This is a genomic window from Brevibacterium zhoupengii, assembly GCF_021117425.1.
Classification (GTDB): Bacteria; Actinomycetota; Actinomycetes; order Actinomycetales; family Brevibacteriaceae; genus Brevibacterium; species Brevibacterium zhoupengii.
Genome location: NZ_CP088298.1, coordinates 690,092 through 920,777 on the forward strand (window position 1 = coordinate 690,092; position 230,686 = coordinate 920,777).

197 protein-coding genes, 3 rRNA genes and 3 pseudogenes (2 of these 203 cut by a window edge) are annotated in these 230,686 nt (G+C 61.5%); 121 read left to right on the forward strand and 82 right to left on the reverse strand.

Annotated features, from left to right (window positions below):
• Positions 1-907, forward strand: the 3' portion of a protein-coding gene (wecB, locus tag LQ788_RS03075; RefSeq protein ID WP_231445170.1) for a non-hydrolyzing UDP-N-acetylglucosamine 2-epimerase. 257 nt of this gene lie to the left of the window's left edge; 907 of the gene's 1,164 nt are visible here — the last part of the coding sequence; its start codon lies beyond the left edge, outside the window; it ends in the stop codon at positions 905-907.
• An 11-nt stretch (positions 908-918) separates the two neighbouring features.
• Positions 919-2,097 carry a glycosyltransferase gene (locus LQ788_RS03080; RefSeq protein ID WP_231445172.1) on the forward strand — a complete coding sequence of 393 codons (1,179 nt, stop codon included), beginning with the start codon at positions 919-921 and terminating at the stop codon, positions 2,095-2,097.
• Here the strand turns inward: LQ788_RS03080 and LQ788_RS03085 are convergent.
• From LQ788_RS03085 to LQ788_RS03105, 5 genes are all read right to left on the reverse strand, one after another.
• Positions 2,076-3,995 (reverse strand): hypothetical protein, encoded by a 1,920-nt coding sequence (locus tag LQ788_RS03085; RefSeq protein WP_231445174.1) that lies wholly within the window; start codon positions 3,993-3,995, stop codon positions 2,076-2,078. The genes LQ788_RS03080 and LQ788_RS03085 overlap by 22 nt on opposite strands.
• Positions 3,988-4,731 carry a hypothetical protein gene (locus LQ788_RS03090; protein WP_231445176.1) on the reverse strand — a complete coding sequence of 248 codons (744 nt, stop codon included), beginning with the start codon at positions 4,729-4,731 and terminating at the stop codon, positions 3,988-3,990. Before LQ788_RS03090 ends, LQ788_RS03085 begins: the two co-directional genes overlap by 8 nt.
• Positions 4,732-4,849: 118 nt before the next feature.
• Positions 4,850-7,504: a glycosyltransferase family 2 protein gene (locus LQ788_RS03095; protein WP_231445178.1), complete on the reverse strand. Its 2,655-nt coding sequence runs from the start codon at positions 7,502-7,504 to the stop codon at positions 4,850-4,852.
• Positions 7,501-7,836: a hypothetical protein gene (locus LQ788_RS03100; protein WP_231445180.1), complete on the reverse strand. Its 336-nt coding sequence runs from the start codon at positions 7,834-7,836 to the stop codon at positions 7,501-7,503. The genes LQ788_RS03095 and LQ788_RS03100 overlap by 4 nt, the downstream gene beginning before the upstream one ends.
• Positions 7,837-7,986: 150 nt before the next feature.
• Positions 7,987-9,879, reverse strand: a complete 1,893-nt coding sequence (locus LQ788_RS03105) for a glycosyltransferase family protein (RefSeq protein WP_231445182.1) — start codon at positions 9,877-9,879, stop codon at positions 7,987-7,989.
• Positions 9,880-10,110: 231 nt separating this feature from the next.
• Here LQ788_RS03105 and LQ788_RS03110 point away from each other — a divergent pair, with 231 nt between their 5' ends.
• The 8 genes from LQ788_RS03110 (at position 10,111) to LQ788_RS03145 (ending at position 22,714) form a co-directional block, all read left to right on the forward strand.
• Positions 10,111-12,048, forward strand: coding sequence for a nucleoside-diphosphate sugar epimerase/dehydratase (locus LQ788_RS03110; RefSeq protein WP_231445184.1), 1,938 nt, complete (start codon positions 10,111-10,113; stop codon positions 12,046-12,048).
• A complete protein-coding gene (locus tag LQ788_RS03115) occupies positions 12,048-13,085 on the forward strand; it encodes an MraY family glycosyltransferase (protein WP_231445186.1) in 1,038 nt (345 codons plus the stop codon). The genes LQ788_RS03110 and LQ788_RS03115 overlap by 1 nt, the downstream gene beginning before the upstream one ends.
• Positions 13,082-14,434 (forward strand): glycosyltransferase family 4 protein, encoded by a 1,353-nt coding sequence (locus tag LQ788_RS03120; protein WP_231445188.1) that lies wholly within the window; start codon positions 13,082-13,084, stop codon positions 14,432-14,434. Before LQ788_RS03115 ends, LQ788_RS03120 begins: the two co-directional genes overlap by 4 nt.
• On the forward strand, positions 14,431-16,176 hold the full coding sequence (locus LQ788_RS03125; RefSeq protein ID WP_231445190.1) for a glycosyltransferase family 4 protein: 1,746 nt from the start codon (positions 14,431-14,433) through the stop codon (positions 16,174-16,176). The genes LQ788_RS03120 and LQ788_RS03125 overlap by 4 nt, the downstream gene beginning before the upstream one ends.
• Complete coding sequence (locus LQ788_RS03130; RefSeq protein WP_231445192.1) at positions 16,173-17,054, forward strand: ABC transporter permease; 882 nt, start codon at positions 16,173-16,175, stop codon at positions 17,052-17,054. Before LQ788_RS03125 ends, LQ788_RS03130 begins: the two co-directional genes overlap by 4 nt.
• Positions 17,041-18,351, forward strand: coding sequence for an ABC transporter ATP-binding protein (locus tag LQ788_RS03135; RefSeq protein WP_231445194.1), 1,311 nt, complete (start codon positions 17,041-17,043; stop codon positions 18,349-18,351). Before LQ788_RS03130 ends, LQ788_RS03135 begins: the two co-directional genes overlap by 14 nt.
• Positions 18,348-19,229 (forward strand): DUF6270 domain-containing protein, encoded by an 882-nt coding sequence (locus tag LQ788_RS03140; RefSeq protein WP_231445196.1) that lies wholly within the window; start codon positions 18,348-18,350, stop codon positions 19,227-19,229. The genes LQ788_RS03135 and LQ788_RS03140 overlap by 4 nt, the downstream gene beginning before the upstream one ends.
• A 152-nt stretch (positions 19,230-19,381) precedes the next feature.
• The gene (locus tag LQ788_RS03145) at positions 19,382-22,714 is read left to right on the forward strand and encodes a bifunctional glycosyltransferase/CDP-glycerol:glycerophosphate glycerophosphotransferase (RefSeq protein ID WP_231445198.1); all 3,333 of its coding nucleotides are present in this window, start codon (positions 19,382-19,384) and stop codon (positions 22,712-22,714) included.
• Positions 22,715-22,812: 98 nt separating this feature from the next.
• On the opposite strand, the gene LQ788_RS03150 is transcribed toward LQ788_RS03145, so the two are convergent.
• The 4 genes from LQ788_RS03150 to LQ788_RS03165 all read right to left on the reverse strand — a co-directional run bounded on the left by LQ788_RS03150 (position 22,813) and on the right by LQ788_RS03165 (position 31,474).
• Positions 22,813-26,493, reverse strand: coding sequence for a bifunctional glycosyltransferase/CDP-glycerol:glycerophosphate glycerophosphotransferase (locus LQ788_RS03150; protein ID WP_231445200.1), 3,681 nt, complete (start codon positions 26,491-26,493; stop codon positions 22,813-22,815).
• A gap of 379 nt (positions 26,494-26,872) precedes the next feature.
• Complete coding sequence (locus LQ788_RS03155) at positions 26,873-28,957, reverse strand: GT-D fold domain-containing glycosyltransferase (RefSeq protein ID WP_231445202.1); 2,085 nt, start codon at positions 28,955-28,957, stop codon at positions 26,873-26,875.
• 43 nt (positions 28,958-29,000) lie between these two features.
• Positions 29,001-30,443: a discoidin/SUN/FTP domain-containing protein gene (locus LQ788_RS03160; RefSeq protein WP_231445203.1), complete on the reverse strand. Its 1,443-nt coding sequence runs from the start codon at positions 30,441-30,443 to the stop codon at positions 29,001-29,003.
• Positions 30,444-30,685: 242 nt separating this feature from the next.
• Positions 30,686-31,474 carry a CatB-related O-acetyltransferase gene (locus tag LQ788_RS03165; protein ID WP_231445206.1) on the reverse strand — a complete coding sequence of 263 codons (789 nt, stop codon included), beginning with the start codon at positions 31,472-31,474 and terminating at the stop codon, positions 30,686-30,688.
• 493 nt (positions 31,475-31,967) lie between these two features.
• Between LQ788_RS03165 and LQ788_RS03170 the strand changes: the two genes are divergently transcribed.
• Complete coding sequence (locus tag LQ788_RS03170; protein ID WP_231445208.1) at positions 31,968-33,434, forward strand: hypothetical protein; 1,467 nt, start codon at positions 31,968-31,970, stop codon at positions 33,432-33,434.
• Between the two features lie 2 nt (positions 33,435-33,436).
• Here LQ788_RS03170 and LQ788_RS03175 read toward each other — a convergent pair whose 3' ends face one another.
• The 3 genes from LQ788_RS03175 to LQ788_RS03185 all read right to left on the reverse strand — a co-directional run bounded on the left by LQ788_RS03175 (position 33,437) and on the right by LQ788_RS03185 (position 36,565).
• Positions 33,437-34,348, reverse strand: a complete 912-nt coding sequence (locus LQ788_RS03175; RefSeq protein ID WP_231445210.1) for an LCP family protein — start codon at positions 34,346-34,348, stop codon at positions 33,437-33,439.
• A 112-nt stretch (positions 34,349-34,460) separates the two neighbouring features.
• A complete protein-coding gene (locus LQ788_RS03180) occupies positions 34,461-35,642 on the reverse strand; it encodes a YbfB/YjiJ family MFS transporter (protein ID WP_231445212.1) in 1,182 nt (393 codons plus the stop codon).
• Positions 35,643-35,764: 122 nt separating this feature from the next.
• Complete coding sequence (locus tag LQ788_RS03185) at positions 35,765-36,565, reverse strand: SDR family oxidoreductase (protein WP_231445214.1); 801 nt, start codon at positions 36,563-36,565, stop codon at positions 35,765-35,767.
• A 103-nt stretch (positions 36,566-36,668) separates the two neighbouring features.
• Here LQ788_RS03185 and LQ788_RS03190 point away from each other — a divergent pair, with 103 nt between their 5' ends.
• From LQ788_RS03190 to LQ788_RS03215, 6 genes are all read left to right on the forward strand, one after another.
• A complete protein-coding gene (locus tag LQ788_RS03190; protein ID WP_231445216.1) occupies positions 36,669-37,454 on the forward strand; it encodes an IclR family transcriptional regulator in 786 nt (261 codons plus the stop codon).
• Positions 37,455-37,573: 119 nt separating this feature from the next.
• The gene (locus tag LQ788_RS03195; protein ID WP_231445218.1) at positions 37,574-39,265 is read left to right on the forward strand and encodes an FAD-dependent oxidoreductase; all 1,692 of its coding nucleotides are present in this window, start codon (positions 37,574-37,576) and stop codon (positions 39,263-39,265) included.
• Positions 39,262-39,552, forward strand: a complete 291-nt coding sequence (locus LQ788_RS03200; RefSeq protein WP_231445220.1) for a Dabb family protein — start codon at positions 39,262-39,264, stop codon at positions 39,550-39,552. The genes LQ788_RS03195 and LQ788_RS03200 overlap by 4 nt, the downstream gene beginning before the upstream one ends.
• Before the next feature lie 19 nt (positions 39,553-39,571).
• The gene (locus LQ788_RS03205; protein ID WP_231445222.1) at positions 39,572-40,996 is read left to right on the forward strand and encodes an MFS transporter; all 1,425 of its coding nucleotides are present in this window, start codon (positions 39,572-39,574) and stop codon (positions 40,994-40,996) included.
• Between the two features lie 57 nt (positions 40,997-41,053).
• Positions 41,054-42,820, forward strand: coding sequence for an FAD-dependent oxidoreductase (locus LQ788_RS03210; RefSeq protein ID WP_231445224.1), 1,767 nt, complete (start codon positions 41,054-41,056; stop codon positions 42,818-42,820).
• Positions 42,817-43,578, forward strand: coding sequence for an SDR family NAD(P)-dependent oxidoreductase (locus LQ788_RS03215; protein WP_231445226.1), 762 nt, complete (start codon positions 42,817-42,819; stop codon positions 43,576-43,578). Before LQ788_RS03210 ends, LQ788_RS03215 begins: the two co-directional genes overlap by 4 nt.
• 141 nt (positions 43,579-43,719) lie before the next feature.
• Here the strand turns inward: LQ788_RS03215 and LQ788_RS03220 are convergent, their stop codons facing one another.
• The 5 genes from LQ788_RS03220 to LQ788_RS03240 all read right to left on the reverse strand — a co-directional run bounded on the left by LQ788_RS03220 (position 43,720) and on the right by LQ788_RS03240 (position 50,480).
• Entirely contained in the window at positions 43,720-45,537 is a 1,818-nt protein-coding gene (locus LQ788_RS03220) for an FAD-dependent oxidoreductase (RefSeq protein WP_231445228.1), read from the reverse strand.
• 24 nt (positions 45,538-45,561) lie between these two features.
• Positions 45,562-47,169 (reverse strand): FAD-dependent oxidoreductase, encoded by a 1,608-nt coding sequence (locus LQ788_RS03225; RefSeq protein ID WP_231445229.1) that lies wholly within the window; start codon positions 47,167-47,169, stop codon positions 45,562-45,564.
• Positions 47,166-48,221, reverse strand: a complete 1,056-nt coding sequence (locus LQ788_RS03230; RefSeq protein WP_231445231.1) for a zinc-dependent alcohol dehydrogenase — start codon at positions 48,219-48,221, stop codon at positions 47,166-47,168. Before LQ788_RS03230 ends, LQ788_RS03225 begins: the two co-directional genes overlap by 4 nt.
• A gap of 12 nt (positions 48,222-48,233) precedes the next feature.
• On the reverse strand, positions 48,234-48,536 hold the full coding sequence (locus LQ788_RS03235) for a YciI family protein (protein ID WP_231445233.1): 303 nt from the start codon (positions 48,534-48,536) through the stop codon (positions 48,234-48,236).
• 87 nt (positions 48,537-48,623) lie between these two features.
• Positions 48,624-50,480 (reverse strand): FAD-dependent oxidoreductase, encoded by a 1,857-nt coding sequence (locus LQ788_RS03240; protein WP_231445235.1) that lies wholly within the window; start codon positions 50,478-50,480, stop codon positions 48,624-48,626.
• Positions 50,481-50,729: 249 nt separating this feature from the next.
• Between LQ788_RS03240 and LQ788_RS03245 the strand changes: the two genes are divergently transcribed.
• The 5 genes from LQ788_RS03245 to LQ788_RS03265 all read left to right on the forward strand — a co-directional run bounded on the left by LQ788_RS03245 (position 50,730) and on the right by LQ788_RS03265 (position 56,155).
• Complete coding sequence (locus LQ788_RS03245) at positions 50,730-51,686, forward strand: LysR family transcriptional regulator (RefSeq protein WP_231445236.1); 957 nt, start codon at positions 50,730-50,732, stop codon at positions 51,684-51,686.
• 175 nt (positions 51,687-51,861) lie between these two features.
• On the forward strand, positions 51,862-53,208 hold the full coding sequence (locus LQ788_RS03250) for an MFS transporter (RefSeq protein ID WP_231445238.1): 1,347 nt from the start codon (positions 51,862-51,864) through the stop codon (positions 53,206-53,208).
• A 3-nt stretch (positions 53,209-53,211) separates the two neighbouring features.
• Complete coding sequence (locus LQ788_RS03255) at positions 53,212-54,393, forward strand: Gfo/Idh/MocA family protein (protein WP_231445240.1); 1,182 nt, start codon at positions 53,212-53,214, stop codon at positions 54,391-54,393.
• On the forward strand, positions 54,390-55,229 hold the full coding sequence (locus LQ788_RS03260; protein ID WP_231445242.1) for a sugar phosphate isomerase/epimerase family protein: 840 nt from the start codon (positions 54,390-54,392) through the stop codon (positions 55,227-55,229). The genes LQ788_RS03255 and LQ788_RS03260 overlap by 4 nt, the downstream gene beginning before the upstream one ends.
• On the forward strand, positions 55,226-56,155 hold the full coding sequence (locus tag LQ788_RS03265; RefSeq protein WP_231445244.1) for a shikimate dehydrogenase: 930 nt from the start codon (positions 55,226-55,228) through the stop codon (positions 56,153-56,155). Before LQ788_RS03260 ends, LQ788_RS03265 begins: the two co-directional genes overlap by 4 nt.
• 240 nt (positions 56,156-56,395) lie before the next feature.
• On the opposite strand, the gene LQ788_RS03270 is transcribed toward LQ788_RS03265, so the two are convergent.
• Positions 56,396-57,766, reverse strand: coding sequence for a cation:dicarboxylate symporter family transporter (locus LQ788_RS03270; protein WP_231445246.1), 1,371 nt, complete (start codon positions 57,764-57,766; stop codon positions 56,396-56,398).
• A 169-nt stretch (positions 57,767-57,935) separates the two neighbouring features.
• Here LQ788_RS03270 and LQ788_RS03275 point away from each other — a divergent pair, with 169 nt between their 5' ends.
• The 4 genes from LQ788_RS03275 to LQ788_RS03290 all read left to right on the forward strand — a co-directional run bounded on the left by LQ788_RS03275 (position 57,936) and on the right by LQ788_RS03290 (position 61,406).
• The gene (locus tag LQ788_RS03275; RefSeq protein ID WP_231445247.1) at positions 57,936-58,361 is read left to right on the forward strand and encodes a hypothetical protein; all 426 of its coding nucleotides are present in this window, start codon (positions 57,936-57,938) and stop codon (positions 58,359-58,361) included.
• Between the two features lie 46 nt (positions 58,362-58,407).
• Positions 58,408-60,090, forward strand: a complete 1,683-nt coding sequence (locus LQ788_RS03280; RefSeq protein ID WP_231445249.1) for an ATP-binding protein — start codon at positions 58,408-58,410, stop codon at positions 60,088-60,090.
• Positions 60,077-60,784 (forward strand): response regulator, encoded by a 708-nt coding sequence (locus LQ788_RS03285; protein WP_231445251.1) that lies wholly within the window; start codon positions 60,077-60,079, stop codon positions 60,782-60,784. The genes LQ788_RS03280 and LQ788_RS03285 overlap by 14 nt, the downstream gene beginning before the upstream one ends.
• A 76-nt stretch (positions 60,785-60,860) precedes the next feature.
• Positions 60,861-61,406, forward strand: a complete 546-nt coding sequence (locus tag LQ788_RS03290) for a type IV toxin-antitoxin system AbiEi family antitoxin domain-containing protein (RefSeq protein WP_231445253.1) — start codon at positions 60,861-60,863, stop codon at positions 61,404-61,406.
• On the opposite strand, the gene LQ788_RS03295 is transcribed toward LQ788_RS03290, so the two are convergent.
• Positions 61,366-62,901 carry a class I adenylate-forming enzyme family protein gene (locus tag LQ788_RS03295; protein ID WP_231445255.1) on the reverse strand — a complete coding sequence of 512 codons (1,536 nt, stop codon included), beginning with the start codon at positions 62,899-62,901 and terminating at the stop codon, positions 61,366-61,368. The two genes, LQ788_RS03290 and LQ788_RS03295, sit on opposite strands and share 41 nt — an antisense overlap.
• A gap of 96 nt (positions 62,902-62,997) precedes the next feature.
• Between LQ788_RS03295 and LQ788_RS03300 the strand changes: the two genes are divergently transcribed.
• Positions 62,998-63,792 carry an SDR family oxidoreductase gene (locus tag LQ788_RS03300; RefSeq protein WP_231445257.1) on the forward strand — a complete coding sequence of 265 codons (795 nt, stop codon included), beginning with the start codon at positions 62,998-63,000 and terminating at the stop codon, positions 63,790-63,792.
• A 73-nt stretch (positions 63,793-63,865) separates the two neighbouring features.
• On the opposite strand, the gene LQ788_RS03305 is transcribed toward LQ788_RS03300, so the two are convergent.
• Together LQ788_RS03305 and LQ788_RS03310 are read right to left on the reverse strand one after the other, a co-directional pair.
• Entirely contained in the window at positions 63,866-65,263 is a 1,398-nt protein-coding gene (locus LQ788_RS03305; protein WP_231445259.1) for an MFS transporter, read from the reverse strand.
• Positions 65,264-65,322: 59 nt separating this feature from the next.
• Positions 65,323-66,282 carry a phosphotriesterase family protein gene (locus LQ788_RS03310; RefSeq protein ID WP_231445261.1) on the reverse strand — a complete coding sequence of 320 codons (960 nt, stop codon included), beginning with the start codon at positions 66,280-66,282 and terminating at the stop codon, positions 65,323-65,325.
• A 179-nt stretch (positions 66,283-66,461) separates the two neighbouring features.
• Here LQ788_RS03310 and LQ788_RS03315 point away from each other — a divergent pair, with 179 nt between their 5' ends.
• The 11 genes from LQ788_RS03315 (at position 66,462) to LQ788_RS03365 (ending at position 75,900) form a co-directional block, all read left to right on the forward strand.
• Positions 66,462-66,941 carry a MaoC family dehydratase gene (locus LQ788_RS03315; protein ID WP_231445263.1) on the forward strand — a complete coding sequence of 160 codons (480 nt, stop codon included), beginning with the start codon at positions 66,462-66,464 and terminating at the stop codon, positions 66,939-66,941.
• Positions 66,942-66,958: 17 nt separating this feature from the next.
• Positions 66,959-67,735 carry an SDR family oxidoreductase gene (locus LQ788_RS03320; protein ID WP_231445265.1) on the forward strand — a complete coding sequence of 259 codons (777 nt, stop codon included), beginning with the start codon at positions 66,959-66,961 and terminating at the stop codon, positions 67,733-67,735.
• Positions 67,736-67,764: 29 nt separating this feature from the next.
• A complete protein-coding gene (locus LQ788_RS03325; RefSeq protein WP_231445267.1) occupies positions 67,765-68,766 on the forward strand; it encodes an NADPH:quinone oxidoreductase family protein in 1,002 nt (333 codons plus the stop codon).
• 81 nt (positions 68,767-68,847) lie between these two features.
• Positions 68,848-70,071: an acyl-CoA dehydrogenase family protein gene (locus LQ788_RS03330; protein WP_231445269.1), complete on the forward strand. Its 1,224-nt coding sequence runs from the start codon at positions 68,848-68,850 to the stop codon at positions 70,069-70,071.
• Positions 70,068-71,093: a phosphotransferase family protein gene (locus tag LQ788_RS03335; RefSeq protein WP_231445271.1), complete on the forward strand. Its 1,026-nt coding sequence runs from the start codon at positions 70,068-70,070 to the stop codon at positions 71,091-71,093. The genes LQ788_RS03330 and LQ788_RS03335 overlap by 4 nt, the downstream gene beginning before the upstream one ends.
• Positions 71,094-71,145: 52 nt before the next feature.
• Complete coding sequence (locus LQ788_RS03340; protein WP_231445272.1) at positions 71,146-71,835, forward strand: TetR/AcrR family transcriptional regulator; 690 nt, start codon at positions 71,146-71,148, stop codon at positions 71,833-71,835.
• A gap of 3 nt (positions 71,836-71,838) precedes the next feature.
• Entirely contained in the window at positions 71,839-72,822 is a 984-nt protein-coding gene (locus LQ788_RS03345) for an alpha/beta fold hydrolase (protein ID WP_231445273.1), read from the forward strand.
• 6 nt (positions 72,823-72,828) lie between these two features.
• Entirely contained in the window at positions 72,829-73,794 is a 966-nt protein-coding gene (locus tag LQ788_RS03350; RefSeq protein WP_231445274.1) for an NADP-dependent oxidoreductase, read from the forward strand.
• Between the two features lie 53 nt (positions 73,795-73,847).
• Positions 73,848-74,330 (forward strand): hypothetical protein, encoded by a 483-nt coding sequence (locus tag LQ788_RS03355; protein ID WP_231445275.1) that lies wholly within the window; start codon positions 73,848-73,850, stop codon positions 74,328-74,330.
• Positions 74,252-74,665 (forward strand): 2-keto-4-pentenoate hydratase, encoded by a 414-nt coding sequence (locus tag LQ788_RS03360; RefSeq protein ID WP_231445276.1) that lies wholly within the window; start codon positions 74,252-74,254, stop codon positions 74,663-74,665. The genes LQ788_RS03355 and LQ788_RS03360 overlap by 79 nt, the downstream gene beginning before the upstream one ends.
• A 107-nt stretch (positions 74,666-74,772) precedes the next feature.
• Positions 74,773-75,900, forward strand: coding sequence for an epoxide hydrolase family protein (locus LQ788_RS03365; protein ID WP_231445277.1), 1,128 nt, complete (start codon positions 74,773-74,775; stop codon positions 75,898-75,900).
• Between the two features lie 63 nt (positions 75,901-75,963).
• Here the strand turns inward: LQ788_RS03365 and LQ788_RS03370 are convergent, their stop codons facing one another.
• Positions 75,964-76,740 (reverse strand): helix-turn-helix transcriptional regulator, encoded by a 777-nt coding sequence (locus LQ788_RS03370; RefSeq protein WP_231445278.1) that lies wholly within the window; start codon positions 76,738-76,740, stop codon positions 75,964-75,966.
• A gap of 48 nt (positions 76,741-76,788) precedes the next feature.
• Here LQ788_RS03370 and LQ788_RS03375 point away from each other — a divergent pair, with 48 nt between their 5' ends.
• Positions 76,789-77,277 (forward strand): DUF2000 family protein, encoded by a 489-nt coding sequence (locus tag LQ788_RS03375; protein ID WP_231445279.1) that lies wholly within the window; start codon positions 76,789-76,791, stop codon positions 77,275-77,277.
• A gap of 77 nt (positions 77,278-77,354) precedes the next feature.
• Complete coding sequence (locus LQ788_RS03380) at positions 77,355-78,221, forward strand: uroporphyrinogen-III synthase (protein WP_231445280.1); 867 nt, start codon at positions 77,355-77,357, stop codon at positions 78,219-78,221.
• 1 nt (position 78,222) lies between these two features.
• Here the strand turns inward: LQ788_RS03380 and LQ788_RS03385 are convergent, their stop codons facing one another.
• The 3 genes from LQ788_RS03385 to LQ788_RS03395 are packed head-to-tail and all read right to left on the reverse strand — an operon-like array spanning position 78,223 to position 80,840.
• On the reverse strand, positions 78,223-79,086 hold the full coding sequence (locus LQ788_RS03385) for an oxidoreductase (protein ID WP_231445281.1): 864 nt from the start codon (positions 79,084-79,086) through the stop codon (positions 78,223-78,225).
• A gap of 1 nt (position 79,087) precedes the next feature.
• Positions 79,088-79,792, reverse strand: coding sequence for a DUF4166 domain-containing protein (locus LQ788_RS03390; protein WP_231445283.1), 705 nt, complete (start codon positions 79,790-79,792; stop codon positions 79,088-79,090).
• Positions 79,793-79,844: 52 nt separating this feature from the next.
• On the reverse strand, positions 79,845-80,840 hold the full coding sequence (locus LQ788_RS03395) for an Lrp/AsnC family transcriptional regulator (RefSeq protein WP_231445284.1): 996 nt from the start codon (positions 80,838-80,840) through the stop codon (positions 79,845-79,847).
• A gap of 138 nt (positions 80,841-80,978) precedes the next feature.
• Here LQ788_RS03395 and LQ788_RS03400 point away from each other — a divergent pair.
• The 3 genes and pseudogenes from LQ788_RS03400 (at position 80,979) to LQ788_RS03410 (ending at position 84,086) form a co-directional block, all read left to right on the forward strand.
• Positions 80,979-81,707, forward strand: a pseudogene (locus tag LQ788_RS03400) (DUF5058 family protein).
• 17 nt (positions 81,708-81,724) lie between these two features.
• Positions 81,725-82,537, forward strand: coding sequence for a hypothetical protein (locus tag LQ788_RS03405; protein ID WP_231445285.1), 813 nt, complete (start codon positions 81,725-81,727; stop codon positions 82,535-82,537).
• Positions 82,538-82,595: 58 nt separating this feature from the next.
• A complete protein-coding gene (locus LQ788_RS03410; RefSeq protein WP_231445286.1) occupies positions 82,596-84,086 on the forward strand; it encodes an amidohydrolase in 1,491 nt (496 codons plus the stop codon).
• A 32-nt stretch (positions 84,087-84,118) separates the two neighbouring features.
• Here the strand turns inward: LQ788_RS03410 and LQ788_RS03415 are convergent, their stop codons facing one another.
• The 3 genes from LQ788_RS03415 to LQ788_RS03425 are packed head-to-tail and all read right to left on the reverse strand — an operon-like array spanning position 84,119 to position 86,982.
• Entirely contained in the window at positions 84,119-84,820 is a 702-nt protein-coding gene (locus LQ788_RS03415; RefSeq protein ID WP_231445287.1) for a GntR family transcriptional regulator, read from the reverse strand.
• A gap of 6 nt (positions 84,821-84,826) precedes the next feature.
• Positions 84,827-85,762: a hydroxymethylglutaryl-CoA lyase gene (locus LQ788_RS03420; RefSeq protein ID WP_231445288.1), complete on the reverse strand. Its 936-nt coding sequence runs from the start codon at positions 85,760-85,762 to the stop codon at positions 84,827-84,829.
• Positions 85,762-86,982: a CaiB/BaiF CoA transferase family protein gene (locus LQ788_RS03425; RefSeq protein ID WP_231445289.1), complete on the reverse strand. Its 1,221-nt coding sequence runs from the start codon at positions 86,980-86,982 to the stop codon at positions 85,762-85,764. The genes LQ788_RS03420 and LQ788_RS03425 overlap by 1 nt, the downstream gene beginning before the upstream one ends.
• 155 nt (positions 86,983-87,137) lie before the next feature.
• On the opposite strand from LQ788_RS03425, the gene LQ788_RS03430 reads away from it, so the two are divergent.
• The gene (locus LQ788_RS03430; protein ID WP_231445290.1) at positions 87,138-88,490 is read left to right on the forward strand and encodes a 2-hydroxycarboxylate transporter family protein; all 1,353 of its coding nucleotides are present in this window, start codon (positions 87,138-87,140) and stop codon (positions 88,488-88,490) included.
• 7 nt (positions 88,491-88,497) lie between these two features.
• Here LQ788_RS03430 and LQ788_RS03435 read toward each other — a convergent pair whose 3' ends face one another.
• A complete protein-coding gene (locus LQ788_RS03435; RefSeq protein WP_231445291.1) occupies positions 88,498-89,151 on the reverse strand; it encodes a histidine phosphatase family protein in 654 nt (217 codons plus the stop codon).
• 224 nt (positions 89,152-89,375) lie between these two features.
• Here LQ788_RS03435 and LQ788_RS03440 point away from each other — a divergent pair, with 224 nt between their 5' ends.
• Both LQ788_RS03440 and LQ788_RS03445 read left to right on the forward strand, forming a co-directional pair.
• Complete coding sequence (locus LQ788_RS03440; RefSeq protein ID WP_231445292.1) at positions 89,376-90,308, forward strand: CoA transferase subunit A; 933 nt, start codon at positions 89,376-89,378, stop codon at positions 90,306-90,308.
• Positions 90,305-91,117: a CoA-transferase subunit beta gene (locus LQ788_RS03445; protein ID WP_231445294.1), complete on the forward strand. Its 813-nt coding sequence runs from the start codon at positions 90,305-90,307 to the stop codon at positions 91,115-91,117. Before LQ788_RS03440 ends, LQ788_RS03445 begins: the two co-directional genes overlap by 4 nt.
• Here the strand turns inward: LQ788_RS03445 and LQ788_RS03450 are convergent.
• Genes LQ788_RS03450 through LQ788_RS03460 form a run of 3 tightly spaced genes read right to left on the reverse strand, consistent with a single transcriptional unit; the run spans position 91,105 to position 92,767 of the window.
• Positions 91,105-91,518: a hypothetical protein gene (locus tag LQ788_RS03450; RefSeq protein WP_231445297.1), complete on the reverse strand. Its 414-nt coding sequence runs from the start codon at positions 91,516-91,518 to the stop codon at positions 91,105-91,107. The genes LQ788_RS03445 and LQ788_RS03450 overlap by 13 nt on opposite strands.
• A gap of 47 nt (positions 91,519-91,565) precedes the next feature.
• Complete coding sequence (locus LQ788_RS03455) at positions 91,566-92,237, reverse strand: NAD(P)H-dependent oxidoreductase (RefSeq protein ID WP_231445299.1); 672 nt, start codon at positions 92,235-92,237, stop codon at positions 91,566-91,568.
• On the reverse strand, positions 92,225-92,767 hold the full coding sequence (locus tag LQ788_RS03460; RefSeq protein ID WP_231445301.1) for a TetR/AcrR family transcriptional regulator: 543 nt from the start codon (positions 92,765-92,767) through the stop codon (positions 92,225-92,227). The genes LQ788_RS03455 and LQ788_RS03460 overlap by 13 nt, the downstream gene beginning before the upstream one ends.
• Positions 92,768-93,201: 434 nt before the next feature.
• On the opposite strand from LQ788_RS03460, the gene LQ788_RS03465 reads away from it, so the two are divergent.
• On the forward strand, positions 93,202-94,410 hold the full coding sequence (locus tag LQ788_RS03465) for an NAD(P)-dependent malic enzyme (protein WP_231445302.1): 1,209 nt from the start codon (positions 93,202-93,204) through the stop codon (positions 94,408-94,410).
• A gap of 161 nt (positions 94,411-94,571) precedes the next feature.
• Here the strand turns inward: LQ788_RS03465 and LQ788_RS03470 are convergent, their stop codons facing one another.
• Together LQ788_RS03470 and LQ788_RS03475 are read right to left on the reverse strand one after the other, a co-directional pair.
• Complete coding sequence (locus tag LQ788_RS03470) at positions 94,572-95,660, reverse strand: SPFH domain-containing protein (protein ID WP_231445303.1); 1,089 nt, start codon at positions 95,658-95,660, stop codon at positions 94,572-94,574.
• Between the two features lie 151 nt (positions 95,661-95,811).
• A complete protein-coding gene (locus tag LQ788_RS03475) occupies positions 95,812-96,426 on the reverse strand; it encodes a TetR/AcrR family transcriptional regulator (RefSeq protein ID WP_231445304.1) in 615 nt (204 codons plus the stop codon).
• A gap of 199 nt (positions 96,427-96,625) precedes the next feature.
• Here LQ788_RS03475 and LQ788_RS03480 point away from each other — a divergent pair, with 199 nt between their 5' ends.
• From LQ788_RS03480 to nagB, 4 genes are all read left to right on the forward strand, one after another.
• The gene (locus LQ788_RS03480) at positions 96,626-97,513 is read left to right on the forward strand and encodes a CoA transferase (protein WP_231445305.1); all 888 of its coding nucleotides are present in this window, start codon (positions 96,626-96,628) and stop codon (positions 97,511-97,513) included.
• 38 nt (positions 97,514-97,551) lie between these two features.
• Positions 97,552-98,706, forward strand: a complete 1,155-nt coding sequence (locus LQ788_RS03485) for an acyl-CoA dehydrogenase family protein (RefSeq protein WP_231445306.1) — start codon at positions 97,552-97,554, stop codon at positions 98,704-98,706.
• 106 nt (positions 98,707-98,812) lie between these two features.
• Positions 98,813-99,496: a FadR/GntR family transcriptional regulator gene (locus LQ788_RS03490; RefSeq protein WP_231445307.1), complete on the forward strand. Its 684-nt coding sequence runs from the start codon at positions 98,813-98,815 to the stop codon at positions 99,494-99,496.
• Between the two features lie 13 nt (positions 99,497-99,509).
• Positions 99,510-100,292: a glucosamine-6-phosphate deaminase gene (gene nagB, locus LQ788_RS03495; protein WP_231445308.1), complete on the forward strand. Its 783-nt coding sequence runs from the start codon at positions 99,510-99,512 to the stop codon at positions 100,290-100,292.
• Positions 100,293-100,343: 51 nt separating this feature from the next.
• On the opposite strand, the gene LQ788_RS03500 is transcribed toward nagB, so the two are convergent.
• From LQ788_RS03500 to LQ788_RS03515, 4 genes are read right to left on the reverse strand one after another with little or no spacing between them, the layout of a single operon-like run.
• Complete coding sequence (locus tag LQ788_RS03500) at positions 100,344-101,033, reverse strand: N-acetylmannosamine-6-phosphate 2-epimerase (protein WP_231445309.1); 690 nt, start codon at positions 101,031-101,033, stop codon at positions 100,344-100,346.
• On the reverse strand, positions 101,027-102,031 hold the full coding sequence (locus LQ788_RS03505) for an ROK family protein (RefSeq protein WP_231445311.1): 1,005 nt from the start codon (positions 102,029-102,031) through the stop codon (positions 101,027-101,029). Before LQ788_RS03505 ends, LQ788_RS03500 begins: the two co-directional genes overlap by 7 nt.
• Entirely contained in the window at positions 102,028-102,945 is a 918-nt protein-coding gene (locus LQ788_RS03510; protein WP_231445313.1) for a dihydrodipicolinate synthase family protein, read from the reverse strand. Before LQ788_RS03510 ends, LQ788_RS03505 begins: the two co-directional genes overlap by 4 nt.
• Positions 102,938-104,530, reverse strand: a complete 1,593-nt coding sequence (locus LQ788_RS03515) for a sodium:solute symporter (RefSeq protein ID WP_231445316.1) — start codon at positions 104,528-104,530, stop codon at positions 102,938-102,940. Before LQ788_RS03515 ends, LQ788_RS03510 begins: the two co-directional genes overlap by 8 nt.
• Positions 104,531-104,753: 223 nt before the next feature.
• Between LQ788_RS03515 and LQ788_RS03520 the strand changes: the two genes are divergently transcribed.
• Genes LQ788_RS03520 through LQ788_RS03540 form a run of 5 tightly spaced genes read left to right on the forward strand, consistent with a single transcriptional unit; the run spans position 104,754 to position 108,800 of the window.
• Positions 104,754-105,332: a type IV toxin-antitoxin system AbiEi family antitoxin domain-containing protein gene (locus LQ788_RS03520; RefSeq protein WP_231445319.1), complete on the forward strand. Its 579-nt coding sequence runs from the start codon at positions 104,754-104,756 to the stop codon at positions 105,330-105,332.
• Positions 105,329-106,237, forward strand: a complete 909-nt coding sequence (locus LQ788_RS03525; RefSeq protein WP_231445321.1) for a nucleotidyl transferase AbiEii/AbiGii toxin family protein — start codon at positions 105,329-105,331, stop codon at positions 106,235-106,237. The genes LQ788_RS03520 and LQ788_RS03525 overlap by 4 nt, the downstream gene beginning before the upstream one ends.
• 47 nt (positions 106,238-106,284) lie before the next feature.
• On the forward strand, positions 106,285-107,364 hold the full coding sequence (locus LQ788_RS03530) for a glycosyltransferase family 2 protein (protein ID WP_231445323.1): 1,080 nt from the start codon (positions 106,285-106,287) through the stop codon (positions 107,362-107,364).
• Positions 107,361-108,305, forward strand: a complete 945-nt coding sequence (locus tag LQ788_RS03535; RefSeq protein ID WP_231445325.1) for a hypothetical protein — start codon at positions 107,361-107,363, stop codon at positions 108,303-108,305. Before LQ788_RS03530 ends, LQ788_RS03535 begins: the two co-directional genes overlap by 4 nt.
• A gap of 33 nt (positions 108,306-108,338) precedes the next feature.
• Positions 108,339-108,800 (forward strand): DUF3151 domain-containing protein, encoded by a 462-nt coding sequence (locus LQ788_RS03540; RefSeq protein WP_096161040.1) that lies wholly within the window; start codon positions 108,339-108,341, stop codon positions 108,798-108,800.
• A 20-nt stretch (positions 108,801-108,820) separates the two neighbouring features.
• Here LQ788_RS03540 and LQ788_RS03545 read toward each other — a convergent pair whose 3' ends face one another.
• Positions 108,821-109,591 (reverse strand): SDR family NAD(P)-dependent oxidoreductase, encoded by a 771-nt coding sequence (locus LQ788_RS03545; protein WP_231445327.1) that lies wholly within the window; start codon positions 109,589-109,591, stop codon positions 108,821-108,823.
• Positions 109,592-110,284: 693 nt separating this feature from the next.
• Complete coding sequence (locus LQ788_RS03550) at positions 110,285-111,226, reverse strand: GlxA family transcriptional regulator (protein ID WP_193518590.1); 942 nt, start codon at positions 111,224-111,226, stop codon at positions 110,285-110,287.
• A 107-nt stretch (positions 111,227-111,333) separates the two neighbouring features.
• Between LQ788_RS03550 and LQ788_RS03555 the strand changes: the two genes are divergently transcribed.
• Positions 111,334-111,645, forward strand: a complete 312-nt coding sequence (locus tag LQ788_RS03555; protein WP_231445328.1) for a putative quinol monooxygenase — start codon at positions 111,334-111,336, stop codon at positions 111,643-111,645.
• 517 nt (positions 111,646-112,162) lie between these two features.
• Here the strand turns inward: LQ788_RS03555 and LQ788_RS03560 are convergent.
• Together LQ788_RS03560 and lhgO are read right to left on the reverse strand one after the other, a co-directional pair.
• A pseudogene (locus LQ788_RS03560) lies at positions 112,163-113,401 on the reverse strand (IS701 family transposase).
• A gap of 52 nt (positions 113,402-113,453) precedes the next feature.
• Positions 113,454-114,707: an L-2-hydroxyglutarate oxidase gene (gene lhgO, locus LQ788_RS03565; protein WP_231445329.1), complete on the reverse strand. Its 1,254-nt coding sequence runs from the start codon at positions 114,705-114,707 to the stop codon at positions 113,454-113,456.
• Positions 114,708-114,762: 55 nt separating this feature from the next.
• On the opposite strand from lhgO, the gene LQ788_RS03570 reads away from it, so the two are divergent.
• A complete protein-coding gene (locus tag LQ788_RS03570; protein WP_231445330.1) occupies positions 114,763-115,479 on the forward strand; it encodes a GntR family transcriptional regulator in 717 nt (238 codons plus the stop codon).
• A gap of 55 nt (positions 115,480-115,534) precedes the next feature.
• Here LQ788_RS03570 and LQ788_RS03575 read toward each other — a convergent pair whose 3' ends face one another.
• Positions 115,535-117,013, reverse strand: a complete 1,479-nt coding sequence (locus tag LQ788_RS03575) for an NAD-dependent succinate-semialdehyde dehydrogenase (RefSeq protein WP_231445331.1) — start codon at positions 117,011-117,013, stop codon at positions 115,535-115,537.
• 149 nt (positions 117,014-117,162) lie between these two features.
• Here LQ788_RS03575 and LQ788_RS03580 point away from each other — a divergent pair, with 149 nt between their 5' ends.
• The 4 genes and pseudogenes from LQ788_RS03580 to LQ788_RS03595 all read left to right on the forward strand — a co-directional run bounded on the left by LQ788_RS03580 (position 117,163) and on the right by LQ788_RS03595 (position 121,239).
• Positions 117,163-118,491 (forward strand): MFS transporter, encoded by a 1,329-nt coding sequence (locus LQ788_RS03580; protein WP_231445332.1) that lies wholly within the window; start codon positions 117,163-117,165, stop codon positions 118,489-118,491.
• 93 nt (positions 118,492-118,584) lie between these two features.
• Positions 118,585-119,712 carry a zinc-binding dehydrogenase gene (locus tag LQ788_RS03585; RefSeq protein WP_231445333.1) on the forward strand — a complete coding sequence of 376 codons (1,128 nt, stop codon included), beginning with the start codon at positions 118,585-118,587 and terminating at the stop codon, positions 119,710-119,712.
• A 283-nt stretch (positions 119,713-119,995) separates the two neighbouring features.
• A pseudogene (locus tag LQ788_RS03590) lies at positions 119,996-120,163 on the forward strand (transposase); the annotation flags it as partial.
• Between the two features lie 311 nt (positions 120,164-120,474).
• Positions 120,475-121,239 carry an SDR family NAD(P)-dependent oxidoreductase gene (locus LQ788_RS03595; RefSeq protein WP_231445334.1) on the forward strand — a complete coding sequence of 255 codons (765 nt, stop codon included), beginning with the start codon at positions 120,475-120,477 and terminating at the stop codon, positions 121,237-121,239.
• A gap of 173 nt (positions 121,240-121,412) precedes the next feature.
• Here the strand turns inward: LQ788_RS03595 and LQ788_RS03600 are convergent, their stop codons facing one another.
• Positions 121,413-121,748: an ArsR/SmtB family transcription factor gene (locus tag LQ788_RS03600; RefSeq protein WP_096147035.1), complete on the reverse strand. Its 336-nt coding sequence runs from the start codon at positions 121,746-121,748 to the stop codon at positions 121,413-121,415.
• Between the two features lie 174 nt (positions 121,749-121,922).
• Between LQ788_RS03600 and LQ788_RS03605 the strand changes: the two genes are divergently transcribed.
• Positions 121,923-122,999, forward strand: a complete 1,077-nt coding sequence (locus LQ788_RS03605) for an NADH:flavin oxidoreductase/NADH oxidase (protein ID WP_231445335.1) — start codon at positions 121,923-121,925, stop codon at positions 122,997-122,999.
• Between the two features lie 39 nt (positions 123,000-123,038).
• On the opposite strand, the gene LQ788_RS03610 is transcribed toward LQ788_RS03605, so the two are convergent.
• From LQ788_RS03610 to LQ788_RS03635, 6 genes are all read right to left on the reverse strand, one after another.
• A complete protein-coding gene (locus LQ788_RS03610) occupies positions 123,039-123,698 on the reverse strand; it encodes a TetR/AcrR family transcriptional regulator (protein WP_231445337.1) in 660 nt (219 codons plus the stop codon).
• Between the two features lie 202 nt (positions 123,699-123,900).
• Positions 123,901-124,176 carry a GlsB/YeaQ/YmgE family stress response membrane protein gene (locus LQ788_RS03615; RefSeq protein WP_231445338.1) on the reverse strand — a complete coding sequence of 92 codons (276 nt, stop codon included), beginning with the start codon at positions 124,174-124,176 and terminating at the stop codon, positions 123,901-123,903.
• A gap of 203 nt (positions 124,177-124,379) precedes the next feature.
• Positions 124,380-124,757 (reverse strand): fluoride efflux transporter CrcB, encoded by a 378-nt coding sequence (crcB, locus tag LQ788_RS03620; protein WP_231445339.1) that lies wholly within the window; start codon positions 124,755-124,757, stop codon positions 124,380-124,382.
• The gene (locus tag LQ788_RS03625; protein WP_231445340.1) at positions 124,754-125,239 is read right to left on the reverse strand and encodes a fluoride efflux transporter FluC; all 486 of its coding nucleotides are present in this window, start codon (positions 125,237-125,239) and stop codon (positions 124,754-124,756) included. Before LQ788_RS03625 ends, crcB begins: the two co-directional genes overlap by 4 nt.
• Before the next feature lie 203 nt (positions 125,240-125,442).
• Positions 125,443-125,772 carry a nuclear transport factor 2 family protein gene (locus LQ788_RS03630; RefSeq protein WP_231445341.1) on the reverse strand — a complete coding sequence of 110 codons (330 nt, stop codon included), beginning with the start codon at positions 125,770-125,772 and terminating at the stop codon, positions 125,443-125,445.
• A 33-nt stretch (positions 125,773-125,805) separates the two neighbouring features.
• Positions 125,806-126,561 carry an SDR family oxidoreductase gene (locus tag LQ788_RS03635; RefSeq protein ID WP_231445343.1) on the reverse strand — a complete coding sequence of 252 codons (756 nt, stop codon included), beginning with the start codon at positions 126,559-126,561 and terminating at the stop codon, positions 125,806-125,808.
• A gap of 62 nt (positions 126,562-126,623) precedes the next feature.
• On the opposite strand from LQ788_RS03635, the gene LQ788_RS03640 reads away from it, so the two are divergent.
• Positions 126,624-127,331, forward strand: a complete 708-nt coding sequence (locus LQ788_RS03640; RefSeq protein WP_231445345.1) for a TetR/AcrR family transcriptional regulator — start codon at positions 126,624-126,626, stop codon at positions 127,329-127,331.
• Here LQ788_RS03640 and LQ788_RS03645 read toward each other — a convergent pair.
• Complete coding sequence (locus LQ788_RS03645) at positions 127,325-128,596, reverse strand: aminotransferase-like domain-containing protein (RefSeq protein WP_231445347.1); 1,272 nt, start codon at positions 128,594-128,596, stop codon at positions 127,325-127,327. The two genes, LQ788_RS03640 and LQ788_RS03645, sit on opposite strands and share 7 nt — an antisense overlap.
• Positions 128,597-128,793: 197 nt before the next feature.
• Between LQ788_RS03645 and LQ788_RS03650 the strand changes: the two genes are divergently transcribed.
• Positions 128,794-129,303 carry a DinB family protein gene (locus LQ788_RS03650; protein WP_231445349.1) on the forward strand — a complete coding sequence of 170 codons (510 nt, stop codon included), beginning with the start codon at positions 128,794-128,796 and terminating at the stop codon, positions 129,301-129,303.
• Between the two features lie 106 nt (positions 129,304-129,409).
• Positions 129,410-130,696, forward strand: a complete 1,287-nt coding sequence (locus LQ788_RS03655) for an adenylosuccinate synthase (protein WP_231445351.1) — start codon at positions 129,410-129,412, stop codon at positions 130,694-130,696.
• A gap of 74 nt (positions 130,697-130,770) precedes the next feature.
• Here the strand turns inward: LQ788_RS03655 and LQ788_RS03660 are convergent, their stop codons facing one another.
• Positions 130,771-131,658, reverse strand: a complete 888-nt coding sequence (locus LQ788_RS03660; protein WP_231445352.1) for a LysR family transcriptional regulator — start codon at positions 131,656-131,658, stop codon at positions 130,771-130,773.
• Positions 131,659-131,768: 110 nt separating this feature from the next.
• Between LQ788_RS03660 and LQ788_RS03665 the strand changes: the two genes are divergently transcribed.
• The 3 genes from LQ788_RS03665 to LQ788_RS03675 are packed head-to-tail and all read left to right on the forward strand — an operon-like array spanning position 131,769 to position 135,174.
• Positions 131,769-132,788 carry an MBL fold metallo-hydrolase gene (locus LQ788_RS03665; protein ID WP_231445354.1) on the forward strand — a complete coding sequence of 340 codons (1,020 nt, stop codon included), beginning with the start codon at positions 131,769-131,771 and terminating at the stop codon, positions 132,786-132,788.
• Entirely contained in the window at positions 132,776-134,272 is a 1,497-nt protein-coding gene (nhaC, locus tag LQ788_RS03670; RefSeq protein WP_231445356.1) for a Na+/H+ antiporter NhaC, read from the forward strand. The genes LQ788_RS03665 and nhaC overlap by 13 nt, the downstream gene beginning before the upstream one ends.
• 59 nt (positions 134,273-134,331) lie before the next feature.
• Entirely contained in the window at positions 134,332-135,174 is an 843-nt protein-coding gene (locus tag LQ788_RS03675) for an urea carboxylase-associated family protein (protein ID WP_231445358.1), read from the forward strand.
• 2 nt (positions 135,175-135,176) lie between these two features.
• Here the strand turns inward: LQ788_RS03675 and LQ788_RS03680 are convergent, their stop codons facing one another.
• Positions 135,177-136,454 (reverse strand): MFS transporter, encoded by a 1,278-nt coding sequence (locus tag LQ788_RS03680; protein ID WP_231445360.1) that lies wholly within the window; start codon positions 136,452-136,454, stop codon positions 135,177-135,179.
• Between the two features lie 72 nt (positions 136,455-136,526).
• Here LQ788_RS03680 and LQ788_RS03685 point away from each other — a divergent pair, with 72 nt between their 5' ends.
• The gene (locus LQ788_RS03685; RefSeq protein ID WP_231445361.1) at positions 136,527-136,856 is read left to right on the forward strand and encodes an ArsR/SmtB family transcription factor; all 330 of its coding nucleotides are present in this window, start codon (positions 136,527-136,529) and stop codon (positions 136,854-136,856) included.
• A gap of 63 nt (positions 136,857-136,919) precedes the next feature.
• Here the strand turns inward: LQ788_RS03685 and LQ788_RS03690 are convergent, their stop codons facing one another.
• Positions 136,920-137,717, reverse strand: coding sequence for an ArsR/SmtB family transcription factor (locus LQ788_RS03690; RefSeq protein ID WP_231445362.1), 798 nt, complete (start codon positions 137,715-137,717; stop codon positions 136,920-136,922).
• Between the two features lie 139 nt (positions 137,718-137,856).
• Here LQ788_RS03690 and LQ788_RS03695 point away from each other — a divergent pair, with 139 nt between their 5' ends.
• The 3 genes from LQ788_RS03695 (at position 137,857) to LQ788_RS03705 (ending at position 140,183) form a co-directional block, all read left to right on the forward strand.
• Complete coding sequence (locus LQ788_RS03695) at positions 137,857-138,771, forward strand: arylamine N-acetyltransferase family protein (protein ID WP_231445363.1); 915 nt, start codon at positions 137,857-137,859, stop codon at positions 138,769-138,771.
• 23 nt (positions 138,772-138,794) lie between these two features.
• Complete coding sequence (locus tag LQ788_RS03700) at positions 138,795-139,667, forward strand: helix-turn-helix domain-containing protein (RefSeq protein ID WP_231445364.1); 873 nt, start codon at positions 138,795-138,797, stop codon at positions 139,665-139,667.
• A gap of 96 nt (positions 139,668-139,763) precedes the next feature.
• Positions 139,764-140,183 carry a VOC family protein gene (locus LQ788_RS03705; RefSeq protein WP_231445365.1) on the forward strand — a complete coding sequence of 140 codons (420 nt, stop codon included), beginning with the start codon at positions 139,764-139,766 and terminating at the stop codon, positions 140,181-140,183.
• Here the strand turns inward: LQ788_RS03705 and LQ788_RS03710 are convergent.
• Complete coding sequence (locus LQ788_RS03710) at positions 140,174-140,782, reverse strand: TetR/AcrR family transcriptional regulator (protein ID WP_231445366.1); 609 nt, start codon at positions 140,780-140,782, stop codon at positions 140,174-140,176. The two genes, LQ788_RS03705 and LQ788_RS03710, sit on opposite strands and share 10 nt — an antisense overlap.
• Positions 140,783-141,047: 265 nt before the next feature.
• On the opposite strand from LQ788_RS03710, the gene LQ788_RS03715 reads away from it, so the two are divergent.
• Positions 141,048-141,548 carry a hypothetical protein gene (locus LQ788_RS03715; RefSeq protein WP_231445368.1) on the forward strand — a complete coding sequence of 167 codons (501 nt, stop codon included), beginning with the start codon at positions 141,048-141,050 and terminating at the stop codon, positions 141,546-141,548.
• A gap of 37 nt (positions 141,549-141,585) precedes the next feature.
• Here LQ788_RS03715 and LQ788_RS03720 read toward each other — a convergent pair whose 3' ends face one another.
• Positions 141,586-142,755, reverse strand: a complete 1,170-nt coding sequence (locus LQ788_RS03720) for a GAF domain-containing protein (protein ID WP_231445370.1) — start codon at positions 142,753-142,755, stop codon at positions 141,586-141,588.
• Between the two features lie 113 nt (positions 142,756-142,868).
• On the opposite strand from LQ788_RS03720, the gene LQ788_RS03725 reads away from it, so the two are divergent.
• Positions 142,869-144,692 (forward strand): flavin-containing monooxygenase, encoded by a 1,824-nt coding sequence (locus LQ788_RS03725; protein WP_231445372.1) that lies wholly within the window; start codon positions 142,869-142,871, stop codon positions 144,690-144,692.
• A gap of 309 nt (positions 144,693-145,001) precedes the next feature.
• Complete coding sequence (locus tag LQ788_RS03730) at positions 145,002-145,373, forward strand: hypothetical protein (RefSeq protein WP_231445374.1); 372 nt, start codon at positions 145,002-145,004, stop codon at positions 145,371-145,373.
• Between the two features lie 682 nt (positions 145,374-146,055).
• Here LQ788_RS03730 and LQ788_RS03735 read toward each other — a convergent pair.
• Both LQ788_RS03735 and LQ788_RS03740 read right to left on the reverse strand, forming a co-directional pair.
• Complete coding sequence (locus LQ788_RS03735; protein ID WP_231445376.1) at positions 146,056-146,577, reverse strand: TetR/AcrR family transcriptional regulator; 522 nt, start codon at positions 146,575-146,577, stop codon at positions 146,056-146,058.
• Positions 146,578-146,611: 34 nt separating this feature from the next.
• Positions 146,612-147,247: a TetR/AcrR family transcriptional regulator gene (locus tag LQ788_RS03740; protein WP_231445378.1), complete on the reverse strand. Its 636-nt coding sequence runs from the start codon at positions 147,245-147,247 to the stop codon at positions 146,612-146,614.
• A 235-nt stretch (positions 147,248-147,482) separates the two neighbouring features.
• Here LQ788_RS03740 and LQ788_RS03745 point away from each other — a divergent pair, with 235 nt between their 5' ends.
• From LQ788_RS03745 to LQ788_RS03765, 5 genes are read left to right on the forward strand one after another with little or no spacing between them, the layout of a single operon-like run.
• Positions 147,483-148,454 (forward strand): SDR family NAD(P)-dependent oxidoreductase, encoded by a 972-nt coding sequence (locus LQ788_RS03745; RefSeq protein ID WP_231445380.1) that lies wholly within the window; start codon positions 147,483-147,485, stop codon positions 148,452-148,454.
• Positions 148,451-150,379 (forward strand): sodium:solute symporter family protein, encoded by a 1,929-nt coding sequence (locus LQ788_RS03750; protein ID WP_231445382.1) that lies wholly within the window; start codon positions 148,451-148,453, stop codon positions 150,377-150,379. The genes LQ788_RS03745 and LQ788_RS03750 overlap by 4 nt, the downstream gene beginning before the upstream one ends.
• A gap of 30 nt (positions 150,380-150,409) precedes the next feature.
• Positions 150,410-152,089: a class I adenylate-forming enzyme family protein gene (locus LQ788_RS03755; protein ID WP_231445384.1), complete on the forward strand. Its 1,680-nt coding sequence runs from the start codon at positions 150,410-150,412 to the stop codon at positions 152,087-152,089.
• An 11-nt stretch (positions 152,090-152,100) separates the two neighbouring features.
• Positions 152,101-152,877, forward strand: coding sequence for an SDR family oxidoreductase (locus LQ788_RS03760; protein ID WP_231445386.1), 777 nt, complete (start codon positions 152,101-152,103; stop codon positions 152,875-152,877).
• A gap of 53 nt (positions 152,878-152,930) precedes the next feature.
• On the forward strand, positions 152,931-154,499 hold the full coding sequence (locus LQ788_RS03765; RefSeq protein WP_231445388.1) for an MFS transporter: 1,569 nt from the start codon (positions 152,931-152,933) through the stop codon (positions 154,497-154,499).
• A gap of 26 nt (positions 154,500-154,525) precedes the next feature.
• On the opposite strand, the gene LQ788_RS03770 is transcribed toward LQ788_RS03765, so the two are convergent.
• From LQ788_RS03770 to LQ788_RS03785, 4 genes are all read right to left on the reverse strand, one after another.
• Positions 154,526-154,714: a hypothetical protein gene (locus tag LQ788_RS03770; RefSeq protein WP_231445390.1), complete on the reverse strand. Its 189-nt coding sequence runs from the start codon at positions 154,712-154,714 to the stop codon at positions 154,526-154,528.
• Between the two features lie 220 nt (positions 154,715-154,934).
• Entirely contained in the window at positions 154,935-156,488 is a 1,554-nt protein-coding gene (locus tag LQ788_RS03775) for a tripartite tricarboxylate transporter permease (RefSeq protein WP_231445392.1), read from the reverse strand.
• Position 156,489: 1 nt separating this feature from the next.
• Positions 156,490-157,167 (reverse strand): tripartite tricarboxylate transporter TctB family protein, encoded by a 678-nt coding sequence (locus LQ788_RS03780; protein WP_231445394.1) that lies wholly within the window; start codon positions 157,165-157,167, stop codon positions 156,490-156,492.
• Entirely contained in the window at positions 157,164-158,210 is a 1,047-nt protein-coding gene (locus LQ788_RS03785) for a Bug family tripartite tricarboxylate transporter substrate binding protein (RefSeq protein WP_231445396.1), read from the reverse strand. The genes LQ788_RS03780 and LQ788_RS03785 overlap by 4 nt, the downstream gene beginning before the upstream one ends.
• 235 nt (positions 158,211-158,445) lie before the next feature.
• Between LQ788_RS03785 and LQ788_RS03790 the strand changes: the two genes are divergently transcribed.
• From LQ788_RS03790 to LQ788_RS03805, 4 genes are all read left to right on the forward strand, one after another.
• On the forward strand, positions 158,446-160,686 hold the full coding sequence (locus LQ788_RS03790) for a S9 family peptidase (RefSeq protein ID WP_231445398.1): 2,241 nt from the start codon (positions 158,446-158,448) through the stop codon (positions 160,684-160,686).
• A 334-nt stretch (positions 160,687-161,020) separates the two neighbouring features.
• Positions 161,021-162,007, forward strand: coding sequence for an ABC transporter substrate-binding protein (locus tag LQ788_RS03795; protein WP_231445400.1), 987 nt, complete (start codon positions 161,021-161,023; stop codon positions 162,005-162,007).
• A 115-nt stretch (positions 162,008-162,122) separates the two neighbouring features.
• The gene (locus LQ788_RS03800; protein WP_231445402.1) at positions 162,123-163,163 is read left to right on the forward strand and encodes an ABC transporter permease; all 1,041 of its coding nucleotides are present in this window, start codon (positions 162,123-162,125) and stop codon (positions 163,161-163,163) included.
• Positions 163,164-163,168: 5 nt separating this feature from the next.
• Positions 163,169-163,960 carry an ABC transporter ATP-binding protein gene (locus LQ788_RS03805; RefSeq protein WP_231445404.1) on the forward strand — a complete coding sequence of 264 codons (792 nt, stop codon included), beginning with the start codon at positions 163,169-163,171 and terminating at the stop codon, positions 163,958-163,960.
• Between the two features lie 12 nt (positions 163,961-163,972).
• Here the strand turns inward: LQ788_RS03805 and LQ788_RS03810 are convergent, their stop codons facing one another.
• Entirely contained in the window at positions 163,973-164,962 is a 990-nt protein-coding gene (locus LQ788_RS03810) for an alpha/beta fold hydrolase (protein WP_231445405.1), read from the reverse strand.
• A 53-nt stretch (positions 164,963-165,015) separates the two neighbouring features.
• Between LQ788_RS03810 and LQ788_RS03815 the strand changes: the two genes are divergently transcribed.
• The 5 genes from LQ788_RS03815 to LQ788_RS03835 all read left to right on the forward strand — a co-directional run bounded on the left by LQ788_RS03815 (position 165,016) and on the right by LQ788_RS03835 (position 169,388).
• Entirely contained in the window at positions 165,016-165,621 is a 606-nt protein-coding gene (locus LQ788_RS03815) for a TetR/AcrR family transcriptional regulator (protein WP_231445406.1), read from the forward strand.
• A 99-nt stretch (positions 165,622-165,720) separates the two neighbouring features.
• Positions 165,721-166,314: a TetR/AcrR family transcriptional regulator gene (locus tag LQ788_RS03820; RefSeq protein WP_231445407.1), complete on the forward strand. Its 594-nt coding sequence runs from the start codon at positions 165,721-165,723 to the stop codon at positions 166,312-166,314.
• Positions 166,311-166,667: a DMT family transporter gene (locus LQ788_RS03825; RefSeq protein ID WP_231445408.1), complete on the forward strand. Its 357-nt coding sequence runs from the start codon at positions 166,311-166,313 to the stop codon at positions 166,665-166,667. The genes LQ788_RS03820 and LQ788_RS03825 overlap by 4 nt, the downstream gene beginning before the upstream one ends.
• Positions 166,664-166,978 carry a DMT family transporter gene (locus LQ788_RS03830; protein ID WP_069599474.1) on the forward strand — a complete coding sequence of 105 codons (315 nt, stop codon included), beginning with the start codon at positions 166,664-166,666 and terminating at the stop codon, positions 166,976-166,978. Before LQ788_RS03825 ends, LQ788_RS03830 begins: the two co-directional genes overlap by 4 nt.
• 274 nt (positions 166,979-167,252) lie before the next feature.
• Complete coding sequence (locus LQ788_RS03835; RefSeq protein ID WP_231445409.1) at positions 167,253-169,388, forward strand: BCCT family transporter; 2,136 nt, start codon at positions 167,253-167,255, stop codon at positions 169,386-169,388.
• Here the strand turns inward: LQ788_RS03835 and LQ788_RS03840 are convergent.
• Complete coding sequence (locus LQ788_RS03840) at positions 169,347-170,375, reverse strand: SUMF1/EgtB/PvdO family nonheme iron enzyme (protein WP_231445410.1); 1,029 nt, start codon at positions 170,373-170,375, stop codon at positions 169,347-169,349. The two genes, LQ788_RS03835 and LQ788_RS03840, sit on opposite strands and share 42 nt — an antisense overlap.
• Before the next feature lie 150 nt (positions 170,376-170,525).
• Between LQ788_RS03840 and betC the strand changes: the two genes are divergently transcribed.
• Both betC and LQ788_RS03850 read left to right on the forward strand, forming a co-directional pair.
• Positions 170,526-172,055, forward strand: coding sequence for a choline-sulfatase (gene betC / locus LQ788_RS03845; protein WP_231445412.1), 1,530 nt, complete (start codon positions 170,526-170,528; stop codon positions 172,053-172,055).
• A gap of 286 nt (positions 172,056-172,341) precedes the next feature.
• Entirely contained in the window at positions 172,342-173,742 is a 1,401-nt protein-coding gene (locus tag LQ788_RS03850) for a TIGR01777 family oxidoreductase (protein ID WP_231445414.1), read from the forward strand.
• A gap of 14 nt (positions 173,743-173,756) precedes the next feature.
• Here LQ788_RS03850 and LQ788_RS03855 read toward each other — a convergent pair whose 3' ends face one another.
• Positions 173,757-174,986 (reverse strand): cobalamin-independent methionine synthase II family protein, encoded by a 1,230-nt coding sequence (locus tag LQ788_RS03855; RefSeq protein WP_231445416.1) that lies wholly within the window; start codon positions 174,984-174,986, stop codon positions 173,757-173,759.
• Positions 174,987-175,153: 167 nt separating this feature from the next.
• Between LQ788_RS03855 and LQ788_RS03860 the strand changes: the two genes are divergently transcribed.
• Complete coding sequence (locus tag LQ788_RS03860; RefSeq protein WP_231445417.1) at positions 175,154-175,861, forward strand: hypothetical protein; 708 nt, start codon at positions 175,154-175,156, stop codon at positions 175,859-175,861.
• 47 nt (positions 175,862-175,908) lie between these two features.
• Here the strand turns inward: LQ788_RS03860 and purL are convergent, their stop codons facing one another.
• Positions 175,909-178,275 carry a phosphoribosylformylglycinamidine synthase subunit PurL gene (gene purL, locus LQ788_RS03865; protein WP_231445418.1) on the reverse strand — a complete coding sequence of 789 codons (2,367 nt, stop codon included), beginning with the start codon at positions 178,273-178,275 and terminating at the stop codon, positions 175,909-175,911.
• A gap of 171 nt (positions 178,276-178,446) precedes the next feature.
• Between purL and trhO the strand changes: the two genes are divergently transcribed.
• Complete coding sequence (trhO, locus tag LQ788_RS03870) at positions 178,447-179,358, forward strand: oxygen-dependent tRNA uridine(34) hydroxylase TrhO (RefSeq protein ID WP_231445419.1); 912 nt, start codon at positions 178,447-178,449, stop codon at positions 179,356-179,358.
• 25 nt (positions 179,359-179,383) lie between these two features.
• Here the strand turns inward: trhO and LQ788_RS03875 are convergent, their stop codons facing one another.
• The gene (locus LQ788_RS03875) at positions 179,384-180,385 is read right to left on the reverse strand and encodes an epimerase (RefSeq protein WP_231445420.1); all 1,002 of its coding nucleotides are present in this window, start codon (positions 180,383-180,385) and stop codon (positions 179,384-179,386) included.
• 533 nt (positions 180,386-180,918) lie between these two features.
• Between LQ788_RS03875 and LQ788_RS03880 the strand changes: the two genes are divergently transcribed.
• From LQ788_RS03880 to LQ788_RS03895, 4 genes are all read left to right on the forward strand, one after another.
• Positions 180,919-182,454: ribosomal RNA gene (locus tag LQ788_RS03880) — 16S ribosomal RNA — on the forward strand.
• Positions 182,455-182,871: 417 nt separating this feature from the next.
• Positions 182,872-185,986: ribosomal RNA gene (locus LQ788_RS03885) — 23S ribosomal RNA — on the forward strand.
• Positions 185,987-186,145: 159 nt separating this feature from the next.
• Positions 186,146-186,264, forward strand: a 5S ribosomal RNA gene (rrf, locus tag LQ788_RS03890).
• Together the 16S, 23S and 5S rRNA genes form the textbook arrangement of a ribosomal RNA operon.
• Positions 186,265-186,371: 107 nt before the next feature.
• Positions 186,372-186,542 (forward strand): hypothetical protein, encoded by a 171-nt coding sequence (locus LQ788_RS03895; protein WP_231445421.1) that lies wholly within the window; start codon positions 186,372-186,374, stop codon positions 186,540-186,542.
• Positions 186,543-187,277: 735 nt separating this feature from the next.
• On the opposite strand, the gene LQ788_RS03900 is transcribed toward LQ788_RS03895, so the two are convergent.
• A complete protein-coding gene (locus LQ788_RS03900) occupies positions 187,278-188,417 on the reverse strand; it encodes a DUF6882 domain-containing protein (protein ID WP_231445422.1) in 1,140 nt (379 codons plus the stop codon).
• 229 nt (positions 188,418-188,646) lie between these two features.
• On the opposite strand from LQ788_RS03900, the gene LQ788_RS03905 reads away from it, so the two are divergent.
• From LQ788_RS03905 to LQ788_RS03925, 5 genes are all read left to right on the forward strand, one after another.
• On the forward strand, positions 188,647-190,380 hold the full coding sequence (locus LQ788_RS03905; RefSeq protein ID WP_231445423.1) for an ABC transporter ATP-binding protein: 1,734 nt from the start codon (positions 188,647-188,649) through the stop codon (positions 190,378-190,380).
• 1 nt (position 190,381) lies between these two features.
• Complete coding sequence (locus LQ788_RS03910; protein ID WP_317207059.1) at positions 190,382-192,529, forward strand: ABC transporter ATP-binding protein; 2,148 nt, start codon at positions 190,382-190,384, stop codon at positions 192,527-192,529.
• Between the two features lie 395 nt (positions 192,530-192,924).
• On the forward strand, positions 192,925-194,670 hold the full coding sequence (locus tag LQ788_RS03915; RefSeq protein ID WP_231445425.1) for a hypothetical protein: 1,746 nt from the start codon (positions 192,925-192,927) through the stop codon (positions 194,668-194,670).
• Between the two features lie 322 nt (positions 194,671-194,992).
• On the forward strand, positions 194,993-195,487 hold the full coding sequence (locus tag LQ788_RS03920; protein ID WP_231445427.1) for a peptidoglycan-binding domain-containing protein: 495 nt from the start codon (positions 194,993-194,995) through the stop codon (positions 195,485-195,487).
• A 529-nt stretch (positions 195,488-196,016) separates the two neighbouring features.
• Positions 196,017-196,742, forward strand: coding sequence for a hypothetical protein (locus LQ788_RS03925; protein WP_231445429.1), 726 nt, complete (start codon positions 196,017-196,019; stop codon positions 196,740-196,742).
• A gap of 126 nt (positions 196,743-196,868) precedes the next feature.
• On the opposite strand, the gene purQ is transcribed toward LQ788_RS03925, so the two are convergent.
• From purQ to purD, 10 genes are all read right to left on the reverse strand, one after another.
• A complete protein-coding gene (gene purQ / locus LQ788_RS03930; RefSeq protein WP_231445431.1) occupies positions 196,869-197,606 on the reverse strand; it encodes a phosphoribosylformylglycinamidine synthase subunit PurQ in 738 nt (245 codons plus the stop codon).
• A complete protein-coding gene (gene purS, locus LQ788_RS03935) occupies positions 197,606-197,860 on the reverse strand; it encodes a phosphoribosylformylglycinamidine synthase subunit PurS (protein ID WP_231445432.1) in 255 nt (84 codons plus the stop codon). The genes purQ and purS overlap by 1 nt, the downstream gene beginning before the upstream one ends.
• 146 nt (positions 197,861-198,006) lie before the next feature.
• Positions 198,007-199,428 carry an NAD(P)/FAD-dependent oxidoreductase gene (locus LQ788_RS03940; protein ID WP_231445433.1) on the reverse strand — a complete coding sequence of 474 codons (1,422 nt, stop codon included), beginning with the start codon at positions 199,426-199,428 and terminating at the stop codon, positions 198,007-198,009.
• Positions 199,429-199,576: 148 nt separating this feature from the next.
• Complete coding sequence (locus LQ788_RS03945) at positions 199,577-200,440, reverse strand: ABC transporter permease (protein ID WP_009881522.1); 864 nt, start codon at positions 200,438-200,440, stop codon at positions 199,577-199,579.
• 1 nt (position 200,441) lies between these two features.
• Complete coding sequence (locus tag LQ788_RS03950; RefSeq protein WP_231445434.1) at positions 200,442-201,428, reverse strand: ABC transporter permease; 987 nt, start codon at positions 201,426-201,428, stop codon at positions 200,442-200,444.
• Entirely contained in the window at positions 201,425-202,588 is a 1,164-nt protein-coding gene (locus LQ788_RS03955) for a polyamine ABC transporter substrate-binding protein (RefSeq protein ID WP_231445435.1), read from the reverse strand. The genes LQ788_RS03950 and LQ788_RS03955 overlap by 4 nt, the downstream gene beginning before the upstream one ends.
• A gap of 1 nt (position 202,589) precedes the next feature.
• Positions 202,590-203,750 (reverse strand): ABC transporter ATP-binding protein, encoded by a 1,161-nt coding sequence (locus LQ788_RS03960; protein WP_231445436.1) that lies wholly within the window; start codon positions 203,748-203,750, stop codon positions 202,590-202,592.
• A complete protein-coding gene (locus LQ788_RS03965) occupies positions 203,747-205,396 on the reverse strand; it encodes an amidohydrolase (protein WP_231445437.1) in 1,650 nt (549 codons plus the stop codon). The genes LQ788_RS03960 and LQ788_RS03965 overlap by 4 nt, the downstream gene beginning before the upstream one ends.
• 82 nt (positions 205,397-205,478) lie before the next feature.
• The gene (locus LQ788_RS03970; RefSeq protein WP_231445438.1) at positions 205,479-206,975 is read right to left on the reverse strand and encodes an aminobutyraldehyde dehydrogenase; all 1,497 of its coding nucleotides are present in this window, start codon (positions 206,973-206,975) and stop codon (positions 205,479-205,481) included.
• A 384-nt stretch (positions 206,976-207,359) separates the two neighbouring features.
• Positions 207,360-209,630, reverse strand: coding sequence for a phosphoribosylamine--glycine ligase (gene purD, locus LQ788_RS03975; protein WP_231445439.1), 2,271 nt, complete (start codon positions 209,628-209,630; stop codon positions 207,360-207,362).
• A gap of 33 nt (positions 209,631-209,663) precedes the next feature.
• Here purD and LQ788_RS03980 point away from each other — a divergent pair, with 33 nt between their 5' ends.
• The 4 genes from LQ788_RS03980 to LQ788_RS03995 are packed head-to-tail and all read left to right on the forward strand — an operon-like array spanning position 209,664 to position 213,576.
• Positions 209,664-210,764 (forward strand): asparaginase, encoded by a 1,101-nt coding sequence (locus LQ788_RS03980; protein ID WP_231445440.1) that lies wholly within the window; start codon positions 209,664-209,666, stop codon positions 210,762-210,764.
• A gap of 15 nt (positions 210,765-210,779) precedes the next feature.
• Positions 210,780-211,181, forward strand: a complete 402-nt coding sequence (locus LQ788_RS03985) for a sterol carrier family protein (protein WP_231445441.1) — start codon at positions 210,780-210,782, stop codon at positions 211,179-211,181.
• On the forward strand, positions 211,178-212,620 hold the full coding sequence (locus tag LQ788_RS03990; protein WP_231445442.1) for an aldehyde dehydrogenase family protein: 1,443 nt from the start codon (positions 211,178-211,180) through the stop codon (positions 212,618-212,620). The genes LQ788_RS03985 and LQ788_RS03990 overlap by 4 nt, the downstream gene beginning before the upstream one ends.
• Before the next feature lie 38 nt (positions 212,621-212,658).
• A complete protein-coding gene (locus LQ788_RS03995) occupies positions 212,659-213,576 on the forward strand; it encodes a DMT family transporter (RefSeq protein WP_231445444.1) in 918 nt (305 codons plus the stop codon).
• 17 nt (positions 213,577-213,593) lie between these two features.
• Here the strand turns inward: LQ788_RS03995 and LQ788_RS04000 are convergent, their stop codons facing one another.
• On the reverse strand, positions 213,594-214,574 hold the full coding sequence (locus LQ788_RS04000; protein ID WP_231445445.1) for a universal stress protein: 981 nt from the start codon (positions 214,572-214,574) through the stop codon (positions 213,594-213,596).
• Positions 214,575-214,734: 160 nt separating this feature from the next.
• Between LQ788_RS04000 and LQ788_RS04005 the strand changes: the two genes are divergently transcribed.
• From LQ788_RS04005 to purM, 3 genes are read left to right on the forward strand one after another with little or no spacing between them, the layout of a single operon-like run.
• Positions 214,735-215,217 (forward strand): hypothetical protein, encoded by a 483-nt coding sequence (locus LQ788_RS04005; protein ID WP_231445446.1) that lies wholly within the window; start codon positions 214,735-214,737, stop codon positions 215,215-215,217.
• A 44-nt stretch (positions 215,218-215,261) separates the two neighbouring features.
• Positions 215,262-216,743, forward strand: coding sequence for an amidophosphoribosyltransferase (gene purF / locus LQ788_RS04010; RefSeq protein ID WP_096158233.1), 1,482 nt, complete (start codon positions 215,262-215,264; stop codon positions 216,741-216,743).
• 1 nt (position 216,744) lies between these two features.
• A complete protein-coding gene (purM, locus tag LQ788_RS04015) occupies positions 216,745-217,839 on the forward strand; it encodes a phosphoribosylformylglycinamidine cyclo-ligase (protein ID WP_231445447.1) in 1,095 nt (364 codons plus the stop codon).
• 272 nt (positions 217,840-218,111) lie between these two features.
• Here purM and LQ788_RS04020 read toward each other — a convergent pair whose 3' ends face one another.
• The gene (locus LQ788_RS04020; RefSeq protein WP_226833490.1) at positions 218,112-218,363 is read right to left on the reverse strand and encodes a DUF3073 domain-containing protein; all 252 of its coding nucleotides are present in this window, start codon (positions 218,361-218,363) and stop codon (positions 218,112-218,114) included.
• A gap of 104 nt (positions 218,364-218,467) precedes the next feature.
• Between LQ788_RS04020 and LQ788_RS04025 the strand changes: the two genes are divergently transcribed.
• The 3 genes from LQ788_RS04025 (at position 218,468) to LQ788_RS04035 (ending at position 220,782) form a co-directional block, all read left to right on the forward strand.
• A complete protein-coding gene (locus tag LQ788_RS04025; RefSeq protein WP_231445448.1) occupies positions 218,468-219,283 on the forward strand; it encodes a hypothetical protein in 816 nt (271 codons plus the stop codon).
• Between the two features lie 93 nt (positions 219,284-219,376).
• Positions 219,377-219,922: a hypothetical protein gene (locus LQ788_RS04030; RefSeq protein WP_231445449.1), complete on the forward strand. Its 546-nt coding sequence runs from the start codon at positions 219,377-219,379 to the stop codon at positions 219,920-219,922.
• Complete coding sequence (locus LQ788_RS04035) at positions 219,919-220,782, forward strand: hypothetical protein (protein ID WP_231445451.1); 864 nt, start codon at positions 219,919-219,921, stop codon at positions 220,780-220,782. The genes LQ788_RS04030 and LQ788_RS04035 overlap by 4 nt, the downstream gene beginning before the upstream one ends.
• A gap of 18 nt (positions 220,783-220,800) precedes the next feature.
• Here LQ788_RS04035 and LQ788_RS04040 read toward each other — a convergent pair whose 3' ends face one another.
• Positions 220,801-221,688, reverse strand: coding sequence for a LysR family transcriptional regulator (locus tag LQ788_RS04040; RefSeq protein WP_231445453.1), 888 nt, complete (start codon positions 221,686-221,688; stop codon positions 220,801-220,803).
• A gap of 90 nt (positions 221,689-221,778) precedes the next feature.
• Between LQ788_RS04040 and LQ788_RS04045 the strand changes: the two genes are divergently transcribed.
• Positions 221,779-222,723, forward strand: coding sequence for an EamA family transporter (locus LQ788_RS04045; RefSeq protein WP_231445455.1), 945 nt, complete (start codon positions 221,779-221,781; stop codon positions 222,721-222,723).
• Between the two features lie 39 nt (positions 222,724-222,762).
• On the opposite strand, the gene LQ788_RS04050 is transcribed toward LQ788_RS04045, so the two are convergent.
• Entirely contained in the window at positions 222,763-223,662 is a 900-nt protein-coding gene (locus LQ788_RS04050; RefSeq protein ID WP_231445456.1) for an AraC family transcriptional regulator, read from the reverse strand.
• 276 nt (positions 223,663-223,938) lie between these two features.
• On the opposite strand from LQ788_RS04050, the gene LQ788_RS04055 reads away from it, so the two are divergent.
• From LQ788_RS04055 to LQ788_RS04085, 7 genes are all read left to right on the forward strand, one after another.
• Entirely contained in the window at positions 223,939-225,120 is a 1,182-nt protein-coding gene (locus LQ788_RS04055; RefSeq protein ID WP_231445457.1) for an aminotransferase-like domain-containing protein, read from the forward strand.
• Between the two features lie 158 nt (positions 225,121-225,278).
• Positions 225,279-226,310, forward strand: coding sequence for an SIS domain-containing protein (locus tag LQ788_RS04060; RefSeq protein ID WP_231445458.1), 1,032 nt, complete (start codon positions 225,279-225,281; stop codon positions 226,308-226,310).
• Positions 226,310-227,140, forward strand: a complete 831-nt coding sequence (locus tag LQ788_RS04065; protein ID WP_231445459.1) for a PfkB family carbohydrate kinase — start codon at positions 226,310-226,312, stop codon at positions 227,138-227,140. The genes LQ788_RS04060 and LQ788_RS04065 overlap by 1 nt, the downstream gene beginning before the upstream one ends.
• A gap of 49 nt (positions 227,141-227,189) precedes the next feature.
• On the forward strand, positions 227,190-228,092 hold the full coding sequence (locus tag LQ788_RS04070) for a transporter substrate-binding domain-containing protein (RefSeq protein ID WP_231445460.1): 903 nt from the start codon (positions 227,190-227,192) through the stop codon (positions 228,090-228,092).
• A gap of 164 nt (positions 228,093-228,256) precedes the next feature.
• Positions 228,257-229,027 carry an amino acid ABC transporter permease gene (locus LQ788_RS04075; protein ID WP_231445462.1) on the forward strand — a complete coding sequence of 257 codons (771 nt, stop codon included), beginning with the start codon at positions 228,257-228,259 and terminating at the stop codon, positions 229,025-229,027.
• Positions 229,024-229,788, forward strand: coding sequence for an amino acid ABC transporter ATP-binding protein (locus LQ788_RS04080; protein WP_231445463.1), 765 nt, complete (start codon positions 229,024-229,026; stop codon positions 229,786-229,788). The genes LQ788_RS04075 and LQ788_RS04080 overlap by 4 nt, the downstream gene beginning before the upstream one ends.
• A gap of 5 nt (positions 229,789-229,793) precedes the next feature.
• A protein-coding gene (locus LQ788_RS04085; RefSeq protein ID WP_231445464.1) for a hypothetical protein crosses the window boundary here: on the forward strand, positions 229,794-230,686 show its 5' portion. It continues 184 nt past the right edge of the window; the window shows 893 of its 1,077 coding nt (coding positions 1-893); its start codon is at positions 229,794-229,796; its stop codon lies beyond the right edge, outside the window.

A 230,686-nucleotide genomic window follows, 5' to 3' on the forward strand; every position in this document is an offset into this window, starting at 1 on the left:
GAACGCGCCAGATGCCGTCCTCGTCCAGGGTGACACGACGACCGTGATGGGAGCCTCGATCGCGGCGTTCAACCGCGGCATCCCCGTCATCCATCTCGAGGCAGGTCTGCGCTCGGGCAATCTCCACAGCCCCTTCCCCGAGGAGGCGAATCGCAAGCTGACAAGCCAGCTCTCAGCACTCCACCTCGCCCCGACCCCTCGTTCGCGCGATAACCTTCTTGCCGAGGGCATCAGCCCCGCCGACGTCGTCGTCACCGGCAACACCGTCATCGATGCACTCCACCTCGCCGTGGACATGAACGTGGCCCCGACAGACCCGATCGTCGCGGACTTTGTGGCCGCCGACCGGCCGAAGCTGCTGGTCACCACGCACCGTCGGGAGAATCTGGGTTCGGCGATGGAGAACATCGGCGATGCCCTGGCAGAGCTTGCAGAGGCGCGGCCCGACCTCCTCATCCTCCTGCCCGCCCACCGCAACCCGCTTGTGCGCGAAGCTGTGCTTCCGCGGGTTGAGAAGTTCGACAACGTCCTCATCACGGAGCCGCTGTCTTATGGCGAGTTCACCACGGTCATGGCCTCTTCCGACGTGGTCCTCACGGACTCCGGCGGCATTCAGGAAGAGGCACCGAGCCTCGGCAAGCCCGTCCTCGTCATGCGCGAGAACACCGAACGACCCGAAGCCGTCGACGCAGGTTCCGTCAAGCTCGTCGGAACCGACAAGGACCTCATCATCGCCGAGGTGGCCCGACTCTTCGATGATTCGCTGGCCTACGATTCCATGGCCAAAGCAGTCAACCCCTACGGTGACGGTCGTGGGGCAGCACGCTCCGTGGCCGCGATCGAGGCACTGTTGGGAGTCGGGGACCGCACCGACGAGTTCTCCCCAGCAGCCGTCTTCGCCGGCTGACGGGCTAGACAATGGCAGTTGAGGCGCGCACAGTCCTTGTCACTCGTATGGGTGTCGGAATTTTCGACCCCGTCTGGTGGAGAACCCGGCTCGGGCTCTTCAACAGCATCACCGCCGCCAGCGTCGCGCACATGGGGGAGCGGGACCTGATCTGGGCGATCCTGGTCGATTCAGATCTTCCGTCGAACATCCTCGGCGATATTCATGACGTCTTCGATGCCCACGGTCTGTCGGATCGGGTGCGGTTCCGCTTTGTTCCTGATCACTCTCGGCTCAGCGATACCGTCCGTGAAGCGATACGGGCAGAGGCGCACCCCCGTCGTCGCGTTCACGCGCAGATGCTCGATGACGACGACGCGATCTCCGCTCGCCTCCATGATGCGCACCTCGGGGTGTTCGAACCGGACGCCAACGGTGCGCAGGTTGCGACCACGCCTCGAGGATTGGGCATCGACGCGCCACGGGGAAACTGCGGTGAACTCGTCTATCCCAGCCACGTGCCGAATTCCTCGTTCTTCGGCTTCGCTGATGAGGTCGGCGATCTCATGCTGTCCTCGCACCGTAAGTGGCTGCGAACGGCTGCCCAACGAGGCGGTCTTGCCCACAGCGTCGAATCGCCAACCGACGACTGGCTCTATCTCTACCACCGGCAGGGTGACGGGGAGTACGAGTCCCGTATCGCTCAATTCGGCGATGCAATGCGTGCTCTCGAGCAGGCGGACCTTGACCCGTTCGGGATCGACCTCGGTGCGTTCATAGCCAGCGTGCGCGATCATGAGTCGACCCCAGCGACGATGGGCCTGACTTGGCGGCGCACCCAACCCCAGCAGTACGAGCTGCTTGATCTGCGGAAACGGACGCAGGTGGTGAAGGAGAAGTGCATTCGGATCAATTCCGACATCTTCGGCGACTCCGAGCCGTTCTTCTATGCACGTTCCCCATTGCCGGGGAAGCGCATGAAACCCGGTCGCAACGAGTTCTTCGGAGTCGGCACTCCAGGGACCCGAATCGAGCTCTGGGTCAGGGGCAGCAAGGACTTCAAGCAGATGGGTACAGCCGTATGCGACGCCGATGACGGCTCGTGGTCAATCGAGCAGGGCTTTCGCGCTTCCCGGTGGGGCATCGAACTGCGGCAGTTCGACGGTGACAATGCAGTGAATACGCTCTCTTACACTCTGCGCGTGGTCTGAGGCCGCTGGCCGGGGAGAGCACCCTCGATGACCTCTTCGAGGATCTGCCCGAGCTGGCCACGCGGTGGGGGAACGTGCCCCTCGCCGGCGTCGACGAGCAGTGAAGAGACACGATGGTCCTGTGGCAGGGCATCCATGAACGGCGCATAGTGGTTGTCCATGTGATCGGCATCGCCAGAGTTCTGCACATAGACCACCTGATTGTCGACCGGCTCCTGATAGAGCTCACGCACATCAGTGCAGATCGACAGCTCATCGAGGGCCCTTCCATCCCAAGCATAGCTGAGATATCGGTTGACGATCGCGGGCACGTACGCTCCGATCATCGTCTGCGGGTTGACCGGGACAGCGATGGAGCCGGGGAACTTCGTGGCATAGAACAGTGAGGCGAATCCGCCTCCGGAGGCACCGAAGAAGATGAGACGCTGCTCGGGCCGGATGAACCTGGAAATGATCGCAGCCAGTTCATCCTGCAACGCCGGCTGATGCTTGTTGCCGGCGTACCAGCCGAGTTTCAGCCGCTGGTCGACATAGAGGGAGGGGTCGCTGATGAAAAGACGGTTCGCCTTGAGGTGTTCGGAGAAGGTGGCTCCTGAGAATAACGGATACCGTTTGACCACCTTCGTGATCGCGGGATGGAAGAACACAACAGTCGTGTCAAAGCCTCTGTCATCGAAGCGCAGATCGACCGGCATTCCGCCGACTGTGAAGGAGTAGGTGCTCGAATCCGCCGAGGTTGGGCCATCGAAGGAACCAACGGAATCGAACTCATGATGCCCCTGCTTCGGCACCGATCGCATCGACAGTGCACTGCGAACGCGGTCCCGATCACTCGGCGCCGCGGTGTTCAGGAGCGCCCGTGACTCATCGAAGAATCCCGAGGCCACGAGGTGGTCCATGAGCCGTACCCTCAGCTGCGAAGTTGTCCGAGGGGTTCCGCGGAACCGCAGGACCCGCGAGAAGGCACGAATGGAGCTCTGCGCGGACAGCAGAGCAGCTGATTCAGTGCGGAAAGCTTCGACGAGCTCGGCTCGATGAGTGCTCAGTGCCGGTGAGTCGTAGAGATCGAGCAAGCCCACCGCCGAGGCGACAGCGGCCACATCATCAACTGTTCCCAACACCAGGTCCTCAGCAGGACCCGCGTCGAGGAGTTCACCGCCTCCTGCGGTGATGAGCGCGTACCGACCCGAATAGTTGGGTGTGGCGATGACAGGGTTGAGGCCCTCCGACCTCTCAGGTGACAGGCACTCCAGAAGGCTGGGAACAGCGGCCGTTGACTCAGCCAGCAGAATCGGCACGACGGGCAGCAACCGGATGATCGGGAGGATGGAGCGCAGAGTGCGCAGAGACTCGTCTGCGCTCCCGACCTTGATCGTCAGCACGTCGTGATGGATGCCGACAGGCTCGCTGTCTAACCTCGTGATCAGATCGGAGAGCCAACCAGTCGTGGACTCGTGATTGTCCTCCGCAATCTGGACCTGACCGTCATCGTTGATTCCCAGAGAAAACCGGCTGCGCGCGGAAGCGAGGGCGGAGGTATTAGCTGTCGGTGGCATCAGCCTGAGCTCGGTCAATCGACGTCGCTGCCACGGTTTTGCCCCGGCCGATAGAGCATGGTCTGCGAGGAATCGGGCCGCCTCTGTATGCCCTCTGGTGCTGAGCACGAGAGACACAAAGCGGGCGCGGTTGGGCGATCCCTCGAGAGCCGCGCAGCGGAACAGGATTCGGCATGCGAGATTCGACCATGCGACTTCGCTGAGTTCTCCGGAGATCTTCTGCGCAAGGATGCTGAAGTCGGTTTCGGGCTCGGCCAGGAGAGCGCTCGACCTCTCAATGGCTGCAAGCAATGAAGCATGCGAGGTCTGCGGGTCCTGAGCCAACTGAGTGGGGTCACTCATGCGCTGGGACCAGTTCGTTCAGAAGTGTGTTGATTTCTGTGATGGTTGTCGGCTTCGGCAAAGGGGTATGTCCTGCGGTGGGGTCGACGTAGACGGAGATGTCGATTCGTGGTTGCGCGCTCGCTGCCCCGGCTCCAACTGCAGAGACGAGCGCCGGCAGCTGTTTGTCGGCATCGTTGTCGCTGGCGGCATTGACGAAGTATCGGGTGCGGGGAGTGTTCTCAAACTCGGAGAAGGCTCGCGCCGCCGATGTTCGGTCAGGGTGGTTCTGTGCGATCACCGCCGGTTCTTGGCCTTCGTAGGTGTTCTGACAGATCGTCTCCACGTTCTGCGGTTCATAGAGCGTCCAATCGATCTGGGCGTTATTCACCAGTGCACGGGACCCGATGTCGCGGGCGGCGATCTGGAGAGCCTGAAAGCCGCCTGCGCTGCTGCCGAAGTACACCCGCTTGGACGAGGGTATTCCCAATGCGGTGGCCACAGAGAAAGCCGTCTGCGCCATCGCTGGGATCGCATACGCGCCGACGTGCCCCTGCCCCCACCCGATGGAGATCTGATTATCGGAGCGAAGTGTCGGATCGGCGAGAAAGAGGACATCAGAGTTGATGTCATGAACCCAGGTGCTGCGTTGGAAGACCTCGGCCGGGTTCTTCGCCCTCTTTCGGCGAACAGCACCATTGAACGCAATCAGCAGGGTGCCGGTGGATTCGGAACGGCACCACAGCATAGCGGGCACTGAGACTGTCCCTGCCAGGAAATCGAAGCGTTGAAAACGCCCAGGACGTCGAGTCACAGGGTCACCGGGCAGAAGCGTTCCGAGCTTGTCTATGGGCGGTGCTGTGACTTCCTCAGTCTCAACCATGTGCCGTTGAGTGGAATGTAGCGAGCTCCGGGTCCGCCCATGTGGACTTGCCGTAGAACCGGGTCAGACGACGGATCAGCGATCGGCACACGGCTTGGTCTTCTGGTGCGACGAAATCGAGCTTCTTCACGAACCACCCCTTGACGAAGGGCTCGAGCCGTTTCGCGTTGTAGTCCTCAAGCAGGCCCACGTCCCGTAGCCAGGTGGCACGGTGCTCTTCCAACGGCAGATACTTCTCGTAGAAGCGGGGCCCGATGGCGTTGACCGTCGAGTTCGTCACTGCTGCGTAGTAGGTGTGGATGGCCGTGTTCGTCAGGCCGATTCGACTGGCATGGAAGAGCATCTGCTGGAAGAAGTAGGAATCCTGCCCGACAGCACCGACCGGCTGGTAGATGCCCAGACCCTTGAGCCACCGGGTATCGGCGACAAGGGCTTGGATGCTCATCGGCTGGAACTTCACTCGGGAGAGAGCATTGTCGCCCAGCTCCCCGTCCTCGCCGACGACGGGACGCAGGATCGGCGCGTTCTTCACTGTGATGCGTTTGTCCTTGAACCGGACCATGTTGCCGATCGCGAACTGATACTCGTTGTCCTTGACCATCTCGAGGAGCTCGGCGAAGCCGTCGTTCGTCTGCTCGTTATCGGGGTCGAGATACGTCACATACGGGGTGCGAGTGAGTTCGAGACCTTTGTTCCGCGGTCGAGAGGCACTTCCGGACCCACCGGGCGGGAACCGGTGCACGCGAACGTTGGGATAGGCGCAATCAAGTTCGTCGAGGATCGCCACAGTCTCCAGATCGGTCGACCCATCATCGATGAGGAGCACCTCGGCGCGATCGAAGATCGAGGACCTGCGCAGAGACTCGAAGCATTTGAACTTCAGGTGCGGGCCGTTGTTGTACACCGGTACGACGACACTGATCTCAGGCTCGGCCGTGACAGTGCTGGACTCGACGCGCTCAGCCGTGAGATCGGAGGCAATGGCCAAGGTCGTACGGTGCCCATCAGCAACCTCGCCGAGGCGGGTCCCCGGCTGTGCCCACACGGCCCGAATCTGCTGGTAGGCTTCGTCGGTCGTGGACCGTTCCGTGGGCTCGACGTATTCAAAGAGATCGTCTGAGGTGTCGACCGGTCGCACGAGAACCTCGTCGACGTCTGAATACCGGAACGCATTGACCACGTCCTGGACCAGGTGCGGGCCTGCCGACAGGCTTCCTGCCAGATCAAGTACGACGTCCCCATCGATTCCTGCGACCTGGCTGCCGCCCATGGCGGCGAGCAGCGCCAAAGGACCCGCATAGGTCTGGCTCGCGCGGAACTCGTCGAACTCCTGCGCGGAGAGGCCCGCGACGTAGACGGTGTGCTCGGCTGCACCGGTGCTCAGTCCCATCGCCTCGGCGATCGTATCGATCCGGTCGAAAGCCGTGTTGTCGGTGAACGCATGCCGGATGCCTGCGACCTGTGCCTGCCGGATGCTCGACTGAGTCAGTGCCTGATAGGTCTGCTTCATGTCGAGGACGCTGTCGGGAATGCACACCTGCGGGTGGAGCGAATTCATGCCAGCGTTGTAGTTGGACACGACGAAGGTGCCCATCGCCTGGAGCTCGATGACACGGTTGGCGTACATGCTCTGGCTGGCAGCGACCGAGTTGAGATTGATGCTCACCGGCAGCAGCCGCTGGAGGCCCAATAGCACCTCATGATCGAGCGGGCGGTGCAGATGCGGAAGATAGCGCTCAGGGAAGAGGTAGCGTTCGGGGTTCGCGAAGCGCTCCTCGTCCAGTTCCAGATTCCGGTCGACGATCGTGAGATCAGCCCCGGCTTCGAGGAGCCCGTCGAAGATCCGCAGGGCGGCAGATTTGCGCTCAGGGTATTTGTGTTCCAGCCAAGAGCCAGCGAACACGAACTCTCGTCCCTGATGGCGCATGCTGCCCAGCGGATTGTGGTGGACGAAGTTGACCGCGAAGGGCAACACGGATACAGGCACTTCTGGACTGAGGTAGCTGCGGTATTTGGGAACGCATTCGACCGCGCTCGTAAACACGTGATCGGCCAGCTTTGCCAACGATGCGAAACGCGCGTAGTTCGGGGGATCCTCTTTCGAGTAGAACGCAATCGGGATTCCGTGTTCCCGGGCCAGAGGCACGATTGACGTCTCCAGCGCATGCCTGGCCGGTGAACCGGACAGTGCGACGTTGAACCATTCGTCGTCAAGCCCACGCCATGCTGAGGTGATGAGCAGAAGGTCAAGATCCGCAATCTGCTCTTCACCGCTCTCGGGGTCGAGCGGCACGAAGCGTGCTGCATCTTTGAGCGAGTCGTAGAGGAAACGGTCGGCGATGATGCCGATGCGCAGATTGCGTCGGGTGTCCCAACGTTGACCGGTGACGACAGGCAGCTTCTGCGACTCGGCGATGAGGCCCGAGATCTTGTCTTCGACCGGGGCTGCGAAGGACGAGTAGCGCTCGAGGTATTCGGCCCTGGTCCTCGCCTGCTCCAGGTACGGGTGGTGACCGAGCAGTCCGTCGAGGAAATAGCCGGAGATCGTGTGCTCGTGGAGGGCCTTCTGCCGGGTCCGCAGCGACTTGAGCTCCTGGACTCGCTGCCCGATCTGATCCTGTCTGCGCTTGACCTCGGAGTCCTTCACTTGACGGACCCTTCGAGGCGAGTGCCGTTGCCGTTGGGGCGACGCAGTCTCCAATAGGCTCGCTGGACCCGCATGGCCTTGGACTCGAGGAGGCGCTCCAGGCGTTCCGTCACCGAGGCGAGCTTCGCGTCTCGTTTCGCCACTACGGCCTTCAGTCGAGCGATCTCCTTCTCACGCTTGCGGATGCCACCGAGCAGCTTCGACTCACGATCGTATGCCGTGATGAGTTCCTGTGTGAGATCAACGTTCGACTTCGACGCTTCATCGACGATTGCGGCGACATTGCGTCGGATGACGTCGACACCCTCGGTTTCCTTCGTAGCGATTTTCAAGTGGGCTCCAGGTTCGCTTCCACTGCGGATTCTTCACAGCTCTCAGCCACGCTACTGGCGGAAACCAGGCGACAGTGCTGGTTTCATCAACAGTTCACTCTCCACTCATGAAGAGTTCCCCGGCACCCCTAGGCAAGTGCTCGAGAAGGCTCAGAAGCAGTAGTGCCCCTTCGCGTATCCGAATGCGTGGACATCCCCATTGGCCAGCAGCAGGTTGTCCTCGACAGTCCAGGTGTGCGAGTGCGATCCCCGGACCTGGACGAAGTTGAAGCGATCGGCCGAGTAGATTCTGGCGCCGGCCGTGATGAGTCGCTTCTGCAGGTCTGTGTCCTCGCCCAGGGTGCGCTCGGCGAACTGGTGTTCCAGAAGCGTCGACTTCCATGCCATCAGGGTCGGACCCATGACAAGGTCTGTGAATCTGTGCTCCCGCTCCGGGAACCGGCAGATGACGATGTCGCTGCCGCGCATGTGCAGGTAGTGCGCCTGTTTTCCGACAAGGTCGGCGGCGGAATATCGCAGCGCGGCCAGTTGGTCGCTCAGGTAGTGGGCGCCGTAGACATCGTCATCGTCCATCTTCGCGATGACATCTCCCGAGGCGGCAGCGATGCCCCGATTGAGACAGACTCCCAGCGGTTGGTCGTCTCCGACCTCGACGATCTGCAGGTTCTCGATCCCGAGATTCTGCGCCCGTACCCGAAGGTCGGCGGGAGCATCGAAACCATGTGTGACGAGCACGAGCTCCGTGTCTCCGTGCACCTGAGAAGCGTGTGTGGTCAGCACCTCGCCGAGGTGGTCCGGACGGTTCGTCGACACCACCGCCGACACGGAGGTTGGGAAGGGCCGCTCGTAGTCGACTCCAAGTGAGTCCATGACAGTCATCGCCCGGTGAGAGTAGGTGTGCTCGGCCCAGATCCGCCGCTGCGCCAGATGCACGGAACGATCCCGAAGTTCGGGGCTGCGGACATAGGCTCGCAGCGTCCACTCCGCCTCTTCAGAAGTCTCCGGCTGGGGGACTTCCGCAGTGGGGAAGAACTCCCTGGTCGCTGTACTGGGAGTCGTCACGACAGGGGTCCCGGCAGCAGAGATCTCGAAGATACGCCGGGCGCACATGCTGGGAGAGTCGACCACCGAATTCACATTGAGAAATACCTTGAAGTGCTTGTAGGCGGTGAGCAGGTTCCGATACGGGAGACCACCCACAACTCGGTCAGCCAAGCTGCCGGGGAACTGATAGCGCTCGTCGTCACCGAGGAATCGGGAGAAGATCTCCAACCCGTGCTGCATCCGGCTCGAAACCGCTTCGGCCGCACCGAGAAGAAGATCCATCTGTTCCCGGCGCTCGGGATACTTGTGAGCAAAGTACATCCCGGCGAAGGCTATATCACGGGCCGCGAAGTTCCTGGCAGGTCTGGACGGGTTATGGATAGCGGGCTGGGCAGCGAACGGGAGCACGGCGACACGGTCGTGTCCCAGCCGTGCGCGGTATTCGGTGACGAGCCGGACATCGCTGGTGAACACAACGTCGACGAGTTTCGCCAGAGGGAGGAAGTCTTCGAAGTGCGGCGGATCTTCTTTGTTCCAGAACACGGTCGGCAGTCCTCGACGTCGGCATTCCGTGAGCAGCTCGACGATGTCAGGTCCTGGGCCGAAAGGGCCATTGAGTTTGAACTTCCAGTCACCGCCATTGCCGTTCCAGGCCGATTCGACGAAGACGAAGTCGAGGCCATCGAGTTGATTGGACCAGTCACTGCGAGTGAGTTCCGTGGTCGACCATTCGAAGCCAAAGCTCTGAGCTGAGAACTCGTCGAGGATGACACCGACACGGGTGTTTGCGAACACCGGGGTGCGATCGGGGACCGGCAGTGGAGGAAACAGCTCGGCCAGAACCTCTTCGGACAGCGATCCTGTGGCGATCTGTGGAGAGGCCTCTGCCGTGCTCTGAGCGACCGAGCGACGGCGGCTCCACGCCGACAGTTGGGACAACCCGCCTTTTCGCCAATGCCACAGTGCAGTTCTCAGGGTGTGAAGCGGCGTCGTGGCCAAAGTGCATTCCTCTTCTCGGAGACTCTCGCTCCGTTCAGCCATGCCGGCTTGCAATGGACCAGGACCCGCAACCGAATCTTAATGTTGGCCACACTACTTTTATGTCAGTTCTGTCATATTCAATAGTACAATCGGGGAGTTGGAAAGCGCTGGCTGCGGCCGCTGTGGCAAGGTCTGTTTCACAGATTCGCCCACCGAATCAGAGCGCGTGAGTCGAGTGAAATGAGAAATGTGGGAAGCAACTCCGGACCCATACATTCACGCACCCCTTTGGCCAAGGGCCTCTTCGCTTTCATCCTCTCAGTCACCGATGGAATTGTGTTCGCCTTCCTCGTCGTCGCGATGACCCTCGTTCGGTACGACTTCTACTTCGATCGGGTGAATTTCCCCGGGATGTTCGTGTGCGCGGGCATCGGCCTCGTCGTCTTTCTCATCTGCGGTCCTCTGGCTGTCTATCGTGGACGCTATCGCCGCGGCTCGACCGACCAGTTCGCGGCGATTGCCGGAACGGTGGCCCTGGGCGTGGGGATTATGTGGGTCGCCGAATTCGTCCTCGCTGACCGGTTGCTGATTCCCACCAGCGTGCCGATCGCGGCCGGAGCCATGATGCTCGTGGTCAAGAGCTTGGAGAACTGGATTCGCCGCAATCTGCGCCATCGGACGTTGACGTCCTCCGGCTCCTCTCGGCCGACCCTCGTCGTCGGGGCCGGCAGCCAGGGAACCCTGGCCCTCGACATGATCGCCCAGGACTCCCACGGCGAATACGCGGCTGTCGGGATGCTTGACGATGATCCGAGCAAGCGACATCTGCGCTACAACGGTATCCGCGTGCTCGGACCCATCTCAAGCATTGCGGATCAGGTTGACCGAACCGGGGCCAGCGTTGTGCTCATCGCCATCACCGACCTGCCTCCTGAGGAACTCCAAGCCATCGCTTCGAATCTCGAATCCAGGCCAGTCGAGATCAAGATCATGCCGAAGCTCGCGGTCTCCGACTACAACCGACCGGAACCAGACTCACTCGATGTGGCCGACCTGAGGCACCGCAATTTCCGAGACGTCAGTCTCGAAGATCTCATCGGACGCCAGCCGATCACGACAAACGTCGAGGACATCTCGTCTGCTATCACCGACCGCGTCGTCCTTGTCACCGGTGCCGGCGGATCCATCGGTTCCCAGCTGTGCAAACAGGTTGCCCGCTTCGCCCCAGCCCGAATCGTCATGACTGACCGGGACGAGTCCGGTCTGCACGCCACCCAGCTCGGACTCGAAGGCTCGGCGCTGCTGACCAGTGAAGACCTCGTGCTCGGTGACCTGCGAGACACCGCCTTCATCAATGCGCTCGTCGCTGAGGTCAAACCCGACATCATCTTCCACGCGGCAGCGCTCAAACATCTGACGTTCCTTGAACGCTTCCCGGAACAGGCCGTACGCACCAACGTCGGTGCCAGCCTCGACCTGCTCGACGCGGCGGTGGCCAACGACGTCGAATCCTTCGTCCACATCTCCACGGACAAAGCCGCTGGAGCCACCTCGGTGCTCGGACGCACGAAGTTCTCGATCGAACGGGCCGTCGCCTCTGTGGCAGCCGACTCGGGCCGGAAGTACATGTCCGTGCGCTTCGGCAATGTGCTCGGCTCCCGCGGATCGGTGCTGGAGACCTTCGTCGCTCAGGTTGCGGCAGGGGATCCCGTCACGGTCACAGACCCCGAAGTTACCCGCTATTTCATGACGGCCGATGAAGCCTGCGAACTTGTGCTGCAGGCTGCGGCCATCGGCCGCCCCGGCGAGACGCTCGTCCTCGACATGGGCGAACCGATCAAGATCAACGATCTGGCCAACCGCGTTATCGCACTCAGTGGGCGCTCCGACGCTCGTATCGTCTACACCGGACTGCGTCCAGGGGAGAAGCTGACCGAGGCGCTTCTGTCTCCAGGCGAGGAAGACGTGAGGCCTACCCATCCGCTCATCACCCAGGTGCCGATCACTCCGATCGACCTGGACGCGCTGAGAAGACTCGTCGACGCCTCCCGAGATGCCGGTGTCTATACTCGGCGAACACAGCTCGAAGAGGACCTCACCCATGTCCTTGCTCCGTCGCGGGAGCGCAAGCGTCCGGAGATCAGCGGTTCAGGTGATAGAGCTGAAGATGTCGGGACCCCCAGCTGATGGATCTGCAGTCGCTGGTGATCTTCGTCGTAGCCGCCGTCGTTACGACGCTCAGCGCTCTCGTCGCCTTTCCGCTGCTGCGTCGGGCGGGCGTCGTCGATGTGCCGTCCCACCGCTCATCCCATACACAGGCAACCGTGCGCGGCGGGGGAGTCGCCATCGGCTGCGGGATCACCGTGGCGACGGTCCTGGCGATGGTCTGGAGCGTCACCGAGCATGGCGTATTCGGTCTCGGCAGTCTCATGCTACCCCTCGGATTCCTGGTGCTGACCTGGTGCTATTCCGCTATCGGAATGAGCGACGACCTTGATTCGCTGCAGCCGGTCGGCCGTCTTCTCGGGCAGGTCATCCTCGCTGTCGTCTTCAGCGCCTGCATCGCTCTGTTCTCCACGCAGGGAATCGCTCACGTCCTCGTCTTCGCCGTCATCGGTGTCACGCTGGTCAACGCGGTGAACTTCGTCGACGGACTTAACGGCTATGTCGCGAGCTGGTCGATCGTCACCGGCGCGTGGTTCGCCTTCGTTGGGTACTACATCGATGAGAATGACCTCGCGCTTCTCTCCCTGGCGCTGGCCGGAGCCGCGGCCGGATTTCTGCCGTTCAACCTCGGTCGTGCAAAGGCCTTCTTGGGTGATACGGGAAGCTACGGCATCGGTGCTGCGGTCTTCGCCATCGCGGTGTGGATGTTCGTGATCGGTGTGCCGATCGTCGTCATCATCGCACCCATGATCTTCATCCTCTTCGACGTCGGGCTCACCCTCGTGCTGCGCCTGTTCAAGGGAGAGAACATCCTGCTTCCACACCGCCAGCACATCTACCAACGGATCCAACAGGCCGGCTGGTCACACGGAAACGTCTCCCTCTTCCACGCTTCGCTGAGTGTCCTCGCCTGTATTCTGGCCGTACCAACCCTGATCGCAGGAAACACTGCGGCAACCTATCCGTCTCATGTGTTCTGGGCAGTCCTTTTGGCCCTCTACGCACTATTGCCGATGTGGCTGAATAGACGTGAGACAGCAAAGGCGGTCACTGCATGAAGATCCTGCTTCTCAGTCACTATTATTATCCTGAGGTCGGTGCCCCCCAGCGACGATGGCGGATCCTTGTCGACCACCTCCGCGCCTCGGGACATCAGGTCATCACTGTCGCTCCGCATCCGCACTACCCGTATCCAGACCGAGCTGGATTCTTCGGATCCGGAGTTGGCCGGGGCCGGCGTCGAGTCGAAGTCCGCCTTGGCGGAACCTGGGACACAGGCGTCGACGGCGAGCGGATCCTGCGCGTGCCTTATCTGCACAGCGGGGCATCTATGGCGCGGCAGGTGCTTGACCAGACAGTGTCGGCCACCGGCGCGATGTCCGCCGTCATTGACCGGCTCCGGGGCAAAGCGAAACCTGATGTCATCGTCTCCACGACTCCGGCCCTGCCGTTCCTCCTCACCGGGGACACCCTGTCCAGAGTCCTGGGCGTACCGCACATCGCCGAAGTGCGCGATGCCTGGCCCGACCTCATTTCGGAGATGAACCTGGTCACCGGTGCCGTAGGGAAGTACCTGCCGCGCACGCTCACACACCCACTCGAGCGCAGGTTCTTGCCGAATCTGCTCACCCGCGCGCAACGGCGCGCGGCGGTCGTGGTCGTGACCACAGAAGGTTTCAAACGTCGTCTGGAAGACCGTGGCGTCACTGCCGAAGTCGTGCGGAGCGGAGTCTCGCCTGCGGAGCTCGCCGGGGCTTCGGGCCTTACCGCAACGGGGGCGATCCCAATAATCTCGTCCGACGTTGAGGGACCCAGCCTCGTCTCTCCGAAGACTGCGAAGGCGAAGACGGGTCTCAATCTGCTCTATGTGGGCACAGTGGGTCGGTCACAGGACCTCGGCACCTCAATTCGTGCCCTGGCACGCACCGAGGGGGTGCGACTGCGCATCGTCGGCGATGGCGTCGACATTTCACACCTCACCGCAGTTGCTTCCGAAGCAGGCGTCTTCGTGGAGTTCTTTCCGCAGCATGCCGGAGTAGAACTCGCAGCCCACTGGGGCTGGGCAGATGCCGGACTCGTCAGCCTCAGCTCCCTCGAGTCCTACGAATACACTGTGCCGTCTAAGCTCTATTCGCTCATGGCACGCCAGATCCCGGTCCTCGGCGTGGTTGCGGGGGAGGCTGCCGACATCATCACCGACACTGCGGCTGGCGAAGTCGCTCGGCCAGGTGATGTCGACTCGGTGTCGACTGCGATGATGACGATGCGCAAGCGCATCGAAGCTGGAGACGCATTCGGCGCAAATCCGCCTGCCGGTCAAGAGCCTCGCGAATGGGTGATCCGGCACGCCTCCGCTGCGGCTATGGGCCACAGCTACGAGAGAATTCTTCAACAGGTGGTCGCATGAGCCTGCGCTTCCTCGCTCGTCAGATCGTCAACGTGGCTGTCACTGCCACAGCACATATCAACGATGATCGCGTCTTCTTCGGCATGCAGCTTGCCCGACGTTTGCCCGGCCCTGCCTCGCGTTTCGTCGGTCGAGCATTCGGCACAGTACCCGGGGACGCCGGCAAAGCCGCTTCAGCATGGCTGCTGGGTCGAGAGTCAAAAGCCAAGGATCTAGTCTCGACATCGCTGACGCCGTCGCGACTGCTCGGTGAGATTGCGCTCAACCTCGGTCTGCTGAGCGAAGCGGAAAGAATTGCGGCGGCACTGCCGGACGCTTCCGCGCTGACTTCGCGGATACTTTGGGCACAGGGGCGAATCGACGGGGCAATCGACGCCCTTCCTGTCAACGCTCGACGACGGGCACGACTTGTCGACGAGCGGCTCTGTCTTCAGCCGGGGTGGTGGCCGACGGTGAATGAACTCGTCGTCGCCCGACCGGTTCGCGCGGCGGAACCAGACGAGAATTCCCATCCGACGTCCCTGCACGTGCTGACGAACTCTCTGCCCCATACCCGCTCCGGCTACGCCTACCGGTCACATGCTGTTCTCACCACATTGCAGAACGCGGGGCACAGCGTGGCTGCTGTGACGCGACCGTCGTATCCGGTGACGATTGGACGGTTCAGCTCGGGACCCGTCGAGACTATCGAAGGAATCGACTACCTGCGACAGATCCCGCTGCGTCCGCTACCCACCCCCACCGCACGATTGAGCGATCAGGCAAGTTGGATCGCGGCTCAGGCACAGGAGCGAGACGCGCAGATCCTTCACACCACAACGCACTACGTCAATGGACTCGCCACCGGAGTTGCCGCACGGAGCATCGGCGCGTCGTGGGTCTACGAGGTTCGCGGGGTTCTGGAAGAGACATGGGCCGCGGCCGGGGACAGCACTGAGGAACGCGCCGCGCGACGTAAAAGCCAGCGATTCACACTGATGCGGGCCAAAGAGATCGAAGTCGCGATGGCTGCTGACGCTGTCATCACCTTGGGAGAGTCCATGCGCGACCACCTCATCGAAGGTGGGGTCCCAACGGAGAAGATCACGCTCATACCGAACTCTGTGTCTGAGGCTGTGGTGGATGCGGATACATCACGAGCCCCCGCCGAGGTGCGTGCCGGGCTCGGACTGCCAACGGACGGCATCTGGGTCGGAACTGCGGCCTCCATTGTTGGATACGAAGGCCTCGATGATCTTGTCGATGCTGTCATCCTGGCACGCGTTCAGGGCACTGATCTTCGGCTCCTCATCGCTGGTGACGGTGTAGCACTGCCCGAATTGCGTGAGCGTGCCGCTGTCCTCGGTGAGAACGTGGTCTTTACCGGGCGGGTGTCCCAGACTGAAGCGATCGAGTACCAGCTCGGTCTCGACGCTATAGTCGTCCCTCGGAAGAATGAGCCCGTGTGCCGACTCGTCACGCCGATCAAGCCGATCGAGGCGATGGGCTTGGGTCGTCCAGTCGTGACATGCGACCTGCCGGCATTGAACGAACTTGTCCCGGAGTCAGCAGGACTGCGAGTTGCCACGGGCAACCCAGATGACTTGGCTGGAGTGCTCTCAGAACTGGCGTGTGACGATAGTGCGAGAATCAGACTTGGAAAGAACGGGCGTGACCACGTCCTTGCAACACGGAGGTGGAAGGACATCGGCCAGCGATATAGTCAGGTCTATTCTCGGCTTATGGAGGTGGGTGCCAAGTGAGTGAGACGAATAATCCGCTCGGGTTGAGCACGATCCCTTCTGTCTCGAGCGAGGGCCTCGTCCCCGTAGGCAAACGAACCAGCCTGCGCAGCTACCTGGCAGCCCTGTGGAACCGTCGCCACTTCATCATCGCGGAGTCCCGGGCCAAGATGAGCAGCTCGACGAGGAAGAACCTCCTCGGCTACGGCTGGCTGTTCCTCAACCCATTATTGTCGGTGCTGGCGTTCTGGTTCATCTTCGGCTTCATCCTCCAATCGTCACGAGGAATTGATAACTTCATCGGCTACTTAGTAATCGGTGTCTTCTTCTTTCAGTACACGGGTAAGAGCATGACTGGCGGAACCAATTCGATTCGCTCCGGTGCTTCGATGATCAAAGGATTTCAATTTCCGCGAGCAGCATTGCCGATTTCAACGGTGGTTCGCAATTTCCTGGATTTCATCCCCAGCGTCGTCGTCATGATCCTCCTCATCGCAGTCATTGAACCGACCGAGGTGATCACCTGGCGAGTGCTTCTCATTGTTCCAATCATCGCTCTGCAGACGATCTTCAACGTCGGCCTGGCCTGCCTGCTCGCCAGAGTGGGGCATAAAATCCCTGACTTAAGCAATTTCATGTCAATCATCAGCAGGTTCTGGCTTTACGGTTCCGGGGTGTTCTTCTCTATTGAGGATCGGTTGGACAATCACCCCGCAATTTTGGCAGCGATGCAGTTCAACCCAATGCATTCGTACCTGACCTTGACCAGGAATTCTCTGCTCTATGGTGTCGATTCGCCGGCTTGGATGTGGGCGATGGGGATCGTATGGGCATTTGGTCTGCTTGTTGTCGGGTTCCTCTTCTTCTGGCGAGGGGAGGAGAGCTATGGCCGCCTCTGATCTCAATGCTCCGAATATCATCGCGGAGAACGTGCAGGTTCGCTATACAGTCAACACCAATGATCCAAGCCACAGGTCGAAAGGGCTACGGCGATTGGGTCAAGCTGCTCTCGGCCGTCAGAACCAAACAACGGTGCGTGCCCTGCGCGGAGTCAACCTCGTCGCACGCGAAGGTGAAATGGTCGGCATCGTCGGCGCGAATGGTTCCGGCAAATCAACGTTCCTGCGAAATATTGCAGGTGTAGAACAACCAGACCGCGGACGGATCCTGGTGCGTTATCAGCCGCTCCTTCTTGGAGTCAGCGCTGCACTTCAACCTGGACTGTCGGGCAGTGAGAATGTTCGACTGGGCTGCCTTGCCATGGGGCTCTCTCCGGATGAAGCTGTCGAGGCCTACGACTACGTTGTTGAGCTCTCTGCCTTGGGATCAGCAATTCATCGGCCAATGGGAACATACTCGTCTGGCATGGGAGCACGACTGCGATTCGCGATCGCTCTAGCTGCACGACCAAAGATCCTTCTTGTCGATGAAGCTCTGTCGACTGGCGATGCAACCTTCGCCGAGCGCAGTGAACGTGCCATGGATGAGCTTTTGGCCGAGGCCGGCACCATGCTGCTGGTCAACCACGCAGCAAAAGTGATCCAAGAGCTGTGCACACGTGCGGTGTGGATGCACAAGGGCGAAATCCTCATGGATGGTCCGGCCGAAGCTGTGGCGGAGAGGTACCGCTGGTGGGCATGGAACGTGGCCAAGGGCAAGGAAGATATCGCAGACAAGCTGCTTCACGATGTCGTCAGAAACGCGGTCAGCGATGAGATCAATATTCTTGAACCGGAACTGATCAAAGACCCGATCCCACGTCATGCTGCCCGCAGCTCCAAGGTGAAGCCCGCAAAGAACGCTCGCCACGTCAAACGTCAGACTCACGTCGAAGAAATCGAAGCGACGGAAGAACCACTCTTGGCCGCAGCTGAGTCACAGGTGTGGACGGAGAAGATCGACGTCGAACAACTGCCCCCCGCGAAATTTCCAGTCCTGCCCAAACCGGCGTCGGAGGCAGTCAGTGCGCCACGAATCCACGACGAGCCACCGCCTCTGCGGTTGCGTCCAAGCAATAAAAGAGTTGTCCTCCGCGCGGCGGATCCGAAGGACAGAGCCTCATCAGTGGCGGCATCAGACGACCTCACGGGGCGACGCCTCGAATCCAGGGCACGCAAGATTGCTGATGAACGTTATCTCGAGCGTCAGAAACTGAGGGAGACGACCGACTCGATTGCTCAGGATTCACACACATGAATATTGCGATCTTTGGCTCGTGTGTCAGCCGTGACACCTGTGAGTACATTCCTGAGTCGAATGTGGTTGCCTATGTCGCACGACATTCGGTGACGAGCCTTGAGTCACCGCACGGTACCAAGGGTGTGGACATCAGCGGACTCGATTCTGCGTTCCAGAAGCGGATGGTGACTAGCGATCTCAATGGGAACGGTGTCGCCAGAATAGTCAAGAATGCAGAGGGCCTTGACCTCGTCCTCATTGACCTTGTTGATGAACGGCGAGGATTTTGGTTGTTTCGTGACGGAACGACCATAACAAACTCGCTCGAAGTCGAATCCAGCGGTGTGGCCCAGACTGCGCGCCAGGCAGGTGCGCGCTTGGTGGAATTCGGTACAAACGAGCATTTTGAGGCATGGAAGTCCGGGTTCGACAAGCTCAGAGCAGGTCTCGAGAAAGCAGGGTTGTGGGAAAAGACTGTGCTGCTCGATATCGAATGGGCGGGTGCAGTCAATGGTGCACAACATCCCCAGAATGATCGCATCGCAAAGATTGGCCGCCAATGGCGGAAGCTCCAGCGGGGTACTCGAAACGCGGGCCGGGTCCTTTCCCGAGGGCAAGGTATCGGCGAAGCCTGGACAAGCCTGCGAACCGTCAAGCCAACGGAGGCCGAAGACTATGCTGACAGAGCTCTAACCGCTAACTCCAACTACATCAGGTATCGTAGAAAAGCACGCTCGCAGGCAGTAGCCTCAGTGGTGAGGTCAAGCAGCGAAGTCCGAATCGACAAGAGCCATAAATGGGGCCCACAGCCGTTCCACTATCGGGAGGCCGACTACCTTTCGATCGTCGGCAGTATTGTCGGACATGTGAAGGAGTTCGGCGGTGAGCACCATTGACTGAGCAACCGTGGCGAAAGGCACTGTGGCATCTGAGGCACGGCGGGCTTAATGGTCTCAAACAGTATTCGCAGAAAGCCAGATCTACGGCAAGATCTTCAACACCACCGGCTACTCGTAGGTCTTCCGCGGACGAAACTCCAACTCTCAGCGTGGTCGTTCCCGCGTTCAACGCAGAGGACTTCATCGACCGATGTCTAGGAAGCATTCTCGAGCAGAAGAACATAGTTCTTGAGGTAGTCGTGGTCGACGACGGGTCAAAAGACGAAACTGCCCGAAAGGCGTGCGATATCTCTCGTGCGGATGATCGAGTATCGGTCATTACCATTGACAACGCAGGACCTGCTGCGGCCCGCAACCGAGGTATTGAGTCAGCGTCGGGTAAGTACCTGGCCTTCGTCGACGCCGATGACATTGCGCTGCCCGACGCTTATTCCACAATGGTTGACTCCCTGGAGCGCACAGGTTCTGATATTGCAACAGGTTCTTACGTCAGAATCGGGTCGACTGGCAGGACAAGACCGAAGGTAACGGCGCGAGTCCACGAGCGGCAGCGACTGGCAGTCCGTCTGGACGATATGCCGGAGCTGCTCGAAGAACCTGTCCTGTGGAACAAGGTTTATCGCCGTGACTTCTGGAATCGTCATGTTGGACAAATGACGAGCTTTGCCAATTACGAAGATCAGGAGCCAGTCTATCGCGCTCTAGTCGGAGCCGCTGCAATCGATGTTTTGACCAAAGATGTCTATGCTTGGCGACTCGCAGATGGTCGGAATACCCGCTCTCGTCGTAAGGCGAAGTTGACGGACCTCAACGCAAAACTTGAGGTGATTGAGGCTCTTGCACACACTTTGGAGCACGAGCCTGAAGGCGTCCGGGAACATGCATATGCTATCTGGGTCGGAACGGACCTTGGAATGCATGCCGAGTATCTGGATACCGCGTCCAAGCGATTCCGAAACACGCTCTGTACTGCGGCACATGATTTGAAGAAGGCAATGCCCCGTGGCGCGTGGAAGTTGATTCCCGCACAAATGAGGCTCTTGATGTGGGTGGTCGCCACCGGCCGAATCAGCGATATCGAAGAGATTCTGGGAACGTGGGCGGAAGAAACAACGGCGGTTCCACTTGAGCATGTCGAGGGGAACTGGGTCGTATCTCCAAGCTACGTCGCTAGGCTCACAACCAAGCTGCCGCCACGCCTGTTGAAAGCCCAGCTCATTGACCTTAGGCCAGTTGCCGTTGTGAGAAATGCTCGATGGGTAGACGATCGAAAGATCGAGCTTCAGGGATGTGCATATATCCCTGGTATCGATCCATCCGTACTCAAGGTGCGAATGCGGGGCACAATGGATGGTGCTACAGTCTTCGACTTGCCCGTCGAGCCGCGTAATGACAATCGAGTTGACTTGGATACCGGCGATCCATGGCGTAGCTATGAAACAGGCGGTTTCCGGATTCGCCTTGACATCAGTGATCTCGGAGACTTGTCTCCGCGCGGAATTGACCTCGTAGGATCATTCGAAACTTACGACGTTCATCTGTGTTCGCCAGCGACATCGACGACGGTGGTGGGCATGATCGCGCCCAGCCCGATACTTGGCAGCGAAAGACTAACCGTGGTCGCGGATGATCATGACCGACTTTCGATCCGTCCTGTGATCATGCCGAGAACACAGGTCGTTGCAGAGCGTGTGACACTACGAGGTGAATCGATCACGCTAACTCTAATGGGCCAACCGCAAATTCGCACTCTTGAGCTTGTTCATCAGGATTTAGTGATCCGACTGACAGCAGAAAACAAGTCGGACTTTACTGGTTACCTTCCATCTCCGCCTGATCAATATGAAGCCGGTGGCGAACGCATTTGGAAAGCCAGAGCACAACTATCCGATGGAACTACGACCGACGTATTTCACGAAGTGATCGACTACCTGCTGCCTAAAACGGACAGGGTCAGACCTGAACCTAATATGGCGGGCAGAGTTTGGCTCTCACAACGGTTTAAGCGAGTGAGTATCACCGGTGCCAGCAGTGACCGAGACCGGCTGCTGTTAACAGGGCGAATTGATCCACCAGAAAGATTGAGCGTCGTACTCAAATCATCGTCACAAACCATAGCTCCGGTTCTGTTCTCAATGCACGCTGACGGTTCTTTCACAGCTGTCTACAAGCTCACGAAGACAGGGACCGAAGGTGGAACCATAGCTGCAGTCTCTGGTGGGTATTATGTCCGTTTCGGCGAATCTTTTGACTCTTCCAACGGATGGGCTCGTGTGGCGGAGAAACTTGCAGTTCGGCCCGTAGACTGCTTCGCCGAATGGAACACTCTTCGAATCGAAGGCCGTAGTTCAAGCGCAGTTGCCATCACCGCTTCACCACCATGGTCACCGCGAGAGAGAACGAAATACGGACGATTTCAGTTGCGTAAGCAGGAATGGGGCCCGTTAACTAAAGCAATCGTTTTCGAGTCATACAATGGGAAATCCGCCAACGACAACCCACGCGCAATATTTGATGCAATCGTTGCCGAGCGACCTGACATCCCGCTCTACTGGTCGGTTCAGGACCGTCGGGTGGATGTTCCCGAAGGTGGAATTCCAATTGTCGAAGGGACCAAGGCATGGTACAAAGCCCTCGCTACTAGCCGTGTCTGGATCAATAACAGCAATTTTCCACATTACGTAAGTAAACGTCCCGGACAGTTCTACCTACAGACCTGGCATGGGACGCCGATCAAGAAGTTGTTATGGGATATACCTAGGCGACGTACGTCCTTGACCTACCGCAGAACCATGAAGCGCCAAGTGCCTCAATGGGATTTGTTACTGGCTCAATCCGAAAGCGCTTCGAGGAATCTATGTACAGGCCTCGGCTATGCCGGCGACGTTCAAGTCATGGAAGCTCCACGGAATACTCGAATCGGCGCCCTAGAGAACTCAACCAGTTCGATACGTTCCCGATTGGGCCTGAGGCAATCGGACAAAGTCGTTCTGTTTGCTCCGACTTGGAGAGAACGACATCGTAAAGGCAAGACGATGCGTTGGGATGAGTTCATTGATCCACAAGATCTAGCAGATGAGACTGGCACGAAGGTGATGGTCCGAGCCCACCACGTGAGTACGGTGAACCCCATGGAAAGTCACAATGTTCTGGATGTCTCAACCGAACCCCATGTCGAATCACTGCTGGTCGCAGCGGATATTCTAGTTACAGACTACTCTTCGATAGCCTACGATTTTGAACTTTTGAAACGACCAATAGTTCTTTTCGTCCCAGACCTCTCAGCATATAAAACCGAAAGAGGCCTCTACTCTGCGTTTCCGAGACGCGCGGTTGTTACAGATTCGATTCCCGAACTCGTCGCAGCTGTACAGGGACTGCATGTTGCGGCCAACTCGGACAGAGCATTTAATTCAAGCTATTCAGATTTAAATGTATTAATCGACCGTCTAATTAAATTAGCTTGCGAACAGCAAGATTAATAGGAAAGCTCACTGGTCAGTCGCCTGTATTTGATCTGCAAGACAATTCTCGCGCGAGTCTTTAGACAAACACACCGATCGTCAGATTGTCTTATGAGTTAGATAGTCCATCCGAGTACGCTGCTCAATCGTTCGACTACTCGTTTTGACGCATACCCATCGTCCAGACCTGCAAATCTATTAACGAACGCAGTATAGCGTTCCGTCGCGTCAACTGAAAACATTTCGTCAGATCTCAGAACGTCCAGCGCGTCTCCGGAGGACTGCACGATTGGGCCCGGGGCTATAGCTTCGAAATCTAGATAGAATCCGCGTACGGCATCACGATAGACTTCCATATCCGGACATAGGAAGACTATTGGGCGACCAGTGACTACATAGTCGAACATGATCGATGAATAGTCCGTGACAAGAATATCGGATGCAGCGATAAGGTCATTGATGTCTGAGTACCTGCTCGTGTCGATAACAGACGGGGGGAGCTTCTTCGGGCTAGCGTCGAGAGAATTTGAGTGACCGCGATATAGGATTGTCGAAGAACTTCCAAGTACCTTAGCGGCATTAGCAACATCAAGATAGTCAACCCTGCTGTAATGTCCTGATGGTTCTTTTAGGTCATCTCGCCAGGTAGGTGCGTACAAAATAACCCGCTGCTCCGGGCCGATGCCCAAACGGCGGCGAGTAGCGAGCCGAGCCGATGCAGACGCTGATGGACTGGCGAGTACGTCATTGCGCGGGTATCCGGCTTCTAACACGGTGCCGGAGTAGTCGAACGCCTCTCGAAGTATGTTGCCAGCCCATTCTGACTGAGCAAGTAACAGGTCCCAATGACTCTGTGACTCCAGTTGCATTAGTTTCCGGTAGCTAAGCGACAAGCTCTTGGGCGGGACATGATTTCCAATCTTCTTAAGCGGAGTGCCATGCCACGTCTGCAAATATACCTGATCCGGATGTTTGTGAAAGAAGTGAGGAAAATTGTTGTTGTTGACCAGGACTTTTGAGGTGCTTAATGCTGTGAACCATTCGCGGCTACCAAATATGACCTTTTGAGCACCGTTTGGAACTGCCGTCGTGGGGTTCCGTACCGTCCAAAGTCGCGTGGCACCGGGAAACTTGTGTGCAATCTCGGTGTCAATGGCAAGCGGGGAGTCGGCGACAGCGCTCCCGGCAAAGCTCTCGAACAGAACGGTGGACTCGTTGAACCCGCTACGCGGAGAAATGAAGACCGTGGAATTTGAGGCTTGATTCTTCCTTCCAAGTTCTGAGGCCGGATCAAGACGTTCAGATAGATCTATCCGAACGGAGCGGCTTCTTCCGATTGTGTTTATCGTTATCAAATTGGATGGGGTCAATATCTGCTGAGGATAAATATCCTCTAGAGAATAGGACGCGGCTATCCAAGCAGCGGCAGGGTGCGATTTTCCGGTTGCCAGGAGAACTTGGAGAATATAACTGTCATTCTGAATCGAACCAAATGTGGGAACATGCTTGGGGTCGGAGAGCTGAAACGCAACTTTGAATTTACGTTGACCATGGTCGATTTCAGCCGAATTCGGATGAACTATGCTGTGGGTTCCGACCAGAGCGAACGTGGGAGTCACGGACCTTGCTACCGCGGGCTCGAGAGTAAACGAACCCGTGACAGTTAGGGTGGTGCCGTCTTCGCTTATTCCTATACCTGTTGCGGTGGCGGCTTGCACCGGCCGATCCAGCACGGCGTATCCAAAGCCCGACATTCCTACAACGAAGTCCTGGTCCCGGCGCCTACTTGCTTGACCACGATTGATGGCAAGTGCCCACCGCATACCAGAGCTATTGACTATATGGAGGTCGAAGCGGTCAACGGATTTGGATGCCGAATACGTTCTGCAGGGTAAAGCCAGACAACCCTCGAGTCGATCATCGACGTCAACTATTGGCGCTTGTCCCGCTGCCTTTGAGTTTGCTGTCAGTTCGAGATACGCACCATCTCGCCATGCCGTTGACAGATCAACTCTAGAGTTGGAAAGTGGATCAATTTGAACAACAAGCTCGTTGTCGACTATTTCAATTCGGCTCGCAATTAGAGTTGGACGTAAGACCAGTACGCTCGTGTGTTGGCGGGGATCTCCTTGAAATGCAAGCCGAGCACCTCTGTCAGTAACTGACGACGCAGGCGGATACCCAGCAGATGAGTGAAGATCGCGTTTTAGGTTAGTCACAGTCCATGTGTACTCTCCCAAATGTAAATGGAACCGAAGTTCTAATTGAGGGCCCTGTGACGTCTCCAGGTCCGCCGCTAGGCTATCTACAACGAAACGAGGGATAGTAAGTATAAAACGGCGGTTCCGGTAGTCGTGATAATAACTGGAAAGATTTGGCGGTACCGGCCCGTCGCTGCTCGTTACCTCAAGCGTTGCTTCTACCGAACCGGTGGTGGGATCGAATAGATCAGCCGAATATCCACAGGGCGCGTCGAAATTGGGCAGGAAGCCGAAGCCAGTAAATACTATGTCGCCATTCGATGGTGACGCGTACGATTCAATCTGGACACGGGGCTCTATGCTCTGTGGCACGACCGTCTGGAGTTCAGTCGGTATAGAAAAATCGTGTCCGCCAATGTCTCCGACTGAGAAGTAGAGCAAGCCGTCTACGATTGTCCCTTTGTAAGCATTTCCCGTTCGTTCAAGATGTACGAGGAGCGCCTCCAATTCTTCGCGGCTTTTGTGTGAGACGTAGTACGTTAGTATCCGACGAACAGGGTCGATGGAACTAATCGCAGATTCCGGAGCTTCATCCCACAGGAGTGCTGTTCGCGTTGATAGCAGTTCAAAGAATTCGTCCGAGGCTCGCGGTACTTCGCGAATGTAAAAGTAAAGATCTTCGCCGAGGGTCTTCGCATACCAGTGGCTTATATAGGCGTCACCCGCATCATCGATAATATCGCGTACTTTAAATACGACATCTAGACGTTGCCTAAGGTCGTCTACACTGGTTTTTTGTTGGGTAATAGATGAGTTATCGTCGCGCAACCTCCAGTTATAACCAACATCTTTCAATACGTCGAGCTTGGCACCCCCGACAAAGAGTCTCGCGGTGCACTCTTGATCCTCATACAACGTTCCCTCAGGAAATCTCCCGACTAGTCGATTCCAAGTGGCTCGGCGGTAGACCTTGTTCCAAGCAAATACGTCCCACATGATTTCCGGAAACTCTTGGCCGGTAGTCGAATATCGATCCTTATCGTGTGCCAGATGCACCCAGAACGGCAGCCATTTATTCCTCTGATCAAATCTTGATACTGATCCTATGCAGACATCTGAGTTCGTAGCTTGCAACGAGCGCATTGCGCGTTCGTATGTGCCAGTCGGAACCGTGTCATCGGAGTCCACGAATGTAATGAATTCGCTTGAAGACTCGTCCAGGCCCCTGTTTCGGGCGGCTCCTAGACCCGCATTTGGCTGGTGGATCACCCTGACCCGCCTATGCCTTCGCGCATAATCGTCGGCCACTTGTCCGGTGTCATCTGTGGAACCATCGTTGATCACAAGCACGTCGAGGTTTGTAAAAGACTGCCCAAGAACCGAGTCCAAGCACGCCGGCAGGTACTCGGCGACGTTGTAGGCGGGGACAACGACCGTCAGCGTCGGACTGAGATCCCTAGTAGACGGAAGCGACTCTCGAGATATTTGGTGGCCGTAGACAGGGACACCGATCGTCTCGCGAAGCTTTTTGGAATCTACAATCCGGCCAAGCCCGAGATTGCGCATAGCTCGTGCCACAGAGGTCTTGGTAGTCATCGACGTGGTGCTCCAGTAGTTGTAGTGGTATCGGCAAGGAAATTTCGAAAAATTTCTCGCCAACAGTGTCTGAATTATGTTAGCAGTAGCGCCTTGAGCGAGATAGCTGATCTCGTCCGATCCGGAGTGGACTTCGGAGATTGAAAGTGGCTAGTCGAGTTAAACTGCGACTATCCCAGCAGCGCCGAGCAGAGAGCCGATTCTTCGAAGTACGAAGTATATTGACAGAATGCATGCATAAAAGACGTCCCTCATTGCAAGGTTTTTTATCCGCTGGTTTAAATGTGCTGTCCTAAAAGAGCGGGCTACTGATGCGTATTGCCGAATCAGCGTTTAATGCGCTTTGGTGGAAAATTGACTTATGGCAATTAACGCCGAATTAGGATTGGTATTGCTTTTCGGGCCAGTCGCCGCTGTTAAACGCGTACCGGTAGCTGTCGCTAATATGACCAATGTCGATAGCCCAGCGTCCAATTGATGAAAGCCGATGTGACAGTACAGTTCCGGCTGGCCCTAAACTAATCAGGATAAGTTCTGAAGAATCTTGCTCTAGTCGAGTTAGCAACCTGTCTATATCCGAAAAAGCGTTCTCCGGTCGAGATTCTATGATTGCAGCGGACGTCGCATTAGAGAAGAGCTCGGGGACTAGATCAAAGCTAGCACCTCGTCCAGTAACGACGGTTACTGATTTTCCATTCCAAACTTCCCTCCAGGCGTCTAGTCCAGCCTGACCTAGAGTTTCGAAGAATATCGGGCGGGATACGTGGCTGTTACCGTAAACTCCTCGGTGTTCGATCAGTTGTCTGAACTGGTCCCACACATCACTCCACACCTCCGACCAGTGTTGTTCGCGATAAAAGTGGGGGAAGCCCACTAGGAGCTGACCCGTCTGATCTGCCAGCACAGCACGTAGGGATTCGGCCAGCTGAGGGGAATTCTTTTGAAATTTCAGATTGTATTGAGGGCGCAACATTAACCGGATCTCTCCGTCACCGAATCTTGAAAAGCTGATTTGACGATCGCGCAGTGAGTTAACGGTGTCTAAAAAGGAAAGTTGCTTCGTGTCGACAGTCGTCTGGATCTCTTCGAAGATCCTAGTCATTGAAGAGTTGCGAATCACGTTCTGGGTATGGCGGTTGGTCTGCGACTCCCAGAGCAGTTTGGACGAAATCTCAAGTGACCTGTTCGCTGTGATCCGCATCGCCTTTAATTCAACAAGCAAAGATTTCAGTAATTCGTTTTGGTCCTCATTCATTTGAAAAACTGCTTCCTGTTGATTTTCATTGTACAAATGCTTCGGAGAACGGAGCTGCGCGCATTGTTGTGGCTCCACGCCGACTCCGATTGCAGACAGGATCGATAGAAATAACGGCGAGAGATATAAGACTGTTCTATGATGGCTGTCGGCATTCATGCTGCTTGTTTTCCACACGTTGCAGTGAAATGTCTCAGGCAACATCTCTAATAGCTCTGACATTCCATCTGTGCAGTCTGGGTCTGAATTCGACGTTAATATGTGTAGGTTAGTGTGGTGGTCTGGGCGGTTGTCTAGATTCAAAGCCTCTTTGCGAATAATTGAATCCAGAATGGCGGTGTCCTTGTCCTCTCCAAGGATGCCGGCAAGTATTTCCGGCCGGTTATTGCTAAGATAGCGGGATACTAAGAGTTGGGGCGCCAGTGCAACTATGTTTTTTGCTCGTAGTCTTAGGCCGTACGCAATTGCCGCTGTCCCTCCCTTTGACATTCCTGCAATTGTAACGTCCTGCATTTTAAATCCATGAGTTTTGCAATACTCTAAAAGAAACCGAGTAGTCGCTTCGAAGATATCCAGAGAACCAGACCACATTAAATTATAAGAATATTGTTTTTTAGACTCATCGTTGATGAAGAGTAAATGAGCCCTGTTTGAATTCATTGAGGTGCCATTTGGTCCATCAAAATCCAGCCATTTGCGATTCGTTCGGATTGAAGAGAAGACGACGATTAGTTCAGAGCTATCCTTTCTGGCGTTTCGTTCGCTGTACTCTACAATCTCGCCAGTGATCGCGTCAGTCCACCTGACTGTATTGTGTAAACCAGAATCTATGGCCTTACGGATTTTTTCAATAATTTTCGAAATCTCTTTGGAGCAATGTTCCTCTGGTGTGTTGGCGGTAAGAATGAGCTCTGCAATTCGGTACCGATTTGACTCTATTTTTCTGACATTGGATATTGTGGACCTGAGTATTCTCTCTACCTGCGACGAATATTGTTTGTTTCGTGATACTAGTTCAAGTTCACAACGGTTTGAGACTATCCGTAGATCAAAGGCGAGGTCAGCAAAATCTCGTTCCCAGGCGAACACGCTGGTGCGACCGGCCCATATCTTCTGGCCTGTCCATTTGTAATCAGTCAAGAGATCAGTCAGCCTAATATGGATTTCTATAAGGCTGGGTGTGTTATCTGGAAATGTTTGCCAACTCACTTGAGACACTTTCATTCTTGAGGAAAAGTTGCTTGATCAGAATTCAACGTAGCTTCCATCGCCAGTCGTAGTACTTGTCTGGGTGACGCCAGTTGCTGCCGTATCTAAGGGATAGGAAATCCTCGGCGTGTTTAGGAATTGCAATCTTGATACCGTCAATGCTTATGCTATTTCCAGTCTCAAACCACTCGCTGGGAATTTCTCGGAGTTTCATGTTCTCCATGTGTACAGTAGCTATTCTGTCATTTATCCATAGTCCGAATAGGTCAATATTCGCCGTTACGCTGGGTTTGGTGACATGGGAGTTGAAGTACTGTCCGTTGGCGTGGACATTCCAACCGCGTCCCTTCAGGTAGTCGCGGAGTTCGTCCAGTTTTGTTATGTACTCGGCTTTAGAAGACGCATGAATGGGGGCAAAGACATCGAAATCGTCATCATGTTCAATGAGGTGTCCCGTTCGCACGCCACCGAGAAGGCTGCCGTATGCGGCCAACAGAGTTGACTGGTTGTAAGAGTGGAGGTCGGAAGCGAGGTCTTTTACGAGTCTTCTTAGTTCCGGGAGCTTCTTTTTAAGTTCGCCTTTAGGGCTGAGGCCATGGTGTAGGAGCTGCATGGCACTTGCGCCGATGCTTTTCGTGGCCCTATTGATTTCTGACTCGAGTCTCTCCAGGTGCTCGCGAGTTGGCAGAACAAATTCGAAGTTTCTGTATGCTGAGCGTGCACCGGGCATCTCATGGACCTGTGCGCAAAGTATGTAGGCTAGGAGGAACCAATCGTCTCCTTGCAACTCGTGCCAACTATTCGGTGCTCTCTTTGTCGGTATCAGTGCGCACAGAGAATTTCGCACAGCTCGATTAGGTAGCGGCATGCCCATTTTTACCCGTTCGACCACCGCACGCACGGTGTTATTTCTCCATCGTCTGGCCTCAGCAACATTTTGGATTTCCTCGTTTGCCACATCGCCGCCTGCAATAGCGGAAACGTCGTCTAATACTGTGGCTCGGTGGGCCTTGGACGTCGAATCATAGAGGACGCACTCCTTGGATTCTGCGTCTTCTATTGTGACTCGAATGGCTCGAGAACGGAGGCCAAGGCTATCTGCTCGGTTGAAAATTTGGAGAGCATCAATCTGGATTGGTTCTTTGAGATTGATCTGCCACCACGGGTTCTTTTCCCGCATCGTGTGGAGGTTCTCCAGACTTGAGAGGCCTTGAGGTAGATAATTGTTCTCTTTCCTTACTGAACTTTGCAGAATCTCGATCTGATCGTCATCAAGATGAACTACTTTCCCGGATTTCCGGGCGAGGATGCCGCGCAAGTTCAGAAAGTCTGCTTCGTTGTCAGTTCTCGCGATAGTGACTCGAGCTATTGTTCCATGGTGGGGGAGGTCTAGTCGATCAAACCAATTTCCACCGAAGTACCCGATCGATGGTGTAGTCTCGTTCGCCAGGTTCGATAGCGGTTGAAGATCCTTAACTTTGGGCAATTGACCTGGCTCCTGTTGGCCTAGCGGGACGGTCTCGGTCGTCACTAGCTGGGGTATCGCTTAGCGTGACATACCGCGAATAGCAAAAGTGTTTCTTAGTATATTACTCGTCGCATCTTGACCGAGCCCAGGCCTGGTGCGTTGGATTCCGCCGGTGAAATCGTGGGCTCGATTAGTTGGTTTTATGCGTCGGTTTGCTGGGGATGGTCACCCTGACTTGGTTAGGCGGACATCTTCTCGGACTAGTCGATATTTTTGCCTAGAGTGATCGACCACGGCTCATAGGGTTCGATCAGATTGTCTTTAATTCGATCGATCAATGTTTCAATCGCTCTTAGGTCCTGATTGAAAACTTGCGTTGGCTCGTAGTTCCACCAGCGAGAGTCGATCAATGCTGTACATAACTCATCGGTGAAACGGCGTCGAATGGGTTGAGCTGGGTTGCCTCCGACGATTGTGTAGGGAGCCACGTCTTTGGTTACGAGCGATCCAGCGGCTATGACTGCTCCAGTGCCGATTCGTATCCTTGGCGAGAGCACGACATTAGATCCAATCCACACATCATGCTCGATTATGGGAAAAGCTGTGGGTCGGACTGGAAAGGTCTTTGAGTGCTCGTGCAGCTGAGGAGTCATATGTTCCGAAAAGAGCTTGTTGCGCGGTCTGAAAGTAATTGCGGACGAGGTGATTGTGTCGGTTGGATGAGTGGAATCGAGGATCTTGAGGCCAGTTGAGATTGAACAGTATCGACCTATGCTGACCTCGTGAGGTAACGCCGAGTATGTGTAGGAGAACGAGCCAATAGAATTGAAACCTGAAGCACTGCCTCCTCCAACTAGTCCTCGGTACGGCCCCCCGTATAGTGCGGAATTCTGTTCTAGAGTGACCGGCGAGGGCAAGCTGACTTCAGTGTCTTCTTTGACCCAGCCGTACCTCCCGTCCTGGAGGGGAGGAGAGTTGTATCTGAAGAAGACCTTGTGTCGGTAGAGATCCTCCAGGATCTCTGATGTGAGCTGTGCTTTATAGGTCATGTACTGAGCTTAGCTGGGTCGCTTTGACGAGTCTTGCACGGAATAGTAGCTCGCTGATGTCACCAACCTCAACCAGCAGTTATTCTAGTATTTTCCTAGTGGTCAACACTTTAGGCAGCAATCTAGGACTCTACGGGCTCGCCTGAGGTTAGATTCTGCTGATTCCTCGTAAGCCTGGTCCTCCTTGGAGTAGTCACTGGTGCGGCCGGTGGTGACACCTTGAACGCCGACGACTTGTTGCGCCTTGGGCATCTTTTCAAGGAGACGTTGAGGGGGCGCCTATCGGTCACCAAACAGGTAGTTTCAGGCTTGCGCAGTGGTTTTAGAGCAATATAGTCAAGACTGTTGGTGATAAGAAGGGCTACGGTAGATGTGGGCAAATACGGTGGTGATCGTTTCGTGTGCGATTGCTCTAGTAGTGACTGGCTGTACGGATTCCGATCGCGACGGTGTAGTCCCAGAAAGTTCGAGCCGAACCTCAAAGCCGAGTCCGATGCCTACCGAATTCGAGCAGAATACTAAGGTAGATGTCAGCGGGAAATCTGCCTTCATCGTGGCGACAGCCGAGGAGACGCGTCGAGAACTGAGTCACGCCAATCTTGGTATTTCGTTTGAGTCAACAGATTTGGTCGACCCGCGGTTGGATCCGGGGCTATCGAATCTCGCCGGTCAGCTGGAATTTCTCGGTTCACCTTCTTTGCGCTTCGGGGGTAACTCACTTGACCGACGGACATTTTGGTCCTCGAACGGCGAGAGAACTAAGCACCCGGAGGAAGTAACCGTTACCCCAAGCGATCTCAAACGCTTAAAGAGGCTTGTCGATGTCACAGATTCCAAAGTAACTCTTGGGATTCCGCTAGGAACCTATGACCCGAAACGCGGAGCCGACATGGCTGCGCATGCGGTCGATATCCTCGGCGATTCCTTGGTCGGTCTTGCAATTGGGAATGAGCCGAACGGGTACACGGTTAAGGACGTGCCCAACGGGGCGGTTCGAGGCAAAGGGTGGAACAAGGAGGAGTACGTTAAGCAGCTCGAGGCGTATGCGAAGGCGATCCATGCGAAGCGACCTGATGCTCCCATCATCGGTCCCGACGTCTATGACGGCGAGTGGATGGACGCATTTGCCGATTCCGACGTCAAGAACAAGACCTCGATCTCGCAGCACTGGTATCAGCTCCCGGAATGCGGCTCCGGGAAGGTACCCGGACGCGGACCTCAAGCAGAGAATCTCATTGATCCCTTGGCGAAGAAGTCAGCGAAGAAGAATATCGGTATCGGCAAGGAAAAGGCCGATGCGGCTGACCTGCCTCTTTGGTTGGAAGAAACCGGACCAACGAGCTGCCCCGGAACGAACGACACCTCATTGACCAACGCTTCCGCACTGTGGGCAGCCGACTACACGCTCTACGCTGCGCAACTTGGCGTGGAACGGATGGCGATGCACTCCATGCTGGGTGCGTGCAATGGGGGAGCTCCGATGTCGCTTATCTGCGACCCAGCCGATCATGGGCAACAATCCGATACATTCGTTCCCCGCCCAAACATGCTGGGTCTCAGACTCGTCGTCCCGAGCATCGGTGGAACGTTCACCAAGACCTCGGTCAAGGGTGGTGGGAACATGAGTGCTTACACCGTGTCGAAAGACAAGGGGAAGACGCTCGTGACGACGATCGTCAACGCCAACGACGCGGCGGAGGTTGGTGGCAATCCGGTGACGCTGAAGATGCCGTCAGGATTTTCGGTGGACAAGGCTTCGCAGGTGTACGGGCCGTCCAATGATGCGAAAAGTGCGACGAAAGTGATTCCGGCCAACCCGTTGCCGGATTCGATCCCTTACAGCGGCCCGAAGAAGACTGGCAGTGCGAGTGCGTCAGCGAGCCCGGGTGCTAACGATGACGAGCTCAATATTGATATCGCAGGCAGCTCGGTGACTGTCTTCATCATGCGCAAGAAGTAGGGTCAGTACCCCAGTGACACCAAGTACCGGAAGAAGTCGGGCAAGTCCTTGCCAGTCAGTGCGTCCTTGAGCGCAGGCATGGCTTCGGCATCGAAGTCGATGATGACGGTACCGTCGTCTTCGCGGCGCGAAGTCGTTGGAATGGTGACCACAGCTGTGTCATCTGATTCAAGTTGGCGGAGGGTATTGGCGATCTTGCCAAGCTCCAGAGTCGTCAGCCCCGCATCATGGTGGATGCCGCTGGCGAAATGACCGAGCACTGTTGCGCCCTTGTTGGGATCCTTTGCCAGGCCGCTTGTCTTGAGGGCCTGGATGAGGGCACGTAGTGCAGCTCTTTGATTGCGGGTGCGTGTTTGGCCGGCGTCGTCGATCGGATCGGCCGTGGTGAAGATTCCCGCCGTGTCGGCGGTGAGATGGTTGGTGCCCTCGATGAAGTCGGTGCCGCCTGCAGAGAATTCTGCGCGGCTGTAGACGGGAAGGCCGCCGAGTTCGGTGATGACCTGGCCCAGTGCTGCCGATTCGAGTTCGGCGACGTGATCGATGCGCACACCGAGGATGTCTTCGACCATGGCGACGATGACCTGCCCACCGCCTTCATCGGCGATGGCGGCGAAGGTCAGACCTGATTCGATCCGCGCCGAAGGGTTGAGCGTCATCACGGCTGCGAAGTCATTGGCTTCAGGGATATGGATGATGGCGAAGGTGTCACCCTGGCTGGTGGTCTCATGTGCCTGACCGGGATGCGTGATCCGCAGCAGGAGAGAGCGAGCCTCGGTGGTGCCGGGGCGGATGTCATCGGGTGGGAAGATCGCCTCGTCGGGCAGGATGCGGGAGGCATCGTCGAACTCGGCTCGGGCGCTGTTGAGGTCCTTGATCGAACCTACTGCCGAGACCATCTTCTTCAGCTTCGCCATCGCGGTGCGTCTCCCTCGGTGTGATCAGTACTTAGCCTGCAGTTTCAATCATAGCGGGGACGAGGCAACAGATGTTGTTGGGTGGGTACGGGAGTGCAGGGCCACCTCGGCGTCACTTCTCGGTGGTGCCGCTCAGCGCACCGAACAGGGTCAGCCCCATGCCCAGGGCCAGAAGGATCGCGGCGGCGATGAAGCTGCCGATGATGGTCTCGCTCAGGGCGATTGCCACAAGTGCGGGGCCGGCGATCTGGCCGAGGCTGTACCAGGTCATCAGCTTCGCGGCCGCGGCAGAGATGCCCATCTGCGTGCCCACTCCGATGACCATCATGACCACCCCGATGAAGGTTCCGCCGAAGAGGATTGCGGAGACGAAGAGCAGGATGGGGTTGGTGGAGAAGACGGCGAGGACGGCCCCACCGACCTGCAGCGAATAGCACAGGGCAAGTCCTCGGCGGGTGCCGATGCGAGCAGCGACGTTCGACCAGATCAGAGGCGAGACCGCGGTCGCCGCGCCAGCGACGATCCAGGTCGATGCGGCTGCGCTCTCGCCGAAGACGGGCTCGGCCAGAACAACAAGGTAGGTGCCGATGATGATGTAGCCGGCACCCTGGAAGAAGTGGCCTGCGGTGAGGGAGGCCAAAGCGCGGCGTCGAGTCGGGGTGACGGGGGTGTCTGTTGGTTGCGCGTGTGGGGGAGTGGTCTGCGCGGGTTGGCTGTCTCCTTCATTGCGGGCAGGCAGTGGCCAGTTCCAGGCGATGAGAGTGAACACGGTGCTGATGACTGCGCAGACCAGCCAGAGTCCGCGCCAGTCGAGGACACTGCTGGCGGCAAGGACGATGGCCCCGGAGATGAGAATGCCGGTGCCCACACCGGCGTAGACGACGCCGGAGTCCAGGGGCCGGCGGGCCACGAACGGGATGTGCCCGGTGATGGAGACGAAGATGAGACCTGAGGCGACGCCCGCGAGAGTGCGCACCACACCCTGCCACGCGAGACTCTCGCTCACAGGCACGGCGAACAGGCACAGAGTGGAAGCGACGAGAGCGACCCTGTAGGTGACGCGGTCGGGGTCGACCCAGCCACGGGCAATGACCAAGCAGCCGAAGAAATATCCCACATAGTTCGCGGTCGCGATCCAGGCACCCGGTGTCGTGGACCAGTGCAGAGCGGCGACCATGAGGGGGAGGACAGGGGTGTAGAAGAACCGGCCCATACCCATGGCCAGAGCGAGTCCGAGCGTGCCGCGGAAGGCAGTGGGGTTCACGGCGTTGCCTGCACTGGGTCCCACGTTCATGCCTCCTGTTCGCTCGTCCTCGGGAATGATGTCACGAAAACGGGGCGACCGCCTCGGTGAGGGTGGGAACGAGACGACACGGGTGCGCGTGGCTCAGGCGTTGACGGTGGAGACGTTGGGGTTTAGGAATCTACTCGCAGGTTATTGCCGGCAGTCTCTCCGCCGTCGATGGCGATCGATGATCCGTTGACGAACCGTGACTCATCACTTGCGAGGTAGAGCACCAGGCTGCTGATCTCGTCGACCTCAGCCGCACGACCGGCCGGGACCTGTCCCAGGCCGCGCTTCAGACCAGCAGTCAGCGGTGTGGTCACCGACCCGGGGTGGATCGAATTCACCCGGATCCCGAATTCGCCCAAGTCCAGCGCGGAGGTCTTCGTCAGTCCCTGGACACCCCACTTGGCTGCCGAGTACGCGGCACGGTGCTTGAAACCGACGAGGCCCGCGATCGAGGAGATGTTGATGATCGAGGCGGTCGGATTCTTCTTCAGTTCTTCGACCGCGGCTTTCATTCCGTAGAACGTGCCGGTGAGATCGATGTCGAGAGTCCGGTGCCAGTCCTCGAGCTCGGCGTCGATGACCGAACCGGGGGTGTAGATTCCGGCGTTGTTGATGAGCACATCCAGGTGGCCGAAGGTCTCGACTGTCGAAGCGACTGCCCCCTCCCAAGAGGCGAAGTTGGTGACGTCGAGGTGAGTGCTCGAGGCCGCAGTTCTGCCTTCGGCCTTATTGATGTCGTCGGCAAGGGCCTGCGCGGTTGAGTCCTGCAGGTCCCCGATGACGACGCTGGCGCCCTCTGCGGCAAGAGCGCGAGCGTGGGAGGCGCCCATGCCCTGAGCGGCCCCGGAGATGAGGGCAACTTTGCCGTAAGCGCGGCCGGTGCGAGTTGTGTTTCCAATGTCTGTGGCGGTCGAATCAGTCATGCCTTCAGGCTAGATCTGGCAAAACCGGCTGTGACGGGATTGTTTCGTTCAATGGATCAGAGTGCGGAGTCATGACTATCCTGTTCCTAACAGGGAGGTATCTATGGCGAACTCGCCCTCCGGTGAATCGGTTATCCATCGTGCGATCAGAATTCTGTCGGTATTCGGGCCCCACACGCAGAGCCGGGGCCTGCGCGAGATCGCGCGTGAAACCGAACTGCCGGTGAGCACGGTCCATCGGATTCTCAATGAGCTCGAAGCCGAGGGGGTGGTGATCCGTGATCTCAACGGCAAATGGATGCACGGGCATAGGCTCTGGGAGATCGCCTCCCGCGGAGCCGAAGCCTCCGACCTGCGGAAGGCTGCCCTCCCGCCGATGGAGGACCTCGTTCAGGCTCTTCACGTCCACATCTCACTGTCGGTACTCGATGGCACCGATGCACTCTACGTGGAACGACTGGCACCCGATGAGTTTGTCGTCAACATCACCGAGGTGGCTGGCCGGCTCCCGGCCCACGCCTGCTCGGCTGGTCTGACGCTCACCGCCTTCGGCTCTGTTGAACAGCAGGAACTGATGCTGCGTCGACGCCTGGACAAGCTGACAGATCAGACGATCGTCGAGCCGCACGAGCTGCGCCGAGTCTTTGCACGCATCAGGCACGAGGGCTATGCGGCGATGGAAGGCATCATCGTGCCCGAATCCAGTGGTGTCTCCGTGCCCGTCTACGGCGACCACGGGACGGTGATCGCCGCACTCACCGTGATCAGACCACGCGGCGAGGAAGACCTCAACGTGGTTGTGCCCCAGCTGCGGTTCGCATCGCGTGCGACCAGCCGGCGCCTGGGAGTGCGGTTGGAGGCTCCCCGCGTGCGGCGGTTAATGGACTGAGCATGTGACTGTCCCGTTCAGCTGAACATTCCGTTCTGTTCAATGGATCATCTACTCCCGGTCGCCTGTGACGTGGGCAACTCTGGGTGATGTCCACATCAGAGAGGAGTGGAGGCTGAATGAGATACCTCAACCACGCAAACGCAGAGGCAGCCCAAAGCCGCAATTTCGACGTCGTCATTGTCGGTTCGGGTGCCAGCTCATTGACCGCAGCGGCAACGGCCGCAGATGCAGGTCTCAGTGTCATCGTCTTGGAGAAGTCCGAACTGCTCGGCGGCACCTCGGCAGTATCCGGGGGCATGCTCTGGATCGTTGACAACGACTTCGCCCGCGAGGCCGGCATGAACGACTCCCGGGGCGAGGGACGCATCTATGCCGATGCCGTCGCCCGTGGCAGGGGACGCCCCGAGCTCCTCGACGCAGCACTTGACCACGGCGTCGACATGCTCCGCTTCGTTGTTGCGGAGCTGGGACTGAAGTTCCTGTTCCTTGATGACTTCCCTGACTATCGACAGGATCTGCCCGGTGCTGCAAAGGGCGGGCGAACGATCGAACCGGACCTGTACAACGCCCGTGCAGATCTGGGCACACTCTTCGACCACATCAGAACCGATGGTCGACTGCCGTTCAGCATGCAGGAATACGAACGCTGGGGTGCCTTCACCCGTTTCCCCTGGCAGGAGCTCCAGGAACGCAAGGACCAGGGGTACGCGGCCAAGGGCCACGCTCTGGTCTCCATGCTCGTCGCTGCGTGCGTGTCTCGAGGCGTCGTCTTCGCCGTTGAGGCTCGTGTTGAACGATTGACGACGGACAACGGGAGGATCACCGGCATCGTCCTCGACGACGGTGCCGCCTTCAACGCCGGCACCGGAGTCATGCTGGGCACCGGAGGCTTCGAATGGGATCACGAACTCGCCGATTCTCTCCTGGCCTCACGCCTGTACACGAAGTGCTCCCCACCGACGAACACCGGTGATGGGCTGAAGATGGCCCAACGCATCGGCGCCACCATTCGCGGCACCCGCGAAGCCTGGTGGGCACCGATGTCAGTGACCGGGGGCCTGCGCGATGGCCAGCCCATCGGTACGCTGCTGCGCTTCGAACGACAGGGCCCCGGGTCGATCATGATCAACAGGCACGGCGAACGCTTCGCCAACGAATCACAGAACTACAACGACCTGGCCCGGGCTCTTCACTCGTGGGATTCGGCAAGCAACCAGACGTTGAACACCCCTGCCCATGTTGTCTTCGACCAGTCCTACCTCAAGCGCTACGGCATCCTGGAACATCGCGCCGGGCAGCCGCTGCCGGACTACCTCATCGCCGGCGACAGTCTGGAAGAACTCGCCCAGAAGATCGACGTACCGGCCGAGAACCTCACGGCCACCATTGAACGATTCAATCCGATGGCCGAACGCGGCATCGACGAGGACTTCGGCCGCGGCGAATCCGCCTACGACCGCTACTGGGGTGATGACGACAATCCGTGGCCGAACCCATCGCTGGCACCCCTGCAGCACGGCCCGTACTACGCCATGGAAGTCGTCAACGGGGCATTCGGCACCTGCGGAGGTGTGGCCACCGACGGCAACGGTCAGGTCCTCGACCCCGACCACCTGCCGATCCCAGGACTGTTCGCAGCAGGCAATGTCACCGAGTCGCCCTACGCAGCCGGCTATCCCGGAGCCGGCGCCACCCTCGGACCGTTGATGACGATGGCCTACCTGGCGGGTCGAACGATGACCGGCCAGAGTGCAGAATTCTCCGTTGCGGACCGAGCCCCCGCCTCGGCGGCGGTGGTCGACGCATGATCCGCCACATCGTCATGTTCCGCTGGAAGCCTTCGTTCACCGATGATGTCCGTCGTCAATGGACGGCAGGACTCGACGGGCTGCAAGAGCAGATACCCGGTCTGCTCAATCTCGTCCACGGCCCCGACGTTCTGCACACGGACAAATCCTGGGACCACGTCATCATCGCGGATTTCTCCACACCCGAAGACATCGAAGTCTACAATTCTCACCCTGCGCACGAAGCCATCAAGCCATTCTCTCTGCCCAATGTTGAGCAGCTGGCCTATGTGGACTTCGAGCTCTGATGCCGAAAGGCGACACCTCATGACACACGCGATATCTCAGCCCGCGCCCACAGGCGTCCAAGCACGCAAAACTCCGCGCAAAGCGGCGCTCGCCGCCTTCATGGGATCGACCATGGAGTACTACGACTTCTTCATCTACGGCACCGCGGCAGCTTTGGTGTTTCCGAAGCTCTTCTTCCCCGAAGGCGACCCTGCACTGGCAACGGTGGCCGCATTCGCCACCTTCGGAGTCGCCTACGTGGCGCGTCCGCTCGGCGGCCTCGTTCTGGGACACTTCGGGGACCGCATCGGTCGTCGCAATGTCCTGCTCGTTGTCCTGCTGATCATGGGACTGGCCTCATTGGGCGTCGGCTTCCTGCCGACCTACAGTTCAGTGGGTGTGCTTGCACCGATCCTGCTCGTCGTTTGCCGACTGGCCCAAGGGTTCTCCGCTGGTGCCGAATCCTCGGGAGCCTCATCACTAACCATCGAGCACTCACCCGAGAACAAGAGAGGCTTCTTCACCTCCTTCGTCATGACCGGTTACGCCGCCGGCATGGTGCTGTCCACACTGGTCTTCATTCCCATCACCGCGCTGCCCGAAGACGCAATGCTGTCCTGGGGCTGGCGGATACCGTTCTACCTGTCCGCCGTCGTGCTGGTCATCGCATTCTGGATCCGTCGTCGGCTCGACGAGACCCCGGAGTTCGAACAGAAACAGGCCGAAGGTGCCGTCAAGAAGCTGCCGGCCAAGGACGTGCTGCGCTACCAGGGCCCCGATGTTCTGCGAGTCCTGGGCATGTCGATCTTCTCGGTGATGCAGACCCTCTTCAGCGTCTATGGACTCTCCTACGCCTCGAACACGGGCAAATTTGAGCAGCCGCAGATCCTGGCGGTCAACGCCGTCGCCATCGGACTGTCCATGCTGATGATGCCGATCGCCGGTGCCCTCAGCGACCGGTGGGGACGCAAACCGCTCATGCTCACATCCTTCGTCGGCTGTTCCATCGCCTTCTTCTTCTACTTCATGGCGCTGAGCACCGGCAATATCTGGCTGGTCGCCGCCGCCTCCATCGCGTTCATGACCGTGCTGTACTCCGGGTTCAACGGAATCTGGACCTCGTACTTCGGTGAACTCTTCGCGACGCCCGTGCGCTACACGGGCATGGCCATGGGAAACCAGCTCGGACTCGTCGTCGCCGGATTCGGCCCCACCATCGCCGGAGTGCTCATGGCCGATGGTGATCACGGCTGGATTCCGGTCGCCGTCTTCGGTGCGATCTGCTCCGCGATCGCCATCCTCGCCTGCCTGACAGCCAGGGAGACGGCCCATACTCCGGTCGCCCGCCTCGGCGAACCCTATCTGCGGGCGACGGGCGAATGGGACAAGGAACCATCGGCCGGCCAAGCGACTGCCACCGTGTCGAAGGATGCGCAGAATTCTTCGGCCCCGGGTCGGCACTAGCCACCGAATACCGAACACACAACGCCACCAGAACCACAGAAAAGGAGAGTCCCCTCAATGACTTCCACCCCACGCTACAACCTCAACTCCGGCGCCGACGCGGTCTGCGACGTCCTCGTCGTCGGTTCCGGGGCATCCGGACTGGCCACCGCGATCACCGCAGCCCACCAGGGACTGAACGTGATCGTCGCCGAACAGAACCGCTACATCGGCGGCACCACGGCCATCTCAGCAGGCTGGGCGTGGGTGCCGGGTAACCCCAAGGGTGCTGAGAAATCCGAAGACACGAGAGCCGAAGCCGAGGCCTACCTCCGGGCGCTTGCTCCAGACACCTACGATGAAGCCGGAGTCACTGCGTTCCTCGACACGGTTCCCGAAGCCATCACGTTCTTCGAAGAGAACACCGACGTCAACTTCGTCTACCCCGACAAGGCACCGGACTACCAGATGGATCTGCCCGGAGCGCGAATCGGCGGGCGAGCACTGCTGCCCGACGATGCCGACGTGCGGATGCTCGGGGAACGACGAAAGGAACTCCAGCCCTACCTGTCCTCTTACACTGTGTTCGGCTACATGCCCCAGGTGGGCCCGGACCTCAATGAGTTCTTCCACGCGAACCAGTCACTGAAGTCCTTTACATACGTGGCACGGAAACTGCTGAAGACCTGGGCCGACAAGGCAGTCTCCCAGCAGCCGCTGAAGCGCACCAACGGCTCAGCACTGATCACGCGAATGGCTGCATCGGCCTTGAAGCTGGGAGTGCGGATCTGGACCTCGAGCCCAGTCGAGCAACTGATCCGCGAGGACGGACAAGTCACCGGTGCGGTGCTGTCGGGCAAGCACGCCGGCAACATTCGCGCTCGCCTGGGCGTGGTGCTGGCCGGCGGTGGCTTCACCGGCAACGAGGAATTGCGGACGAAGTATTTCCCCCACGATCCGCATGGTGACAACCACTTCACTCCCACGCAGGGTCACAACGGCACCTCCGCCGAGATGGCCATCGACGCAGGCGGCTACATCAACAATGACGTCTTCACACCAGGCTCGTGGGCACCGGTGACCGTGTTCAAACATCTTGATGGACGGCAGCGCCTGTTCCCGCACCTGCGCCAGATCGGGCTGCCGGGAATGATCACCGTCGACCCGGAAGGTCAGCGCTTCGGCAACGAAGCCCTGAGCTACCACGACTTCGGCCGCGCCATGCTCGAACACGAGAAGGGAGCCCGCCATACCTTCGGCTGGGTCATCGCCGACGCCAAGTGCATGCACAAATACGGCATCGGCTACGCCAAACCATGGCCGATCCCGCGCAAGTACTTCTACGACACCGGATACCTGGTCAAGGCCGAGAGCCTGGCCGAACTCGCGGAGAAGATTGACGTGCCGCAGGAGAACCTGGCCAATACAGTCCAGACCTTCAATTCGGGAGCGGAGAATGGCGAGGACCACGAGTTCGGACGCGGATCGACCGCATACAATCATTTCCGCGGCGACCCCGAGCACAAGCCCAATCCGAACCTGGCACCGCTGGACAAAGGTCCGTACTACGCGGCGAAGGTCCAGATGGGCGACCTCGGATCCTTCGCAGGACTCCAGACCGACGAGCACTCAGGAGTCGTGCGCAAGGACGGTTCGACAATCCCCGGCCTCTACTCGGTCGGAGCCTCAGCCGTCTCGATCTTCGGCGGCGGGTACCCCGGATATGGCTCGCACATCGGACCCGCACTGGTCTTCGGATACCGGATGGGCCGCGATATCGCCGAGGTTGCCGCGACGACGGGCAACCTTGAGACAGTGACGCGGGCACAACAGGTTCGTGCGTGACGGGGCGTCTGGCGTTGCCGTTCTCCGATGCCACTGCCGTCGTCACCGGCGCGGCATCGGGGATCGGTGCCGCCATCGCTGAGATGTTGGCGCGACGTGGGGCTCGGGTGGTGATCGGCGACATCTCCGAGATTGCGCAGGAATTCGCCGACTCCGTGGCTGCCGAAGGCCTCGATGTCATTGCGCAGCGCACGGACACTACTGACGAGGAGCAGGTCGCTGCGTTGGTGAGAACCGCCGTCGACGAATACGGCGGACTCGACATCTTCGTGGCCAACGCTGGTGTCTCGGAACCCAAGGCGCCGATCGACGAGCTCGATGTCATGCGTTGGAAGCAGGTGATCGACATCAACCTGACCGGCACCGCGCTGAGCTTCAAACACGCGTTGCGCCAGATGCGAGCCGCCGGTTCCGGATCGATCGTCGCAGTGTCCTCGATCCTCGGGTTGGTCGGGCAAGATCGGTCGACGTCTTATTCCGCGTCCAAGGCGGCCCTAGTCAACCTGGTCCGTTCGACCGGCCTCACCTATGCCGATCAGGGGATCCGGGTCAACGCAGTCGCACCCGGCTACGTTGATACTCCCCTTGTGGCGAGCCTCGACGAGCGTGTCCGAGACACGATGGTCGAGAAGATGCCTATAGGCAGGTTGGGGACGCCGGAGGAGGTCGCGGAAGTCGTGTGTTTCCTCGCCTCGGATGCGGCCTCCTTTGTCACCGGTGCCACCTGGTCAGTTGATGGTGGGTACGTGGCGCAGTGAACCGCCTCGGCGGGATGGCATGACAGGGATCGGGCTGCGGAACTGCATGGCTGCCTCGGTGAGGCAAAGACACAATGGACGGGTGCGCGATATTCCTCAGGATGCGTGGGCACTCGTCCCACCTTCAGCCGCGGCAGATGGTCATCCTTCAGCGCCGGGCAGCGGGGCGCCGACAATGTTGCGGACTGCGGCATAGGCGAAGACCAGCCCTGGCCCGATCGTAATTCCTGGCGCGGGGTACGTTCCGCCCATGACTGACTGCATGTCGTTGCCCACTGCGTAGACTCCCGGAATCGGAGCACCATCGCCGCCAAGCACCGCCGCCGTGCCATCCGTGACATAGCCGGTCGCGGCACCGATATCGCCGGGAAAGAGCTGGACAGCGTAGTAGGGTCCTCCCTCGACCGGAGCGACATTGGGATGCCCTGTCGCTGAGCTGGCATCCCCGTTGAATCGTTCGTAATCATTGGAGCCGCGGTGGAAGTCCGGATCCTCACCTGTGCGGGCTCGCTCATTGGAGTGCTCGATTGTGTGGACCAGTTCTTCGGCTGGTACGCCAAGCTGATCTGCGAGTCCAGGCACAGAATCGGCACGGTACAGGTATCCTTCATCGACCTGTTCCAACAGTTTCCGTTCGCTCTGGAACGGGTGAACCATGCCGAGTCCATACCGGTGCATTCCCTCGGCATCGGTGATGAGGAATGAGGGAACCGACCTGCCTGGGCGTTCGTGATCGTGGAGGACCATTCGCATGCCGAAGAGGTGATAGCTCGTTGATTCGTTGAGGTATCTGTGGCCGTCCTGATCGACGACGATCATATGCGGTTTGGCGCGATCCATAACGAAATGAGGGAAGACGGCCCAGGAGCCATCGGGCCGGCGACGCCGGGAGACGGGGGCATAGTACGTGTGCGCTAGGGCGCTCGTGCCATAGCGTCCGCCGAGGTCGTCGACTAGGTCATGAGCCTGCCCGGTATGCCCGGGCGCTCCTGGGCACCACTCCATGTCATGCCCGGGCAACATTTGTGCCCGACGCTGTGGGCTGCGGTTGAAACCACCGCTGGCGAAGATGAGGTTGGCGGCTGTAATGGTGATGTCGTGCCCGGCCTGGCTGATGACGACCTGATAGGTCGGTTGCCGGCCTTCGGTAGCTGGTGATGACGGGGCCTTCGCTCCGGTATTGATACGCGCGATCGAGCTGATCTCGCTGTGTGTGTGGACCGGTACTCTTCGCTCGTCAAGTGTGTGCAGCAGGCCGGCGACGAGGGCGTTGCCCATGGTGCGGCGGCTGTCGGTGCCATGTTCCTGCAAGGAGTCGCGGAATGCGCGACGTAAGGTGAGCAGGTGTAATCGGGACTCGTCTTTGGGATGTGCGCCGAGAAGGTGCTCGATATCATCGCGTTCCAAGGACATGCCGCCGAAAACTGTGAATTCGGGCAGTGGCGGTCGCACAAGCTCCAGACGTTTACCGAGAAGTGCGCCGTCGAATGGGTACGGTTCAAGAGCGCGACCAGAGAGGCGAGATCCAGGGAGCTGGGTGAGGTAGTCGGGGTGAAGTTTACGGGCCCGGTAGGTCACATGCGATCCGTTCTCCATCACCGTGACGGCTTCGGGGCCCAGATCGAGGAATGTCTCTCGCAGCTCTGCAGGGGAGTGAGAGCCGACTGCTGCGTCGAGGAATTCTCGTGCTTCATCCTTGCTGTCTTCGGCTCCCACCTCTTGGACATGGTGTGTGCCGGGAACCCAGGTTGTGCCCGCGGTAAACGCTGTTGTCCCGCCGACGTATTCGGTGCGTTCGATGACCGCAGTCGTCAAGCCAGCGATCGCACCGTAGGCTGCGGCTGAGAGTCCGGCGCCACCCGCGCCGACAACGACAAGATCGACGTGGTCGCCGTCGTTTAGTTTGGCCGGTTGTTCACCGGCGGAGGTGGGGATTGATGTGGAAATCTGAGTGCTCATGATGGCTCCTTGATGGTGGGAAACTCAGTACTGCGCGATGTGGTCTCCGGCGACGAAGGCGCGGACAACGGCCGAACCGAGGGTGGAGCCTCCGCCTGGATAGGCACCGTGGAAGACGGAAGCCGCCACATTTCCTGCTGTGTAGAGATTTGGGATGACCTCGCCTTCGAAATTCACTACTCGTCCGTGTTCGTCGGCTTTGAGACCGCCGCTCGTGCCGAGCGTGCCGCAGTGGATCGGTACTGCATAGAACGGTCCCTGTCTCAGCGCTCGAAGGCAGGGGTTCGGACTGACGCTGGCGTCCCCGAGGAACCTGTCCTGTGGGGTGCTGCCGCGCCCGTAGTCGCGGTCGACTCCGCTATCGGCGTCTTCGTTGAACCGTGCAATCTGATCGGCCAGCGCACGGGGATCGACATCGATCTTTGCGGCGAGCTGTTCGACGGAGTCGGCCTCGGTCATCCAGTCCGCGGGCTGGCCTGGGGTTGACCCGGCGACAGGGTAGGAATCGAGATAGTGGCGGTCGAAGACCAACCAGGCAGGAGAGCCTTTCGGAGCCAGACGATGGGCATCGACGGCTCCGAAGACTCGGCTGGCGTCGTGGTAGTTGAGGGCTTCGTTGAGGAACCGTCGGCCATCCGCACCGATGGTGATCGATCCGGGCAGGGTCATTTCGACATTGCCCATTCGACCGGACTGCCTGCCGTCATATGTCTGCTCAGGAGGAGTGATGACCGGTACGCCCCAAAACGTAGTCATATCGGAGACGGCGCTGCCCAGACGCAAGCCGAGTTCGAGCCCGTCGCCTTCGTTCGAAGGAGCTGATATCGGGGCGACCGGATGGGAGAGAAACGAGTTCTGCATTGACGGATTCCATTCGAATCCTCCCGAAGCGATGACGACGGCGTCGGCGACGATTTCAGTGTCTGCACCCGCCGTGAGGTGCCAGCGTTCGTCCTCACCGCGAGTGAGTGCGGTGACGGGCGCACCGGCTGTCACTAATACATTGCGTTCGAGCGCCGAGGTTAGCAGGCTTGCCACAAGAGCACCGCCCATGGTCCGTACTCCGGTTTCGGCTCGTTGCCTGAGAAGCTCGGGGTCAGCGGCGGCACCATTGAGGTCGTCGCGCTCGGCCATGGTCAGAAGAGGGAAATAGCTGGTTGGCCGAATAGCTTCGCGCAGGCCCGAAACGGCCCCGACGTCGAAGGCATTGTTGTCGAGGCTGCGGCCGCCCTGTGTGGCTCCCGGCCATTCGAGTCGGTAGTCCGGTCGTGCCAGGGGAGTCAGCGAGACCTGGGTGTGCTCCTCGAGATATTCGATCGCCTTTGACGCATTGTCCACATACCAGGCAGCCTCGGCTTCGGTCAGCTGTCCGTTTGTAGCGGCGGTGACGTAGTCGATGGCGGCTTCACGGGAGTCCTCATAACCTGCCTCGGCGCCGAGTGGATTGGCGGGTGCCCAGATCACGCCTCCTCCGACTGCAGTTGTTCCTCCCAACAATGAGGCCTTTTCCAGCACCACGACGCGTTCGTGGGCATCTGCGGCTCGGGTCGCCGCAGTGAGTCCAGCCGCACCCGAACCGATCACCACAACATTGACATCGGTGGGGAGCTCTTTGACTGGGGTCGTGATCATCGAGTTCTCCTCGGCATATCGATGAGGACCTTCCCCACCCGTTGAGTACGGTCCCCAAGAGTGCGGAACGCACTGTCAAGATCGGTGACATCGAAACGGTGTGTGATCAGACTGCGCACAGTGTCAACATGGCGCGAGATGAGTTTGAGCGCTTCGGGCATCAGACCTTGGCTATTGCGACTGCCCAGCAGATCGATCTCCTTGAAGGGCACCAGGTTGAGCGGGAAGCTAGTCGGATGGGCCGAGATCCCCACCTGCACGACGCGTCCCGCTGGTGCCACGGCACGCAGTGCGTTCTCCAGAGAGGCGGGTAACCCGGTGGCTTCGATGACGAGGTCAGGCCCGTCCGGTGCCTCCTCGCCGATCATCTCTGACAGCTCTCGTGAGGGAAACGGTTGACCGGGATTGATGAGCAGAGTGTGATCGCTGCCCATAGAGGTGGCCATCTCGACGCGATCAGGATTCGTGTCGGCTGTGACCACTGTTGCTCCGAGGTCGTGCAGAGCAAGAGTGGAGAGCAGCCCAATCGGGCCGGCACCGAGAACGAGAACCGTGTCGCCAGCCTCGGCGCGGCCTCGAGTGACAGCTTCGAGAGAGATCGCGGCGGGTTCGGCCACTGGTCCGAGCTCGGTGGGAAGGCCGTCGGGCAGCCGGTGCAATTTGTCCACGGAGACGCTGAGGTATTCCGCGAACCCACCATCGCAGTAGCAGCCTAAGACGACGAGGTTCGGGCACACATTCGCACGCCCGCGTCGGCAGGTACGGCACTCGCCGCAGCTGATGAGCGGATCGATGACGATGCGCTCGCCGACAGAAACTTCGGTGGTGTCTGTGCCCTGAACGGTTTCGCCCAAGGCAACGACGGTGCCGGCGATTTCATGTCCCTGAACGAGGGGGAGCTCCGAGGTGTAATCGTCTTCCCAGATGTGGAGATCGGTGCCGCACAGAGTCACATGCTCGACCTTGATGAGCGCTTCTCCGATTCCTGGTTCGGGCTGAGCAGATTCGAAGTACTCGAGTGACTTCGCGGAAACGGTTCGAACCGAAAGCATGATCGCGTGGCCTCAGTTCGACTTGTCGAGACGCGAAGCCCCGAATTTCGGGTCCCAAGACTGGACCGTGCGCTGCACATATCCGCGCTGGGCGAAGGGGTCCTTCTCCATGGTGGCGTTCACCGTTTCGGTCGATTCGCCGCGGATGATGAGGAGCGCCCCCGGTTCCGGGCCATCGGCGTCCGTGGGACCGCTGACGACGAGTGTGCCCTCTTCATTGAGTGTCTTGAGGAATTCGAGGTGCAGGGGGCGGTGCTCATCGCGACCGGTATCGGATCCTGCGGCGTAGCTGTAGGTAACTGCGAAGAGTGACATGTTCTGGGTCCTCCTTGATTTGATTCTGCTTGGTGGCTCACCAATTGCCGATGAGCCGAGAATTAGGGCAGGGGCCTGCCGAAACCCTTAACGGGATGCGTGCGCGCCTGAAATGACGGCCGATTCCCGAAGTGCAGAGTTCGTTCCTTCATGTTCGTCCGCGAGCGATTGCGCAAGCTCGAGACCAGTGATGTAACCGAAGGTCATAGCGGGACCGATATTGACCCCGCCAGCCGGGTAGTGCCCACCGAACAGGTTCTTCTGATCGACTCCGACCACGTGCACACCAGGAATCGGTTCGCCGGTATCGTCGATCAGCCGAGCTTTGTCATCGGCCCGCAATCCGGCGAAAGTCCCGAAGGACCCTTGACGGACTCTGACTGCGTAGAACGGTCCGGTCTCGATCGGTGCGAGAGTTGGGTTCGGCTGTACTTCGGGATCGCCTCCGTAGCGATTGAATGGTGTCTCACCTCGGTGGAAGTCGGGATCTTCGCCGAGGCGGGCGCGGCGATTGAAATCGGTGACTGTTCTGACCAAACTTTCGGGGTTGATACCGCATTTGTCGGCTAGCTTCGTGAGGGTGTCGGCTTTGATCAGATAGCCCGAATTGAGGAATGGGAGTTTCGGGACGGGGCGCGGCATGGCGAAGCCGAATGGATAACGGGCCACGGCACGGGAGTCGGCGATCTGCCACGCTTCAGCGGCATCGCCGTCCTTGGTAGCAGCGTTGAGACCTGTGACGTAGTCCCAGTATCCGTTCGCCTCATTGACGAATCGTTTTCCGTTGCGAGTGACGCTGATCGATCCGGGTTTGGCACGGTCCATGATGTGTGGAAACACGCCGTTGCGGCCGCTTCGATAGGGGTACAGGGAGACTGGGCACCAAGCCGCAGGAGAGGTTCCTCCGGTGTCGAGGACGCCTCCGACAGTGCGGCCCAGTTCGATGCCCATGCCGTCTGCAGTGTCCGGTGCCAGAGTCCAATGATCATCGTTGTCCCGATTGTGGGGGAAGTGTTCCTTCCGCATGCCGGGATTCGCCGAGAATCCGCCCGCGGCGATGACGATGCCGCGTTCAGCTAAGAATGTACGGCGTCCGTGAGGCGTATCAACCACGACCGAGGTGACGCGCCCGGTGTGGTCTTTGATCAGCTGGATCGCTCGGTGATTAACACGAATGTCGACTCCGCTGTCGACCGCTGATTTCATCAAGCGGGCGACCAGCGCGACTCCGTTGACGTAGTGCATGCCAGACCCCTGCGTTGCGAGGTCGAAGGTGTAGCCGAGGACGCGTTTGGCCGAATGCCACCAACCGCTGGCTTTGAACTTGGACGCGGAGAGAAAGCCTTGCAGGTCGGGGCCGGCCATGATTCCCATGCCGAGGAATGAGGTCTCCCAATATTGTGGCGACATGATCTGACGCAGTTCCTTGGAGAAGGCACGACCGTTGACTGGCTTGGGCCCTACCGAGCGATGGCCTGTGCCAGCGTGGGGGAGTTGACCGTAGATGTCGCAGATCTTCTCCCCGGGAACGAATTTGAGCGAGGTTTCGTGTTCGAAGAAGGACACCATGTCCGGTGCGTGACGAAGGAATGCGTCTGTCCTGGCTTCCTCGTAATCGTCTCCGACGGCGGCCTTGAGGTAGGTCTTGATGTCGTCAATGGACTCGTCGACTCCGTCAGCGAGTGCGAACTCATTGCGGGGCGCCCACATCCAACCACCCGAGCGAGAGGTCGCGCCACCGCAATGGCGATCCCGCTCGAGGACGAGCACCCGTAGGCCGTGATGGGCCGCTGTCACCGCGGTGGAGAGCCCGCCAGCGCCGGAGCCGATTACCACGACGTCGAAGGACTCGTTCGTCTCGACAGCGGAGCGGCCCCCCAGGCCATCATGGCCATTCAGCTCGCTGGTGCGGTCCGTCGGACCAGTGGTTCTGCGCGGCATCATTGCTCCATTCGCGGTTGTGTGCGGGTCTGGTGGCGAGCACCGTCAGCCATCCGCCATCGATACACGCCAAGCTCGATGAGGTGATCGAGGGCATGTGGAAATCGTGCATGGCACGGAGCCACCGAACAAGGGTTCTGTGCTATTGATTCTTTATCTATCCGAAACTATGTAGCTTTGGAGACATAATCGCGGATATGCTTGACGGGCCGTCGGAGCGGCTAGGTGAAGGGGATCAGGAGAGGGAGAAGCGTGGAGATTCGCTGGTTGGAGGCATTCGTCGCCGTTGCCGAGGAGATGCACTTCGGGCGGGCAGCTGCCCGCTTGCACATGGCCCAGTCGCCCTTGAGCCAGGTGATCCGCCGCCTGGAACGTGAACTCAAGTCGCCGCTCTTTGAGCGCAGCACTCGGTCGGTCGGTTTGACCGCGTCGGGGGAGGCGCTGCTGCCTTATGCCTACCAGGTCATCCAGACTCTGGGGAATGCGGTCGATGCCACTCAGAGTGCGCAGGGAATTCCGACAGGTCAGCTGAGCATTGGATTCTCCGGTGTGCACAATCACCACACACTGCCGCGGCTGACCCGTTCATTGCGTCGTTCCTACCCCGGAGTCGAACTGCGGCTGGTCGGTGGCGTCCGCACGCTTGACGGTATCCGCAGGGTGCAGAAGGGCGATCTAGATGCGGCATTCATCGGTTTGATCGGTGAGGTCGACGAGCCTCTGCGCACTCGTGAGATCTCCCGGCAGCATGTCGGCGTCGTGGTGCCCGTCGATCATCCATTGGCCGAGCGCGAATCACTTCATGTAACCGAGCTGCGCAACGAACCTTTCGTGATGGGACCCATCGATGGGAACTCCTCTATGACCGTGATCGCCCGTCAGATCTGCCAGGGCGCCGGATTCAATCCGCAGGTCGCGCAGACTGTGAGCGACCCGTTCCTCGTCCTCAGTATGGTCGCTGCCGGAGTCGGCGTGACACTTGTATCCTCCGAGGTGGTGCCGATTCTGCCTGAGGCGGCGACCTGGGTTGAGATTGAGGATCGTCCCTACCCCTTCCGACACGGTGTCGTCTGGTCAGACGAAAACGATTCCGTGCCGTTGAAGGCATTGATGCGGGTCATTGACGACGCATTTGGGGATTCGGTCGGCGACGACGCCTCGTCGACCGAAGGGGGCTCTGACGGTGGGGACGCGGTGTCCACTAAGTAGAATCGGCACATAGTTCTAGACCTTTTACATCCTGGACATTCCTCAATCACGGACGCACACTCGAAAAAGCGGCACCGCCCACAGGGTCGGCGCACAGCTTTCCCGACACGTCAGTGACTCATTGCCGGCGGAGCACACAACGAAGTGCTGATCCGGTCGATGCAAAGGAAATCCAATGACCATGACTGCAAAACCGACGTCACACGTCACCCACTCCGACAAGAAACGCAGGAACGCTCGCAACGCTGCGATATCGGGCTTCGCCGGAAGCGCGCTCGAGTACTACGACTTCTTCATCTTCGCCACAGCTGCTGCCCTCTACCTCCAGGATCTCTACTTCCCTGGAGCTGGGGCGAGTGGACAGCTGTTCTCCCTGGCGACGATCGGCGTCGCATACATCACCCGGCCATTGGGAGCGCTGCTCTGGGGCCACCTCGGCGATGTCATCGGCCGGAAAAAGGTGCTCATCGCGGTGTTGGTGCTCATGGGGGCCTCAACCTTCGTGATCGGACTGATCCCGACCTACGCTCAAATCGGAATCTGGGCACCGATCATCATCGTCGTCCTGCGACTCGCTCAGGGGCTCTCAGCGGGCGGTGAATCGCCAGGTTCGGCTTCACTGTCGATGGAGCATGCGCCAGATAATCGGCGAGGCTTCTTCTCGAGCTGGACGATGGCCGGAATCACCTTCGGCATAGTCATTTCTTCTGCCGTCTTCATTCCGATCCAGATGCTGCCGGAGGAAGCTGTGATGAGCTGGGGATGGCGCGTGCCCTTCTTGCTCAGCGCCGTCGTCACCGTCGTCGCTCTGATTCTGCGTCGGACCCTCGACGAACCCGAGGTATTCGTCGAGACCAAGGCCAAGGCTCTTGTGGTCAAGGTTCCCGTCTTCGAACTCGTGAAAAGCCACCCGAAGAAGCTGCTCCTGGTGACCGGTATGAGCCTGTTCACGATGGTGAACACGATGATCAACGTCTTCACGCTGACATACGGTACGGAAGTTTCCGGCATTCCCAAAGGCGAAATGCTGGCCTTCATCAGCGTCGCTAACCTCATCGCAGTTTTCACTCTTCCGATGTGGGCTCATCTGTCCGACAAGTTCGGACGCAAGCCGTTGTTCATCACGGGCACGGTGCTCCAGATAGTGCTGATATTTGCGTTCCTGTGGGCTCTGGCCAATGGCGAACCATCGAACACCGTCATCGTCTGGATCCTCGGAATACTGCTGGTCGCCGGCGCCTACTCGATGACCAACAGCATTTATCCCGCGTATTTCCCAGAACAGTTCCCGGCAAACGTCAGATACAGCGGTATGGCGATCTGCCTGATGATCGGCCTGCTGCTGGCAGGGTTCACTCCGGCCATCGCCCAATCCATCTCCGGTTCCGATCACAACTGGATCGGAGTCGCGCTGTTCGCCTCGGTCTGTGTGGGTATCTCCGGAGTGTGCGCACTGCTCTGCCCCGAGACCTATAGGACTCCGACCGAGAAGCTTGGCCTCTCTGCTAAGAAGGAAGTCTGACTCATGACTGCTGAAGCTGTGTTCGCCGACGAGCCGAAATTGCTGCGAGCAGCAGTCATCGGCTGTGGAGCGATTGCTGGCAATCACGTGGCCGCATATCGCGATGTACCGGGCGTCGAGATTGTCGCGTGCTTCGATACTGATAACCGCCGGGTCCGCGCATTTGCCGCTGACCACGACATCGCTTTTGCCGCATCGTCTCTCGACGAACTGTTCGACCATGGTGTGGACCTCATCAGCGTGTGCACCCCGCACCCCACCCACGAGGCGGTCGTCGTCGCCGCCGCGAAGCGAGGAGTTCATGTGCTCTGCGAGAAGCCGATTGCCATCGATGTGGCGGCCGCAGAGCGCATGGTGAGCGCGTGCAGCGACGCTGGAGTCGTCTTCGGCTGCGTCTTCCAGCGACGCCTGTGGCCGGCCGCACAACGTATTCGCCGAGCCATCGACGACGGGACCATCGGCGATCCAATGATGGCCCGGGCAGAAGTTCTTCTTCACCGCGATTCTTCCTACTACACCGGGACCCCGTGGCGAGGAAAATGGGAGACAGACGGTGGCGGAGTGCTCATGACCCAGGCGATCCACTACGTCGATCTGCTGCAGTGGTACCTCGGGGATGTCGACTGGGTGATGACGACTGCCGACACCTTCAAGCACGGTGAGTACATCGAAGTCGAGGACACCCTGGCGGCAACTTTGAAGTTCACAAGCGGTGCCATCGCCCAGTTCACTGCATCGACAGCGCTCACTCCTGCCCTCGGCCAGCGAATCGCCATCACCGGAAGCACCGGTGCCACCGTCGGACTCCTGGAATATCCCGAGGGCACCGAGGCAGTCAATGACGTCTGGGCGGTGTCGGAACAACAAACGTTTGACGGCCCGAGAGAGGTCTTGGCCGATGTTTCCCTAGATCGGATCAACGCATCCCTGGCGCCCTTCCACGCTGCGCAGATCGTTGACTTCGTAGCGGCAGTTCGCTCCGGTGCGACACCGCTGGTGAGCGGACAAGACGCACTGCGGTCACTGCGCACGATGAGCGCAATGTATCAGTCGATGCGATCCGGGCAGCCCGAATCTCCCGAGACGACGGACCGCCCTGTCGGTTCGGAAAGCATTGGGGTCCCTGAATCGCACAGTCATCCACAAACACAGAACTCTCTTGCAGGACAGGACGACGTCGCATGAACGACATTGGAATTGCACATCTGAGTCTGCTCCAGTTGGAACCAGACGAACTGATCGACATCGCTGCGCAGTCAGGGTTCGACTTTGTCGGCATCCGCGTTCGTGGTGCGACACCAACAGAACAGATACCTGACCAGTCACCAGGTTCAATGATGTCTCGGTCGACAATCGCCCGTCTCGACGACACCGGAGTTCGAGTGCGTGATATCGAATTCCTGTCACTTGACGGACATACAGGTCGCGAAGCCTGGCTTCCGATGCTCGAGGCGGGCGCGGCACTGGGCGCTACGACTCTCAACCTCGCCGGGCAGGACCCGGACACTTCTCGGCTTGCAGACACCCTCGCCGAACTTGTCTCCGACGCTGCGGCATACGGGATCGTCCCGGCGTTGGAACCGATCAGCTACAACGCCATCAGCACAGTTGGTCAAGCCTCAGAACTTGCCTCGTCGGCAGGTGCACACTTGATGCTTGACCCTCTCCATATCCAGCGCGGAGGAAGCACTCCCAGCGATGTTGCACAGCTAGATCCATCGTTGATTCCGGTACTGCAGCTGTGCGATGGACCACTCGATGTTCCGAACTCCATTGAGATCAGGGAGCCGTTGCCCCGCGGCATGACTGCTGATGGCGAACCACGAAAGGTGGAGTCACGCGCCCATCGGCTGCCACCGGGTGACGGCGAGCTCCCGCTTGTCGACCTCATTCGGTCTGCGCCTGCTGGGATACCGCTGAGCCTGGAAGTCCCCAATGCTCAAATTACTGCGGAACTCGGCGCTCTCAATTATGCGAAGCAGCTCAGGCGTTCAACAGAGAGGTTGTTGTCAGAGGTATGAACGGCTTCAGCTCGAGTCCAGGCCCCAAAGAAGCGCCGGAAACCGGCCCAACGACCAATGACCGTACGGTTCTGCTCGGCTTGCTCGGGGAGAACATTGCCCAGTCGCTGACCCCAGTGATGCATGAGAATGAAGCGAAGAGGCAGGGGATTCCGCTCGTATATCGTATTATCGACCCGTGCTTGATGGGTATCGCTGAGCCGGACTGGCCAGCACTGGTCGAACAGGCCATCAGCTTCGGGTTCAACGGGTTGAACGTCACCCACCCAGCGAAACAGTCGGTGATACCTGCACTCGATGAACTCGATGAGGACGCAACCCTGCTGGGCGCAGTCAACACGATCGTGGTAGAAGAGGGACGACTGATCGGCCGGAACACCGACCATTCCGGCTTCACCACAGCACTTGAGGCCATTCATGTCGACGCGAGCGCAGGCGAGGTCATCCAGATCGGTGCCGGTGGAGCAGGATCGGCCATCGCATACGCGTTGTTGAGTGCCGGAGTGCCGAAACTGTCGATCGCCGATATCAATCCTGCTAGTTCAAGGGCACTGATTGGGCGCCTGTCTGCGGCCTTCGACAATAGTCGCATGCGTGCGATTGCACCAGACCAGATATCGCACGCGGCTCGTGGCGCCGTTGGACTGGTCAATTCCACGCCGATCGGAATGACGGGTGTCTCGAATGCCAGCCCATTTCCTGTCGATGCACTGCACTGCGGAATGTGGGTGGGGGACGCGGTGTATCGGCCGCTGCACACGACTCTTGTGAAGGCAGCAGCAGATGTGGGGTGCGCTGTCTTCGGGGGAGCGCACATGGCCGTCGGCCAGGCCGCGGCTGCATTCACAATGTTCACAGGCGCTTACTCCGACCGCGAATCGATGCTCGAGTCATTTGAATTATCGGCAGCACATTCGGCGAAATAGTCGTACTATCCAGTCGACGAGACAGGAACCAGGCTCAGACACTCGTACGGCCCGAATATTACGAGCCAAGCCATAGAGTCTCGTTCGGATCTTAGAGAAAAACAATCAATTGATCCGTGCAAACCAGAGTTAAGTGCGACCTCCTCGGCGATCATGGAAATGAAACGACGCGGGTGCCGATACTCCCACGGTGGGGGAGTATCGGCACCCGCGTTGAAGGCGGTCTCGCCGAGCTAAGGATCAGGCGTTGGCGGCGACCCGTTCCTTCTCGCCGGGCTCGTCACCGGCGGTGGCTGCCGGAGTTCCGTGAGCATCGGGCTCGAGCGAGAGCTCGTCGAACGGGCTGGAGCCGTTCAGTGCTGCACGTGCCTGGTCGATGTCGATCTCGTGGGTCCACTTGCCGATGAGCAGGGTGGCCACGGCGTTGCCGGTGAAGTTCGTCAGGGCACGGCACTCGGACATGAACTTGTCGATGCCGACGATGACGCCCATGCCGTCGAGGAGTTCGGGGCGGTGTGACTGCAGGCCCGCGGCCAGCGTTGCCAGTCCCGCACCGGAGACTCCGGCGGCACCCTTCGAAGCGATGATCATGAACACCAACAGCGAGATCTGCTCAGGAATGCTCATCGGCATGCCCATGGCGCTGGAGACGAACAGCGAGGCCATCGTCAGGTAGATGGCGGTGCCGTCGAGGTTGAACGAGTACCCGGTGGGCACGGTGATACCGACGACGGGCTTCGAGACACCAGCGTGCTCCATCTTCGCGATCAGACGCGGCAGAGCCGACTCCGACGAAGAAGTGGAGAAGATGAGCAGGAACTCCCTCGCCAGGTACTTCAACAGCAGGAAGATGTTGAGGCCGGTGACGACCTTGAGGATGGAGCCCAGGACGATGACGATGAACAGTGCACAGGTGAGGTAGAAGGCTCCCATGAGGGTCGCCATCGCACCGATCGCGGCCCAACCGGTCTTGCCGACGACTGCGGCGATGGCGCCGAAGGCGCCGACGGGGGCGGCCCACATGATCATCATCATGAGTTTGAAGACGACGGCCTGGATGTGGCCGATTCCATTGAGGACGGGTTCGCCGGCCTTGCCCATGGACTGCAGGGCGAATCCGACGAGGAGGGCCAGCACCAGGGTCGGCAGGACTGCGATGTCGCCGGGGATGAGGCTCATGAGGAAGTCGACGGTGCCGTTGGATTCTCCACCAGCAGCCGCCTCGTAGGGCTCGAGCTTCAGGCCCTCACCGGGGTGGATGAGGTTGCCGACGACGAGGCCGATGACCAGGGCGAAGGTGGCCATGATGAGGAAGTAGATCAAGGCGATGCCGCCGACCTTGCCGACGGTGGCCGCCTTGGCCACGGAGCCGACGCCGAGGACGATGGTGCAGAAGATGATCGGGGCGATGATCATCTTGATGAGTGCGATGAAGGCCTTGCCCAGCGGTTCGAGCGCCTTACCGGCCTCGGGGGCGATGAGACCGATGGCGGCACCGGCGAACACGGCGATGATGACCATGATGTAGAGCCAGTGCGTACGGTCCTTCTTGCGCTGCGGTGGGGTGGGACCCGCCTCGGCGACGGTATTGTCTGATGGCAACGTTGCCATGTCTCCTCCTTGAGTGGTGGTGCTCGCGGAATCGGGCCGCGAAGAATTTCCCCATGAGCATTCCAGAGGCTGTGACGGTTGTCTCGGTTGCGTTCATAGTGTTCATGGCCGCGATCACATCCTCGACTATTGTAGGGCTGTACGACTTGACGAATTGAAGGGATTGCTCATGAGAATCGATACAGCACTTCTGCGCGCCGTTCCCGGTGCGTTCATCCTCAACTCCGGCATCGGCAAGCTCGGCCTCGATGAGGAATCCGCCGCCGGCCTGCAGCAGATGGCCATCAATGGTGTCCCGATGGTCGAAGAGATGACGCCGGCCCAGTTCGGGAAGTTCCTGTCCTATGGTGAGATCGCCGTCGGTGCCGCTCTGCTGCTGCCCTTCGTGCCCACTCGCATCGCCGGAGCCGCACTGACGACGTTCTCCGCCGGGCTCGTCGCGAACTACTTCGCGATTGACTCCATGACCCAAGACGACGGCATCCGCCCCTCCGAGTCCGGCACCGCCGTGGCCAAAGACACCTGGCTGGCCGCGATCGGACTGGCTCTGATGTTCACCATCGGAGGCAAGAAAAAGAAGAAGCTCAAGAAGTAATCGTCTGCGGCGTCATTCGAGACATCGACCAAGGGGCAGTTGGGCAGTGAAGGCATCCGGGACGCACGGTCGTGCCCGGCACCGGCGACGCAGCGGCACGTTGGCGCGCAGGCTCTTCTTCGTGCAGTTGGCGCTCATCGCCGTCGTCTGCGTCGCGCTGTCCATCACCAGCTACGTCTCGACGCTGGGCTCTGCCCGGCAGGCGACCTCGGAGCGGGTGCTCTCCATCGCCGAGACCCTGGCCCATGACCCCTTCGTCATCGAATCTGTCGAGGACTCGGGAGATTCTTCCGCCTCGGCGAAGCTCCAGCCCTATGCGCTGACCGTCATCGACACCGCCGAGGTCGACTTCGTGACGATCATGGACCGCGACCGCACCCGCTACACCCACCCGGATCCTGAGCAGCTGGGCAAGGCCTATATCGGCAGCATCGACCAGGCCCTGACCGGTGAGAGCCAGGTCGAGGAGTACGAGGGCACGCTGGGGGAGTCGGTGCGCGCGATCGTGCCCGTCACCGACTCATCCGGCGAGGTCACAGCCATGGTCGCCGTCGGAGTGACGCTGAAGACGCTGTCGGTGGCTCGGGCTGCCGCACTGCCGCAGATCATCATCGTCGGCCTCGCCGCGATCGGACTCGGCGGGCTGGGCTCTTGGATACTCAGCCGCTACCTGCGCCGAGTCACGCTCGGCTACGGGCCCGAGCAGCTGAAGTCCCTGTTCGCGTTCTACGACTCCGCGCTGCATTCGCTGCGGGAGGGCCTCATCCTCGTCGACGATGACGGGCGCCTGGTCCTCTACAACGATGAGGCCGCAGAGCTGCTGGGTCTGCCCGAGCCCGATGACCGCACCCCCATTCCCCTCGCCGAGGTGGCCCTGCCCTCGTCCGTGCAGGTCCTGCTTTCGTCCGGTCGGGATGCCGTTGATGAGATCCACCTGACCCGTGACCGGGTGCTCGTGGTCAACCAGAAGCAGGCGAGCCAGCCGGATCGTGGTGGGCTCAGTTCGAGTTCCGGGGGAACGTCTGATTCCGGGGGAACGGTCGCGACCCTGCGCGATCGCACGGATATTCAGGAACTCACCGGTGAGCTCGAGACGATGCGGACCTTGTCTGAGGCTCTGCGAGCCCAGACCCATGAGCACTCGAACCGTCTGCACACCGTGGCGACCCTGATCGAGCTGGGGCGCTCGCGGGAGGCTCTGGACTTCGCCGTTCGTGACCAGCAGGAATCACAGCGGCTGACCGATTCCTTCGTCGACTCCCTCGACGAACCCTTCATCACCGCACTCATGATCGGCAAGGCCGCCCAAGCCCACGAGCGCGGCATCGAACTCACCGTCACCGCCTCCGGTGAATTGCCGCCGAGCAGCCTCGACGCCCGTGACCTCGTCACTGTGGCCGGTAACCTCCTCGACAATGCCTTCGACGCTGCCGCGGACTCTGAGGAACGCCACGTGTGGGCGGACTTCGTCGCCGCCGATGGGGAGCTCATCATCACGGTCGCAGACTCCGGACCGGGGATCGATACTGAGGCGATCGACGCGATCTTCCACCTCGGCGTCTCTGCGAAGGCCGCTCCGGCTGGATCCGGTGGGCGCGGCTTTGGTCTGGTGCTTGTGCGCCAGGCCGTGACGAGGCTCGGGGGAGATCTCGAAGTCGATTCCGACGGGGGAGCGATCTTCACGGTTACACTCCCATTGACGGGAGGAGGCAACGATGGCGAAGAATGACGACCTGCGGGTGCTCATCGTCGAAGACGACCCGATGACTGCCGAAGCCCATGCCGACTTCGTGCGCCGAGTTCCCGGATTCGTCGTCGCCGGCACCTGCCTGTCCGGCCACGATGCGCTGGAGAAGTTCGAGGCGTTCGGGGCTGCTGGGGAGCCGGTCGACATCGTGCTGCTGGATATGAACCTCACCGATTCGCACGGGCTCGACGTGGCCCAACGAATGAACGCCAAGGGCTATGGTGCCGACATCATCGCGATCACCGCGGTGCGCCACCTGCAGGTCATTCGGTCCGCGATCTCGAGCGGGGTGACGCAGTATCTGATCAAGCCGTTCACCTTCACGATCTTCCGCGAGAAGCTGGAGAACCAGCGGGACTTCCGCCTCAACCTCGACGGTGCCGGTGCTGGCTCCTTGGCCACGCAGGCCTCGGTCGACAATGCACTCAGCGCCTTGCGGTCCGTGTCCTCGGGCCGGTTGCCCAAGGGGTTGATTGAGGAGACGCTGACGGCGATCTCTGAAGTTGTCCGCGACGCCTCGTCGCCGGTGTCGGCGACCGAGGTGGCCACGACTTTGGACCTCTCGCGGGTCACGGTGCGCCGGTATCTGGAGCATCTGGTGAAGACGAAGCAGGCGGTCAAGCAACCACGCCACGGAACGCCGGGGCGCCCGGAATATGAGTATCGGTGGGTTTGATGGGTAGGCTGCGCCCAAGGATGTCAAAACCGTACCGAAACTGGTACGCTTTTGGCACAAGGAGAGAGGTGAAGTCATGGGCTACCGACACGATCTGTGGGAGATCGCTGCAGAACAGCACGGTGTCGTCACGATCGCCGAAGCCGAGGATGCAGGAGTGCCCGCTGTAGAGGTGCGCAAGCTTTCCCAGCGCGGCGCACTGCAGGCGTACGGCAAGGGTGTGTACACCCACCGTAGTGTGCCCACGACAGACCTGACCGAGCCAGCGGCGGCGGTGGCACTGGCCGGTGAAGGGGCGTTCCTGGAGCGGGAAACTGTGCTCGATCTGCTGGGCCTGGGGCAGTTCAATCCGCACCGTATACGGGTGGCGACTCGTCGTCGAGTGCGCAGGACCCTTCCCGAATGGGTCGACCTCGAAACGCGGATGGATGTCCCCGACGAGGATCTGACGCATTACGAAGGCATCCCCGCGACCACTGTTCGGCGGGCTCTCGTCGACGTGCATGACAGGATCCCGCTGGAGCGGTGGAAAACGCTGGTCGAACAGGCATTTCAGCGTGAGCTGATCGATAACCTCGACGTCACGACGTCTTTGAGTACATCTTCACGATCTCGCGTTTGAGGATCTTGCCGCTCGGGCCTTTGGGTAGTTCCTCGACGAACTCGATGATCCGCGGGATCTTGTAGGCAGCCAGATTCTCTCGGGCGAACCTCTCCACCTCGGTGGCATCGAGGTGAGCGCCGGGGGACAGGGCGATGACAGCAGTGACTTGTTGCCCGTACTTCTCGTCGGGGGTTCCGACGACGCTGGCCTGAGCGACTCCGGGGATCTCGTAGAGGACTTCTTCGACTTCGCGCGGGTAGACGTTGTAGCCGCCGTGAATGATGAGGTCCTTGATCCTGTCGACGATGAAAAGGTATCCGTCTTCATCCAGATGTCCCAGATCGCCGGTGCGGAACCAACCCTCGTCATCGAGCACCTCGGCGGTGGCCTCGGGGCGTTTCCAATACCCGAGCATGACCGCCGGGCCGCGAAGCACCACTTCACCGACCTCGCCTGCAGGAACCGGGGAGCCTTCCAAGTCGATGACCTTGACCTCGAACCCAGGGGTGGACGGGCCGACGCTTCCGACCTTCCTCGTCCCGAACAGTGGGTTGAACGTGCCCAGCCCGGCCGTCTCCGTCAGCCCGTATCCCTCCGCCACGGGTGCTGAGAAGCGTGATTCGACCTTGCGGATCACCTCTCCTGCGATCGCCGCACCGCCGGAGCTCACGAGGCGCAGATGAGGAGTCTCAACCTCGGAAGCGTTCGTCAGCACCGACATCCACATGGTGGGCACACCCGAGATGATAGAGATCTCGTCCTCGGTCAGGGCATCGACGAAAGCCTGCGGATCCCACCGTGGGAAGAGAGTGAGCGGGGCACCGGCACTCAACGCGGGCAGCGCCATGTCGGCCAGGCCGAAGACGTGGAACAGCGGCAGACCGGTCGCGGACCGATCGTCCGGGCTGGTCTTGGTCATTTCCTTGACGATGTCCGTGGTGGCGATGAAGTTACCCAGGGACAGCATGGCGCCCTTGGGCTTGCCCGTCGTTCCCGAGGTGTAGAGGAGTGCGGCCAGTGAGTTCCATTCGAACTCGACACGATCGACGATGGCGGCACCGTCAGCACTGAGCTCCAGGCTCGGCCCTTCATTGCCGACCAGCGGCAGGGTGGCGAATTCGATGCCGGCCTCACTTGCCGCGAGCTTCCCCGCCTCGGCCATGGCCGGATGGGCCACGAGACGACGGGCGTCCGAGTCCTGAAGAATGTAGACCAGCTCTCTGGCCGTCGACAGAGGATTGACGGCCACGACTGCCAGTCCCGCAGCATGCGCGCCGAGAAACTCGATGAGGAATTCTGGACAGGACGGGGCGATGAGCACGGTCCGATCTCCCGGCACCAGTCCTGCCGCGCGGTAGCGATCACTCGCAGCCTCGACCTCGCCGAGGAAGCGCAGCTGAGACAGCTCTACCCGATCTGGGCCAGGCGGGGTGCGCACCACAACGGAATCAGGAATCGTCTCCGCCCAGGGGATGAGCAGATCGATGAGCGATGTGCGTTGGGTCGCGGCCATGAGACTCCCTTTACTTGAAACTGAGTGCGGGTTCAACTATAGATGGATGTGGCCTGGCACACAATGAGGTGAGGTCACTTTGCAGAGAGGGAGACGATGGAGCTCAAAGGACGAAACGCAGTAGTCACCGGGGCCGCCGGAGGGATCGGCGCCGCAATCGCCGCTGCCCTGCACGAACGTGGTGCGCGAGTGCTCCTCGCCGACCTGGACGAGGCGGTCGCAGACACAGCAGGCAAGCTGGGGCAGGCGCACTGGACCGGGGATGTCTCCTCGGCAGACGGCGTGACCGACTTGGTCGATACCGCCGAGCGCGAACTGCGCCAGGTCGATCTCTACTTCGCCAACGCCGGGATCGGCGGCGCCACCGGACTCGGCGGCGACGGCGACTGGGACCGGATCCTCGACGTCAATCTGCGCGCCCACATCCGCGCAGCCGAACGCCTGGTACCTCAGTGGACGGCTCGTCGGGAAGGATATTTCGTCGCCACCGCCTCGGCGGCGGGACTGCTCACTCAGATCGGACAAGCGGGATACTCGGTGACCAAGCACGCGGCGCTCGCCTTCGCAGAATGGCTGTCCGTGACCTACGGCGACGAGGGGCTGCGTGTATCCGTGCTCGCGCCCATGGGCGTGAACACGAAGATCCTGTGGGGCGAGGATCCCGACGCGGTCACCGGAGATGCCCTGACTGGACAGCGGGCAGTCGCCGAGGCGGGCAATGTCCTCGAACCGGACGACGTCGCCACGACCGTGATGGCCGCCATCGAAGCTGAGACCTTCCTCATCCTGCCCCACCCCGAGGTTCTCGACATGTACCGCATGAAGGGCTCGGACTACGAGCGCTGGATCCGCGGCATGCGCCGCTACCAAGCGAAGCTGCAGGGGAACTGATGAGCTGAAGGCCACTGCGGAAATGATTGAGCGGCAGGGATCTGTCCCTGCCGCTCAAGCTGTGTCTGGGTGCTCAGTCTCCGATGCTGTTGGCGTGCAGATGCTCGCCGGGAACGGCCGTCGGGGACTGCCTGACCTCCTTGGGGTTGGTCTCTCTCAGGGCAATGGCGCAGCCGATGGTGATGACTGCCGTGGCGCAGACGAAGAGGGCGATGCCCACGGTCGAGCCATCCATCTTCGCGATCAGCCAGGTCATCACGATGGGCGTCGAGCCCGACACGATGATCGCATTGAGCTGATAGGCCAGGGACACCGAGGAGAAGCGGATCTGCGGTGCGAACAGCTCCCCGAAGTACGAGGCGACCGGAGCATAGACGAGTGACTGGAATATGGCGGCAACGCTGACCGCCATCGTGAACATGGCCATGTTCGCTGCGTTGATGAGAGCGAAGTAGGGAAACGCCCAGATAAGGATCCCGACTCCGCCGAAGATGATGACCGGTCGACGGCCGATCCGATCGGCCAACCTGCCGCCGAGCAGAGTCACCGGGATCGCGACGACGGTGGAGAGCATGGCCGCAATGAGCATGCTGTTGTAATCCATGCCGAGGTAGGTCGTGCCGTAGGACAGGGCGCCGGCGATCGTGATGTAGAAGACGCAGTTCGTGGCCGATAGTGTGCCGGAGGCGAGCAGGATCGTCTTCCAGTTCGACTTCACTGCCTGCCACAGCGGTGCTCGCACGACAGCGGGTCTGTTCGCCGAGGCTTCCGAGACTTCTTGCTTGAGTGCTTCGAACTCGGGGGAGTCTTCGATCTTGAGCTGGATGTACATGACGACCGGCACGAGAAGCGCGGTGGCCCAGAACGGGACCCGCCAACCCCAGGAGACGAAGGCTTCATGGCTGATGGACGTGGAGACGATGACGAAGACGAGATTGCCCAGCAAGGCACCGCAGGGGACTCCCACCTGCATGAAGGAACCAGAGAACGCCCGGTGTTTGGGTCCTGCCGACTCGCTGAGAAGCAGCGCAAGGCCACCCCACTGTGCTCCACAGGCGACGCCCTGGATGAACCGGCAGGTCACGAGCAGGATCGGTGCGATGAGGCCGATGCTCCCGGTCGACGGCAGGCAGCCGATGGCGAACGTGAAGATCGCCATTCCCAGCAGGGAGATGACGACCATGGGTTTGCGGCCGAGCTTGTCGCCGTAGTTGCCGGCCAGCAGGCCGCCGATCGGTCGGGCGATGAAGCCTGTGGCAAAGGTTGAGAACGACAGGAGTACGCCGTTGATGCCTTCCGCGTCAGGAAAGAACACATGAGGGAAGACGAGTGCGGCAGCGGTGCCGTAGAGGAAGAAGTCATACCATTCGATCGATGAGCCGACGAGTCCGGCCGCGCGGAGTCGTCCGTGCTTTCCAGCGTGGACCTTTGAGTCTCTGCGACTGAGGCTGGCGGTGGAGTTTGGGGGCATGCGGCGTCCTTTGTTCGTTGAAGACTGCTACGTGGGTGATGTCTGTTGTGGCAGTGATGTCATTCGAAATAGCGGCGCGGGTTCTTCACCAGCATCGTGTCGATGTCGTCCTCGCTCACACCGCGTTCGAGCAGAGTCGGAATGACCTCGTCCGGGATGTGACGGAAATGCCAGTTGGGCTGCGCTGTCTCCTTCTCCTCCTGCGTGAAGTAGTCGATATAGCACGATGCGTCATGAGCGAGAGTGATCTTCTCGGCATATCCGCGGCGGACGAGTTCGACGATTGTCTCCACGCGCTGCTCGGTCGGGAGATAGGCATCGATTCCGAAGCGGTCCATCCCCAGGAAGGATCCGTTGTCCGCGATCGTCATCAGGTAGTCGATATCGGTCGAATCCCCGGAGTGCCCGATGACCACTCTGCTCAGATCCGCGCCCTCCTCCTTGAGGACTCTCTGTGCCACCAGGCCCGATTCGGTGCTCGGGTTCGTATGGACCGTGATGGGCACACCGGTCTGGACGCTCGCCTGGCCGACGGCGCGCATCGTGCGCTCGACTCCAGGGGTGAGGCCGGGTGTTTCTATGGCGCACTTGAGGAACGCCGCCTTGACTCCTGTGTCTGCGATGCCGTTCTCGATATCGGAGACGAAGAGGCCGACGAGCGGCTCCGGCTCGTCGATGAGCAGCCCTGGGCCGTGGTAATCGAATTTATGCGGCAGATCGTTGAAAGTGTAGAGCCCCGTGGCCACCACGACGTTGAGATCAATCTGCTCCGCCACCTTCTGAACTCGGGGGATGTAGCGTCCGAGCCCGACGACGGTGGGGTCGAAGATCGTGTCGATGCCTGCGGCCTTGAGATCGTTGAGCTTGGCCACGGCGTCGGCGATCTTCTCCTCCTCGTCCCATCCCATGTCGTAGTTCTGCCGCATCTCCTCGTTGACGATGAAGATGTGCTCGTGGACGAGGGTTCTGCCGAGGCTGCTGCTGTCGATGGGGCCGGTGACAGTCTGCACTTGTGCCATGGGTGCTGCTCCTTCGCATACGTGGCTCGACCGTGCACCAGATGCCACTGCCACTTGAAGTGATGCGGCTCACACGGCTACTCTTACGTTATCGAATATGAACTCAATTTCAAGTGCGCATGTGTGATCGTTCAATCTGCACTCGCCTGCACTGCGCCGCACCCACCGAAAGGCAGACCATGACAAGCCCCATTCGCCCCACCTCGATCGCCGACCTCGAGGCGCTCGTCGGCCAAGAGCTCGGACCGACCGGCTGGCATGTGCTGGTCCAAGACGACATCAACGCCTTCGCCGATCTGACGAATGATCACCAGTGGATCCACGTCGACGAGGAGCGGGCAGCGGCAGGACCGTTTGCCGGAACTATCGGCCACGGCTTGTTCACGCTCTCCCTCGGTCCGGCCTTCATGGAGGAGCTGATGGCCTTCGACGGTTTCGCTCACAGCCTCAACTACGGGTACGGGAAGGTTCGCTTCCCCAACCCCCGACCAGTGGGCTCACGTGTTCGCATGCTCGCCACCGTCACCGAGGTGGAGCGAAAGAAGACCGGTTCCGCGCAGATCACGACGACTCAGGTCTTCGAAGCCGAAGGCATCGACAAACCCGTGTGCGTGGCCGAATCGATCGGCTTCTTCACCGAGCATGGAGCCGAGGTCTGAGGATGAATGCCATGAACATGACAACACTATTCAGCCTCGACGGACGCAGCGCTCTCATCACCGGCGGTTCGCGCGGCATCGGTCGAATGATCGCAGAAGGATTCGTCCAACTCGGCGTGCGCGTCTACATCACCGCCCGCAAGGCCGAGGAATGCGACGCGGCGGCAGCTGAGATGTCTGAACAGGGGACCTGCACCTCCATCCCCGGCGACATCTCCACCCCGGAGGGACTCGACGCCGTCGTCTCGCGACTGCGTGAGCAGGAGTCGAGCCTGGACATCCTCGTCAACAACGCCGGAGCCGCCTGGGGCGCACCCTTCGACGAGTTCCCGGAACACGGCTGGGACAAGGTCATGGACCTCAACCTCAAGGCACTGTTCTTCCTCACCCAGAAACTCGCCCCCAAACTGCGTGCAGCCGCTGCCGGTGGAGACCATCTGGCCAAGGTCATCAACATCGCCTCCATCGACGGCATCCGGACGAACCCGAACGAGACGTACAGCTACCACGCGAGCAAGGCCGGAGTCATTCACTTGACCAAACGACTTGCCGCCCAACTCGCCCCGGACGGGGTCATCGTCAGCGCAATCGCCCCCGGAGCCTTCCCCTCACGGATGAACAAGGACGCCCGCGACCACGGGGATGAAATCCAAAAGCGTGTCCCCGCAGGACGCATCGGCTCACCCGAAGACATGGCCGGGGCCGCAACCTACCTCGCCTCACGCGCCGGAGACTACGTGGTCGGCGAAACCATCGTCGTCGACGGCGGAGTCGTCGCATCAACAGGCCTCTAAGACGACGTGAACAAGAAAGGCTAGACATCATGAAGGCAGTACAGCTCAACGCCACCGACGGGCCCAGCGCCCTCGGCCTCGCCGACGTCGACGCACCCACGGCCGAACCGGGCACGGTACTCATCGACGTCGCCTACGCAGGCGTGACATTCCCCGAACTTCTGCAATCCCGCGGGCAGTATCAGATGCAGCCGCCCCTGCCCTACACCATGGGGTCCGAGGTTGCGGGAACGGTACGCGAAGTGGGAGAAGGAGTCACCGACTTCGCTGTCGGTGACCGTGTCCTCGGCGTCGCCGGCACCGGAGGCTACGCCGAGGTCATGGCAGTCCCCGCCGCAAGTGTCCTGCCCCTGCCGGAGACTGTGTCTCTTAAAGCCGGGGCGGGAATGCCGATGAACCTGCTCACGGCCGACTTCGCACTGCGTGTACGAGGAAACCTTGAGGCAGGGCAGAGCGTCCTCATTCACGGTGCTGCCGGCGGTCTCGGCAGTGCTCTGGTCCAGGTCGCGCTCGCCTACGGAGCCGAGGTCGTCGCCGTCGTCTCGACTGAGGAGAAGGCGGAAACGGTGACCAACCTCGGCGCTCAGCATGTGGTCTTCGCCGAGGGATTCAAGACGCAAGTCAAAGAGATCTTCCCGCACGGGGTCGACCTCGTCGCAGACCCCGTTGGAGGGGACCGGTTCACCGATTCCCTGAGGTGCCTGACGACGTTCGGCACGCTCCTCGTGCTCGGCTTCACTGCGGGCCAGATTCCTGAAGTGAAGGTCAATCGACTGTTGCTGAACAACATCTCCGTGGCAGGCGTGGGCTGGGGTGCCGCGTTGGCCGGCCGGCCCGAGATGGTGGCTCAGCAGTGGGAGTCGCTGTGGCCGCACCTGTCAGCGGGGATCCTCAACCCGAGCATCCACGCTGTTCTGCCGATGCAGGAGGCAGGGAAAGCACTCGAGATCATCGACTCCCGCTCGGTTCGAGGCAAAGTGCTCCTCGACGTCAACGGAGACGAGAACGATCCAGCCGCCTCGGCGAGGTGAGCGTCTTTCGCAGAACCGAGAAATTTCGCTGTACCGAAACATTTCGCTCTACCGATCAGAACTGATGAGAAAGCAGGAACCATGGACTTCGCACCTGACGAGAAGACCCGCGAATACCAGGACAAGCTCAACGCCTTCATGGACGAATTCGTTTACCCGGCAGAGTCGGTCTACCACCAGCAGCGAGCGGAGGCCGGGGATCCGAACTTCCACCCGCCGATCCTCGAGGACCTCAAACGGGAGGCGAAGAGCCAAGGGCTGTGGAACCTGTTCCTGCCCTACGAGGGATGGGGTGCGGGACTGACGAACGTGCAGTACGCCCACCTCGCCGAGATCACGGGCCGAAGCCCGGAGATCGCACCTGAGGCCATCAACTGCAACGCCCCGGATACGGGAAACATGGAAGTGCTCACCCTCTTCGGGACCGACGAGCACAAGGAGAAGTGGCTCAAGCCGCTGTTGGCGGGAGAGATCGCCTCAGCCTTCTGCATGACAGAGCCGGCCGTGGCCAGTTCCGATGCGACGAACATCGAAATGAGCATCGCCTCCGACGGTGACGACTACGTGCTCAACGGTCGGAAGTGGTTCGCCTCGAATGCGCTTCACGCCAACTGCAAGGTCTTCATCGTCATGGGCAAGACCGACCCGAGCGCCGAGACCCACCGCCAGCAGTCGATGCTGGTCGTACCCAAGGACACTCCGGGAATCACGATTGTCCGCGGACTGCCTGTGTTCGGGTACATGGACCGCGAAGGTCACGCCGAAATCCTCTTCGAAGACGTGCGGGTGCCCAAGTCCGCGCTGCTCTCCGGCGAAGGCGAAGGCTTCGCCATCAGCCAGGCGCGACTGGGCCCCGGACGCATCCACCACTGCATGCGGTCGATCGGTATGGCAGAACGTTCCCTCGACCTGCTCATCGACCGGGCCCAGCAGCGGGTGACCTTCGGGCAGCCCGTCGCCGAGCGCGCCAACATCCAAGAGTGGATCGCCGAGGCGCGCATCGAGATCGAAGCCACCCGCCTCCTCGTGCTCAAAGCGGCATGGATGATGGACACCGTGGGCAATAGGGAAGCGGCGACGGAGATCGCGGCCATCAAGGTCAAGGCACCCGAGATGGCGCTGAAGATCGTCGACCGAGCCATCCAGGTCCACGGCGGCGGCGGTGTCACCGACGACTTCCCGCTGGCCGGCTTCTACGCCCACCTGCGCACACTGCGACTGGCCGACGGACCCGACGAGGTGCACAAGCGCTCGATCGCCCGACGGGAGCTGCGTCGGCGAAAGACCGCTCGGGAGGCCGGATGAGCGTCGAGCTCAACCTGACTGCGCTCGCCGTCTGGATGCGGAGTGCGGGGGAGACCGTCGTCGGTGACCTCACAGGGACTCGGGTCGGACAGGGGCAGTCGAACCTCACGTACCGCATCGATGACGAGTCCGGGCAGTCCTGGATTGCGCGCAGGCCACCGTTGGGAAAGCTTCTCGCCTCGGCGCATGACGTCGAACGCGAGCACCAGATCATGGGGGCGCTGCAGGGAACGGGAGTGCCCGTGCCCACCACGATCGGTGTATGCACCGACGAGGCTGTTGCCGACGTTCCGGTCTTCCTCATGACGCATGTCGAGGGCACTGTCATCGACGATGAGGAGACTGCGCGTTCACTGGATCCGAAGGTGCGACGCAGTCTCGGCCTCAACCTCGCTCGCACGCTTGCCCAGATCCATGCCGTCGATATCGATGCTGTGGGGCTGGGCGGCCTGGCTTCGCGGAAGCCCTACGCGCCGAGGCAGCTCAAACGGTGGAGCAGACAACTGGAGGAGAGCCGAACTCAGGATCGGCCTGACCTTGATGCGCTGACCGATCTGCTGCGCGAGCACGTTCCAGCACCGGATGAGATCGCGCTGGTCCATGGTGACTTCCACGTCCGCAATGTCATCATCGACGACAGCACGGGCGAGATCCGTGCTGTTCTGGATTGGGAGCTCTCGACTCTGGGTGATCCTCTGGCCGATATGGGCAGCGCGCTGGCGTATTGGACTCAGTCCGGTGAGATGCCGGGCGGAATGTTCACCGCCTCCACTTTGGACGGCTTTCCCACGCGAGCGGAGATGGCTGCGGAGTACCTGCGGGCTTCGGGACGCAGCGGGCAGGCGCTGGGCTTCTGGCATGTGCTGGGCGTGTGGAAAGTCGCCATCATCGCCGAGGGCGTCTATCGCAGGGTCCTCGACAATCCGGAGAACGCCGCCGGAGCCACTCTCACCGCGGAGAACATCCAAGCGATGGTCGACCACGGTTGGGACGTCGCCAGGGAGAACGGGTTGGCGTCATGACGGGGTCGGTGAACACCCTCGGTGTGTCGGCGGATTGTATGATGGGCTGATCATGTCGAAGACCGAAGAACAGGGTAAAGAACTGCCCGTACTGGGTGATGCCGCACCGAGGCGTGATCTTCCATCGACCCCGCGCGGACTCAGGACTCGGGCCTCTCTCGTGGCTGCGGCTCGCACTGTCTTCGAACGCGATGGGTTCATCGATTCGCGGCTGACGGACATCACGAAGGAAGCCCAGTGCTCCACCGGCACCTTCTACACGTACTTCGACAGCAAAGAAGAGGCTCTCGCCGCAGTTCTGCATGAGGCTCAAGAAGATATGCTCCACCCCGGTCCGCCGCAGGAGCACCACGAGAATCGCAGCGTCATCGAGTCACTCGATGCCGGTAACCGTGCCTATATCAAGGCATATAAGCGCAATGCCAAACTGATGCTCCTGCTTGAGCAGGTCGCCGCTGTTGATCCGGAGTTCAGGCAGCTGCGCCTGGATCGAGGGCAGGCCTTCGCCAAGAGAAACTGCAAATGGGTGAAGAAGCTCCAGGACGAGGGCTATGCTGATCCGAGTCTTGACCCGGTGATGTCTGCCAGCGCATTGTCGCTGATGGTCGGGCGCATGGCGTATTACAAGTACGCACTGAAGCAGCCAGGCTGGGGCTCGGATGACCTCCTTGCGGAGACCGCAACGAAGCTGTGGGTCAATGCGCTGGGCATCCCGGCCGATGGCTCTCGCCGAGGAGACTGAACGATGGCATCGACAACGACGTCTGAGCTGAATGCCGGTGACCAGTTCGATAACGCATCGGTGGCGGGGCGACTGGCCGAGCTGCCGTTCGTCGCTGAGGCGCGGGCACTGACGGTGAGTACCTCAGCTGGAGAGTTCGCAGGGTTTCAGGCGAGGCCTGCTCATCCGGATCCGCAGCTCGGAGATGCAGTTCTGCTCCACGGTTGGCCCGAGTTCGCGTCCTGTTGGGAGCAGACAGCGGCGATACTCCTCGAGCACGGGATGAGCGTGTTCGCCTATGACCAACGCGGATATTCGCCTGGGGTCCGACCCGATTCGGTGGACGAGTACACGATGGCGCACCTGGTGTCCGACCTCGACTCGGTGACTCGTGCTGCGGGGCTCGACCGGTTCCATCTGGTCGGCCATGACTGGGGTGGGATGGTTGCCTGGCATTTCGCCGCGAACCATCCCGAGCGTCTGCTGACCTGCAATGTCGTGTCAACGGCCCACCCGATCGCCCATGCCAAGCAGGTGCGGGCGGACCCGGATCAGTACGAGCGTATGGGCTACATGCGCGCGATCCAGGACCATCCGGACGGTGTTGCCCGCACTCTGCTGCGCAATGACGGAGAGCGGCTCATCACTCTCTACGACAGCGACGTTCCTCCGGATATCGCCGCCTCCTACGTATCGCGGCTGAGTGAGCCCGGCGCGATGGAGTCGGTGCTGAAGTACTACCAGGCGGCGGACGGACGCGAGCGGGTGGAGAGTACTCCGATCACCGTTCCGACGAGTTTCGTGTGGGGCAGCGACGATGTTGCCTTCACCCGAGGTTCGGCGGAGCTCAGCGCCAGCTATGTCGAAGGCCCGTACCGGTTCGTCCCTCTTGAAGGGGCTTCGCATTGGCTCCCGGAATCGCGGGCTGAGGATATTGCGGGCACGGTTCTTGACTGGGTGCGGGAGCACGCGGAGGACAACGAACGAGACGACTCGAAGCCGAACTGAGGAGAGATGAGCACGATGCGCGCGGTAGTCCAGAACGAATTCGGCTGCCCGGAAGTCCTCACTTTGATCGAGGACGCACCGATACCCGAACCCATTCCCACCGAGGTTCAGGTGCGCGTCAGCCATGTGGGAGTCAACCCGGTCGACGGAAAGACCCGTGGAGGTGCGTCCGTGGCAAAGCTCATGGGCGCTTTCCCCATCACGGTCGGATGGGATATCGCAGGCGAGGTCTCCGCCTTGGGTAATGGGGTGAACCGTTTCTCTGTCGGTGACCGTGTCTTCGGGATGCCCCGTTTTCCGTACCCGGCCAACGGGTATGCCGAATTTGTGACCTCACCGTCTCGCCACCTCGTGCGCATTCCCGATTCTCTGGATTCTGCGACTGCCGCGTCGATCCCTCTGCCTGCCACGACGGCGTACCAGATCGTGCACGAAGCCGCGGATGTGCGCAGCGGTCAGAGCGTTCTCGTCCTCGGAGGTGGCGGCACCGTCGGCACCTATGTTGTGCAGATGGCGAAGAAGCTCGGCGCGATTGTCATCGGTCACGCAACTGGGGAGAAGCTGAAGCATCTCGAGTCTCTCGGTGTGAACCGGGTGATCGACTATGCGATCGAAGAATTCGACGACCCCAACCTCGGCGGCGGTCCGATTCACGATGTCGACGTCGTCATCGACCTCATCGGTGGGGAGTTCGCCCTCCGCGCAGTTCCACTGACCAAGCCGGACGGGATCGTCGTCGGAGTGCCCTCGGGACAGCAGCAGGGCCTCGACGCAGCGGCCACGCAGGTAGGTGTTCGCTGGACGAACGTCATCGTCGAACCGGATCATGTCGCGCTCGAATACGTGGCTGAGCTCATCGAGAACGGGGATCTTCATGTGCCCGCTCCGGCCACAGTCCCGCTCGAAGACGTTGTGGAGGTTCATCGGCAGATGGACGACGGTCACCTGCCGAAGACTGTGCTGACGCTGTGACCGCTTGACGATCACACCTCCACGGTTCGATCGCACCATGCCAGACTGATTCCATGACGGATGTGAGTGCGATGTCTTCGACGGAGAAGATCGAACGCGGTGCCACCGCTGTGCACCAGGTGGGTCTGCAGGGGGCGGTGATCGATGCGCTTCCGGCTGAGGCTGTTCCTGCGACTCGGGCAGAGGCCTACGCGATGCAGACCCGCTATGCCGAGTTGGAAGGGCAGCCCACCCGTGGGTGGAAGATCGCGGCGACGAGTGAAGCCGGGCAACGGCACATCAACGTCGACGGTCCGCTGGGCGGTCGCGTGCTCGCCGACCGCGTCCAAGGCGATGGGGAGGCCGTGTCGCTGAGCGGCAACTCGATGTGTCTGGCCGAGCCGGAGTTCGTGTTCGTCCTCGGCACGGCGCTGCCTCCGCGCCCAAACCTTACACCCTCGACGAGGTTGTGGAGGCGGTGGCCGCACTGCACTTCGGCATCGAACTGCCAAGTTCCCGCTTCACCGATGTCACCACCGCCGGTGCACTGCAGATGATCGCCGACAACGCCTGCGGCCACCGATTCGTGCTGGGACCGGCGGCGAAGGAGACTTGGTCCTCGCGCGATCTGGCTGAGGTGTCGATGACGGCCGACGTCGATGGCCCATCCGGGTCCCGAACCATTGAGGGCGTTGGTAGAAACGTTCTCGGTGACCCAGCCGCCGCACTGACCTGGCTGGTCAATGAACTCTCCGCCGTCGACATCGGTCTGGAGGCAGGGGACTACATCACTACGGGCACGTGCAGCGAACCCATTCCTGTGGAACCGGGGGATTCGGTGTCGGCGAGGTTTGACGATCTGGGAGTCGTTAGCTGCGCGTTTGTTGACTGAACTGGTGAGAGTGAAGGTCTCTTCCCGGCTTCTATCAAGCAGATGACGCAGTTTGACGGGCAAGTATGTAGACAGCCCGTGTCACACCCGTCTGCCATGCTGTTTCTATGTCTGAAGCGCAGCCTTTTCAGAGCAATGTCGACCAATCCGAACTCGATGAACTCAACGATCGTCTGGCTCGAACTCGGTGGACGGACCAGCTCCCTGGCGTCGGCTGGTCGCATGGGGTCAACGGCGATTATCTGCGAGACATGGTCGAATACTGGCGCACCGAATACGACTGGCGAACCCACGAAACTCGCCTCAATAGCGTCCCCCAGTTCACCACCGTCATCGACGGGCAGAAGCTGCACTTCCTGCATGCTCGCGCCGAAGCCACCAACGCCATTCCGTTACTTCTGCTGCACGGATGGCCCAGTACGGTTGCTGACTTCCTGCCTCTTCTACCTCGGCTGACCGACCCTGAGGACGGCCTTGCCTTCGATGTTGTGGCGCCATCGCTGCCGGGGTTCGGCTTCTCTGGCCCAACCACTGAGTCGGGATGGGACATGAAGAGGACCGCGCGAATGATGGCGGAACTGATGCGCAGCCTCGGGTACACGAACTACCTCGTTCAAGGCGGTGATTTCGGATCACTTCTCGGACCTGAGATCGGGAGAGTCGACGCTGATCATGTGCGCGGTGTGCACACCAATGGGCTGATCACCCTGTCAGCTATTGATTGGACGGCAGAGGACCCGCTCGAAGGGCTCAGTGAAGAAGAACAAGGGGTTGTCTACGCTGCGGCATCTGGGTGGGAGGAACGCAGCGGATACGCCGCAATCCAGTCCACGAGGCCGCAGACGCTGGCCCATGCGCTCAACGATTCACCGGCCGGGCTTCTCGCCTGGGACCTGGAATGGTTCGTCGACTACGACCCTGAGGCCTCGGTGCAGACTCCTATTGAGTGGGATGCGATCCTCACCGACGTTACGACCACCTGGCTGACGGGCACGGCTGGGTCATCAGCGAGACTGTACAAGGAAGCAGGGGACGCATTCGCAGCCGGTGCCAACTCCGGCGTTCCCACAGCGGTGGCGAAATTCCCCGGCGACTCATCCGTTCGTTCGCTGGCCGAGCGCTCTCACACGATCATCCGTTGGACCGAGTACGAGCGCGGTGGACATTTCGCGTCCCTACAGGCGCCGGATCTGTTGGCTCAGGACATTCGGGCCTTTGCCGAAATGCTTTCATGAGCCTCATGAGGTTATTCGAATGAGCGATGCGGGGCTACGCTTTTCCTGCGCTGTTACCGAGCCTTACGCTGCGAAGACACCCGGGGTCGTTCCCAAGGTCCGGCGGAAATGCCGGGTGAGATGGGACTGGTCATGGAAACCGGACTGGGCGGCCGCCTCGGCGGGGGAGTGTCCCGAAAGGAGCAGCCTGCGGGCGCGGTCGACGCGGCGGCCGATGACGTACTGATGCGGGGCGATCCCGTAGGTCTGGGTGAACACCCGAACCAAGTGACTGCGGTGGGCACCCAAGTCAGCGGCCGCCTCGGCGATGGTGAAGGTCTCTTCCAGGCGATCATCGAGCAGGTGACGCAGACGACGGGCCAGAGGGGTGTCAGAAGCAGTGTCGACCGGTGACTTCAAGTGCGGCTGGACGAGGTCGCGCAGGGCGAGGACTCCGCACTCGGCGGCGAGGACATCGGCCGGGTCAGTCAACGCGGCATGGATCTGGTCGACGGTCGTGGTGACATTCGGATCGAAGAGCATCGGTGTCTCCGCCGCCGCCTCGACGGCGCCCAGGGGCAGCCATTCGGGTTCGAGGTAAAGCACGCGTTTGCGAAATGGAACATCGGGAGTCGCCGAGCGACCATCGTGGGGCACCTGCGGCGGCAGCAGCGTCACCGTCGAGTTCGTCGTCTGATGCTCGTGCCGGTCCAGATCGTAGGTGACAGTGCCCTGATCGACGAGCAGGACCGTCCACGAATCATGAGTGTGGGACGGGTAGGCATGATGCTTGAACCGTGCGTGGAGGACCTCCTGTACCAGGGGTACATTCGGGTGCCACGCGTGGATCACATCTGCCATGTCACAAACGTACAAGACCCACCTGTGGAAACCGGACAGAGTGGGAGCATGCACGAAAACGCGAACGCAGCAGAGACAGATGCAGGCACGTCCACCGATGCAGTCGGAGCAACCGGCGCCGAGGTGGTCCGATTCGATACGAAGGTCGTCGTGGTCCTCCGCGATGACCTGCTTCCCTGGCAGGAACTCAACGTCACGGCGTTCCTGACTAGCGGCATTGCCACCGGCGAGCCGGGTTTGGTGGGGGAGAACTACCGCGACGGTGACGGCAATGACTATCTGCCGATGCTGCGCCAACCGGTCCTCGTCATGACGGCCGATGGAGCGCTGCTGGCGAAGGCTCGGGAGAAGGCGCTCGGCCGCGGGATTCCGCTGGCGGTCTATACGCAGGAACTGTTCTCGACCGGACACGATGCGGCCAACCGTGAGGCCGTGGCATCGGTCGCTGCTGAGGATCTCAACCTGGTGGGGATCGCTTTGCGGGGGCCGAAGAACGCGGTCGATCGGGTGGTGAAAGGCGCGCGGATGCATGGGTGAGGAATTGAGCGGACATCCGTGGCGCTCGCCTTGATGTGTGAGTTGCCGTTGTTGCCTATGGGCGCAAGGATGTGTCCATGGATGAGTCTCGAAGCGAACTGAGCGGCCAGCTGTCCGGATGCCGTGTGGTCCTGACTGCTCAGCGGAAGGCCGAGCAGTTCGCCACTGCCCTCGAACGCCACGGCGCGGAGATCGTGCACGCACCCACACTCTCGGTCATCCCGAACGTCGATGACCCCGAACTCGTTGCACGCACCCGTGCGCTCATCGATGAACAGCCCGACGTCGTCATCGTGACCACCGGAGTCGGTTTCAACGGCTGGGCTGAAGTCGCTGAGGCAGAGGGTCTGAGCGAACAGTGGCACGCCATGATCGCCGGGGCCCGGATCATTGCCCGCGGTCCCAAGGCGCGCGGCGCGATCCAAGCCGCTGGGCTGACACCGGCCTGGGTGGCCGAATCTGAAACCAACTCCGAGATCCAGCAGGTCCTCCTCGAACAGGGCGTGCACGGACTTCGGATCGCAGTGCAGCACCACGGTGCTGGCGCCGACGGCTTAGACGACGCCTTCGCCGCAGCCGGTGCCGAGGTCAGCTCACTGGTGGTCTACCGATGGGGTCCCGCACCCGATCCGGACGCCGTGGCGGACGCCGTCGGCCTCGTCGCGGATCGTCGCTGCGATGCCGTGGCCTTCACCTCGGCGCCCGGGGTCACTGCCTTCTTGGACGCCGCTCGTGATCAGGGGTTACTTCCTGAGGTCGTCGCCGCGTTCACCGACAAGAACGGTGTGCTCGCCGCGGTGGTCGGCAACGTCACGGCGGTACCACTGGTGGAGCACGGAATCGAGCCGTTGATCCCCGAGAGGTTCCGCCTTGGTGCCCTGGTGCGCGCACTGGTGGCCGAACTCACCGCCCGGAAACAGGCGGGGGATGAGAATCGCGGGTGAATCAGTCCGTATCGAATCCGAAGCTGACGCCGGTGAGCCGCTCGGAGACCTCCCACAGTCGGCGGGAGGTGGTGAGATCGCTGGCTTTGGCTGATCGCCCCACCAAAGTGGGGGAGCCGCGCAACTCCCCGCGACCATCCGGACCGATGTAGCTGGCACCAGGGAGGTCGTGGGTCGCAGCGAACAATGTGGGCAAGGCCCCGTGTTCGCTGGTTTGGGCGAAGAGCCGTCCGGCGAGATTGGCTGCGGCGACGAGCGCCTTGTGCTGGCCTTGAGTGCCCAGACTCGTCGCCGAGTAGCCGGGATGTGAGGCCAAAGAACGAACACTCGAATCGGCCCCGCGCAGGCGACGCTGGAGTTCGAGGACGAACAGCAGATTGGCCAGCTTGGATTGGCCATATGCCTCTGCAAATCCGTATCTGCGTTTGTTCAAGGTCAAGTCGTCGAAATGGATCTCACCTGCTTTGTGCGCACCGGATGCCACGGTCACCACCCGATCGGTGACGTGCGGCAGGAGGAGATTGGTCAGTGCGAAATGGCCCAGATGGTTGGTGCCGAACTGGAGGTCGAAACCATCCTTGGTCTGAGCGCCTCGGTGCCCGGCGACTCCTGCATTGTTGATCAGAATATCGAGTCGGTCGTTCCACGACTGCGCGAACGATCTGATCGAGGACAGATCGGCGAGATCGAGTTCTCTGACCTCGGTGCTTCCGCCCATGGCGCAAGCCGCATTCTGGCCACGTTGCGTGTCACGGACTGCCAGAACGACGTGGGCTCCTGCGTGTGAGAACGCGGTTGCGGTGGCGGCTCCGACACCGCTGGTGGCCCCGGTCACGACCACCGTGCGGCCATCCATTGCGGGCATGTCAGCTGCTGTCCACCGATACTTCACCATCACCCGAGGCTACGCAGTGGACTTCGCACGAACAAGGCCGGGCCGGGCGTCTCCGCTTTCTCGGCTCCTGTTCAATTCGATAGGTGAACGACCCGTTGTACTCATACACCCGCCCTAGGACGGGGACGTCGACGGTGAGTCGTACGTACTGACGAGCCACCTCGGCGACATAGCGCTCACTCAAAGCGATCGCCGGACGAATCACCTTCGGAACAGGAAGACGAACCGACCCCAACCGCACGGTGACGCCACGACTGCTCAGGCTCAAGCCACCATCATCCGCAGCGACAGCGAAGGCAGCTTCGACCAGGGCTGGTCGGCCCAGCACATCGACGACGCGACCGGACTCGGACAGGGACACCGCGTCGACCATCGTCCAGGTACCCGACTCCAGCTTCAGGGTGCGGGCTGCGGTCTGCTGGCTGTCGACGGTGCGGTTCTCGATCCGAAACGGGACCTTGTGATGCATTCCGGGCACGATCACATGACGGCGCGCCAACCACGCAAGCACTGGTCGCATCCACCAACGCTTGGTGCCGAAGCGTTCGAAGGTGCCTTCACCGATCCCGACCGAGCCCGCGGGAATCGCTGCGAAGTAGCGTTGCAGCACCGGATGCAGTTCAGACAATTGGGAGCCGAGGGCTCGCTCGTACGGCGATCTCGTCTCAGGCTCCATGCCCGCGAGTATATGCGTCGCGCAGGGCTGGGCGGGTCGGGGAGTTTGAGGTTCACAGTCCCGAGAGTGCGATGTAGCGGTCCGTGAACCGACCGGCATCGTTGAGGACGTGTCCCACGCGTTTGGGGGTGCGCAGGATGACCTGGCGGCGCAGTTTGATTCCGGCCTGGGCCAGCGATGTGATCCTCTCCTCGAACACGTGCATGACGCCCAAGTTGCGCAGCCACACGTCGAAGGCCAGGTTGGCCGGCCCTGCAGAGGTGCCGACGTAGCGGATCTCCGGATGCGCGGACAGTGCTGTGGCAACCGTGCTCAGCTGGCGCGGTGGAATGTCGGCGAAGTACCAGACGTGGACCGGCCATTCGCTCCACGCACTGGTCACATCTGCGCGCGGCAGGAACTCCTTGGTGTGCAAGAGCCGAGCGATCGCATCATGGACTTTCTGCTCGCTGACACCGAGTTCACGCGCCAGGGCAGCAGCGGGTTTGCGGGCGTCCTCGCCCAACCTGGCCATCAACTCACTGCGAAACTGCGGGTCAAGGGTTCGTGCGGCCCTGGCCCGCGGGGGACGTGGGGCCGGCAGCAAGGCGACCTCCTCGGCGTCTAAGGCTCTGAGGTTCCAGTTGTCGCCCGTCTTCAGAGTCGAGGTGGCAATGTGTGTCTGCACCTCTCGGATGCCCGGCAGGCTCGGCAAAGTGTCGAGCAGAACGGTCGCGAGCGACTCATCGTCGGGCGCGATCAACGTGGCGATCAGGCAGGTGCCCGAGGACGTCACGTCCAAGGTCATCGCCATCGGAAGCTCCACCAAGGTCTCCGTGACCGCGGCCAGCGATCCGGGCTCGCAGTCGATTTCGACGAAGGCAAGATTGCGGCTGATGTTGAAGCCAGAAGGGTGACCGATGACCTTGACCACCCCGGCAGCACGGAGGCGCTCATAACGCCGAGCCAGGACGACAGGACTCTGCGCCAGGACCCGTGAAAGCTCACTCCAGGTGGCTCTGGGAGCAAGCTGGAGTGCGTGAATCAGCCGGGCATCGCTGTCTGACATCAGAGAATCCATCACAATATGCTCAATTCTCACAGATTTTCCACGATCTAGCGTTCGGAGCACACTGCGTGACTAGCATCACTTGGCAGATCGTTTGACCCAACGACGGGAAACGACGCGACGCGAAAGGCACAACATATGGAGAAGACCACGTCGACTCTGGCTCAGACGGTTAGCCATCCGCTGCTGTGGATCGGTGCGATCGCCGTCCTCGTCATCATCGCCGTCCAAAGCGTGATCTACCTGCGGGCAGCGAAGTCTGCCGCGGTCAAGGTGGGCATGAGCGGGACCGAGGTGAACACAGCCTTCAGGGCCTGAGGGATCTCCGCAATCGGACCTTCGGTCGCCGTGTGCCTGGTGGCACTCGCCCTGCTTCCGCTCTTCGGCACACCCAGCACGATCACCCGCCTGGGACTCATCGGCAGCGCTGCCTACGAGACCATCGCAGCCAACCTCGCCCTCGGCGTCATGGGCACTGGACTCGGCGAACCCAACGTCGACGGCAACATGCTCGTGACCATGCTGTTGGCCCTGGCAATCGGCGGCAGCGGCTGGATGGTCGTCACCCTCATCATGACCCCGATCATGAAACGCGGCATGGGCGAGGGGACAACGACGAAGACCGCACGCAAACGCTCCGCCCGTTGGGCGCTCCTGCCCACCGCGGCACTCCTGGGTGCCTTCTTCACTCTGGGACTGAAGGAGTTCGCGGCCAGCTCAGATGCCGCGATCGTCTTCGTCACCTCGGCGGGCGTGATGCTCTTGCTCACGCTGGGCGCGCAGTGGCTGAACAAACCCATGCTGCGCGAGTTCGCACTCGGTGCGGCCATGATCGTCGCCATCGCCGTCGGCTACTTCATCTCATGAGACCCAGGGAGAACACCATGAACGCAAGTACCAACACCATCACAAATCCCATGGCCGGCTTCGATAAGACGACATCCAAGTGGGGGCCGATCACCATGCTCGCCGGCATGATCGCCATGCTCTCTGGCCCGATCATGCTCGTCGCGTTCGGAGGCTACTCCATCGAACCGATGACCCTGGTCACCTGTGTCGTGGCGATCGCTGCCGTGATGGGCGTCATCTGGGTCATCGAACCGATCTCGTACTTCCCGATCCTGGGTCCCGGCGCGATGTATCAGGCCTTCCTCATCGGCAACATCTCTACGAAACTTCTCCCCGCAGCTGTCACCGCGCAGGAGAGCATCAAGGCCAAACCGGGCACGCCCCAGGCACAGATCGCAGCGACCCTGGCCATCTGCTCGGCCGCTCTCATCCACGTCATCGGACTCATGCTCATCGTCGGCATCTTCGGCCAGTGGCTGCTCACCGTCATCCCCGCCGGTGTGCTCGGTGCCGTGACCACCTTCGTGGTTCCCGCTGTCCTCGGGGCCTTCGTGATGCAGAACGTGATCGGCAACCGCAAACAGCCCAAGCTCATCGTCATCGCCCTCATCGTCGGCATCGTCGTCATCTACGGGCTGGCCCCGCTGGCACCGGCCCTGGCCAACGCCGCTCCGTTCCTCGGCGTCGTCCTCACCGCCGTCATCGCGATGCTGATGGTCAAGCCCGCACCCAAGACGGAGGCGGGCGAGGCGACCGACTCGGCCGACGCAGCCGACTCGGCCGACGCCGCCGATTCGGGTGCGCAGTCGGTGGCGAGTCCGCGGGCTGAGGCGGTCAAGCAGGACTGACATCGATCGGGCCAGACTGAAGCCAACGCCACCACCCCACCCCGCGAAAGGCGCCACCATGACCGCAGACCCCACCACACCTCCGCCTCGATCACTGGAGACGGAACACCTGAACGCCCTCGTCGAGAGGGCCGATGCCGCAGCACCTGAATTCACCGCAATGGCGGATGCGATCTGGGACGATCCCGAGATGCGCTGGGAGGAGTACCGCGCTCAGGACAGGCACCAGGCCGCTGCCCGGGCACACGGATTCACCATCACCGAGGCGGTCGGAGGCATCCCGACCGCGTTCAGTGCCCATCGCGGCACCTCGGGACCGATCATCGCCTTCCTCGGCGAATACGATGCCCTGGCCGACATCAGTCAGGAGGCCGGCAACCCTCAGCGCACCCGGGATCCGGCGAACACCTCGGGTGATGGGCACGGCTGCCATCACCATCTGCTCGGCTCCGGTGCGCTGATGGCCGCGGTCATCACGGCCGAGTACTTTGAGGCCGCCGGCATTGACGCCCAGGTCCGCTACTACGGCTGCCCGGCCGAAGAGGCCGCCGCTGGCAAGACCTTCATGGTTCAGTCCGGTGCCTTCGATGACGTCGACGCCGCCGTCACCTGGCACCCGTTCCCGACGACCACCGCCAGGCAGCACCTGACACTGTCGTACTCACAGGTCTACTTCCACTTCACCGGCATTGCCGCGCACGCAGGCGCCATGCCGCACCTGGGCCGCTCCGCCCTCGACGCCGTCGAACTGCTCAATGTGGGAACGAACTTCCTGCGCGAGCACATGCCCGACAGCGCTCGCGTCCATTACGCGATCACCGATGCCGGCGGCAGGTCCGCCAACGTCGTCCAAGCCCACGCCAGCGTCTACTACGTCGTCCGCGCCGAGGACACCCGGCAGATGCAGGAACTCTACGAACGCGTGGTCAAGATCGCCCGCGGCGCTGAGCTGATGACCGAGACAGAACTGGAGATCGAGTTCGACGGTGCCTGCGCCGAGGTGCTGCCCAACGACGCACTCGAGCAGGCACTCAACGGTGTGCTGACCCAGCTGGGCCCGGTGCCCTTCGACGCCGCAGATCAGGCCGCGGCCGCCGGGTTCGCCGTGGGCCTGAATGATCGTGCCATCGCCGAGTCGAAGCGCAAGGTCGGCTGGGACGTTGGAGACCAGCGTGCCCTCCACGACGACATCGCCCCGTTCCATCCGGACATGCCACGTAACCAGGGAACCGGATCCACCGACGTCGGCGATGTGAGTTGGGTGGTGCCCACGGTCCAGATCAGCTCGTCCACGGCAGCCTTGGGTACTCCGTTCCACGCCTGGCAGACGGTGGCTCAGGGTAAGCTGCCGTCCGCGCACAAGGGCATGATCCACGCAGCGAAGTCCATGGCGGCCACCGCGACGGCGATCGCGACCGATCCTCAACTCTTGGCCGAGGCCCAACGTGAGCATGGTCAGATCATGGCGAAGACTCCGTACCTGCCGCCGATCCCTGAAGGCGTCGTGGCGCCGCCGCTGCGTAAGGACGGTCGCTCGGCCGGGCAGTAGGAGAGTCAGGCAGTAGAGGCAGCGCGCGGGGGCTATTCGGCGTCGTCCTGACCAGGCGTCTGATCGATCTGCATGGCCTTGAACCGGTTGAGTCCGCTGATGATGTGGGTTTTGCTCACCGCGGCGACCCATTCCTTGTCCTCTGCCCGGGCAGCAGAGATGAGCTCATCGTGATGGTTCATGCTCGATGACACATCATTGTCCGAGTATGAGGCGAACAGTTTCGCCACGACGATGGGAATCATGAGGTTGTACGTTGTCGCAATGAGGGACTGAGCTGCGCTGCTGCGGATGAAGATGGCGTGGAATTCGTTGTTCACCGAGGCGATGCGGTGCCGCGTTCTCGGATCCGAGCCGAGGCTCTTCATCTGTTCGGTCAGCTCGGACAGAGCCGCGAAGTCATCCTCGGTGAGCCGACCGACGCTTTCGGACATGACGTAGGGCTCTATGACCGCACGTGAGCGGTAGATCTGCTCGATCTCCTCGGCGTCATAGCTGCGCACGCGCGTCCCACGCCGCGGAACAACCTCGACGACACCGACGCCCACCAGTTCGCGGAAGGCCTCACGAATGGGCGTCCTGCTCACGCCGAGGCGACCGGCAAGGTCGTTCTCGCGTATCCACGATCCCGGCGGCAGGTCCCCAGAGACCACCAAGCCGAGGATGCGCGAGCTGACTTCGGTCCAATGCGAGTCGCCGAACTGGGGCGGTGCGGCGTCAATGTCTACAGGCATCGGACACTAGTCCCACGACGCGTTGGCGAGTTCCTCACGGGTACCACCTCGGCTGACGAACGAGCTGACTGGGAACTTCGTCTCTTCGATGAGACCTTCAGATATATGTCTGACACGGTTCAAGTCTATGCCGGTGGAGATGCCCATTCCATCAAGCAAGTGGATGAGATCCTCGGTCGCCATGTTGCCGAGGACACTCGGGTCGCCGGGGAACCACATGTCTCCACCCAGCCCGGCGACTGAGGATTCGAGCCAGTCGGCACCGGCGGACAGGGCCGCCAGTGCATTCGCTGGGGCGAAGCCGTTGCGGTTGTGCAGATGCGCTCCGACTTCCAGGTCCGGGAATTCGTGTTTCGTCTCGCTGATGCCGGAGAAGAGTTCCAACGGAGTCTCCTCACCGGTCGTCGTGGCGAGGTAGACGCCGTCGGCGCCGACCTCGAGTGCCTTGCGGACGACCTTGTCGCGCGCCGCCTTCGACACCGGTCCGTAGCAGGGGGAGAAGAAGGCGCAGGCGACAGCGACGATGAGTCGTTGGCCGGCCCCTCGTGAGACCTCTCTGATCTCATCCAGTTGGTCCAGCAGACCGTCCGTCGTCGTTCCCTGGTTCTTCAGCGCCATGCCGTCCTCTGCCGGAACGACGAACGTCAGCTCGTCGAGCTCGCACTTCGCGGCTCGAAGTGCGCCCCTGGCGTTGGGGACGAGAGCGCGGAAGCGCACATCGGGTGGGCGGGGGATTCCGGCCAGGACCGCCTCGGCGTCGGCCAATTGCGGCAGAACCTTCGGGTGAGCGAAGGACGCGACTTCGATCTCCTTGAACCCGGCGGCGATCATCTCGGAGACGATGGCGATCTTACGATCGGTGGACAACGGCGTATCGATGGCTTGGAGACCATCTCTGAGCCCCACCTCGACGATGCGAGCACGTTCTGGCAGATTCCACATCAGCGGATCACTCCCTTGTCCCTCATATCTGTGAGTGCATCGTGGTCATAGCCGACCTCTGTGAGCACATCCTCGGTGTCCTGGCCGAGATCGGGCCCGACCCATCGCACAGCGGTGTCGGTGCGGCTGAGCCTGGGGAAGGCGTTCTGCATCGTGACCGACCCATAGTCCTTGCTTTCGACTTCGACAACGGACCTGCGGGCCTTGTACTGCGGATCGCTGAGCATGTCCTCGACCCGGAAGATCTTCCCGACCGGCACGGAGTGCTCGTTGAGGAGTTCGACCAGGTCATCGGCTTTGAACTGCAAGGAGAATTCGGCGACCAGTTCGTCGAGTTCGGCCTGGCGCTCGCCTCGAGCCGTATGGGTGGAGTACTCAGGATCGTCAGCGAGTTTGGGATTGCCCATGGCCGCGGCCAGGCGTGCGAAGACGGTGTCCTGATTGGCGGCGATGATGAGCCATTGCCCATCGGCGGTGGGGTAGACGTTGCTGGGGGCAATCTTGGGCAGGGTCGAACCGCTGCGTTCTCGTTGGATTCCGTCGTCTGCCCATTCGGGGACCATGGACTCCATCATTGCCAGGACGGATTCGTAGATCGCGGAGTCCACAACCTGGCCGAGGCCGCTGTTGTGCCTTTCCTGGAGTGCGGCGAGAACACCGATGGTTCCGAACAGGGCCGCCAGGGAATCACCGATCGACACCCCGACTCGTGATGGGGGAGTGGACGGGTCGCCGACGACGTAACGCAGACCGCCCATGGCCTCGCCGATGGAGCCGTAGCCGGCCTGCTTGGCATAGGGGCCCGACTGGCCGAACCCGGAGACGCGCAGCATGATGAGCCCGGGGTTGTTCTTCTGGAGCTCCTCGTGGCTCAGACCCCATTTCTCGAGCGAGCCCGGGCGGAAGTTCTCGACGACGATGTCGGCAGACTCGGCCAATGCTCGTGCAGCTTCCTGACCCTCCGGGGTGCGCAGGTTGAGGGTCACGGATTTCTTGTTGCGGGCCAGGACAGACCACCACAGTGATGAGCCCTTGACGGTGGCCTGACCCCATTGGCGCATCGGATCACCGTTCTTGGGGTCCTCGATCTTGATCACCTCGGCACCGAGGTCGCCCAGCAGCTGTCCGCAGAACGGTCCGGCGATGAGCTGTCCCATCTCAAGGACTCGGATTCCCCTCAGCGGTCCTGTGCCTGAGGCGCGCGATGTCTCTTCGTTCACTGGTTCTCCTTTGAAACAACAAGTTGCATACAATTATGCGAAATTCTGAGGTATGCTTTCAATCGTTCCCAGCAATGGAGCCGATTCTAGAAACACCATACACGGATCTGTATGCAATCAACGAAGTTTGTCTACCAGGTAGGACCGGAACAATCATGACAAGTCGAGAAGTCAAAGAGGACTCTGCGCAGGCGGAGCAAGTGCAGGAGGCCACCAGGTCGTTCGATCGCACGATTATGGGGCTGCCGGTCCTGGCGTTCATTCCGATGGCGATCATCGCCCTCGTTGCAGTGAGTCTCACATCAGAGGGGACCGGAATGACGGCGGCCTTCGCCGTGGTCATCTCCTTGGGCGGAATCCTGATGTGGGTGGGAAACTCCATCCCCTATTTCAAGGTGATCGGCGGCGGGGTCATTCTCTGCATCCTCGTCCCGGCGATCTTCAAGTACGTCGGTGTCATGCCCGGCTCCGTCGAAGGCCTGGTGACCAGCTTCTATGACACCTCGGGGTTCGGGGAGTTCGTCGTGGCGGCGCTCATCACCGGCAGCATCCTCGGGATGCCTCGCAGCCTGCTCATCAAGGCCGGCGCCCGAATTCTGGTCCCGATCATCGCTACAATCGCTGCCTGCTTCACTGTGATCGGACTGATCGGACAGGTCACCGGCGTTGGTGCAGGCTATGCGATCTTCTTCGTCGCCGGACCGGTACTGGGCGGCGGTGTCGCAGCCGGAGCTATTCCGATCTCAGAGATCATCGCTCAGAACAGCGGTGGGTCTGCTGCTGAGTACCTGACGGCGCTGGTGCCAGCAGTCGCCGTTGCCAACATCCTCTGCATCATCATCGCCGCAGTTCTCAACAATGTGGGCAAGAAGCAGGGGCACCGCTTCAAGGCCTTCAATGGCCAGGGCGTCCTCGCCCAGGGAGTCCGTCTGCCCGAGGCGACTGCCGAAAAGCTCCAATCACCGGCTGCGGCCGTCAAGTTGGCAGCGATGGGCTTCTTCATCGCCGGTGCACTCTTCACCGTGTCGAACCTGCTCAGCGATCTGTTCCCGGTTCTCCACGCCTACGTGTTCCTCATCCTCATCTGTGCGCTGGCGAAGATCTTCGTCCCGATGCCGCAGTACGTGGAGGAGTCGGTTGACCTCTGGTACGTCTTCGTCGCCAATGCGATGATTCCTGCGATCCTCGTCGCCATCAGCGTGATCGCCATTAACATCGATGAAGTTCTCTCGCTGGTCTCGGACCCCGGATACATGGCGATGACTCTGCTGACCGTGGTCGTCGCTGCTCTCGTCGCCGGTTTCGTCGGCTGGCTGGTCAAGCTGTACTGGATCGAATCGGCGATCTCGGCAGGACTGGGACTGGCCGACTTCGGATCCAGCGGTGACCTCGCGGTCCTTCAGGCCTCGCAGAGGCTGAACCTGCTGCCGTTCCTGTCGATCTCCTCACGCATCGGCGGTGGCCTGGTCCTCGTCGCATTGTCTGCGTTGGCTCCGTACCTGCTGTAGGCGCCGACTAGCGGTAGGTGACCTTCTCCGGGACCTGGTGGCCGTGCTCGTTGAAGGAGATGAGGCTGGTCCCGCTCTGGCCGGTGATGATGCGCGTGATTCCGGTGTTGACGGTGACCCGGTTGAACGCCATCCACTGGTCGAAGCCACCGCCGAGGAGCCTGGCCGCCGTCCACGCGATGGCTCCGGCGCTGGAGACGACGATCGTCGACTCACCAGAACTCATCGCAGCGCACGCGTCATCGAGCGCTGTGTTGACGCGGGTGGTGAACTCCTTGAAGGTCTCCGTATAGTCGCCGTCGTGCTCACCGCTGGCCCAGCGGGCAGCTCCGCGTTCGAGCTCGGCCTGGAAGATCTTCGAATCCTGCTTCGCACGCGGATCGGTGTCGGTCAGGGCGCCTGTGAGCTCCCAAGCCTGATACTCGTTCCAGCCGGAATCGATCTGAGGCTCCAGGGCGCTGGCTAGTCCGGACTGGATACCTGCGGCGGTCTGTCGCTGGCGCAGCATCTCTCCGTGGACGACGCGAATCGGCGCGACGTTCTGTGCGCCGAGGTGCTCGCCGGTGATGTAGCTCTGTTCCTTGCCCAGATCGGACAGTCGGTCATAGTCATCGGTGCCGAATGATGCCTGGCCGTGTCGGACCAGATACAGAACACTCATGCTTCTCCTCGTCTCGACCGTCCGCCATTGGAGCCGGTGCGCGCAAATGCCTATCGAGTTCGAGTCTACGGTGCCGATCAAGGCTAAGCGATCGTTCGGTCGAAATAATTGCGCGGTTCAAAGGCCAGGTGTAAATAATGCTCAAACTGTATGAATGGAGGACAGTATTTACATTGGACTGGCATAAATGATTTTGGCAGGATGATCGAGGTCACAGTCAATCGATGCTCAAGGAGGACGCGATGGACAAGACGACGAGCCTGTCGGAGGCGATCAGCACCCATCTCTACGATGGGGATACCGTCGCACTGGAAGGCTTCGGGCACCTCGTTCCGGTCGCTGCGGCGCACGAAATCATCCGACAGAAATACTCGAACCTCACCCTGGCGCGCATGTCCTGCGATGTCATCGTCGACCAGCTCCTCGGCGCCAACTGCCTCACCGGTCTGATCGCAGCCTTCGTAGCCAACAGTTCGGCAGGCTCCCTCTACGAACTGCGCCGGAGAATCGAGCACTCGGATCCCGAACCGCTGTGGTTCGACGAATACAGCCACGGCGGAATGGTGGCCAGGTATCAGGCCGGTGCATCAAAGCTCCCATTCCAGCCGATCGCCTCCTATCGCGGCAGCGATCTCGCCCAGAAGAACCCTCGAATCAGACCCGTGGACGACCCCTTCGGCGGCCCACCGATCTACGTCGTGCCCGCACTCAACCCGGACCTCACGGTCATCCACGCCCAACGTGCCGACTCGGCCGGAAATGTGCAGGCCTGGGGGATGCTGGGAATCCAGACCGAGGCCGCCTTCGCAGGCCAGCGACTCATCGTCACTGTCGAAGAGATCGTCGACGAGTCCATCATCCGCTCCGACCCGAACCGCACCATCGTTCCCTCCCACATCGTTGACGCTGTCGTGGAAGTGCCCCGTGGTGCGCACCCGCACGCCGTGCAGGGCTACTACGACCGCGACGACGCGTTCTCCCGAGACTGGTCAGCACTTGCCCGCAACGCCGAGGCGGTGAAGACCTGGCTGCAGACGAACATCCATGACACCGCAGACCACGACGAGTTCCTCGCACTGCTGGGAGCAGACCACTTCGACAAGCTGGGCATCCGCGACGCCTATTCGACACCCGTCAACTATGGAGGCCGGGAATGACCGCTGGCACATCTGATCACACCGATTTGAAGAAGGACGGCGGGGCTGTCACGAGCAGTGAACTGCTCACCATCCATTCTGCCCGAGCACTCGCCGGACGCCGCGTCGTCTTCGCCGGACACGGCCTGCCGACACTGGCCACCTCACTGGCCCAGCGCACTGTGGCCCCGGAGATCGAGATCGTCTACGAATCGGGAGTCACCGGAGCCAGACCGCCGGACCTGCCGCGCACCATCTCCGACTCGGTGCTGGTACCGGGGGCCGCCTCGGTGATTCCGATGACCCACCTGTTCAACTACGTCCTGCAGGGGCAGCGCATCGACGTCGGATTCCTCGGAGCCGCACAGGTTGACCGTTACGGCAGCCTCAACTCCACCCTCATCGGCGACGACTGGGAGCATCCGGACAGCAGGCTCCCCGGCTCCGGCGGTGCCATCGAAGCCATGGCAGGGGCGGCTGAGATCTTCCTCGTCATGCGCCGCCACACCCCGCGCACGTTTGTCGAGACTCTCGACTTCGTCACCTCGCCCAGTCCTCACCGGGCGGCACAGTCTGAGGTCGGCACCATGCCCGCCGGCGCCGGAGTCACGCACGTGATCACGGACCTGGGGATCATGACCCGATTCGCCCAGGACGAGGAACTCACGCTCAGCGCGGTCCACCCAGGAGTTGACCCTGCCGAGGTGGTCCGCCAGACCGGATGGGACCTGAAAGTCGCGAGCGATCTCGAAACGACTCAGGCTCCCACGTCAGAAGAGCTGGCGGTACTCAGGGACGATCTCGACCCCACCCGCATCTACCTGCGCTGAGCCGAACTGCGGCTGATTGCCACCGACAGCAGAGCGGTCGTGGGGACAACAATCATGATGATGAACCCCAGATAGGTGTCGCGGCGTTCCGTGCATTCCTGTTGGAAGTCGGCCGAAAAGGCGTCGTAGGCCTCAGCGGACATGCTGGGCAGTTCGGCATCCCAGCTGCTCGATGACTGCGCGTCCTCATCGGGGTAGGCGCGATCGGTCGGCCAGCCGAGCATGATGATCGATTCACACCTGACCCGAGTGTCTGCGATGTTGACGGAATCCTGCCCCGGACCACCGCTGACTGTGGTCTCCTTGGCGGTGAAGCGTGGGTCGTGGAACAGCAGAATGAGAATTGTGATCAGCCCGAGGTAGATGAGCACGAGAACGAGCGGATGTGTCTTTCGCTTCATGGTCAACCATCATCGGTCTCGTTTAGGAAGCCGACCGTCCTAAACTCTCAGGCCGAGCGCGCTGACCGACTCTCGAGGTATTCCGCTTTGGCGTTTCGAGGCGTGCGGTTCGGGGATGCGAATGCGGTGGCGATGTTTCGTGCCTGGGTGATGCCGGCGCTTCGATTGTCGGCGTTGTGCTCGCCCTCGACGTCGTAGATGAGATGGCTTTCCACGTCGGTGATGCCGCAGTAGGCGAAGATGCCGATATCGAGCTGGGCATGCATTGCGTCCCCATACCCGTATTTGTCATAGGTGCGCTGTTTGGAACCACCGACGCCGAAGAGTGCTGTGGGCACGCGGGGGAGGAGTCCGTTCAGCGGCTCCTTGCCTCGATCGGCAACACCCGAGCCGTACTGATAGGCCCAGTCGCCGGTGAAGACCCGCTCGATCCAGCCCTTCATCATCGCCGGCATCGACCACCAGTAGACAGGGAAGACGAACGCCAACCGGTCCGCGACCTCGACTCGCCGGTGCATGTCGGCGATGCCGGATGGGATCGGACCGCCCCAGAAATGATCGTGGTCCGCCTCAGTGAATCGTGGGTCGAAGTCTTCGGCATGGAGATCGAGGAGATCGATCGAGTGGCCTGCAGCTGCGAACGGTGTGTGGAAGGAATCCATCACCGCGCCCGGATAGCTTGTGCGGATCGGGTGGGCGAAGACGGTCAGCAGGTGCATGGATCTCCTTCCATCAGCACGGCGCTCGCCGCACTGCGGGCCGCAGCGATTGCTCGCGGGCCCATATATGAGGCTGTTGATGTTGCACCCTCGAAGATGATGAGCAGCTCATCGGACAGGGCCTCATCTTCACGACCGAGCTCATTGACGACGAGGTGGCCGATCAGCTCTCGCAGGCGCCGCCGATATTCCGCGACCACGGTGGAGACCCCAGCCCCGGCGCCAAGCGTGTCGGCTTCTCCTTGAGCGCGCAGGAACAGGCAGCCCCGGGCACCTTCTGCTTCTATCCAACGTTCAAGGCCGGTGAGCAGCTCGTCGAAGGTCGACGCCGTGCACGTGCTGAAGAAGCGTTCCATCCGCGCCTGGAGAACGGCAATCGTGAGCCCGATCTTGCTGCCCAGATGCTTGTACAGGGTCCTCGAGGAGACGTTCGCTGCCTTGGTGAGAGCATCCATGCCGGTTGCCGCGAAGCCATTCCCGTCGAAGACGGGCTCACAGCTGGTGACGATGTCGGTGCGAGTAGTGGACATGATGACAACGGTACAACGAGCGTTTTACATCGGGCAAGCCCAGGGCACAGTGAAGTCGGCTGCTCGCGGCGGTCAAACTGTGGTCAAAGGTCTGATGAACATGCCGCTGGAATGACGGGAAACCTCGGCGAAGGTGACGATTTCGGGTGACCTGGCGACGGTGTTGGACTATGCTGGCCAAGTTGCCGGAAGCGACCCACAAGGTCGAAGCTCGCTCTTGTGCGTGCCGCTTCTGCACTGCGCATGGTCGCCGATTCCTTCACAAAGGGGTTCGAGTAGGCACCAGCGCAGACGTCACCGCACCATCATTCGCGTGGCCTTCAGTCCTGACCGACCGCTGTTCCAAGCACCGCACGGTGCGGGCACGGTGATCGGCGAACTTCGATGACAGCACTGGTATCCCGCCGGCCGTCACACGACCAAAAGGATCAATCATGACGACTACGACCGAAACCGCCGCAACGACGGCACAGACCTCAGCTCCTGCCATCACCGATGGGGAGATCTTCGCCGCTCATGAAGGCGGAAAGCTCTCCGCCGAGCTCACCCGCCCGCTCGAGACTCAGCGCGATCTCTCGATCGCCTACACGCCAGGCGTGGCCAAGGTCTGCACCGCGATCAAGGACGAGCCCGAACTGGCTCGCACCCACACCTGGACCGGTCGCCTCGTCGCCGTCATCTCCGACGGCTCGGCCGTCCTGGGGCTCGGCGACATCGGCCCCAAGGCCTCACTTCCGGTCATGGAAGGCAAGTGCGCGCTGTTCAAGAGCTTCTCCGGCCTCAACGCCATTCCGATCGTGCTCGACACCAACGATACCGATGAGATCGTCGAGACCATCGTGCGCATGGCCCCCACCTTCGGTGCCATCAACCTCGAGGACATCTCCGCACCGCGCTGCTTCGAGATCGAAGACCGGGTCAAGGCTGCCCTCGACATCCCAGTCATGCACGATGACCAGCACGGCACCGCCGTCGTCGTCCTCGCTGCGCTGACGAACGCACTGCGAGTGGTGGACAAGTCATTCGAGTCATTGCGCGTCGTAGTCTCCGGTGCCGGTGCTGCCGGTGTGGCCGTCGTGAAGATTCTGCGTGATGCCGGCGTCGGCGACGTGGTCGTCCTCGACTCCAAGGGCATCGTCGAAGCTGGCCGCAGCGACCTCACCGAGACCAAGCAGGCACTCGCTTCAGAGACGAATCCTCGCGGCATTGCCGGCGGAATCGATGCCGCGTTGGACTGTGCCGATGCATTCATCGGCGTCTCCGGCGGCACCATCGACGAGGCGCACCTGTCGCAGATGGCCGATGACGCGATCATCTTCGCCCTGTCCAACCCGAACCCCGAGGTTCTGCCCGACATCGCAGCGAAGTACGCGACCGTCGTGGCCACGGGGCGCAGCGACTTCCCGAACCAGATCAACAACGTCCTCGCGTTCCCCGGAATCTTCCGCGGCGCCTTGGACGTGGGAGCCACCGACATCACGGATGCGATGAAGCTCGCCGCCGCGCGTGCGATCGCAGACCTCGTCGGTGACGACCTGCGCCCGGACTACATCGTGCCCGGCGCACTCGATGAACGCGTCGCTCCCGCTGTGGCTGCAGCGGTTGAGTCTGCCGCCGATGCAGATGGTGTTGCTCGGGAGTAAGTTCCCTGAAGTTCTGAACTTCCTGACTGCGACCAGCTGGTTGTAGACAGACGAACGGGCGCCGGTGCTGACGCACCGGCGCCCGTTCTGTCGTTCGTCTCAGGCTGAGTCAGCCCATAGAGTCAGGCCTTGAGGCCAAGCTCAGGAGTCCTTGGGGATCCTCAGGAGTCTTCGGGGGTCTGACCTTGGTGATTGGTATTGGGCCTGACGGCGTCGACTGCGCGTTTCATTGCCGACTTCGTGTCAGCGGGTGCACTCTGCGCTGCCTTCGACACGGCCTGCTTCTGTGACCGGGGTCCGGTGGCGCCCTTGAGCCCCGAAGTGTTCTTCGCATCCTCAGACGCATTGGCTGCGAACAGGGTGTTCCTGATCTCCTGTGTCATCTCGCCCAGGCCACCCGGGTTCGAGGGCATGAACAGCACGTTTGAACGACCCTCTTGGGCCACGTTCTGCATGGTGTCGAAGTACTGGGTCAGCATGAGCAGCTGTTCGGCTGTCCTGTCGATGCCCACCGACTGCAGCTTCGAGTACTGTTCGGCGATGCCTTCGGCAATGGCTTTGCGCTGTGCGGCGACACCTTCACCGTGCAGGCGCATCGCTTCGGACTCCGCCTGTGCCTGAGTGACGCGCTTGATCTTGTCGGCCTCGGCCAAGGACTGCGCGGCCACACGGTCACGCTGGGCTGCATTGATCGAGTTCATGGAATCGCGAACCTTGGAATCCGGGGTGATGTCCGTGACCAGGGTGCTCACGATCTTGAACCCGTAGCGGCGCATCGACTCCGAGAGCCGGCGCTCGACGTTTTCAGCGATATCGTCCTTCGACTCAAACGCCGTGTCCAGGGTCAGGCCCGAGAGCGCTGAGCGTACGGTGTCGAAGACATAGGACCTGATCTGCTCCTCGGAGTTCGCCAGCTTGTAGTAGGCGTCGGTGACGTTCTCCTCCTCGACGACGTACTGCACGGCGACGGGGACTGTGACGAAGACGTTGTCGCTTGTCTTCGACTCGATGTTGACCTCGAGCTGCTGAACTCGCAGGGAGATCGGTTTGCTGATCGTTTCGACGAGGGGCATCTTGAAGTTCAGGCCCGGCTTGGCGACCTTTTTGAACTTGCCGAAGCGCTCGACGATGACGTTCTCCTGGGTCTTGACCGTGAAGAACATGCTGGTCCTCAACTTGCCGAACAACAGTACGGCGAGGATGAGGACGACGACTACGACGGCAATGACGCCTCCGGTGAGAATTTCCATGGCTCCTCCGAGCGTGAGTGGGGTGCGCTGTTTCCTACAACATCTGTTGCTGACCCACTCTAGTCGTGACGGAGACTGCTGCGCGAGGGCCGACTGCTGCGCGAGGGCCGACTGCTGCGAAGGCGGCCGGTCAGTCGGAGACACGAGCCACCTACTGTGCGGTCGTGATCTCCACGCGCAGTTCCGGATGGATGGCTGGGCGTTCGTCCTCAGGGAAGGAATCGACAACCTGATCGACGAGAGGCTGCAGGAAGAGCCTGCCGAGCTGGCGGACCATGGCGGTGACGACCTGTTCGACACGGTCACGGCTGGCCGATGCCTGCCCGGCGTTGCGCATGGCCTCGACGCTTTCCATCGTCAGAGAGGCCAAGCGTGAGATGAGCATTCCGTCAGCGGGCATCTCCAGGACCTGACGTCGCAGGTAGTCGACGACGAGGGGATTGTCCGCGAGCATCTGTGCCACGGTCTCATCGCGGACAGTGACGTCAGCGACCTTGTCGGCCGATTGGGAATCGGCACGATCAAGGGCGGATGCGAAGAGTCCGACGATCCAGGACTCGACCGCTTCCCTGGTGCCCTCCTTCGACCCGAAGTAGTGGCCGATGAGCCCGATGGCGACGCTTGCCTCGGTGGCGATGGCGCGCAGCGGGGTGCCCGCAAAACCCTTGACCGCGAACTGGTGCAGGGCGGCATTGCGAATCCGGGCACGACTTGTCAGGTCGTCGTGGCCGGCATGTGGGAAGCCGAAGTCGTCGGTCTCCGCCATGGCGCTCCTCCCGGCGTGGTCTGTGGTCAGCATCTGTCTGGACGGCCTGTCCCTGACGCTCTGTCCTGGGCAATTCTCGCATCCAGACCATTGAACAATCTTTCAATAGCTTATACAGTCTTTCAATATCAGGGAAGCGCTTCTTGAGTTCAGCAACATTTCGCAGCGTCAGCAGCAGGGTTCGACAGGAGGACCAACCATGAGCGAGCACGATCTTCTGGCCGGTGTCACGGTCATCAATCTCGCGATCAATCTGCCGGGCCCCTACGCGGCCGCCCGCCTGTCAAGCCTCGGAGCGCGGGTGATCAAGGTCGAACCTCCGGCGGGTGACCCGGTCTCCCAGGTTGTCCCCGAGTACTACCGGGAACTGACCTCCGGTCACGAGATCCTCACGTTCAACCTCAAAGAGGACGAAGACATCGCCCGGCTCCACGAACTCGCAGCCGAAGCCGATGTGCTCATCACCGCCATGCGGCCGCGAGCAGCACAATCGCTCGGTCTGCCCTCCATCGTCGACCGCTACGGGCTCGTCCACGTCGAAATCGTCGGATTCGCGGGGGAGCGGGAGGACGTCCCCGGACACGACCTCACCTACCAGGCCGCCCACGGAACTCTCGTGCCCGGCATGACCCCGACAGTTCCCGTCGCTGACATCGTCGGCGGCGAGAGCGCAGCGACTGCAGCACTGGCCGGACTGCACAAACGCGACTCGCAGACAGGTGAGAAGAAGACCGGCATCGTCAATCGCGTCGTGCTCGATGAAGCTGCAGCCCGGGCGGCAGGACCATTCCGGCACGGCCTCAGCTCACCAGGTGGCCCACTGGGTGGGGGATCACCGTTCTACCGAACCTATGACACCGCTGACGGGACCATTGCCGTCGGCTGCGTCGAACCAGTCTTCGCCCAAGCCCTGGCTCAGCACGTCGGCAGCGACCACGCGAGCCTCGAAGCGGCATTCGCCGCAAAGCCCACGAGCCAGTGGATGGAACTGGCCCGAGCCCACGACCTTCCCTTCGAACCGGTCGCCGTGGCCTCGGACCGCGCAGCCGCGGCAGGCACAGCCCCGACCGTCACGCCCGGCACCTGAACCACACGAAGACACACAGACTTCAAGGGGGAGCACCCATGATTCTCGACGGATACCGCGGTACCTGGGAGACACAGGAAACTGATGACCTGCGCGAACTCGTGCGCAACTTCATGAACAAAGAGATCGTGCCCCACCAGGACACCTTCATCGACAACCACCAAGTCGACCGGGAACTGTGGAACCGGGCCGGAGAAGCAGGACTGCTGTGCATCTCCATCCCCGAAGAATACGGAGGAGGCGGCGGCACCTTCGCCCATGAGGCAATCATCCTCCAGGAACAGGGATTCGCCGGCGACGCGGCCTGGGGCAACAGCGTCCACTCCACGATCATCGCCCACTACATCAACACCTTCGGCACGGAGGAGCAGAAGAAGCGGTGGCTGCCCGGAATGGCCACCGGCGAACTGGTGGCCGCGATCGCCATGACCGAACCTGGCACCGGATCTGACCTGCAGAGCGTGAAGACCAAGGCCGTGCGTGATGGCGAGGAGTACGTCATCAACGGCTCGAAGACCTTCATCTCCAATGGCACGCACTGCGACATCCTCGTCATCGTCGCCCGCACAAGCGAAGAGCCCGGCGCCAAGGGCGTCTCCCTGATCGTCGCCGAGGTGGCCGACCTTCCCGGTTTCTCCCGCGGACGCGTACTGGACAAGGTCGGCCAGCGCGGACAGGACACCCGCGAACTGTTCTTCGAGGACATGCGCGTACCCGCAGGCAACGTCCTCGGCGGAGTCGAGGGCCGAGGATTCATCCAGCTCATGCAGCAGCTGCCGCAGGAACGTATGGCGATCGCCGTGGCGGGAGCGACGACTGCCGAGGCCGCAGTGCGCGAAGCGGTGGCCTATGCGAAGGAACGTGAGGCCTTCGGGCAGTCGATCATGAAGTTCCAGAACACGAAGTTCGTCCTCGCCGAATGCGCCACTGAAGTCTTCTCCACCAGGACCTTCGTCGACCATCTCACCCAGCTGCACATCGACGGGAAGCTCACAACCGAACAAGCCTCCGCCGGAAAATACTGGGCCACGGACGCGCAGACCAACGTCATCGACCGCTGCCTGCAGATCTTCGGCGGCTATGGCTACATGATGGAATACCCGATCGCGCGCATGTACGCCGATGCCCGTGTGCAGAAGATCTACGGCGGCACGAACGAGATCATGAAGGAGCTCATCTCCCGCGGACTCTGAGCAGGCTCTCTGAGCAGGATCGGTGCCGCAGTCTATGCATTGGCAGTACATCTGATGTCAGACGTATACTGGAGGTCCGGTGCGGATCGATCTGTGGAGGGCGAGGATGGCGAAGACAACGACATCTGATCGGATCAAGGATCTCATCCTCTCCGATGGACTCAGGCCCGGCGATCCCCTGCCCACCGAAGGGGAACTCTGCGACCGCCTCGGCGTCTCCCGATCGAATGTCAGGGAAGCCATCCGCAAACTGTCGACGCTCGACATCGTCGACGTCCGGCACGGGCACGGAACCTACGTCGGTGAGATGTCCCTCGATGCGCTCGTCGAGGCACTGGTCTTCCGCGGTGTGCTCAGCCCCGGCGATGACCTGCGAGCACTGCGCGACGTCGTCGAAGTCCGCCAGGCCCTCGACTTCGGAATGTCCGAGGCGATCGTGAAGAGTCTGCAGGGCACAGTGAACCCCGAACTCTCAGCTCTTGTCGACGACATGGTCGCCATGGCCAAGGAAGGGCGATCGTTTCCCCAGCAGGATCGGGCCTTCCACACAGGGCTGCTGTCGGCCCTGGACAATTCGCTCGTCGGCCAACTCGTCGCCGCCTTCTGGGACGTGCACACAGCAGTGCTGCCCCGGCTCAACGTCGCCGTGGCCGCCGACCTGGAGCAGACCGCGAAAGCGCACGGGGAGATGCTCGAGGCGGCTCAAGCCGGAGATGTCGAGGCCTTCCATGCCGCGATCACAGTCCACTACGATCCGATTGCCCGAGCCCTCGACCGCGACGTCGACTGAGAGAAGAGAGCTGATGGAAGTCATCATCGCCCCTGAACACGAGCTGTCGACGCTGGTCGCCGACGCAATCGAGGCCCTTGTTCGTGAGAAGCCCTCACCCGTGCTGGGCCTGGCCACCGGATCGAGCCCGCTCAGCGTCTACGATGAGCTGGCGAAGCGTCACGAACGGGACGGACTTTCCTTCGCCGAGGTGCGCGGCTTCATGCTCGACGAATATGTGGGGCTGCCGGCCTCGCATCCACAGCGCTATCGCAATGTGATCGACTCCGAATTCGTCTCGCGCGTGGACTTCGCCAAGGGTGCGGTGCAGGGCCCGGATGGGACGGCTGAGGACCTCGGCGCCGCCTCGGCGGAGTATGACCGTGCCATCGCCGAGGCTGGGGGAGTCGATCTGCAGATCCTCGGTATCGGCACCGACGGTCACCTCGCCTTCAACGAGCCCGGATCATCCCTGTCCTCACGGACGCGGGTGAAGACCTTGGCCCGTCAGACGCGGATCGACAATGCTCGCTTCTTCGACGACGATGTCGACGCAGTCCCGCAGCACTGTCTGACTCAGGGCTTGGGGACGATTCTCGAGGCCCGTCACCTCATGCTCATCGCCACCGGCGGTCATAAGGCAGAAGCCGTGCACCAGATGGTCGAAGGCCCGGTCTCATCGATGTGGCCGGCCACGGTCCTGCAGATGCATCCCCATGTCACAATCCTCGTCGACGACGCGGCCGCCTCGAGGCTGCAGTTGGGCGACTACTACCGACACACCTACGCGAGCAGACTCGAAGGACAGAGGCTCTGAGCTAGGGGCTCACATCTAGCCAGTCAGCCAGCAAGTCAGTCAGTCATTCAATCAGCCAGGCGTGCAGGCGTCGACGAACCAGGATGTGATCGTCGACGGGTGAGTGATCGCTGTGCCCACAACCACGGCCTCGGCACCGGCGGCCAAGGTCGCTGCCGCATCGGCCGGCGAATGGATGCGACCCTCGGCGATCAGCATCGGTCCCAGATCCGCCTCCCGGATCTCACGCACAAGCTCAAGATCGGGACCGGTCGTCGGCGGGCGCTCACCCGAGTATCCGGCCAGAGTGGTGCCGATGAAGTCGGCACCGGCGGCGGCCGCAGATCGCGCATCCTCGAGGCTGCCGCAATCGGCCATGACCAGGGCGTTCGTCTCCTCATGCAAACGTGCGATGGTCTGTGCCAGGCTCAGCCCGTCCGGGCGTGGCCGGCGCGTGCCGTCGAGTGCGACCACATGAGCGCCGGCCAGCGCCACGGCGTGCGCGTGCTGGAAGGTCGGCGTGATGACGACGCCGGAGGAACCGTCCTTCCACAGGCCGATGATCGCAGTCTCCACCGCTGATCGTGTGGCCTGGATGTCGCTGATGCCTTGGATGCGCACGGCGGCCGCACCACCGCGCACAGCCGAGGCCGCGACCTGAGCCATCGTCCGAGGATCCCGCATGGGTTCACCCGGGTAGGCCTGGGCGGAGACGATGAGGCCTCCGCGGAGGGAATCGACGATCTCCTGCTTGGTCAACATCCTTGGGACTCCTCGCTGCTGGTCATTGTGGTCCCGTCGGTGGATCCGCGGCTCTTCGACCACAGGCTCGCCGCGCCGATGAGAGCCGCGTCCTGTCCCAATTGTGCCGGGCGAACGGACAGCCCGCGAGCAGCGGGAATGAGTTCGGCTGCGAACGCTTCACGCAGCGGGGCCCACCACAGCTCACCGGCTCCCGAAAGGCCCCCGCCGATGACGATGACCTCGGGAGACAGCACATTGGCCACACCGCCCAGGGCAGAGCCCAAGGCTCGGCCCGCCTGCTCGAACGCACGTTGTGCCGATGCGTCCCCGGTATCGGCGAGTTCGGCCAGCTCACGTGTCGTAGTCACCCGTAGCCCACCTGGACCGTGTTCCCCGACTGCTCGTTGGTAGGCCGAGAGCACAGCAGGGCCGGAGGCTATCGCCTCCAGATGTCCCCGGCCGCCACAGGGGCAGGGCAGTCCCTGCGCGGCGGCGACCGGAAGGTGACCGATGTGCCCCGCCGCTGCACGGCGGCCCGTGAGCAGACGGTTCTCCGTGATGAATCCGCCCCCGATGCCCGTACCCGCGGCCACAAGCAATGAAATCTGAGTTCCGCGAGCGGCACCGGCCAGAGCCTCCCCGAGGGCATGGGCATGAACATCGTTGACGGCCCGCGCTTCGACCCCGAGCCGCGCCGTGATCTCGGCAGTCAACGCTGTCCCCGCCCAACCGGTAAGCGAGTCCGTGGCCGAGACGACGGATCCCGTGTCGGGATCGATGACCCCCGCGGATCCGATGCCGATGTGCCAGGCGGGGGTGGAACCAGCAGCGGTTGAGACTTCGGTGTCGCGGATGACCTCGCGAGCCACCTCGGCGATGGAGTCGAGGATGGCGCGAGCACCTGCAGCAGCCGGCGTCGGCACCTCCCGGAGATGGTCCACGACACCGTCGATGACGGAACCGGCACGGATCTTCGTGCCTCCGACATCGACGGCGACGACTGGAGCTGAGGTCACAGAAGTCCCTCGGCGGAGATGACCTCCCTGACGCGGTTAGTCTCCTCTGCATCGAGTGCGAGCATCGGCTCGGCCATGCGGTTGGAGGCGATCACGCCCATGAGCTGCAAGGCCGTTTTGAATGCGCCGAGGCCGGCGGCACCGGGGGAGACGCGTCCAGGTGTCGGTGCGGCGGTGATCTGGAACAGGCGGGCCAGACGGTCCTGCTCGGCTGCGACGCTTGTCCAGTCACCGGCTCGGGCGGCGTCGAAGAGGCGAACGTATCCGGCCGGGTCGACATTTCCCAGACCCGGGACGATGCCGGCGGCGCCGCCGAGGAGCGCACCGTCGGCGACCACCTCGTGGCCGGTGAAGACCGCGAAGTCGGGCAGATCGTTCGTCTCGATGAGGAGACGACGGAAGGACACGTCATCGGCCGAGGAATCCTTGACTCCGGCCAGCACACCCTCGCGAGCCAGGCGCACGGTGACGTCATGGGGCAGTTTGGAGTGGGTGCGCACGGGGACGTCGTAGGCGAAGACCGGAACGTCGAGGCGTTTCGCGACCGTGCGGAAGTGCTGCTCGATCTCGGCTGCATCGGACAGCGCATAGAAGGGGGTGGTGACCACAGCGGCGTCTCCGCCGATCGAGAGCAGGCGTTTCGCCTCGTCGAGGACGCGGCCGGTTGTCTGTTCGCTGATGCCGACCAGGATCGGGACCCGACCGTTGGCGGCTTCGAGCGCGGTGGTCAGAACCTGATCGCGTTCGCTCGCGGTGAGATAGGGGACCTCGCCGGAGGAGCCGAGAACGAAGATGCCGTGCACCCCGCCGCGGACGAGATGGTCGACGAGGGCCGAAGTGCCCTCGCGGTCGAGCTCTCCGCGCTCGGTGCGCGGTGTCAGCAGTGGGGGGATGATGCCGTGGAATTCACTCATTGGTCAGTCCTTGCTTGATGTTGTTGCTGTCCCCCGCCGAGGTTGTCGTCGGGGAGGTTGGGATGCGACGTGTGTACTGGTCACGTTTGCCGTAGATCGTCAGTGCGGTCACGTCGTGGTCGGCGCGGCGGGTCTTCGAGCCGGTGAACAGGGAGATGACGTAGCCGAAGACGACGGCGCCGACGAAGGCCACAGCGGAGACTGCGAAGGGTGTCAGGCCTGCGACATCCTGGACGTACCAGGCGACCCCGGCACCGAGTACGAGTCCGCTGAGCACTCCGGCGCTGTTGGCTCGCTTGGTGAAGATGCCGAGCGCGAAGACACCGGCGAGGGGAACCCCGAAGAGTCCGGTGATGGACAGGAAGAGATCCCAGGTTTGGGCCTGATCGGTCGCAGACAGGTAGAGGGCGACCCCGACCGAGAGCGCTCCGACGATGACGATGACGAGTCGGGAGAAGCCGACGCCCGTGCGTGCCAGACCGTTCTTGGGTGGGAAGAACCGGTCCCTGATGTCGACGGTGACGCAGGCGGAGATCGAATTCAGGCTCGACGAGATCGTCGACTGTGCGGCCGCGAAGATCGCGGCGATGAGCAGACCTGAGATGCCTGCCGGCAGTGCGGTGACGGCGAAGTAGGGCACCAGGGCCGAGGTGTTGAATCCTTCGGGCAGAGCCTCGGCGTGCTGGTAGTAGCTGTAGAGGACGGTGCCGATTCCGTAGAACAGGGGAATAGTCAGCAGTGCGAGGAACCCGTTGACGATGAGGGACCGGATCGTGCTCTTCGGAGAATCGGTCGTCTGATAGCGCTGCACCACGTCCTGGCTGGCGGTGTACTGGTGGAGGTTGTTGAACACGGAGCCGAGGAAGACGATCGGGATGGCTGCCGCTGCTCCACCGAACTTCCAGTTGTCGGCCGAGATGAACTTGTCGTCTGCTGCCGCGTCGGCGGCAACTGTGGCCAGACCACCGTCGAGGGCGGCGATGCCGAAGACGAGGATCACGGCTGCGCCGACGAGGAGGATGATGCCCTGCACCACGTCGGACCAGATGACGCCTTCGATGCCGCCGAGGAAGGTGTAGACGACGGAGAGAACGCCGACCGCGGCGGCGACGAGCACGGGGCTGATATTGGTCACCGAGCTGATGGCCAGTGTCGGAAGGTAGATCACGATGGCCACCCGTCCGATGTGGAAGAGCACGAACAGGACCGATCCGAGAACCCGGATGGTGGGCCCGAAGCGTTCTTCGAGGTACTCATAGGCAGTGGTGACGTCGAGCTTGCGGAAGAAGGGGATGTAGAACAGGACGAGCAGCGGCACGATCGCGAAGATGGCGATATTGCCGGCCGCGTAGGACCAGTCTGTGAGGAAGGCCTGCTCGGGCGTGGACATATAGGTGATGGCGGACAGCGTCGTCGCATAGATGCTGAAGCCTGCCGCCCACGCTGGGATGCGACCGTTGGCCTTGAAGAAGGAGTCGGTTCCGGCGCTCGCCTTGCGGGTGAACCAGACCCCGATTCCCAGCGTTGCCAGCAAATAGATGATGATCACGGCCCAATTCAGGCCGCCGAGTCCCGGAGCGTCCATGCTCCCTCCTCACGTGAGTCCGAACGGGCTTGCACCACTGCGAAGACCCGACTGATACATAAGACGTCTGATGTCCTATGTTGCCAATGTACGCTGAATGTGTTCGCGGACACAAGCCTTGGGGGAGGTTCGGGTGGAGGAGCGGCGTCATGCGTGTTGATTTTTCATTGTGAAACTAACTGTGCACAGATATGCTATATGTGTAAGCAGTTAGGAAATAGCGATGCCGAATACAGCACTCCCTGCAACCTTCACGCTCAAGGACGCGCTCCTGGCCGGCGTGCAGAAGCACCATGTGTACACGCTGCTCGAGCAGGGCGAAATCGAGAGAGTAGGGCGAGGGGTCTACATGCGCCCTGGTGTCATTGATCCCGCGTTTACGTCCCTCGCGGCAGCGACGGTCGCGCAAGAATCCGCCACTTTATGTCTTACCAGTGCCCTCGTTCACCACGATCTGAGCGATGCGATACCGTTCGAATCAACCATTGCTCTGCCTCGCGGCACCCGCCCTCCTTCGGGGATTGCCAACGTGAAATGGCACAGTTTCGATTCATCGACCTTCAGTATTGGGCGTGAGCAGATCACGATCGACAATGAACTTTCAGTTTCGGTCTATTCGTCAGAGCGCACCATCATCGACTGCTTCCGTCTCATGCACATCGAGGGAAACGATGTTGCCCATGAGGCACTTCGCCGCTGGCTGCGTCGCCGTGGCAATACTCCATCGGCCTTGCTGAAAACTGCGTCATCGTTCCCGAAGGCACTGCCGAAACTCCGAATCGCACTGGACGTGTTGCTATGACACCTCCTGTTCCACCCAGAGACAGCCCTGCGGGGCGGGCGTACAACGATCTGCGCAATTTGGCGCAACGGCATCAGCGTGACCCGGCTGAGTACATCACTTTGTATGCGTTGGAAGGCCTCCTCGCGCGCATCGCGGCTTCTGAATTTTCACCCGACTTCGTACTCAAAGGTGGAGTGCTCATGGCGGCCTTTGCCTCTCGCAGACCCACACGCGACGTAGGCCTGGCCGCATCTGGCTTTCCCAACGACGTACCTGAGGTAGAGCAACGGATTCGGAAAATTGCCGCGATCACGATTGCGGATGGCCTGGAATTCGACCCGAACTCGGTGCGCGGCGAGCCGATTCGAGATGAAGCCAATTACACAGGTGTTCGTGTGAAGGTCGTTGCGCAACTGGCAACTGCCAAGGTGGCGCTCCATGTTGATATCAACTTTGGTGACCCGATCTGGCCTGCCCCGACAGAGACTGAGCTGCCGCTTCTCCTCGGCGGCACACTGCGATTAACTGGTTACCCAGACCACATGGTGCTCGCTGAAAAGATCGTGACTGCGATCGAACGTGGTGAACTGAACACTCGTTGGCGCGATTTCACGGATATTGTCGCGATTGCGCGCACTCGCAGGATTCGAGGGTCGGACCTGCGGCAAGGTATTGATGCCGTCGCCAACCATCGGAATGTTGAGGTGGAACCGCTTGAGTCCTTGCTGGGAGCAATGCCCAAACTGGTGCAGCTCAAATGGGAAAATTGGAGAAAGCGGCAACGGTTGGAGAGCACCACTCCGGAGAGCTTCCGTGAATTGCTGACTGCGTGCTTCGCCTTCGCCGATCCGGCACTTGCGTCACGCGTGGAACACCTCCAATGGGACCCAGTGGCGCAGAGGTGGAGGGACCTGCCCAGCTGAGCAACCCCTCAAGACCGAGACGGCGGCCATGTGGGAAGATTGAAGGCGTGTCGAAAATTCTTGAGATCCTGACCCCGGAAGGCCTGCCGCCACTGGCCGAACGCCCCGGTGTCTCCTTCATCATGCCGGTCCTCAACGAGGCCGAGCACATTGCCAAAGCGATCACGACGATCCTGGCCCAGGAGTATGAGGGAGACAAGGAAATCGTCCTTGCCCTCGGGCCCTCGACCGACGACACGAACCGCATCATTGCGGACATGGCAGCCAACGATCCGAGGATCCAGACCGTTGACAACCCGCAGGCTGCAACGCCGATCGGCCTCAACCTCGCCATCGCCGCGACCCATCACCCGGTGATCATCCGCGTCGACGCACACTCCGGCCTGCGCACCGACTACACCAAGCAGGCCATCGACACCCTGCTCCAGACCCAGGCCGCGAACTGCGGGGGACTCATGCTCGCCCGCGGTCACACCTCCTTCCAGAAGGCCGTGGCCCGGGCCTACATGTCACCGGTCGGCCTCGGCGGTCCTGCCTACCATTCCGGGGACGAAGCGGGCGAGGCCGAGTCGGCCTACCTCGGCGTCTACCGTCGTGAGGTCTTCGACCACCTCGGCGGCTTTGATGAAGGCATCAAACGTGGACAGGACTGGGAACTCAACCTGCGCATCCGCAACGCGGGCGGGCGCATCTGGTTCAACCCGGACATGGAGGTCACCTACTGGCCACGTGACTCGTGGTCGAAGATCACCCAGCAGTTCTGGGCCACCGGCATCTGGCGCGCTGAACTCATCCGTCGCTACGGATCGGCCAACTCGCTGCGCTACTTCGCGCCACCGGTGCTCGTCCTCGGGATGGGCGCCAGCGTCATCGAAGCCCTCCTGCAGCTCACGGGGCGGACGAAGACATGGCCGAAATTCCTGCGCCGCTTCACCTCTCTGGTCCACGTCCCCAGCTTGGGATACGTGTCAGCAATCCTCGCGACCGCCTCGGCGGCGAAGGACTGCGGACGACGCGAACGCGCCTGGTTCGGCCTCATCCTGCCCACCATGCATCTGTGCTGGGGCGCCGGCTTCCTGCGGGGGCTGGTCACCGGGGCCGGATCGACGAAGGACGGCAGTCGTTGAGCAAGAAGAATCGTCGGTACGGTCGCAGCGAACGTGAACAGAACGCTCGCGCACAGGCCGGAAGCGAACAGCCTGCCGAAGATGCGCTCGAGAGCGGGCGTGGTCCTGTGCCAGAACGTGGTCCGGTGCCCGAGCGTCCGGCGCCGAAGAGCTTCAACGCTCCGCTGTGGGCCGGCATCATCGTCGTCATCGCAGTCCTCGCCGTCCTCGGCTTCAACATGTTCGGCAGCAAAGCCCAACTGACCGTGGACGCGCTCGAAAAGCCCGTGGTCGCCGCCCTCGACGGCGGTTCCGAGGTCTACCCGGCGAACTCTAAGTTCTCCTTCACCGAGAACGCGAAGTTCGGGTACCTGCCCGCACCGACACTGTCGGAACTCGGCGATGGCACCATCGTCGCCGCTAATCCGAAGTCCGCGCCCAAGGCGATGGGGCTCGAGGATGACCTGTCCTCGCTGGATCGTGATTCGTTCCTGGACCAGGACATCAAGCCTCCGCGCAAGAACACCGCACCCGGTGAGCCCATCACCTGGGACCAGATGGTCGATGAGATGTCTGGAGCCACCGTGCTCATGCCCCTGATCGAATCGCCCGAGGTCGCGGCCCCAGCGCTGAAGAAGATCGCCGAGGCTGACATCGCCGATTCGACGATCGTGCGCACCGATGATGCCGAGGTCGCCAAGGCCGCATCCGACGCCGAGGTGGCCGTGATGTTCACCGGTGATCCGACGGCAACATCAAAGCAGTCGTTGTCCGAGGCGGGGTACACGATGATGGCTGTCGATGCGGCAGATGCTTCGACCTGGACCGGCTCGGATCTCGACATCTGGGTCACAGGGGTCAAGGATGAGAAGCAGCTGAAGAAACTCGCCGAGGCTGGGATCTTCGGAGCCCTGAGCACCAACCCGTACTCCATCCAGCCTTCAGAAGTGAAGTCCAACTGAAATTCTGTATGACACCAACGATCAGGAGATGACATGACACAGCCCATCGGCAACCCCTCGCACATCGGAAACCTCGACGCCGCGCAGCTCGGCCCACAGCCGACCTACCTGCCCGATGACCATGCAGATGTGGAGGCGAAGAAGCGCATCGACGCCGGCGAAGAGCCCATCGACATCGTCGCTGGCCTGCCTGCCTCATCCCTGGCCTGGGCGATCCTGGCCGATGAAGCACACAGCGAGGGCCGCCTCGTCGACTCCTACGCCTATGCCCGCGTCGGCTACCACCGTGGTCTCGATGCGCTGCGTGCCGCCGGGTGGCGTGGAGCCGGTCCGATCCCGTGGAAGCACGAGATCAACCGCGGATTCCTGCGCGCGCTCAATGCTCTGGGTCGTGCCGCCGGTGCGATCGGCGAAGGTGAAGAAGCTGCTCGGATCGAAGAGTTCCTGCGCTCGTCCGACCCGGCCGCCATCGATGCGATTGCGGCGGGGGAGTAGGGGCGAGGGCTTCTAGATTGCTACTGGGCTGTGTAGCCGCCATCGACTGGCAACACTGCGCCAGTGATGAAGGCTGCTTCATCTGAGGCGAGGAACAGTGTGGCGTAGGCAACGTCCTCAGGTTTTCCCAACCGACCGATCGGATGTTTTGCGCCCATTAACTCCTTGTAGGCATTGAGTCCTCCAGGTCCCCGAGACCCGAGCTCTTTTACCAACGGAGTCAAAATCGTGCCTGGAGCCACAGCATTCACCCGAATGCTGTCCTTGCCGTAGGTCACCGCATCCTGTTTGGTCAAAGCAACGACGGCTCCCTTGGCGGCGTGATACGGCGTCAATTCTTGTGACCCTACCAATCCATAGATGGACGCGAAGTTCACGATCGAGCCGCCACCTGCATTCTTGAGATGCGGGACGGTGTGTTTGGTCATGAAGAACAGGCCCTTGACATCCACACCCAAAACTGCATCGAGCTCTGCCTCTGAGACTTCGTGTGTAGGTTTGTCCGCACCGGTTACACCAGCGTTATTGATCAAGACATCAATTTGTCCAAACGCCTGAACAACTTCGTCGACGGCGGAACCTACTTGTGCCTCGTTGGAAATATCCACTTTCCAGAACTTGGCTGTTCCACCTTCAGCTTCGATTGCTGCGATTGTCTGCTCTCCACCGTTTTCGTCTATGTCAATGACCGCCACCGATGCACCCTCACGGGCATAGAGCTCAGATTGAGTGCGGCCCATTCCTGCCGCACCGCCGGTGATGATAGCCACCTTATTTTTTAGTCGATTCATTTGAGGTCCCTCTTCGTGAGTGAAATGTGATTCGTTACTCCACTTAGTTTGGGCCACTTGTTGTCACATCAAAGGTCTCAAATTGAGACGTTGAGTGACTCTGCAACTGTGCGAAAGTCTGTAGTGAATACGTTTCCGCCACCTCCTACTGGGCTGACTGGATCGCGGCAGCGTGAACAACACTATTGGACAGGGAGGTTCGATGGGACGGTTACAGGGGAAAGTGGCCATAGTTGCCGGTGCTACTCGCGGTATTGGTTTGTCGATTGCTACACGATTTTTGGAAGAGGGTGCAAAAGGGCTCTTCCCAGATGAGGGTGTAGGTCGGCCGGGCGCGTCGGTCCGCAGATAGACGTCGAGATCTCCCGACGACGGAGGTTCCTACGCCATCCATCCGAAAGACCTCGACGTGTCCGACGCTACCCCGCCGGCCGGCTTCGGCCGCCCTGACCTGACCGCCTTCGCGTCTTATCCCAATCGACTCTGATCGGGTCTGCTGATCCTCTCGACGAGAACGCAGCGACATCACAGCCACCCAACCCCGACCGTCCGGGAAGCCGGGACACGTCACATGGCCTATGCTGCGGGCGTGTCGAGTGGGTCGTCCAGGGGCTACGCAGGAGCGTCGACGCGACGTGCTGAGAGCTGGTTCCAGTCGAGTACTAGCACACCGGCTACAGGCATGGCGATAGGTCAGGAACGGCGTCGCTCCCTACGCAGGAGGGAGCGCAGAGTCTCGGCGTTCGCGTAGCCGACCCGTAGCGCGATCTCGGCGGAGGTGAGGTCCGTGGTTGCTGAGAGGTGCCGAGCTCGCTCGATGCGAAGCCGTTGGACGAAGCCGAGCGGAGTGAGGTTGAGCGCCGCACGGACTCGTCGTTCGAGGGTGCGCCGGCTGGTGCCGAGCGACTGCGCGACGAAGGCGACGTTGAACGGTTCGTCCAGGCGGGCGCGCACGAAGCGTTCGAACTCGACGACGATCGGGTCCTCGTGCCGGAGATGTTCGTAGGCGACGAAGGCCGCCTGCGACGGGCGCTCGTCGATGATGAGGAGCTTGGCGACGTGTTGGGCCAGGTCGGGGCTGATCGATCGCACGAGTGAGAGCGCGAGGTCGATGTGGGCGAACGCGGCGCCGGCGGTGACGAGGTTCCCGTCGACCACGACCATGGTGTCGAGATCGAGGGCGACGGTCGGATAGCGCTTCAGGAACTCCGGCCCCAGGAACCAGCTGGTCGTCGCCCGCCGATGATGCATCCGTCCGGTCTCGGCGACAGCGAACACGCCGGTGCACGCCGCGGCGATCCGGGTGGTCGCCTCGTCGAGGCGCCCGAGCGAGGCGATGACCGAACGAGCATCTCGGCTCTGGAGGGCGTCGTTGGTAGCGGCGGCCGTAAGGGTTCCAAGCGCAGGGACGACGACCACGTCGAACTCTGCGGACTCCGACAGCGGGTGGTCCACCGACAGGGTCATCGATGCCGTCGTGGTCACTCGCCGTTTCGGTCCGAGGATGGCGAGTTTGATCGGGTCGATCCGCGGGTCGACATCGCCGCGGGCTCCGTCGGCCACCCGCACGATGTCGATGATCGACGCGATAGCCGAACCGAAGCAGCCGTCGATCGCGATCAGTCCGATACGCATGACGTAAACAATAGCAATACTGCCGTATACGCCACTACCCACCGGCCCTCGCTCGTCATACGCTGAACTTGTCCCACGAAGAACCCCGACGTCAAGGAGAGTCCCTCATGTCCACACCCGCATCACTTCCGTATGCCTTCGTCGCCAAGATCGTCGCGGCCGATGGCCAGCACGACGCGGTCGCCGATCTGCTCGCCGGCGCTGTCGCACTCGCCAACGAAGAAGTAGGAACGATTGTCTGGTTCGCGGTCAGGACCCACGCCGACACCTTCTGGATCTTCGATGCATTCCCCGACGAGGCCGCTCGCGACGCCCACGCCAACGGCGCCATCGTCGCAGCCCTGACGGCCAACCAGCACCTCCTCAGCGCAGCACCCGAGATCCTGGCGGCCGACGTCCTCGCGTCCAAGCTCCCGTAGTCCGCCAACGCACGAGACGATCGCGCCCCGCCGAGCCGTCGCCAGGTCGCGACGCAACGCCACGCTGCGTTGCCGAGCGGCGCGAGGCCTATCGGCACACGGACAGGATGCCGGCCGCGAGCGCTCAGCCGGCGAGGGTCCGTCGCAGAGGAGAGCGACGTCGGTGTCGGGCAGAGCCGTGAGGCCAGCGCATCGCGCGACCACCAGAACCGAACAGCCCCTGCCCTGCGTTTCCGCAGGTCAGGGGCTGTTCGCCGGAGCCGCCTGTCGGAATCGAACCGACGACCTAATCACGTCGGCTTTGCGTCTATCGCTTGATGCGCCCACTGGGCGAACGAACCGCTGACCTGCGCAAACGCCGAGCGTGGGGGACGCCGCCATCCGGTGGTGACCGACGACGACCGACCAGTACCGACCGTTTCACCGGAGCTTGCGGCGGCGTCGAAGCCGAGCAAGCTCCATTCCTTTAGCTCACCGCGCCCTCCTCCTCGCCGGTCCCGTCGTCGTCGAAGACGTTTCAGGGGTCTTCCAGGTCGGCGGTCAGTCGCTGGAGGGTGATGAACAGGTGCGCGGCGGTGACCAGGGTGGTGTGGTGGTGCCAGCCAGCCCAGGTGCGGCCTTCGAAGTGGTCCAGTCCGAGGCCGTGCTTGAGCTCACGGTAGTCGTGCTCGATCCGCCAGCGGATCTTGCCCAGCCGGACCAGCTCGGCGATCGGGGTGTCGGCCGGCAGGGTGGACAGCCAGTAGTCGGTGGGTGCTTCGGCGCCTTCTGGCCATTCGACCAGCAGCCAGCACTGCGGCAGGGATCCGTCCGGGTTGCGGGGCAGGTTCCGGTTGGCCGGGCGTGCCCGCACCGCGGTGAACCGGGTGGCTAGGGTGCCACGGGAACCGGCCCGCCAGGACACCTGCTCGAAGGCCTCCGGATCCAGGGGCGCGGCCAGGTCCTTGGCCTGGAGCGGGCCGTCTCGGTAGCTGGCCCGGGCCGGGGGGCGGCCGCGCCCGGAGTAGGCCGGGAACTCGAAGGTGGCCTCGGCCGGGTGCACGCTGGTGGCTCCCTTGACCTGCACGATGTAGTCGATGCCCCGCTCGGTCAGGCCGGTGCGGAAGGCGCCGTTGTCCCCGTAACCGGCGTCGGCACAGATCACCGGCGGCGGGGCCAGCCCCCAACAGGCGAGTTCGTCGAGCATCTCCAACGCCAGTTCCCACTTGGGCCGGTGCCGCACCGTGTCCGGGATGGCGGCCTTCGCCCGTCGTGCCGCGGCGTGTTCGGCGTCCTCGTTGGTCTCGGCGCACACATCGTCCCAGGACTCGGGCAAAAACAGCCGCCAGCCCAGCGGGCAAGACGCGGCATCGGTCGCCGCGTGCACGCTCACCCCGATCTGGCAGTTGGCGACCTTGCCCAGCGACCCGGAGTACTGACGGGCCACCCCCGGGGAGGCCGGCCCGTCCTTGGGGAAACCGGTGTCATCGATCACCCACGCCTGCGGCTGGACCAACCCGATCGCCTTGGCCGCCAGGCGCCGGCGGACCGGCTCCACGGCCCAGTGCGAGGACGACACGAACTGCTGCAGCTACTGGTAGTCGATCCCGAGCCGCTCGCCCATCGGCTGCATCGACTTGCGCCGGCCCTCCAGCATCAAACCCCGCAGGTACAACCCGCCCTTGGCCCGCTGGTCCTTCCGGGACAGCGAGGCGAACACCTCGGCCACGAACGACTCCAACTCACCCCGCACCCACTCAATCTCGTCCTGACGCATGCGGCGCGATTAACAGGACCCGACACAGATTAAAAGACCTAACCAAGTACTACTAGCCACGACCCCCTTCTCCACGGGAACCATACTTGGTAAAGCGGGGATGGTCGCCGATTGTTTCGACGAGATGTTCTGCGATTGCAAGTGACGAAGTTGCACCGGGCGAGGGCGCATTGCGCACTAGGGTCGCGCTACCGATGTCCTCGATGACGAAGTCATCGAGGAGGCGGCCATGTCGATCCATGGCCTGTGCGCGGATGCCGCGGGTAATGGGTGTGGATACGGCTCCTTCCAGGCTGGGCACATATGCTGCAGCACCGGCCAGGAACTTCTGACGGGAAAGAACCGCACCGAACTCCTGCACCGCGGCGTGCATATTTTGCCCGGCGAACTTCCAGAAGCCCGGGCTGGCCGCCACGTCGATGCTGTCCTTGAGCCCAATCCGCCAGCCGTTGTAGTTCTCCCGACCAAAAGACAAGAACGCGTTGGGGCCGACGAGCATCTCCCCGTCTACCCGCTTAGTGAGGTGAACCCCTAAGAATGGGTATGCCGGATCCGGCACCGGATACACCAGGCCATTCAGGATGTTTCGATGTTCGGGGGCCAACTGCGAGTACTGGCCAAAGAACGGCACGATCTTAGGATAGGCAGCCCCTCCTGCCAGACGCGCGACTCGGTCGGACTGCAGTCCGGCGCAAGCGATGAGGTGATCAAAGGTGTGGATGCTTTGCTCACCGCCACGCGCCACGGTTACTGCACAACCCTGTTCCCTATTGGCAATGGAGACGACCTCGGCCCCCAGAATCACCCGCCCCCCAGCGCGCTGGACGTCATCAATGAGCGCGCGCGTGACCGCGGCGTAATCGATAATCGCGGTATGGGGTGAGTGCAGTGCCATTCGGCCGACTGCGTTAGGTTCAACGCTTCGGATGCCTTCGGGACCGAGTAGTTCGACGTCGGGCACACCGTTGGCTAGCGCCTTCTCCTTGATATCCCGCAGTCGGGCTTCTTCCTCCGGTGTTAGTGCCACCACGATCTTGCCGCATTTGTCGAACGGCAAGTTCTTTTCGCCGGCGTAGTCGTGCAATAGGTCAACGCCTCGGCGGCACAGGCGCGCTTTGAGGCTACCGGGCTGATAGTACAGTCCGGCATGGACGACACCTGAGTTGTGTCCAGTCTGGTGGTCAGCCACGGCATCTGCCTTGTCAAGGACGGTGACCTCTGCGCCCGGAAATCGATGGGTGATCTCGCGGGCCACGGCGGCGCCGATGATTCCTGCGCCGATCACCCCGAACGAATATGTGGACATTGTTGGATTGCTCCTTTGAAATAGACTCTGGTGCTGGATTTGGGATACTGGAGGAATGGATACTGTCAGTCGTGGTGTGAGCTTGACCGATCAGGCTGTCGAATCGATCAGGGGCGCCATCATCAAGGGCGACTTGGTCCCTGACCGGCTGTACACCGGTTCAGAGCTGGCTCGCCAGCTGGGCGTGTCTCGTACGCCCATCCGTGAGGCGTTGCAGGTCCTCTCGCGGCGCGGCATGGTCATCATCGAGAAGAACCGCGGGGTGCGCGTGCTCAATACCTCAGTCAAATCATTGATCGAGGTGTTCCAAGTGCGGTTGATGCTCGAGGTTCCGATGTCTCGGCGTGCAGCACAGTTGAAGACAGACAGTTCCGTGGCGGAGTTCGAGGCCGCCGTGGAGCTGTTTCGTGTCGCGGCGGAGTCGGGCGACCCCGGAGCCGTCCTGCGCGCGGATCGTGACTTCCATGGTGCTTTGATGGCCGGCGCCGGGAACGACAAGGCGCGGGAGCTGCTCCAGGAGGAGCGCGACTTCGTGCTCAGCACCGGAGTAGGTACGGTCCCCACCTCGCGCACCGCGATGGAGTGCTTTGATGACCACGCCGACATCATCGCCGCATACCGCCGAGGGGACGCCGTGGCCGTCGGCCGTGCCGTATCGCGACACATTGCCAATACCGTCCGAATCTTGATTCGCCAGGAAACGCGGAATCGTCCCGAATTCGGCGAGGTCGACGCCGACGAAGCCATCAATTGGCTGACGCAGCAATGCTGAGTACAACTCCGCCCGCCATGGGCGCCCGCCGTAGACACATTTGTTGCCTCGCAGGTCATACGGTCACCGCGATATATTTTTCGATCTGGTACTCCTCGATGCCGCTGTGACCGCCTTCTTTCCCAAGCCCCGAGGCTTTAATGCCACCGAACGGCGCGGCTGGGTCCGCGACTACGGGACGATTAATGCCAACCATTCCGCTTTCGAGGCGTTCCGCTGCCTGAATTGCCTTGGTGATATCGCGCGTGTAGACGTAGGAAACCAGCCCGAACGGCGTGTTGTTCGCGACCTCAATCGCCTGATCATCGCTTTCCGCTTCGTAGATGGACGCGATCGGCCCGAAGATTTCTTTGGTGGCGAGGGCAGAATCCAAAGAGGCGTTAGCGACCACGGTCGGCGCGAAAAAGAATCCGGCCCGGGGTACGGCCTCGCCGCCTGCTATGACTACTGCACCCTGATCGATGGCATCCTCGAGCAACTTCTGGACATTGTTGCGCTGGTTCCCATCGACAAGGGGTCCCACGTCAACGCCCTCTTCGGTGCCCGGGCCGACTTTGAGTTGGGCGACCTTGGCCAAGAAAGCCTCTCGGAATGCGGGTGCCACCGACTTCTCCACGATGATCCGGTTCGCGGCGACGCACACCTGACCTGCGTTTCGGAACTTCGCTACCGCTGCGCCGGCTGCAGCCTCGACTGGATCAGCATCCGAGAGTACGACGAACGGCCCGTTTCCTCCGAGCTCCATGGAGGAGGTCATCACGTGATCTGCGGCCTGCTTGAGCAGTGTCGTTCCGACTGCGGTCGATCCAGTAAAGCTGACTTTACGCAACGTTGGCCTTGACATAAGGGCCTTCGACTGGCCCGAGGCAGAACTGGTCGTAATGAGGTTGAGTGCTCCCTGGGGAACTCCTGCGTCATGGAGAAGCTGCACAAACATGTGGGTCGAAAGCGGCGTGAGTGCTGCGGGCTTGATGAGCACAGTGCAACCGGCGGCGAGGGCAGCACCGGCTTTGCGCGCACCCATCGACAACGGGAAGTTCCACGGCGTGACGAGATAAGACGGGCCCACCGGCTGGTGAGTGGTGATGATCTTGTAGCCACCGTTGGGGGCGTCACTGTATCCACCCCGCTGTTGGGGGACCTGTTCGGAATACCACTGGATGTAGTCGGCAGAAACCTGTACTTCACCGCGGGCCTCAGCCAGGGGCTTACCCATCTCCAAGGACATGACCCAGGCAATATCCTCCTTACGCTCGAGCAGCAGATCATAGGCGCGACGCAAGATGTTCGAGCGGTGACGGGTTGTCGTCGTTCCCCACTCGTTCTGGGCCCTGGTAGCGACCTCAAGGGCCTCCAACGCATCCTCCAGTGACGCGTCTGCCACTGCGACGATGACCGTCTCATCGGCCGGGTTCTGAACATCGAAGGTGTTGCTGTTCGACGCAGAACGCCATTCTCCGCCGATGAAAAGCCCGGTCGGCACATCGATCTGACCGTGGGGCGCGGACAAGGTTGTCCAGTTTGATGGCTTCATGAGGAACGGATCCTTCCAGGATGTCGGTGACGTGAACCGGTACTAGGAACTTAGTGCACGAGAGTTGACTTACACGTTACATGCAAGTCATCATAACTGTAATCCAAGTTACAAAGCAGTGACCTCGCGCTAGCGATAGGGAGAGAACAATGACAACGACTAAGCAATCCGAGCGGGCTCGGGTGAGGCGCGTAGCCGGCTCCTCCATGATCGGCACCACTATTGAGTGGTACGACTACTACATCTTCGGCACGGCGGCGGTACTGGTCATCAACGACCAATTCTTCCCGGACCTGTCCCCTGCAGCGGGGACTCTCGCCTCGCTGGCCACATTCTCCGTGGCCTTCATCGCCCGTCCCTTCGGCGGCATCATTTTCGGCCACTTCGGCGACAAGGTCAGTCGTAAGACGATTCTGGTCTGGTCACTAATGCTGATGGGGGTGTCGACGTTCCTGGTGGGCTTCCTGCCCAACTATGCCGCCATCGGTATTTGGGCACCTATTCTTCTCGTGGCCCTGCGCTTCCTTCAGGGCCTCGCAGTGGGCGGCGAATGGGGCGGGGCTGTCCTCATGGCCCTCGAACATGCCCCCCAGAACAAGAGAGCCTTCTACGCTTCCTGGACACAGTCAGGTGTGCCTGCGGCCCTCGTCCTGTCCTCGACGATTTTCCTGTTCATGCAAATGATGGATGAGCCTGCGTTCCACTCTTGGGGCTGGCGCGTTCCGTTCTGGATCTCGGCTGCGCTGATTGTGGTGGGCCTGTTCATCCGTCTGCGCATTACAGAATCGCCTGAGTTCTTGAAGATGAAGGCCGACAAGCGAGAAGTTCGTATCCCCCTGTTCGAACTTCTGCGGACAGCTTGGTGGCCTCTGCTCCTCGGCATCTTCACGCTGGCCTCGCCGAACATCATCTTCTATATTTCCTCGGTCTACCTGCTGAGCTACGGGCCTGATCATGCTGGACTCTCGCGGGATGCCGTGTTTGTGGTCTTGATCGTCGCGTCGTCCCTCGCGGTCTTCACGATTCCGTTGGTGGCCGTCATTGCGGATCGGGTAGGTAAGAAGAAGATCATGCTGACCGGCGCCGTCATGGTGGCGCTCTTCATTTTCCCCGTCTTCTGGTTGGTGGACACCGGTCAGCCTCTGGGCGCCCTCGTGGCGATGATTCTGGCGTTGCCGATTGCTCACGCCACCGCCTATGCCGTTGTCGCCAGCTTCATCCCTGAACTCTTCCAACCGGAGGTGCGTTTCACCGGTTCCTCGCTGGCCTATCAGATCGGAGGCATCGTGACCTCGGCGCCGGCTCCTGTGATCGCCGCGTCCTTGATTCAGAACACAGGCTCGTCGATGTCCATCGCTCTTTATGTCTCCATCGCGGCACTCGTGGGGTTCGTGGCGATCGCATTGAGCCGAAAGCACCAGGAGCCAACCCCTCAGGTGTCTACCGAGCCGGCGGTTGGCGGTAGCGTCGGACGCTAGCAGCGTCTGCACCTCCGGCCCGCGGCATCATCCCAAGTCCCTCACGTGAGCCCTACCTGTCCACTAGGACAGATCAGACCCGTACCCGATCAAATGGAGAAGCCTGTGCCTAAAGTTGCTGTTCTCGAAGAAATCAATGGACCCATCACCTTGCAGGACTTTCCGGATCCCCAACCTTCTCCTGGAGGCGCCCTCGTCGAGGTAGCATTAGGAGGAATCTGCGGAACGGACGTCCATCTGCGAACTGGACACCTGAATGTCCCGCTGCCCCTGGCGATGGGGCACGAGGCCGTCGGCTGGATTCGGAAGCTAGGCGATGGCCTCACCACAGACGTCGAAGGACAACCCCTTGCGGTGGGCGACCGGGTGGTCTGGGCGAACAATATCCCTTGTGGTTCCTGCCACGAGTGCCTAGTGCTCAAGGAACCGACTCTGTGCTTGAATCGGAAAATCTATGGCATTAATCGTCGTGCATCAGATTTCCCCCACCTGCAGGGGGGTTGGGCCGAGATGATAGTCCTGGAGGCCGGAACAACGATCATCAAGATCCCCGACTCGGTGAGTTTCGAGGAGGTCATCACCTTGGGGTGTGCCGGTCCAACGGCAATCCATGGGGTGGTCGAGAACCTCAAGATTGAACCGGGGTCCGTCGTCGCCGTTCAGGGCGCTGGACCCGTGGGCCTGGCCTCCGCCATGTATGCCAAAGCCATGGGTGCTGCACTTGTCGTGATACTTGGCGGGCCCACCTCTCGCATTGAAATGGCGCTACAAATAGGGGCTGCAGACGCGGGTGTTGATATGGACTCTTACCCGACCGCTCCGGAACGTCTGGACGCGTTCCGACAGCTCACCCCGCATGGCGGAGGGGCAGACGTGGTCATCGAGTGTGCCGGTGTTCCCTCAGCTGTTGCCGAGTCCATCGACTTGGCACGTCCAAATGGGCAGCTATTGGTGCTGGGCCAATACACGGACCATGGGCCCACGCCCATCAACCCGCATCTGATCACCAAAAAGCAACTGAAGGTGTTCGGATCGTGGGGGTTTGCTCCGGCCCACTACGTTAAGTACGTCAAGTCGCTGCCCCAGCTCGTCAAGAACCACGACTTGGCCTCCATCCTCTCCGTCTACCCCCTGGAGGAGATCAACGACGCTCTCGCTGACGTGGCTTCCGGATCAGTCACGAAGGCTGCGCTTAGGCCCGGCACCAAGAACGAGGCATGAACCGGTAAAGAAGCACGCACCTCTGCTACTTCGGCGGCCTGAGTTCGGGGAATCTGCCGCCCTTCTGGTAGGTCGTGGGGGCCGGCGATTAAGGTGGACCATGCTCGTAGTAGTCCCGGGAACCGGTCACGTCGTCACCGTAGGGCTGGGTGATGTAGTGCTGGAGTTCGACCAGGGCGGGGGCAGCCCCGAGATGGACGGCACGGCCCGGCCGCGGGGCAGGGTGGCTAGTAGTACTTGGTTAGGTCTTTTAATCTGTGTCGGGTCCTGTTAATCGCGCCGCATGCGTCAGGACGAGATTGAGTGGGTGCGGGGTGAGTTGGAGTCGTTCGTGGCCGAGGTGTTCGCCTCGCTGTCCCGGAAGGACCAGCGGGCCAAGGGCGGGTTGTACCTGCGGGGTTTGATGCTGGAGGGCCGGCGCAAGTCGATGCAGCCGATGGGCGAGCGGCTCGGGATCGACTACCAGTAGCTGCAGCAGTTCGCGTCGTCCTCGTGGGCAGTACTTGGTCCGTTTGCAACCAGCGATCTCAATGTTCGTGGAGGTATTCGTGCGCACGCGCAACGTATGGGAGCTGCATACCAGCGCATGGGGGCAGAGCGTGGCCAAACAGACGTGTGGACCGAAGACATGATCGCCGAGGTGGAGTCGGCGCGTCGACGTGAGGTGCCGCTCAGCTGCTGGGACGAGGCCGTCGCCGACCGTGATGTGGGGTTCATGCAACTGCTGACATCGCGAAGTACGAATCGAAGAAAGGATGTTTGATGAGCAATTTCGACGGAGAGGTCTTTCTCATCACCGGGGGTGCCGGTGGAATTGGGAAAGCAACCGCCACGGCGCTGGCGCGAGCCGGGGGCCGTGTTGTCATTGCCGACAATGATCCAGAAGGTGGTCACCGCGCGGTGAAAGATGTCGAGCAGGCAACCGGAGGCTCGCTGCGTTTTGAGCTGTTAGATGTCACCGATCCTGAAGCAGTGGCCTCCTGCGCGCAACAATTGGAAGATGACGATTGGCCTGTCCACGGTCTAATGGCCAACGCTGGCATTGCACCCAGCTCCGCTGCGGTCGACTATCCCGATAGCTTGTGGCTGAAGACTGTCGACATCAATCTAAACGGTGTCTTCTGGTGCTGCCGGGAGTTTGGTAAGCGCATGATAGAAAGGGGTACGGGCTCGATCGTAGTTACTTCGTCGATCGCTGGCTTCAAAGTGGTGTCACCAGAAACTCACGTTGCTTATGGGACGACTAAAGCGGCCGTAGCTCACATGGCTGAGTTGCTTGGTGTGGAATGGGCAAGTTCCGGTGTCCGAGTGAACGCAATTGCTCCGGGATATACGGCTACGCCGATCTTAGACAATCTCGAAGCTGAATCTCCTGAAACGTACAACGAGTGGATTTCCCGGACACCTTTGGGCCGGCTAAACGATCCGGCGGAGATCGCTAATGCAGCGGTCTTCCTGTTGTCGAATCAGTCCAGTGGCACGACGGGAACAGTGCTGCACGTAGACGGGGGATATAGCGCTCGGTAGACGGGTGCGGACGTGGTCCGGGTTCGTGCAGGAGCTGAGCCTTTCGCTCTGGGACTCTTACGCTATGCCCAAACCAGTTTCAATTCCCTGCCCTGAGCCATTTGGGCGGTGAGGACTCAGACAGTTGTAAAACAGCCAGCTTCTTGTGGCCCCGAACTGATCTTCGGCCGCCCTCAGCTCGAGACGACCGCCGCTCCGCCCTCAATATTCTGGGCGGTGAAGACGGCGTCGAGCAGACCGGGGAAGCGGGCGTCGAGGTCGTCCTTGCGCAGCGAGTTCATGATCGAGGTGCCCTGATACTCCTGGCGGATCACGCCGGCCTCGCGCAGTGTCCTGAAGTGGTAGGTCGACGTTGACTTCGATACCGGCAGCTCGAATGTGGCGCAGGCGTGATTGTGGTCTGTGTTGTTCAGGCGGCAGGCGATGTGCCGGCGAATCGGGTCGGCAAGCGCGGCGAGCACGGTATCGAGCCGCATCTCATCCCGTTCGGGGTGTTCAAGGGTTCTCATGTGCCGCCTCCTTGTCTGATCGCCTCGGTGATTGTTGTGTCACATTGCTTCGCTGTCCTTTGATTGTACGTCTTTCCTCGTAGTACGGTAAACGTCGAAGTACGAGGAAACTCGTACTTCATCTTGAGTCCAGCACGTACGACTCGAGCCCACTACCTACGATCACGAGGTCATATGTCTCATCTGCTGTTCGAACCACTCACCCTGCGCGGCCTGACTTTCCGTAACCGTGCCTGGGTGCCGCCGATGTGCCAGTACTCCGCAGAGAACCTCGACGGCGTCGCCACACCATGGCACTCCGTCCATTACGGATCCCTGGCCAGCGGCGGCGCAGGCGCCATCATCGTCGAAGCCACCGGTGTCACTCCAGAGGCACGGATCTCTCCGCAGGACCTGGGGTTGTGGAATGACGAACAGCGTGATGCTCTGGCCCCGATCGCTGACTTCATGCACTCGCAGGGAGCCGCGGCAGGCATCCAGCTCGCCCATGCCGGACGTAAGGCTTCGACCTACCCCGACCTGGGAAACGGAAATGAAGGCAGCCTCCCCGAAGACGAAGGCGGCTGGGAGACCCTCGCGCCCTCTGCGGTGCCCTTCCCTGGACTGGATACGCCACGAGAGCTCACCGAGGCAGAGATCGGCGAGACTGTCGCTGCCTTTGCGGCCTCTGCGCGCAGGTCGATGGAAGCCGGGTTCGACTTCGTGGAGATCCACGGCGCGCATGGCTACCTGCTCCACGAGTTCCTCTCCCCACTGTCCAACACCCGCACCGACTCCTACGGTGGAACCCCGGAGAACCGTGCCCGTTTCCTCCTCGAGGTCGTCGATGCCACCCGCGCCGAGGTGGGCGAAGAGGTTCCCGTGCTCGTGCGCCTCTCCGCGACGGACTGGACCGACGGTGGGCTGAGCCTCGATGACACTGCACAGCTCTCCGGTTGGCTGAAGGAGCACGGCGTCGACCTCGTCGATGTCTCTACCGGCGGCAATGTCATGGCCAAGATCCCAGTTGGCCCCGGCTACCAGACGAGCTTCGCCGAGGGGATCCGCAAGCAGGCTGACATCCCCACAGCCGCAGTCGGGCTCATCACCGAGCCATTCCAGGCCGAGCATATCCTCGCAACAGGGCAAGCGGATGTGGTTCTCCTGGGTCGCGAATCGTTGCGCGACCCCAACTTCCCGATTCGCGCTGCCGCCGCGCTGCGTCACGAGATCGACTACAAGCCGACGCAGTACCTGCGGGCATACAAGTAAGCCGCAGAGCCCAGAAGCGGTTCAGGGCCCTGAGTCGGCTCAGAGTTCAGAGGCGGTGCGGATGCGCTCGATGAGGTCATCCAATCCGTCATTGAACTCTCTGGATGAGTGGTCTTCGGCCAGTTTGTCCTCCAGGCGCCTGACCGTTGCATACTCGGCGGGCTCCTCTTCAGGTTCGTCACCGTCACCGGCTATCGGCACGATGTCGATGCCCATGGCGGTCACCTGGAGGAGGAGGTCGCCGAGGAGGAAGCTGGTGAAGGCCTTATAGGCGTTGACCGCATGGGTCTCGGAGAATCCGTAGCCCAGCAATGATGAGAGGAAATGGTCCACCCAGCGAATGCTGCGCAGGGGTGGCCGCAGCCATGGTGCCTCTGGAGGCTGTGAGATCAGCAGCGGAAACATTCTCGGATGAGTCAGCGCCAGGTTCCGCATGGCGTTCGCGACGTGATGGAAGTAGGACTCCCAGCTCTTGGGCTGGGTCTGCATGAGTTCGTCGTCGAACAGGCTGTCGATGAGTTCGCGCACGGCCGCGGAGACGAGCTCTTCGCGGCTGGAGACATGCCGGTACAGGGCCATGGCCTCGACATCGAGGGTTGTTCCCAGTCGTCGCATGGTCAAGGACTGGACTCCGTATTCGTCGATGTATGCGATCGCGGCCTGAACGACGTCCTTACGGCACAGGCGTGTGCGATTCATGAGTTCTCCTTGTGGCTGAAGCGAACGGTCATCAGGGGCGACATGTCTCAGCCCAGCCTCGACGGTCCATCGTAGTGATCCTACCTGCGGGCTCGGCCGATGCGGTGCGCAACCGCCGATGGCCGTGGCCTTGCCGCTTCAGCGGTGGGGCCACGGCCATCGATGTCAGATCAGATCTGGGTTCGGTCATGTGAACCTGGTGTCAGCGACGCTCTTTGGCGCCTTTGCGTCCCGTAATGAGTCCCCAGATGATGAGGACGATGATCGAGCCGCCGATGGCGCAGAGCCAGGAGGAGATTTCGAAGAACGAATCGACGCTGACGCCGAAGAGTGCAGTGCCGATCCAGCCGCCGACGATGGCTCCGAGGACACCGACGACGAGGGTGGGGATCCAGCCTCCGCCCTGACGTCCGGGAAGGATCATTTTTGCGATGACGGCGGCAATCAGGCCGAGGACGAGGTAAGCGATGAAACCCATGGGGGTTGTTCCTTTGCTTGAAGTGTGTGACGCCTCAGGTGGGGTGGAGGCGTCACACATATTATTTGGGGATGTATCCGGGTGTTTACATCGTAATCGACATATCAACCGATTTCGACAATCACAAGCTTAGCCGAGTACGCGTGAATACGAGAATTTCGTGATTGAAAAGTTTACAGGGTAAACGCGCGAGCCGGTTCGAATCAGCCCAGCCCGCCGATCCATAGCCCCAACCCTGCCGCTGCAGTCGCCACCACCAGCGTGCCGATGCCGTTGAATAGGCTTAGGGCCCATCGGCGTTCCTGGATGAGTCGGACGGTCTCGAGGCTCGCTGTGGAGAAGGTTGTGTAGCCGCCGAGGAATCCTGTGCCGATGACCAGCTGCCAGGCCTCGGGCACGATTGCCGCGCCAGCCAGACCGGTCAGCAGCCCCAAGGCCAGCGAGCCTGAGACGTTGATCGTGATCGTGCCCCACGGGATGGCGCTGTTCACACGGGATCTGATGATCCCGTCGAGCAGCATTCTCGCTACGGCACCGATGCCCCCGGCCAGGGCGAGGGCGATGAAGATCAGCGGCGTCATTTCCCGCCACCGCCTCGGACGTCATCGTCGGTTCGCCGCACCGGCGCGTTGGGGGAGCGGCCCTTCCAGGCGGTCGCTGCGACAATGCCCGCCCAGGTGGCCAAACCGCCGATGAGAACCGTGCCCAGCCCATAGATGATCCCGGCCCCGACATCACCCTCGCCGAGGAGGCTCGCCGTATCCGTGGCCAGTGCACTGTACGTGGTGAATCCGCCCATGAATCCGGTTCCGAGCAGTATCCGCAGCCGGCGTCGGCGGCCCACATCCGGACCCATCCGAGTCAGTGCCTCAAGCAGCAGGCCGAGTACGAATGCGCCGAGGATGTTGACGGTGAAGATCGCCCACGGGGTGCCGTCTGTCGAAGGAAAGATCAGTGTGATCGCTTCACGGGCGGCCGTGCCGAAGGTGCCGCCGATGAGCGCCAGCCCCAGGTAGGGCAGGCGAAGGTGGACGGGTCTGTTGCCGCTGGGGGCACTGCTCATGGGAACTCCTACCTTCTGGGCATGCTGACGCCGGTCGAGGTAGGGACTGTTGTCGGAGAACCGAGGTTGGGTACGGCGAGCCCCACCGCCGTGACGCGCCAAACGCCGATTTCATTGTGCCACAGAGGTGCGTGTGCTCAGGAGATTGACGAACGGGCCGCCGGATGACTGGCATCCGACGGCCCGTGAGCGGGTGAGCTGATTCAGCCCTCGCGGATCGTCATCCGGTTCAGTTTGTCGCCGTCGACGGAGAAGGTGAACGAGGATCGACCATTCGCATGTGTTGAGCGCCAATCGCCGATGACGGTGACTTCACTGCCGTCGATCGAGACCTCTTCAGGGGAGAGTACGCCGGTCGCGCCGATGAACTCCTTGTCGCTCCATGCCTTGATGGCGTCGCGGCCGGTGAATTCACGGCCCCAGTCGTCGACGGTGCTGTCGACTGCGAAGGCGTCGAGGAAGCCCTGATCGTCGTGAGCGTTGACGGTGTCGATGAAGCTGGCGATGGGTTCGGGAATCTGCAGATCTGACATGAGTGCTCCTTGCTGGTTGATTGTCTGCTGGTCTCAGCGAGTGGTGTAGCCGCCGTTGGCGAAGATCGTCTGGCCGGTGATCCACCAGCCCTCGGTGGCGAGGAAACGCACGATCGGCGCGATGTCCTCGATCTTCGTGAGTTGGTTGCCCATGCCCTGCGACTTGTGGAACTCCACCCGTTCGGGTGTTTCCTGACCATAGAAGAACGGGGTGTCCATCGGCCCCGGGGCAATCGCCGTGACCGAGATTCCGCGATCTCCGTACTCCTTCGCCGCGGCCCTGGTGAAGTGCTCGACAGGGCTCTTGCCGCCGGCGTAAGTCGAATATCCGTCAGTGAATGCCGCGAGCAGCGCCGTGACGATGGTGATGATCTTGCCGTTGTCCGCCAGGTGCTTCCCGGCCTCCTTGATGAAGAAGTACGCGGCCTTGGAGTTGATGTCGAACATCGAGTCGTACTCGTCCTCCGTGGTGTCCGCGATCGGCTTACGCAGCACCTTGCCTGTCGTATTCACTGCGATGTCGATCGTTCCCAGCGCCGAGGTGGCATCGGCAAACAGCTTCTCGACGTTGGCGGGCCGGGTGAGGTCTCCGGTCAGGAGTACGCCTTTGGCCCCGCTCGACTCGACCGCGGCGAGCGTGGCCTCGGCCTCGGTGCGGGAGGACTCGGAGTTGTAGTGGATGGCGATATCAGCACCCGCCTCGGCGGCCTGCCGGGCGATGAGCCCGCCCAGATTCTTGCCGCCGCCGGCGATGAGGATGTGCTTGCCCTGGAGTGATTGATCGGTCATGGCATCTCCGTTATATCGGTGGTACATCTGGCTATAGCGACAATACACGATAATATAGCGACATGACAGAAGAAGCTTCGCTCGATACACGGACTCGGCTGCTCAATGCGGCCGCGGACCTCATTGCGGCGGCCCCCGGGGAGGACTTCTCGCTGCGGGCGGTCTGCGACGCCGTGGGTGTGAAGATGCCGACTCTGTATCACTTCTTCGGCAACAAGCAGGGGCTCATCGAGGCTGTGATCGAACGTGGCTTCGACATGTATCTGTCGGCCAAGTCAGCCTCCGAATCCAGTGGCGATCCGATCCAGGACCTGCGAATGGGCTGGGATGCGCACGTGTCATTCGGGTTGGAGAACCCGGGCTTCTATACGCTCATGTACGGCAAGGTCAGGCCCGGTTATTCGCCGGAGGCGCAGTCGAAGCCGAGCGAGATCCTTCGTTCGCTGACGCGACGGGCCGAGGAGCAGGGGCGGCTCGTGGTCGGCTATGAACAGGCTGCGGCCCACATCCTGGCGACGAACATCGGAGTGACGCTGCGACTGATCATCCAGGGCCGAGCCGATCCGGATCTCTCAGCAGGCGTGCGTGAGGGCGTGCTCGCAGCGATCACCGGAACAGCGCAGGCCAGCGAAAAGGGGCAGCGCTTGGGGCACTCTGTGATCGAATGCGCGGCAGCGCACCCGGAAATCCTCGGCACAGTCGAGACCCAGCTGCTCATCCAATGGATCAGCCGCCTCGGCGAGAGTGAGGGGGCAGGGCAGGGTCAGTGACGGGCGTGTGAACGTGCCGACGAGTACTTGTCGACGGCACGGCGCAGACGCTGCAGACCTTCTTCGATGCGCTGCGGTTCCGCCGAGGCGAAGCACAGGCGCAGCGCGTTCGTGAAGTCACCGGTCTGGGAGAACGCGGTCCCGGGAATGTAGGCCACGCCTTCTTCCAGCGCCAGGGGCATGAGGTCCTCGGTGTTGATGGTGTCGTCGTTGAACGTCACCCACAGGAAGAAGCCTCCATCGGGATCAGTCGACCGGATCTCGGGTCCGAAGAGTCGTTCCAGCCCGGACGTCATGGCATTCTTGCGCTCGCCGTAGGAGCTGCGCAGGTGGGCCACGTGGGTCTCGGCATTGCCGTCGTTAAGCCATTTCGCGACCATGTGCTGGGTGGGCAGGCTCGTGCACGAGTCCATGGTCTGCTTGGCGTTGATGATGAGGCCGCGCAGCTCGGGATCGATGTCGAGCCAGCCGATGCGCAGGCCGGGGGCGACGAACTTCGAGAAGGTGCGCACGCCGAAGATCAGCGGATCATTGGGGCTGAGCTGGCTGAGTGAGGGGATGTCCTCCCCGGAGAAGCGCAGGGTGCCGTAGGGGTTGTCCTCGAGGATGACCGAATTGTGGCGGTGGGCGAACTCGAGGAGCTTCTCACGGCGGGCCAGTGACATCGTCACACCTGCCGGGTTCTGGAACGTCGGGACCGTATAGATCACCGAGGGGGCGCGACCGGCCCGGGCCACGATGTCGTCGAGCGCATCCACCTGCATGCCCTCGTCATCAACCGGCACCTCGGCGATCTCAGCTTCATAACTCAGCGCCGTGGCCGAGCCGTTCGTGTATGTGGGGGCCTCGCAGAGGACGAGGTCGCCGGGGCTGACGAAGAGCTTGAACCCGAGGTCGATTCCTTGCATACCACCGGTGGTGATGACCAGGCGTTCACGGTTGCCGAAGTGCTCGGCCGGGATCTGATCGGTCTCCTGGAGGTAGTTCAGCAGAGCGTCGATGAGGATCGGCTCGCCCTGCGTCTCCCCGTAGGTGAAGCTCTCCGGAGTGAAGACGCTGTTCGCGATCTGAGCGAAGTCCTCGGCCGGCAGCATATCGGGGGCAGGTGAGCCCATACCGAATTTGACGATGTCGTGGTCGTAGGCGGCGAGCATCGCCACGGAGGAATCGATGACAGAGCCGACGAGGCTGTCGGCCCGGCTGGCGAAGGGAAGGGTGGGGCGCGTTGACGCTGAGGATGAAGCTGACGGGCTCGCGATTGACATGACGACCTCCAACGGGGCTGCAAGCCTGACGTCGACGTCACCGGCGATGTTCAGGAGCAATTTGCCCGAACGACGGAACTACTGGTGGTCTCAGCATAAGTACGACGAGCTCGGCGGGGCAAGAGGCGTGGCTGGGCGGGTGAGTCGGCAGGTCAACGGCGGGCCACCTCGGCGAGAGTGAGGCCTATGCTGGGGCCATGGCCGATTCCAAAGAGCGTGATATCAGGACTGCTCCCATCGATGAGCAGCTGCCTGCCTTCGTCGATGAACATCGCGGCAAGCTCCTGGCGTGCCTGGACGGCATGAGTGAGGACGAGGCCCGGCGGTCCCTGGTGCCCAGTCGGACGACTCTGCTGTCCTTGGCCAAGCACGCGATCTTCGTCGAGACCGTGTGGTTCGGCGAGGTCGTGACGGGACGACATCGAACCGACTACGGGATGCCGAATGACTCCAGCGATTCCTTCATCCTCGCTGAGGAGGATACGGTGGCCAGCATCACCGAGGCCTATCGGCAGGCTGCCGAGCGCTCACATCGTGCGGTGGAGGGGATGACTCTCGATACGGTGCTCACCGGGCACCGGTCGGGACCGCTGCCGCTGCGTTGGGTCTACCTTCACATGCTGCGTGAGCTGGCACAGCATTGTGGGCATGCGGAGATCCTGCGTGAACAGGTCGTTGCGCAGCGGACTCAGGGAGCTGGGGCGTAGAACCCGCTGCGGTTCGGTGCAACCTGCTCGCTGCCATGTCATGGTGACCCAGTAGACTATCTGGGTAATGACATCCCCTTTTTTCACTTTGAGGTGAACAACTCTCATGCCAGCAATCGTTGTCGTCGGCGCTCAATGGGGCGACGAAGGTAAAGGTAAAACGACCGATATCCTCGGCACCAGCGTCGACTACGTGGTCAAGCCCAATGGTGGGAACAACGCGGGCCACACGGTTGTCGTCGGCGGTGAGAAGTACGAACTCAAGCTCCTGCCGGCAGGCATCCTCTCCCCGAATGTCACCCCGGTCATCGGCAACGGCGTCGTCGTCAACCTCGAAGCCCTGTTCGAAGAGATCGAGGCTCTGGAATCCCGCGGTGCAGACACCTCGAAACTGCGGATCTCGGCCAATGCCCACCTCGTCGCGCCCTACCACCAGACCCTGGACAAGGTGACCGAACGGTTCCTGGGCAAGCGCGCTATCGGCACCACCGGACGCGGCATCGGACCGGCCTACATGGACAAGATCGGACGCCTTGGCATCCGCGTCCAGGACATCTTCGACGAGTCGATCCTGCGCCAGAAGATCGAAGGATCGCTGCGCCAGAAGAACGAACTCCTCGTCAAGGTCTACAACCGCCGGGCCGTCGACGTCGAAGAGATCGTCGACTACTTCCTGCCCTTCGTCGAACGCCTGCGCCCCTACGTCGCCGAGACCGAGCAGCTGCTCAACGACGCGCTCGACCGTGACGAGGTCATCGTCATGGAAGGCGGCCAGGCCACGATGCTCGACGTCGACCACGGCACCTACCCGTTCGTGACCTCCTCGAACCCGACCGCCGGAGGATCCTGCGTCGGCTCAGGCATCGGACCCACCCGCATCAACCGCGTCGTCGGCATCGTCAAGGCCTACACCACACGTGTGGGTGCCGGACCGTTCCCCACCGAGCTCTTCGACGACATGGGGGAGTACCTGCAGAAGGCCGGCGGTGAGTTCGGCGTCAACACCGGACGCCCGCGCCGCTGCGGTTGGTACGACGCCGTCATCGCCCGCTACGCAGCACGCGTCAACGGCTTCACCGACTACGTGCTGACGAAGCTCGACGTGCTCACCGGCATCGAGTCCATCCCCGTCTGCGTGGCCTACGAAGTCGACGGCGTCCGCCACGACGAGATGCCGATGTCGCAGACCGACTTCCACCACGCCAAGCCGATCTTCGAGTACTTCGACGGTTGGACCGAGGACATCACCGAGGCTCGCACGTTCGAGGATCTGCCGGACAACGCGCAGAAGTACGTGCTCGCACTCGAAGAGCGTTCGGGCTGCCGGATGTCGGTCATCGGCGTCGGTCCTGACCGTGAGCAGTCGATCGTGCGGCACGACCTGCTGGACTGAGCTTCTGGTGGACCTCCAGGGGTTTTGTCTCATCGGCGGTGACCTTCTCTGTGTAGGTCACCGCCGATGTGCTTTCAATGCTCAAAGTGCTGACGTAGATAGCGAATGACTTCCTCGCTTCGGTGCGAGGCTCGGACCCCGGTTGGTAGCGCCGCGCTGATTCCATTTTTCGGAATTGGATCGGAGACTGGAACCTCGATGACTCCGTTATCCGGAGAGCGTGTTTCGCCTGGAAGCGCGTAGCGCAGAGAATAGCCGAGGCCGTTTGCAACGAGGGCCTCTACCGTCGCGAGGTTTGTGCTCGTCCAGCGAATCCGTGGTTCGACTCCGGCCGAACGCATGAACTCGATGGATCTGTCTCTGCTGGGAGGAAGGTCTATGAAGATGGCTGGTTCGCTGGCAATATCTGCGAAAGAGATATCGGGCCGATTGTGCAGTGCATGATTGCTCGGAAGCATTACCTTCAGCGTGACATTAGCAAGCTCCTCGGCCGTCACTGTGTTGACGCACTGCCGGGAGAAGACAATGGCAATGTCTACGATGCCCTCGGCGAGGGCTGTTTGCAGCTCATCTGCGGACCCCTCACGGTAGTTGAAGTCGACCTCCGGAAATTCCGAGCTGAAATGGGCAGCAAGCGGCGGGATGACCTGAGGAGACAGTGAAGAGACACATCCGACCTCAATCGGTCCCGACATCTCTGCCTTCGCAACGTCTTCTAGCTCGGCCGTCAACGCAAGCACACGTCTGGCGCGAATGGCGAACTCTCGCCCTGAACGCGTCGGTGCGACGCCTTTCGCCCTCTGCCGAATAAGCAGGGCCGTCCCCAGCGATTTCTCGAGCTGGGCGATGGACATGGATACGGTTGCTTGGGAGACGTTGACCTTCCGTGAAGCAACGGTCACTGACTCTGCATCTACGACGGCGACAAAGTACTCCAGTTGTCGCAGGGTGATCTCGCTCATCAATATTTCCTATCTGCTTCCTAGGATCAATTGATTCTACAAAACTGGTGTGGTGACGCACACTTGACAGCAACACGCTAGCTGTCTGATGAGAGGGGCGATTACAGAGCATGTCGGAGACTGGGAAGCCGTATGTTGTGACGTTGGGGACTGCTGGTGGGCCACGCTGGTGGCGGTACCAGGGACAGAGTGTCCGCGCAGGGATTTCGACTGCCGTCGTTGTCGGTGATGCCGTCTACCTAGTGGATTGCGGGTACGGCGCCGGCCGTCAACTGATCCAAGCAGGCTTCGGGTTCAACGACGTCGCAGCCATATTCCTGACCCATCTGCATTCGGACCACATCGTCGATCTGACTTCAATCGCGCTCTTCAGCACTTACGAAATTACCGATGAAAGCCGCAACCCTATCGCTCTAATAGGGCCTGGAGACAGAGGTGCACTCCCACATGCTTCGCCACATGCAAAGTCAGAGCCACGGCCAGTATCGGAACGCGCGCCGACTCCAGGGACTGTCGACACTCTGACCCGCCTCGTGGAGGCACACGCGACCGACCTCAACGAACGTATTTTCGACAGCCTACGACCATCTCCGCTGGATGCGATCGCGGCCCAGGACATCGTCATCCCTGAATCGGTGGGATTCCAACCTAATGAAAACCCGTCTCCCGATATGGCTCCCTTCGTCGTGTATGAGGATGCCAGAGTCAAGGTCTCTGCGATTCTCGTGGAACATCCGCCAATGGCGCCTGCCTTCGGGTACCGCTTCGACACCGATAACGGATCGGTGGTGATCTCGGGAGACACCGCTTACACCTCGAACATGATCGCACTTGCTGAGAATGCCGATCTGCTCCTGCACGAAGCAATTGATCTGGAATGGCTGATGTCGAAGTTCGCGGACCCAAGCTCACCTAGCGCCCGCGCAACTCGCAGCCATCACGAACGTTCACACACTTCTATCGCAGACGCTATTTCAATCGCACGTGACGCAGGCGTTGGTCAGCTGGCGCTACACCATTTGGTGCCAGGAACGTCTGCTCCATCGCTCAGAAAGCAGCTGGCGGCAGAGCCCAGGGTGAGAGCAATCGTCCCCGACGACCTCGATGTTCTTCCGCTATGCAGCCGCTGAATTCAGACCGCCCCACCAAGCAGCAGACCGACAACTCTCACCGGGTGACAACGATGATTACGCACAAGAAGCCACATTTCATGATCGCGATTCTGCCATTGCTGACTCTGGTCGGCATGGCGCTGATGTCGACCACGGTGTGGGGCATCGGCATGCTTATTCCGATCATCGCCGGAATCACGGCGGCCGCTGTCATCGGCAAACTCCTCGGATACTCTTGGCGGGAGCTGGAGCAGTCCTTGGCCGACGGAGTGAGTAAAGCCTTGCCCGCCGTGTTCATTTTGTTGTTGATCGGCATGATCATTGGAACCTGGATCAGTGGTGGCATCATTCCGACACTTATCTACTATGGGCTCAGCTTTATCAATCCGAGCATCTTCCTACCGTTGGTGTGCCTGATCACGGCCTTCATCTCGCTGGTATTGGGAAGTTCCTTCACCTCGATCGCCACAATCGGATTGGCATTCATGGCGATCGGTGAAGGTATGCAGATGCCGTTGCCGATCGTAGCCGGTGCGGTCATCTCCGGGGCATTCTTCGGTGACAAGCTCTCACCTCTCTCTGACACGACGAATGTAGCCCCTGCGATGGTTGGAGAGAAGCTCTTCGACCATATTCGCCACATGCTGTGGGACACGATCCCGGCACTTCTCATCAGCGCGACGCTCTACTGGGTAATTGGTTACAACATCACCGGCACCACTGATTCGTCGGTTTCGAGTCAAGACTCGATTCTTTCAGGTCTGCAGGATCAGTTCGTCATTCATCCGCTGCTGCTTATCGTCGTCGTGCTGTCTTTGGTTCTCATCGTCATGCGGGTTCCGGCAGTTCCCGCACTGTTGCTGATTGCGATCATGGGCGGCGCAACAGCACTGCTGGTGCAAGGTAGGTCGCTTACTGAAACTCTTCAGTCGATGACCGCAGGATACGTCTCGGCAAGTGGGCAGAAAGCTATCGACAGTCTGTTGAGCAATGGGGGTGTGACCTCGATGTTGGAAACGATCGGATTGGTTATCGTCGCCACTGCCCTCGGAGGAATTCTCGAGAAGACTGGCATCTTCGCGGCACTCATTGAACCATTGATAAGTCGAATCAGACGCGCCGGGACACTCATATCCGCGTCGGTGTTCGCGACCTTTCTCGTCGGATTCTCGAGCGGCGCTCAGTTCCTTGCGATTATCCTGCCCGCGCGAGGATTTTTGGAGCCGTACAAAAGGTTGAACCTCTCGCCGCTCAATCTCTCACGTGTAGTAGAAGCGGCAGGAACCGTCGGCATCAACCTCGTCCCCTGGGGCGTTCCAGCAGTCTTCGCAGCGGGCGTGTTCGGGCTGCAACCCACTGAATTTATCCCCTGGATCTTGTTCGCATTTATTGTTCCGTTGCTGAACATCATCTACGGATACACAGGCTTCACCATCAAGCGACTTAATGACGAACGGGCTGTTGCCGCAACGGTTACCGATGAGGGCACCCGCGTGCGCTGAAACTGCGCTTAGGGTGGAGCGAGATCTGCTCATAGACCTACCACTGGGAAGGACACCACATGTCTCAGCAACCGCGATTGACCGAAGCCGCCTACCAAGGCCCCGCGCTCCAGGCCGACCGTGACTTCTACTCCGCGATCGGGGAGAGTTTCGAGGACCGTCGCGTCGTCGAGGAGTTCACCATCCCGATCCGTTCGGGTCAGGCCTGGGAGGTGCCAGCCGGCCACGTCTGCCGGATCTCGACCGTCGAGGGGCCGCAGGTCGGTGACCTCAACCTGTGGAACCGACATGATCCCCGGGAACGGTTCTGGGCCTCGCGGACTCGTCAGCTCCAAGCTGCGCATGTGTCGACGTTCGACCGGCTGTGGTCGACGCTGCCGTTCCTGCGTCCGATGGCGACGATCGTCGGCGACACCCTGGCCGATTACGGCACCGACGCCGAGGGCGGTCGACTCCATGACACCTTGGGTACGCGTTGCGATCCCTACGTCAACACGATGCTCAACGGCGTCGACTTCGACTATCACTGCCATTCGAACCTGGTGCGTGCGATCCTTCCGTACGGGCTGACCGAGTTCGACGTCCACGATGTGCTCAACGTATTTCAGTGCACTGGCCTGAACGACAACGACGAATACTTCATGAAGACATGCCCGGCGAAGCCCGGAGACCACTTCGAATTCTTCGCCGAGCAGGACTTGCTGGCAGCACTTTCGACCTGCCCAGGTGGAGATCTCTCCGCGCCGATGTTCGGCGAGGACAACGAGGATCCGGTTGAGAACTGTCATCCTCTCCAGGTCACGGTCTATGCGCTGCCGGAGAACCTCCTCGGCGATTGGAGTGAACCCGAGTCCCCGAAATACCGCGGCCAGCATGGACTGAAACCACAGACCTGGGCGTGAGCTTAGGCGCTCCGGGTGGGATGTTGGGCACTCTGCGTATCGGCGAAGTGCTGGCCTCCGCTACTGAACCAGCGCAGGAGTGCCGCGCAGAGAGCGAGAAGGGCCACGAATCCGCCGTACCAGCACGCGGTTGCGAAGAGTCCGATGGCGGGGACGAGGACCCCGGCGATGACGACCGGAAGGCCGAACGCCAGGTAGCAGACGACGAAGACTGCGGCCATCACCTCGGCGCTGGCCTCCGGCTTCACAACTGCCTGGATGGTCTTCAGGGCACCAGGGAAGGCGGTTCCGAAGCCGGTTCCGGTGATGATGACGGCGAGGCAGTACAGTTCGGTCGAGGTGAGGGCCAGGGCCACCAGAGCCAGAGTGCTGCCGACGGCGAGCGAGACCGTGCCGTAGAGGGTGACGGTGCGCGCGGATCGGTTGCGCATGAAGAAGCCGGCCAGTCCTCCGGCCCCGGCGAGCATCGTGACGATGAGACCGCTGACCAGGTGGGAACTCGAATGGAACTCGGCGGTGATGATGTTGGCACCGAGCGAGAGGTACAGGCCTCCCGTGGCCCAGCCGGCGACGAAGGCCGGCACCGCGAACAGGAACGCCTTGCGGACCTCACGAGGCAGAGCCGCGCGCGGCAGCAGTGAAGCCCATGCGCCTCGGCGTCGGGCCGAGGTCTCCGGCAGGACCCAGATGATGCCAGCCAGCAGCAGATACGTTGCTACGAAAGTTCCGAAGACCACTGCGGCTCCGCTGCCGTCGACGAATACAGCGAGAGTCGCTCCGGCGAACAGTCCGCCGATGGCCAGCCCCGCCATTGCCGAGATTGCGTTCCATGAGGAGGCCGAGCCTGGCTTGTGCGGCAGTTCCAGGTCGACGACCGTCGCCGAGAGAGTCGACAGCAGGATTCCGCTGGCGATGCCTTGCACGACTCGGGAAAGAATCAGTGTCGCGGCGCTGTCGGCATGCCAGAACAGAAACATGCTGATGGCGAGCGCGACGTACGCCGCGCAGATGACGGGGCGGCGTCCGATGTGGTCGGAGAGGGCACCGGCAGTCAGCAGCGCTGCCAGCAATGCCACGGCATAGGCGGCGAAGACCACCGTGATCATCACAGGAGCGAAGCCGAAATCGGCCTGGATGACGGGGTAGAACGGCGACGGAGCGCTCGCTCCGGCCATCATCGCCGAGGTGGCTATCAGGACCAGGCGCAGGCGCCAGCGCTCGCGGGACCACCAGGCATAGGTGGGCGCCGGCTGAACTGCGGAGACTGAAGTCTCCTCCATAGTGTTCGAAACTTTTGGAACCATTCTTGGAGGTTATACGACATTCTCAAACAGTTCAACTATTATCGAACTATGGTTGCCAATGAAAAACTGCCGCACCCGGAGCGCGAGGATATCGAGCTGACCTCAGTGCTCTTCGCTCTCAGCGACGAGGCCAGGCTGGCCCTGGTCCAGCAGCTGCGATCCGGACCGCTGGACATGGTCGACTGTTCGGCGCTGGGGCCGGACGTGCCGAAGTCGACGCGCTCGCACCAGGTCAAGGTGCTGCGCGAGGCCGGTGTCATCATCAGCGAACTGCACGGCCGGAACCGTCGCCTGACGCTGCGCCGAGACGATATCGACGCTCGTTTCCCCGGCCTGTTGGAGTCGGTGCTGCAGGCGGAGACTGCGTGGCAGGAGTGAGGCCGTGCTGCAGGAATGGGGTCGTGCTGCAGCATTGAGGCCGTGCTGCTGGGGTAGCCGTGCTCAGCGCACCGCCATGTCCCAGCTGTCCTCGGGCAGTGCGTGACCAGTCTCCAGATAGGACTTGAGCCCGGCAAGAACCGCGGGCCAGCCCTTTGAGATCCCATTGCGCAGCCCGTTGTCCGGGAAATTGGTGTGGGTGACTGTCAGCTTCACGACCTCGCCTGACTGCTCGATGAGGTATGAGGCGATGGATCCCTCGTCGTCGAGCTCCTGGTTGGTGGATTGGAAGGTGAAGACGAGTTTGTGTGGTGGGTCCGTTTCGAGGACTCGGCCCCATACGTCGGCTGGCCCATCGGGGCCTCCTTTGTGGTGGGCCCAGGTGGATCCGACCTGCCAGTCGGAGACGACAGCGACATCGTCCCAGTACAGGCGCGTGATCTCAGCGTCGGTGAGCGCGTCCCACACTTGTTGTGGTGTGGAGCGGATGTAGGTGACATAGACGAAATCGGGAAATTCTTCGGTGGTGCTCATGGCTGTCTCCTCAGCTCTTCTCTTGACGGCGTCGATGACGTCGAAGTGGTGCTGGTCGAACTCGCGGGTCCACCGATTCTGCATCTCATGGATCGGGTACGAGTTCAGATAGTGTCGTCGTTCTCTTCCGTGGCGGACGATCGCGACCAGATCGGCGTCGACGAGCTTGTTCAAGTGTTGAGTCACTGACTGTCTGGCCATCGAGAGGCCTTCGCAGAGTTCGTTCAGTGACTGTCCGTCCTCGTGGCGTAGGACGTCAAGGAGCCGTCGGCGGGTTGGGTCGGCGAGGGCTTTGAACACTTTGTCGAGTGAGTCGGCGTCGGTCACATCTCTAATATGCAGGCGTTTACCTGCATATGTCAATGGGTTGAGAGATTTGAGTTGAAATAGGGTTTACCGCGGCAGTAATCATAGGATTGAATCGGACAACGACGACGCCGGTGCGGCACCCTATGGAGGTCGACCTATGACTCATCCTTCGCTTCTCAGCCGTTATGCGAAACGGCTCGGGCTCAGTGTTTCCGTCCCCGAGCTGCGTCGACGTGCGCAGGGATCACGCGCGCAGATTGTCGACCTTCTCGACGAGATCCTGGTCGCGCACACGCACGCGATCTGCTTTGAAAATCTCGATGTCACCGCCTTTCGCGCCAGGGGCGACCTCAGGGCCGTCGCGATCGACGTCGACGGAGCCGCGGACAAACTGCTCACCGACGGTCGGGGCGGATACTGCCATGAGCACGCCGCGCTCATCCGCGGGGTCGTCACCGAGTTGGGGCTGAGCGCACATCCGATTCTGGCTCGGGTCCACCTCGGCGACAGGCAGACTGCCCCGGGAGCACTGACCCACCAGGCGACCATCGTCGACCTCGACGGCCGTCGGTTTCTCATCGATCCGGGTTTCGGTGGGGGAACGCCGGAGGCTGCGCTCGAACTCGGCGAAGCTGCTGCCGCGAGAATGACGCCCCACGGCGAACATCGCCTGGTCCCCGCGAGGACTGCGCTTGTGCCGGAGCTGCGAGCCGACGGCGATTGGGTGCTTCAGTCACGAACCCGTGATGACCAGGAATTTCACACCGTCTATGCCTTCAGTGAGGCCCCTCGCCAGCAGATGGACCTCGAGCTGGCGAACTGGTTCTCCTCGACGAAGCCCGGGTCACGCTTCACCGGCCCGCCCATTCTCGCACTGCCGCTTCCCGACGGCGGCCGGGTCACCTTGGAGGGCCGCCGACTGCGCCGCACAATCGGCGGTGCGCGACCCGACCGGCAGGAGCGCACCCTGGCCGATGCCACGGACTTCGCCGAGGTGCTCGCGGATGATTTCGGACTCGACCTCGACAAGGAGTTCACGGACCTGGTGTGGGGTGCGACCGTCGAGACGTGAGGGACCGGGTCTACACTGCTGTCATGTCCACGGTGACTCGGGATGATCTTCAGCGCAGGCCACACCCGCGCCTGAGACCCTACGTCGGTGACTATGTCGCCTACGACATCGCCGGCGTTCCCGCAGGGACGCATCTCGGTCTGCCATCGGGCACCCTGACGTTCATCGTCTCCATCGACGAACCGCTGCACCAATACGACGCGGCAAATGAGCGCACCGAGTCGTTCGACGTACTGCTCGCGGGTCTGCATCTGGCGCCCACACTCATCAGACACAACGGCACGATGGCCGGAATCCAGATCAATTTCACCCCCTTCGCGCCACGGATCCTCTTCGACACCCCTGCCGTTGAACTCGCTCATCGCACGCACGACCTCGCCGAAATCTCACGCCCCATTGCCGCCGAGCTGCACGAACGCGTCAACGAAGCCACGACCTGGTCTGCCCGCTTCGACGCCATCGACGAGATCCTTGTGCGCGCCGTCCACGAAGGCTCCCGGCCCCGGCCCGAGGTGGTGGACTCGTGGTGGCAGATCGCTCGCAGTCACGGCGGACTTCCGGTCTCACTCGTCGCCGACCGGGTCGGCTGGAGCCGGCGCCACCTCAATGGAGTGTTCCGGGCAGAATTCGGCATCGGGCCGAAGGAGGCCGCACGAGTCATGCGATTCGATCGGGCGAGGAGGATGATCTCGACGCAGACTCGAACGTTGGCAGATATCGCCGCGACCTGCGGTTACGCCGACCAAGCCCACCTCAACCGCGACTTCCGCCTGCTCACCGGGACCAACCCGACCCTGTGGCTGAGCGAGGATCCCGTGGTGCGGCAGGATCAGAACTGGGGTACACCGGATCAGGGAGGACCTGCCTCGGTGAACGTAGATGTCACTGCACCATGAGGCTCAGTTGTCCTCGCAGTTCCCAAATGTCCAAGCCGCCGAGGTGGCCCCGGGTTCACGATGGTGTGAACCGATACGACGAAGAAAGGACACGTCATGTCACCGAACACCGGAACCAATATCTGGCCCACATTCAGTTACCGCGATGCGAAGGCGGCGATCGCCTTCCTGCAGAACGCCTTCGGCTTCGAGGTCGTCGCCGAGTACACGAACGCCGATGACCCGCAGCGAGTCGATCACGCCGAACTGCGCTGGCCCGACGGTGGGGGAATCATGCTCGGCTCCACGCGCGATGATGGCGGCGTGATGACGAAGACCGGAGTCGCCACCGGCTCGGTCTACATCGCTACGGGCCAGGTCGAAGAGCTCTATCATCGCGCGATCGCAGCCGGCGCGACCGAGGTCATGGGACTGACCGAACAAGACTACGGCTCACGCGACTTCAGCGTCACCGACCCCGAAGGAGTGCTGTGGAGCTTCGGAACGTACCGGGGTGCTGATGCCGGTCAGGAGTGATGCCCGAGCACGGCATCGACCGCAAGGTAGAGGGTCTGCGTCTCCCGTTGCGCGAGTGAGTCCTCGGCAGGCAGAGCCCGTTCGAGGGCGATGCCATCAAGGACGGTGCACAGGAAGCGCGCAAAGCGTGGAATGTCGCCCCGGTTGGGAATCTCGCCCTCATCGGCGAGCACGCGCAGCCAATCCTCCGTTCTGCGTTGCCCATCACGCTGAATAGCCAGATACGTCTCACGGAGCTGCTCGGTCTGGTCCGCGACGATGAACGCTGTGCTGACCGCCGTCATCGCCTCGCGTGCTTCAGCTCCGGCCCTGGCCGCTGCCAGCACCTGACGCAGGCATTCGACCAGCCGATCCCGGGCAGGAATCGTTGAATTGTGGATGTCGGAGTCCGGCAGCATCCAGTCATAGGTGCGCCGCATTACTTCGTCCCGCAGCGCCTGCTGGGTGGGGAAGTGGTGGCGCAGAGACCCTGTACTCACTCCTACTCGTGCCGCGATCGCCCGTACGCTCAGCTTCGCCGTCACACCGTCTTCGGCGATGATGTCTGCGGCTGCGGCGAGTATTCGCTCACGAGTGCTCGAGTCCTGACGTTCACTCATTCACACACCTTCTGCTCTGTGACTTCTCCGACCAGCACGCTGTGTTAGTGTACTGGTAAATCCACCAACACAGTGTGTTGGGTTTGTGTCGAGTGCCGGGGGAGGCACCCAGATGTTCAAGCAATGGCGCCGACAACGAGCAGTCAGAAGAATAGAGCCGGGGGACGGAAGGCTCTTGAAGAGATTCCGGTGGTGGCAACTGCTGGGTCGGTCGCTCTTCCACGTGGATAACGTCGATTCGACTGGTCGCTCGGTTGAATACTCAGTGGACGTGCGGCAGTGGAAGACCGACGAGAACGGCTACGTGAAGGTGTTTCTCTACCGCAACGGTCGCCAGCACGCAGTATCCCGAGCACCTGCAGTCTTCCCTGTCGAGGGTGGAGCGATTGAGGTCGCCGCCAGCAACTTCGGATTGAAGCGTTGCCACTTCGTGTCCGATGCCGGAACTGAGTGGCAACTGCATCCCGATGCTCATTCCGCAGAGGGCCGTCGAGCCCGTTTCGACGATCGACGGCCGCAGTTGAGTCGTGTGATCGGAGTGGTCTCAATTCTTGCGCTTCTGGTGGGCGTCGGCCTGCTGCTCCAACAGATCGTCGTGCCGATCTTGCGGATTCCACCGATTGCTGAACAGATCGGACCCGTTGAGCCGTTGATTCGCCTTCCCCTATGGCTGTCTCTCAGTCTGGGTCTTATTGCCGCGATCGCCAGCACAGAGAGAGCACTGCGAATGCGCTACCGGTGGTGGCTCGACGCGGCGGGGAACTGACCGTGCAGGTGCTATCTCAGAGACGGATCAAGCTGGATTAAGCACGTCTGGCGCTGACACCCTCAGCCCAGCGATAAGGCTGCGTCGCCAGAAGCGCGCCGATCGACCGGCGCAGGCGGGAGACCTCGGCGCGCACAGTGACCAGATGCTCGGGATCACCGTAGAGCGTGCGGCTGAGGTCGGCGGCGCTGATCCCAGAGGGCCCCGCCGAGGTGATCGCGGCGAGGATCTGCGCACGCCGTGGCGTGAGCGGAACCGTGAGTGGATCGCCGCCGGAGTTGATCTCGAGCACGGCGGGCTGGTTTGTCTGTCTCAGCGTGACCGAGACCTGCGCCTCGTCGGCGGCCTCTGCCGGTCTCAGCAACCAGCCTCCGGTGATCTTCTCCGGCAGGCACAGTCCAGCACCGGGAATGAGGATCGTGCGATCAGGGGCCGGCACTTCGATTCGGTCCCGACTGCGGACTCCGTGCTGATAGGCGACCCAGCCATCTTCATCGACGACGAGAGCCGGGCCACGACTGCCGCTGAGGACGGTCGACATGCGATTACGCAGGCTGTTCAGCTGCTCCTGCTGGATGAGCGAGAGCCTCGCCTGTGCCAGATGAACGGCAGTCGTGACCAGAGACTGGACGGCCGGATGAAGAGTGAGCGCCGGCCCGCTGATGTCGACGACGCCGAGGAGCCTGCCGTCGACGGGGTCGTGGATGGGAACCGCACTGCAGTACCAGGGGTGCTGCGAGGTTTCGAAGTGCTCCGCGGAGAAGAGCTGAACCGGCGCTTCCTCGGCCAGAGCCGTGCCGATGGCATTCGTTCCCACCTTTGACTCGGACCAGTGGGCACCCTCAGCGAATCCGAGAACGTCAGCCTGACGTCTGGCCGCGGTGGCGCCATCACGCCAGAGGATCACGCCTTCGGCATCGGCGACGACGAGAATGAAGCTGCCTGCATCGGGCATCCTCAGCAGCACGGATTTCAGCTCTTCGACGATGAGGCGCAATTTCGATCGCTGTCTGCGGGACTCCACGTCCGCCTCGGCGGAGAAGATTCTGCGATTGTCACCAGCAGGGTCAAGGCCCAGGCGCAGCATTCGATCCCACGAGCGCGCAACGAGCGCTCGCGGTTGCTCCGGCGGCGATGCGCCGGTGATCACTGCATCGTGAATGCGTGTCAGATCTCTGGCGAGATGCGCCAGATCCGGCTGAGGCATGTCACGAGTATAGGCGTGGGGATCGACCCTGGCCATGCAACTCGATGCAACTCTTCCGCGACTGTTCCCTGCGGGATAGCTTGAGGGTACACAGCTCAAAGAAGAGGAGTGACATGACAACGACAATTGATCGCACACAGCTCACCGCCGATGACATCGCGACCGAGTGGCTGAGCAGCTTCGAATCCGCACTGCGCACTCGGGATATCGAGGCCGCGGTGGGACTCTTCGCCACGACGAGTTACTGGCGAGATCTGGTCTCCTTCTCCTGGAACCTCACGACAGTGGAGAACCATGATGGAGTCAGAGATCTGCTGACGACGAACCTGAACCGGGTGGACCCAAGCGAATTCGAACTCGCCGAACCTGCGGAGTCCGCGGACGGGGTGACCACAGTCTGGTTCAACTTCGCCACCTCGGTGGGACGAGGCAAGGGGCTGGTCCGGCTCATCGCCGAAGACGGTGAGACCAGGGCATGGACGTTCCTCACCTCGTTGCAGGAGCTGAAAGGCCACGAAGAGCCGCGTGGCGACCGCCGGATCAAGGGCGCCGAACACGGCGTCGACCCCGAACGGAAGAGCTGGTCGGAGAAGCTTGCCGAGGAGGACGCAGCCTGGGGCGACACCGCACAGCCGTACACTCTCGTCGTCGGCGGGGGACAGGGCGGCATTGCGCTCGGCGCTCGTCTGCGTCAGATGGGAGTACCAGCGCTCGTCATCGATCGGTGGGAGCGGCCGGGAGACCAGTGGCGTTCACGGTACAAGTCGCTGTGCCTGCACGACCCCGTCTGGTACGACCACCTGCCCTACCTGAAGTTCCCCGACAACTGGCCCGTCTTCGCACCCAAGGACAAGATCGCCGATTGGTTGGAGTTCTACACCAAGGTGATGGAGATTCCGTACTGGTCATCGACGGCAGCCACCTCGGCGAAGTTCGACGAGGCGACTAAGCAGTGGACAGTTGAGGTCGACCGCAATGGGGAGAAGCTCACACTCAAGCCCACCCAGCTGGTCATGGCTACGGGGATGTCGGGCAAACCGAATGTTCCCTCATTCCCGGGAGCCGATATCTTCCAGGGCGAGCAGCAGCACTCCTCGCAGCACCGCGGCCCCGACGCCTACACGGGGAAGAAGGTCGTCGTCATCGGCAGCAACAACTCCGCCTTCGACATCTGCGGTGCACTCTACGAACACGACGCCGAGGTGACGATGGTCCAGCGCTCGAGCACCCACATCGTCAAGAGCGATTCCCTCATGGAGATCGGGTTGGGGGACCTCTACTCGGAGAAGGCGCTCGCCAACGGTGTCACCACAGAGAAGGCGGATCTCATCTTCGGCTCACTGCCGTATCGGATCATGCACGAGTTCCAGATCCCGCTCTACGACCAGATGAAAGAACGCGACAAGGACTTCTACCAGCGGATGGAAGACGCCGGCTTCGACCTCGACTTCGGCGATGACGAGTCCGGGCTGTTCCTCAAGTACCTGCGGCGGGGTTCGGGTTATTACATCGATGTCGGCTCGGCGGAACTCGTCGCTGAAGGCAAGGTGAAGTTGGCCAAGGGCGAGGTCGACCATCTGACCGAGAACTCCGTCGTGCTTGATGACGGGACTGAATTGCCGGCTGACCTGGTCGTGTATGCGACAGGGTATGGATCGATGAACGGATGGGTCGCTGACCTCGTCGATCAAGAGACTGCGGACAAGGTCGGCAAATGCTGGGGCCTGGGCTCGGACACGACGAAGGATCCCGGCCCGTGGGAGGGCGAGCAGCGCAACATGTGGAAGCCCACTCAGCAGGAGAACCTCTGGTTCCAAGGCGGCAACCTGCATCAGTCACGGCACTACTCGCTCTACCTGGCACTTCAGCTCAAGGCTCGGTATGAGGGGCTGGAGACGCCGGTGTATCGCCTGCAGGATGTGCACCACTTGGCGTGAGGTGTCGCGCGGCAGACTCCGCGAGTGCTGAGGCACCTTAGCTGGACGTTTTGGGCTGGCAAGCTCGCGGATTATCACCCCAGAACGTCCAGCTAACAGAGGTCGCGCGATCAATCTTGACTGGCTTGCGACCTTGAGACGCTGTAGCTTCCTCTTCCTTCATCTTGAACGGAGACCCAGGTGGTGTCGGATTTTGGACTCAAGCAGTCGATAGTCCGTTCTGCTGGTCACTTTCACGACGGTCCAGCCCTCGTGGCGTAGCGCGTCATCGCGTTCGATGTCGTTGGTCCACTGAATTTTCGACCTTAGATGGTGCTCTCCCTCGTACTCAAGCGCAAGCTTCGCATCTGGGTAGCCCAGGTCGGGTTCGACTATGCGGGAGAGCATTCGACAGTAGACCTGGGGATGGACGACTGGTTCCGGCAGTCCAGCGATCCTTGTCCACAGGCGCAGATCTGTCTCGGTGGGGGAGTCGACTGTTGGGCGAATCAGGCTCAGTGCGGCGAGTATGTGATTTCGGCCCGGTACGCGAATGTGGCTCTTGAGCCGTTGGTGGAGATCATCAATGGTTGTCTGCGCTGGTCCGTGCCACCTGCCCACGGCCGCATCCCCAAGCTTTACCAGATCACGCAAAGACAGGTCAGGGCCAAGGCTAATGAAGACTTCGGCCGGGTGGAGTAATGGCAGGTCGAGCCACTTCCACGCCAAAAAATGCACTGAACGGTGGAGCGTGACCTGGGGAATCCGAATTCGAGCATTCGGATCTTCAGTGCACACGTGCAGGTGGGCATTCATCAGGGGTGAAGGCAATGGCCAGCCGTAAAGCCGAGCTGCAGTGGCATGACTTGCGACCACGTGAGGGAATTTGAGTACGGCGGCGCGAAGGCGCAAAGCGTCACCTTCCCAGTCTTGGGCGGCCCATCGTGGAGTGCGGAAGCGCTCTAGTGTCTCCCTATCCATGCGTACTCCGGGGAGGACAACCGGGCAACGGGAAGTGTGGAGAAGTCTATGGCGAGTGATCCCAAGTGCTTCTGAGTCTTGGGCTCGGAACAGTCGAGGATAATCGCGCATCTCCCAGGTCGAGTCGTTGAACATGGGTGCAATGTTGGCGCAATTACTCCCAGAATAGGAGAGCAGATTCTGGGCCTGTGGACAGTAAATCGTTGTCCACAGCAAATCGAACGTGAGTCAGCGAGTGACTACGCACGCTTCTGACCCAAAAAACCTGAGGTAGGTACCTTGCCGTCCCTGTAGCTGGACGTTCCAGGCAGAAATTCGGACAGAAAATATGCCCAAATCGTCCAGCTAAGCGATGGTGAACGCAGGGCGGGAGGCTCGTGGTTGGGTGTGGTGGGACAGCGCGCTACAGTCCCAGCTTCGTCAGCACTTTCTTCACATGGGCGAGAGCATCGTCCTGGGAGAGACCGAAGTTCTGATTGAAGTACATGCCATCGCCGATGAGCTGAACCGTCATCGCCAGATCGGGATCACCGAGATGCTCATTGAGCGCGTTGAACCAGGCTTCTCTGGTCCTCCGCAGCGAATCCTTCGCCTCGTCATTCTCCTGTGCCAGGCAGCTGGCTGCGATGAGACTGCGGTCCAGCGGCGTACCCGTCTCGGCCGACGTCTCGAGGTAGTACATATGCAGGCGGTCACCGGCGGCCTTCATCGATGCAACGTCCTCGTCGACAAGCCGGTCGAGTCGTTCGAGGCTTCCTTTGATCAGCTCCGCCTTCGACCCGTAGTGGTAGAGCAGACCGCCCTTGGACACGCCAGCTTTCGCTGCAACCGCATCCAGCGTCGCGCCCGAGATGCCTCGCTTATCGAGGAGGATGTCGAAGGCGTCGAGGAGCTTCTCTTTGGTGTCGGTGGAGTTGCGTGCCATAGCGCCGAGCCTAGTCGATGCGGGTGTCGCCGCTTCAGCGGCGGTCGATACCACTGACGATGATGTCGGTGACCTGTGCTGCAAGATCGGCCAGATCTGCCTCGGACTGGTCGGGCTTCGGCCGGTACCACATGTCGACTGCGTTCAGGCTGCTCAGCAGCGTCCGGACCAGCATTTTGGGCTCCAACGGACGGATGGAACCATCCTCGATCCCGGCAATCGCCACCGACTTGAAGAGGTCCTCGTACTCGGCCCTGAGTCGATTCAGCTCTGCCAGCTGCTCACGCTGCCTGGGGCGCAGCGCCACTGAGCGCTGTTCGCGGACGCCTTCATGTACGACCTGGTGGTAGCCGAGATCAACCATGATCTGGAGTACATGGGCCGTGGACATGGCGAGAAGACGGTCGAAGCCGGTGCCTGGCCCGTCGACGCACGGGTCGACGCGAGCTCGTGAACGCACCATGCCTTCCTTGTAGACGGCTAGGAAGATGTCGAACTTGGAGCGGAAATGGTAGTAGATCAAGCCCTTGGTGGCTCCGACCGCAGTCGCAATGTCATCAATGGTGGTGGCGTTGTAGCCGCCGAGCATGAACTCAGTGGCAGCTGCGTCGAGGATTCCCTGATGAATCTGCTCGGACGCTCCCGCAGATGTTTCTACGTCGGCGCTCACTGCTTGACCTCGACTGCTTCCAGCGACTTCACCTAGCTGTCCTTTCCGAATCCCTGACCATGTTGTGAATCCCTGACCATGTTGTCGCTAGGCTACACGGCCAATCAGCAGCGAGAACGAGCAATCTCGTCGAACTCGACCAACTGGGTCTTGACACGTGTACTCCAGCGGGATAAATTCGTACCCAATCAAGGATGATACTCGGTAGTATGACTGGTGAGAGGCTTAGGCAATAGTGAACTTCAATGAAGAGGTAGCAATCGTGACTGGTGCCGGCGGAGGGCTGGGGCGGTCTCACGCACTGTCGCTGGCCCAGCGCGGAGCCCGCGTCGTCGTCAATGACATCGCCCCGATCCGCGACCGAGGTGGAGAGGACAGCCCGGCGGAACTGGTGGCGAAGGAGATCAACGCATCCGGTGGTACGGCGATTGCATATTCGTGCGACGTCACCGACGCCTCGGCGGTTCAAGCCATGGTCGGTCACACCATCGCTGAATGGGGGCGGATCGACATCCTGATCAACAACGCCGGCATACTGCGAGACAAGACATTCGCGAAGATGGACCTCGGTGAATTCCGTTCGGTCCTCGACGTGCATCTGATGGGGTCCGTGCACTGCACCAAAGCGGTGTGGCCCCACATGGTCACCCAACAGTACGGGCGGGTCCTCATGACCACCTCGGCGTCGGGAATCTACGGGAACTTCGGGCAGGCGAACTACGGTGCTGCGAAGTCCGGGATCGTGGGGCTCATGAACGTCCTGGCCATCGAAGGCGAACGGTACGGAATCCGCGTCAACGCTTTGGCACCCACGGCCGCCACCGACATGACCGAGGGACTGTTCGACGAGGCCTCATGGAAAGTCATGTCACCGGAATCGATCACCCCTGGAGCGGTCTTTCTCGTCTCGGAGAACGCTCCGACGAAGACGATCTTGGGCGCCGGTGGGGGAGTCTTCGCCGTTGCCAAGATGGTCGAGGCAGCAGGAGTCTTCCTCTCCGAAGACGAACGCAGCCCCGAGGCAATTGCCGCACACTGGGAGGCGATCAGCGATGTCTCCGCCACGGTGATCACCGGTTCCGCCTTCGACCAGACCGGTCGCTATCTCGAAATGACCACGACCGACGAATTTCCCACAGCTTCAGCCACACCGAGCAACACAGCCACACCGTCCGATCCGACCGTCACTGCAAAGGTGCAATCATGACAATCGTTCTGGCCATCGTCATCGTCTACTTCATCGTTATGTTCGCCATCGGCTATTGGGCGAACACCAGAATGAAAGGGGCCAAGGACTTCCTGGTCGCCGGGCAGTCGCTCGGTTTCTTCGTCATGGCCATCGCATCCTTCTCCTCGATCCAAAGCGGGTTCGGGATGATCGGCCACACGGCCAATACCAACGCCTGGGGCATTCAGGCCGTCGTCGGAGCAGCACTCCTCGTACCATTGGGGTTCGCACTGGCATGGTTCCTCCTCGGCGCGCGCCTGCATCGGGTAGCCCGAGCCCATGAGGTCTACTCCATCCCGGACATCATCCGCGTCCGCTACCCGAACCGGTCGGCCCATATGTCGATGTCGATCGCGATGTTCATCGGCTCGGTCGCCTATATGACAGCGCAGGTGACAGCTCTCGGCGTGATTATGTCCCTGATCTTCGGCATCAGCCTCACCGTCGGCGCCATCATCGGCTCCGCCATCGTCGCCGCGTACACGATCGCCGGTGGAATGCTCGCTGCGGTCTGGACGGACTTCATCCAGGGCCTGCTCATGATCGTTATGGCCGTGGCCGCATTCTTCATCGCCACGAACACCGTGGGCGGATGGTCAGCCATGCTGGCCACGATCGCAGAGAACGACATCGGATTCCTCAAGATCGATGCGACACAGCCGATGACCTGGATCTTCGGCTTCATCTTCCTGGCGATTCTCGGCACCGCCGCCCAGCCGCAGCTGGCAACGAAGTTCCTCATGCTCAAATCAGGGTCACAGCTGCGCTGGGGCTCACTCGTCGCGGCCCTCGGCTACTCGGTGACGACCCTGTTCGCCCTGTCCATCGGCCTGGCAACCCGCGCACTGACCTTCGAGGGCAGGGCACCCCAGTTCGACAACGCCGACAACACCACAACGTGGTTCCTCGACAACATGACGACACCGGCGTTCGCCGGGTTCGCCCTGGCCGGACTGCTCGCGGCGATCATGTCCTCCGCTAGCTCCTTCATCACCATCGGAGCCTCATCACTGGTGCGTGACCTCACCAGCTCGCTGGGCAAGGTCGTCCACCGTGAGCTGATGTGGAACCGGTTGGCCAGCGCCTTCGTGGTTCTGTGCTCGCTGGTGTTCGCTCTTTATCTCACGCAGGTCGTCTTCCTCCTCGGCGCCATCGGCTGGGCAGCCTTCGCCTCGGCGGTGTTTGCTCCGGTCGTCTTCGGGCTGTATTGGAAGCGCGCCACCGGATTGGCGACAACCATCGCCGTGTCCTTCGGCGTCCTCGGCAACCTGGTGCTCACTATCCTCACGAGCGAGGAGATCATCACCATTCCCACCTACATGCAGGATGGGGCAATGGTCATCGCGACCGCTGCGGTCCTGTTCGTCGTCATCTCCCTGCTGTTCCCATCACGCGGTTCACAGGAAGGCTTCGCCCATGCCTACGGCATCAACGCCAACAGCGGAAGCGGAACACCTAGGGGAGCAGCAGCCATGAAGTCAGTGACAGCGAAAGGGCTCGACAAGACCGATGTGCTCGTCCTCATCGTCACCCTGGCGTGCCTCGCCACTGCGGTCGGAAGCATCTTCGATGTCTGGCAGGCCCTCTACTATGCAGTTCCGCTCCTTGCCTATGTGATGATGCTCTTCGGCGCACTGAATTCCACCGATAAGTGGAGCCGGGCCAACCTGATCCTCATCAGTGCTTTCTCCCTCGTCCTGATCGCGCTTTTCGTCGTCGCGCACGCGTACACCGGCAGCTCCGCCATGCTCGGCGGCCTGCCGACCACGACCGCGGTGTTCGTCTACATCATCTGGCCATTGACGGCAGTCGGTGCTCCGTTGGTCTACGCTGCCGTCCACAAGTCCCGGCTGATGCGTGACATGGACGGTGCTGTGCCAACAGTCGAGAACATCAGCGTCTGAGTGAAGGGGACATACGCAGTGGAATTCGATGTGACGACACTTCGCGGCAGGCGAGCCGACTCCCGCCTGCACAGGCTGTCGATGGGCGATATCTTCGAACGGATGCGCTGGAGTCAGCCGAACCGCACGGTCCTCACCGGCCACATCGGTGCCGCCGAGAACCCCGCAGGTGGCTCGGTGACCGTGGCCGAGGCCGACGACAGGGCCAACCAGTTCGCGAATTCGCTCTTGACTGCTGGAGTCCAGCCGGGGGAGATCCTCGTGATGATCTGCGAGAACTCCCTCGAGTCGGTGCTGATCAAGATCGGTGCGGCGAAGGCAGGTGTGACGATCGCCCCGTTGAACCCGAATCTAGCCACCGAGGTGATGGCTGCGCTGATCGCGGACATGGGGGCACGTTGGGCTGTCGTCGACGCCGAATTCGCCGACCGTGTCCGGCCCGTGTTCGAGTCGGAGAACGTCGGCACCTTGACCACCGTCGCGGTCGGCGGACCGCTGCCGGACGGGGCAGTGAGCTTTGCAGATTTCATCTCCGAGGCTCCTGCGAACGAACCCGATGTCACCATTCACGGTGACGACATCTGGCAGATTCAGTTCACCTCTGGAACCTCGGCACTGCCCAAGGGCGTCATGGGATCACACTCGAAGACGATGTTCGAGGCTCTGTCCTCGATGGGAATCGTCACTCGTGGGCAGCGTTTCGAATTCGACTCGGTGGCAGGCATCTTCGTGTCGGTGACTTATCACGTCAGCGAGGTGCTCATCTATGCCGCGTTGCTGGCCGGCGGGCGAGTGGTGGTTGGGCGCAGGCCTGATGCCAGGGAGTTGGCTTTCGCCATCGACCAGCATCACATCACGACGATGCACGTGGGTTCACCACAGATGCTCGAACATCTTGATGCCGAACTGCGTCGGGACCCGAGACTGGATGCCGGATCGGTGACGAGCATCCTTCATTCCTTCGCCCCTCTGCGAGCCGAGTCGTATGCCTCGGTCAAAGACTCTATGGGAGCGGACGTGCTGGTGGTCGGTGTAATCGGACAGACGGAGATGTGCATCATGCACCGGTTTTGGATCGGCGCCGATGAGGAGCTCCATGCGCGGACCTCGCCGCAGGAGAACTACGTCGGCCTGCCACATCCGCTGACAGCGGCTGCGATCATGGATGCCGACGGCAGCATCAAGAAGCCGGGCGGCAGCGATGATGGCGACGGGGGTGTCGGCGAAGGGATCTATCGCTCGCCGGCTCTCATGGCCGGTTACTACAACAATCCGCAGGCCACTGCCGAAGCCTTTGCTGACGGTTGGTTCCACGGCGGTGACGCCTTCCGTACAGGCGAAAAGGGGCTGCGCATCCTCAACGACCGGATCAAGGATGTCATCAAGACCGGAGGGGAGAACGTATCCTCGATCCGCGTCGAGTCAGTGGTGAGCACTCATCACCTTGTCGACCGTGCGGTCGCCATCGGCCTGCCCCACCCACGGTGGGGTGAGGCCGTAACAGTCCTCGTGCGGACCATACCGGAGTGCACGGTCGACGAAGATGAAATCATCGCGTTCGCCAAGACCCGACTGGCCGGCTTCGAAGCACCCAAGGCCGTGATCTTCGTCGACGAGTTACCCGAGACTGTCGGCAACAAGGTGAAGAAGCACGAACTTCGCAGGCAGTATGTTCGGCTCTTCGACACTGCAGAGGCAGTGCGACAGTGACTACTGGAACCATGTTCGACATCAGCGGCAAACGGATCCTCATTACGGGCGGCGCCCGCGGCATCGGCCGCATGATCGCAGAAGGCCTGCTGCGTCAGGGGGCCACAGTCTTCATTTCCTCCCGCAAGAAGGAGGCTGCGCTCGAAGCAGGACAGGCTCTGTCAGAGTTTGGTGAGATCCACGCGATCGCTGCCGACATCACCACCGAGGCTGGTCGGAGCCAGCTGGTCGATGCCGTGGCCGAACAGACCGACCATCTGGATGCTCTGATCAATAATGCAGGGGCCACCTGGGGAGCCTCATTCGACGAATTCCCCGACCATGCTTGGGACAAGGTCCTCGGAGCCAATGTCAAGGCCCCCTTCGCCCTGGCCCAGCGCGCTCGTCCACTGCTCGAAGCCGGTGCCGAACGTGGTGCAGGCCCGTCGCGGATCATCAACATCGGATCCATCGACGGGCTGGCGGTGCCCAATTATGAGAACTATTCCTATTCGGCGTCCAAGGCTGCGGTCCACCATCTCACCCGACATATGGCGGCCACCTTGGCCCCGACGATCCTCGTCAATGCTGTCGCTCCGGGACCGTTTCCGACGAAGATGATGTCGTGGATCCTTGAGGAGAAGGGCGATGAGATCGCGGCCGCCAACCCGCTGCAGCGCATCGGCACCGCCGACGATGTGACAGGAGTTCTCACCTTCCTGCTCTCGCAGGCGAGCTCCTACCTTACCGGGACTGTGATCCCGCTCGACGGAGGTCTGAGCACGACGATGTCAGTGGGAATGAGCTGAGAAATTCGTGCCCTGACTTTTAACTGTACCGTCTAGACGGTACAGTGGATTTCATGTTCACAACGCAGACACCACACGTGCGCGCCGGCAGGCGCGAATGGGCTGGCCTGGTTGTGCTGATGATCCCTGTTCTGCTCATCTCGATCGACAACACCGTCTTGGGATTCGCGATACCGGCCATCAGCACCGGCCTCCATCCCACAGGTACTCAGCTCCTCTGGATCGTCGACATCTATGCGCTCATGCTCGCGGGCCTCCTCATCGCCATGGGCAGCATCGGTGACCGAGTCGGGCGCCGCAAGCTGCTCGTCATCGGCGCTGTCGGCTTCGGGCTTGCTTCGCTGCTGGCGGCGTTCTCCACCACGGCAGAGATGCTCATCGTCGCTCGTGCGCTGCTCGGCCTCTTCGGTGCCACGCTGATGCCGTCGACCCTCTCGCTCATCCGCAATATCTTCCTCAACGACAAGGACCGCCGCGTCGCGATCGCCACCTGGGCTGCCATGTTCAGCGGCGGTGCCGCGCTCGGGCCCATCGTCGGCGGCATCCTGCTCGAGCACTTCCACTGGAGTTCCGTTTTCTTCATCAATCTGCCGCTGATCGCGATCTTCATCCCCGCGGCCCTCCTCCTGCTGCCGGAATCAAGGGACCCGAACCCGGGGCGGATCGATCCGCTGTCGATCGTGCTCTCGATGCTCATGCTTACCCCCCTCGTCTTCGCCATCAAGCACGTCATGGCCGATGGCGTGGACATGCTCTTCTGGGCCAGCCTCGCTGTGACTGTGCTTGCGGGTACGGGCTTCGTCGTGCGTCAGCTCGCCTCCAGCAACCCGATGCTCGACGTTCGACTCTTCGCCAACAAGGTCTTCACCTCTGCGGTGCTGTCCAACCTGCTCAGTGTCATGGGCCTGGCCGGATTTCTCTACTTCGGGACGCAGCTGCTCCAGCTGGTGCTCGGGCTCTCACCCGTGGAGGCCGCGCTGGTTCTGGTCCCCGGACTCATCACCTCGATCGCCGCGGGCTACGCGGCGGTGCCGATCATCGCCCGCCTGCAGCCTCGTGTGGTCGTCCCCTGCGCCCTCGTGCTCAACGCAATCGGACTGGGAATCGTGGCCTTCACGCCCGAGCATTCGGTGGCCGGAATGCTCATCTCGTTCCTCATTCTCGGAGTGGGACTGGGCACCGCCGAGGTCATCACGAACGACCTCATCCTGGCCGCAGTGCCCGCGAACAAGGCAGGAGCCGCCTCGGCGATCTCCGAAACTGCCTACGAGTTCGGGTCTGTGATGGGAACCGCGGTCCTCGGCGGACTCACCACCATGGTCTACAGCACTCAGCTGCAGGCGACGCTCGGGACCAAGGCATCAGGTGCCGAGTTCGAGACCCTCGGTTCGGCCCTGGAGCAGGCAGGTGCCCAAGGCGGTCGCCTGGGCGAGCAGATCACCGAGGCGGCGGTGGGCTCCTTCGACCTGGGCGTGCAGTGGGCCGCGGGTGGGGCTGTTGTCCTCGTCCTCATCGCGGCCGTACTCACGAGCTTCGGACTCAAGGGCGCCGGCCGTCTTCTGTCGACGACGGCCGACGAGAAGCACGGTGCCGAGCAGGAGCCGATCAGCTACGAGGCGTGAATGCAGAAATCCCTGGAGTCAGGGCATCACTTCGACTCGGCTGAATCCTTCGAGTAGTCGAAGAATCCGTGGCCGGTCTTCTGGCCGAGGTCGCCGACATCGACGTATTTCTGCAGGAGCTTCCGTGGGCCATCTGGCAGGTGCGAGCCCGAATCCCGGCAACGAGGGAGGCCATCACAGCACCGACCGTGCTGGAGCGGCTTCCACGGAGCCATCGGACTCGCACCCGATCTGCCTCGCGGACTGGCCTACGTCTCGGACCTGTCCGGGGAGATCCGCGCCGTGGACCTGACCCGCGGCACCTCGCGGACGGTGACCGAGCTCGAAGGCGCCCCAACGGGAATCGCGCTGGTCTGAGATCGGCGGAACGCACGAGGCCCCGCGGACGATTCGAAGGAATCATCCGCGGGGCCACTCGTCGTCAGGAGTCAGATCCTATGAGCCGACCGATTCGCTGTCCCGAGGCACCGCCTCGGCGACATTCCTCTTCTGTCGTTTGCGTGCCAGCACACGGCCGATGCCGGTGTAGAGCAGCGCACCGATGAGGATGATGTAGAGGACGATGGTGATCGGCGAGGACACGAGCACCGAGACATCGTTGCCCGAAGCCAACAGGGCATCACGCAGGCTGGACTCGGCCAGCGGTCCGAGGACCATGCCGATCATCAGCGGTGCCAACGGCACCCCGTAGCGCTTGAGCACGAAGCTGATGATGCCGATTCCCAGCAGAATCATGAGCTCGAACTGCGAGGCCGAGGTGGCGTAGATGCCCAAGCCGCAGAAGACCGCGATGCCGCCGTAGAGGTAGGGATCCGGGATCTTGAGCAGCTTCGCCCACAGGGGAGCGAAAGGCAGGTTGATGATGAGCAGGACGATCATGGCGATGAAGAAACTCGCCAGCAGACCCCAGACAAGTTCCGGAGACCGATCGAAGAGCAGCGGTCCCGGCTGCAGACCGTACTGACGGAATGCGGCGAGCATGATGGCAGCCGTCGCGGAGATCGGCAGACCCAGGGCCAACAGGGCGCCCATGGCGATGCCGGTCGTGGCAGAACCTGCCGACTCGGGACCGGCCAGGCCGCGGATGGCGCCCTTGTCACCGAACTGCGGGTCCTTGCGCTTCGAGTCGAGTTTGCGCTCGAGACCATAGGACATGAACGTCGGCACATCGGCACCACCGACGGGAATCACGCCGAAGGGCAGACCGATGGCAGTCCCACGCAGCCACGCGGGCAGGGCCTCGCCGAACTCCTTGCGGGAGAGGAAGGGTCGACCCGAGGAGTTGATCGTGTTGTCGTTGACCTTGCGGCGGATCCGCGAGGCGATGAAGAAGACTTCGCCCAGGGCCAGGATCGCCACGGTCACGGTGACCAGTGAAACTCCGTCGAAGAGCTCGGGAACACCCATGGTGAAGCGCTCGGTGCCGGAGACCGAATCGATGCCGATGACCGAGAATCCGATGCCGAGGACCAAAGCCATGAGGCCCTTGAGCACGGAGTCCGCAACGACCGAGGACGTTGCCACGAATGCGAACAGCGCGAGTGCGAAGAACTCGGCCGGGCCGAAGTTCGTCGAGAAGTCCGCCAATGCCGGTGCAACGAACACGACCAGGCAGCAGGAGATGAAGCCGCCGATGAAGGCCCCGATCGCGGCCGTGGCCAGAGCCTGCGGCGCTCGCCCATTGCGGGCCATCTTGTGGCCTTCGAACGTTGAGGCGATCGCCGATGCCTGACCAGGAGTGTTCATCAGGATGGCCATGGTGGAGTCACCGAAGAGACCACCGAAGTAGACGCCGGCGAACATGATGAATGCGCCGGTCGGGTCAAGGGCGAAGGTCATCGGCAGCAGCAGTGCCACGGCCATCGACGAGCCCAGGCCCGGCAGCACGCCCACGGCGGTGCCGAGGAAGCAGCCGACGAGGACCCACAGCAGGTTCATCGGCGTCAGCGCGTGCGTGAAGCCTTCGAAGAGGGACATGAGAGCGTCCATATCAGAAGCCACCTCCCAGGATTCCCGAAGGAAGATTGAGCCCCAGCAACACCGAGAACGCGATGTAGACCAAGGACGAGAATGTCAGTGCCATGGTGAGGTCGAACAGCGGTCGCTTCGACCCCATCGACCGGGCCACACACCAGAACAGGAGAGCTGCGGCGAGGATCCACCCGGCGAACTCGAGGATGAGGGCGAACGCGGCGAAGCCACCGGCGCCCCAGGCCAGGGACACGAAGTCACTGTGCGTGCGGTGCGAGGAGTCTTCGGCTCGTGCTTTGGCAAGTGCCTGGCGATCCTGGGCCGGTTCATCCTCCTCATGCGGGTCGAGGCGTGAAGCCGAGACCGCCGAGGTGACAGGTGTCGAGAACGCCTTCTCCTCCTCCACCTCGGCGGGGAGATCGTCATCGACGTCGACGGGTTCGGGATTGCGGATATAGGCGATCGTGAGCAGGACGGTGAGGACGTAGCCGACGATCATGATGATCATGGGGAAGAACTGCGGCCCCGGCTGATCGGCGTCTTCGGCGACTTCCATCGTGAGGATGCCGATGAGCAGGTAGGTGGAGAATCCGGCCATGATGAGGGGGACCAGGAGGCCTGATCGACCCTGCCACCAGGTTCCGGCACCGAGGTGGGCCGTCCTGGTCGTCTTCTTGGTTGACGCGGTGGTGCTCACAGTCCCAACTCCTTCAGCAGCTTCTCAATCCGGGAGGTGTCCTCTTTGATGAACTCTGCGAACTCATCACCGGTCAGCCACACGTCTGTCCATTTGTTGCGGTCGAGGGCGTCGGCCCATTCCGCGCTGTCGCGGGTCTGTTTGAGAATGTCGACCAGCTGCCCGGTCTGGTCCTCGTTGATGCCGGGGGCGCCGAGGAAGCCGCGCCAGTTGGTCAGGGTCACCTTGTAGCCCTGCTCTGTCATTGTGGGAACGTCATCGAAGCCGGCGATGCGCTTCGGCGCGGCCACGCCGAGGGCCTTGACGCGACCGGCTTCGATCTGGTCCGAGACTTCGTTGAAGCCACAGGAGGCGAAGTCCGTGGTGCCCGAGAGCAGCGTCTGGATCGCCTCTCCGCCGCCGGACTTCGGAATATAGGTGATGCCCGAGGCAGGAATACCGGCCAGCAGAGCCAGCTGCGCAATGGTGAGATGATCGACGGAACCGGCGGATCCGCCTGTCCAGACGAACCCTTCCGGGTCCTTCTTCCAGGCGCTGATGACGTCGTCGATCGTGTTGTAGGGGGAATCAGCGGCGGCGATGAGCACGTCATAGTCCTCCGCGACCCGCGCCAGCAGGGTCGTGTCGTCGAAACCGACGGGCGACTTGTTGAGCGCAATGCCGCCGACCATTGCAGTGCCGGTGGCCAGAATGGTGTCGGCCTGACCGGCCATGGTGGAGAACTTGCCGAGGCCGATGGTGCCACCGGCTCCGGGGATGTTGACGACCTGGGAGTTGTTGGCCAGATTGTTCACTCGCATGGCCTGCTGGGTCTCTCGGGCGAAACCATCCCAACCGCCACCGGCACCGGCAGGTGCGATGAGCGTGAGATTCGATGAGAGGTCGCCCTTGGCCGAAGCTGCTTTGACTGAGTAGGTGGTGGCCGTTCCGATGGCTGCCACTGCGATGACACCGTAGGCGATGCGACCGAACATGCGCCGATTCGGATGGGCCGGCTCGGGCCGCGGATCTGCGCCAGGGTCTGAGGCGGATTGGTTCGTCATTGACCAAACTTTCATATCAGTTGTGAACTACATGTGAGGCTCGTCATAGCTTAGGTTGATGCGCGTCACATTACGCGGTTGTGCGCACTGATCGCGTTCTGCTCATTCTGCTCACCGGGAAGCGAGAGTGATTGACGTGTGTGGCGGGGGAGCCGAAGGCCGGGTGCAATGCGTCGTGAGCACACCGTCCACATGTGTGCACCGTCGTCGCACTCAAGGTAGTTAGGCTGGGACCATGAATGACACTGCCCCCGGCGCCCCCGTTGCCAAGAAGATCCCCCATGAGCGCACCCACCACGGCCACACCTTCATCGATGACTACGAATGGATGCGCGAGAAGGAGTCCCCGGAGGTCATCGCTCACCTCGAGGCCGAGAACGAGTGGACGAATGCACAGACATCCCAGCTCGAGCCCCTGCGTGATTCGATCTTCACCGAGATCAAGACCCGGATCAAGGAAACCGACATGTCGGTGCCGACCCGGCGCGGAGGCTACTGGTACTTCTCCCGTACGAAGGCAGGTCTGGACTACGGGATCAGCGTCCGGGCGCCCATCTCCGACGATGCCGACTGGACTCCACCCGAGGTCGGCGAGGAACCGCTGCCCGGCGAGGAAGTCATCTTCGACTCGAACATCGCAGCCGAAGGTCAGGACTTCTTCTCACTCGGCACCTTCTCCCTCACCGACGACGGTCGGTACCTGCTCTTCGGCGTCGACAACTCCGGCGACGAGCGGTACACGCTGAGGCTGCGCGACCTGAGCACAGGCGAAGACCTGCCCGACACCGTCGAAGGAACCTTCGCCGGTGCCTCGATCGACCCCGCCGGTCGCTTCGTCTTCTACACCACCGTCGACGAGGCCTGGCGCCCGGAGAAGGTGTGGCGTCATGTCGTGGGCACCGACAGCAGCGACGATGTCTGCATCTTCCATGAACCCGATGAACGGTTCTTCGTCGGATCGGGATTCTCCCGATCCGGCACGTACATGTTCATCGTCACCGGGTCCAAGACCACCACCGGCTTCTGGTCGCTGAAGGCCGATGACCTCGACGCCGCCCCGCAGGTGGTCTGGCCACGTGTGGACGGTGTCGAATACTCCGTGGAACACGCGGTCATCGCCGGTGAAGATCGTTTTCTCATCACCCACAACCAAGACCGCGATGACTTCGACATCATCGACGTTCCCGCCTCCGATCCGGCCGGCACCGCACGGGAGCCCGTTGACGCTGTCGACGAGCCCGGTGCCATTGCCGACCCGGCGTCTCTGGGGCGGGTGCTGCTCGACGACGTCGACGGGCTGCGCATCGAGGACGTCGATGCCTTCGCCGACTTCATCGTCGTCAGCTATCGCCGAGGCGGGTTCGCCCGAGTCGGCATCATCGAACTGGGCACCGGCTCACCCTTCGGCCCACTGCAGGAGCTGCCGTTCTCTCGCGAGACCGGAACCCTGGGATTCGCCGGCAACCCGGAGTTCACACAGACGAGCATCCGACTCCTCTTCACCTCCATGTCCACGCCCGCTGTGATCTATCAGCACAGCGTCGCAGACGGCACTGACACGGTGCTCAAACGCCAGCCCGTTCTCGGGTCGGTCGACCTCGACCGTTACGGCGAATCCCTCGTCTGGGCCAACGCCGAGGACGGAACCCAGATCCCGATCTCCCTGGTCTACCGCACCGACCTCATCGATCTCGATTCCGGTACAGCCACCTCGGCGAGGGCAGGTGACTCCCACGAGCAGGCCCCAGCCAAGCCCGCACCGCTGGTGCTCTACGGGTACGGCTCCTACGAAATGAGCATGGACCCGTACTTCTCCGTGTCCCGGCTCTCCCTGCTCGACCGCGGGGTCGTCTTCGCCATCGCACACGTGCGCGGCGGCGGGGAGATGGGCCGCCACTGGTACGACCAGGGTAAGACCACGGTGAAGAAGAACACCTTCACCGACTTCATCGCTGCCGGATGCCACCTTGTGGACACAGGATGGACGAGCCCGGACCAGCTCGTCGCCACAGGAGGCTCTGCCGGCGGACTGCTGATGGGAGCGGTGACGAACATGGCACCCGAGCTCTTCGCCGGGGTCAGCGCCCACGTGCCCTTCGTCGATGCGCTGACGTCGATCCTCATGCCCGAACTGCCCCTGACCGTCATCGAATGGGAGGAGTGGGGCGACCCGCTCCACGACGCGGACGTCTACGAATACATGCGCTCCTATTCGCCGTACGAGAACGTCGCCGAGGTGGCTCACCCGAAGATCTTGGCCGTGACCTCGCTCAACGACACCCGAGTCCTCTACGTCGAACCGGCCAAATGGGTCGCCCGGTTGCGTGAGGTCGGCGCCGATGTGCTGCTCAAGACCGAAATGGTCGCCGGCCATGGTGGTGCCTCCGGACGATACGACTCGTGGAAGGAAACCGCCTTCGACTTCGCATGGATCCTCGACGTGCTGGGCCGATCGGACGTCGACATCGACGCCTGATCCTCTGGTGCGGCGTCCCTGCGGGGGCGCCGGACCGGGACGCATGGGCGGCGGATGCGCAGCACCAGGGGACGTTTGTCGCGACAGATAACAATACCGGGACGATTGTCTCCAAAACCCTGTTTTGGTCGGTCGTGTCAGCGGCGCCCAATAGAGTGGTTGTCATCACAGTCGCACCCCTGGCCGACTGCGGAATCAGAATGATCTGAATCGTATCGGTGCGTGGGTCGTCTGCAGTTCCACGTGCGACCCACCGTTGGGCCCGACCGGGAACAGATGACAGGGTTCGTCCCGGTTCTGCACAGGTGGACCGGTTTTTTCAAAGGGGAGAAGAATGCGTCTCAGGCGTCTGGCCACAGCGATTGTGGCGGTGAGTTCGGTTATTGCGGTGTCAGCCTGTTCAGGTGGAGACGGTTCCGGCGGTGAGGGCGAGGGCGGCGATTCCTACTCGATCGGCATCTCCCAGCTGGTTCAGCACCCGGCGCTCGACGCGGCCAGTGCCGGATTCAAGAAGTCCTTCGAAGATGCTGATGTCACCGTCGAATGGGATGAGCAGAACGCTCAGGGCGAGCAGGCCAACGCGACCTCGATCGCGCAGACCTTCGCCAACGAGGACCTCGACCTCGTCCTCGCAGTGGCCACCCCTGCAGCCCAGGCAGCCGCGCAGGCGATCACCAACGTTCCCGTGCTCTTCACCGCCGTCACCGACGCCCAAGAAGCCGGCCTCGTGAAGTCTGACGATGCACCGGGCGCCAACGTCACCGGTACCTCCGACCTCAACCCCGTCGCCGATCAGCTTGAGCTCGTCAAGGACCTCAATCCCGATGCCAAGACCGTCGGCATCGTCTACAGCTCCGGTGAGGTCAACTCGCAGGTGCAGGTGGATCTTGCCAAGAAGGCTGCGAAGGACATGGGCGTCGAGATCAAGGAAGCCACGATCGCCAACTCCAGTGAGCTGGCACAGGCTGTGGACTCCCTCGGCAAGGTCGACGCCTACTATGTTCCGACCGACAACAACGTCGTCTCGGCCGTGACGACCATGGTCCAGGCAGCCGAGAAGAACAAGGCGCTCCTCGTCGGGTCGGAAGCAGGCCAGGTGGAACAGGGTGCGGCGATCACTCGCGGCATCGACTACACGAAGCTGGGCGAGCAGACCGGCAAGATGGCGCTGAAGATCCTCCAGGACGGCCAGAAGCCAGCCGATATGCCAGTCGAGACCAGCTCCGACCTCGAGCTCGTCGTCAACCCGAAGGCCGCCAAGGCCCAGGGCGTTGAGATTCCGAAGAAGCTCATCGACGAAGCCGACAAGGTCATCGACTGATCGACCCCCGTCGCCGGCCGCGTCCCGTGATCGGCCGAGTCTCGTGACCTCCCTGGTCCTGTGACCGGCCGGCGACACCTACCCACGCCTCACATCACCACCTGATCGGAAACACATGTTCGGAGCACTGGAACTCGGGCTCATCTACGGAGCGATGGCGCTCGGGGTCTACCTGACCTTCAAGGTTCTCAACTTCCCCGACCTCACCGTCGACGGAAGCTTCACCACGGGTGGTGCCACCGCAGCATCCTTGATCATCGCCGGGGTCAACCCCTTCCTGGCAACCTTGGCAGCCATCGGCGCAGGACTCATCGCCGGCTACATCACCGGACTCCTCCACACCAAGGGCGGAATCGACGGACTGCTCGCCGGAATTCTGACGATGATCGGTCTGTGGTCGATCAATCTGCGCATCATGGGCAAGGCGAACCTCCCGCTCCTGCGAGAAGACACCGTGTTCACCCCACTGCGGGAGAACATGCTGCTGGGCACCTGGGTCTCCATCGCCGTGCTGCTCGCCTTCACCCTCATTCTCAAGTTCGCCATCGACTGGTTCCTCACCACCGACCTGGGACTGGCGATCCAGGCCAACGGCAACAACCGACAGATGATCCGCAGCCTCGGCGTCAACACCGACAACACGACGATGCTCACGCTGGCGCTGTCCAACGGCTTCGTCGCACTCTGCGGCGCCCTCATCGCCCAATACCAAGGGTTCTCCGACATCAGCATGGGCATCGGCCTTATCCTCGTCGGACTCGCCTCGGTCATTCTGGGCCAGGCAGTCTTCGGCAGCCGCAACATCTTCATGGCCAGCCTCGGCGCCCTCATGGGTTCGGTCATCTACCGTCTCATCATCTTCCTGGCCCTGCGCGCCGGACTCGACACCAACGACATGAAGCTGACGACCGCGCTGCTCGTCGTGATTGCGCTCCTGCTGCCCAGATGGGGATTCCTCAAACGGATACCCTCGTTGAGATCCCGTGGCAATCGGGCCCCCGAGAAGGGTGTGGCCGCCGACGATCCTGCCAACGAAGCGGGCGCACAGGTTCCTGCCGGCACGGTCGACATCCGTGAAGACACCACCAGCGTCACCGCGGGGTCGTCTGCGAAGGCCGCAGGCACAGCTGCCGGCTCAGAATCGAAGGAGGACTGAGACACATGCTCAAGATCGATACCATCTCGAAGACCTTCTTCCCCGGCACCGTCAACGAACGCAAGGCCCTGCAGAACCTGTCCCTCGAACTCGAAGAGTCCGACTTCGTCACCGTCATCGGCTCCAACGGCGCGGGAAAGTCGACCCTGCTCAACACGATCTCGGGCCGACTTCCCATCGACTCCGGATCGATCACGATCGACGGCGCCGAGGTATCCCGGATGCCCGAGTACAAGCGAGCCAAGTATCTGGGTCGAGTATTCCAGGATCCGATGGCCGGCACCGCCCCGGACCTCACGATCGAACAGAACCTGTCTCTGGCGCTCAAGCGCGGCAAGACACGGGGGCTGGGACGAGGGACCACCTCGGCGAGGCGGGACCTGTTCGGCGATGAGCTGGCCACGTTGGAACTCGGCCTGGAGAACAGGTTGAAGACCAAGGTGGGTCTGCTCACCGGCGGACAGCGCCAGGCGCTGAGTCTCCTCATGGCCGGGTTCACCCAGCCGCGCATCCTGCTGCTCGACGAGCACACCGCAGCACTCGACCCGCAGCGTGCGGCACTCGTGACGGATCTGACGCAGAAGATCGTGTCCAATGACGGGCTGACCACGCTCATGGTCACGCACAACATGGAACAGGCGATCGCGCTGGGCAACAGGCTCATCATGATGCACGAGGGCGAGATCATCTATCAGGCCTCGGCTGAAGAGAAGAAGTCGCTGACGGTGAAGACTCTGCTGGGTGAATTCTCCAAGCTCAAGGGCGCGACACTGGGGGACCGGGCACTGCTGAACTGACGGGGCCGCTAGTCAGAGGCGAGTGATGAAGTCCCCGATGTCGGCTGCGATCTCGTCGGGATATTCTCCGGTGAGGGCATGCGAGGCGTCGTCATAGACTTGGACTGCTTCGGTGCCCAAAGCTCGCCGTGCCGTTGCTGTGGCGGATTCCGGGTCATGCATCACCGAGCGTCCCGCAATGATCGCCAGGACGGGCATCGATAGGTCGGCCAGCTCCGGCTCCGTGATCCGAGTCGGTTGGGGCTTCTTCATCGAGTAGTGGTGCATCCCGGCCTCGATCATGTCTGCCACCGGCACATCCTCGACCTCGATGCCTCCGGCCGTATACGAATTGAAGGCATCGCGTCCGGCCTTGGGAAACCACGGCACGGTGGCGGGGATCGCGCGCAGGATCGTCTCCACTGGTATGCCGTCGAAGGTCTGGACAGGATCGATGAGGGTCAGCGTCTTCACATGCTGCGGGTGGCGGATGGCGAGATTGGCCGCCGTCCAACCGCCCAACGAGAGCCCGATCAGGTTCACCGAGTCCTCTGGAAGCGCAGCGACCGTCTCGGCGAGCCATTCGGCTTCGTCCTCAGCATCGGAAATCGGAGATGCCTGGATGCTGCGGCCCGGTTCGCCGAGGAGATCGAGTGTGTAGACGTCGCCGAGCTTGAGCAGAGACGGCATGTTGTCCGCCCAGACCGGTGTCGACGAAGCGGTTCCCGGCAACAGCAGCATCGGTGAGGCGTCTCCGGTCCCGGCGAACCGGTAGACGCGGACAACGCCGAAGCTGGTGCGAACGTCCATCGTCTCCGCCGGCTCCGGCATACTCTCGAATGCCTGATCGTAGGCGGTGAAGAACTCGGCCTCCCCCTCGGCGTTGTTCCAATGGCCGACAGGCGATGGAGGCCGGAGGAAGTATCCGCAGAGGGCCGCGATCGACAGGGCAGCAATCATCGGCACGAGCACCCGAGGACGCAGCAGCCACGGTCGGGCGCGTCGTTCATTGTCAGCGTCCATCAGATCCCCTCTACCGATCGGTCAGTACTTCAACCGTAAGGTAGAATCACTGCATGACACAAGACCCTGCAGAGGCACGATCACGTGAACCGGCGTTGACCTTCACCCGGCGTGCCCGGCGCGTGCAGATCATCGACGTCACCATCGAGCTCCTCGCTGATCATGGGTATTCAGGTGTGTCGCTGTCACAGATCGCTGACCGCGCAGGAGTGACCAAGCCGACCGTCCTCTACCACTTCACCGACAAGTCGAATCTGGTCAGCAGCGCGTACCGGCATGTGCTCGACGCGGTAGTCGAATCGGTCGGTGGAGCGGTTGAGGCCGCCGAGGTGGAGGAGCGTCCCGCTGCATATGTGCGTTCCCTGGTGGCTCATTTCGTCAGGTATCCCAGCCACGCCCGCGTGAGCATCGAAGCGCTGATCCACGGAGGGGAGCGGGCGGAGAGCTCGGTACGGTGGAAGCCGGTGGCAGACTTTCTGGCAGCGGCGCGAAAGTCGCGCGGAGCAACGGATGAAGTCGAGCTGCGCACCGCCGCGCTCATCGTCGGCGGAGCCATCGACGCGGTAGTCGCCGAGGCTGTCGAAGACCCGAAGTTCGATGCTGTGGCTGCCAGCGAAGAGATCGTGGAGCTGATCGAGGCGCGCTACCTGGCCAGTTGAACCTTGCCCGCTGAGCGTGGCCGCTCAACACCGGGCGGTGACTGGTCTCACCCTGCCCACCCCTCGCGGACTTTACCAACCGGAAGGTAAAGTGAAGGCATGGTCAATGACACACGTGGGCGCATTCTGCAGGCTGCGAAGACGCTGGCTGAGAGCAATGACTCCATCCAAGGAGTCACCATCTCCCTCGAGTCCGTCGCGCAGGCCGCGGGCCTGACGAAGCCGGGACTGATGTATCACTTCCCGAACAAGGAAGCGCTCATGCTCGGCCTCGTCGATCACGCCGCACAGCAGTGGCATCAGCGACTGCACGACCATACCGGCAGTGAGCCCGTCGAGCTGTCTGCGTTCGACCGGCATCGCGCCTACGTTTCGGTCGCGACCACGGCCGAGGTGTCACGAGCCGACTACTGGATCTTCTCCGATGCGCTCTATCACCCCACGCTTGCCGCATCGTGGGATCGCTGCCTCAGCCCGTGGTTCGACATCTCAGGTCTCGGTGCAAGCGCTCGCGGCCTGCTGACGACGGCCCGATTCTGCGCCGACGGCGCCTGGATGTCAGAGGCCACCGGAGTGTTCCTGGCCGATGACCTCGCAGCCGTCCGGGGTCACGCGCTGGCACTCGTCGACAGCGCAGAGGCAGCACAGGAAGAGACAGCGCAGGAAAAGACAGCGCAGGAGGTGGAAGCATGAAGAGGAAGTGGGTGCTGCTGACTGGTGCCGTCATCGCCGAAGTCGCGGGAACTCTGATGCTGCGAGCCACGATCGAGAATCCCCTCTGGATTCCCCTCGTCGTCATCTCCTACGCGCTGGCATTCACTCTCCTTGGGTTCACCCTTCGCCTGGGCCTGCCGATCGGCGTGGTCTACGGGACCTGGGCCGCCTTCGGTGTTGCTCTCGTCGCCGTTCTGGGAATGGTCGTCTTCGGTGACACTCTGAGCATCGGCGCCATGATCGGGATCGCGATCATCATCGTCGGCGTCGTCCTGGTCGAAACCTCGACCAAGGACAAACCTCGTGAAACGGGCGAGGAGGTGATCGCATGAGCTGGTTCTGGCTGCTGCTGTCCGTCGTCTGCGAAGTCGGTGCCACCCTGAGTCTGCGCGCCAGCGTCGGAATGCACCGGAAGCGGTGGCTCATTCCCGTGGGCGCGGGCTATGCCCTGGCGTTCTTCTTCCTCAGCCTCACCCTCGCCGCGGGGATGCCTCTCGGCGTGGCCTACGGTCTGTGGTCGGCCATCGGCGTCGTCCTGGTCTGCCTGCTCGGGCGCGTGATCTGGAAAGATCCGCTGACCCGACGGATGATGTTGGGGATCGGCTGCATCGTCGTCGGAGTCATCCTCGTCGAGCTCGGCTGAACTTCCTCTTCTGCGCCGGGTAGTGCCAGGATTCCTTTGAGAAGCTCACAGGAAGCTGTTAGGGTCCGAAAGTATGGCACAGGCGGGTATTTTCAGGGCAGACCTCTGTGCCCGGACCCTTTCTGCCACGCGCACAGCACCCCATCCCACGGCTGGTTACGCCAATGATTCATGGGAAGGTGCAGCAATCGGGTGGTGCGGTTCAGAGCCTTAGGCCACGTTGGCAACTTCTGATCTTCCGTTTCCTCGACGATTGAGAAAGGGCCATCGCTGCATGTCCGATGACTCCACGCCAGACAATTCCCAACCCGCCGGAACAGATTCCGATACTGGTGCCAACGCACCGACTCTCGGCTCGGACGGTTCCGGGTCCCTGCGTCCCGAACGCCGAGCCTCACGCGACAAGCTCAAGGCCGACGCCAGGCGAATGAGCCGCGAGACCGGCAAGAACCTGGGCAAGCTCGACTACAGCCGCCCCAGGCATCCCAGCGAAGACCAGCCGGAGAACAACACCCAGTACCCGCACAACACCCACCCGATCCTGGTGCCGGGCATCGCGATCGACGAGCAGCGTCGTCGCTACTCCCTCGATAGGATCATCTTCGCCGTCGCCGGCACACTCACCGTGGCCTTCGTCATCTGGGGAATCTCCAGTCCTTCAAGCGTCGCCTCGGTGGCTCAGACCGCCTACGACTGGGCAACGATGAACGTCGGCTGGTTCTTCAACGTCGTCGCCATCGTCGTGCTCGTCGCTCTCCTCATCCTCGCGTTCTCCTCCTACGGCAAGATCCCGCTGGGCAAGGACGATGAGAAGGCGGAATTCAGCACCTTCTCCTGGGTGGCGATGCTCTTCGCCGCAGGCATCGGCATCGGCGTGCTGTTCTTCGGCCCGTCCGAACCGCTGACCTACTTCATCAGCCCACCTCCGCTGACGAATGACCCCGAATCCACAGAGGCCCTGCACGGGGCGATGGCTCAGACCTACTTCCACTGGGGCTTCCACGCCTGGGCGATGTATGCCCTGGTCGGCGGCGCGATCGCCTATGCCGCCTATCGGCGCGGACGTTCGCTGCTGCTGTCTTCGATCTTCCAGACCCTGTTCGGCAAGCGCCAGACCGAGGGCTTCGCCGGCAAGCTCGTCGACATCTTCGCGATCGTGGCGACCCTGTTCGGAACCGCTGCCGCCCTGGGTATCGCAGCGATGCAGATCGGCACGGGCGTGAGCATCGTCAGCGGAGCGGGACCGATGACGAACAATATGCTCGTCGTCATCATCTGCGTCCTCACCGTGGGCTTCATCGTCTCCGCGGTCTCCGGTGTCTCGAAGGGCATCCGCTACCTCTCATCCATCAACATCATCCTCACTGTCGGCATCGTCGCCCTTGTCCTCTTCCTGGGCCCGACGCTGTTCCTGCTCAACCTGCTGCCCTCGGCGCTCATGGAGTACCTGGGCTCACTCTTCGACATGATGGGCCGGTCCCTGTCCTGGGGTGCTGAGACACAGGAATTCCAGTCCGTGTGGACCGTCTACTACTGGGCCTGGTGGATCTCCTGGTCCCCATTCGTCGGTACGTTCATCGCCCGGATCTCGCGGGGCCGCAGCATCCGCCAGTTCATCCTCGGCACGATCTTCATCCCTTCGACTCTGCTCTTCGTCGCCTACGGCATCATGGGCGGAACCTCGATCTGGATGTACCGGGAGGGTGCAGCCGGATTCACCGACAGCATGGAAGCCCCCGAGGTGTTCTTCACCCTCATCGACAACCTGCCCTTCGTCGAATGGCTGCCGTTCGTTGCGATCATCGTCCTCGCGATCTTCTTCATCACCTCCGCGGACTCCGCGTCGGTCGTGATGGGAATGCTGACAAGTCGAGGCGACCAGGAACCCAAGAAATGGGTCGTCGTCTTCTGGGGCCTCGTGATGTCGGGCATCGCCGTCGTCATGCTCCTCCTCGGCAACGCCAGTGCCTTGGAAGGATTGCAACAGCTCGTCATCGTCACAGCGGTGCCGTTCGCCATCATCATGCTCTTCATCATCGTCGCGTGGTTCAAGGAGCTGCGCACCGATCCGCTCGCACTGCGCCGCAAGTATGCACAGAATGCCGTCGACAACGCGGTGGTCGCCGGTGCCGATCGCTACGGTGACGACTTCGCCCTCCAGGTTGTGCAGACCGATCCAGGTGATGGCGCCAACGGCGGCATCGACTCCGAACACGAGGACTACACCGGCTGGTACCAGCGTACAAATGCCGACGGGGAACCGGTCGGCTATGACTACGAGACCGGCGAATGGGCCGACGGGTGGACGCCTGAGACGACCGACGTCGAGGAGGACGGGGACGACGACTCCGAAGCCACCTCGGCGAGGTCAGAGGTCGAGAGCCAACCGGAATCCCGTGTGACCGAGTGATGTGTCCGGTGTCGCGGCCGAGCGTGCCGAGGTTCGATACCTCCGGCAATACGAGTCATGGCACATGTACGATCCGCCGCGCAGAACCGGGCGCTGGTCGTGGTCGCTGAAATGACTGCTCGTCCATTCCCAGACGTTTCCGGTCGTGTTGTGCAGGCCGAAGCCGTTGGGCGCGAACGCGTCGGCGGGAACAGTGCCCACCGGCATCGTCGGGGCGTTGGGGAAGACACCGGTGAAGGTGTTCATGTGGGCCAGTCCCTGGGGTTCGCGAACCGAACCCCAGGGGTAGGGCTGCTGTTCGAGGCCGCCGCGGGACGCGAACTCCCATTCGGTCTCCGTCGGCAGTCGGGCACCCACCCACTGGGCATATGCCTCGGCGTCGGTATGGGAGACGTGGGTGACCGGATGCCTGGCCCAGTCGTTGAGGCTCGCACCTTCGAGCGTCGAGCCCGGAACACTGGGAACACCGCTTGGCCCGGGCCCGGAGGGATGAAGCCAGGTAGCTCCTGTTACCGGACGCCACCAAGGGGTAGCCTGCACAGAGGGAGTGGTCTCGGCCAGACCTTCGGCCAGCAGGCCGGTGAAGACCAAGGAGTCACCATGAGTTACGGCATCGGTGCGATGACCTGTCGCGGCGACGAACGCGGCGAATTGCGCGACCGTGACCGTCGTTGCGGCGATCGCGAAGCCCTCGACGCTGACCTCGCGGACCGGGCCTTCCCCGTCATCGGGATAGGCCAGAGGGTCCTCGCTGCCCATGAGGAAACTGCCGCCGGCCAGGCCGATCATTGCCAGATCCTGCGGAGCCAGAGCCGCGAGCTCTGCCAGCAGCTGCCCCTGGGCAGCGGACGCAGCGGTCGATTCCCCGCCCGACATTCGCACCTCGGTGCGGGATTCTTCTCGCTCAACACCCACCTCGGCGGGCGAAGCCTCTTCTTGGCTCGCTCCGATGGGCGAGTTCCGTGCCGGGCCGCAGCATGAGGCCATCGATGCCACCTTCAATCCACATCTGAGAAACAGGTTCGTACGAACCTGATCCATCTTCACACCTGCGCAGGTCTTCACCGCAGTTGACTTCGCAGACCATGCTTTCACAGAGAGCAGACCTGACGTTTTGAGAAAGGACGTGACCAGCATATGCAACCGCCGAACATCGTAGTGATCCAGGCCGACCAGATGGCCGCTCAGGCACTGGGAGCCTACGGAGACACCGCCGCACTCACCCCGAACATGGATGCCCTGGCAGCCGACGGAGCGGTCTTCGATCGCGCCTACTGCAACACCCCGTTGTGCTCACCCTCGCGAGCATCGATGATGACGGGCCGGATGCCCTCCGACATCGACTGCCTCGACAACGGCGATGACTTCGCTGCCTCGGTGCCGACCTTCGCCCACCGTCTGCGCAAGCTCGGCTACCACACCGCACTCATCGGGCGGATGCACTTCATCGGCCCCGATCAGCACCACGGTTTCGAAGAGCGTCTGACCACCGACGTCTACCCGGCCGACCTCGATATGGTCCCCGACTGGCAGCGGCCATTGGATCAGAAGCTGCAGTGGTACCACGAGGCCGATCCGGTCTTCACCGCCGGTGCTGCGAAGGCCAACGTCCAGCAGGACTTCGATGACGAGGTGATCTTCCGGACCCTGCGTCACCTCAACGGACGGGTGCGGGCCAACCAGGCCGCCGGTGAGAACCAGCCGTTCCTCATGGTCACCTCGTTCATCCACCCGCACGACCCGTACGAGCCGCCGCGTGAGCACTGGGACAGGTTCGCCGAGGTGGAGATCCCCGACCCAGCCCACCCCGAGGTTCCCGACATCGCCGAGGATCCGCACAGCCACCGGCTGCGCACGATGAGCGGACTGGACAAGAAGGAACCGGGCACCGAGGACATCCGTCGGGCACGTCGGGCCTACTATGCGGCCGTGAGCTACATCGATGATCACATCGGCAAGATCCGTCAGCGCCTGCGTGAACTCGAGCTCGAGGACAACACGGTCATCATCGTCACCAGCGACCACGGAGACATGCTGGGGGAGAAGGGCCTGTGGTACAAAATGTCCCCCTACGAGCAGTCCTCCCGTGTCCCGATCATCATCAACGGCCCCGCCGAGGCGGTCACGCCGGGTCGGTATGCCAACCCCGTGAGCCTCGTCGACCTGATGCCGACGTTGTTGGAGCTGGCAGGTACCTCCGACCCTGCTGCGACTGGCGTCTCCCTGTTCGAGTCCGCTCGGCAGGAGGCGGCGGGGGAGACCGGACCTGCTGACCGTGACGTCATCATCGAGTACTTCGCCGAAGGCACGTACCGGCCGCAGGTCACGCTCATCCGCGGACAGTACAAGCTCACGATCTGCCCGGGGGATCCCGAGCTGCTCTTCGACCTCGAATCCGATCCCGACGAGCTGGTCAACCGGGCCGGCGATGCCGCCTATGCCGAACTCGTGGCCACGATGCGTGCAGAGCTCGATTCGCGTTATGACCTCGAGCATCTCGAAGAGCATGTGCTCGGCAGCCAGTCGAGTCGGCAGCTCGTCGCCGATGCGCTCAAGATCGGCACGGTCCGGCACTGGGACTTTGATCCGGAACCCGAGAACGGTTATGTCCGCGGAGACTTCTGGACCGCATTCAGGTTCGGGAAGATCCCCGACACCACCGCCTGAGGGCGCCGGCTGCGCTGGCTAGCCGCCTGAGGCGCCGGCGCGTGCCGGCTAGGCACCGAGTAGTCGAGAGCCGACCGCATCATCGAAAGGTGAGTCCCTGCGGTCGGCTCTTGCCGTTCCGCTGGATGGTCGACGCTCCGGTCGGCTCTCGACGGTGAGGCGTGCTCTCGATGCGGTCCAGCGCGGGGCGGCGCCCACATCGGCGGGGATAATTCACTCAGCATTGGGCGAGTTGCAGGTCACACTCTCAGACTCCGGTGGCATCATCTGGAGTAGGAGGGATGTCATGACCAATTTCGAGTGGACATCTGAAGTCCCGCTCGCCGCCGAGACAACCTATCTCTGGCACGCACAGCCCGGAGCACTGACTCGGCTGTCCCCGCACTGGGCCCAGGAGATCGTCGAGGAGAGCTACCCTCCGCTCTCACCCGGGTCGGTGGCCCAAGTCAAAACGAGTGTGCCCGGCAGCTACGGCCTCGTCCGGCGACCATTCAGCTCCGTGCATTCCGAAGGACCATCCCGGTTCTCCTTCGTCGACGAACTCAAGAAGGGCCCACTGAGTCAGTGGAAGCACACCCACGAGTTCACCTCTGTCGCCGGCGGAACCAAGATCGATGACCACATCGACTTCTCGATGGCCCCAGCGGGCTTCGATGCGATCGACCGCAGCCTCATCCACAACTTGGAAGCGACGTTTGAGGCCAGGCAACGGCGCATGCTCATGGACATCGAGTTCCTCGAACGCATGAACGCACCGCTGCTGACGCACAAGAAGGGCAAACGCATCCTCATCGCCGGTGGCAGCGGACTCGTCGGCCGTCAGGTCGCGGCACTCTTCTCCACCGCAGGACATTTCGTGCGCCTGCTCGTGCGTCGGACTCCTAAGGTCGAATACGAATCGCATTGGAACCCCGAACTGGGAATCATCAACCCGCGCGACCTGGCCTGGGCGGATGCGGTCGTCCACCTCGGCGGGCGCACCATCGCCACCCGGTTCACGAAGAAGGCGAAAGAGGAGATCCGCTCCTCACGCATCGACTCGACGACCCTGCTGGCAGAGACGATGCGCACCCTGCCCGAGGCGAAACGACCCGAAGTCTTCGTCTGTGCTTCAGCGGTCGGGATCTACGGATCCCATGCTGAAGAGCCGGTGGACGAGACCGCTCCGGCCGGGGAAGGCTTCCTCGCCGAAGTGTGCCAGGAATGGGAAGCCGCCGCGGCACGGGTTGAAGAGCTGGGCATCCGCCGGGTGTCGATCCGCTCGGGTATTGCACTGACCTCACTGAGCGGATTCCTCAAGCTTCAGACGCCCCTGTACCTGGCCGGTGCCGGAGGTCGTTTGGGCAGTGGTGAACAGGGCCTGGCCTGGGTCTCCCTCGACGATCTGGCCAGATCATACGTGCACGCGGTACTCACCGACTACGTGCATGGACCCGTCAACGCCGTCGCCCCGGACATGGTGTCGCAGCGCGAGTTCGCCGAGGCGCTCGCCTCCCACCTGCACCGACCAGCACGCTTCCCGACACCAAGTTTCGTCACCGAACTGGTGCTCGGAGCCGATGGAGCCAAAGAGCTGGCCCTGGCCGATCAGAAGGTGCGCCCGGAGAGGCTCGAAGAGACCGGATACCAGTTCGCCCACCCCACGCTGTCCGCCTGCCTCGAGGAGGAACTCGGCAGCGGAGCGTGAAGTGGGCGAAAGGCTCAGAGACGCTTTCCGGCGATCTCGGCACCGGCGGTCAGTGACTGCAGCTTCGCAATGGCGATCTCAGGGTGGACGCGACCGCCCAGGCCACAGTCGGTCGAGGCCATGACATTGTCGGGACCGACGAGCTTCGCGAAGCGTTCGATGCGGTCGGCGACGAGTTCGGGATGCTCGACGACGTTGGTGGAGTGGGAGACGATGCCCGGGATGAGGTACTTGCCCTCGGGCAGCTTCGTGTCTTCCCAGATCCGCCATTCGTGTTCGTGGCGGACGTTGGCTGCTTCGAAGGTGATGCCCGCGGCATTGAGCGTGAGCACCTGATCGACGATCTCCTTGAACGGCAGATCCGTCACGTGCGGTCCGTGCCAGGAACCCCAGCAGGTGTGGATGCGCACCTGAGCCGGATCGATGCCGCGCAGAGCGTGGTTGAGTGCGTCGATGCGGACCTGGATGAACGAGCGGTAGTCAGCGAAGGACGGCTCCGGGTTGATCTGGTCGAAGTTCTCGGCCAAGGACGGGTCGTCGATCTGCACGGTCAGGCCCGCCTCGGTGATGGCGAGGTATTCCTCACGCAGCACATCGGCCCACGCCCAGATGAACTCCTCATCGGTCTTGTAGTACTCGTTGGCGATGCGCGAAGCAGAGCCGGGGGACAGGGCGTTGATGTAGCCGTCGCGTTCACCGTACCCGGCGGCTGCGAGACCGGCCTTGAGGTTGGTGATGTCGCTGGCGACCTGGTCCTGGCCCACGTAGCTGATGGCGCTGGTGGCCTTGGGGAACTGCGGCTGGTCACCGGTATCGGTGCCAGCGTTGGCGTCGCCGTAGACGCCGGGGAAGAGGTTGCGGTCACGGCGGTCGCCGAAGCTGGTCAGCACCGGCTTGCCCGGTTCTGAACGCACGGCCGGTGCTTCCCACTTGTCGACATTGTCGAGTTCGAGTCCGCCGGTGCGGGCGAAGGAGTAGTGCCACCAGGCGCCGTAGTCGAAGTCCGCGGCCATCGAATGACCGTACTCCCCGTCGTTGGGGTTCGTGATACCCAGGTCCTTCTGGCGCTTGACGAGATCGGCCACGCTGGCGGCGAGGAGCTCGTCAAATTCCTGTGTCGCGGCCTCGGAGACGGTCTCACCGGCAAGGCGGGCGTGGTTCTGAGCCTGCTTGACCTTGTTGGCTTCGATGAGTTCGGGGGTGCGGGGTAAGGAACCTGCGTGCGAGGTGCGGATCGTGGCCATGTGTGACTCCTCTGGTTGTGAAGCGGCATTTCAGGCGATTCGTTCCCCCTTAGGCAATCACATAAGCCGGTCCGCATGCGAGGGTGTTGTCATGTTGGGTCACGTGCTGAGGCTGCCAGCCGGGGAAATGGGTGCGGTCGCGGTCTGGGTCGATCTAGACTGATGGCATGAATCAGCAGGCTTCCGCGGGACCCGGCTGGACGGCGCGAATCCTGTTCTGGTTCGCACTGGCCTTCGGCTCCGTGTCGGAAATCTGGATGCTGCCGATGCTGATCCGCGGTGGTGAACTCGAACCCTCCGTCCTCTTTTCGTCCCTGACCGCGGGGGTCGCGGTCATCGAACTCGTCCTCGGACTCGTCGCGCTCCTCATCGTGAGATCCAGCCCGGTGAAGATGCGGCTGATCGGGATGGGAGTGCTCCTGGCAATCTCCATCTACGCCTTCGCCTTGCCGTACCTGCTGCCGATCATCGTGAACCAAATGGTCGAAAGCCTCGGAGGTTCTGGCGGTGGCGGGGGCTTCGGCATCCTTCAGCTGGCGATGATCGGTCAGAGCATCATCTGGGCCTTTCACGTCGGTGTCCTGATGGCCGGATGGCTCATCGCCTGGAACCTTGCGCGCAACCGGGTCTGGTGGACTCACCTCATTGCCGCCGCGTATGCGTTGGTGATGGGACTGATCGTGTCATTTCTCGGATGGCAGCTGAACTCGTTCGGCGGTTCCTACATAACGTCGACGGTTCTCACACAGCTGGTCTCACTGGCAGCTGCGTTGGGCGGATTCGTCGTCTTGCACCTGGTCGGCGAGAAGCCCGGAGCGGTGCCTGAACGACGAAGGGACCACCCGACTTCGAACGAACCGTGGAGTCACGGCTGATTCGAAGACCGGTGGTCCCTTCGCTGTGGTGAAGCGTTGCGAAACGCTCAGCCGAAGTGCTTCGGCAGCGTCCCCTCATGGGTCTCGCGCAGCTCGTCAAGACCGATCTCGAAGTGATCGACGACCTCGAGGACCGGTGCCTCATCGCCGGTGTCGGTCATGCCGATGCGGATGAACGGGAAGTGCCTGGCTGTGCACATGTCCTTGAAGCGAACCTCTTCGGACCGCGGCACGGCCACGATCGCACGGGCTGTGGACTCAGAGAACAGAGCGGTGAACACGTCGATGTCGTCGCGTTCGCAGACCTCGTCGAGCCAGATGCGGGCACCGGTGCCGTAGCGCAGGCAGGATTCGATGAGTGCCTGCGACAGACCGCCCTCGGACAGGTCGTGCGCGGAATCGATCATGCCATCACGTGAGGAGTTGATGAGGATCTCACCGAGCTCCTTCTCCGTACCCGGCTTGTACTGCGGAGGCACGCCGCCGAGGTGGCCGGCAGTCACGTCGGCCCACGCCGAACCGTCGAGCTCGGCTTCGGTAGTGCCGAGCAGGTAGATGGTCTGGCCCGGTTCCTTCCAGCCGCTCGGGGTGGCGCGGGTGACATCGTCGAAGACGCCGAGGACACCGACGACCGGGGTCGGGTGGATGGCCACACCACCGGTCTGGTTGTAGAGGGAGACGTTGCCGCCGGTCACGGGAATGCCCATGTCCTGGCACGCCTCGGCGAGGCCTTCGACGGCGGCCGCGAACTGCCACATGATCTCCGGGTCCTCGGGGGAGCCGAAGTTGAGGCAGTCGGTGACCGCACGCGGGATGGCCCCGGCAGTGGTGACGTTGCGGTAAGCCTCGGCCAGCGCCAGCGCCGAGCCGCGAGCCGGATCGAGGTAGCAGTAGCGGCCGTTGGCGTCGGTGGCGATGGCGACGCCGAGCCCGGATTCCTCGTCGACGCGGATGACTCCGGCGTCGTCGGGGAATGCCTGGGCGGTGTTGCCCTGCACGTACTTGTCGTACTGGGAGGTGATCCAGTTCTTCGATGCGAGGTTCGGTGCACCGGCCAGCTGCAGCACGGTCGAGCGCAGCTCATCGTTGCTCTCAGGCTTGACCAGGCCAGCGGCTTCCACCGTGTTCGCGGCCACCTCAGCGGTCCATGAGGGCTCAACCATCGGACGTTCGTAGACCGGTCCGTCATGTGCAACCGAGCGTGGAGGAACATCGACGATGACATCGCCGTGCCATTCGATGACGAGGCGCTCGGAGTCGGTGACCTCACCGAGGACGGAGGTCTCAACGTCCCACTTGCCCACGATCGCCAGAAAGTCATCAAGTCGTTCGGGGGTGACCACGGCCATCATGCGCTCCTGCGACTCCGACATGAGGATCTCCTCAGGGGTCAGGGTCTCATCGCGCAGCAGCACGTCGTCGAGGGCGATGTGCATGCCGCCGTCACCGTTGGATGCCAGTTCCGAGGTCGCACAGCTGATGCCGGCGGCTCCGAGGTCCTGGATGCCTTCGACGACTCCGGCGTGGAAGAGTTCGAGGCAGCATTCGATGAGGACCTTCTCGGCGAAGGGGTCGCCGACCTGCACGGCAGGACGCTTCGAGGGCTTCGTGTCATCGAAGGATTCAGAGGCGAGGATCGAGGCTCCGCCGATCCCGTCGCCACCGGTGCGAGCACCGAAGAGGATGACCTTGTTGCCCTTGCCGGAAGCATTGGCCAGGCGAATGTCTTCGTGGCGCATGACACCGACGGCGAGGGCGTTGACCAGGGGGTTTCCCTGGTAAACGGAGTCGAAGACGGTCTCTCCGCCGATATTGGGCAGGCCCAGGGAGTTGCCGTAGTTGCTGATTCCGGACACGACTCCGTGCAGCACGCGGGAGGTGTCGGGGTGGTCGATGGCACCGAAGCGCAGCTGATCCATCACGGCCACGGGGCGGGCGCCCATCGAGATGATGTCGCGCACGATTCCGCCCACACCAGTGGCCGCACCCTGGTGGGGTTCGACGTAGCTGGGGTGGTTGTGGGACTCGACCTTGAAGGTCACAGCCCATCCGTCACCGATGTCGACGACGCCGGCGTTCTCACCGATGCCCACGAGCAGGTGCTTCTTCATGTCTTCGGTGACCTTGTCACCGAACTTCGACAGGTGGACCTTGGAGGACTTGTAGGAGCAGTGCTCGGACCACATGACCGAGTACATCGCCAACTCCGCCGAGGTGGGGCGACGTCCCAGGATCTCGCGGATCTGCGCGTATTCGTCGGCCTTCAATCCGAGGTCGGCATAGGGCTGATCGACGTCGGGATTCGCAGCAGCGAACTCGACGGTCTCCTTCACCTTTTTGGAAGTGGCCTGATCGGTTTCGACCTGCTGGGATTCGACCTGCGTGGAATTCGCAGAGTTGAGGTTACTCGACATGTCCTCTTAACGGCCCTTTCATACGACACGGCATCAGAGCCAATCTTAGCCGTGGTGCGGGGGAGGAGGGGAAGCCGGTCTCATTGATGAGCGGATTATGTGATCGAACCGACCAGTAGTCTGCGCCACATGCGGGTACCGCCCAAGGTCTCGCCAATTAGAATATGGGCCATGGCAACTCCCAAGATCGTCCTGTTCTACGTATTCACCCCTCTTGCCGACCCCGAAGCGGTCAAACTGTGGCAGCACACGCTGGCCGAGAGTCTCGGTCTCAAGGGGCGCGTGATCGTGTCGAAGGACGGCATCAATGCCACCATCGGCGGAGACATCTTCGACGTCAAGAAGTATGTGCGGGCCACACGGTCCTACGAGCCGTTCAAGAAGGCCGACATCAAATGGTCCAACGGCGAAGGCGATGATTTCCCGCGGCTGAGCGTCAAGGTCCGGCCCGAGCTCGTGACCTTCGGCACCGATGATGAGATCACGGTGACCGAAGCCGGTGTCGAGGGCGGTGGTGAACACCTCAAACCTGGCGCCCTGCACAAACTCCTCGACGAACGCGGCGACGAGGTTGTCTTCTTTGACGGACGCAACGCGATGGAGGCCCAGATCGGGAAGTTCCGTGACGCGATCGTGCCGGAGACGGACACCACCAGAGACTTCATCGACGAGATCGAATCAGGCAAGTACGACGATCTCAAGGGCAAGCCGGTCGTCACCTACTGCACCGGCGGCATCCGCTGCGAGGTCTTGTCCGTGCTGATGAAGAACCGCGGCTTCGAAGAGGTCTACCAACTCGATGGCGGAATCGTCCGCTATGGAGAGACCTTCGGCAACACCGGGTACTGGGACGGGTCCCTCTACGTCTTCGACAAGCGCATGCACGTGGAGTTCGGCGACGGTGCCGAATCGATCGGTCACTGCGTCGCGTGTGAGAAGCCGACCCCGAACTTCGTCAACTGCGCGAACCTGGATTGTCGGCAGCAGTACCTGCGCTGCGATGACTGCACCGAGAAGAACCGTCAGCCCCACTGCTCCGACTGTGTGCAGGCAGGCATCCCCGCCGAGGTGACCGCCGGCTGATCTGCCGGCGGAGTCGGTCGGGTGATCACCGCAGCAGGCTCTTCGTCGCGGCCCGGATATCGGTCCATCTGAATTCGAACCCTGCTTCTTCCAGACGCTTCGGGTAGGCCCACCTGCTTTTGAGCACCAGTTCCGATTCCTGGCGCAGCACCATCATTCCCAGCTCCAACAGCCAGCGCGGTGCCGGAATGCCGATCGGCATTCGTACGGCACGTCTCAGGGCCGCCATCAGTGTGGTGTTGTCCGAGATGCCAGGGCTCGAGACGTTGAGTGCCCCAGTCATCTCCTCATGGTCGTCGATGAACCGGATGGCGCGCACCACATTATCGATGTGCACCCAGCTGAACCGCTGCCTGCCGTGGCTGAGTTCGTGTCCGCGCCACACGCGTGGGCCTGAGGCGTTCGGGCCGATGCCGCGGTATCTCGTATGTCCGAACCACCGGCCTTCCAGCTGAGGGCCGCCGGCACCGAACCGGGCTGCGGTGGCGAGCATATTCAGCGCCGCACCATCGCCGAGCACGATCGCCATGCGCAACGCCACCCGTCTGGTGCTGGGCAGGTCGCCGCGGAAGAATTCGTGTTCCCACCCTTTGGCCACATCAACGGAGAAGCCCTCACCGATGTCACCGTCGTCTTCTGTCTGCGGTCGGTCCATGGCATGGCGGTAGATCGTGGCCGTGCTCGAGTTGATCCACAGCCGAGGTGGCGCCGAGGCGGCCCTGACCGCATCGTTGAGCGTGCGTGTGGTCAGCACCCGGGAGTCCCAGATGTCGCGGCGGTTGGAATCGGTGTACCTGCAGCCCACGCTGCGGCCGGCGAAGTTGATGAGCAGGTCGGCACCATCGATGGCGGCGGCAATCGCCTTCGGATCGTCCCATGAGACATGTGCGCCCGACGTTGAAGCCCGGCCGATGGTCCGAACCTGATAGCCCCAGGACTCAAGGGGCCCGAGGAGTGAAATGCCGATGAAGCCGGAGGCGCCGGCGATGACGGCCGTGGGTCGGGGAGGGGTCTCTTCCGCAGTCATGAAGCGACCGTAACACCGACGGATGCGGGCAATGGCGCGGGTTCTGCCGGGCCCAATCGGGGTCGCGAGGTGCATGTGGTGGGCGTCACGATCAGATTTCCGGTTTCGAGTTGCACGCAGCGACCGGCCTGGTCTAGAGTTGTATCTCGTTGCCCCGCAGAAAACGAACTCTTCGAGAACAGTTTTCACCGGGTGTGACCAGCACAAACACAGTTTGATCTGGTTCACACGGAAACGTTGGTGGCAGCCAACATAAATTGAAACTGACACCCCCAGTGAACACGCCCAGATGATGGGTTGTGGTGATGGGTGAGTGTTTGTGGTTTGAGAATCCAATAGCGTGTTTGTTTGAACAAATAGTGATGCCAGAAACATTATTTTTCTGGTAAGACAATCACATGTTCACACATTTGTGGTCACCCTTCGCTGGGTGGTCACGCCAGCATGTGTGAACATGAACATTTAGCTAGCCTCGGTCACCCCGTGATCGTTTGGTTGGCTGTCTTGCTGGGATTCATTCGTAACATAATTTTTTTATGGAGAGTTTGATCCTGGCTCAGGACGAACGCTGGCTGCGTGCTTAACACATGCAAGTCGAACGCTGAAACCGTGTGCTTGCACATGGTGGATGAGTGGCGAACGGGTGAGTAACACGTGAGTAACCTGCCCCCGACTTCGGGATAAGCCCGGGAAACTGGGTCTAATACCGGATATGACCATGACTCGCATGAGTGATGGTGGAAAGTTTTTTCGGTTGGGGATGGGCTCGCGGCCTATCAGTTTGTTGGTGAGGTAATGGCTCACCAAGACGACGACGGGTAGCCGGCCTGAGAGGGCGACCGGCCACACTGGGACTGAGACACGGCCCAGACTCCTACGGGAGGCAGCAGTGGGGAATATTGCACAATGGGGGAAACCCTGATGCAGCGACGCAGCGTGCGGGATGACGGCCTTCGGGTTGTAAACCGCTTTCAGCAGGGAAGAAGCCCCTTACGGGTGACGGTACCTGCAGAAGAAGTACCGGCTAACTACGTGCCAGCAGCCGCGGTAATACGTAGGGTACAAGCGTTGTCCGGAATTATTGGGCGTAAAGAGCTCGTAGGTGGTTGGTCACGTCTGCTGTGGAAACGCAACGCTTAACGTTGCGCGTGCAGTGGGTACGGGCTGACTAGAGTGCAGTAGGGGAGTCTGGAATTCCTGGTGTAGCGGTGAAATGCGCAGATATCAGGAGGAACACCGGTGGCGAAGGCGGGACTCTGGGCTGTAACTGACACTGAGGAGCGAAAGCATGGGGAGCGAACAGGATTAGATACCCTGGTAGTCCATGCCGTAAACGTTGGGCACTAGGTGTGGGGGACATTCCACGTTCTCCGCGCCGTAGCTAACGCATTAAGTGCCCCGCCTGGGGAGTACGGTCGCAAGGCTAAAACTCAAAGGAATTGACGGGGGCCCGCACAAGCGGCGGAGCATGCGGATTAATTCGATGCAACGCGAAGAACCTTACCAAGGCTTGACATACACCAGACCGTTCTGGAAACAGTTCCTCCCCTTTGGGGTTGGTGTACAGGTGGTGCATGGTTGTCGTCAGCTCGTGTCGTGAGATGTTGGGTTAAGTCCCGCAACGAGCGCAACCCTCGTTCTATGTTGCCAGCACGTGATGGTGGGAACTCATAGGAGACTGCCGGGGTCAACTCGGAGGAAGGTGGGGATGACGTCAAATCATCATGCCCTTTATGTCTTGGGCTTCACGCATGCTACAATGGCTGGTACAGAGAGATGCGAGACCGCGAGGTTTTAGCGAATCCCTTAAAGCCAGTCTCAGTTCGGATCGTAGTCTGCAATTCGACTACGTGAAGTCGGAGTCGCTAGTAATCGCAGATCAGCAACGCTGCGGTGAATACGTTCCCGGGCCTTGTACACACCGCCCGTCAAGTCACGAAAGTCGGTAACACCCGAAGCCGGTGGCCCAACCCCTTATGGGGAGGGGGCCGTCTAAGGTGGGACTGGTGATTGGGACTAAGTCGTAACAAGGTAGCCGTACCGGAAGGTGCGGCTGGATCACCTCCTTTCTAAGGAGCACACATCAGAACCCCAACGTGTCACCCGTACGTGGTGCCGGTTGGGAGCTCAAGGGTGGAACATCACTTATTTGGCTCGTCCACACAGCGTTGTTCGGGGTATGTGCCTCGTGTGACGGTGGTTGGTGGGCGTATAGGAAACAGGCACGTTATTGGGTCCTGGAATCACAAACCAACCAGTCATGGTTGCATGTGGTTTCAACCAACAGGACCAACCCGTCCAGACCAGCAGCATGCAGTGTTGCCCGGGTGTGGGTGGTGTTTGGTAGTGGTTTGAGAATCGTATAGTGGACGCGAGCATCAACAGCCCGAACATTTGTTTGGGTTGTTATGTAATGTGATTTTTCTTGTGAAATCTTAGTGTGAAAAATTTTCGCACACACATTTTGCAACCATTTTTTTTGGGTGTGATGAGTGTGTAAGAGCGCATGGTGGATGCCTTGGCATCAGGAGCCGATGAAGGACGTGGAAATCTGCGATAAGCCTCGGGGAGCCGATAAACGGGCTGTGATCCGAGGGTGTCCGAATGGGGAAACCCCGCCACATGAGAGTGTGGTGACCCGCATCTGAATATATAGGATGCGTGGAGGGAACGCGGGGAAGTGAAACATCTCAGTACCCGTAGGAAGAGAAAATAAAACATGATTCCGGGAGTAGTGGCGAGCGAAACTGGATCAGCCTAAACCGTGTGCGTGTCAAACGTGCTGGTGTTGCGTATGCGGTGTTGTGGGGAATGCGTGTTCGGTCCAGCATGACCGAGTCGTTGATGTGTGCTGCGTGTAGTCGAAGCTGGTGGGAAACAGTACCGGAGTGGGTGAGAGTCCCGTAGACGAAACATGTGGCCCCGACGATATGTGTTTGCCCGAGTAGCACGATACTCGTGGAATGTCGTGTGAATCTGCCAGGACCACCTGGTAAGGCTAAATACTTCCTGATGACCGATAGCGGATAGTACCGTGAGGGAATGGTGAAAAGTACCCCGGGAGGGGAGTGAAATAGTACCTGAAACCATGTGCTTACAATCCGTCAGAGCCTCCTTGTTGGGGTGATGGCGTGCCTTTTGAAGAATGAGCCTGCGAGTTAGCGGTGCGTGGCGAGGTTAACCCGAGAGGGGTAGTCGTAGCGAAAGCGAGTCCGAATAGGGCGAATGAGTCGCGTGTCCTAGACCCGAAGCGGAGTGATCTAGCCATGGGCAGGGTGAAGCGTGTGTAAGAGCGCGTGGAGGCCCGCACCCACTTCAGTTGAAAATGGAGGGGATGACCTGTGGTTAGGGGTGAAAGGCCAATCAAACTCTGTGATAGCTGGTTCTCCCCGAAATGCATTTAGGTGCAGCGTTGCGTGGTTCTTGCCGGAGGTAGAGCTACTGGATGGCTGATGGGCCCCACCGGGTTACTGACGTCAACTAAACTCCGAATGCCGGTAAGGTTCAGCGTGGCAGTGAGACAGTGGGGGATAAGCTTCATTGTCGAGAGGGAAACAGCCCAGACCATCAACTAAGGCCCCTAAGCGTGTGCTAAGTGGGAAAGGATGTTCAGTTGCGAAGACAACCAGGAGGTTGGCTTAGAAGCAGCCATCCTTGAAAGAGTGCGTAATAGCTCACTGGTCAAGTGATTGAGCGCCGATAATGTAGCGGGGCTAAGTACACCGCCGAAGTTGTGGCAGCACCCCAAGTAGCCGTAATGGTGGGGTGTTGGGTAGGGGAGCGTCGTGCTGGCAGTGAAGTCGCCGTGTGAACGAGTGGTGGAGCCGGTACGAGTGAGAATGCAGGCATGAGTAGCGAAAGACGGGTGAGAAACCCGTCCACCGGATGACCAAGGGTTCCAGGGCTAGGCTAATCCGCCCTGGGTAAGTCGGGACCTAAGGCGAGGCCGACAGGCGTAGTCGATGGACAACCAGTTGATATTCTGGTACCGACGCTCAACCGTCAATACCAAAACACACGATACTAACTTTTCTACTCACCCGTGATGTCTTCGGATGTCTGGTTGGTGTGTGGGCAAGGACCTGAGTGTGGAGTCGGTAAGCGCGAGGTGTGACGCAGGAAGGTAGCCAGGCCACGCGATGGTAGTCGTGGTCTAAGGTCGTAGCACGTGGGGGTAGGTAAATCCGTCCCCACACGTAGTGTGAGAGCTGATGGGCGCCCCACTTGTGGTGGGGTGATCTGGTGATCCTATGCTGCCGAGAAAAGCATCGGCGTGAGGTTGTGTGTTGCCCGTACCCTATAACCGACACAGGTGGTCAGGTAGAGAATACTAAGGTGATCGAGAGAATCGTGGTTAAGGAACTCGGCAAAATGCCCCCGTAACTTCGGGAGAAGGGGGACCATCCCGGTGAACAGGACTTGCTCCTGGATGTGCTGGTGGTGGTCGCAGAGGCCAGAGAGAAGCGACTGTTTATTAAAAACACAGGTCCGTGCGAAGATGTAAGTCGATGTATACGGACTGACGCCTGCCCGGTGCTGGAAGGTTAAGAGGACTCGTTAACCCTTTTGGGGGTGAAGCGGAGAATTTAAGCCCCAGTAAACGGCGGTGGTAACTATAACCATCCTAAGGTAGCGAAATTCCTTGTCGGGTAAGTTCCGACCTGCACGAATGGCGTAACGACTTCTCTGCTGTCTCAACCACGAACTCGGCGAAATTGCATTACGAGTAAAGATGCTCGTTACGCGCAGCAGGACGGAAAGACCCCGAGACCTTCACTATAGTTTGGTATTGGGATTCGGTGTGGTTTGTGTAGGATAGGTGGGAGACTGTGAGGCTATCACGCTAGTGGTGGTGGAGTCGTCAAGTGAAATACCACTCTGATTATACTGGATTTCTTAACTTCGGACCCTGATCGGGTTCAGGGACAGTGCCTGATGGGTAGTTTAACTGGGGCGGTTGCCTCCTAAAGAGTAACGGAGGCGCCCAAAGGTTCCCTCAGCCTGGTTGGCAATCAGGTGTCGAGTGTAAGTGCACAAGGGAGCTTGACTGTGAGACGGACGTGTCGAGCAGGAGCGAAAGCTGGGACTAGTGACCCGGCCATGGCTTGTGGAAGCGTGGTCGCTCAACGGATAAAAGGTACCTCGGGGATAACAGGCTGATCTTGCCCAAGAGTCCATATCGACGGCATGGTTTGGCACCTCGATGTCGGCTCGTCGCATCCTGGGGCTGTAGTCGGTCCCAAGGGTTGGGCTGTTCGCCCATTAAAGCGGTACGCGAGCTGGGTTTAGAACGTCGTGAGACAGTTCGGTCCCTATCCGCTGCGTGCGTAGGAAATTTGTGGAGGCCTGTCCTTAGTACGAGAGGACCGGGACGGACGAACCTCTGGTGTGCCAGTTGTACCGCCAGGTGCATGGCTGGTTGGCTACGTTCGGGAAGGATAACCGCTGAAAGCATCTAAGCGGGAAGCCTGCTTCGAGATGAGATTTCCAACCCACTTTGTGGGGTGAGGTGTCCTATAGATTATGGGTTTGATAGGCTGGGTATGGAAGCACTGTGAGGTGTGGAGTTGACTGGTACTAATACGCCGATCACTCATCAACCACAATCATTGGTTGGTGTGTGCGTGAGTAACGCTATGGGTTTGACGAGATATTTAATGAGTCATGTTGCATGATGGTGTTCGCGTTCGCTGTACGGTTCTTGGACCGCTACTACACTCTTGAGTCTTTGTGATTCGGGTGGTGGTGGTTTGTTGGTTTTGCGGTGGTGATAGTGGTGGGGAAACGCCCGGTTAACCGTTCCGATCCCGGTAGCTAAGCCCATTCGCGCTGATGGTACTGCAACTTGGTGGTTGTGGGAGAGTAGGTGACTGCCGCAATATTCTTTGAGGTTGGCCATCCTGTCGTTGACAGGGTGGCCTTCCTGTTTTTGGTTGGGGGTCATTCCACATTTGTGGGGTGGCCCCTTCCCTGCATTCACAGGCGAATGCATGACCTAAAGGCACGAGTGATCGCTGGTCGGATCCTCTGGACCGGGCATTGGCTTCTGTGGGCCTGGCTTGCCGGCTACGTGCTCATCTTCGGTTGGTCGAAGGTGTTCCTCATGCAGATGGGGCGGGCCGACTACGCTGATGCCTCGTCCAATACGGCGAGGTGAACCCCATGGGACCGCTATGGCGTTTCATAGCCTCCTCTCCGTTCGTGCAGGTCCTCCCAGGTCTCGCCGAAGTCGCCGCCGCTGCCTTCCTCCTGTTCCGACTCACAGCGTGGCTGCGCGCCCTCCTGGCCGCTGTCGACATGACTGTCGTGTCTGTGCTCAACCTGACCTTCGACGTGCCCGTCAAGCAGCTCTCAGGCGTCATGGCGTTGGCAAGGATCATCCTCTTCATCCCCAACGTGCCTCGACTCTCTCGGTTCCTGGCGGGCAAACCCACGAGTTCGAGCGTGGCAGGGCGAATATTGAACCACCGCGTCTTCGTGGTGGTCACACGTTGGACCGGACCTCTGCTCGCATTCACAATGCTGCTCGGCTCCGGGGTCGCGATGGGCATGACGAGCGACTGGGGACAACTCGGTGAGCCGAGCGAGATCGCTGGCATCTACAGGGTCTCCCGGGACAGCCGTCCGGACTTCAGCGATTCTCAGCTCAGCCAGGCAGCCATTGGTCAACTGACGAAGGCTGGGACAGCAGCCGTCGGACTGCGATATGAGGACGAGGTGACTCTGAGCTACTCCACCGACGACTCCGGCGTCGTCAGACTCACTGGCCAGGGGCTGGATACAACTCTGACCCCTGATCCCTGGTCCGGAACGACGGTACCTCTTCGACCGCGACTTCAGTTGGGAACCGCGAGTGCCCATCAGCCGTTGATGGACACCCACCGTCCACGTATCAACGTCCGAAGAGCTTCGAGAACAGCCCCTTCTTCTTTTTCGGTTCCTCGGGCTTGGTCTCTGCCTCTTGTGCCTGGCGATCGTCTTCCTGCGCTTCGTCTGCAGCGGAGGCGGCCGGCTGTGACTCGGGAGCCGTCGGCTGGGCCTCTCCGGTGTCAGGTGTGGGACCAGCGGAAGCCGAGTCTCGTTCGCCACCGGCACCCGCCTCGGCGGGCGATGGGGTTGGGGCGGTCTCTGGTGGTGTCTCGGTGGTGGACTCCGCCGGCGACTGGGCAGAGGCATTTTCCGCCGAGGTGGAAGCGGCCGTGCTCGTGTCAGCGGCAGCCGGTTCAGAGACCGGGCTCGGCTCTGCAGGAACCGGCTGTGCAGCGGGCTCCCCGGCAGGAGTTCCGACAGCCTCGGCGTCTGTCGTGGATATTCCGGTGGCCTGTGCGTACTGCTGCGCGGCCTCACCCTCGAGAGGTGCGCCCATCTCGCAATTGGAGATCCGGCGTTCCTCGTCAAAGGACAGATCAGCCGACCCATCGGCGAAGAGCAGACGCAGACCGCCCTCGGGTAGTTCCGCGGTGGGAATACCGCGCTTGCTGACATACGCCACGAGTGCGGCGCGATGATCAGTCACCGTCGTCTGCGTCAGTCCCTGCATGAGGGCCCGAACAGTCGTCTTGACCTGAGGCTCGGGGAGCGTGAGCTCGGGAGCATCGACAAGCAGCCACACAGTCGTACCCGCGCCGGCAGCGGCCGGATAGTGCGCCCACTTTCCGGTGGCTTCCTTCGCCGCCAGTGTCAGGCGCAGCGCCAACTCCTCGTCGAGTGGGAGCTCTTCTGTGATCAGTTCGGCCACATCCTCAGTGGCACCGAACTTGCGGACCTCATGGGCGAGACTGACGACGGGTTCGGGGAATTCGTTGACATTGTCCCAACCCCACAGCCACGTGCTCTGCGCGCTCGACTCCGAACCAAGCAGATGCGGGCGACCTCGCAAGACGGTTCCCTCAGCTGAGGTGAAGGTCAGATGCGGATCAGAGGTGAAGTCGACCTCCCATTCGGCATCGGCGATGAGGGCGCCGAAGTGCGTCTGCATCTCGGTGGAGAAGAAGACGGCGCGATTGACGAGGTCCTGCAAAGTTGTGCTCATGATTTCAAGACTAGAGGTGTCCGTGCGATTAGCGAGGAGGCACGCCCAGCCACCGGTGAGGTCGGACCTGGTTTCACCCGCTCATGTCAGTGCCGCGTGGTGAACTGTCAGCACAGAAGAAGCAAGCCAGATCTATTGCTCGGAAGGGGAACGCATGTAAGATGGTCTGTTGCGCTTTTGAAATACTCAACGCCTTTTCGCGAACCACTCATATCACTGGACTTCCACCGTGGCCCTATTACGCCTGTCCCTGAAATACGCCCGATCCTATTGGCTCTACATCGTCTTCGTCGTCGTCCTGCAATTGGCCGCGACCATCGCAGCCCTGTTCCTGCCGAGCCTGAACGCGCAGATCATCGACCAGGGTGTTGCCAAAGGCGATACCGACTTCATCTGGTCGACCGGTATGACGATGATCATCGTCTGCCTCGTCCAGGTCGTCACCGCCGTCACTGCCATCTTCTTCGGTGCCCGCACCGGCATGGGAGTGGGGCGAGACCTACGCCGAGCCATCTACAGCAAGGTCGACGAACTCTCGACGCTGGAAGTCGGAAAGTTCGGCAGCGCCACCCTCATCACCCGCAACACCAACGACGTCCAGCAGGTCCAGATGCTTGTGCTCATGACCCTGAACTTCATGGTCTCCACCCCGATCATGTGCATCGGCGGAATCATCATGGCTCTGCGCGAGGACGTGGGACTGTCCTGGCTGGTGTGGGTGTCCGTGCCGGCGCTGTTCATCGTCGTCGGCATCCTCGTCTACCTGCTCATGCCGCTGTTCCGGCGGATGCAGGATCAGGTTGATGACATCAACGGTGTCCTCCGTGAACAGATCACCGGCATCAGGGTCGTCCGCGCGTTCGTGCGCGAACCCTTCGAAGCCGACCGCTACGCCGACGCCAACCGGGCACTGACGCTGACCTCAGTCAAGGTCGGCAACCTCTTCGTGCTCATGTTCCCTGCGATCATGATGATCCTTCACTTGGCGACGGCCGCCGTGCTGTGGTTCGGTGGCCACCGCGTCGACGCAGGCCAGATGGAAGTCGGATCGCTCACAGCCTTCCTGCAGTACCTCCTGCAGATCCTCGTGGCCGTCATGATGGGTGTGTTCATGATGATGATGATTCCCCGCGCCGTCGTCTGCGCTGAGCGCATCTCCGAGGTCCTCGACTCCACCTCGTCCATGACCATTCCACAGGGCGTCGACGAACTCCCTCGCCGAGGTGAGCTCGAGTTCCGCAATGTCACCTTCGGCTATCCCGGGGCTGAGGTTCCCGTCCTCGAGAACCTCAGCTTCACCGCTCGACCGGGCACGACGACTGCGATCATCGGTGCCACAGGTGCCGGCAAGTCCACCATCGTCAACCTCATTCCTCGTCTCCTCGATCCGCAGTCGGGTGAGGTGCTCATCGACGGTGTCCCCGTCAGTGCATTCAACCGGCACCAGCTGGCACAGCTAGTGGGTCTGGTGCCGCAGAAGCCGTATCTGTTCTCCGGCACGATCGCCTCCAACCTCCGGTTCGGAAACGAGTTCGCCGATGACTCGGAACTGTGGGAAGCACTGACCACGGCCCAAGCCGAGGACTTCGTCACCGACAAGACCGATCAGCTCGAGGCGGGTGTCGCCCAGGGCGGCACCAACTTCTCCGGCGGACAGCGGCAGCGGCTCTGCATTGCCAGAGCCCTGGCTGCGAAGCCGAAGATCTTCGTCTTCGACGACTCGTTCTCTGCCCTCGACGTCGCCACCGACGCCCGACTGCGCAGCGCCTTAGACGACACCACCGGTGATTCGACGGTGGTGGTCGTGGCTCAACGTGTCTCAACGATTCGAGACGCCGACCAGATCATCGTCCTCGACGAGGGCAAGATCGTCGGTCGGGGAACACACGAGGAACTCGTCGACGCAAACGAGACCTACCAGGAGATCGTCGAATCCCAGCTGGCCACCGAAGGGGTGAACTGACATGGCGAACAAGGAAACGACCACCTCGACGACATCTTCCACCTCAGCGGCGGCAGTCGAACCCGATACGACGCAGACCAGCGAAGAGGAGTACCTGCCCCAGGGCGATGACGGGGACATGTTCAGCGACACCCCAGCCCGGAAGGCCAAGCACTTCTGGCCCTCGGTCAAACGACTCTTCGGGCTGATGGCCACGGAGAAGCTCGGCCTCATCAACGTCGTGGCGCTCGTCATCGGCTCGGTCATCCTCACCGTCATCGCTCCGAAGGTGCTGGGCAAGGCCATGGACATCGTCTATTCCGGTGTCATCGGTTCACAGCTGCCAGCGGGAGCCGACATCGACGACATCATCGCCGGTGCCCGCGCCGAAGGCAGAGACGACTTCGCCAACATGCTCGCCACCGCAGAGGTCGTTCCCGGACAGGGCATCGACTTCAACGCGCTGGGCCAGATCATCATCATCGTCCTCCTCATGTACCTCGTGGCCTCGATGCTCATGTGGGCGCAGGGCTACATCCTCAACGCCCTCGTCATGCGGGTCGTCTACCGGCTGCGCGAAGACATCGAACGCACCATCAACAAACTCCCATTGCGATACTTCGACACCAGGCAGCGCGGTGATGTGATGTCGCGGGTGACCAACGACGTCGACAACATCCAGCAGGCACTGCAGCAGGCGTTCTCTCAGCTCGTCCAATCGGCGCTGACCATTGTGGGAATCGGCGTGATGATGTTCATCGTGTCCTGGCAGCTGGCGCTGCTGGCACTCATCGCGCTTCCGTTGTCCGCGGTCATCGCCGGAGTCATCGGCACCCGGTCGCAGAAGATGTTCAAGGCGCAGTGGAAACACACGGGCGAAGTCAACGGACACGTCGAGGAATCGTTCTCCGGCCTCGACGTGGTCCGTGCCTTCGGCCGTGACGAGGTCATGCTCGAAGAGTTCGACCGTCGCAACGAGTCCCTGTACCAAGCCTCGGCGGGTGCGCAGTTCGTGTCGGGCATGATCATGCCCGCGATGCAGTTCGTGTCCTACCTCAGCTATGTCCTCATCGCCGTCGCCGGTGGTCTCAAGGTGGCCTCGGGACAGATGACATTGGGTGACGCGACCGCGTTCATCCAGTACTCCCGTGAGTTCTCCCAGCCGATCTCGGAGATGGCAGGCGTGGCGAACATGCTGCAGTCCGGCGTCGCCTCGGCGGAGAGGACCTTCGAACTCCTTGATGCTGAGGAGGAAGAGCCCGACGACGCCCAGGAGACGCTGCCGCAGCGCACACCTGGCCGGGTCGAGTTCTCCGAGGTCAGCTTCCGCTACACCGAGGACACTCCACTCATCGAAAAGGTTTCGTTCACGGCCGAGCCCGGTCACACGGTGGCCATCGTCGGACCGACAGGGGCAGGCAAGACCACTCTGGTCAACCTCGTGATGCGCTTCTACGAGATCACCGGTGGTCACATCTACCTCGATGGCATCGATACCCAGGACCTGACCCGAGCCGACCTGCGATCCCACGTGGGCATGGTGCTCCAGGACGCATGGCTGTTCGAGGGCACCATCCGAGACAACATCCGGTACGGCAGACTCGATGCCACCGACGACGAGGTCATGGCCGCGGCTCAGGCCACCATGGTCGATCGCTTCGTGCGACAGCTGCCCGAGGGCTACGACACGGTCATCGACTCCGACGGTGGCAGCGTCTCCGCCGGTGAACGTCAGCTCATCACCATTGCGCGTGCCTTCCTCGCCGACCCGTCGCTGCTCATCCTCGATGAGGCGACCTCTTCGGTCGACACCCGCACCGAGGTGCTTGTCCAGCAGGCCATGGCCGCGCTGCGAACGGACCGGACATCGTTCGTCATCGCTCACCGCCTCTCGACGATCCGCGACGCCCACACCATTCTGGTGATGGAGGACGGAGCCATCGTCGAACACGGCAATCATGAGGAGCTGTTGGCTGCCGAGGGCGCGTACTACCGCCTCTACATGTCGCAGTTCCGCGGCGAAGATGCGGAGGAGCAATTCACCGCCGAGGTGCTTGCCGAGGCCGACACCGGAATCGTCGTCGACGATCACACCGGCACGGATGTCGTCGACGACACCGGTGACGTTGATGGCGCTGGTGACGCCATCGGTGCTGCCACCGAAACCTGAGCCCATTGCGAATGATGAATTGATCGCATCTGGCGAATCGGCCCCTGCAGCTTCGGCTGTGGGGGCCGAATCCATTCACTTCGGAGGTAACGATTTTCGGCCCCAGACGACTATCTCTGCACAATCGTGACATGGACTCGTCTGCGCTGATACGCAGTCTCCGGCGCTGGTCCTGGATCAAAAGACATGGTGGCTGGGGAGAGCTGGATCCGAAAGATGCAGGGCCGACTGCATCCCGGAGTAGAGCGAAGTCTCAAAGGGATAAACATTCCGGAATATCTCAATCACATTTCCGTCATGAACTAAAAGACCAAAAGTCGCGGCCTGCTAACTACGTACGTATGGTCCTTTTATCGCCGAACATGGCAGCCACTCAGTTCTCTGGAAGGAACATTATGAAACGGCTGGCACTTGCAGCAAGCATCGCCCTGGCAGTCTCCACCATGGGAGTCGATCCGGCGGTCGCGAACACAATGACGACAACCCAAGCCTCTGCCGCGCAAGAAGGCGCAGAGTCTCCCAGCGAAGTCCCCGCGGAGCCCGGTGAAGGCGACGATACCGGCGCCGACGCAGCCGACCCGGGCACAGGCACCACTGAAGCGGAGGGCGACGCTGAGGCCACCGAGCCGCCCACGGACGACGCAGCCGATCCGAACGCAGCTGACGATGGCGCAGCTGACGACGGCACGGAGGAAGACGGTGCCAACGACGGGGCAGAGGAATCCGCGGCGATCGAAGCCGGCTTCTCGCTTGAGAAGACAGAGATGACCGCCGAAGAGATCGGTGACCCCAACCAGGGCATCCGATACACCATCGATCCTCTGAAAGCTGGAGACGTCGTCACTGCTGAACCGGGTGAGGACACGTCGACGACCGTTGAGAGTGACGGTGCCTTCACCGGAACGATCCTCGGCAATACCGAGCTCAAGGCAGGCGACACGCTCAGTGTCACAGTCACTGTCACCCGCGCCGGTGAGGAGCCCAAGACCTTCAGCGGCAGCGTCACCGTCGTCGCACCCGATGATGAGGAGGCAGAGGCTGACCTCACGGTCTCGCCGAAGACTCAGAACCTGGACGACTTCATGAACGATGGTGTCCAAATCACCCTCGTCAACTGCGTGGTTGATGAAGAAGTCAATTTCCGCATCACTCGCCAGGGCGACCCCGACACCACCATTTGGGAGGATTCGCAGATGGCCGGTGAAGATGCTGCCGGATTCACCACCTTCATCCCCGGTACTGGCGGTGACGGCTGGGTCGGTGACTTCGTGGTCACGGCTTCGTGCGGGGACAAGAGCGCGGAGACGACCTTCACCGTGACCGATGATGACGGAGATGAGTCGAACGCGGATCTCACCGTGTCGCCCAAGACTCAGGGGCTGCAGGACTTCCTCGAGAACGGAGTCCACCTGACGTTCGTCAACTGCCATGTTGACGACGAAGTGAACTTCCGAGTGAGCACAAAGCGTGATCCTGACACCACTGTGTGGGAGGAATCGCAGGAAGCAGGTGAGGATGCCGCCGGGTCCGTGACCTTCGTCCCCGACGGTGATGGCGGAACAGGGTGGGTCGGTGAGTTCCTCGTCATGGCCTCGTGCGGGGATAAGAGCGCGGAGACGACCTTCACTGTGACCGCCGACGAAGACTCCGGTTCCGAGGCGAAGCTCTCCATCGATCCGGAGAAGATCTCCGCAGTTGACTTCATCAACCCCGACAAGGGTGTGACGATCACAGTCACCGAATGCGAACCGGGCAGTGAGGTCAAGTTCGAGGTCTGGGGCCTCGAACCCAGCGGAAAGCTCTTCGAACAGAGTGCCGAGGCGAATGAGAATTCAGCCGCCTCTGTCCATATCTACGGGCTCGGCGAGGATCCCGCTCCCTACGTCGGCACCTACAAGGTGTTCGTGCAGTGTGCGGACCAAGAAGAACTCGAAGGCGATATCCTCGTCACCAGCGGTGGCGTCACCAACGGTGGCAGCGACAACGGCGGTGATTCCGGCGAAGGCGATGATTCCGGAAATGCCGGCTCGATGCCTCGCACCGGTGCTGAGATCACCGGACTCGCGGCGGGCGCCGCGCTGATTCTGGGAGGCGCGGTGACGATCCTCTTCGCTCGCCGCAAAGCTCAGTCCGGGCAGTGATCGGTGACCCGGCGGGTTGGTGACTACTCCCGGCCCGTCGGCGCGAATCGATACTGACCCAAGGGCATTCGGCCCCGGTACACCGACTCATCGAATCTGCCGATGAGCCAGTGCACCGGGGCCGAACTGCGTGCCATCACTCAAACAGCGAAACTGTGCCGACAGCATGTCGCGGGCACGCCGTGTGAGTCACGTCGGACCCTTGTCGCAAGCAGAACAGCGGTCATAGATTGACGTTCGTGGCGGCAAGGCTGCTTCCACAAATATTTACAGCCGGTGCTTCTGACATCGTGGATCCATCGGCACCGATTGAGGAGGAAACATGTCCAATCCTGGCCAGCCCATCATCAGCAGAGGGTCTCAAGGCGACGCCGTCAAGAGGGCACAGCGAGCACTGCGCAGAGTGCCGGACCATTCGGTCGAGGTCGACGGAATATTCGGAGCCGTCACGGAAGAAGGGGTCAAGAACTTCCAGAGAGAAGCAGGACTGGATGTTGATGGCATCGTCGGCGAAGACACCTGGGAAGCACTGCCTGATGGCGGACCGATGCCTGTGCTCAAAGAAGGCTCGACCCATGATGCCGTCGCCGATCTGCAGGAAGTGCTGAAGAACGGCTCGGTGGAGGGAGACTGGCCCTCACCAGGGGAACCCGACGGCAACTTCGGAAGCGAGACCAAGGCTGCCGTGGAGGGCTTCCAGAAGTGGGGTGAGGCCGACGTCGACGGCGTCGTCGGTGACGAGACGTGGTCGGTCGAGATGCATGCTGCGTCAGCGACTCTCGAGACGGCAGTCGGCCTCAAATGGGTGGAGGACTGACTCGGATTCAGGCACGAGCTGCTTGCCCGCGTGCTCGGATCCGCTGCAGGCTCCACTACTGTGCTCACTGGTCTGGGCCCGCCCAGCAGTGAGCACAGCAGTGGACCGAAACAGTCCATAACAATCGGATCGCGCGTGACGCGCAAAGAAATCAGCGTGTGACCTCGCAACTGTGCACCACATGAGTACCGACTGTGCCCGGTTCACGTGCAGCGACGTGCAGAAGCAGGGCTCCACCTCGCATCCATGACTGCGGCAACGTACTGAACAGGAACGACGAAGCGCTTCGGGACGCTGCGCGAACTGGTTTGGGTTCAGAGATCTCAGTCCCGACTCAGCCTCAGCTCAGCTCGACGGTGAGCAAGTCTCATTGTCATCACAGAGTGACAGATCCGTCATGACAGCCCTGTCATGACCACAATGAACACAACTCCACAACCCACATCCATCCTTCGTAGTGTCACTGGCATAACCGAATACGGCAGACGTACTTGGCAAGGACCCATGATTCGAAAGAAGGATGATCACCATGAAGAAGCTCGCACTTGCAGCCACCGTCGCCCTCAGTATCACCGCGCTCGGAGCAGGCCCAGCGGCCGCTGCCGGACTCGGCAACACACCCGATAGAAACGGTGGTGCGGATAAGGCCTCCGCGTCAGACAAAGAAGACTTGGCCGTGAGATACGCGACGATGACACCGTACGAAGTCTCGCACGGCAAGGGCATCGAATACACCGTCGACGGGCTCGAAGCTGGGGACGTCGTCACCACGAGTTTGAACGACGAGAAATCCGTGGTGGAGAAGGACGGGCCCTTCGACGGAGCTGTCGTGGTGGACGAGGTGCCCAAACTGGGCGTCTCTTTCACGGTCTCTGTTGAACGAGACGGCGAGAGGGTGAAGGAGATGACCGCCAGAGTCGACCTCATCGAGGGCGACCGCGGTGAATACAAAGATGGCACTCTGTTGGTGAGCCCGGAGCCGGAGACGAACGACACGGTGCTCAGCGGGCCCGGAGTCAATCTCACAATGGTCAACTGCGAGGCCGACGATGAGATCCGTTTCCGAGTATTCAAGAAGAATGCGGATGGTCAGACGAAGGTCTGGGAAAAGAGCCAACTCGCTGGTGAGGATGAGGCCGCGTCAGTCCGATACCTGGCGGATTCAGACAAGGACCTGTGGGGCAAGTACGTCATCACTGCAGAATGCGGCGACCTCGAGGACTCAGTGCCGCTGACGGTGTACATCGATAACTAAGGGGCGGTGATCACATCAGCTGGCAACAGGATGGAAATGACACCAAGTCCCGACGCCCGGCATGTTGCCGTGGAGTCGGGACCTGGTGTCGTCAGCCTGCCAGTATTGCCGGGTCAGTCGGTGAGGTCAGCCCTTGACCAGAGTGCGAACGGCAGAGGAGAAGAACCCCTGACCGTCGATGCCGCCACCGTCTTCGGGGCCGAAACCGGCCTCGACAGCGTGTTCAGGGTGAGGCATGAGTCCGACGACGTTTCCGGCTTCGTTGGTGATGCCGGCGATGTCGCGAAGAGAACCGTTGGGGTTGAGCCCCTGGTAGCGGAAGACCACACGACCAGTGCCCTCGAGTTCGTCGAGGACCTCATCGGTGGCAACGAACCCGCCTTCACCGTTCTTCAGCGGAATGCGAATGGTCTGGCCCTGTGTGTAGTCACCGGTCCAGGCGGTATTCGTGTTCTCCACGACCAGTTCCTGGTCACGGCAGATGAAATGCTGGTGGTCATTGCGGATGAGGGCACCGGGCAGCAGGTGTGATTCGCACAGGATCTGGAATCCGTTGCAGATACCCAGAACCGGCATTCCGGCATTCGCGGCCGAGACCACGGCCTCCATGATCGGAGCGAAGCCCGCGATTGCACCGCAGCGCAGGTAGTCCCCATAGGAGAACCCGCCGGGCAGAATGACACCGTCGACACCGGCAAGCGTGGAATCTGCGTGCCAGAGGTTCACCGGTTTCGCGCCGGCAAGACGAACGGCACGTGCGGCATCACGATCGTCGAGCGTCCCGGGGAACGTCACAACACCGATCGAAACTCCGGACTCAGCACCAGCCTCGGCGACGGTGGGGTCGTTGGCGACTGCGGTCATCAGGCTTCCTCGACGGCGCGAACGGCCACGACGTTTTCGATGACCGGGTTCGACAGGAGCTTCTCTGCAGCTTCGCGAGCCTGCGCGAGAACCTCCTCGGTGGCCTCACCCTCGACTTCGAGTTCGAAGCGCTTTCCCTGTCGTACCTCACCGAAACCGGTGAAGCCGAGTCGGGACATTCCACCGGAGATCGCCTTACCCTGAGGGTCAAGAATCTCGGGTTTGGGCATCACCTCAACGACGACACGTGCCATGCGTGTTCTGCTCCTTCAAGAAAGTGTTCGGGAGTTCCTCCCGCGCTCGCTCAAAGTCTATCAAGCACGGAGGGAACTCCCGCCTTCGGTCCGAGCTGCGGACGCCACGAACCGGACGCCACGAACCGCGGACCCCACAGTCAGCCTCAGGAGTCGAATCCCATGCCCACTGCGTCGAGGGCCTTGAGCAGCGGACCGCGCCGGCCCTCGTTGCCGTCGGCCTTGATGAGGGCATTCGTCGTCATCTGGATGCCCAACCAGGCCACTGGCTCAGGTGGGAAGGGCAGAGGGAGCTTGCGCACCATCTCCAACTGGGTCAGCTCGGTGTCCTGCCCAGACAGCAGGTCGAGCATGACGGTGCCCGCGAAGCGCGAGGCGCCCACGCCGAGTCCGGTGAAGCCGGCGGCCATGGCGACCTTCTTGCCGTAGGCCGTGGTGAAGAAGGAGAAGAACCGCGAACAGGTGTCGATGGGCCCACCCCATTTGTGGGTGAACTTCACTGACTGAAGCTGGGGGAACGTCTTGTAGAAGTGCGCGGCCAAGGTCTCGAAGGTCTCAGCCCGCTGATCGTACTTCCACGACACCTGCCGCCCGTAGTGGTAGACAGCGTCCCACCCGCCGAAGAGAATCCGGTTGTCTGCCGACAGTCGGTAGTAGTGGAATCGGTTCGCACAGTCACCGATGCCCTGCCTGCCGTCCCAGCCGATCGATGTCAGCTGCTCATCGCTCAGCGGCTCGGTCATCAGAGCGTAGTCGTAGACCGGGACCGTGTGCAGGCTGACGCGTTTGAGCAGCGAGGGGAAGACGTTCGTCGCCAGGGCCACCCGCTTGGCGGTGATGATGCTGCACGGAGCGCTTGCACAGTCCTCCAGCGCCTGGGACGTCACCAGGGTTGTGATCTGCACGTTCGTCTTCCGGTCACTGACATCGGTGACCTTCGTGCCTTCGAAGACCTCGACGCCGAGTTCCCGGATGACCCGCAGCAGCTCCCAGCACAGTTTGGCCGGGTTGACCATCGCAACCTCGCGAGAGTCCCAGAGTGCACCCTTGTACGTCGGCGACTTCACGATCTGCGCCAACTCCTGCTGATCGTAGAAGATGAAGCCGGCCTCGGGATCATGAGCCTCTCGCAGCTCGGGAACCTGGTAGTCCTCGGTGGCGACGTCGAGCTCACCGGTGCGTTCGAACTCGACGTCCATGCCGTACCGGGTCACAGCCGCTTCGATCTCGTTGAGGTTGTCCAACCCCAGCTGCGCCAGACGCTCGTTCTCAGCGGGCAGATGGGACTCACCGTTGTCATAGCCGTGGGTGAGGCTGGCGGCGCAGAACCCTCCATTGCGCCCCGAGGCGGCCCAGCCGATCGAATTCGCCTCCACCAGGACGACGTGGCGCCCGGGATCGCGTTCCTTCGCCTGCAGCGCCGTCCACAGACCGGTGAAACCACCTCCGACGATGACGAGGTCGGCCTCGAGGTCACGAGTCAGCGGCGGGAGGGGCTCGGGACGCTGATCGGAATCGAGCCAGAACGGCACGGTGGATGCGTCGGCCAATGCGGCGGTGACGTCCATGTCATTTCTCCTTCTGCCCGGCGGCGTTCATCAGGCCAGGCGACAATCTTCGCAGTGTGAGCGTGTCACAGAATTCGGGTGATGGTGAAGTGAGACGAACCGAACCGGAGTGCGGAACCGGGCCCCACCTCGGCGAGGGTGCCGGGGATCAGCCGGCCATCGTCTTGATGATCTCTGTCGAACTTCCACCCGCCTTGCGCAGCACGAAGCCGACGAAGGCCAGGGCCAAAAGGGTGAGGAGGAACATCAGGGTCGAGATCGCTGCGACCTCGGGGCGCAGGGCCACCTTCACCGCAGAGAAGATGTAGACCGGCCACGGGGTGTAGCCGGGCTGCTGCACGAAGCTGGAGAGGATCGTGTTGTCGAGGCTGACGGTGAACGACATCAGCGCACCGGCGAGGATGCCGGGAGCAGCGATGGGCAAGGTGATGTCCTTGAACCGATTCCACGGGGTCGCGCCCAGGTCAGCGGCCGCATCCTCGAGCTGCGTGTCCATGCCCGCCAGCCGAGCCCGGACGATGAACGTCACGATCGCCATGGAGAACATCGAGTGGGAGATGATGAGTCTGACCAGACCGTTGTTCAACGGTGTGATGCCCCAATCGACGCCGACGGTGACGAACCACGGCAGGAACGCGATGCCGTCGACGATCTCGGGTGTGACCAGCGTGAGCCCGAGGATCGCGGTCAGACCCAGGGCCCACCATGCGCCCTTCGGGGCGCGGGCCAGAGCGACACCGCCGAGGGTGCCGAAGATCGTTGACACGAGCGCCGCGCCCACCGCGGCCTGGAGGCTGGTGACGACCGAGGAGATGATGACGTCGTTGTTGATCCCGGAGATGTAGGCGTCGAGGCCGAAGCCGCGGAAGTTCGCCAGCACCTTGCCGGTGTTGAACGAGTACGCGATGATCACCGCGATCGGGATGAACAGGTAGGCGAAGACCAGGATCCCCCAGACGTGGAGACCGATGTCCGTCGGGGTGCGACGAGCGAACGTATTCTTCTTCGACATCTCAGGCCCTCCCATCTTTCAGCGGCACACTGCCCAGCTTCGCAGCGATCGCCTGCCCGAGTTTGAGCAGACCGAAGCCGACCCCGACGACCACCAGGGTGGCAAGAATGAGGATCACCGCCATCGCCGCGCCGACGGCCCAGTTCTGGGCCGTATTGAATTGGTTGGCGATGAGCTGACCGATCATCGACCCGCTCGCCCCGCCGAGGACGGTGGCCGTGACGTAGTCACCGTTGAGCGGGATGAACACGAGCAGGCACCCGGAGACGACTCCGGGCATCGCCATCGGCAGGGTCACGCGCAGGAACGTTGTGACCTTGCCCGCGCCGAGGTCGTAGCTGGCCTCTCGCAGCTTCTGACCTGCGGAGTCGATGGCCACGAAGAGCGGCAGGATCATCAGCGGCAGATAGTTGTAGACGACACCGATCTGCACAGCCGTGCGTGTGTAGAGAATGTCCAGAGGCCCATCGAGCATCCCCAGGCCCTGCATCCAATTGGACAGGAAGCCGTCGGGGGAGAGCATGATCTGCCACCCCAGGGTGCGGACCAGGAAGTTCGTCCAGAACGGCACCATGACCAACGCCAGAGCCAGCGACCGCCTGGCCGGTGAGACCTTGATGGCCAGCCAGTAGGCGAACGGCAGAGCGATGATCAGGCACAGGATCGTGCCGACGATCGAGATCCGCAGGGTCGCGAAGAACGTGGACACGAAGCTGGCGGACATGGCATCGGGGTACCGGCCGAAGGAGAGCTTGTCCGTGGCCACGGCCGTGAACTCGTCGGGTTTGTAGCCGAAGCTGTAGAAGATGACGAGAGCGACGGGAATGATGAAGAAGAAGAGCGCATATGCCCAGGTCGGAAACGACAGGGCCGAGGCGCCGAAGAACTTCGCCGACATTCCGCCGGGCTTGGTCGGTCGTTGAGTCCTTCGACTCGGCCGTTGCGTGGTCGGATCCTTCTCGTTTGGTGTGGCTGCCTGCGTGCTCATGCTCCGCTCCTTGCCTGCGCATCGGCGTAGATCTTCGTGCGGATCTGATCGGCCGGGGTCTGCTTGCTGGGTTCGAGTCGGTCGAGGACCTTCTGGGCGGGGAAGATGAGCTCCTGCTGATCGAGGTCGGCTTCCTTCGCCTGCTCGGCCAGTCCCTTCGTGCCGATGGGGTAGCCGATGTAGTCGAGCTGTTCGACCGCGGTCTCCGGCGAGATCATCTGGTTGATGAAGGCGTGCGCGGAATCGGGGTGCGGGGCTCCGGTGGCAATGGCCCAGCAGTCCGTCCACAGGTTCGCCGAGGGTGTCGGGAACACGAACTTCCAGTTCTCGGGATCGGATACTTCGCTCAGTCCCTGCCGGGCGTCACCGTTGAAGGCCTGCAGCAGTGAGAAGCTGCCCTGGATCATGCCCGTGGCCGCGTTGCCGATATAGGCCTTCGTGTTCGGCGCCAGCTGGTCGAGGATGATCGAGCGCGCCTTCTCGAGTTCCTTCTCGTCCTGGGTGTTGAGGCTGTATCCCTGCGCCGCGAGTGCGATGGCCGAGACCTCCCACGGGTCCTCGAGCAGTGAAGTGGTCCCGGCGGCTTCCTTCTGTGCGACATCGATGAAGTCCTGCCAGCTGCTCATGTCGCGGGTGATCTTCTTCGTGTTGTAGACGAATCCGGTGGTGCCCCAGGCCTTGCAGATCGAGTACTTGTTGTCGGGATCGAAGTACTGGTTCGTGAAGTTCGGATCCATGTGCTCGAAGTTCGGGATCATGTCGAGGTTGATCTCCTGGAGCAGATTGTGTTTGAGCATCTGCGGAATATTCGATCCGGTCGGCACCACAACGTCATACCCAGACGTTCCTCGCGAGGTTGAGAGCTTCGCGATGAGCTCCTCGTTCGAACCGAAGGAGTCGACCTGGACGAGGACATCGTTCTTGTTCTTGAACGCGTCGATGAGGTCCGGGTTGTCGTAGTCGCCCCAGGAGTACATGTTGAGCTTCGACTCGAGCTCGCCGTCGGTGGGAGGCGACTTCGCCATCGTCGTGTTCCGGCCGCAGGCGCTCAGCGCACCCAGACCGACGACACCGAATCCGGCCAAGAGCGCTCGCCTGCTCAGCCTCGCCGATGCGGCCCGGGGCGCCAGGAAGCGCACGTCGGGAATCCTGCCCGCCATCTCAGACACCGCCCTCGTAGTCGTAGACGGCCACGTCGTCGGCATTCCAACTCAGGTCCACCTCGGCGTCGGCAGCCAGCAGCTCATTGCCGGCCGCCGGCACCCGGGCCAGGAGCTCATCGTTGTCCCCGGCCACGAGCATGTACTGGATGACGTCGCCGAGGAAGGACACCGACAGGATGCGACCGCGGGCGGAGTTCGCGGCCAATTCCCCGGTCCCGGCGGGGGCCACGCGCATGCGTTCGGGGCGGATGGCGGCCCGCACCTTGTCCCCGACGCTCAGCGTCGATGCCGACCCCGTCGCCGAGGCGGGTCGGATGTCGAGGGTGGGTGTTTCCATGACAGCGTTCGCCGTTCTCAACGTCGCGGTGGAACCGTTGATCTCGGTCACCTCGGCGGGGACGAAGTTCTGCTTGCCGATGAAGCCGGCCACGAAGCCGTTGACCGGGTTCGCGTAGATGTCCTCACCGGTTCCGATCTGCTGGATCACGCCGTTGTACATGACCACGATGCGATCGCTCATCGCCAGCGCCTCGTCCTGGTCGTGGGTGACGAAGACGAAGGTCGTGTCCAGGCGGGTGTGGAGGCGTTTGAGTTCGAGCTGCATCTCCTCACGCAGCTTCCGGTCCAGGGCCGACATCGGTTCGTCGAGGAGGAGGACCTGGGGTCGGTTGACCAGGGCTCGGGCCAGGGCGATGCGCTGCTGCTGACCGCCGGAGAGCTGTTCGGGTTTGCGCCCGGCGAAGTCCTCCATCTGCACCAGGGCGAGAACCTCGCGGACCCTCTCGGTGATCTCGGACTTCGGGGTCTTGGACTGTTTGAGACCGTAGGCGATGTTGTCGGCGATGTTCATGTGCGGGAACAGCAGGTAGGACTGGAACACCGTGTTCACCGGGCGCTTGTGCGGTGGGAGGCTGACGATGTCCTTTCCCGAGAGCAGGATCGCCCCGTCGGTGGGAGCTTCGAAACCGGCGATCATGCGCAGCAGGGTCGTCTTGCCGCAGCCGGAGGGGCCCAGCAGGGAGAGGAACTCGCCCTTGCGCACCGACAGGTCGAGCCTTTCGATCGCGGTGTTGTCACCGAAGACCTTCTTCACCCCCTGAACTTCCAAGTGCTGAAGCTGTGTGGGCGCCGGTGCATCGGGAGTGGCTGTCGTGGTCATGATTGCCTTTCAGCGGTGGTGGCGTCGTGGACGATGCGGCCGCCTGCGATCGTCATTTCGTTGTGCACCTCGGCCAGTCTCAGCGGCTCGAGGTCGAAGGGGTCGGCGCTGGCCAGTGCGAGGTTCGCGATCTGGCCGGTGCGGATTCTGCCGTTGGCCTCCGAGCGCAGCAGGTGCGCGGACCCGGAGGTGTAGGCGCGCAGCGCGGTGGCCAGGTCGATGGCCTGTTCGGGCAGGAGCGGGGCCGGGTCGCCGGCATCGGGGTGTGAACGGTTCACAGCGACGTGGATCGCCTCCCAGGGATTCGGTGTCGACACAGGCCAGTCTGAGCCCATGGCCAGGTGAGTCCCGGCATGGGCGAAGGACTTGAACGGGTAGAGCCAGGTGCTGCGTTCGGCCCCGAGGTAGGGAAGATTGAGGTCGAGCAGCTGCTGGTCGTGGCATGCCCACAGGGCCTGCAGGTTCGCGGTGATTCCGAGCTGGGCGAAGCGGGGAATGTCGGTGGGGTCGACGACCTGAACGTGGGCGATGTGGTGCCGGCGGCTGCTGTCCCCGCGTGCGGTGGTGCCCGGGTTGGACTCGATGGCGGCGAACGCGTCGAGGGCCGCCCTATTGGCCGCATCGCCGATCGCATGGCAGTGGATGTCGAAGCCGGCCGCGTCGAGGGCGGCGAAGGATCGGTGCAGGTGCTCGCGGGTGAAGTAGCTGGTGCCGAAGCCACCGCAGGGGCAGGCGTACTCACTGCTCATGGCGGCCGTGCGAGATTCGACGATTCCGTCGAGCATGAACTTCACCGAGGTGGTGCGGAACTGTCCCTGTTCTCGCCGCTGCCTGACCAGGGCTGCGACCTGGGCGTCGATGTCGTCGACGTCACGGGGCCACCACAGACTCCCGACCACCTCGGCGGTCAGTTCGCCTGTGTCCTCTGCTTGGACGTAGGCGTCGAAGGGGGAGCGGTGCCCGGAGTAGTCGCCGACGATGGCGTCCATCCATGCGGTGACGCCGAAGGCATGGAGAAAGGACTGCCCGGCGAGGAGTCCGGCGCGGACGGTGGCATCGCTGGCGTCGGGGACGTGGATCGAGACGAGGTCCATGGCAGATTCGTGCAGGCACCCGGTCGGTGTCCCGGATTCGTCCTTCTCGATGACGCCGCCAGGCGGGGTGGGAGTGGAGTCGTCGAGTCCGGCGAGGTCCATGGCCCTCGAGTTCACCCACGCCGAATGATGGTCGGCGCTGAGGAGGATGATGGGGCGCTCGGGACTCAGCTCGTCAAGGATCGCAGCACTCGGTGCCCCGCCGGGGAAGTCGGACATCGACCATCCGCCGCTGGTGACCCAAGAGTTCGCTACGGCAGACTCGGCCGTTGCGGCCAAGTAGTTGCGGATGACGTCGAGCGAGGCCTGCAGACCCTGGGCTTCGCTGAGGTCACAGGCCAGGGACTCCTGCCCGCCGAAGGTCGTGTGCACATGGGCGTCGACGAACCCGGGGGTGATGAGCTTGCCCGTGGCCGTGATCGTGTGTTCGGCCGGGTCTGCGGCGGTTCCGGTGCCGATCTCGGTGATGATTCCGTCGCGGATGCTGATGCGGTTCGCAGGCAGGACGGAGTCTCCGTCGAAGATGCTGACGTCGAGAACGTCGAGGTTCATGATCCCTCCCGACTTCCTTGTCGAAGGTGAGGCCGGCGCGCCGTACGCGCCCGCCTGGCTGTCATTGTATGTGCACCAGTGCTCAGGACGTGAAGATCGTGTCCTGCCATTCGTGGTGCGGGTCCTCGTGCTGGTCGATGAACACGTGCTTGACCTGCGTGTACTCATCGAATGAGTACTGGCTCATATCTTTGCCGAATCCGGAGGCCTTGTACCCGCCGTGTGGCATGTCGGAGACGATCGGAATGTGCTCGTTGATCCACACGCACCCGGCTTCGATGTCGGCCGCGGCGCGCATCGTGCGGTTCGTGGTCGTCGTCCACGCGCTCGCCGCCAAGCCGTACGGGGTGTCGTTGGCCAGTTCGATGGCCTCATCGTCGGTGTCGAAGGCGAGAGCGACGAGGACGGGACCGAAGATCTCCTCACGCCACACCTCGGCGTCGGTGTCGATTCCACTGATGAGCGTGGGCGCATAGTAGGCCGTTGACTCGGTATTCCCGGGCAGGGCCTCGCCGAGGTGGTTCGTCGTCGGGATCGCTCCGCCGCAGTGGATCCGGGCCCCGGTTTCGCGGGCCCGGTCGACGACCTCGGCGACCCGTGAACGGTGGGTCAGGGAGATGAGAGAGCCCATGTCGGTGGCGGGGTCAGTCGGGTTGCCCACGCGCACGCCGCTCATGAGTTCGGTGACGCGATCGGTGAAGGCGGTGAAGTGCTCGCGGGCGACGATGGCCCGTGTGGCCGCGGTGCAGTCCTGACCGGAGTTGATGAGCGACCCTGCCACGGCGCCACGTGCGGCGGCCTCGATGTCGGCGTCGTCGAAGACCACGAACGGGGCCTTGCCACCGAGTTCGAGGTGGACGCGGGAGCCCTTGGCCGCGGCGAGTTCCATGATGCGCCGGCCGACCTTCGTCGAGCCGGTGAACGAAGACATGACGACGTCGGGGTGGGTGATGAGCGCTTCCCCGGCTTCGAGCCCATCACCGGCGATGACGTTGATGACACCGGGGGCGAATCCTGCCGCGGTGGCGGCCTCGGCGAGGATGAGCGAGGTTCCCGGAGTCATCTCCGAGGTCTTGAGCACGATCGTGTTGCCGGCCGCGACGGCGGGGAAGATCTTCCACGCGGCCATCTGCAGCGGGTAGTTCCACGGGGCGATCGAACCGACGACGCCGAGGGGTTCGCGCCGGGTCATCGACGTCGACTTCTCCCAATAGGTGCCGGCGGCTAAGCCGGTGAGCTGCCGGGCGGCACCGGCGAAGAACTTCGCATTGTCGATGGAGCCGGGCACGTCGAATTCCTTGGCCAGGCGGATGGACTTGCCCGTCTGTATGGACTCGAGTTCGGCGAGTTCGTCTGCGCGAGCCTCGAGCTGGGTGGCGAGACCGAGCATCAGCTCCGCACGTTCGCCTGGAGTCAGTGCCTTGAATGCGGGGTAGGCGGCTTTCGCCGAGGCGACGGCTTCGTTGACGTCGGCAGTGTTCGCGAGTGTGTACTCTCCGGTCGTCTCACCGGTGGCGGGGTTGACGAGGGTGAAGGGTCTGCCGCTGCCTTCGTGATAGCTGCCATTCCAATAATGCATATCGTCACTTCCAACCGTGTTGCATGTCTGCGTGTGGGCCTGTGTGGGGCCGTGTGGGGCTGTGTGGACCCTTGTGGGGCCGTGTGGCCCTGGTCACACAGAATAGCGGAACCGGTGGGGTGAATCCACCGATTCCGTTGTATGAGATGGTTTCGAGTTGAAAACAATGACTAGTCAGCATATTTCCCTGCTGAATCAGTGGTCACGTCTGCGATATTCGCGCGATGTCGTTGGGTGAGGTGAGGGTCAGGGTCGGGGTCAGCCCGCCCCGCGAAACAACGCCGCACCGCCGTAACCACTGCGTGCAGCGGTGTATCGGCGGTGCGGCGTTGTGTCGGTATCAGAGTTGTGTCGGTGTGAGAGCTGTTGTTGCTGTGCTCAGCCTCAGGCGGGGAACTTCTGGCCGGTGAGCTTCTCGAAGGCCTCGATATAGCGGGCCCGGGTCTTCTCGACCACCTCGGCGGGCAGTGCCGGCGGGGGAGTGTCCGAGGACTTGTCCCAGCCGGACTCCTTGGTCAGCCAGTCACGGACGAACTGCTTGTCGAAGCTCGCCTGCGCTTGGCCTGCCTCGTAGCTCTCGGCATCCCAGAAGCGTGAGGAATCCGGGGTGAGCACCTCGTCGCCGAGGACCATCGTCCCGTCGGGCAGGGTCCCGAACTCGAACTTCGTATCGGCGAGGATGATGCCGCGCTCGCGGGCGATGGCCTCGGCCCGCTGGTAGATCTCGATCGTCAGGTCACGGGCCTTCTCGGCCGCCTCGGCGCCGATGGTCTCCGTGATCTGAGCGAAGCTGACGTTCTCGTCATGGTCGCCCAGCTCCGCCTTGGTCGCGGGCGTGAAGATCGCGGGCTCCAGACGGTCGGCCTCGATGAGACCGGCCGGCAGCTGGATTCCGCACACGGATCCGGTGGCCTTGTAGTCGGCCATGCCGGAGCCGGTGAGGTAGCCACGGGCCACGCATTCGATGGGCAGCATCGACAGGTTCTTCACGATGAGGCCGCGCCCGGCCACTGCTTGAGGGACATCGGAGCTGATGACATGGTTGCCGATGACGTCGGAGAGCTGGTCGAACCACCACAGGCTCAGGCCGGTGAGCACCCTGCCCTTGTCGGGAATCTCCGAGTCCAGAACCCAGTCATAGGCGGAGATGCGATCCGAGGCGACCATGAGCAGCTGCTCGGCCGAGGCGGCATCGGCAGCCGTATCGGGGATGTAGAGGTCACGGACCTTGCCCGAGTAGACATGCGTCCAGCCCGGAAGCTCGGGAGCCTGGGAGTCGAGTCCAGTCGCTGCGGGGGCTGACTCTTCAGGGGCCGGGTAGAAGTCGGCCACGGCGATCTGCCCGCGGGCAGCCACCTCGGCGATGTCGGTGCGGTGCTGTTCGCCGTCCCATTTGACCTCGTCCACGGCGGCATAGGCCTTGGCCCGTGCCTCGTCGAGGCCATTGCCCAAGGAGACGACGGAGAGCACGCGGCCACCTGCGGTGACGATGTCTCCGGTCTCGGCGACGTCTTCGGAGATGACGGTGTCCTCGGGAGCGAACCCGGCGCCGGTATCGGTGGCGCGGGCGGTCCCCGCATGGAGGATGTGGACGTCGTCGAGGTCGTCGGCCGTGTTGAGTCCGCGGATGATGTCGCCCGTGCGGGGTGTGCTCGGGTAGTTCTCGGCGGCCATGACCACGGTCACCGAGGTGCGTGGATCCCAGTCGAGGTCACCGACCTCGTCGAGGCGACCCTCGGCGGCGGCGAGCATGGTCTGTCCCAGCGGGCTGCGCAGGCGGGCGAGTACGGATTGGGTCTCGGGATCGCCGAAGCGGACGTTGAACTCCACGACTCGCATGCCCTTCGAGGTCAGGGCGAGTCCGCAGTAGAGGAGGCCGACGAACGGGGTGCCGCGGCGGGTCATCTCATCGACGACAGGCTGGGCGACGGTGGTGATGATGTCATCGACGGTGCCGGCCGGGATCCAGGGGAGGGGTGAGTAGGCGCCCATGCCGCCGGTGTTGGGTCCGGTGTCACCGTCGCCGATGCGTTTGAAGTCCTGGGCCGGAGCCAGCGGCAATGTGTGCTGGCCGTCGCAGAGGACGAAGAGGGAGACCTCGGGGCCGTCGAGGTAGTCCTCGATGACGACCCGGTCGGAGACCTCGAGGCAGGAGCTGGCGTGGGTCAGAGCCTCGGCGCGATCCGAGGTCACGACGACGCCCTTGCCCGCTGCCAGACCATCGGCCTTGACCACGTAGGGGGCACCGAAATCGTCGAGGGCAGCGGCCGCCTCGTCGGGGGTGTAGGCGACCACGGCACGTGCTGTGGGCACGTTCGCGGACTCCATGATCTCCTTCGCAAACGCCTTCGACCCCTCGAGAACCGCGGCCTCGGAGCTGGGTCCGAAGACCGGGAACGAGGACTCACGCAGCGCGTCGGCGACCCCGGCGACCAGCGGTGCCTCGGGGCCGATGACGACGAGGTCGACGTCAAGCGTCTCCGCGAGTGCGGTGACTGCCACGGCGTCGTTCATATCGACGGCTTCGGTGTGCGCGATCGCAGCTATTCCCGGGTTGCCGGGTGCGGCGATGACGGCGTCGACCTGAGGGTCGCGACTGAGAGCAAGGACGAGGGCGTGTTCGCGGGAGCCCGAACCGATGACAAGAACCTTCACCCCACCAGACTATAAGGTCGTAGGCTTGAGTGCGTGACTCCTTCCACTTTCGTTTCCGCCGACGCCGCCGAGTTGGCCTCCGTCGAGCGCAGCGGGTTCGTCGAATCCCGCCACATCGGTTCCGCCGTCGTCCTCGACCCGGTTGGATCACCCCTGATCAGCCTCGGCGCACCGGAGGCCCCCGTGTTCACCCGATCGAGCCTCAAACCGCTGCAAGCGATCGCCGCGATGAGTCTCACAGAGCAGGTGACCGGCACCTGGGCGGCACTGGCGACCGCGTCCCACAAATGCGAGGCTGGCCACGCCGAGGCGGTTGCCGGGATGCTCGAATCCGCTGGCCTGAGCGTGGACGACCTCCGCTGTCCGTCTGCTCATCCCGCCGACGGTGCCTTCCGACGCAGCCTGCAGGAAGCCGGCACCGGCGACCCGAAATCGCGCCTGTACTTCAACTGCTCAGGCAAACATGCAGCGTTCCTCATGGCCGCCACCGCCATTGGGGCCGAGACCGCGACCTACCTTGAGCCCGCCCATCCGGTGCAGGCGACAATCGCCGAGGTGGTCGAGGCGTTCGCCGGTGAGACCCCGGCCGCGCTCGGCACCGACGGCTGCGGAGCTCCTGTCTTCGCCCTCAGCCTCACCGGCCTGGCGAGGGGAATCGGCCGCGTAGTGCAGTTGGGCTGCACAGAAGCCGACGCTGACTCGACGGGACCGGCAGACTCGGCGACCACCTCGGCGACGGAAGACTTTGCCTCCCATGCGCCCGAGGCTCGCACCCTCATGCAGGCGGTCTTCGCTGAGCCCTGGGCGATCGAAGGCCATGGCAGACCGAACACCACGGTCATCGAGCGCCTCGGAATCTTCGCCAAGGGCGGAGCCGAAGGCGTCATCGTCATGGCCACGAAGTCCGGGTATTCGGTGGCGCTGAAGTGCCTCGACGGGTCCTCACGGGCCACGGGGCTCGTGGCGCTGACCCTGCTGCGCAAGGCCGGAGCGATTCCACACATCAGCGACGACCTCCTCGGCGAGGTCATCACAGAGATCACCGAGTCCGTCACCGGCGGCACCGATTCCGAGGGGCGGACGGCAGTTGTCGGGCAGATCAACGTGGGTGAAGATATAGCGAGTATCAGGTAAGAGGGAGAGTCACTGATGGCGATTCGCAGAAGAATAGACCCTGACGAGGGCCGCAACGCACTCGAGATGTGGGTGGCCCATTCCGAGGCCGATGCGGCAACAGCGGACAGGTCGACCTTGGCCACCGCGGTGCGCTTCACTCTCGAGGAGCTCGCCTCACGGGCGGAGGGCAACAGCGTCGAGGTCCGCGTCCCACCCTTCGGCGTCACCCAGTGCATTCCCGGCCCCCGTCACACTCGCGGGACGCCGTCCAACGTCGTCGAAACCTCGGCGCAGGTGTGGTTGGAGATCGTGACCGGCAAGACCGAATTCTCCGCAGCACTGGCCGAAGGTGTCGTCGACGCCTCGGGTACCCGCGCGGACATCAGTGACTTCGTCCCGCTGTACACATCGGCAGAATTGGAAGGCCGGCGATGAACGCCCAGATCACCCAGACCACCTCATTCATCGGCGGACGCCACGTCCCCTCACTGACCACCTACGCCAACGTCGACCCGGCCACAGGGGAACACCTCGGCGATGTCTCCCGAGGCGGAGCCGACGAGGTCGACCGGGCGGTCAAAGCCGCGGCCCGGGCACAGCAGGAGTGGAAGCGCTCGAGCACCGAGCAGCGATCGAAGCTGCTGGTCGCCACCGCCGAGGTGATCCGCGCCAACCGCGATGAGATGGCCAGCCTCGAATCCGAGGACACGGGCAAACCCCTGACTCAGGCCTACGCCGACGTCGACGTCTGTGCCCGCTACTTCGAGTTCTACGGTCACACCATCGAGTCCTACTACGGGCACTCGATCCCCATGTCCGAGGACATGCACGTCTACACCCGCCGCGAACCCTACGGCGTGACCGGACACATCGTGGCCTGGAACTATCCGCTCCAGCTCATCGGCCGTGCCGCGGCGACCTCGCTGGCCACCGGCAACTGCGCCGTGGCCAAACCCGCCGATGAGACCCCACGCTCCACGGTCCGCCTGGCCGAACTCATCCATTCCGTGGGCTTCCCCGCCGGTGCGTTCAACGTGGTCACAGGCCTGGGCGCCGAGGCGGGGGCGGCGTTGGCCGCGCATCCGGGCATCGCGCACTTAGGCTTCGTCGGCTCGACCCAGACCGGTTCGCAGATCGCCCATGCCGCCGCCGATCGAGTCATCCCGACGGTGCTCGAGCTCGGTGGAAAGTCCGCGAACATCGTCTTCTCCGACGCCGATGTCGACGCCGCCATCCCGTCGTTGGTGCGCTCGATCATCCAGAACGCCGGTCAGACCTGCTCGGCCGGGTCCCGGCTCATCGTCGCCCAGGACATCCACGCCGAGGTGATCGAGAAGATGGCGGCCGCCATGGAGAAGGTGACCATCGGGTACGGCTCCGATGATCCGATGCTCGGGCCCCTGATCTCGACGAAGCAGCAGGCCCGCGTCGAAGGGTTCCTCTCCGACATCGGCAGCGCCCAGATCGTCACCGGAGGCACCCGCCCCGAGGGGCTCGCCGCCGACCTCGCCGGGGGTGCCTTCATCAGGCCGACGATCGTGGACAATGTCTCCCCGGGCTCGAAGATCGCGCAGGAAGAAGTCTTCGGACCAGTCGTCGTGGCCATGACCTTCGGCGATGAGGCAGAGGCGATCTCCCTGGCCAACGGCACCGACTACGGTCTGGTCTCGGCGCTGTGGACGCAGAACATCTCGCGCGCCCACCGGGTCGCCGCCGAGGTGGAGGCCGGGCAGATCTTCGTCAACACCTATGGTGCTGGCGGGGGAGTCGAACTGCCCTTCGGAGGGTTCAAGAAGTCCGGCTACGGCCGCGAGAAGTCCATCGAAGCCCTCGACGAGTACACGCAGACGAAGACCGTCGTCGTGAAGCTGTGAGGTCCTGACGCTGTGACGCGGTCTGGTCACGGTCTTCGATGACCCCTGCCGTCCTCGGGCTGGTGCTCTTCGCCTCGGTGGCCCATGCCCTGTGGAACATCGCCGCGAAGTCCGTCTCCGGCAAGGGCTACGCCTTCGTGCTGGCCTATCACGGACTCTCAGCGATCCTTCTGGCCCCGATCGCGATCTGGCTGCTCGCCTCAGGGACACATGAGTTCAGTCCGAGCCTGCTTGGAGCCGCTGCACTCAGCGCGATCTTCCACATCGCCTACTCGGTGTCCCTGCAGACCGGCTACGACCATGCGCCCCTGGGCGTCGTCTATCCCACGGCGCGCGGGGTCGGCCCGATCATCACGATCATCATCGCCGTGCTGTTCCTGGGGGAGCGGCCCACGGCACCGGAGACCATCGGCGCCTTCGTCGTCATCGCCGGGATCGCGGTCGTGACCGTGCGCCCGAAGCGAGTCGGCGGAGGTCAGGCGATCGGCGGAGGTCAAGCGACAAGCAGCCACGGCGTGGGGCGGGGTCTGGCCTGGGGTGGGCTGATCGGAACCTTCATCGCCTCGTACACGCTCTGGGATGACTTCTCCGTCAACCACATCACCGATTCACCGCTGCTCTACTTCGCCGTCTCCGAGGCCTGCGTCGCCATCATCATGGCCCTGGGCATTGTGACGATCCCCGGCGGGCCGTCACGGCGCGCGGATTTCAGGTCGATCGTGTCCGGACACAAACGAGCCTTGGTCACCGTCGCCATCCTCTCCCCGCTGGCGTACCTGCTCGTCCTCTTCGCCATGCAGCAGGCCCCGGTGTCCCTCGTCGCCCCTGTGCGAGAGACCTCGATCATCGTCGGCACACTGCTGGCCTGGTGGTTCTTCGGGGAGAAGAACATCGCCATGAAGCTCACCGGTGCCGTGGTCGTCGTGGCCGGCATCGGCCTCATCGCCCTCGGCTGAGTTCCTCTCGCGGAGCGTCAGCGCTTTCTCCCACCCTTTCGGCGGAGCACGCGGACCACGCGGGTGGGGCAGGCCGAGTGTGAGAGGACTGCCTGGGAAGTCGAGCCGAGGATGGTGGACGCGAAGCCGCCGCGGCCGCGAGAGCCGATGATCATGAGTTCGGCGGTGTAGGTGGCACTGATGAGCACCTCGGTGGCGGGGGCATCGAAGATCGACCAGCGGACCTCAACCTCGGGGAATTCCTCCGCCAGAGACTTCGCCGCCTCTTCGCGCGAGGTCACGGCCTCGTCGTACATCTTCTCCAGGTGTGTTTCGCTGGGCATCCACTCCGGCGAGAGCACATGGGCGGCGGTGATGCCGATCAGGTGCAGGGGCAGACCGTAGATCCGAGCCTGCACTGCTGCCTCTCGCAGGACGGGGCCGTCGCTTTCGAAGGGGTCGATCGCGGCGATGATCTCACCGGTGAAGTCCGGGCGCCTGTCGCCGGACTCGGCAGCGGTCGTCTGCGCGGAGGAGGAACGCACGGGCAGATCGATCGGCAGCGGCCTCTCCGGCAGCGGGCGCTCTGGCCAGGTGCTGGGGATGACCACGGTGGGGCAGTGTGCGTGGGCGGGCATCGCCAAGGCCACGGACCCGAGCAGGCGACCGGCGAATCCGCCGCGGCCGCGGGCGCCGATGACGGCGAGGTCGGCGTTCTTCGAGTTGTCGACCAGCGCTCCGGAGGCATCTCCGGGGGAGACCACGGTCGAGACCGGCACCGAGGCGTCGGTGACGGTTCTGGCGCTGTCGTCGACGAGCTGCTGGACCGATCGTTTGATTGCTACGTCGAAATCGGCTGGGTAGACGATGTCGGCCTGGCTCATGTTGACGCCGGGAACGGTGTAGGCCGCGACGAGGCGAATCTCGGAGGAGGTCAGCTGTGCATGCTTGATCGCCCACTGCAGCGCACATTGACTGTTGGCGGAGCCGTCAACTCCGACGATGATCGTATGAGACATGTCCACCCCTATGTGAGAAGTCCTACTGTGCCTGCCTCTACCTTATGGGATCAGTCGGATAACTGCCTGGGAATCGACGGAGGTGATCTCGACTAGACTGTCCGCGACGTGAAATGCGGGCACCTCTGACCCGCCACTGACACCGATGCCCGAGGAGATCATGAAGGACCAGATCGACGTCGCCGTTCGTCGCAGCCCCAAGTATTCGGTGTTCATGGGACTCGGTGCGATTCTCGGCGTTCTCGTCGCGGGTGCGCTCACCCTCTTCGTCGATCCCGAAGCGATCCCCACCGGCTACACCGTGGGCAAGGGAGCCGGCCTGCTGCTGCTCATTCTCGGCGTCGGCGGGCTGTTCCTCGGCGGACTGCTGGCACTGATCCTCGACTGGGCGGGCCGGCGGAAAGCACGCAAGTACCGCGTCGGCGCACAGATCGACATGGTCGATGATCCGAAGGAGATCGCGCGTCGTCGCATCGCTGAAGCCAACGGTGAGGATCCCGATGCCGGCGCTGAGGCAGCGCCGGATACCAACGCCGAGTCGTCACCCGATTCCAATGCAGAGTCGTCACCCGATTCCGTCGCCGAGGTGGAGGGCAGTGCCGATGACGAGCCCCGGAACGGGTCGTCGAGTACCGGAGTCTGAACATCCTGTGAAGGTGGGCTCAGTCATGTGAGACAATCTTTCACGTGGCAAGAGGAGACGGGCAACTAACGCACGAAATTGACCCCCTGGACCGCGGACCTCAGGATGCTTGCGGAGTATTCGGAGTCTGGGCACCAGGCGAGGAAATCGCCAAACTCACCTACTTCGGGCTCTACGCTCTGCAGCATCGTGGACAGGAGTCCGCGGGTATCGCTGCCAGCAACGGCAAGCAGATCCTGATCTACCGCGACATGGGCCTGGTCTCGCAGGTCTTCCACGAGCGGGATCTCGAACTTCTGCAGGGGCACATCGCGCTCGGGCATACGCGCTACTCGACGACGGGCTCGCCCTCGTTCGAGAACGCACAGCCGACGCTGGGGCCCACCCCGTTCGGGACAGTGGCATTGGCGCACAACGGCAACCTGACGAACTTCGATGAGCTCGAGGCGATGGCAGATGGTCGTCGTGATGACGCCGATCAGGTCGTCAAGGACGCGACGAAGAAGGTCAGCCGCACCCGACCCTTCCGTGACTCCTCCAATGACACCTCTTTGGTCACCGAGCTCTTCGCCACCGAAGAGGGCGAGAACCTCACCGAGGCTGCGCTCAATCTTCTGCCCAAGGTCGAAGGTGCGTTCTCGCTGGCGTTCATGGACGAGAACACGCTCTATGCCGCCCGTGATCGTCACGGTGTGCGGCCGCTGTCGCTGGGTCGGATGGAGAACGGCTGGGTCGTTGCCTCCGAAACCTCGGCTCTCGACATCGTCGGCGCCTCCTTCGTGCGTGACGTCGAGCCGGGTGAACTCATCGCCATCGACGAAGACGGTCTGCGTTCCTTCCGCTTCGCCGAGCAGGACCAGGCTCGCTGCGTCTTCGAATACGTGTATCTGGCTCGTCCCGACAGCGTGCTCAACGGCAAGACCGTGCACGCGGCCAGGACGCAGATGGGCCGACAGCTGGCCGACGAGTTTCCCGTCGATGCCGACCTCGTCATCGCCACCCCGGAATCGGGAACACCGGCGGCCGTCGGCTATGCCGAACAGTCCGGCATCCCCTTCGGGCAGGGGCTGATGAAGAACGCCTACGTCGGTCGCACCTTCATCCAACCCTCGGACACCCTGCGTCAGCGCGGCATCCGACTCAAACTCAATCCTCTGCGTGAGAACATCGAGGGCAAACGTCTCGTCGTCGTCGACGATTCGATCGTGCGCGGCAACACCCAACGTGCGCTCGTGCGGATGCTGCGTGAGGCCGGTGCGAAGGAGATCCACGTGCGCATCTCCTCCCCGCCGGTCAAGTGGCCCTGTTTCTACGGCATCGATTTCGCGACCCGGGCCGAGCTCATCGCCAACGGTCTGAACATGGACGAGATCCGCGACAACCTCGGCGCCGACTCCCTGGGATACATCTCCCTCGACGGCATGGTCGAGGCCACCCAGCAGGAGCGCAGCCAACTGTGCACCGCCTGCTTCTCGGGCGAATACCCGATTCCTGTCAACAACACCCCCGCCGAAAAAGGATGTTGAGTTGAGCACCGATCCAGCTAAGTCCACCACCTATGCCGCCGCCGGCGTCGACGTCGAGGCCGGTGACCGCGCCGTCGAAATGATGAAGTCCGCAGTTGCGGCCACGCACAACGCGAATGTCGTCGGAGAGGTGGGTGGTTTCGCCGGACTCTTCGACATCTCCGTGCTTAAGGACTTCGAGCGCCCGCTGTTGGCCTCATCGACCGATGGCGTGGGTACGAAGGTGGCCATTGCGCAGGCTCTCGACAAGCACGACACCATCGGATACGACCTGGTGGGAATGGTCGTCGATGACATCATCGTGTGCGGTGCCAAGCCTCTGTTCATGACCGACTACATCGCCTGCGGCAAGGTCGTGGCCGAGCGCATCGCCGACATCGTCCGGGGTATCGCCGAGGCGTGTGCCAGTGCCGATGTCGCCCTCGTCGGAGGAGAGACCGCGGAGCACCCGGGCCTGCTCGGCGTCGACGAATACGATGTCGCCGGTGCCGCCACCGGCGTCGTCGATGCGTCCAAGCTGCTGGGGCCGGAGAAGGTCTCAGCCGGTGACGTGCTCATCGGACTGCCGTCCTCGGGTATCCATTCCAACGGCTATTCCCTGGTCAGGCACATCATCGCCGAGGCGGGCTGGGGTCTGGATCGCGACGTGCCCGAATTCGGTCGCACCCTGGGTGAGGAACTCCTCGTTCCCACACACGTCTACACCGGTGAACTCAATGCCCTGTTCTCGGCTCTGCCCGATGCTGTGCACGCGGTCTCGCATGTCACCGGCGGGGGACTCTCGGCCAATGTGGCGCGCGTGCTGCCCAAGGGCCTCGTGGCGAAGATGTCGCGTTCCTCATGGGAGATTCCGCCGGTCTTCTCCACCCTCGGCGATCTCGGCGGCGTTCCGCAGGATGATCGTGAGCGGACCTGGAACCTCGGCGTCGGAATGGTCCTCGTGACCTCTGCTGACTCTGTCGACAGTGTCCTCGCCGCCAGCCCAGGCTCCTGGGTGCTCGGCGAGGTCAGCGTCGATGACGGTGCACTGGCCTCGGAACTCGACTACGTCCAGGGCGCCAAGGGCGTCGACGGCGGAGCCGCCATCCTCGGCTGAGGGTGCCGGGGGCGCTAAAACGTCCCGCCAGCTCCAAAACGCCTCGCCAGCGCTAAACCATCTCGTTAGCTCTAAGGCGCCCCGTTAGCTTTCTAAAACGCCCCGCCAACTCCAAAACGCCTCGTTGCAGAGGTTGTCTGTGGAACCGCCGGGGCGTGTAGGCCTAAGGCATTCGGGCAAAGCAGAAGGCGGAGGCCGTAGCCTCCGCCTTCTTGCTTGAGCGAACCCGAAGCTCAGATACTTTGAGCGTCGATCACATCAGTGCTGATCGGTCAAGATTCGCGCTGTGTATAGTCGTCTTCTTCGTCGTCATCGTCGACGTTGTACTTGTCGGCGTAATCCGAATAGTCCGGCTCGTCGTCGTACGGATCTGACGAACCGGACGCCTGCGACTCGGAACCCAGTTCCTGCTGGAGTCTATTCAGGTCGGTGTCCGGGCTGTAGTATTTCAGCTTCCGGGCAACCTTGATCTGCTTTGCCTTTGCGCGGCCGCGACCCACTGGCGTGACCCCCTCCGTCGTCATGTGGGGCGAAGCGCCCCGGACTAGATCTCTGCTATGCGCTTAAATCCTACCTGTTCGTACTGGGAAGTTCCATTTTGAAGCCCGACCTTGGATAGGCTGAACCCATGTCCTACAGTCGCGATTATGTCGTCACTCTGCGAATCTTCGAACCCACCGTGGTTCATTCCGCATTGCAAGACGACCAGGTGGAAGACAATCGTACCCGGGTCGAGGAGCTGGTCTCCGCCGACGCCGATCAGCGCTTGATCTCACTGCCGCCGAGCCCTGTAGCCGAATCGTTTCGCAACACCCCGATCTTCCTTCCAGCGTCTCAGACTTCGGACGGAGTGGACCGCTACTGCCCCGCTCAAGAGGACATTCGCGGGTGGGAGGCACTCGAGTCGCTGAGCGAGCACACCTCGAAGGCGACGCTGGACATCATCGCTCCGAAGTCCGCGCGCAGGAGGGCTGCCAGTCGTCGTGCCGAGTGGCTCCAGGATGCCAAGGACACTCGGGTCTTCACCCGGGTCTCGGCCTGGGATGTGCCGCCGTCATGGTGGCTGTTCTTCTCTCTGAGCGAAGACCAGATCATCACGAATGAAACTGATGCCGGGCTGAGAGTGCTCATTCGTACGGACATTCTGGCCGCCTCGGCGAGGATGGAATGGGCGGCGGAGACCGTGGCCGACAAATCCAAGGTGGTTGACATGGTCGAGCAGACCTCGATCTTGGCGCAGTGGGTTGACGGCTTCGATATGAATTCCGTGCTCGAACTCGATCTAGGTGGGATGAGCGATGTGCTCTGGCCCAATGAGGCCCCGGAGCTCGTCGATTCGTGGGTGACCGCGCTGTCCAATGACGACCCCGAAACCGCGGTCGCCTGCTTCCAGAAGTACGCGGCGATGTGGGAGCAGCTCAATCTCTACGCCCGCAGCTCCTGAGCTGAGCCGTTCAACTCCTGAGTCTCTGGTACGTGAGTGGCCGCTACGATAGTCTGCGTACCCGCGGCGTCGAGAGAATGAACCACACAGCGCATGGATGAGAAGAAGCGTCGACTCCTGACGAACAGAAAGCCGCCATCGGACACGGCCGGCGAGCCAGGGCCTGCAGACAGGCCAGCGACCGCCACGAAGCCGAAGCCGATGTCGACCTGGTCGATCATCTGGCGACTCGGCGCGACCGCGGTGGCCCTGATCATCCTGACCTGCGGGCAGTTCCTCAACACCAACGACTTCTTCCCGCTCGGGTCACTCACCCAGTACGCGACCGCCAAGGACCTCAACGGGACCGTGAACTCGACCTGTATCGAAGCGCAGTTCCCCGGCGAGGACGAACCACGCCGGCTCGGCTTCAACACGGACACCGTCGGGATCGAACGCGGCGACATCGAATCCCAGCTCGACCGGGTCATCGCCAACCCCGAACTGATGCAGACCATGGCCGACTCCTTTGAGCGCCTGCACCCGGACGAGCCGAAGCCGGAGGAGATGATCCTCTGCCGCACCGTGACCCAGCTGGAGAACGGCCGCAGCGTCGGCGAACCCGAACACAAGGTCCTGGCGACCTGGGAGGTGCAGTGAGCTACTCCACCACCGCCGAGGTGAAAGCCGGCAACCGTGTCATCGCCTGGTTCACGCCCCAGCTCCCGCTGGCTCGGGTCGCGGTATTCCGCGTCATCGTCTACATCTTCGTCATCATCGACGTGCTCACCATCTCCGCCGACGTCATCCCGCACGGCTGGACTCCCGAGCTCTATCAGCCCCTGTGGCTGGCCAGATTCCTCCACATCCCACCCGTCAGCGTCCTCGGCGCACAGATTCTGTTGGCCGCGATCATCGTCTTCTCACTGCTGGCGGCCGCCGGAATCCTCCAATGCATCAGCGGCTGGGCCGTGGCGATCACCTTCGGGCTGTGGATGTTCTACACGCAGGGCTACGGCTACGTCGCCCACGACCACATGGCACTCGTCATCGCCGCCGTGGTGCTGCCGACGGTCGGAATCGCACGGTTCCGCGATGTGGGAGCCACCTCGGCGAAGGCAGGGTGGGCACTGCGGGTCGTGCAGATCTCCGTCGTCCTCACCTACTTCTACTCGGTGGTGATGAAGTGGATCGCCTCGGGCAACATCACCCACTGGGCCAACGGGGCTGTGATCATCTGGGCGCTGATGCGCCGTGGTGCCGAATGGTCGAAGCCGTTCCTTGAGATGCCGGGCCTGCTCATCGCCGGGCAGTGGGCAACTCTCGTCTTCGAATTCCTCTCACCGATCGTGCTGTTCTTCAAGGGCAAGTGGCTCTACGGTGCCGTCATCTTCTTCATGCTCTTCCACCTCATGACCTACATCGCCCTGGGCATCCACTTCCTCCCGACCGTCATCTGCTGGGCGGCGTTCCTGCCCCTGGAGAAGCTCGTGCCGAAGCGGTTCGCGGCGACTCGCTGACCGGTCCGCAGTGACGCGCTAAGTGTCTTGCCGCAGGGCGTCGAGCACGCGTTTGACGGCTGCACGCTCGGCGGTGTCGGGGGCGATGACCGCCACAACCCAACGTGTGGTCGCGACCCCCGTCAACGGGAGAAGCGTGAGCCCGGCGCCCTTCGGGGTCGTGAATCGCGGCAGCAGGGCGACCTGGTCACTCGAGGACACGATCGCCTCGATGAGTCGGTTGTCCCGGATGCGCTGAGTGACCTCGAGCTCGCGTCCGGTGACATGTTCTATCGATGTCAGGATCGTGGCGAAGGGGAAGCCGTGAGGCACGCTGATCCACCGAGCATCGACGAGATCCTCCGGCGTCAGCTCGTCCCGTCCGGCCAGCGGGTGGGTATCTGCGACCGCGACGTCGATGGGTTCGGTCGCCAGGGACTCGACGCTCAGCCCGTTGGTCCCCGCGGGTCGTTCGGAGATGAGGCTGTGGGCGACGACGATGTCGACGTCGGAGGTCAGGCCCGCGAATTCGTGTTCGGCCAGGTCCACGTCGACGGTGCGCAGGGTGATCTTCGGGCTCGTCTCTCGCAGCTGCCGGAGCGCAGGGGGCACCAAGTAGGTCAGAGCGCTGGGAAGTCCGGCAATCCGGACTTCTCCGGAGGCCTCGCCGAGGTAGTCCTCCCAGTCCGCTTCCACGCGGGCAAGTGCCGAGGCCACGTCCCGTCCTCCGGCAGCCAGGAGTCGCCCGGCAGGCGTGAGCTTGAGACTGCGACCGGCAGGTTCGACGAGACGATGTCCGACCTCCCTGGTTGCTTGCTTGAGCTGCTGGGACACCGCCGAAGGCGTGCGGAACGTGGCTTCGGCGACAGCCGTGACGCTGCCGCGTTCGTCGAGTTGGCGCAGCAGTTCGAGGTGCCTGGGATCCATGCGCCCATGCTACAAGAATGAAGTTCAGCTACAAGGTCTGTGAAGAATAATTCGATTGTGTTAACAGTCAGTGCGCAGAACAATGGAGTCATGTCGTTCAAGCACTGTCTTCTCGCCGCCTCGGTGGCCGTCATGTGGGGGCTGAATTTCCTCGCAATCGATCTCTCCCTCGATCAGTTCCCGCCCTTCTTCCTCGTTGCCCTGCGCTTCGCCGTGCTCGCGCTACCCGCTCTGCTCTTCATCCCGAAGCCGGATGTGAAGTTCCGGTGGATCGTAGGCTATGGACTCGGCTTCGGTCTCCTGCAGTTCCTCTTCCTCTATTGGGCGATGGCGGCGGGTATGCCGGCAGGACTTGCTTCCCTCGTGCTTCAGGCCTCGGGGCCGTTCACGGTGCTGCTGGGAATGACGTTCCTGCGCGAGCGGGTCCGGGGATCGCAGATGGCTTTCCTCATGGTGGCCATGGCCGGCTTGGGTGTCGTCGGCTGGCAGCGCCTCGATTCGAGCGCGAGCTTCCTGCCGTTCCTCCTCACCCTCGCTGGCGGTCTGGGGTGGGCGATCGGCAACATATGCAACCGACAGGCCCACTCGGTCGAGCCGGTGAAATTCACGATGTGGATGTCCGTCATCCCGCCGGTGCCGATGCTCATCCTCTCACTCTTCGTCGAGGGCCCGAGCACGATCGGCCACTCTCTGACGACGCTGCTGACCCCGACCGGTTGGTTGGGCATCGCTGGCCTCGTCTACACGGTTGTCATCGCCACAATCCTCGGTTCCGGCATCTGGTCATGGTTGATGTCGCGCAATCCGGCCGGAGTCGTTGCTCCGTTCTCGATGCTGGTGCCGATCGTGGGCATGAGTGCCGCCTGGTTCTTCCTCGGCGAGACAGTGTCGTTCGGTGAGCTGTGCGGGGCGGCGCTCGTCATCATCGGCGTCCTCGGCGCGGGGATGCGGGCCGCGAAGGGACCGAAGATTCTCGCCGAGGTGGTTCCTACCGACGTCGAAGACGTGGCCGACGTCCCCGCGGGGACGCGGTGAGGACCGAGGCGTCCCCGCGGGGACGCCTCGGCAGATGGTTCATGCGCGTTCGACCGGCAACCACAGCTCGATGGTGGCTGTGCTGAGATCCGCCGCACGATCGAGGATCGAAACGATCGACGGACCGGGGCGCAGCTGCCACGGATTCGAAGGAAACCACTCACTTGCAGTGGCCGCCCAGGTCGACTGCAAGGCCTCAGGGTAGGAGCCAGAGGTCGTGAATACGACCCAGGTGCCGGCGTCGACGTTGATGACGTCCAGGTCCTCCGGCGCCGAGGTGGATGTCCCGACTGCGACTCCGTGCAGATAGGTGAGTTCGGTGCCTTCCCGGTAGTCCGGGTCGACATCGGCTGTGACCTGGAGCAGCCCGGTGGGCTCTGCTTCGCTGAGCGCCTTGAGTCGTGCGTGCTCATCAGTCGGCAATGCCTCTATGTGCTCGCGGATATGCGGATTCTCGCCCTCGTGGATGAGGGGCACTCGCTTGGCATGACCGATAAGCGAGAATGCCGGTTTGTCGGTGATTCGAGTGTCCATGGAAGAACTCCCTTCGATCGTCAGGCGGAACCTGATGGTTGATTGACTGCGAAGGGGGCCACCGCTGCGCCGAACCTCCGACGGCCCTGCGCCGTGGACCGCCCGGAACGCCCGGCCGAAAGCTTCCGTCGATCCGTAGCCGAAACGGATGGCGATGCCCAAAAGCCCGTGTCCGGCGACGACATCGGCAGCGGCCACAGTCATCCGGCGTCGCCGGATATAGACCGAAAGCGGCATTCCCGCCAATGACGAGAACATGCGCCGCAGGTGGTATTCGGTTGTGCCGAGGTTCCCCGCCAACTTCTCGATGTCGATCCCCGTCTCACCCTCGATCCCTGCGGAACCGGCGCAGTCTGCGAGATCCGATTCGATGAGGTCGATGAGCGTATTGAGTTCAGCGATCACGATGTCTCCCTTCACTCATCAATGCTTCCGCAGAGACGCGCCCCGTCGCCCGACAATTCCGGTTTGAATCAATCATGCGCTCATCTTTGAATCAATCATGCGCTCATCGTCGCCTGTCGTGACGTCCCCGCGGGGACGCGATCGCCAAACGGACACCCGTCACCACATGCGCGATTCGCGGATACGATCAGCTCATCACAACAAGTGATTGGCCGTACTCAGACAGAATGACCGCGCAGGCCAGCCGATTCGCCGCCAGTTCTCAAGGGAGAAGAAGTGTCATCGAAGTTCGCCGATCGCATCGCTCGGGTCCAGCCGTCCGCCATCCGTGAGCTGCTGAAATACGGTGATGACCCTGCGATCACGTCATTCGGCGGTGGCTACCCGGATCCGGGTCTTTTCCCCGTCGCAGAACTCCAGCAGGTCTTCGCCGACGTCCTCGCAAACGAAGGCGCGACGGCTCTCCAGTACACCGCCTCGGTGGGGCTGCCTGGACTGCGCGCGCAGATCGCCAAGCGCATGTCGAACCAGGGTGCGGCAACCGATGCCGACGACGTGCTCGTCCTGCAGGGAGCCCAGCAGGGGCTCGACATCGTGGCGAAACTCCTCATCAATCCCGGCGACGTCATCGTCACGGAGAACCCGACGTTCCTCGGTGCCCTCATCGCATTTAACCCCTGCCAGCCCGAGTACGCCGCCGTCGACATGGACTCCGAAGGCATGGACGTCGACGCCCTCGAAGCAACACTGCGGTCAACGGAGAACGTCAAGTTCATCTACGTCATCCCCGACTTCCAGAATCCGACGGGAGTCACGCTCAGCCTCGAGCGGCGCCGACGCCTGATCGAGCTGGCCAACGAATACGACGTCCTCATCCTCGAGGATTCGCCCTACCGCGAACTCCGGTTCGAAGGTCAGCAGCTGCCGACGCTGCGCTCGCTGGACACGGAGAACCGGGTCATCCACCTCGGCAGTTTCTCCAAGATCCTCGCCCCAGGCGTGCGCCTGGGGTGGGTGAGCGCGGCACCGGAGATCCTCGACAAACTGGGCCTGCTCAAGCTCGCTGCCGACACGCAGTCGTCGACCCTGAACATGACCGCCACGACCAGGTTCTTAGAGTCCTTCGACATCGACGCCCACATTGAACGCGCCCGTGCCGTCTACCGCGACAAGCGCGATCTCATGCTCTCGTCGATGGCCGAGCATTTCCCCGCCGAGGTGGCTGTGACCACTCCTGAAGGCGGGCTTTTCACCTGGGTGACCTTCCCCGAAGGCTTCGATGCGGAGGCGTTCATGGCCGAACATGCCCTGCCCGAAGCCGGAGTCGCCTACGTGCCCGGAGGTTCGTTCTTCCCGACCGAGCAGCGCAGCAACTATGCCCGGTTCAGTTACTCGGGTCAGTCTGACGAGGAGATGGTCGATGCCCTGACCCGGCTCGGTGCCATCCTGCGCGAGTAGCTCAAGGCTGATCGGACAGACTAATTGTGCGATCCACTTTAGAATTGCTCCAACATCTGAGATCGTTCTCAGATTATGTTGAATACCGTTGACATTCTCATGTTTGCTGCTTCACACTGAATGATACTGAGAACGATCTCACATTCAAAGGAGAAGTGATGACGAAGACTGTTCAGGCCCGTGGCGTCGTTGGAATGCAGGACACCGTGGTTGAAGATATCAGCGAGGTTGCCAGCGGTAAAACGTTGGATGATGTTGGCGCGTTCGCTAGGGCGAGTGTGGGCGAAAAGACCTCGGCAATCTACCTGCTAGGTTGCGGGGGGTCGCACTACATGTTCGGCGTCATTAAATATCTATTGGACGCCTCGCCAGTTCCCGTGGTTGCTATGAATTCTGCCGAATTCGCAGCAAGGTACCCGCGGGGCCTCGGGGAAAATGCGGTCGTGATCGCTTCATCCACTCATGGCACGACGTTAGAGACAGCGGAGGCTATCAAAATATCGAGGACATCAGGGTCTCCGGTGCTTTTGGTCTGCCAGAATAATGACAACGCTTGTGCCGAGAATGCCGAATTTGTTGTCAATCACAACGGTGTCGAGGCAAAGCAAGTCCTGCTCTGCGTCATCGCTTATGAGCTATTGGCCGCATTCGGCGTTACATCCGAATCGATTCCCACGCCAGCGGTTCTTGCAACCTACGGACGGGTGTTTCCTGAAGCAAATAGAATATGGGACCGGCAACTCGAAAGGATTGCCCAAGCTATCGCTAATACGTCTGACGCGACGTTCATTGTGGGAGCGGGCCCAAACGAAGGTGCCTCCGATACCTTGGCGGCTTGCTATTTAATGGAGATGCAGAATATAGTTGCGGTCGCCTCGGGTGCTAACGATTTTCTTCACGGGACACACGAGATGGTAAGCGAGAATACGAAGCTAATCATCTTCCTCGGCGAAGATTCTACTCGTTCAATCGCCGAAAGAGCCGCGGAATTTGGCCGCCGTTTCAGTGCGGACTCCCAAGTTCTCGACAGTGCTGATCTGCCGATGACTGGCGTTGATCCGGTTCATAGAGGAGTCGTCTCCGCACTACTCTACGCCAGCTCGGTCATCGCATTCCTCGCCAAAAAGGTCGAACGCATAACCGAGACGCCACTTATCACCCGCAAGTACATGTGGAAGATCGAATACTGATGACGGTAGTAGTCGTCGGTGACAACATCGTGGACGTGTTCGAGGATCTCGAGACTGCATCAGTCGGTGGCAATTGCCTCAATGTAGCGGTCAACTTGGAACGTTCAGGAATACCGACACGATACATCGGAAATGTCGGTGCTGATGAACTTGGAGCTGCTGTACTGGCTGAAGTGCAGTCAACCGGGCTGAGCGTCGAGCATGTGCAACGAATCCCCGATGGCTCGACTGGATACGCGATGATTCATCTCGTTGACGGAGATCGACAGTTTGGGGACTTCGATCGGGGCGCTGGCGTTGTTCGCATCGGCGATGAACAATGGAATGCCCTATCCGGCGCAGACCTTATTCACACAAGCTATTCCTCCGAATTGGAGGACGATGTTGAGCGGCTTAGTCGGATTGCGCCCCTGGCCTTCGATTTCGACTCCCATATCGATGATGACTACGCTCGCTCGCTATCTCCATATGTCACGCACGGCTTCTTCTCTGCGTCTGACCGGAACGAAGCGGAGATTGACCGACATGCCCAGGAACTCATCTCGGCAGGGATGAAGACGGTCACGATGACGCGCGCCGATCGTGGTGCACTGCACTACACCTTGGAAGGCAAATGGGCTACGGAAGCCGAGGGAATAGTAGCCGTAGACACGCTAGGGGCAGGCGACGCCTTCATCGCCGGCGTCTTGGCTGGCATTGTTGCCTCGTCTCCCGTTGAAGTCACGCTCCGAAAAGCCACAACGAGGGCCAGCACGGTCTGTACTACGGTCGGGTCGCTGGGACTTTACGTTGACCGGAGCCTGGTGAAACGGATAACTGCACGCCACTAGATGTTTAATCCGAAACTTAGCATTTTCATTGAATTACAAAGGAGTAGAAATGAAGAAGCGATTACTGGCATTACCAGCCATTTTGAGCCTGGGGCTACTCACCGCCTGTGGGGCTTCCTCTGCTGACGAGGCTCAGAAGAGTGAAGATGCTTCGCCGGGTGCTTCAGTCTCGGCTGAAAAAGATGAAGCTGTCGCTGGCAGCGTTCCGGATGAATTCGCCGAAGGGGTCAACGTCGCGGTCTACAACGATTGGGCGCCAGAAGAGTACGTTGAAAATGGGGAATTCAAAGGATGGTCCGTCCAACTTGCTCAAATTTGGTCACAGAAAATGGATGTTGAATTTTCTCTCAGCGGAAGCGGATTCGATTCCATCGTTCCAGGGCTGGATAACGGTCGTTATGACATGGCCGTAGCGAGCCTCGGTGTCACAGATGAACGCTTGAAGACCCTAGATTTTGTTCCGATGCAGGAAGAGGGAACCTCGTTCGCTTGGTCTAAAAACAACCCTGACAAGGCGGTAAAGGAGACTAAGGATGCTTGTGGAAAGACTATCGCGGTCCTTACTGGAGCCTGGGAGTATGACTATCTGACGTCGCACAACGAGGAATTGTGTGGTGCCGATCGGATGGAGATCCAGCAGTTCAAAGACCAGCCCTCGGCAGAACTTGCAGTGACTTCTAACCGCGTCGATCTGGTGGCGGCAGGTTCGGGGAAACTCGGATATGCGGCTAAGCAGTCGGGCAGCCTCGAAGTAGGCGATTTCATCGTAGACGCGGTATACAACGGTGTGGGAGTTCCGAAAGGTAGCCCATTAGGACCGATTCTGCGGGATGCTATGCAGTCGGCTATCGACGACGGAACATATGGAGAGCTCCGCCGTGACTGGGGTGCCAACGAAGAAGGCGATCTCAAGGAAGCAGTCCTGATCACAGAAAACAACCCGAACGGGTGAAAATTATGTCTACATCAACAACTATACGCGGACGGCAAGCTCCGAAGCTGGCGACTTCGGACACGAAAGTCCACCACCTTAAGCATCCCAGTTGGTGGATAGGTGGAGCGGTAGTCGTTCTACTTATCGCTGCATTCCTCAATTTGCTGTTCACGAATCAGAATATGAAATGGGATGTCGTTGGCGAATATCTCTTCGACTCGGAGATCCTGCGTGGTCTCTGGGTAACTATCCAGTTGACGGCTTTAGCCATGGTCATCGGGCTGGCTCTGGGTGTGATGCTTGCGATCATGCGGCTCAGCCGCAACCCACTTTTTTCAGCAGTATCGTGGATCTGGATCTGGTTCTTCCGAGGGGTGCCTCCTCTCGTGCAGATGATCTTCTGGTTTAACCTCGCTACTTTGATACCCCAGGTGAAAATTGGGGTCCCATTTACAGAACTGAACTTGGCAGCGTGGGACATGAACACGCTAATGACTTCGTTCTCGGCGGCAATCCTGGGTCTAGCTCTGACGGAAAGTGCTTATGCCGCGGAAATGATCCGAGCAGGGATTATGGCAGTACCCCAGGGTCAGGTGGAGGCAGCGTCGGCATTAGGAATTCCCTCGTATAAGGTCATGCTTAGGATAATCCTTCCCCAAGCTCTGCGCATCGTGATCCCGCCGATCGGCAATGATCTGATCTCGATGTTGAAATTTACATCGCTAGTCAGTGTCCTGGCGACACCGGATCTGCTTTACAGCGCGCAGATGATCTATTCGCGAACCTACCAGACGATTCCACTGTTGCTCGTGGCGACGCTGTGGTATTTGGTTCTGACCACGATTTTCACAATGGCTCAGCAAATGGTCGAGCGAAAGATTCATGACCGACCAATACTCAATGTCGAACGATTGAAGTTTCTTCCATTCGGTCCAAGAAAGGTCGTGTCATGACGTGGCCATTGCTCAAAGCAGATAACATCCATAAGAGTTTCAGCTCGAACCATGTTCTGCGGGGTGTGGATCTTGAAGTCAACATGGGTGAGGTCCAATGCGTGATCGGTCCTTCCGGGTCAGGGAAAAGTACCCTGTTGCGATGCCTCAACCTGCTCGAACGACCTGATGAGGGATACGTATATTTGGGCGGCGAGCCAGTGGGTTATTCGTGGACCGGGGATGACCTGCGTGAAATGAAGCCGGCCGCACTGGCCGGCCAGCGTGAACGAATGGGGATGGTATTCCAGAGTTTCAACCTATTCGGGCATCTGAACGTGCTGGAGAATATTACGCTAGCACCCCGCCTTATCAATGGAACCAAAGAGTCGCTAGCAAACGAAGAAGCCCGTGCGCTTTTGGCGACGGTCGGTTTGGCAGACAAAGCGGAACATAAGCCCGCGCAGCTCTCGGGAGGACAACAGCAACGAGTTGCGATAGCCAGGGCTCTAGCGATGCGTCCTGAAGTGATGCTTTTTGATGAGCCAACGTCGGCGTTAGACCCGGAATTGGTCGGTGAGGTTCTCGATGTTATGCGAAAACTCGTCGATGACGGAATGACGATGGTGATCGTTACTCATGAAATGACGTTTGCTCAAGAAGTGGCAGATAAAGTCGTGTTTATGGATGGCGGCATGATTGTCGAGTCTGGAACACCGTCTGAAGTTTTCAGGCAAAGCACCCACCCGCGTACTGCGGCTTTCCTCGCAAGGGTTTTGTGATCTCCATGCTTAAAGTGATTGGGTACGAGGAATGCTTCGATGCGATTTCTGTCGAAAACAATGTCGATCTGCTTGACCGTGCAGCTGTTATGTCACGTCTTCCATCGAAGATAAGCGGCGTCGGAGGGGGCGAGGAAGGAAGATTATCCTCAACGCTGCCATCAGCGCAGTTCTCTGCTTTCGCGGACGATTCGCTTCTGTTCGGTCACATGGGGTTCATTCCAAGCCTCGGCATGTGTGTGAAAACTGGGATGCAGGTACCTGGCAATTCGGCGTGCGGTCTCGACACAGTACAGGCAGCAGTGTTGTTGTTTGACGAAAACACTGGTGTCCCACAGGCATTGATCGATGGCCGAGCCATTACAGTCATGCGAACTGCAGGTGCCTTGATAGCAGGGGTCAGGGAAGTGCTGGATTACTCGAAAGTCACGAACACTCGAGGTGGAGCCGTGCAGCCTCCTCGAGTTGCTGTAGTCGGGTACGGAGCTCAAGGCAGGTATATAGCTAGGCTTGCACGTGAAGTACTGCATGCGGACACGATCAAGGCGTTTAACCGTTCCACGGAGACTCCTGAAGAGGGCGTGGAAATGGTGAGCACCATCGCTGAGGCGGTCGCCGACGCTGATGTTATCGCGTGCGCGACATCAAGCGCTGAGCCCGTGCTATTTCTCGCTGATGTCAGAAAAGGACAGATACTCCGCGGACGTGAAGACGTTGTCATCGCCTCTCTCAATTCTCATGAGCCGGACAAAGCCGAGATAGATCCGCAGATTATCGGCGCATCGGCAAGCGTGCATCTGGATGTCGATGATCCTATGAAGTTTGGCCCTATCGCTCAGTGGAAATCGGGACAGACACAACCGTCACACGAAACGGCGCACGCCAATTTCCAGAGAAA

Coding starts and splice junctions, on each gene's coding strand:
- LQ788_RS03480 (WP_231445305.1), top strand. CDS start 96,626: ATGAGCGAGCACGATCTTCTGGCCGGTGTCACGGTCATCAATCTCGCG.
- LQ788_RS03995 (WP_231445444.1), top strand. CDS start 212,659: ATGACCCCTGCCGTCCTCGGGCTGGTGCTCTTCGCCTCGGTGGCCCAT.
- LQ788_RS03470 (WP_231445303.1), bottom strand. CDS start 95,660: ATGGAAATTCTCACCGGAGGCGTCATTGCCGTCGTAGTCGTCGTCCTC.
- LQ788_RS03460 (WP_231445301.1), bottom strand. CDS start 92,767: ATGTCCACTACTCGCACCGACATCGTCACCAGCTGTGAGCCCGTCTTC.
- LQ788_RS03260 (WP_231445242.1), top strand. CDS start 54,390: ATGAACGACATTGGAATTGCACATCTGAGTCTGCTCCAGTTGGAACCA.
- LQ788_RS03915 (WP_231445425.1), top strand. CDS start 192,925: ATGAAACGGCTGGCACTTGCAGCAAGCATCGCCCTGGCAGTCTCCACC.
- LQ788_RS03450 (WP_231445297.1), bottom strand. CDS start 91,518: ATGAAGCGAAAGACACATCCGCTCGTTCTCGTGCTCATCTACCTCGGG.
- LQ788_RS03440 (WP_231445292.1), top strand. CDS start 89,376: ATGCTCAAGGAGGACGCGATGGACAAGACGACGAGCCTGTCGGAGGCG.
- LQ788_RS03720 (WP_231445370.1), bottom strand. CDS start 142,755: ATGCCTCAGCCGGATCTGGCGCATCTCGCCAGAGATCTGACACGCATT.
- crcB (WP_231445339.1), bottom strand. CDS start 124,757: ATGACGCCGCTGATCTTCATCGCCCTCGCCCTGGCCGGGGGCATCGGT.
- LQ788_RS03635 (WP_231445343.1), bottom strand. CDS start 126,561: ATGACCGATCAATCACTCCAGGGCAAGCACATCCTCATCGCCGGCGGC.
- LQ788_RS03835 (WP_231445409.1), top strand. CDS start 167,253: ATGTCCGATGACTCCACGCCAGACAATTCCCAACCCGCCGGAACAGAT.
- LQ788_RS03415 (WP_231445287.1), bottom strand. CDS start 84,820: ATGCCTGTAGACATTGACGCCGCACCGCCCCAGTTCGGCGACTCGCAT.
- LQ788_RS03230 (WP_231445231.1), bottom strand. CDS start 48,221: ATGCTTTCGGTTCGAACCGTTTCCGCGAAGTCACTCGAGTACTTCGAA.
- LQ788_RS03265 (WP_231445244.1), top strand. CDS start 55,226: ATGAACGGCTTCAGCTCGAGTCCAGGCCCCAAAGAAGCGCCGGAAACC.
- LQ788_RS03235 (WP_231445233.1), bottom strand. CDS start 48,536: ATGTCACTCTTCGCAGTTACCTACAGCTACGCCGCAGGATCCGATACC.
- LQ788_RS03875 (WP_231445420.1), bottom strand. CDS start 180,385: ATGACTGCGGAAGAGACCCCTCCCCGACCCACGGCCGTCATCGCCGGC.
- LQ788_RS03790 (WP_231445398.1), top strand. CDS start 158,446: ATGAATGACACTGCCCCCGGCGCCCCCGTTGCCAAGAAGATCCCCCAT.
- LQ788_RS03800 (WP_231445402.1), top strand. CDS start 162,123: ATGTTCGGAGCACTGGAACTCGGGCTCATCTACGGAGCGATGGCGCTC.
- LQ788_RS03220 (WP_231445228.1), bottom strand. CDS start 45,537: ATGAGCACTCAGATTTCCACATCAATCCCCACCTCCGCCGGTGAACAA.
- LQ788_RS03940 (WP_231445433.1), bottom strand. CDS start 199,428: ATGGACGTCACCGCCGCATTGGCCGACGCATCCACCGTGCCGTTCTGG.
- betC (WP_231445412.1), top strand. CDS start 170,526: ATGCAACCGCCGAACATCGTAGTGATCCAGGCCGACCAGATGGCCGCT.
- LQ788_RS03370 (WP_231445278.1), bottom strand. CDS start 76,740: ATGGCAGATGTGATCCACGCGTGGCACCCGAATGTACCCCTGGTACAG.
- LQ788_RS03600 (WP_096147035.1), bottom strand. CDS start 121,748: ATGAGAACCCTTGAACACCCCGAACGGGATGAGATGCGGCTCGATACC.
- LQ788_RS04000 (WP_231445445.1), bottom strand. CDS start 214,574: ATGTCTCATACGATCATCGTCGGAGTTGACGGCTCCGCCAACAGTCAA.
- LQ788_RS03965 (WP_231445437.1), bottom strand. CDS start 205,396: ATGAACCTCGACGTTCTCGACGTCAGCATCTTCGACGGAGACTCCGTC.
- LQ788_RS03545 (WP_231445327.1), bottom strand. CDS start 109,591: ATGAATCGACTAAAAAATAAGGTGGCTATCATCACCGGCGGTGCGGCA.
- LQ788_RS03120 (WP_231445188.1), top strand. CDS start 13,082: ATGAAGATCCTGCTTCTCAGTCACTATTATTATCCTGAGGTCGGTGCC.
- LQ788_RS03920 (WP_231445427.1), top strand. CDS start 194,993: ATGTCCAATCCTGGCCAGCCCATCATCAGCAGAGGGTCTCAAGGCGAC.
- LQ788_RS03695 (WP_231445363.1), top strand. CDS start 137,857: ATGACTCATCCTTCGCTTCTCAGCCGTTATGCGAAACGGCTCGGGCTC.
- LQ788_RS03855 (WP_231445416.1), bottom strand. CDS start 174,986: ATGGCCACGATCCGCACCTCGCACGCAGGTTCCTTACCCCGCACCCCC.
- LQ788_RS03185 (WP_231445214.1), bottom strand. CDS start 36,565: ATGACTGATTCGACCGCCACAGACATTGGAAACACAACTCGCACCGGC.
- LQ788_RS03640 (WP_231445345.1), top strand. CDS start 126,624: ATGACAGAAGAAGCTTCGCTCGATACACGGACTCGGCTGCTCAATGCG.
- LQ788_RS03705 (WP_231445365.1), top strand. CDS start 139,764: ATGTCACCGAACACCGGAACCAATATCTGGCCCACATTCAGTTACCGC.
- LQ788_RS03760 (WP_231445386.1), top strand. CDS start 152,101: ATGTTCGACATCAGCGGCAAACGGATCCTCATTACGGGCGGCGCCCGC.
- LQ788_RS04080 (WP_231445463.1), top strand. CDS start 229,024: ATGACGTGGCCATTGCTCAAAGCAGATAACATCCATAAGAGTTTCAGC.
- LQ788_RS03355 (WP_231445275.1), top strand. CDS start 73,848: ATGACGGATGTGAGTGCGATGTCTTCGACGGAGAAGATCGAACGCGGT.
- LQ788_RS03310 (WP_231445261.1), bottom strand. CDS start 66,282: ATGGCACAAGTGCAGACTGTCACCGGCCCCATCGACAGCAGCAGCCTC.
- LQ788_RS03300 (WP_231445257.1), top strand. CDS start 62,998: ATGGAGCTCAAAGGACGAAACGCAGTAGTCACCGGGGCCGCCGGAGGG.
- LQ788_RS03500 (WP_231445309.1), bottom strand. CDS start 101,033: ATGTTGACCAAGCAGGAGATCGTCGATTCCCTCCGCGGAGGCCTCATC.
- LQ788_RS04060 (WP_231445458.1), top strand. CDS start 225,279: ATGACGAAGACTGTTCAGGCCCGTGGCGTCGTTGGAATGCAGGACACC.
- LQ788_RS03765 (WP_231445388.1), top strand. CDS start 152,931: ATGTTCACAACGCAGACACCACACGTGCGCGCCGGCAGGCGCGAATGG.
- LQ788_RS03625 (WP_231445340.1), bottom strand. CDS start 125,239: ATGAGCAGTGCCCCCAGCGGCAACAGACCCGTCCACCTTCGCCTGCCC.
- LQ788_RS03150 (WP_231445200.1), bottom strand. CDS start 26,493: ATGACTACCAAGACCTCTGTGGCACGAGCTATGCGCAATCTCGGGCTT.
- LQ788_RS03925 (WP_231445429.1), top strand. CDS start 196,017: ATGAAGAAGCTCGCACTTGCAGCCACCGTCGCCCTCAGTATCACCGCG.
- LQ788_RS03610 (WP_231445337.1), bottom strand. CDS start 123,698: ATGAATCGCACACGCCTGTGCCGTAAGGACGTCGTTCAGGCCGCGATC.
- LQ788_RS03725 (WP_231445372.1), top strand. CDS start 142,869: ATGACAACGACAATTGATCGCACACAGCTCACCGCCGATGACATCGCG.
- LQ788_RS03615 (WP_231445338.1), bottom strand. CDS start 124,176: ATGGGTTTCATCGCTTACCTCGTCCTCGGCCTGATTGCCGCCGTCATC.
- LQ788_RS03605 (WP_231445335.1), top strand. CDS start 121,923: ATGTCTCATCTGCTGTTCGAACCACTCACCCTGCGCGGCCTGACTTTC.
- LQ788_RS03330 (WP_231445269.1), top strand. CDS start 68,848: ATGGACTTCGCACCTGACGAGAAGACCCGCGAATACCAGGACAAGCTC.
- LQ788_RS03385 (WP_231445281.1), bottom strand. CDS start 79,086: ATGCCCGCAATGGATGGCCGCACGGTGGTCGTGACCGGGGCCACCAGC.
- LQ788_RS03345 (WP_231445273.1), top strand. CDS start 71,839: ATGGCATCGACAACGACGTCTGAGCTGAATGCCGGTGACCAGTTCGAT.
- LQ788_RS03140 (WP_231445196.1), top strand. CDS start 18,348: ATGAATATTGCGATCTTTGGCTCGTGTGTCAGCCGTGACACCTGTGAG.
- LQ788_RS04030 (WP_231445449.1), top strand. CDS start 219,377: ATGGATGAGAAGAAGCGTCGACTCCTGACGAACAGAAAGCCGCCATCG.
- LQ788_RS03380 (WP_231445280.1), top strand. CDS start 77,355: ATGGATGAGTCTCGAAGCGAACTGAGCGGCCAGCTGTCCGGATGCCGT.
- LQ788_RS03270 (WP_231445246.1), bottom strand. CDS start 57,766: ATGGCAACGTTGCCATCAGACAATACCGTCGCCGAGGCGGGTCCCACC.
- LQ788_RS04065 (WP_231445459.1), top strand. CDS start 226,310: ATGACGGTAGTAGTCGTCGGTGACAACATCGTGGACGTGTTCGAGGAT.
- LQ788_RS03190 (WP_231445216.1), top strand. CDS start 36,669: ATGGCGAACTCGCCCTCCGGTGAATCGGTTATCCATCGTGCGATCAGA.
- LQ788_RS03465 (WP_231445302.1), top strand. CDS start 93,202: ATGACGACTACGACCGAAACCGCCGCAACGACGGCACAGACCTCAGCT.
- LQ788_RS04040 (WP_231445453.1), bottom strand. CDS start 221,688: ATGGATCCCAGGCACCTCGAACTGCTGCGCCAACTCGACGAACGCGGC.
- LQ788_RS03395 (WP_231445284.1), bottom strand. CDS start 80,840: ATGTCAGACAGCGATGCCCGGCTGATTCACGCACTCCAGCTTGCTCCC.
- LQ788_RS03960 (WP_231445436.1), bottom strand. CDS start 203,750: ATGACCACGACAGCCACTCCCGATGCACCGGCGCCCACACAGCTTCAG.
- LQ788_RS04070 (WP_231445460.1), top strand. CDS start 227,190: ATGAAGAAGCGATTACTGGCATTACCAGCCATTTTGAGCCTGGGGCTA.
- LQ788_RS03735 (WP_231445376.1), bottom strand. CDS start 146,577: ATGGCACGCAACTCCACCGACACCAAAGAGAAGCTCCTCGACGCCTTC.
- LQ788_RS03115 (WP_231445186.1), top strand. CDS start 12,048: ATGGATCTGCAGTCGCTGGTGATCTTCGTCGTAGCCGCCGTCGTTACG.
- LQ788_RS03810 (WP_231445405.1), bottom strand. CDS start 164,962: ATGGACGCTGACAATGAACGACGCGCCCGACCGTGGCTGCTGCGTCCT.
- LQ788_RS03135 (WP_231445194.1), top strand. CDS start 17,041: ATGGCCGCCTCTGATCTCAATGCTCCGAATATCATCGCGGAGAACGTG.
- LQ788_RS03390 (WP_231445283.1), bottom strand. CDS start 79,792: ATGGAGCCTGAGACGAGATCGCCGTACGAGCGAGCCCTCGGCTCCCAA.
- LQ788_RS03820 (WP_231445407.1), top strand. CDS start 165,721: ATGGTCAATGACACACGTGGGCGCATTCTGCAGGCTGCGAAGACGCTG.
- LQ788_RS03485 (WP_231445306.1), top strand. CDS start 97,552: ATGATTCTCGACGGATACCGCGGTACCTGGGAGACACAGGAAACTGAT.
- LQ788_RS03410 (WP_231445286.1), top strand. CDS start 82,596: ATGACCGCAGACCCCACCACACCTCCGCCTCGATCACTGGAGACGGAA.
- purL (WP_231445418.1), bottom strand. CDS start 178,275: ATGTCGAGTAACCTCAACTCTGCGAATTCCACGCAGGTCGAATCCCAG.
- LQ788_RS03175 (WP_231445210.1), bottom strand. CDS start 34,348: ATGGCGAAGCTGAAGAAGATGGTCTCGGCAGTAGGTTCGATCAAGGAC.
- LQ788_RS04020 (WP_226833490.1), bottom strand. CDS start 218,363: ATGACGACGGAGGGGGTCACGCCAGTGGGTCGCGGCCGCGCAAAGGCA.
- LQ788_RS03435 (WP_231445291.1), bottom strand. CDS start 89,151: ATGAGTGTTCTGTATCTGGTCCGACACGGCCAGGCATCATTCGGCACC.
- LQ788_RS03700 (WP_231445364.1), top strand. CDS start 138,795: ATGTCCACGGTGACTCGGGATGATCTTCAGCGCAGGCCACACCCGCGC.
- LQ788_RS03825 (WP_231445408.1), top strand. CDS start 166,311: ATGAAGAGGAAGTGGGTGCTGCTGACTGGTGCCGTCATCGCCGAAGTC.
- LQ788_RS03770 (WP_231445390.1), bottom strand. CDS start 154,714: ATGGCTCCGTGGAAGCCGCTCCAGCACGGTCGGTGCTGTGATGGCCTC.
- LQ788_RS03085 (WP_231445174.1), bottom strand. CDS start 3,995: ATGAGTGACCCCACTCAGTTGGCTCAGGACCCGCAGACCTCGCATGCT.
- LQ788_RS03430 (WP_231445290.1), top strand. CDS start 87,138: ATGACAAGTCGAGAAGTCAAAGAGGACTCTGCGCAGGCGGAGCAAGTG.
- nhaC (WP_231445356.1), top strand. CDS start 132,776: ATGCAGCCGCTGAATTCAGACCGCCCCACCAAGCAGCAGACCGACAAC.
- LQ788_RS03900 (WP_231445422.1), bottom strand. CDS start 188,417: ATGAGCACAACTTTGCAGGACCTCGTCAATCGCGCCGTCTTCTTCTCC.
- LQ788_RS03580 (WP_231445332.1), top strand. CDS start 117,163: ATGACAACGACTAAGCAATCCGAGCGGGCTCGGGTGAGGCGCGTAGCC.
- LQ788_RS03685 (WP_231445361.1), top strand. CDS start 136,527: ATGGTTGCCAATGAAAAACTGCCGCACCCGGAGCGCGAGGATATCGAG.
- LQ788_RS03340 (WP_231445272.1), top strand. CDS start 71,146: ATGTCGAAGACCGAAGAACAGGGTAAAGAACTGCCCGTACTGGGTGAT.
- LQ788_RS03750 (WP_231445382.1), top strand. CDS start 148,451: ATGACAATCGTTCTGGCCATCGTCATCGTCTACTTCATCGTTATGTTC.
- LQ788_RS04005 (WP_231445446.1), top strand. CDS start 214,735: ATGAAGGACCAGATCGACGTCGCCGTTCGTCGCAGCCCCAAGTATTCG.
- LQ788_RS03830 (WP_069599474.1), top strand. CDS start 166,664: ATGAGCTGGTTCTGGCTGCTGCTGTCCGTCGTCTGCGAAGTCGGTGCC.
- LQ788_RS03680 (WP_231445360.1), bottom strand. CDS start 136,454: ATGGAGGAGACTTCAGTCTCCGCAGTTCAGCCGGCGCCCACCTATGCC.
- LQ788_RS03305 (WP_231445259.1), bottom strand. CDS start 65,263: ATGCCCCCAAACTCCACCGCCAGCCTCAGTCGCAGAGACTCAAAGGTC.
- LQ788_RS03555 (WP_231445328.1), top strand. CDS start 111,334: ATGTCCACACCCGCATCACTTCCGTATGCCTTCGTCGCCAAGATCGTC.
- LQ788_RS03985 (WP_231445441.1), top strand. CDS start 210,780: ATGGCGATTCGCAGAAGAATAGACCCTGACGAGGGCCGCAACGCACTC.
- LQ788_RS03285 (WP_231445251.1), top strand. CDS start 60,077: ATGGCGAAGAATGACGACCTGCGGGTGCTCATCGTCGAAGACGACCCG.
- LQ788_RS03250 (WP_231445238.1), top strand. CDS start 51,862: ATGACCATGACTGCAAAACCGACGTCACACGTCACCCACTCCGACAAG.
- LQ788_RS03080 (WP_231445172.1), top strand. CDS start 919: ATGGCAGTTGAGGCGCGCACAGTCCTTGTCACTCGTATGGGTGTCGGA.
- LQ788_RS03795 (WP_231445400.1), top strand. CDS start 161,021: ATGCGTCTCAGGCGTCTGGCCACAGCGATTGTGGCGGTGAGTTCGGTT.
- LQ788_RS03970 (WP_231445438.1), bottom strand. CDS start 206,975: ATGCATTATTGGAATGGCAGCTATCACGAAGGCAGCGGCAGACCCTTC.
- LQ788_RS03275 (WP_231445247.1), top strand. CDS start 57,936: ATGAGAATCGATACAGCACTTCTGCGCGCCGTTCCCGGTGCGTTCATC.
- nagB (WP_231445308.1), top strand. CDS start 99,510: ATGGAAGTCATCATCGCCCCTGAACACGAGCTGTCGACGCTGGTCGCC.
- LQ788_RS03840 (WP_231445410.1), bottom strand. CDS start 170,375: ATGGCCTCATGCTGCGGCCCGGCACGGAACTCGCCCATCGGAGCGAGC.
- LQ788_RS03125 (WP_231445190.1), top strand. CDS start 14,431: ATGAGCCTGCGCTTCCTCGCTCGTCAGATCGTCAACGTGGCTGTCACT.
- LQ788_RS03815 (WP_231445406.1), top strand. CDS start 165,016: ATGACACAAGACCCTGCAGAGGCACGATCACGTGAACCGGCGTTGACC.
- LQ788_RS03990 (WP_231445442.1), top strand. CDS start 211,178: ATGAACGCCCAGATCACCCAGACCACCTCATTCATCGGCGGACGCCAC.
- LQ788_RS03490 (WP_231445307.1), top strand. CDS start 98,813: ATGGCGAAGACAACGACATCTGATCGGATCAAGGATCTCATCCTCTCC.
- LQ788_RS04025 (WP_231445448.1), top strand. CDS start 218,468: ATGTCCTACAGTCGCGATTATGTCGTCACTCTGCGAATCTTCGAACCC.
- trhO (WP_231445419.1), top strand. CDS start 178,447: ATGGCAACTCCCAAGATCGTCCTGTTCTACGTATTCACCCCTCTTGCC.
- LQ788_RS03315 (WP_231445263.1), top strand. CDS start 66,462: ATGACAAGCCCCATTCGCCCCACCTCGATCGCCGACCTCGAGGCGCTC.
- LQ788_RS03445 (WP_231445294.1), top strand. CDS start 90,305: ATGACCGCTGGCACATCTGATCACACCGATTTGAAGAAGGACGGCGGG.
- LQ788_RS03365 (WP_231445277.1), top strand. CDS start 74,773: ATGTCTGAAGCGCAGCCTTTTCAGAGCAATGTCGACCAATCCGAACTC.
- LQ788_RS03375 (WP_231445279.1), top strand. CDS start 76,789: ATGCACGAAAACGCGAACGCAGCAGAGACAGATGCAGGCACGTCCACC.
- LQ788_RS03785 (WP_231445396.1), bottom strand. CDS start 158,210: ATGACGAACCAATCCGCCTCAGACCCTGGCGCAGATCCGCGGCCCGAG.
- LQ788_RS03350 (WP_231445274.1), top strand. CDS start 72,829: ATGAGCACGATGCGCGCGGTAGTCCAGAACGAATTCGGCTGCCCGGAA.
- LQ788_RS03200 (WP_231445220.1), top strand. CDS start 39,262: ATGATCCGCCACATCGTCATGTTCCGCTGGAAGCCTTCGTTCACCGAT.
- LQ788_RS03675 (WP_231445358.1), top strand. CDS start 134,332: ATGTCTCAGCAACCGCGATTGACCGAAGCCGCCTACCAAGGCCCCGCG.
- LQ788_RS03525 (WP_231445321.1), top strand. CDS start 105,329: ATGACACCTCCTGTTCCACCCAGAGACAGCCCTGCGGGGCGGGCGTAC.
- LQ788_RS03170 (WP_231445208.1), top strand. CDS start 31,968: ATGCCTACCGAATTCGAGCAGAATACTAAGGTAGATGTCAGCGGGAAA.
- LQ788_RS03325 (WP_231445267.1), top strand. CDS start 67,765: ATGAAGGCAGTACAGCTCAACGCCACCGACGGGCCCAGCGCCCTCGGC.
- LQ788_RS03730 (WP_231445374.1), top strand. CDS start 145,002: ATGGTGCTCTCCCTCGTACTCAAGCGCAAGCTTCGCATCTGGGTAGCC.
- LQ788_RS03575 (WP_231445331.1), bottom strand. CDS start 117,013: ATGAAGCCATCAAACTGGACAACCTTGTCCGCGCCCCACGGTCAGATC.
- LQ788_RS03335 (WP_231445271.1), top strand. CDS start 70,068: ATGAGCGTCGAGCTCAACCTGACTGCGCTCGCCGTCTGGATGCGGAGT.
- LQ788_RS03210 (WP_231445224.1), top strand. CDS start 41,054: ATGACTTCCACCCCACGCTACAACCTCAACTCCGGCGCCGACGCGGTC.
- LQ788_RS03660 (WP_231445352.1), bottom strand. CDS start 131,658: ATGAGCGAGATCACCCTGCGACAACTGGAGTACTTTGTCGCCGTCGTA.
- LQ788_RS03475 (WP_231445304.1), bottom strand. CDS start 96,426: ATGGCGGAGACCGACGACTTCGGCTTCCCACATGCCGGCCACGACGAC.
- purS (WP_231445432.1), bottom strand. CDS start 197,860: ATGGCACGTGTCGTCGTTGAGGTGATGCCCAAACCCGAGATTCTTGAC.
- LQ788_RS03655 (WP_231445351.1), top strand. CDS start 129,410: ATGCCAGCAATCGTTGTCGTCGGCGCTCAATGGGGCGACGAAGGTAAA.
- LQ788_RS03570 (WP_231445330.1), top strand. CDS start 114,763: ATGGATACTGTCAGTCGTGGTGTGAGCTTGACCGATCAGGCTGTCGAA.
- LQ788_RS03595 (WP_231445334.1), top strand. CDS start 120,475: ATGAGCAATTTCGACGGAGAGGTCTTTCTCATCACCGGGGGTGCCGGT.
- LQ788_RS03240 (WP_231445235.1), bottom strand. CDS start 50,480: ATGATGCCGCGCAGAACCACTGGTCCGACGGACCGCACCAGCGAGCTG.
- LQ788_RS03650 (WP_231445349.1), top strand. CDS start 128,794: ATGGCCGATTCCAAAGAGCGTGATATCAGGACTGCTCCCATCGATGAG.
- LQ788_RS03895 (WP_231445421.1), top strand. CDS start 186,372: ATGCATGACCTAAAGGCACGAGTGATCGCTGGTCGGATCCTCTGGACC.
- LQ788_RS03195 (WP_231445218.1), top strand. CDS start 37,574: ATGAGATACCTCAACCACGCAAACGCAGAGGCAGCCCAAAGCCGCAAT.
- purQ (WP_231445431.1), bottom strand. CDS start 197,606: ATGACCGCAGTCGCCAACGACCCCACCGTCGCCGAGGCTGGTGCTGAG.
- LQ788_RS03225 (WP_231445229.1), bottom strand. CDS start 47,169: ATGATCACGACCCCAGTCAAAGAGCTCCCCACCGATGTCAATGTTGTG.
- LQ788_RS03630 (WP_231445341.1), bottom strand. CDS start 125,772: ATGTCAGATCTGCAGATTCCCGAACCCATCGCCAGCTTCATCGACACC.
- LQ788_RS03405 (WP_231445285.1), top strand. CDS start 81,725: ATGAACGCAAGTACCAACACCATCACAAATCCCATGGCCGGCTTCGAT.
- LQ788_RS03420 (WP_231445288.1), bottom strand. CDS start 85,762: ATGTGGAATCTGCCAGAACGTGCTCGCATCGTCGAGGTGGGGCTCAGA.
- LQ788_RS03910 (WP_317207059.1), top strand. CDS start 190,382: ATGGCGAACAAGGAAACGACCACCTCGACGACATCTTCCACCTCAGCG.
- LQ788_RS03320 (WP_231445265.1), top strand. CDS start 66,959: ATGACAACACTATTCAGCCTCGACGGACGCAGCGCTCTCATCACCGGC.
- LQ788_RS03455 (WP_231445299.1), bottom strand. CDS start 92,237: ATGCACCTGCTGACCGTCTTCGCCCACCCGATCCGCACAAGCTATCCG.
- LQ788_RS03860 (WP_231445417.1), top strand. CDS start 175,154: ATGAATCAGCAGGCTTCCGCGGGACCCGGCTGGACGGCGCGAATCCTG.
- lhgO (WP_231445329.1), bottom strand. CDS start 114,707: ATGTCCACATATTCGTTCGGGGTGATCGGCGCAGGAATCATCGGCGCC.
- LQ788_RS03550 (WP_193518590.1), bottom strand. CDS start 111,226: ATGCGTATCGGACTGATCGCGATCGACGGCTGCTTCGGTTCGGCTATC.
- LQ788_RS04075 (WP_231445462.1), top strand. CDS start 228,257: ATGAAATGGGATGTCGTTGGCGAATATCTCTTCGACTCGGAGATCCTG.
- LQ788_RS03255 (WP_231445240.1), top strand. CDS start 53,212: ATGACTGCTGAAGCTGTGTTCGCCGACGAGCCGAAATTGCTGCGAGCA.
- LQ788_RS03850 (WP_231445414.1), top strand. CDS start 172,342: ATGACCAATTTCGAGTGGACATCTGAAGTCCCGCTCGCCGCCGAGACA.
- LQ788_RS03665 (WP_231445354.1), top strand. CDS start 131,769: ATGTCGGAGACTGGGAAGCCGTATGTTGTGACGTTGGGGACTGCTGGT.
- LQ788_RS04045 (WP_231445455.1), top strand. CDS start 221,779: ATGTCGTTCAAGCACTGTCTTCTCGCCGCCTCGGTGGCCGTCATGTGG.
- LQ788_RS03805 (WP_231445404.1), top strand. CDS start 163,169: ATGCTCAAGATCGATACCATCTCGAAGACCTTCTTCCCCGGCACCGTC.
- LQ788_RS03585 (WP_231445333.1), top strand. CDS start 118,585: ATGGAGAAGCCTGTGCCTAAAGTTGCTGTTCTCGAAGAAATCAATGGA.
- LQ788_RS03205 (WP_231445222.1), top strand. CDS start 39,572: ATGACACACGCGATATCTCAGCCCGCGCCCACAGGCGTCCAAGCACGC.
- LQ788_RS03180 (WP_231445212.1), bottom strand. CDS start 35,642: ATGAACGTGGGACCCAGTGCAGGCAACGCCGTGAACCCCACTGCCTTC.
- LQ788_RS03775 (WP_231445392.1), bottom strand. CDS start 156,488: ATGGACGCTCTCATGTCCCTCTTCGAAGGCTTCACGCACGCGCTGACG.
- LQ788_RS03520 (WP_231445319.1), top strand. CDS start 104,754: ATGCCGAATACAGCACTCCCTGCAACCTTCACGCTCAAGGACGCGCTC.
- LQ788_RS03955 (WP_231445435.1), bottom strand. CDS start 202,588: ATGGCGGGCAGGATTCCCGACGTGCGCTTCCTGGCGCCCCGGGCCGCA.
- LQ788_RS03645 (WP_231445347.1), bottom strand. CDS start 128,596: ATGTCAATCGCGAGCCCGTCAGCTTCATCCTCAGCGTCAACGCGCCCC.
- LQ788_RS03295 (WP_231445255.1), bottom strand. CDS start 62,901: ATGGCCGCGACCCAACGCACATCGCTCATCGATCTGCTCATCCCCTGG.
- LQ788_RS03290 (WP_231445253.1), top strand. CDS start 60,861: ATGGGCTACCGACACGATCTGTGGGAGATCGCTGCAGAACAGCACGGT.
- LQ788_RS03515 (WP_231445316.1), bottom strand. CDS start 104,530: ATGGACGCTCCGGGACTCGGCGGCCTGAATTGGGCCGTGATCATCATC.
- LQ788_RS03540 (WP_096161040.1), top strand. CDS start 108,339: ATGACACAGCCCATCGGCAACCCCTCGCACATCGGAAACCTCGACGCC.
- LQ788_RS03710 (WP_231445366.1), bottom strand. CDS start 140,782: ATGAGTGAACGTCAGGACTCGAGCACTCGTGAGCGAATACTCGCCGCA.
- LQ788_RS03945 (WP_009881522.1), bottom strand. CDS start 200,440: ATGTCGAAGAAGAATACGTTCGCTCGTCGCACCCCGACGGACATCGGT.
- LQ788_RS03165 (WP_231445206.1), bottom strand. CDS start 31,474: ATGACCTATAAAGCACAGCTCACATCAGAGATCCTGGAGGATCTCTAC.
- LQ788_RS03510 (WP_231445313.1), bottom strand. CDS start 102,945: ATGAGTGAATTCCACGGCATCATCCCCCCACTGCTGACACCGCGCACC.
- LQ788_RS03950 (WP_231445434.1), bottom strand. CDS start 201,428: ATGAGCACGCAGGCAGCCACACCAAACGAGAAGGATCCGACCACGCAA.